This window comes from Paenibacillus arenilitoris (assembly GCF_014705655.1).
Lineage (GTDB): Bacteria > Bacillota > Bacilli > Paenibacillales > Paenibacillaceae > Pristimantibacillus > Pristimantibacillus arenilitoris.
The window spans coordinates 1-173,624 of sequence record NZ_JACXIY010000008.1; the positions used below are offsets into that span (position 1 = coordinate 1).

The following is a 173,624-nucleotide window of genomic DNA, read 5'->3' on the forward strand; positions in this document are numbered from 1 at the left end:
CATTATAACGCCTCCTACAGGCAACAATTAGTTACCTCTAAGAGTTAGACAAATGTTTCCAAAATCCTTTAGTGCCGTCTATATAGAGACACTGTACAGCCTAGGCATCACGCCCTCCCGAAGCCGACCGCGCGTCAGCAACGACAACCCCTATGCTGAATCAATTTTCCGCACGTGCAAGTACCGCCCTGGTTATCCGGCGAACGGCTTCAAAGACCTAACAGAGGCTCGTGTTTGGGTCAAGCAATTTGCTCGCTGGTACAACGACGAGCATCGTCATAGCGGACTGAATTTCATTACACCGAGTCAGCGACATAAAGGACTGGCAAACGATGTGTTTGAGAAACGCAAAGAAGTTTACGAAGCCGCAAAAGCCAAGAACCCGAGTCGCTGGTCTGGCGAAGTACGTGATTGGAGCTTAGAAGATGAAGTCTGGCTCAATCCTGAAAAAGCGACTCTTATTCAGGCTGCACAAAAATCGCTAACTTGACGGTATACTTTTCTTAAAGAAATCGCGACAACTATCTTGACAAACGCCGCAGTTGAGCGCGCAACTTGGCGATGTTCGCAGATAGCAAGGCAAGTGTTGCATGGCAGCACGGCGACGGAATGGATAGCAAGGCAAGTGTTGCATGGCAGCACGGCTGCGGTGAGGAAAGGATGGCGAGTGTTGCGCGGCAGCACGGCGACGGAATGGATAGCAAGAAGGTGCTGTGCGACAACATGGAGACCGTTGCGTGATAGCATAGCAGCGTTGCGAGGCACCAGGCAGGGGATTTAGAAGCCAGCTCCTTGCGAGAGGGTGCGTCTAGCAACGCAGAGACGCGGGCGTGCATCATTTTGCCGGGGCGAGCCCGGTGTCCCGCACGGTGCGACGCAATCGATATCCCACATTCGGGCTTTGAGAAGAAGCGATGCTAAGGCCGCTGCAACGGGATCGCGATTTCCACGAAATCGGTCCCCATTACCTTTATGCCATTCTTGTCCTTGGAGCCGACTTCGACAACCATTTTGAATGTCTCCTGCAGCGTCTCCGCCTCTTGATCATGAACGAGGTCGATGACGACAGTCCCCGTCCCGCCTTCCGCCGGTTTATAACTTCGATCGCGTCCCACTTCTACCCTCGCGTGCCATTCTACGTCCGTATCCGCGGTCATCCAAGTCGATACGTAGTCATCGGAGTCGGATTGAGCTTTGGAATCGGGATAGCTGCTTAAAATATTTGAAACATACCACTGCTTAGGTATATTGAAAGCGATGCCGCCCCAGTCGTCGGGGTCGACCTCGATCGAAGCGACGATTCGTATTTGCTTAGCCTCTCCTTCGCCACCAAGGACAAATAGGGTGCCTTTGGCCGTTGTATCCAATTGACCGGAGACGGCGGTTACGGCGAAGGTTTCCGAATGTATGACACTTTCGTTGGCCGCTGCGTGCCGAACGGCTTGTTCCGGCCGGAAGGATATCCATATGACAAGCGTTACCGCCGCGATCGCGATCAGCGCGACAGCCGGCAAAATGAATCTTCTCCGTATGTTCATCGATCCGACCTCCAATTCCATGGCAGTTATTATAGAACAGGTTACTAATCATAAAATTACTATAATTTGATAAATAAAGCATCTCAATTTTTGACCAGAGGGCGTTCATATTACCATTCAGGCGGCGAAATCGTCAAATTCGCATCATTCGCCGCTTGGAGAAGCCGCCCGAACGAAGGGCGGCTTCTTCGCGCGCATATAAGAATTCGGGCGAGGCGGCGGGTAAGGGACGTCCATCCTTGGAATTTCACATAGAGAGCGCCTCCCAAAAGCGGAATAAGGTCAAACCGATGCGATTCCGCCAGCAGAAACGAGTAATCGGAAGCGAATGTGGCATCCGGTTCCGGTCAGGCGCAGCAAGTGAGCAAAACGGAGAATAGAGCGATTTAAACGTACATGTACAACCGTTGACCACCTTGGTCAACAGGTGTAAAATGGCATTGACCACATTGGTCAACGTGCTTTTGGCGCTTACGGACGGTCCCGCCGTCGAATCGCCGGCGAGTCAAAGCCGTTGGCCGGTGGAACAAGTGCCGCAGGCCCGGATTGTGTCTCCGGACGAGTGCGGCAGCCTATGCGCATAGGAGGATTTTACGTGTTCGACAAGTTTCTAAGCATCGACGAAGAGAAGCGGCAGCGCGTCATTAACGCGGCCCTCAAGGTATTCGCCCAGAAGGGCTACCAGGCGGCGTCGACGAACGAGATCGCCCGCGAGGCGGGCATTTCGAAGGGATTGCTGTTTCATTATTTTACGAGCAAGAAGGATCTGTACCTGTACCTGTACGACTACGCGGTCAAGCTGATAACCGAGACGATCGAGCAATTCGTCGATCCGGAGGAACGCGATTACTTCGAGCGGCTGAAGCAAATCGCGCAGGTGAAGCTGTCCGTGCTGAACGATCATCCCGACCTGCTGGGCTTCCAGAAGACGATCTTCTTCGAGGACAGCGCCGAGGTGAGCGCCGAGCTGAAGGCCCGCAGCAAGGAAATCGCGGAGACCGCTTATTACCGGCTGTTCGCGGACATCGACAAGAGCAAGTTCAGGCCGGACATCGACGCCGACCGGGCGATTAACGTTATTTTGTGGGCGCTCGAAGGGATGGGCGAGGCGGAGAGGGCGAGGCACAGGGCGCTCGGGATCGACCTGGATATCCCCTATATGATGGAGGAGTTCGACCGGTACTTGGAGCTGTTCAAAACGAGCTTTTACAAGTGAAACGCCGGGTTTCGGCTGCTACGGCCGCGCGATGCCGGATGCGGCGCGAACCAAGACGAGGGAGGAATGCGGCATGGCTGTCATTGAACTGAACGGGCTGACCAAAACTTACGGAGGAGCAAGAGGCGTAACCGATCTCAGCTTCACGGTGGAGGAGGGGGAGATCTTCGGCTTCATCGGACCGAACGGCGCGGGCAAGTCGACGACGATCCGGACGATGCTAGGGCTAATCTACCCCACGAGCGGCAGCGCGCGCATTTTCGGCAAGGATTGCATCGAGCACGGCCCGGAGATCAAGAAGGAGATCGGCTATTTGCCGTCCGAAGTATTCTATTACGACAACATGCGGGTCAAGGATTTGCTGAATTACTCCGCGAGCTTCTACAAGAAGGACTGCGCGGGGCGCATCAAAGCGTTGGCGGAACGAATGGAGCTGGACTTGACCAAGAAGATCGACGATCTTTCCCTCGGCAACAAAAAGAAGGTCGGCATCGTGCAAGGGCTGCTGCATTCGCCGAAGCTCATCATACTCGACGAACCGACGAGCGGCCTCGATCCGCTCATGCAGCAGCGTTTCTTCGAGCTGCTGGAGGAGGAGAACAAGCGCGGAGCGACCATTCTGTTCTCCTCGCATATTTTGAGCGAGGTGCAGCGGCTGTGCAATCGCGTGGCCATTATCAAGGAAGGCCGGCTAATGGCGCTGGAGAAGATGAGCGAGCTGAAGGAGAACACCTACAAGCGCTTCAAGCTTCAACCGGCGGGTCAGGTCGCCCCCGGAGCGTTCGCCATCCCCGGAGTGACGGAGTGGAAGCAGGAGGATGGCGAAGTCAGCTTCCTGTACAAAGGCAACATCAACGAAATTACGCGCCGGATCGCTGAGCTGGACCTTCGGAACATGTGGGTGGAGGAGCCGGATCTGGAGGAAATCTTCATGCATTATTACGTGAAGGGGGCGTAAGCGGCCATGAACATATTTTGGTACGAGCTGAAGGCGTATCGCGGCACGACGCTCCTCTGGACGGCGTCCTTGGCCGGTATCGTGCTGCTCATGATGGCGATGTTCCCTTCCTTCGCGAAGGACGCGGACGCGTTCCGCGAGGTGCTGCAATCGATGCCGGAGGCCGTTATGAAGGCAGTCGGGCTTCAGCTGGATTCCATAACGTCGCTGATCGGCTTTTATTCGTACATCTTTACCTACGTGACGCTGTGCGGCTCTATACAGGCTATGCATCTGGGGACTTCCATCCTGTCGAAGGAGGGGAGGGAGAAGACAGCGGACTTCCTGCTCGCCAAACCCGTGACGCGCGGAGCCGTGTTCGCCGCCAAGTCGCTGGCCGCGCTGACGCTGCTCCTGCTGACGAACGCCGTCTTCTTCGGAGCAGCCGGCCTGATCGCCACGGCGGTTAAGATTGCGAGCTTCGACTTCGGAATCTTCGCGCTCATTACGTTGTCCCTGCTGCTGATCCAGCTGGTGTTCCTCGCGATCGGCTTCGCCGCGGCGCTGCTGCTGCCGCGCATGAAGACGGTGCTGCCGGTGACGCTCGGCACGGTGTTCGCGTTCTTCATCATTTCGTTCATCGGGGCGTCGACGGGCGACGGCAAGCTTCGTTATTTGACGCCGTTCCAATATTTCGACCGCAGCTATATCGCGGCGCATGGCGGCTACGAGCCGGAATTTCTCATTGCGTCGGCCGTCATTGCAGCGGTATGCCTGACGTACGGAATCGTTCGATATGCGAAGCGCGACGTTCAAGCGACGTAAGGAGGGAGGAAGAAGATGAATCTATTTCGGAGGGAAATGAAGGCCAGTCGGAAGTCGCTGCTCATCTGGATCGTCGGTATTATCGCGATGGTGGCGGGCGGCATGGGCAAATACGCGGGCATGGCGGAGTCCGGCGATTCCATGAACGAGCTGATGGCCGACCTGCCGAAGACGCTGCAAGCGGTGTTCGGGGTCGCCGACCTGGATATTTCGACGCCGATCGGCTATTATGGGGTGTTGTTCCTCTATCTGCTGCTGATGGCAGCGGTGCATGCCTCCATGCTGGGCGCGAATATTTTGTCCAAGGAGGAGAGGGACAAAACCTCGGAGTTTCTGCTCGCCAAGCCGATCTCCAGGGACCGGCTGCTGACGGCCAAGCTGCTGGCGGGGCTCGTCCATTTAATCGTGTTCAATGCGGCGATGTGGGCGAGCTCCGTGCTGGTCGTGGGGCAATATGCCGCCGAAGGCGAGTCCGTCGCGGCTCCGATCGCGGAGCTGATGCTGGGCATGCTGCTGGTACAGTTCGTGTTCCTGAGCGCAGGCTTTGCCGTCGCGGGAGCGGGCGGACGCCCGAAAAGGGCCGTCGCGATCTCCGCCGGGGTCATGCTGCTGACGTTTCTGCTGTCGGTGGCCGTCGAGGTGAGCGGCAGCATCGACTTCCTGCGCTTCCTGTCGCCGTTCCAATACGCGGATGCGGCGGAGGTTATCGAAAGCGGGCTTGGCCTCGGCTTCGTCCTGACGGGAGTGGCGATCGCGGCCTTATGCCTCTTCGCGGCGTTCGTCGGCTACCGGCGGCGGGATATACAGGTGTGAACCGGAGGTGGGCAGGCAGGCGAAGGAGACCGCCTGCCTGAGCTAACGGTGTTTAATTAAGGAGAATGCCCGTTACAATCGATGCCTATTCGCATCGACTGTAACGGGCATTTTTTTGTTATTCGAGGAACCGATGACGCTCGTCCCCAGAGGGAATAACATCGGAGGAGCCGATGCGACGACCATTACGCGAGCGAAAGCCATCCGACCTCTAGACTTATTTTTTAATTTCAAAAACTGAAACAAAATGTAAAAAAAGGCGGATTCGTAGGTGTTTAGTTTCAAATTTTGCAACTAAATCGGTTAATGTCAAAGGTGAAGCGTGAATGATATCGTCTAACTTCATATTTTAAAACTAAACAAGGAGTGTGCGGAGTTAAACACAATTTAGTTTCATTTTTTGATATTAGCATCCGCGCCTTTTCCTTTGCCCTATCGGCGGAAATGGCATATAATCGGTTCGAATCTTGCCGATCGAAGAAGCCGCCCAATCGTTCGTCCGAGGAGCCGAGTCCATGAACAACCGAGTGCTGCATGTCGCCGCGGCCGTCATCGTCGCCGTCATCCTGCCTGTCTATTTCATTATCCTGTCCGTCTATCCATCCTTCCACCAGCCACGCGCGGCGGACGGCTTCCTCGACTTGTCCGGCTGGGATCCGGCCCGGGACGGAACGGTTCCGTTAACCGGGGAATGGGAGTTCTATCCGCACCGGCTGCTGCTCCCCGGGCAATTCGGCGAAGCGGACGAGCCGTCCCTCGCGCAGGTGCCCGGCAAGTGGAACCGTTACTTGGAGCGGGAGCCGGGCGACCTGCCCGGGCACGGCTATGCGACGTACAGGCTCCGGATCAAGCTGGACCGCGGCGCCGATGCCGTGTACGGCATCCGGACGTCCAATATAAGAATGGCGAACCGGATCTTCCTGAACGGAGAGGAGATCGGGGCGAGCGGCGACCCCGGCGCGAGCGCGGACGAAGATGCCCAGCGCAACATCCCTTACGTCGGCTTTGAAAAAATCGAAGGCGGAACGGCGGAGCTTATCGTCCACGTGTCCAATTACAGCTACTCCTCGGGCGGCATCATCTATCCGATCCTGTTCGGCGAGCAAAAAGCCATCCAGAAAAGCAGGGAGCTCGCCATCTTCAAGGACGCCATCATATTCGCCTGCTTTCTTGTGCCCGCCGCTTATTTTCTGCTTCTGTACGGCATGAGGAAGAAGGAGCGTTCGTTGCTTTATTTGGGCCTGTTCAGCTTGACGGCGCTCCTGTACATGCTTGTGCAGGGCGAGAAGCTGATTGCGGCGGTCGTGCCGGGCATTCCGCATTGGCTCGTGATGAAGCTGCAGTTCTCGTCTTCCACCGTCGCCTACTACTTCTTGCTCCGATCGGTGGACCGGATCGTCCCCCATGTCGTGCCGAAGAAGCTGCTAACCGCGGCGCGGCGGATCGTGGCCTTCCTTATGCTCGGCGCCGCCTGCCTGCCCGCCGCCTGGATCGCGCAGGGGGAGCCGGTATTCGTCGCGGCCGGATTCGTGTCCGTCTGCATCATTACGTATCTGCTGCTGAAGGGCATGCGAAGAAAGCGCGGCGATTATCTCTATCTGCTGCTCAGCGCGCAAAGCTTGTTCGTTATCATCCTGATGAGCCTGCTGCAGGTGGCGGGCGTGCTGAACGAGGCGATCGTCATTCCTTACGAAATGATCGTGCTCATCCTGTCGCAGACGCTGCTGCAGGGGAAGCATTTCGCCGCGTCGGTGCGGGAGGTGGAGCAGCTGTCGGGACGGCTGCAGAAGCTCGACGGCCTCAAGGACGAATTTATGGCCAATACGTCCCACGAGCTGCGCACGCCGCTGCACGGCATCGTCAATATCGCGCAATCGATGCTCGAAGGCGCCGCGGGCGCGATCCATAACCGGAAGCAGGCGGAGCATCTGGCGATGATCGTCAGCACCGGGAAGCAATTGTCGCTGCTGGTCAACGACATTCTCGATTTCGCCAAGCTGGAGAATGGGGAAATCAAGCTGCACCGGCGCACGGTGCATTTGCCGGCGGTGGCCGAATCGGTCATCGAGGTGATCCGCCATCTGCTCGCGGGCAAAGACGTGCGGTTAGTCCGGCAGTGGCCGGACGAGCTTCCGCCGCTTAGCGCGGACGAGGACCGTCTGCGCCAAATTTTGTACAACCTGCTCGGCAACGCGGCGAAATTCACGACCCGCGGCGAAATCGCGCTCGTCGCCGAGGCCGGTGACGGCTTTGTGACGGTGAAGGTGGAGGATACGGGGCAAGGCATCGCGTCCGACCGCTTCGACGATTTGTTCGAATCATCGCTCCACGCCGGAGCCGCGGACCGGAGAGCGTTCGAAGGCTCGGGGCTCGGCCTTAGCATAACGAAGAAGCTGGTCGAGCTGCACGGAGGGACGATCGACGTAGAGTCGAAGCTGGGCAGAGGGTCGACGTTCTCGTTCACGATTCCGGTCGCCGGCGATGCCGGGGAGGCGCCCGGCCGGGCCGCGGCGGAAGCGGCGGCCGCGCTTGAGACGGGCTTCCTGCCGGGAGAGAATGCCGATGCGCCGCCGATGCCTCCCGAATTCCGCGTGCTTGCCGTCGACGACGATCCGGTCAATCTGCAGGTGCTCGTCAACCTGCTGTCGCTGGAACGATGCGAGGTCGTCGCGGCTAGCCGGGCGGCGGAAGCGCTGAGCTGCTTGTCCGGCTCTACCCCGTTCGATCTCGTCGTGACGGATTGGATGATGCCGGGCATGTCGGGGCTCGAGCTGTGCCGGACGATCCGCCGCACGCACAGCCTGTCCGAGCTGCCGGTGCTGCTGCTGACCGCAAGGGGCCGGCCGGGCGATATCGAGGCGGGCTTCGAAGCGGGCATTAACGACTTCCTAAGCAAGCCGGTCGATGCCGGCGAGCTGCGGGCGCGCGTGAGGACGCTGCTGAAGCTGAAGCAATCCGTAAGAGAGGCGATGCAATCGGAGCTTGCGTTCCTGCAGGCGCAGATCAAGCCTCATTTTCTGTACAACGCGCTGAACACGATTATCGCCGTCTGCCCGGCCGATCCGTATAAGGCGATGGATTTGCTGATGGAATTAAGCCAGTTTCTGCGAAGCAGCTTCGACTTCCGAAGCCGCGAGAGGCTGACGACGGTCAAGAAGGAGCTGGAGCTCGTCCGGTCGTATTTGGCGCTGGAGAAAGCCCGGTTCGACGAGCGGCTCCAGGTCGAATTCGAGGTGAGCGGGGACGGGAACGCGCTCATTCCGCCGCTGTGCATCCAGCCGATCGTCGAGAACGCGGTCAACCACGGCGTCATGAAGAGGCAAAGCGGAGGGACGGTGCGCGTCCGCATCGAGGAAGCGGACGAGGGCGTCAAGGTTTCGGTGGCGGACGACGGCGTCGGCGTCTCGCCGGAGCGGATCGAGGAGGCGCTGTCGGAATCCGGCGCGGGCCGGGTCGGTCTCAAAAACATCCAAAGAAGGCTCGTCGCCCTCTACGGCGACGGCCTGCGCATCGACACCGCCCCGCACCAAGGCACGAAGGTCGAATTTCTCGTGCCGAAGGCGTCAGCCGCGGGAAGACCGAAGCAGTAGCTCGTACGTTTGCTTCGTCCGCGGCTCGGGCTCGATGCCGAGCTCCTGCTCGATAAGCCGGCAGAACGATGCATAGCAGCTTTGCAGAGCGTTGTCGTCTCGCAAGTCCGCGTATACGGTCATCAGCTTCCGACAGATCACCTCGGAATAGGGGTCCTTCTCCTGCGCATCCAACAGCAGCGGAACGGCGTTCGCATGGCGTCCGGCCGCCGCTTCGGTCTGGGCCGCCGCCAGCACGAAGTCAACGTATTTCTGCCGAAGCTGCTCCCGCCTCGGCTTGGCCCAGGCGTAATCATGCTCCTCCAAATACGGTCCGGCGTACAGCCGCAGAACGTCCGCATAAGGCTGCCGCCGCCCGCCCGCCTTATGCGGCTCGGCCAAGCCTTGCTCGAACAGCTCGACGTCGGTCGTCAGATGGTCGGCATTCAGCCGGTAGCCTTCCTGCGCGTATTCGACGGCCGCGTCGATTTCCCATTCCTTCAGCAGCTTCCGGATTTGATACACCGAAGTGTGCAAATGCGTGGTCGCTTTGTCCGGCGGATAATCCGGCCACAGCAGGTCGAGGATGACGTCCTTGTCGATCCATTTGCCCTTCTGATGCAGCATGTAGGCGAACAGCTCCTGCGCTTTGGCGGTGCGCCACTTGAGCCTCGCCCCGCTCTGGCCGCCGCCGCGGAAATCGAGCCGCCGAAAGGCGAGAATCGCCGCCTCGCGGCCGGGCTCGTCCGGTTCTTGCCGGGCGGCGGCCGTCATGCCGGCGTACTCGGCGATTCTCTCGACCGTCTTGGCCAGCCTCGCCGGGCTGACCGGCTTCAGCAAATAGTCGAGAGCGTTGAGCTCGAACGCCTCGATCGCGTACTCGGAGAAAGCCGTCACGTAGACGATGCGGATACGGGGATCGATTTGCAAAAAATAGTTGGCGGCCTCCAGGCCGTTCATTTCCGGCATGCCGATATCGAGAAAGACGAAGTCCGTCGCCGTCTTGCTTACATGCTCCAACGCTTCGCGGGCCGTCGTAAATTTGCCGGCGACCGCAAGCCGCCCTTCCTCGGCGAGCATCCGCTCCAGATGAAGCAGCGCCGGTTTTTCGTCGTCTACCAGAATAGCGTTCATGGCTGCAGCTCCTTGGCGAATGATGGTCGTTTCCTTCTACTATTCGCTTTCTGCCAGCTTGTTTCCTGTTGTTCAGAAACTGTTCAGCGCGAAGAGGTATGCTTGTAGGAAGGCTAAGGGGTTAAGGGGGAACAGGCGGATGGCAACCGTACTAATCGTAGATGATTCCAAATTCGATCGTGAAACGTTAAAAGCGCTCCTGGAGGATGCAGGGCATCAGGTCGTGGGCGAAGCGGAGGACGGGGCGGAAGCCTACGTGCAGTATTTGCGTCTGCAGCCCGACCTCGTGACGATGGATATCGAGATGCCCGGAACGGACGGCGTGAAGGCGCTCCGCAAAATTTTGTATCACTTCCCGGACGCGAAGATCGTCATGGTCAGCGCGATTGCCGAAAAGGGCGTCGTCATGCGGACGGTGTGGCTCGGGGCGAAGCATTTCGTCGCGAAGCCGATCGCCGCGAATAAATTTCTTGCGATCGTCAATTCGGTGTTAGGCGGAACGAACAAAGCCAGCTCGGCGTCTTTTTAGACGCCGGCCGGCTTTTTTTCTTGCATGATTCATCCGTCCGAGGGAACCGTATGGGTTAGAGGCTTTGTCTGCCAGGCGGACTGGGCGCGAAGCCGCATAGGAGGGGATCGATGATGCACATGAGAGGAAGAGCCGTCTTGCTTGCGCTTCTTCCGGTTTTATTATGGTGGCTCGGAGGCGGCGTCGTTCACGCGGCCAGGACGGATGTGCCGGCAGCGGCTTTCGTGCGGGGAGGCGACCTATGGCTGAAGGAAGGCGCGGACGAGCGAAAGCTGGCGGACGGACCGTTCATCCGGAATCCGAAGTGGTCGTTCGACGGCGAATGGCTCGCTTTCACGAAGGGCGAGCAGGAGCGGGAGCTATGGGTGGTCCATGCGCCGACGGGCCGCCGTTCCTTGGTAACGGCGGCGGGAAGCCGCTACTTTGAGTGGTCGCCGGCGGATCTCAAGCTCGCTTACCGGACGGAGCGGCGGCTGCAATACGTCGACGCCAGGCAGCCGGACAAGCCGATCGCGTCGGCCGACGGCATCGGCAATTACTCGTGGCTGCCGGATGGGAAGGGCTTCTTCGCCTCCTCCGGCTCGGAGCTGCAGCCGGACGGCTGGACGCCGGTCATCCTGTACGAAATTCCGCTTCGGGCGCTGGGCGATCCGGACCGATACGTGACCGTTCACGTGCTGCCGAGACCGTCCGACGAATTTTTTGCCGTCGGCACCAGCTCGTTCAAATGGTCCGCGGACGGCCGCTGGATCGCTTTTCTCGCGACGCCGACCGCTTCACTGTCCGCGGACAGCAATACGCTCTGCGTCGTTTCGGCCGACGGCGTCGTGTTCCGGACGCTGGATGAGATGGCGAACAACGAGCAATGGTTCGAGTGGGCGCCGAATGACGACCGGCTGGCCTTCATCAAGGGGGTCGGACGCGATGCCGGCGTGAACAAGCGGCTGAAGGTGCTCGATGTCGCCACCGGCAGATCGGCGGTGTATACGCCGGAGGGCTTCGCCGATCAGAGCTTGGTCTGGCAGGGACCGGGGCAAATCGTCGTGTCGAGGGCGAAGGAATCCGCGCGGGACGTCAGCCTGAACGACCGGGACAAGCCGCGATTGTTCGCCATCGAGCTTGCGAGCGGGAGGCAGTCCGGGCTGACGAAGCCGCCCGCGGGCTTCGGCGATTACGTCCAGGCCGCGCTGCGGAACCGGCTGTCGTGGGTCAGGAGCGACGGGAAGACCGCGAACGCGCTGCTGAGCCGTCCGAACGGCAGGCGCGCAGCCTTGTGGATCGAGGGGCTCGATCAGGCATCGAATTATTACGGTCAGTGGTACTGGAACGAGGTTTTGCGATTGTTCGATCGGCGATAAATCGGAAGGGGCCGTCCTCTTCGGGCAATTAGCCTGAAGGGACGGCCCCTTGTTCGCGTTTAGATCTGAACGAGCAGCAGAATGATCGAGGACAAGCACAAGCAGGTGCTGATCAAGCAGAGGAACATGACCACCTGCTTCGTATTGAGCCCGGCCCGAAGCAGCCGGTAATGCGCCTGGCTGGCGTCGGCCTGGTAGATCGCTTTGCCTTGCAGCATTCGCCGGATGACGACGAACACGTTGTCGAAGATCGGCACCCCGAGCGCGAGAATCGGAATGAAGAGCGACATGATGGTCGCCTGCTTAAATGCGCCGTCCAGCGCGATGACCGCCAGAATGAAGCCGATGAAGGTCGCGCCTGCGTCTCCCATAAATATTTTGGCGGGAGGTTTATTGTAGCGCAGGTAAGCGACGGTCACGCCGACCAGAATAATCGCCATAATGGCCGAGTTGGACTGCCCCTTGGCGATGGCGACGATGAACAGCGTAACCGCCGATATCGCGGCCAGTCCGCCGGCCAGCCCGTCCATGCCGTCGGAGAAGTTGATGACCGTCGTCACGCCGAATATCCATAGAATCGTCAGCAGGAACTGCAAGATGACGGGCAGCACCACGTATTCGCCGGAGAACGGGTTGTAAAACCCGGTAAACGCGATGCCGGAGGCGTATACGAGCACGGCGGCCGAGATTTGGACGATGAACTTCGGCAGCGAAGGGAAATCCTTGCCCTTCGTTTTGTACCAGTCATCGACCGTTCCGATAATGAGCAGCAGCACTCCGCCGGCGATCAGGGCGCCGGTCTGCAGGGAGAAGTCTCTCGTCACGAGCAGGTACGTCGCGAAGAAGCCGATAAAGATGACGTAGCTCGCGGTCAGCGGGATCGGCTCCCGGTGAAGCTTGCGCTCCACGTCCTTGCGGGGCTTGTCCACAAAATCAAGCCGGAACGCCAGCTTTCCGAACGGCGGAATGAGCAAATAAACGATAACAAAAGACAAGATTAACGAGAATGCGTATAAAATGATCGTCACCACCAAAAAAAAGGTATGAAGGAACAACAAAATTATACAATCGATGGAGACGATTGTCGATTGGAAGCGGTCGATGTGAGAAGATATTAATCTGCCGGAAACAGACAATCGAGGGCTTCTCCGGCGGATAGGCGGCCTTCCGCGACCCCGATGAACGCCTCCATATAGAGCTGATGCAAATGGAGAATGAGGCCGTTCTGCGCGTCGATCGCCTTGACGTTCGCGGCGCTGCCGTTGTCCAGAAGCAGCAGAGCGTTATGCTTGTAGTAGACGACGCCCGTATCTTCGAACAAGCCGAAAGCGCCCAGCGGAAGGATCGTATTCAGCCTGGCTGCCAGCCGAAGCAGGTCGCCGAAGCGCCCCGGCGGGACGCCCTCCGCAATGGTCGCGAACGACTGCAGCATCGCAATGCCGGCCGCTTCGGCTTCCTCCATATGCGGCAGAAAGCACAGCTCCAGCCGAAGAAGCCGCTCCTCTTCGCCGATTCCGTCAAATGGCACGACGAGCGGGCGGTACCGCGGATCGTCCGCCTCGCCTGTCCGGCCGACGGGAAATCCCGCGGCGAGATATTCGGATTCCAGCAATCGCAGCAGCTCCTGCGGCCCCGCGGCGTTCAAATGCTCCATGCCTAACCTCCCGTTAACGCTAAGTATGCAGTTTCTTCGCGATAAGCTCGACCTTCGGCGTCCCCTTCGCGGCATCCGCCGTCAAACCGATATTCCGGATCAGGCTGACGTATTCCGGCTCGGAGCCGATGACGCCTTTCTTATGGATCGTATGGGCAAGGTCGGTAATAATCTGGCTGTAGCACTGCGCGACGGAGTTGAAGCCCCGCTTCTGAAGCAGCGTTGCCCGTACCTTGGCTCTATCCGGCTTCGCCTGGGGATCGGCCGCCTGCATCTCCGCAAGCTTGTCGTCGACGCGGAGGAACCGGTCGACGACCTCTTCCTTGCGCGCGCGCTTCTTGTAAAATTTGTAGACGGCGGCGACGCCGCCGATCGCGCCCGCGGCGCCGAGCAGCAGCCAGCCTACCGGCGTGGCCGCGCTGGCGAGCAGCAGCCCGCCGCCGACGATCATCGCGGCCCCTTTCACGGCTGTGGCCGCGCTCTTGTTCCGGTTGAGGCGCTGCGTGCTCGCGCCGATGCCCGCGGCAAGCCCAAGCTGCTCGTCCTTGCCGGCGGCGTTCTTCTCGATCTCGGTCAGGTTGCCCATGCGCTTGTTGTGCGTGTAAGCCCCCGCGATGCCGCTGACCATGTAGGCGGCCCCGCCCGCCACGCCGGCCGCGCCGGCCGCCGCGGTCGCCGCCGTGCTCGTCGCCGCGCCGAGAAATTTCTGCGTGTTGACGACGCCGGTCGCGCCGAACCGGGCAAGATCGGCGACGCCGCCCCCGCCTTCGGCGACGATATTTTGCGCTTTGTCGTGCGTTCCCAGCGCCGCGTCGTGGTTCTGCGCCGCGTTGTAAATTTGCATGCCGGAGGTAATCCCGCTGAGCGCGGCCGATGCCGGGCCGAGATCCGTGACGGCGCCAAGCGCGCCTTCGTTCGAAGCGCCGAACAGGCTTTGCGCTTCGCTCACGCTCGTGGCGGCCGCGCTCGAAGCGCCCACGGACGCCGCCGCTCCTGTCGCAGCGTACGTCACGTAATCCCGCTCGGTATCCTCGTTGTAATTTTTCGTATCCTTGCCCTGCAGCGTCCGGACGATCGTCGAAAACTTGTCCCAGTCCACGCTAAAGCCGAGAAGGCCCGTCATGTTTTTTTTGGCTTTGGCCAGCGAAGGCGCGCCGCTTCCCCCGGCGAACAGGTTGACGGCTATTTTTTGCGTCATCGGGCTCAATCCTTCGAAAAAGGCGAACAAATCCGTTTTCTTGTCCTTCGCGGCTTCCGATTTGAGCCAGCTAGTTATCGCTTGTGAACCGACTTCCGATTTCGCTTCGCCGCCGGCCATTTGCAGAACGGACTGCGCGGCCCGGTTGCCCGCCGACCGCTGCAGCTGCAGCAAGCCCGCCGGCGAGGCGGGGCGCTGCGAGAACTCCGCCGTGACGGACGGCTGGCCGGGCGTCGACTTGATAGACTCGCGATAAGTTGATTTTTTCTTCTGAATGGCTTGGTTCGCCACTTTCTACCCCTCCGTGCAAGGAACAATGCTGCTGCTCGCCGATTGCGCCGTTCTCATCTGTCCGGTCCTTGTTATGTAGTTCTTTTATCATAGCACGACTTCCCGCGCCATTCTACAAAAATAGGCATGATTTCCCGGTGTTTGCCTCATGCGCGAAGCATGATTCCCCGGTCGGTCGAATAGACATAATGGACGATGCGGTAATGGAGAACGGGACAAGGCTCGGCGCGGCTTGCCCCGGGGGAAAAGGAGGCGGTCGGAATGTGGCTGGATTGCGCCGTGATCGGAGGGGGGCCGGCCGGCCTGAATGCGGCGCTCGTGCTCGGCAGGGCGAGAAGAGTCGCGATCGTGTTCGACGACAATCGGCCGCGCAACGCGGTGACGCGCGAGTCGCACGGCTTCATTACGCGCGACGGCGTCGGGCCGAAGGAATTTCGCAGGCTTGCGCACGGGGAATTGGCGAATTACCCGTCCGTGACGGTCAAGCCGGACCGGGTGGTCGGGGTCGTGCGCGGCCAGCCGGGGTTTCTGGTGCAGACGGGCAACGGCGTAATCTACCGGACGCGCACCGTCATCCTGGCAACGGGGCTCAAGGAGACGCTGCCGGCGGTGCCGGGCATACGCGAGTATTACGGCATAAGCCTGTTCAGCTGCCCTTATTGCGACGGGTGGGAGCTGCGGGATAAGCGGCTCGTCGTCATCTCGGACAGCTCCAACGCTTACCACACCGCCAAAATCGTCCGCAATTGGAGCGGGGACATCCTGCTGTGCACGAACGGGGCGAACAACGTAAGCGCCGAACAGGAGGGACTGCTGGGGCGCAGAGGCATACGGGTCAATCGAAGCCGAATCCGCGCCTTGGGCGGGGAGAGGGGCATGCTGCGCCGGATCGCGTTCGAGGACGGCGAAGAGGCGCGGCGGGAAGGGGGCTTCGTCTCCCCGAGATGGGAGCAGGGCGCGGCGTTCGGGGAGGCGCTCGGCTGCCAGGTGGCGCCATCGGGCGGCTTCGTCACGGACGATTACGGGCGAACGACCGCCATCGGCGTCTACGCGGCGGGAGACGCCTCGATCATCACCCCCTCCCAGCTTGTCATCGCGGCCGGCGAAGGGAGCAAGGCCGCCATCGGCGTCAACATGGACCTGACGAACGAGGATTTTTACGCGTATTGACGAGAAGATAGAAGGAGCTCGCCCGAATCGCGTATAATGGTGAAAAACGGGAGGGGATGTGGTTCATATGGGCGAGCGCGAGCTCACGCTCCCGCGGGAGATCGAGAGGCTTACCGCGGGCTGCCGGCGGCAGCGGGTAACCGTGGGCATGTCGGAATCGCGGACTTATCGGCTGACCGGCGATGCGGGCCGTTTTTTCCTGAAGCATCACGCCGCGGACGCGGTCGAGAAGCTGCGCGGCGAGAAGGAGCGGATCGAATGGCTGCGGGGGAAGCTTCCCGTGCCGGAGGTCGTCCTCTTCGCGGAGGACGAGACGGGGGAATATTTGCTGCTGACGGAGATCGCGGGGCTGGACGCCTCGGAGAAGGCGCATGAGCGGTCGCTTCCGCAGTTGATCCGGCTGCTGGCCGAAGGGCTGCGCATGGTGCATGGCGTTCCGATCGCGGATTGCCCGTTCGACCGGACGCTGGCGGTCGTCCTTGCCGAAGCGGGGCGTCGGACCGGGCTTGGACTCGTGGACGAGGACGATTTCGATACGGTCCGGCAGGGCAGGCGGGCGGAGGACTTGTACCGGGAGCTGCTCGCAGGTAAGCCGGCGTCCGAGGATCCGGTCTTCACGCACGGCGACTACTGCTTGCCGAACGTCGTCATCCGGGAAGGCCGGATTGGCGGATTCATCGACCTCGGGCGGGCGGGAATCGCCGACAGGTATCAGGATTTGGCGCTGGCCGCGAGAAGCATCGGGTATAATTTCGGCGCGGAGCACGTGCCGGCATTCCTCGACGCATACGGGCTCGGCGAGCCGGACCAAGCGAAGATCGGCTATTACCAGCTGTTGGACGAGTTTTTCTAATCGGCGGCGAACAATAAAAAAGAGCAAAGCGCGAAGCGCTTTGCTCTTTTTATTTAAATATAAGAATTTATAAGGTTGCACTTATAAATGAGCTTATATTTCATCGCGATACGAGCTTGTGCCGCCAAAGGACGGCGTCAGCCGTTTACGCTAGATTGCGCATCCTCGCGGTAATCCTCGACGAGCAGCTCCAGCTGGCCCGTCTCCGGATGGATGACAAAGCCGTGAACCGGAATGTCCTTCGGGAACAACGGGTGCTTGCGGATCATTTTGACGCTGTGCATGACGCCTTCCTCGGGCTCTTTGAAGCCGCGCAGAAACTTGTCCATCCGGATGCCGGCGTTCTCGAGCGTCTCGATGGCAAGCGGGTCGACGCCTCTCTCGATGAACTTGTTGACGAGGCCCTTCGTATCCAGGTTCGTCATGCCGCAGCCGTGATGGCCGATGACGAGCACCTCGCGCGCGCCAAGCTCGTAGACGGCTACGAGAATGCTGCGCATCGCGCTGCCGAACGGTTGCGTCAAGACCGCACCAGCGTTTTTGATAAATTTGGCGTCGCCGTTCTTCAGGTTGAGCGCCTTCGGCAGAAGCTCGACGAGGCGGGTGTCCATGCAGGTGAGGATGGCGATTTTTTTGTCGGGGAACTTGTCGGTCAAATAGGCTTCGTATTGTTTCTCTTCGACAAATTGCTTGTTGAACTCCAATAAACGCGGAATGATGGACATATGATTCCTCCCGTATGTTTGATCTCTCTATCTCTTCTATCTTTTTATTATTCATGCAATTGCCGCTGGAGTCAATCGCACATAATGGGATTGGACCGGATACGCGTTAAGGAAACGGATAAAATAACCAATAGGCAATCGGTTGACGTGAAACCAAAAGGTTTCGTATAATGGTGAAGTGAAACCAAAAGGTTTCATATTGAGACGAATTTTAACCGTTAACGGAGGTTTTATCAAATGGGAGAACAACATGCAAACACGCTGCCGGATATTCGGCAGACCGTGCAGCTGAACGCGCCGATTCGCAAGGTATGGGATGCCGTATCGACCGCGGAAGGCATCGCGGCATGGTTCATGCCGAATAACTTCGAGCCGGTGGAAGGCCACGAATTCGAGCTGAACGCGGGACCGTTCGGCATGTCGCCGTGCAAGGTGACCGCCATCGATCCGCCGAACCGCTTGTCCTTCACATGGGGCAAGGACTGGACGCTGACGTTCGAGCTCGCGGAGAAGGCGGGCGGAACCGAGTTCACGCTCATCCACTCGGGCTGGTCGGAGGATACCGTCACCGAGTTCCAGGAATCGCATGCGATCGTGCGCGACAGAATGAATCACGGCTGGGTCGGCATCGTCGCGAAGCTGAAGCAAATGATCGAGGCGTGACATGGCGGAGCAGGCGCACAAGCACGACGTATTCCAGGCGATTGCCGACCCGACCCGGCGCAGGCTTCTGCATCTGCTGAGCGACGAGGAAATGCCGGTTACCGCCATCAGCGGACATTTCGCGATGAGCCGGACGGCGGTGTCCAAGCATCTGCGCGTGCTGGCGGACGCAGGGCTCGTGAAGGACCGGAAGGTCGGCCGGGAGACGCGCTACCGCCTGAGCCCGGAGCCGCTGCTGGAACTGAAGCGCTGGCTCGCGTATTATGAACGGTATTGGGAAAACAAGCTGTCCGCGCTCAAGCGGTTCGTCGAAGAGGACGATTCGCCCGGCACGGAGCGGCACGGCCCTCTTGCCGCGGCGGAGAGAGAGCCGGCCGATTAGAATCAGGGCGCGTATATAGCAGGGGCTGTCTCGCAAGGTCATGAAGCGACCGGAGAGACGGCTCCGTTTTTTTTGACATGGGCTTTGCGTCGTCCCCCGCGCCGATCGGTGAACCGGGAGGCCTTGTAATACGGCGGCGTCATGTTCCATTCCGATCGTCCCGCATAAGGAATGGGTTACACGACAGCCCCCTTATAGCCTTCCAAGTGTGAAGGCATCCATACATGCATGGCGTAAAATGGACCGAAAAATTATCCGAAACGGATGAGCTATAATATTCCTTGACAGGAATATTCCTTATATAGTATATTTAAAACATCAAGAAACGGCTACCTCGCGGAATCCGTCGGGAATGCTAAGCCATCATCCAATATCAAGAGGAGCCATTCCTGTAATGAAGTAATTTGAGCTTTGAATGAAAAAAGCGCCTCTAGTATACTGGGAAACGTTCCGCCAAGAACAACACCCACATACGAAAAGAGGCACTCATCATGAAGTTTAAGTTAAAACAGAAACAGAATCAACGGATTACACGAATTACCGATTCGACTCTGGTCGTCGGAGCGGACATCGCAAAGAAGATTCACGTAGCTCGTGCGGTGGATTTCCGTGGTATCGAGCTCGGCAAGGATTGCGTGTTCAACAACGACCAGGTAGGGCTGACGAAGCTTGCAGCGTGGATGAAGGAGATCGGGCGAACACACGGCAAGACAGACATCCTATTTGGCATCGAGCCTACTGGACATTACTGGTTTCCATTAGCGGCCTACTTGCAAGACCAAGGCATTCAAGTGGTCGTCGTGAATCCGCATCATGTTAACAAGACGAAAGAGCTTGAAGACAACTCGCCGACAAAGAGCGACTACAAGGATGCAAAAGTCATCGCTAAACTCATTCGGGACGGAAATTATTCGGAACCGAAGCTGCCGACGAAGGAATACGCAGAATTGCGAATCCTGATGAATCTGCGGGAGAAGGTGTCTGACAGTTTGACCCAAGTCAAGAGCCGTATCGGCAATTGGTTTGACCGCTTTTTCCCAGAGTATACTAGCGTGTTTAAGGACTGGGATGGCAAGGCATCGCTCATGGCTATGCGAGCATTTCCGTTACCAGCTGACATCGTCGCCAAAGGGGCCAGAGACGTCCTGGCTCATTGGAAGACGGGGGTGAAGCGCGGTGTGGGAATCAAGCGGGCAGAAGCGCTCTACGCCGCCGCTAGCGTCTCGATTGGGCTGACAGAAGGCGTCGTAGCGGCCCGAATGGAGCTGAGCACGCTTCTTGAGCAGTTCGACCTGTATAACGAGCAACTTGAAGCCATCATGGTAAAGGTGATGGAGATTCTGGAGAACATCCCAGGAACGGCAGAAATGCTGACGATACCCGGAATGGGAGTCTTGACCATAGCTGGGTTTCTGGCGGAAATCGGTGACCTAAATAGTTACGATCACGGTCAGCAGATCATTCGTTTGGCCGGGTTAAATCTCATGGAGAACAGTTCAGGCATACGCAAGGGCCAGACGGGCATTACCAAGCGAGGGCGATCACGCCTGCGAGCGCTGTTGTTCCGCGCGGTGATGCCAATGGTGGCAAAGAACAAAGAGTTCCAAGCTCTTCACCGGTATTTCACGACACGTAGTCAAAATCCGCTGAAGAAGAAACAGTCACTCATCGCGTTATGCGGAAAACTCATTCGAGTGCTTCATACGCTGGGGACAAAGCAACGAACATACAGCCCTATCGATGTCATTGGTCCTATTCGGCACGCTCAGTTACAACAAATGGCTGCTTAGCATCAACGAAGCAATCGCCTGTAATCTTGCTTATTCACAAGTGAACAACTACGACAACGGAAGCACCGGAGAAGCCGACGAACAATATTCCATAAGGGCAACGACCCCGTAGAGGAGCAAAAATCGGCATCCACCCCTTGAGAGGTAGAACGAAGGAATGTAAGGGCATAGACCCAGCGTGATATGGGAGGGTAAACCCCAAGGGTGAGTGTGGAGATCCACTGTGCGATCATACTCATTATCCACAGTTTTGGAACCAAACGATCCTAAACTCTGTTCCCGCATACGCTCTTACAGGAATTCGGTGCGGTGACTACATTCTCCACCTGCACTTCTCAAACTGTCAAAGTTGAAATCTTAAGAATGGGCGAGGAAACGGGAGAAAACATTACTTTATAGTGGGAGGAAGTATTCAAATGTCCAATAGCGCAATGGTTTCGAGAGTGGAGAACGATCGGGTGCTGGTGCTGGAGCGCGTATTCGACGCGCCGCGCGAGCTCGTGTTCAGCATGTTTAAGGAGCCCGAGCATCTCAAGCATTGGTGGGGGCCGAAAGGCTGGGACCTGCCGGTCTGCAACTTGGATTTCCGGCCGGGCGGCGTTTGGCACTACTGCATGAAGTGCGTCGACGAAAGCTTCGGCGAGTATTACGGGATGGAGTCGTGGGGCAAAGGGATTTACAAGGAAATCGACGAGCCGGATACGATCGTCTACACCGATTACTTCTCGGATGCCGAGGGCAATATGAACGACGAGATGCCATCGACCGACGTCACGATGCAATTCATCGACCTGGACGGCAGGACGAAGCTGGTCAGCCGATCCGAATACGTGTCCGCGGAAGCGCTCAAGTCGGTTATAGATATGGGCATGATGGAAGGCGTTACCGAAACGTGGGATCGTCTGGAAGAGCGCCTGAACGCGGTCAAGTAGGGGGCATAAGGGAACGGCTGCCTGGCTCTGAGAGCATGCAGCCGTTTTTTTGGGATTTTGCGCACAACGGACCCATAAGCCGTTATTTGGGCGAAAGCGGCCTTTTTGAATAGGTAACGGACTCGAGCGACCTTATTCGCTCCAATGAGGGCGTGAAATAAGATATTTTGTGCCAATAGCGTCACACATGTCCGTTAGAAATAAAAAGATGTCCGTTTCATCAAAATAAGAGCATCCCGGTCCGTTAGAGCCAAGCGCTAGTCGATGGCTACGCTAATGCTCGTTTTCGGCATCAGCACGGGATACGGGCGCCCAAATTCTACTTTCCGATACGCTCCTTGTTATCAGGTTCAGAGCGATGGCGGCCGCCGAGACGATAACGGCAAACCAAACGGCCGAATCGGCAAACGATTGCCAGTCGGGCAAGATCCAGCCCTACTTGCTTAGAACAATTAAAGCCGGCGCGAGCAAAACAGCGGCCTGCAGCGCCGTGCGATAGGTTTTTGTGAAGAATGCCTTCGGCGCGAACGAAAGCGAACGAAAGCGAAGGTTGACATTCGGTACGCCATTCTCTATAATTTCTGTAATCTCAAATGATGCATGCGTCGAACGAGCGCAGTAGCGGCTTAATCCCTGTCCCAGAAAGCCGGGGGTGATGGAACCCGGCACACATTAAGCCTAGCGAAGTACACTCCGGAGCATCTCGGGCAATGCCGAGCGGAATGGCGAACGATATTTCGCCGAGAGCGGCATCGGCTGCGGCCGGCAACGGTACGTCGATGCAATCTGGGTGGTAACGCGGTTAGAGAATCGTCCCTATGTCTTATCCAAGACTAGGGGCGTTTTTTTTATTTCCCCGCAAGCCGTGGCGCCTGTCAGGGGCGGGGGAAACGGCAAAACAGGATACCAATCGACGAAGGAGTGTTTTGTACCGATGAACATTATCGACGAACTCGAATGGCGGGACGCCATCAACCAACAAACCGACGCGGACGGTCTCCGCGCGCTGACAAGCGAGAAAGCCGTATCGCTGTACTGCGGAGTCGATCCTACCGGCGACAGCATGCACATCGGACATCTCATTCCGTTCATGGTGCTGAAGCGGTTCCAGCTCGCCGGCCACCGTCCGGTCATTCTGATCGGGGGAGCGACCGGCACGATCGGCGATCCGAGCGGACGGACGGCGGAGCGTTCCTTGCAGACGCTGGAGCAAATCCAGGCGAACGTCGAAGCGCTGACCGCGCAGCTTCGCAAGCTGTTCGTGACCGACGGCGACAATAACATCCGCATGGTCAACAACTACGACTGGACGCATAAGATCAACGTCATCGAGTTTCTGCGCGACTACGGCAAAAACTTCAGCATCAACACGATGCTGGCGAAGGACGTCGTATCGAGCCGCCTGGAGAGCGGCATTTCGTTCACGGAATTTTCCTACCAGATTTTGCAGTCGCTCGACTTCCTGCATCTGTACCGGGCGGAGGACGTGCAGCTTCAGATCGGCGGTTCGGACCAGTGGGGGAACATTACGAGCGGCCTGGATCTGATCCGCAAAAAAGAAGGCAGCGAGGCCAAAGCGTTCGGCCTGACGATCCCGCTCATGCTCAAGGCGGACGGCACGAAGTTCGGCAAGACGGCCGGCGGCGCGATCTGGCTCGATTCGGACAAGACGACGCCGTACGAGTTCTACCAATTCTGGGCGAACACCGATGACCGCGACGTCGTGAAATATTTGAAATACTTTACGTTCCTCTCGAAGGAGCAGATCGACGAGCTGGCGGAGAAGGTGCAGACGGAGCCGCACAAACGCGAGGCGCAGAAGAAGCTGGCCGAGGAGATGACGAGGTTCGTGCACGGCGAGGAGCAGCTGCGGCAGGCGCTGCGCATTACGGCGGCGCTGTTCAGCGGCGACATCAAATCGCTGACCGCGGACGAAATCGAGCAGGGCTTCAAGGAAATGCCGACGTACGAAGCGGAGCGCGAGACGAAAAACATCGTCGACTGGCTCGTCGACCTCGGCATCGAGCCGTCCAAGCGCCAGGCGCGCGAGGACATTACGAACGGCGCCATTTCGATGAACGGCGAGCGGGTCACGGACCTGGCGCTGGAGGTGTCCTCCGATCATGCGATCGGCGGCCGGTTCATCATCATCCGCAAAGGCAAGAAAAACTACAGCTTGGTGAAGCTGTCGTAATCGTTGCCGAAACCCAAGGACCCGTAAACAATAAAACAAGACTACCGCCTTCAAAGCAGGCGGTAGTCTTGTTTTTGAATTAGGCCTCTTTGACGACGGCCCGCGCCGGTTCGGCCGAGGACGGCGCTTCGACCGCTTGTTTGACCCGTTTGATAAAGAACGTGAGCGCCAGACCGATCACGCCGATGCCGACAATAACGAGATAAGCGTCGTTGATCCCCTGAATGGTCGCTTCCGTGACCATCTGAGCTTGCGCAGCGCCCTCCGTTCCGCCGGAAGCCATCATCTCCTTCATATGCGTTTCGGTGCGGCCGGTCATGACGGTGACGAGCAGCGACGTGCCCACGGCGCCGGCTACTTGACGAATCGTATTCGAGATGGCCGTGCCATGCGCGCTCAAGCGGTTGGGCAATTGATTGAGCCCCGCGGTTTGGATCGGCATTAGCAGCAGCGCCATCCCGATGCGGCGCGCGGTGGACATGAGCAGCAGATAGGCGTAGCTGGTCGAGTCCGTTAAGTTAATGAAACCAAGGGTCGTCGCGATCGTGACGATCATGCCGACGACCGACAGCCATTTGGCCCCGAAGCGGTCGAACAGCTTGCCGGTAACGGGCATAAGGAAGCCCATCACAAGCGCCCCGGGCAGCATCAGCAAGCCGGATTCCAAGGCCGTGTATCCGCGGGCGTTTTGCAAATAGAGCGGCAGCAGCATCATGTCCGCATACATGACCATCGTGACCGCGATGTTGATGATCGTGGTTAAAGAAAACATATTGTACTTGAAGGCCCGCAAATCGAGCAAAGGACTGCCCGATCCCAGCTGGCGCCATGTAAACAGCGCGAGGGCGGCGATGCCGGCCGCGATCGTCAGGAGAACCTCCAGGCTCGACCAGCCTTCGCTGCCCGCCCGGCTAAACCCGTAGAGAAGCGCCCCGAAGCCGATCGTGGAATAGACGACGCTTAGCACGTCGAGGCGCGTATGAACCCGCTCGGATACGTTTCGCAAGAAGACGAACCCGCATGCGATGACGACGAGGGCGAGCGGAATCATACCATAGAACATCGTCTCCCAAGCGTAGTTTTCCAAAATGTAACCGGCTAACGTCGGCCCGATCGCCGGCGCGAAAATAATGGCAAGTCCCATCATCCCCATCGCGGCTCCCCTTTTGTCGGGCGGGAACAGCGCCAATATGACATTCGTCAGCAGCGGCATAATAATACCTGCACCGGCTGCCTGAATCATGCGTCCGGCCAGCAGAACCGGAAAGTCCGTCGCGATCGCGGACACGATCGTGCCGATCAGGAAGATGATCATCGAAGCTTGAAACAGCTGTCTCGTGCTGAACCGCTGCATGAAGTAGGCCGTAATGGGAATCAGCACGCCGTTAACGAGCATATAGCCCGTCGTGAGCCACTGGGCGGTTGCGGCGGAAATCGCAAAGTCCGTCATTAATTCCGGGGTCGCCACGCTAATGATCGTTTGATTCAGCGTCGCCAGAAAGGCGCCCAAAATCATGACGAACAAGATCGGCCCCCTGTTTATCGAACGATCGGCAGGCTCCTTGTTTTTACTCATCTTTCTCCATCCTCTCCATCTTTCTCTGGACTTAATTTACATAGTGTTAGATAATTAACACAGTATAAATTAAATTATAGACGCGAATCGATTTCTTACAAGCGACGCTTAGGGCCGAAATGTAAAGTAATCATCGTTAATCGCGCAGGTTGTCGTTTAAGTCCGATTTATAAGACGGAAATGATGAAATTGTAAATGAATAGAAGGAAAGGAATGGGAGTGCTATGAACCAAGACAAGCCGCGCACAGACCCAAGGATTCTTCGTACCCGCCAACTGCTGAAGGACGCGTTCGTCGATTTGATGCAGGAAATGGAGATCGAGAAAATTTCGGTCAATCGGATCGCCGAGCGCGCAACGATCAATCGAGTGACCTTCTACCTGCATTATCGCGATATTCCGGACATGCTCGAGAAGATGGCCGACGAGATGATCGAGGACATTCGACATGCCTTAAGCCGCGAGTCCTTGGATCCGAACGCCGGCGAAGAGAACGATTCGTCGGTATTGGTACGTTTGCTTGAACACATTGCGGAGCATGCCAAATTTTACAAAGTGGTTCTGGGCTCGAAACGGACGTCGGTTTTTACGGAGCGGCTGCTGAAGATGTTGTCGGGGATCGTGAAGGAAAGCGTGGAGAATAGAAACGGAACGTACCTATCGAAAGCCGGCATTCAAAAAGACATTGCGATCTGGCACGGATCGGCGGCCTTGATCGGCACGATTGCGGCTTGGCTGCGAAACGATATGCCGTATACGCCGCAATTTTTGGCCCAGCAGTTTATTTTGCTGATGGTTCATCCGGTTAAGGAATGAGCCGTTTCATCTGCTGGCATGAAAGAAAGCCCGGGCAGGCTGCCCGGGCTTGTTCGGTGTATGGTCGATATCTGCGCCTTATAGCTTCTCCAGCAGCTTGGCGCCATGCCGCTCGAATAGTGCTTCTATGGCGGCTTGGCTGCGGTCGCCGGCGGAATGGATCGCCTCGATGAGCGCGTTGATTCCCGCCGTCATGATGATGAGGTAGCGCGCGGGCTCCGGCTTCGGGTTCCAATATGTGTGGGGCATGCCGCGCGGTACGATGACCGAGCCGTGAGGGCCCGTTTCCACGGTATCGTCGCCGATGCGGAAGCCGAGCGTCCCCTCCAGCACGTACCAAGCCTCGTCGTCGTCGTCGTGCAGGTGAAGCGGGGCAATCCGAATCGGCTCGCCGCCCTCCGGCGTGCCCTCGGCGGTCCACTCGGCGATGACCAGATTCGAGCCGGAAGGCGCGAGCGGCACGGCGCCCAGGAGAGCAGCAACCATGTCGCGGAGCCGCGGGGCTTGGGGGGAACGGCGGTCGTTATGTTCTCGTGACGGATCAATCGGCTGGTCGGTCAAGAGGGGAGCCTCCTTTTGCGGTTATTCAGGCATTTGCTTATCCCCCTGAAATGCGTTGAATCGACGATATTCGCGAATGATCGTTCGGGAAGGCAGCCGTTCATTTCTCGGGAAATAGTCCTTTTTGGAACAAAAGGTCGAATGACGGGGGCATTCGCTCCCGTCTTTACCGCAGCAGCGACGGATCGAAGGCGGGCACGAGCCCTTCCTCCGCGGCCCGCCCGAGCAGCGCTTCGATCGCGGCGTAGCCGTCGCCGCCGAGATCGGCGGTGAACTTGTTCACGTACAGGTCGATATGCGCCTGAGCGACGTCGGGCGAGAGCTCCTGCGCGTGTTGCATCACATAGGCGCGCGACGCTTCCGGATGCGTCCAGGCATAGTGGACGGACGCGCGGATCCAGCCTGCGATCGCTTCGCCGTCGAGCGAGCGCTTGGCGATAATGGCGCCGAGCGGGATCGGCAGGCCCGTATCGGATTCCCACCAGCTGCCGAGGTCGGTCAGCATGTCGAGGCCGTACGACCGGTACGTGAAGCGGGCCTCGTGAATCACAAGCCCCGCATCGATTTTCCCGTCCCGCACGGCCGGCATGATTTCATGGAACGGCATGACGATGATCTCGCCGACGCCGCCCGGCACATGGCGCGCTGCCCACAGCCGGAACAGCAGGTAGGCGGTGGACCGCTCGCTCGGAACGGCAACCCGCTTGCCGGACAGCGCGGCGCCGCCGGAATCCGCGCCGCTGCCGGTCAAGACGAGCGGCCCGCAGCCTCTGCCCAATGCGCCGCCGCATGGCAGCAGCTTATAGTCGGCCAGCACCCAAGGCAGGGCGGCGTATGAAATTTTCATCACTTCGGGGCCTTCCGAGGCGGCGGCCCAATTGTTCGTAATGTCGATATCCGCATAAGTGACGTTCAGCTCGGGAGCGCCGGGAATGAGCCCGTGCGCCCAAGCGTGGAAGATGAACGTGTCGTTCGGACATGGCGAGAAAGCAATATTCATGGTAAGAAAACCTCCCGTAAAGCTTGACTTGCGGCTTCCAAAGCGGATAGGGCGTCGCCGATCCGCCACGCCGCGCGGTCGCGCGGACCGACCGCGTTCGAGATCGCGCGAAGCTCCGCGGCCGGAACGCCGCGCTTCATGGCGGCTACGGCTACCCCGTAGCCTTCCATACCCTCCGCCGCGGCGCCGGGAATCCGCTTCGCCAGCGCGGCTGCCGACTCCGCGCTACCGGTCGCGGTCGACACTGTCGCCACCGGCCCGGCGCATACCGGCAGGCCGGCCGAGAGAATCGCGTCGTGAAGCCGGCGGCTCCATTCCGCGCTTACCGCGGCCGCGGCCGAGCCGAAGCCGAGCTCGTCCACGCTCAGGAAGCCGTCCGGCGTCTCCGCTCCGAGATCGGCGGCGATAATTTCGCTTGAGACGACCAGGGAACCGATGGCGGCCCTTGCCTCGAAGCCGCCGCCGATGCCTGCGCTAAGCACAAAGCGATAGCGGCCGGGGCTGCCGGCCAGCGCCGCGGCCGTCTCCGCCGCAGCCGCGGCGGGCCCTACGCCGGCCGTGATGACATCGATGCCGTCCGCGTCGCCGAGCCCCCGCATGATGGCCGCCTTCTCGGCCTCGACGGCGGTCACGATCAGGACGCGCCCGCCGCGTTCGCCGGTTTCGCCCAAGGCGGGCGTTCGATCGATATTTTGCGTCATGATGCGTTAATCTCCTTTGGCGATCCTGTCCGTTTTTTATAACCATAGTATCACCTGCCGGAACGCGCGCGCAAATAAGCCGGCAGCGCCTTGAAGCGCCGCCGGCCGTTTAGCCGATCGTGATTTTGCCCTCCGGATACCGGAACAGCTCCTTCTTCGAGCGCGTATTCAGCGCGAAGGCGAGCGTTACCGGACCGAGCCGGCCTACGAACATGAGTACGATCATGATCACCTTGCCCGCGTCCGTCAAATTCGACGATAAGCCCGACGACATGCCGACCGTACAATAAGCGGACGTCGCCTCGAACAGAATCGCCAGGAACGACCCGCTCTCCGTAATCGAGAGGAGCATCGTGCCGAGGCAAATGATGACGAAGGCGATCATCGTGAACATGATGGCCTGATGGATCTGGTTTTTGGAGATCCGGTACCGGAACAGCACGACGTCATTCCTGCCCCGGATCATCGCGATGATGGCCCCGACGAGAATGGCGAACGTCGTGACGCGTATGCCGCCGCCCGTCGAGCCGGGACCGGCGCCGATGAACATAAGCAGGACGATGAAAAATTGGGTGACCTCCCGAAGCTCGACCGGATCGATCGTGACGAGTCCCGCGGAACGCGCGGTTATCGATTGAAAGCTCGCTCCGAACACCTTGCCGCCGGCCGACAAAGGCTGAAGCGTATTCGGGTTGGAAAATTCCAAGGCGAAGATCACGATGGCCCCGACGACCGTCAATATGCCGGTAACGGACAAGACGACCTTGCTGTGCAGGCTGAGCTTGCGGTTCTTCGGGTAGGTCACAAGCTCGGAAATGACGAGAAAGCCGATGCCGCCGAAGAAAATAAGCAGCATCGATACGATATTGACGAACGGATCCTCCACGTAATGAAGCAGGCTGCCCGCCCGGTCGGGAATTTGGGTGAACAGGTCGAAGCCGGCGTTGTTGAAGAAGGAGATGCTGTGGAAAACGCCGAAGTACAGCGCCTGACCGGTCGGCATCTCGAGCATGAAGTAGCCGCTGAGCAGAATCGCGCCCGTAAGCTCGATAACGAGCGCGTAGAGCAGCACTTTGCGGATCATCCGGACGACGCCTTCCGTAGAGGCATGGTTGATCGACTCCTGCAGGACGAGCCGCTCGCGGAACGAGATTCGTTTGCGGAACAGCAGCGCGAACAGCGTTGCCATCGTCATAAAGCCCAAACCGCCGGTTTGGGCCAGCACGAGGATGACGATTTGCCCGAACAGGGACAGATGGTTGCCGGTGTCGAGGACGGTAAGCCCCGTGACGCATACCGCGCTGGCCGACATGAACAGGGCGTCGAGAAAAGGCACCTCGAGATGCTCCTGGTAAGAGATCGGGCGCGACAATAGCTGCGCGCCGGCGAGTATAAGAAAAATGAAGCCGAACGTCATAACCTGCGGCGGACTCGGCCTGAATCGCAATTTGTTGCGGATGGCTCCCAGATTAAGCACGGTGCCTGCACCACCTGTCTCTTTCATGCTATTATGGCTAATTTTGGACGAACCCATGCGCCTGCCCGAGCCGCATCAGCCGCACCGTGTTGCGGCCGCCCCGCTTGGCGCGGTATAGAGCGACGTCCGCTTCGCTGAGCAGCGTCTCGAGCGGCGTATCGGCCTGCCTTGCTTCCGTAACGCCGAAGCTGGCCGTGACGGTGATCGCTTTGGCCGCGCTGTAGAGCGGCGTGCCCGCGATTTCCATCCGGATCTTCTCGGCGACCTGCCCGGCCGTCTCGAGATCGGCATTGGGCAGGCAGATGGCGAATTCCTCGCCGCCGTACCGCCCGAACAACGCGTCCGCGCCCAATTGCCGCTGGCAAATGTTGACGACGTGCTGCAAGGCGAAATCCCCGACGCTGTGGCCGTATCGGTCGTTGATCTGCTTGAAGTGGTCGACGTCGAACAGGACGAACGACAGCGGCGAATGCGTCCGATGGGCCTGCGCGAGCAGCTCCCGGCTCTTCTCCATGAAGAAGGTCCGGTTGTAAATCGAGGTGAGCCCGTCGATTTCCGCCAGCCGCCGGAGCTTGTTCTGCAGAAGCGTATGCTCCGTGACGTCGATCATGACGATCGTCCGTCCGGCGATCCTCCCGTTCGGCATCAGCAGATTGGATGCCCGGATCCGGTAGTAGTACGTTTCCTTGCCGCGAATCCACTTCAGCTCCTGCTCATGCTCGGCGGAAGGGTCGAGGCCGAAGCTGAAGGCGCCCGAATCGGTTCCCCGCTTCCAGACATCCTCCAGCTTCTTGCCGATGGCAAGCGGCGTAAGCGCAGGGATAATCTGCGCGGCCGCGCTGTTGAAGTCCATAATTTGATTCGACAAATTCAGGACGAGCACGCCGTCGCGCATGCTCTCGAAAATATGCTCCCGCGCGATCGGGGAGACCGTCAGCATCCCGGTCGAGATGATCGCGATAATATAGAGCGCCGATGTGGCGCACAGGATAATGGGTACGGGATCCATTCCGAGCGGCGTCAGCCCGAGTACGTACAGCAGCGCGCCCGCCATGGGCAGGCCGATCGCGACGGCCATGGCGAACATCTGCTTGCGATAGATCGATTCCTTCTTCTTCCAATGGCTGAACAGCAGGAACAAGCTGACGAGCATGATGCCGAACGTGTAGCCCCCGTGCACGTAATACCAGGTGCCGGGAACGACGTCGACCATCGGGGAAGGCGTGTCCGGACGCAAGAAAATATCCCGGTAGAAGAAGCGATGGTAGTCGTTGGTCGTCACCATCAGCAGCGTCACGGCCGGAATGACAAACAGCCACCATGCCCTCCTGGAGGCCGTTATTTTGTCCAGACCGACGTAGTGCATAACGAGCAGCAAGCTGCACGGGGCGATGAAGGGCATGCCCAAATATTCGATATTGATCCAGAAACGGATTTCCTGAAGCGAGTCGCCGGCCAGCTCGAACGCAAACGCGAAGGTGTAGACGGCCGATAAGGCCGTAGACCATGTGAATGCTTTCATGCCGGAGAAGTTCGTCTTGTTGTAGTAGGCGTATATGGCAAGCAGCACGCTAAGGACACCGGAAATGATGACGACGATGATATAATGGGAAATCGGAGAATTCACAGTCATAGACATTGGCGGCTCCAAAATGTTGCGGTAATAGGGTAACAATCCAAGAAGCAGCCGTCGGTTCGTCTGTAGGCTACTGAAACATTCTACCACAGCAGCTTGCCTCTCTTCAAAAGGAACATGAAGCGTCCGCGAGCCGGCGGGGAACGGGCATTCTAACCGGCCGACGGCAGCGTAATCTCGACGCAGGTGCCTTGGCCGAGCTCGCTGCGGAAGACGATCGAGCCGTTATGGCCTGCGATGATTTGCTGGCTGACCATGAGGCCGAGGCCGTTGCCGTTTTCTTTTTTGGTGAAGAAGGGCTCTCCGAGGCGCGGAAGATCCTCCTCGGCGATGCCGTCCCCCTGGTCGATGAAGCGCAGACGGACCGCGCCGCCTCCGCGCCCAAGCTCGACGGTCAGCTCGCCGCCGCCCGCCATCGCCTCCATGCCGTTCTTCATAATGTTCACGAATACTTGCTTCAATTGGTTCGATTCGCCGACGACGTTCGGCAGGCCTTCTTCGGCGACCATGGTCAGCTGCACGTTGCTCATCTTCGCTTGCGAATCGAGCAGCACCATGACGTCGCTTATGAGACTCTGCACGTCGACGGGCTGGTAGCGGCTTGCCTGCGGCTTGGCGAATACGAGAAATTCGCTGACGATCATGTTGATCTGGTCCAGCTCTCCGATCATGACGTCCAGATGCGCCTCGGACAAAGACCCCGTCTGCTTATGCAGCTGCACGAAGCCTCGCAGCGTCGTGAGCGGATTGCGCACCTCGTGCGCGACGCCGGCCGCGATCTGGCCGACGACCGACAGCTTCTCGGAGCGGCGGATCATCTCCTCCGCCTGCTTGCGCGACGTAATGTTGCGGGAGATGGAGGCGATTGCAATAATGTCGCCTGGCTCGTCGCGAATCGGAGAGATCGTGATGCTGAGGTCGATCGTCTCGCCCGATTTCGTATACCGGACCGTCTCGTAGTCGGTCACGGAGCCGCCGCCGAGCACGGTCGCCTCCAGCTCGCGGTGAGCGCCCGAATAATCATCCGGCACGTTGCCGAGCGGCCGGCCGACGATCTCTTCCTCGCTCCAGCCGTACATCGCCTCGAACGCCCGGTTCACTTGGGTGACACGGCCCGACAAATCCGTGACGTGAATCGCGTCGGACGTATGGTTGACGAACGACTCCAGGTACTGCTTCGTGCTGCGCAGCTCCTCGGCCTGGTCCTTCAACTGCGTCGTATAGCTGAGCAGGTTGCCGCCCATCGTATCGACGCGCGAGGCGAGCAGGCCGAGCTCGTCCTTGCTCCGGATCGTGATGACCTCGCCGAAGTTGCCGTCCGCGATCGCGTTCACCTTGCGGAGAATTTGGTTCAGTCCGCGCAGCATGAAGTCCGCGATGAAATAGCTGAAGAGCATCGTCATGGCGATAAGCCCGAGCGAGATGGTCGTCTGCATCAGAAGCTGGCGGTTGAGCGGTTCGACGATGGCGTCGTTGTCGAACGTAATGCAGATCACGTACGTCTTGTCGATCTTGACCGGGATGAACGTCTTGAGCAGCTGCAAGCCGTTCACGCTGGATTTGGCGGTGACCGGCGCGTCTGTCGCGATCGCCTGCTGAATCGACAACGAATCGTTCTCCGCATCTTTGTATGTGTACGCGCCGAACGGGATATCCCGTACGTCCAGATTGTAGACGGGCATGCCTTTCTTCAGCTTGATGATCGGGCTTTTGCCGAAAAACTGCGGGTCGAAGCCGGTAATCTCGAGCAGGTCCCGCTGGTCCGAGACGATCTTCGAGATCAGGGAATCGGTACCCGTCGTCAGACTGAAATCCCTCAGCGCCTGCGCGTTCACGTAAGGATTGATCATGTAATTCGTCGTGCCGTCGTAATAGTTGCCCCACTTGCGAATTTTCGATGGGTCGGTATCCGCGAAGTTGAACGGGCCGGACCAGAAGTGCTCAAGCTTCTGCCCTTCCTTGATCGTGACCTGGCGGTCGTTGAACAGCTGGAGAAAAGCGGCGTGCCAGTAATCCCAGTTTTTCGAGCTGATGTCGATTTCGTTCGGGTCGGAGGACCGCCTCGCGATGATGTCGTCGCCCTCCCGCTGCCAGAGCGTAATATGCTCGACGCCCAGCATGCGGCTCAGCCGGACCAGCTCTTCGTTGGTAACGTTTGCGATATCGGGATCGAGCTGCGCCTGCGCGGCGATGGAGACCGCCCGAAGCTTCTCGCCGATCTCGTCCTCCATGAACTGGACGGCGCTTTCCGAGTTTTCCAGCGTAATGCTGATTTGTTTGGCGATATTGCGAACCTTCTCTTCCGTGGCTGCCTGGATTTCCGATTTCGTCGAGAGGTAGAAGATGATAATGTTCAGCGCAAGGATGACGGCAACGATTAAGGAGATGGAGAAGGATAGCTTCGCTTTAATGGACAATGAACGTACCCCCCGGCGTCTAAGTTGCAATTACTACAATTAGACGTTTATCGACAAAATCCTGTCTGTCGCGACACAAAAAAAGCAGGAAAGCTTGGGCCGCTTTCCCGCCGTTTTATGCCGCTAACCGGTTAGGCGCGCGTGAATTGCTCTTCCTCCAAGTACTGCTCGGCCTCCTCGTACGTTTCGAAGGCCGATTCGAGGTTGAGCCCCGCATATAAGTACCACAGGTCCTCCTCGAACAGCAGCGTCAGCACGTCGCCGTTCGGGCCGGTCCACTTCTCCTCGAGGGGCGGCTTCCGCTTCTTGCTCTTGCCGCTGACGGGCTTCTCTTCCGGAGCGGTCGATAGAGAAAGGATCGATTCGGCGACAAGCGATCGGAGCTCCTCTTCGCCGTAGTCCCGGATATTGACCATCCCTTTCTCGTCTGTCTGGGCGCCGGGGATGAGGCCGGCGAATACGTAGCCGTTGCCGTTCGGATGGAGATGCTGCACGACCGTTTTTTTCTCATGCAGGCTTTCCTCGTAATGGAAGTTCGTGCGCCCGAGCGATACGTCCTTCCGCCGAAGCTCGGGAAAGGACGCGATGACGGCAAGTTTTTGTTCATAAGAGAGCATGGGCTTCTCGTTTCCTCCTCTAAGGTGCTACACGTCTTTCTTCTTCATTAATAGCATGACCGCGCCGGCCAGAATGAATACGATCGCGAAGATCGGCTGGCTGAGTACGACGCTGTTGTAGAGCGAGCCGAGCGAGAAGACGGCGAAGAACAGCAGCGACAGCACGGTCAGGATGTTAATCGGGATGAGCAGCCACTTGTTGCGGCCCCCGAACCAGTAGAACTCGAACAGGCCGACCGCGGGCGCCAGGATGAAGCCCGGCCACATGTACGCCCAGTTGCCGAACAGCATGGCGATCTGGCACACGATGCCCGCGGTGAACAGGATGCCGCCGGGAATCAAGAGGCCGACGCCTTTGCGGCCGATCATCGAGAAGCAGAGCCAGTGAAAGAAGAGGGCCAGCGGGATGACGAACAGCGAAGGCCAGAAATAGGCGAAAATTTCGCCCGGTCCGAACGTTTCGCCCTGATTCAGGAACAGGACGGCGCCGAGCAGCAGCAGGACAAGCCCGCTGATGGTTCTGATGTTCATGATAATGGAACACTCCTAACGTCGTTTTAATGGTTTGGGAAACGGGCTATGTCCTTTTAAGGGACGGCACAGAACCGAGCTGCGCAAGTTGCAGCCAGCGGTTCGTGCGCAGCATCAGCCGTTTGCGCTTGGCTGAATACAGCATAGCACACATTGAAAAATGATGTCCTCCTGCTGCAGGTAAAAAAACGAACTGGACTTAAGTCCAGTTCGCGCGTTATTCAGGGTGGTTATGTGTGCCCGCGCCGATCTCGAACGGGGAGGAAACCCCGTCGTACATGAGATGCATCGTCATGCCGGCGGCGGCATGGACCAGATTGTGGCAGTGATCCATCCAGACGCCGGGATTGTCGGCGAGAAAGGCGACTTCGTACGATTCGCCGGGAGCCACGTCGAGCGTATCGGACCACCACGGGCTGCCGGTGACCCGCTCGCCGTTGCGGGAGAGCACGAGCATGTGATGGCCGTGGAGATGCATCGGATGCTCGACGGCGCTCCGGTTGACGATCAGCGTCTTCACGAGCTCGCCTTTCTTGACGACGAACATCGGCGTATTCGGGAAGACGGCGCCGTTGATCGTATCGTAAGCGGCAAACCTGCCGTTGTAGAAGGCGAACCGGTTATCGAGAATCATCGTGAATTCGCGGTCGAATTCGCTGTCCGCGTCGAAGGGCGTCTCCGCCGCCGTCCCGTAATGCGTAGGATCGAACGTCGTCGTCCGCTGCAGCGCGGGCAGGACGCCTCCGCCGTCCGGAGTCATCAGGATGCCGAGACCGTCGCCGCGGCCGACGCGCAGCGCGACGGGGCGGTCCGGCATCGTGAAGGCGACGTCGTACCGTCCGCCCGTCAGCAGATCGAGGCTTTGATTTTCCAGCTCGGTCGGACCGTTCAGGTCGGTTCCGTCGATGGCCGTCACCTTGAACGGCGTTCCGGTCAAAATATAGCTTTGCCGCACCCAGTCGTCGGTGTTGATGAGCCGCAGCTTCACGGTCGTGCCGGGCGCGATCGTCCGGCGCCGCATCGAATCGTCCGCGCCGATGGCAAAGCCCGCGCCGTCCCAAAGATGCGTAATGACCGTAATGTCCTCCTGCGGCTGCGCCGCGGGCTCGGCCGGATCGACGATCAGCGCGCCGAACAATCCCTTCTGAACCGCCTCCTTCGAGTGCTGGTGGGAATGGTACCAGAACGTGCCGACCTGCTCGGCGACGAACCGGTACGTATAGGTCTCGCCCGGCATGACGGCGTTCTGCGTCGCCCCGGCGACGCCGTCCTCCGCGTTCGGCACGTCCAGTCCATGCCAGTGGAGGGTAACGCCGTCCTCGATGTCTTGGTTCACGAGCGTTACCTCGACCAGCTCGCCCTCCTTCATCCGAAGCTCGGGACCGGGAATTTGGCCGTTATAGGTCCAGGCTTCGACCTCCTTGCCGGAGCTCAGCTTCACGGTCTTGCGCTGCGCCGTAACCGTGAATTTGCGGTCGGCTTCCCCGTCGCGCGGCCCGGTCAGCTCGGTGACGGGGATGACTTCGCTATCGCCCGCTGCAAGGCCGGCTGGCACTACGGCGCCGTGATGGCGATGACCGGACGGCGGCGCCGAGCCGTCCGCCGTCTTGCCGTAATCGACCGCTCCGGCCATCATGCTCAGATTGTCCGGCAGCCGGCTGCCCTCCATCGCGGTCAGGAACGGAACGCAGCCTACCGCGGCCGCGGCGGCGAGCGCCGCCGCTCGCTTCAGCCTGCGGCGCCAGGGCCGGTAAGGGAGCGGCGCTTCCGTGGCCAGCTGGTTGCGGCGCGTCTGCAGCATCCAGAGCATGGAAGCCAGGAACAGAAGGACGGTGACCGGGATGGTGACGTCGGACCAGTCGAACGGGATCGGCGGGACGAACGCGAAGTAGAACAACCCGGCCGAGCAGAGCGACGTAAGCCGGTAAGGGAAGATGAAGGCGGGCTCGGAGGCCAGGCGGCGCCGGGAGGTGTCCGGCTGCGCGTCGGACTGCTTGTTCGTCCGGCTCATCAGCCTGACGAGCCTAGGGTACGAGCCGATCCAGACGCATGCGACGGGAATGAGGGCGAGCGGCGCATGTACGAACAGGCGGTCGAGCCAGAACAGCGGATGGGCGGTCGCCGCAAGGATGGCGCCCGCAGCAGCGATCAAGACGGCGAGCGCCGTCAGGCTGACGGACCAGAACCGAAGCTTGCGCGTCCGGCGGTGCAGCTGCTTTTCCGTGGATTGGTAGACGAGCTTGGAAGCCTTGCCCGCCGCGATGAAGGAGAAGATCGCGAAGAGCAGAATGACGGCGAGCTCGGCGCTTGAGACAATGGGATACATAACGGTTAAACCTCCTTAGGCAATGTGATTCCGAATCGGCGGCGACGGCCGCCAAAGAAAGGCGCGGAACCGGGCCGCGCATGGGGGCGGCTAACGGTTCGCGCAAGTTATCTGCCGTTCGCGCTTGGTCGTTATTAATGTTAGCCAGTTCATCCGCCATGCAAAACCGCCGAAGGTCCAAAGCGGGACCTAGACCTGTGGCGGGGTGGCGTCGAATCGTGACGCGCGGGCTCGAATCTGTCAAAAAGCGGAAATTGTTCTTAGAAAACGACATTTTACCCCTCTTGTTTCCGTCTATGAAAGCGCTACAATTAAGGTATTAAGCAATAGGAGGTGATAATCATGAGCCAAGAACAAGAATTCGTTCAGGATGGAGCGGAAGCGACCGCTGAGCTTGTTTCGGAAGAGGCTCCAGCAGATGAAGCGGTTGAAGAGGCCGTGGCGGTCGAAGAGGTAGAGACGGTCCAAGCCGAGCAGGATGAGGAAATCGAAGAAGCCGCGGCGTCCGTGGAAGAAGAGGACGACGAGGAAGAGGCGGCGGAGGAAGACGCCGACGAATCGTCAGAAGAGTCATAATGATATCTATCATTTTCATCGATACAGAAGAAGGCCGCGCGCGTGTCGTTTCGACGATTTGCGCGCGGTCTTTTTTTTTCGTAAACGGACTGTGCAAGAAGACGCGAGTGTGCTACGATACACTTTGTTTTACCGATTAGAAAGAAGAAGGCAAGGTGACATCATGGCGACCGCTGAGGCCGGGGCTGGAACCGGCGGGGAGAAGGACAAAGGATTTAATCTGTTTTTTCTGACGTGGCCTATATTTCTGGAAATATTTCTATTCATGCTGATGGGCATCGCGGATACGCTGATGCTGAGCGCGATATCGGATAATGCGGTGTCCGGCGTCGGGGCGGCGAACCAATATTTGCACATTGCCATCCTGCTGCTAGAGGTCATCGGCAACGGGGCGTCGATCGTCGTCGCGCAATATCTCGGCTCGAGAAAGCTGATCGAAGCGGCGAAAATTTCCGCGCTGGCGGTCACGATGAATTTGGCGGTCGGCCTTATCATCAGCCTTTCATTCGTGGCGTTCGGCGGGTACCTGCTTCAGACGCTGAATTTGCAGGGCGAGATATTGGAGCATGCGGACAGCTATCTGTCCATCGTGGGAGGCATGATCTTCCTGCAGGCGATCATCAATTCGGTGGCGGCGATCATCCGCGTGCACGGCTTTACGAAGGAAGCGATGTACGTATCGCTCGGGATGAACGTCATCCATATCGTCGGCAACTACTTGCTTATTTTCGGTAATTTCGGATTTCCGGAGATGGGCGTGCAGGGCGCTGCGATTTCTTCGGTCGCAAGCAGGCTGCTCGCGCTTATCGTGTTCTTCTGGCTGCTTTACCGGATTATGGCCGTTCGGATCGAGCTCCGGTATTACCTGGCATTATCGAAGGAATATGTGCTCAAAATATTGAAAATCGGCATTCCGTCCGCGCTGGAGCAGGTCATGTACCACGCGTGCCAAATGGTGTTCCTGTTCTATACGACGTTCCTCGGCGCGGAGGCGCTGGCCGCCAAAAACTACGCGAACAACATTTCGATGTTCACGTATCTGTTCGCGTTCGCGATCGGGATGGGCACGTCGATCATCGTCGGCCGGCTGGTCGGGGCGAGTGAGCCGACGGCCGCTTACTACCGGGTATGGAAAAGCGTGAGGTGGGCAAGCGGGGTGACGCTTGTCGCCGTCGTGCTCGTCATCGCGTTCCGCGAGCCGCTGATGGGCATCTTCACGGACGACGAGGAGATTATCCGGCTCGGCGTGAACGTGCTGCTGCTCTCCGTCGTGCTGGAGACGGGGCGCACGATCAACATCGTGCTGATCAATTCCTTGCGGGCGGCGGGGGATGCGAAGTATCCGCTGTATATCGGCATGTTCTCGATGGTCGCGATGAGCCTGCCGCTCGGCTATTTCTTCGTGTTCCAGCTGGAGCTGGGCCTTGCCGGCGTCTGGCTGGCGATCGCGGCGGACGAGTGGCTGCGCGCGGTGATCATGTTCTACCGCTGGAAGAGCCGCGCGTGGGAGAAGCACGCGCTGGTCAAGCGGGAGCATGCGGAGCAACCGGCCGTTCTCCAGCACTGACGCGGCCGTCGAGCAGCTGCAATGCGGCGGTATGCAGGCGCACAGCACGGTCAAGCAGCCGCAATGGGGCGGTCTTGCAGCTGTAGAGCGCGGTCTAGCAGCCGCAATGGGGCCGTCGAGCAGCCGTAACGCGGCGGTATGCAGGCGCAGAGCGCGGTCAAGCAGCCGCGCGGCGGGTCTTGCAGCCGTAGAACGGGTCAAGTAGCCGTAACGGGGCGGTATGCAGGAGCAGAGCGCGGTCAAGCAGCCGCGCGGCGGGTCTTGCAGCCGTAGAGCGCGGTCAAGCAGCCGCGCGGCGGTCTTGCAGCCGTATAGGCAGTCTTAGAGCATGATGCGGCCGATATGCCGCCTGGGCGATGCGCATAAAACGCGCTGACCCGGGCGGCTTTTTTTGTCGGTGATTCATTGTGAGGTAACTTCACTAATTAGTGAGGCTATCTTCACTCTTTCGGCGTCTGATGCGGAGTTTGTCGGAAATAGTGAGGCATACCTCATACCTGGTGAGGTTACCTTCATGGGGAATGAGGCTAGCCTCACTAAACCGCTAATTGGACCCGAACCAGGCATAGATAGTGAGCCTAGGTTCACTGTTTTATGAGGGAGCCTCATTGTACGAACGAACCGTGCCGGCGAGGGTGGATGAACTCGCGATCTTCCGTGTGCTCTTGCCGCGTGCGGGATACGGGAGTAGGATAGGGTGGTGAGATATATCGGTCAAGGGAGATGAAAGTCAGTGGAGCCTGTTAATCCTGAACATATACGGAATATCGGCATTTTCGCCCATGTGGATGCGGGGAAGACGACGACGACGGAGCAAATTTTGTTCCGGAGCGGCCGAATCCGCGCGCTGGGCAGCGTGGATGCGGGGACGGCGCAGACGGATTTTCTCGAGGTCGAGCGCTCGCGGGGCATTTCGGTGCGCGCGGCCGCCACGCGGTTCGAATGGGAGGGCGTCACGGTCAACCTGGTCGACACGCCGGGGCATGTCGATTTCTTGTCGGAGGTCGAGCGGTCGCTTCGGGTCATGGACGGCGCGGTGCTCGTCATTTCCGCGGTAGAGGGCGTGCAGGCGCAGACGGAAGTCATTTGGCATGCGCTGCGGGAGCGGCGAATCCCCGCCTTGCTTTACGTGAACAAGCTGGACCGCATCGGAGCGGATCCGCTGGGGACGCTTCGGCAAATCAAGCGGTTGTTGTCGGATAACGCCGTTCCGGTGCAGGCCCCGATCGGCGTCGAGGATAGCTTCGAAGGCACCGTTAGCCTGTTGGATGAGAACTGCGGCGACGGCCCGTTCCTGCGGCTGCTGGAGGAGACGATCGCCGAGCGGGATGAAGCGCTGCTGCTGCGTTATTTGGAAAGCGGTTCCTTGCCGAAGGAGGAGCTGGCAGGTCTGCTCGCGCCGCTGACGAGGAGCGCGGCGCTGTACCCGGTCTTGTTCGGCGCTTCGAACAAGGGGCTCGGGATCGAGCCGCTCATGCAGGCGATGGTGTCGCTGCTGCCGCCGCCGGCCTCGGCCTCCGGCGGGCCGGTATCGGGCGTCGTGTTCCGCATCGAGCGCGACCCCGTCATGGGCCGGATCGCATACGTCCGGCTGTACGGCGGCGCGATTCGCAATCGCGACTCGGTGCGCAACGATACGCAGGGGATCGAGGAGAAGGTGACGCAGATCCGCAAGATCGACGGACAAAAGGCCGAGGATGTCGGGCTGCTCGCCGCCGGCGACATCGCCGCCGTCTGCGGCTGGAACCAGGCTCGCATCGGCGACATTATCGGCTGCGCCGATTTCGTACCCGTCGAGACGAGGCTGGCAGTGCCGCTGCTGACGGTTCAGGTGCGCTGGCGGAGCGAGGGCGAATATCCGGCCGTCGTAGCCGCGCTGCAGGAGCTCGCGGACGAGGATCCGCTGCTCGATTTGCAGTGGCTGCAGGAGCAGCGGGAGCTTCACCTGAAGGTAATGGGGCCGATACAGATTGAGGTGCTGACGCATGTGCTGAAGGAGCGATACGGCTTGGACGCCGACTTTGGCCAGCCGTCCGTCATCTACAAGGAAACGCCGGCGCAGGCGGGCGAGGGCTATGTCGCGTACTTGATGCCGAAGCCATGCTGGGCGATATTGCGGTTCCATATCGAGCCGGGCGAGCGCGGGAGCGGGCTCGTCTATCGCTCGGTCGTCCGTCCGGAGCGGCTGCTGGACAGCTACCAGAACGAGGTCGCAAGAAGGGTGCCGGAGGCGCTTCTGCAAGGGCTGTTCGGCTGGGAGGTGACGGATTTGAAGGTGACGCTGGTCGAAGGGGAGCATCATGTGTGGCATACGCATCCGCTTGATTTTGCGGTGGCGACGCCGATGGGCATGATGGACGGGCTGTCTCGCGTCGGGGTGAAGCTGCTGGAGCCGATGCTGTCGTTCCGCATCTCGGCGCCGGAGGAGACGGGCGGCAAGCTGATGAACGAGCTGGTGCTGATGCGGGGCCAGTTCGACGCGCCGGTCGTTAAGGGCGAGCGGATGGAGCTCGAAGGGACGCTGCCGGTCGCGACCTCGCTCGATTTTCCCGCGCGCTTCGGCTCGCTCACGAAGGGGAGGGGCGTGCTCGCCACCTTCTTCGCCGGCTACCGCGAATGCCCGCCCGACGTCCACGCCGAGCGGGCGCGCCGAGGCGTCAATCCGCTGGATCAGGCGAAATACATTTTGTCCGTCCGCAAGGCGCTCTCGGGATCGTAGCGGCGGCGGGACGCGTGCGGCAGAAAACGCAAAATGAGGTGCAGCGATGCACCTCATTATCGTCCGACCAATGTGAGCGGGCACTGCCCGGGATCAGTCGGTCTCGTATTCCTTTATTTCAATCCGGTTACCTTCCGGGTCAACGATAACGCCGATCGTCCCCCACTCGAAGCGGCGCACCTGTACCGGCACCCCGAGGTCCACGAGCTCCTGCACCGCCCCATGAAAGTTTTGAACCTCGATGCGCAGCACCGTCGGATTTTGCGCTCTCGTTTTCTCGGCCTCGCCGGCTATGCCGTTCTCCTCCACCATGAGGTAGCTTCCGCCGAACGCCAGCTTGGTTAATCCCGGTTGGCGTTCTCTGACCGGCAGGCCGAGCTTATCCGTATAGAACGATACGTTCTCCTCATAGCGCTCCAGAAACAGAATCACTCCGGATTCTTTTATATCCACGGCAATCACCCCTCTTGCTTGGCCTGCGGCTCAATTTTTGTTCCGGACGAGCGCCGCAAGGTCGAGGAACGTGACGGTCGCGCGGTGGATGCGGTCGCTTAAGTCCTGGCCGGCCCCCTCGTAGCCGTTCAAGCCGTCCATCAGCCAGCTGCGCTGGGCGCCCCCGATCGAAATCCACTCCGGCGAGTTGATGCCGTGCAGGTTGCGGACGATCGCCTGCAGCTGCGTGAGCGAGCTCGTGCCGACGGCTCCTCCGGCGGAGCTCATGGACAGGACGGCTTTGCCGCGAAAATGATCCTGCCCGAGGAAGTCGAGCGCGTTCTTCAGCACGCCCGAGATGCTGCCGTGATATTCGGGCGATGCGAGGACGACGCCGTCCGCCTCCCGCATCGCTTGCTGAAGCCGAACGACCGACTCGTGGTCGTGGCCGGTGCCTTCGGAAGAGTAGAACGGCAGCGGCGTTTCGTATAAATCGAACAGCTTGACGCTGTGCCCTTTTTGCGAAATGAGCTGACCTACGTAGGAGGATAGACGGGTGCTGGTGGCTGCTTTGCGGTTGCTTCCCGCGATGATTACGATGTTCATTTTGCGATCTTCCTTTCAAATAACGGTTTGTCTTGTAAACATCGTACCACTGTATCGCGGCCGGCACGTCATCAATTGGGATGATTTTCACGTATAGGCGCGTACAACCATCGGCTGAAATCTCTACGACTTTAGTCTTACGCTACCGATCGAGCCCGCGCTTCACCGCATAAATCGCGGCCTGCGTGCGGTCGGACATGCCCAGCTTGCTCAAAATATGGCTGACATGCGTCTTGACCGTCTTCTCCGTAATGAACAGCTCCTCGGCAATGGTCCGGTTGCTCATGCCGGAGGCGATGAGCCTGAGCACGTCCCGCTCCCGGTCCGTCAGCTCGTCAAGCTCGTTCCCCGGGGGTTCTTCGGCCTGTTCCGGCTCGGCATAAGAGCTGATCAGCTGCCCCGTTATATCGGGATGAAGCTCGACCTGCCCCTGATTCACCTTGCGAATGGCGCGCGCGAGCTCCTCCGGCTCGATGTCCTTCAGCAAATATCCCCTCGCTCCCGCGCGGATGGCGGGCAGGGCGCGGCCTTGGTCGGAGAAGGAAGTGAGGATGATCACCTTTACTTGCGGATGCGCAGCCTTGATCCGTCCGGTCGCTTCGATGCCGTCAATGCCGGGCATGTTAATATCCATCAATACGACGTCGGGCTGAAGCGCCGCGACCTGCCGGAGCGCTTCCTCCCCCGTCGCGGCTTCGCCGACGAGCTCGAGGTCCGGCTGCGTGGACAAGAACACCTGAAGTCCTCTGCGAACCATCGCGTGATCGTCGGCGAGAAGCAATTTGATCGTCATCGTTCCGTAAGCCCTCCTCGTTGATCGGGACGGAGAGGGATGGCCGCCTCAACCGTCGTTCCTTGGCCCGCCGAGCTGTCCAGACGGAACCGTCCGCCAAGCGCTTCGGCGCGCTCCTGCATGATGGCCAGACCGTAGGAGGCCTGACCGGGAGCGCCGCTCCGCGATAGTTCGATGCCGCGTCCGTAATCCCGGATCGTGAGCACCGCTTCATGCGGCCGGACGGACAGCGTCACGTCGACCTCGGGCGAGCCGCCGTGCTTGGCGGCGTTATTCAACGCTTCCTGTCCGATCCGCCAGATCGCCTCCTCGACGACGGCCGGGAGATCCAGCCGTCCGTCCGCCCGCATGCTCACGAGCAGTCCCAGCCTCGCGCCGTACTCCTTCAACGCTTCGACGATCCCTTTCTCGATGCCGGGAGGCCGCAGCTGCATTATAAGCGTCCGCATTTCCTTCAGCGCGTCGCGCGACAGCTCCTGCATGTCCTTCACCGACGCTTTGGCGCGCGCCGTGTCGCTGCCGTCCAGCAAAGCCTCAACCCCTTTGGCCGTCATGCTGATGGAGAACAGCATTTGGGAGACCGAATCGTGCAGATCGCGCGCCAGCCGGTTTCGTTCCTCAAGCCGCGCCAGCTCCCGGCGGTGCTCCTCGAAGCGGACGTTCTCCATCGCGACCGCCATATGCTCGGCGATGGCCTCCAGCACGGCGCCGTCCGCCGCCGTGAGGCCGCCCGCTTCAGGTCGTGCGACGAGCAGCACGCCGCATGCGGAGCCGCCGCCGTAGACGATCGGGACGGTCATGACGGACGGCCATTGGGCCGCCATTGCGGCGGAATCGTCGCCATCGTTCTGCCTGGGGAGCAGTACGGACAGATCGGCGTTTTCCCATTCTTTGGCGCCCTGATGTTCCGCCGCCTCCTTCAGCCAGGCGGCATCCGAGAGGGGGATGCGCCGGCCGGGCGGCGTCAAGAGGGCGCCGCCGGCGCTGAGGCCGCGCGGCACGAAGGATTGGCCGCAGCGGTCGAGGAGCGCCGCCAGCGGCCAGTCGAAATGCTCGGCGATGAGCCGCATCGAGCGTTCCTTCAGCCGCGCGCGGGCATCGTCCCCGCTTGGCGAAGCGGCCAGCGCCCGGCTGAACGCGCCGAGCCGGGCGAACAGCTCGGCCCTGCGCTGCTCGGCCTCGTGCAGCCTGACCCGCTCGACGGCGACGCCGATCTGGAACGCGACCGCCTGCAGGAGCGCGAGCTCCTCGGCGGAGAAATGCGTTTTGCCCGCCGCGCCGACGTTCAAAATGCCGAACCGCCGCTCGCCGATGCGCAGCGGCACCGTCGCGTGATGGGTGAACCCGCAGGTGTCGCCGGTTTTGCCCGTTCTGGCGGTGTCGAGCCGCTTGCAGTTCAAGATGTTGACGGCGTTCGTCAGCCGGCAGTCGCGGTAGCGGTCCATGCACCAGCAAGAGCCGCACCGCATGAGCCGCTTGTCCTCGTGCAGCAAGCCCGGCGGGAGATTGCGGTCGGCGACGCACTCGTACTCGTTGTTTCGCCCGACGAGAAAAATCCATCCGAACGTCAGTCCCGTCACCTCCAGCAGCCTGCCGAGCACCGTATCGAGCATGAAGGCGAGATCGTTCGATTGGTTTAACGTTTCCGCAATCGCCTTGAGCGTCGCCAGCTCCCGCACGTGATGATCGTTCGTCATGGCTAACCTTCCTCCGCTTTCGTTTGTTCCGTTAAGGCTACTATTCGCGAAGAAGTTTGTCAAAACCTTCAATTCGTCATGTACTTGAAATGCCATCGGGCCATAAGCTATAATACTTAAAATTAAAGATCGGCATCACGCCCGTGAAGAGCATCCAACTCGGAGGCGTTCTCGTCAAGGGGAAGGTCCGTTACCGGAATACGGAAATACGGAATTCCCCCTAAGTTTACCGGATCCGCCCGTTATCGCGGAGCAAAGAGGACATTGCGGCCGCGGCCGCAATCGTCAATTTGGGTGGCACCGCGAGTAAGAGCGCTCCTCGTCCCATTGGGATGAGGGCGCTTTTTGCATTTTTACAAGAAAAGGAGCGCGGTGGCACATGTTGGACATGAAATGGATCAGGCAAAATCGGGAGCAAGTACAGGCGGCGGCGGATCGGAAGGGCATCTCGGTTTCCGTTGCGGAGCTTGTGGCGCAGGATGAGGAGAGGCGGCGGCTGCAACGGGTGACGGAGGAGCTGCGCGGCGAGCGGAACAAGCTGTCGGAGCGGATCGGCGCGCTCATGAAGGAGGGCGAACGGGAAGAAGCGGAGAGGAGCAGGCGGCAGGTCAAGGAGGTGCTCGGGAAGCTGGCCGCGGCGGAGGAGGAGATGGGCCAAGCCGAAAAGAATTGGGAGTCGCTTATGCGGCTCGTGCCGAACGTCGTATCGCCGGACACGCCCGACGGACGCTCGGACGCCGATAACGTGGAGGTGAAAAGGGTCGGCGCGCCGCAGTCGTTCCCGTTCGAGGCGAAGGATCATATCGCGCTCGGGGAACTGCACGACATGATCGACGTCCGGCGGGGCGTGAAGGCCGGAGGTACGCGCAATTACTACTTGAAAGGCGCGGGAGCGCTGCTCCACCGGGCGGTGCAGCAGCTTGCCGTCGACCTGCTGCTGCGCAGAGGGTTCACGCTGCTCGACGTTCCGCTGATGGTGCGGACGGAGGCGATGAATCAGACCGGCTTCTTCCCGCTGGGAGAGGATCAGACGTATCGGCTGGCAGGCGAGGACAAATGGCTGGCGGGAACGTCGGAAGTATCGCTTATCGCCTATTACGGCAACGAAGTGGTCGAGCTCCGCGAACCGATCAGACTCGCCGCCGCGTCGGCCTGCTTCCGCAGCGAGGTAGGGTCGGCGGGCCGCGACGTGCACGGGCTGTACCGCGTCCACCAGTTCGCGAAGGTCGAGCAGGTAGTCCTCTGCCGGGCGGACCCGGACGTATCGGAGGCGATGCTGCAGGAAATTACGGCGAACGCCGAGGAGCTGCTGGCCTGCCTCGAGCTGCCGTACCGGGTAGTGGCGGTATGCGCCGGCGACATGTCGCAGAAGACGTATAAGCAGTACGATATCGAGACGTGGATGCCGAGCCGCGGGACGTACGGGGAGACGCATTCGTCGTCGAACCTGCATGATTTTCAGGCGCGCCGCTCGAACATCCGGTACAGGGACGAGGCGGGCAAGCTTCGTTACTGCCATACGTTGAACAACACCGCGGTCGCGAGCCCCCGCATCCTCATTCCGCTCCTTGAGAACCATCAGGAGGAGGACGGCTCGATCCGCATTCCGGCGGCGCTTCGGCCGTATATGAACGGGCTTGCGCGGCTGACGGTCGGAGGAAGCGAAGGGTAAGGCGGCACGGCGGCGATTGGTGTTTGGAGGGTGGAAGGTGGAGGGTGGAGGTGGAAGTAACGAGTTGGTTCTAGGTTTGAATGGATTAAATCCAGTCAAATCGCTTGCTTCGTTGATGAGAGCGGCTTTGAGTGGAATTTATCCAATGAAAGGGGCATGCCGGGGCGGATAGGGGACGATAGGGCTCATTTTGCCTGTATATTATCCAGTCAAATGCCTTGTCAAGGCGAGTTGGTTAGCTTTTGGTTGGATGAAATCCACTCAAACGAGAGGATGTCCTTTATAATGGATACATCCATACAAACAGGGGGAGACGAGATGCGGCCTAAGGCGGTATTGCTGGATTTGGACGATACGATCATCGCGTTCGAGCAGGGGGTCGATCTGGACGCGTGCTGGCGAAACGTATGCGGTACGCACCTGCCGGGCAGTAGCGTAGGGGAGATCGGCGGGCTCGTCGGAAAGATCAAGGAGCGGGCCAAGCGGTACTGGAGCGATGAAGAAAGGCACCGCGTCGGCCGGCTCGATCTGGATAAGGCAAGGACCGAAATCGTCACGTCCGCGCTCGGGTCGGATGCGGGGATCGACGCTGCGGCGGCTGCCCGCATCGCGATCGATTACGGCCGGGAACGCGACGAAGCGGTCGTCCTCCATCCGGGCGCGATTGACGCGATCGCGCACATCAGGTCGCTCGGCATCAAGCTCGCGCTTATTACGAACGGCGCCTCTGCCGCGCAGCGGCGCAAAATCGAGCGATTCCGCCTCGGGGAGCTGTTCGATCATATTTACATCGAAGAGGAGTTCGGCGTCGGCAAGCCGGATCCGCGCATCTATCTTCACGCCGTGGATAAGCTGGGCGCCTTGCCGGAGGAGGCTTGGATGGTGGGGGACAACTACAAGTGGGAGGTTGTGGCGCCGCAGGCCATCGGCATCCGGGGCGTCTGGATCAATCCGCAGGGGATTGACCCGGGCACGGTCCATAGCGTGCAGCCGTACCGATCGATCCGGACTCTCGGCAATATTCGGAAGCTGTTGGACTGACCGCCTAGCAACAAGGGGCTTCCCCATCAACGGTTGTTGTCGCTGGTGGGGAAGCCCCTTCTCTGCAGTCCGCGCCGACTCCGTGCGATCAGGTCTAATAACTAGACCTGATCCGCCCAAACAAACCCAAAATCGCGATCAGATCTATAAATTAGATCTGATTGCCATGCCGCCGCCAAAACCGGCTCTTCCAGCGCCGACTCCGAGTGATCAGGTCTAATGACTAGATCTGATCCGCCTAAACAAACCCCAAAACCGCAATCAGATCTATAAATTAGATCTGATAACCGCGCCGCCGCCAAAACCGGCTCTTCCGGCGCCGAATCCGAGCGATCAGGTCTAATAACTAGACCTGATCCGCCCAAACAACCCCCAAAACCGCGATCAGATCTATAAATTAGATCTGATTGCCATGCCGCCGGCTCTACGCGCACCGCTGAGCCACGGCTGTAGGCTCCCCCGCGCCGAACTCGGCCTTGCCGCCTTCACTGTCCCCCGGCCTTCGGCAGGGGAAGGCCATCGATAATCAGTCCGACGCCTTCCCGGCAGACGCCGTATTTCTCCCACGGGCAGGTCGCGCACAGCCGGGCGATGTCGCCCGGGACGACCTTCTCGGCGATGCGCGCGCACAGCTCCCGCCAGCTGCCGCGGTGCTGCGGGGCGAGGCCCAGCTTCGCCAGAATCCGCTCGTCCAGCCCGTAGACGGTTCCCTCGCAATGTGGAGGCTTATCGGGCGGATAAGCGCGGCAAATGTCGTCCGGTCCGGTTATGATCTCGACCTCGGTGTCCGGCTCCGTCCTCAGCCTCTCGTAGATCGCGGTCATGTTGACGCAAAACTCTTCCGAGTAGCCCATGCCCCGAAAGCCGAGCAAGCAAAGCAAATGATGGCCGCGCAAGCGGATGGTCATAGTCGCGCACGCTCCCTTCGCTGCAACACGCAATATGTTAACCATTATATCATACGTCCAGGTTTACATATAGCGCATTTAGGGAAGTAGCGTAAAGGCGCCTCGAATCAGCCGTTCAAATACTTCTCGCGAATGATGTTCAGGTGGTGGCGCTCATGCCCGGCGATGACGTAAGCGAGCGCCCGAGCCGACGTGTCGCAGCCGTTGCAGACGCCGATGCGGGTCCACGCCTCCGCGGCCAAGCCGCGCAGCAGCGTAAGCGTCGCTTGCCGGACGGCCCGGTAGTCCTCGAGCAGCTGCGCCGCGGACCATGCCGAGAACGAGGCATGCTCGGCGAATATATCCTGGTCGAAGCCCGGCAGCGGCGTCTTGTCGCCGCGCGCGATGCGCAGCAGGCGGTAGCTCATGACCCGCTCGGCATCGGTAATATGGCCGATTGCTTCCTTCAGCGACCATTTGCCCGGCGCATAGCGGTAATCGCCTTGTTCGTCCGTAAGCGAAGCGAGGATAGCCGACGTCTCTTCCGTTTGCGCCGCGATTAGCTCGACAATGCGTTCTTCTCCGATAAGGCCGATGTACTGCTCAAGATTAGGATGATACTCTTCCTTCGACGGTCGTTGGGACATGCGTGTTCCTCCGTTTCGTAATAGCCGTAATAATTGCGTTTGGAAAAAGTATAGCACATCCGAATCGGGACAGGCAGTGCCGCGCGCGCCAATTTTCCGCGTTATCCGATCCGCTTCCGCTCGCGGTACTGCCCCGGCGTCATCCCTTCCTGCTTGCGGAAGGAGCGGATGAAGTTTTGCGGGTTGTTGTAGCACAGCTTGGCCGCGATGTCCTTGATCGGCATCTCGCTGCCCTCCAGCCATTTCTTCGCCATCCGGAACCGGTACATCGTCAAATATTCGGTGAAGGAATAGCTCGTTTCCTTGCGGAACACGCTGCTTAAATAGTTGGCGTTATAATGGAGCCGCGCCGCGCATTCCTCTAGCGTGAGATCCGTATCGTAGTGCCGCTGCACGAGATCGATGATTTGCTCGGACAGGTTATGGTACTGGGCTTCCTGGCGGTCCTTGAAAATGTCGGCCATCGGGCGGACCGCCCTCGTCCAGAACCAATCGCCGATTTCCGCGGCCGTATGCAGCGCGAGCAGCTCCTCGAGCATCGACCCCTTCATCGGATGAAGCTGGCTCGGGCTGATGCCGGATTCCTGCATGGCGACGAGCAGGTTGCCGAGCAGCCGGGCCAGCGGAATTTGATATTCCCGAGGTGACAGCTCCGCTTCGAGCACGGCCTGCAAAAAAGCGCGCAGCAGCTCCTTCGCCTTCTCTTTATCCGCCAGCTTGATCGCGTCCATCAGCTCGTTCTCCAAATGGGCGGGATAATTCACGTTCAAATAATGCTTGCCCGCGTTCACGTTCGCGTAAGGAATAATGACGGCTTCGCCGAGCTTGATCCGGTGCTTGAGCGCTTCAAGCCCTTCGCGGCAGGCGATGGCCATCGCGCCGAACGAGCCGAACGGCAGGCTGATGCCGATGCTGACCCGAACGCTCAGGCAGCCGTCGATTTGCCGCTGCGCGTGCTCGGACAAGGCGAGCGCCCAATCGTGGAACGCGGCATGATCGGTCTCCGCGCTGCCGACGATCGCGACGATCGTCTGGTCCATGACGACCGGCGCGAGCCGCTCCCCCGCGGGAACGAGCTCTTCGACGATGTTATGGATAGCGAACAGGAGCAGCTCCCGGTCGTCCTTCGAATAACGGCTGTCCTCGGAAAAATCGATCTGCAGCGTCACTGCGGCCATCGTCTTCCATTCCTGAAGCTGCGCGCCGTATCCGAACTGCCGCAGCTTATCCGCCACCTCGCTTGGCCGGACATGCCCCTGGAGCGCCTTCATGAAGAAGAAGGCGCGCACCTGGGGCAGGTGCTGGCGGAGCTCCTTCTCGAGCTCCGTCTTGGACTGGAACAGATGGGTGACGCGCTCGCCGATCGCCTGAAATTCGTTCGTCCGGCGCTTTCGGATATCCGTCAGCCGCTCGCCGATCTGATTCAGCAGCAGCCGGATCGGCGAATACATGCGGCGCGAGCCCATCCAGGCCAGCAGCATCGATACGGCGAGCATCAGAAGGCAGACGTAGAGCGTATAGCTGCCGATTTTGTTCGATTCCTTGGTCATGCCGGCGATGGAGGTCGCCGACAGATAGATCCAGCCGTTCAGCTCCGAACGGTAGTACGTAAGCGAATAGTCCTCCTGTCCGATCGGCGCGGTGAATTGGCCCGAGCTGCCGGTCAGGCGCTCCGCGCGCAGCCCGGCTTCCGAGACGGGGCTGCCGATCAGCGAATGGTCGGGATGAAGCAGGATGCGGTAATGATCGTCCAGGATCATGAAGCTGGAATCGGCGGCGCCGTCTTCCTCGAGCAGCTCCTGCAGGCTGCAGGCCGGGATGTTGGCGAGCGCCAGTCCGTATTTCTCGAGGCCGGCCGTCGGCAGCTTCTTCACCAGGCTGACACTGTAGCCGCAGCTGGCGCTGCCCGCGGCTTCCTCGCTGTAGAACCAATCCGACGGGTTCAGCGTCCAGGAGGTGCCCTCCGGGGTTTGCAGCAGTCCGGCCAGCTCGTCGTAGTGGGCGTATTCGTCGAACGCGTACAGCCCGGAGTTTTTGATCATCCAGTTATGGCGCCCGTTGATGAGTACGACGTCCTCGAGCCGGGTATCGAACGACTGCATGTGGCGGATCTCGCCGCGCAGTTCGTCGTAGATCATGAAATCGTCCACCGTCAGCGGACGGTTCAGCGCTTTTTTGAGCACGGAAGAATTGATAACCTGGTTGAGCGTGTGGTTGACAGTCGTCAGTTTCTGCTCTACATTGGAGTTAATTTGCATAATCAGCTGCATTTTTCCTGCGTTTACATTTTTCTGTATTTCATTGGAAGATGTGACATAAGCGAAGGCGCCGATGAAGATCACCGGGACCGTGGCGAGCAGGAAGCCGAACATCGTCAGCTTGCTCAGGAAGGTTAAGGAACGCACAGCTACCAACACCTTATTTTTGTAGAGTGGGTGAGTCGTATTCCCATTTTAGTAAACGCATACATTTTGGGCAATAATCATCTGGCCGCGCGATAATCATTTTGTTGGATCGAGGGGGGGAACCGATGGCATTGGACTTGGAAAAGGGCTGGCGGCGCATCGTCCGCAGCGTGCCGGCCTGTCTGCTTCTGCTCGGACTGTGCGCCGCGTGCGCTGCGCCCAAGGGCATCGGCGGCGATGCGGTCGAGAACGATAGGCCCGTCATTTCGATTATGGCGCCGCTCCACTTCCCCCATGCCCCGAGCGCCGAGCTGAACGCCCGGATCGAGGAGCTGACGGGCGCGAAGCTGGACGTCAACTGGGTGCCGGACGGCATCTACACGGACAAAATGAACACCGCGCTGTCGACCAACTCGCTGAAGAAGGCGACCTTCGTGAAGCATACCGATTATATTTTCGTCAAAAACGCCATCCGGTCGGGCTCCTTCTGGGAAATCGGACCTTACCTCGAGCGGTTCCCGAATTTGAAGCATTTGGATGCCGATATTTTGGGGCAGTCGGCCATCGACGGGCGCGTTTACGGGCTGTACACGGAGCGTCCCTCCTCCAGGCAGGGCGTCATTATCCGGGAAGATTGGCTGGAGGCGCTCGGCCTGGCGAAGCCCGGCACGACCGAGGAGCTGTACGAGGTCATCCGGCAGTTCACCGTGTCGGATCCCGACGGCAACGGGCGGCACGATACGATCGGGTTGGCTGACCGCAACGATCTCGTGTTCGGCGCGTTCAAGACGCTAAGCTCCTACTTCGGCTCGCCGAACAATTGGGGGATCGCGGACGACCGGATCGTGCCGGAATTCGAGCTGAAGCCCTATATGGATACGATGAATTTCATGAAGCGGCTGTACGGCGAGAAGCTGATGAACACCGATTTTGCCGTGACGAGCAAGGAGATGCAGCGCGATTTGATGATCCGCGGCGCGGCGGGCGTCTACATCGGCAGCATGACGGACGTGCAGCGGCTGGCGGACGAGGCGAAGCAGCTCGATCCTTCCGCCCGGTTTACGCTCGCGAACCGCATTGAAGGGCCGGAAGGCTATCGGGTCTGGTCGATTCCGAACTACAACGGCCTTTATTTATTTTCCAAAAAGGCGATCCGAACCGAGGAAGAGCTGCTGGAGATGCTCGCCTTCTTCGACCGCACGATGGACAAGGACGTCGCCAACCTGATGCGGTACGGCATCGAAGGAAAGCATTACCGCTTAAGCGGCGGGCAGGTTGTGCTTCCCGAGGAGACGTCGCAGCTTCGCGTGACGGAGGTGAACGCGCTCTATTCGCTCATGATCGCCGACCTCGGCAACCCGAACGTGCTGCAGGCGGCGAAGAAGGAGACGCTGTGGGAGCTGGCGGAGCAGCTGAGCGCAGACAACGAGAAGTTTATCGTGAAGGATCCGACGATCGGCCTCGAATCGATGACGTACGACGAGAAGAGCATGGAGCTGTACAAGATCGTATCCGATGCGACTTACCGCTACATGCTCGGGCAGATCGACGAAGCCGGCTTCTATGCCGAGGTCGACCGATGGAAGCGAAGCGGGGGGAGCCTGATGATGAGCGAGTATACGGAGGCTTATTTAGCGAAGGATTGAACGCAGAAGAATCATGCTTCGCATCGCCGCGATAGGCACCGAAGGAGACCGTTTCGATAACCGGCATACAAGCCGGCGTCGAAGCGGTCTCCTTTTTTTTCGCCCCTGGACCGCCTTCGTATCCCCATCTTCGCCCATAATCATTAGCTCACATCCTCCACGTCCCGCGCCCCATCTGTCGAAATGATTGTTTCGGCACCTTCTCCGGCGGTGTTAGCCTTGAGATGCAGCAACCACAACGATAAATGGAGGTCAACGCGGCATGAACAAAAAATCTTTTTCGATTCTGGTAAGCGTAGTTCTGGCGTTCAGCCTGCTGCTCTCGGCCTGCTCGGGCGGCAGCGGCGGCGCGAACAATAATGCGTCCCCGGCGCCAAGCGACGAAGGCGGCGCGAAGACGGAGGAGACGGCGAAGCCCGAGGAGTCCGCGAAACCGGCGGAAATTACGATCATGCTCCCGCTCAACACCGCGGAAACGCCGCCGGATACGATCAAGAACGAGATCGAGAAGCTGACGAATACGAAGCTGACGTATCAGTTTTTCCCGGCCGACACGTACGAGGAGAAGCTGAATGCGTCCTTCGCCACCGGCTCCTTGCCCGACGTCACCTATTTGAAGAACCAGGCTACGTTCATCCAGATGAAGGAAGCGATCCGCGACGGGCAGTTTTGGGAAATCGGGCCTTACCTGAGCGAGTTCCCGAACCTCGCCAAGCTGAAGGAGGAGATTCTGAACAATACGAAGGTGGACGGCAAGCTGTATTCCCTGTACATCGGACGGCCGCTTGCGCGTCAGGGGATGATCTACCGCAAGGATTGGGCGGATAAGCTCGGCCTTGGCGCTCCGGCGAACGTCGGCGAGCTGTATGCGATGATCGAGAAATTCACGACGGAGGATCCGGACGGCAACGGGCAGGACGATACGGTTGGCCTCGCGGACCGCAACGACCTGATCTACGGGGCGTTCAAGACGGTCGCGGCCTGGTTCGGCACGCCGAACAACTGGGGCGAAGCGGACGGTCGGCTGCAGCCGGAGTTTACGTTCCCGGAATATGTGGAGACGATGGACTTTATCAAAAAAGTGCGCGACGCGAAGGCGATGAACGTCGATTTCGCCGCGACGAGCAAGACCGACCAAGTTAATCTGTTCACGAGCGGCAAGGCCGGCGTGTACATCGGCTCGATGCAGGACGTCAACTCGCTGGTGAAGGATTTGGTCAAAAACGTGCAGGACGCCGTCGTCGACACGCACAGCATGGTGGCGGGGCCGGACGGCCAGCTGGCCACCTGGTCGATCCCGGGCTACAACAACGTCGTCCTGTTCCCGAAATCCGCGGTGAAGGACGAAGCGGAGTTGAAGGGCATTCTCGCCTTCTTCGACAAAATGATGACGCCCGAAGTCGCCAACATGATGTATTGGGGCAAGGAAGGCGTTCATTACACGATTCAAGACGGCAAAGCGAAGGCGGGCGAGGATCAGGAGCTTACGGAGCGCGAGGTGAAGGGCTTCAAGGACAGCGTCATCGGCGAGCCGGAGACGAACGGCATGCTCGAGGGCTTCCACGATCTGCCTGCGCGCATCCACGCGGAGCAGCTCGTCCTCGAGAACGAGAAGATCGCGGTTCCCGACCCTACGGCACCGCTGGACTCGGCCACTTTCACGGAGAAGGGCACGGAGCTTCAGGAAATCATCAAAGACGCGACCTATAAATATATGTACGGCTCGATCGACAAAGCCGGCTTCGACAAGGCGGTCGAGGATTGGAAGAAGCGCGGCGGCGACAAAATTATCGAGGAGTTTAACGCGGCTTACAAGAAGTAGCCGCTAATCCGTCGGAAGCGTTGCAGCCAAGCCGGGCTGGCAGCCGCTCTAAGTGCGGCTGCCGCCCGACACTTCCAGAGGAGGGGAGAACCGAAATGCAGCAAACGGTAGTGCGGCACCGGGTACGGGCGCCGAAGCCTCGAACAAGCGAGCTGAAGAAGCGGCTGTGGCGGAACAGATGGCTTTATGCGATGGTGCTGCCCGGCATTTTGTTTTTCGTTATTTTCAAATACGTCCCGATGTTCGGCCTCGCGATCGCCTTCCAGGACTATAAGCCCTTCAAGGGCGTCGGCGGGAGCGAGTGGGTAGGATTCGATCATTTCGAGCGATTGTTCACGGAGCCCGATTTTCTTATGATTTTGGTCAATACGCTGTTATTATTCGGCATGAACCTGCTTTTCTTTTTTCCGGTTCCGATTATTTTGGCGCTTATGCTGAACGAGGTTCGGCTGTCCTTTTTCAAGCGGACGTTCCAGACGCTCGTCTATTTGCCCCACTTCATGTCGTGGGTCATCATCGTCTCGATCAGCTTCGTCATGCTGACGTCGGACGGGGGTATCGTCAACGAGCTGCTCGTGTACTTTGGCTTCGAAAAAATCAATTTCCTGCTCAGTCCCGAATGGTTCAGACCGATGTACATCCTTCAAGTCATCTGGCGGGAAGCGGGCTGGGGAACGATCATATATTTGGCGGCGATCGCCTCGGTGGACCCTCAGCTGTACGAAGCGGCGCGCATGGACGGGGCAGGGCGATTGCGGCAAGTGTGGCACATTACGCTGCCGGCGATCCGGAGCGTGATCGTCATCCTGCTTATTTTGAAAATCGGCGACGTGCTGGAGCTCGGCTTCGAGCATGTGTATCTGCTGCTGAACTCGATGAACCGCGAGGTGGCGGAAATAATCGACACGTACGTCTACACGGCCGGTCTTAGGCAGGGGCAATTCAGCTACAGCACCGCGATCGGCTTTTTCAAATCGTTCATCGGTCTGCTGCTCGTCATGCTGGCGAACAAGCTGGCCAAGAAGATGGGCGAAGAGGGCGTTTATTAGGGGAAGCCCGCGCTTACGAAGCAGGTTTGCTGCGCAAACCTAGGCTTATGCTTACGAAGCAGGTTTGCTGCGCAAACCTAAGCTTATGCTTACGAAGCAGGTTTGCTCCGCAAACCTTTGAGGAGGTGTGTTCAACATGGTAGAGGACAAAACGCTCGGCGGGCGGCTGTTTGCGATCGTCAACTTCATGCTGCTGGCGGCGATCGCGCTGGTGACGGTGCTTCCGTTCCTGCACGTCGTCGCGGGCTCGTTCACGACCAGCGCGGAGCTGGCGGTCAAAAAATTCATCCTGATCCCGACGATATGGAGCTTCGACGCCTATACGTTTATTTTCTCCACGAATACGATCTTTCGGGCGATGTCGGTGTCGGCGGGCGTGACCGTCTTCGGTACGCTGTTCAGCATGCTGACGACCGCCTTGATGGCGTACGGGCTGTCGCGCAGAGACCTGGACGGCCGCAAGGCGATCATGTTCCTGGTCGTGTTCACGATGCTGTTCAGCGGCGGGCTCATCCCGACCTTCCTCGTCGTGAAGGAGATGGGGATGATCGACACGTACGCCTCGCTCGTCATTCCGTCGGCGATCAGCGCGTTCAACCTGATCATCCTGCGCAACTTCTTCCAGAACATTCCGGAAGGGCTGGAGGAATCGGCCAAAATCGACGGCTGCAGCGACTTCGGCATCCTGTTCCGCATCGTGCTGCCGCTCTCCATGCCGGCGATCGCGACGATCTCGCTGTTCTACGCGGTCACGTATTGGAATACGTACTTAAGCGCGATCCTGTATTTGAACGACAGCGCCAAATGGCCGATCCAGGTGCTTCTGCGGCAGATCGTCGTGCTCGCGAGCGGGCTCGATTACAGCTCCGAGCTCGACGCCGCGGTGCCGCCGCCGGATCAGACGGTGAAGATGGCGGTCATCGTGGTGGCGACGCTGCCGATTCTGCTCGTCTATCCGTTTTTGCAAAAGCATTTTGCCAAAGGCGCGTTAATCGGATCGATCAAAGGGTAATTTTACGCGAGAGCCATATCCGCAGCCCCGTTCGTTTGGTATTCTATGGGAAAACGGATAGGCCGGCGAATCGATCGTCATTCCGGGCGGCGTGAAGCACGGCGTCACGGCAATCGAGGAAAGCGTGCCGCTCGATGCGTTCACGCCGCTAAGGGACGATTTGCTTAATCGGTGACGGCGCCGTGCAAATGGCGTTTGGTTTGCCGATTTTCATGCGGACAATATTTAATTTCAAAAACTGCAACTGAAGGGGAAAGAAAGAGGTTAAGTTAACGTTTAGTTTCAAAATTTGATATTAAATCGGTTAATTGCAAAAGGAGCATCGCGACAAGTCCCGTTTAATTTCAAATAATGAAACTATATCAGGTGTGAGTGAAGGTAGGAGCAATTTAGTTTCATATTTTGAAATTATCATCGCCTTCTCGCCGCTACAAGGTCGTCCAAGCTAAACAGGGCTGTCTCTCAGGTCGCTAACACGGCCTTTTGAGACAGCCCCTGACTTTTAAAGCACTTGTTCCAGAAACCGCGCGGCCCGGTCGCTCTGCGGCTTCGCGAAAAACTGCTCAGGCTTCGTCCGCTCGACCAGCCTGCCGTCGTCCATGAAATAGATCGTATCCGCGGCTTCGCGGGCGAACTTCATCTCATGCGTCACGATCAGCATCGTCATGCCGCCGCCTGCCAGACCGCGAATAACGTTCAGCACTTCCTTCACCATCTCCGGGTCAAGCGCCGAGGTCGGCTCGTCGAACAGCATGATGTCCGGCTCCATCGCGAGGCTGCGGGCGATGGCCACCCGCTGCTTCTGGCCGCCGGACAGACGGGATGGGAAGCTGTCCGCCTTGTCGGACAAGCCGACGCGCGCCAGCAGCTCCTTCGCCCTGGCCTGCGCTTCCGCGAGCGGGATGCCCTTGACCTGAGTCGGAGCGAAGGTGATGTTATCCAGCACGGTCATGTGCGGGAACAGGTGAAAATGCTGGAACACCATGCCGATCCGCTGCCGCACGCGGGCGATATCGGTTTTCGGGTCGGTAATCGCCGTCCCGTCGATCGTAATGGTGCCGGAGGTCGGCGTCTCCAGCAGGTTCAGGCAGCGGAGGAAGGTCGACTTGCCGGAGCCGGAAGGTCCGATGAGCGCGACGACCTCGCCTTTCTCCACGGTGGTGGAGATGCCCTTCAGCACCTCGTTTTTGCCGAAGCTTTTTGTTAAGTCGGTTACGTTAATCACTGCGGCGCAGCCTCCTTTCGAGCATACGGGCGAACGACGTCAAGATGAGCACGAGCACGTAGTAGATGGCCGCGACGAACAGCAGCACCTCGAACGAGCGGAATTCGATGGACCGCACCACGTCGGCGCGCCGCATCAGCTCCGTTACGCCGATGACCGAGACGAGCGACGATTCCTTCAGCAGGGCGACGCATTCGTTCACGAGCGCGGGCAAAATATTGCGCAGCGCCTGCGGGAAAATGATGCGGACCATCATCTTGCGGTACGGCACGCCGAGGGCGATGGCCGCTTCGCGCTGTCCCTTGTCGACGGCCATGATGCCGCCCCGGATCGTCTCGGACAAGTAAGCCGCCGAGTTGAGGCCGAAGGCGAGACCGGCGGCCATCAGCGCCGGGATTTCGTAATGAATCAGCTGCGGCGTCGCGTAATAGATCAGCGTCAGCTGCACGAGCAGCGGCGTGCCGCGGAATACGGACGTATACGCGGTCGCGAACCATTCAAGCGGCTTGATGCCGGAAATTTTGAACAAGGACAGGATCGATCCCCAGATGAGGCCGAACAGCGCCGATACGAGCGTGAAGAGCAGCGTGACGTATACGCCCTTCAGGATGAACGGGATGTAGCCCTTCAGCACGCTGAAATCAATGTTCAGCCCTCGTGCTTCCTTCTCCTCCCCGTCCGGGAACCAGGTTTGAACGATGTCGTCCATCTTGCCGTTTTCGTTCATTTCCGCGAGGATGCCGTTGAAGTCGCCGACGATGGGCGAGTTCTTCGGAAAAGCGATCGCGTAGCCGTTCTCGTCGGATTCGGCGGGCAGGAAGTTCATGACGAGCCCCGGATTGGCGCTCGTCATCTCGATCGCGACCGCGTCTTCGACGATGGCCGCGTCGATCCGGCCGGAATTGAGCTCCTGGATCAGGTCGGGGATTTTGTTCAGCTTCTTCAGCTCGGCGCCTTCGATCGTCTCCGCGAACAGGTCCTGCGTCGAGCCGAGCTGGGCCCCGACCCGCTTGCCGGACAGCGATTCCAGTGTCGCAAGCGGCGCGTCCTTCTTGGATACGATCGTATTGCGGGCGACGTAATAGATGTCGGAGAAGTCGACGTTCTGCCTGCGTTCGTCCGTAGCGGACATGGCGGACATGACAAAGTCGACGCGGCCGGTCTGAAGAGCGGCGATCAGACCGTTGAAGTCCATGCTCGCGATTTCCAGTTCATAACCGAGCCGGCCGGTGATATACTTGGCTATATCGATATCCATGCCGACGATTTCGCCGTTGTTCTTGGCGTCTACGTTCTCATAGGGCGGATAATCGGGCGAGGTGCCCATCACGAGCTTTTTCTTCTCCCCGGCGGCCGGAGCGGCGTCTTCGCCTTCGGCGCTAACGGCGCTTAAGCCGGCCGTGCCCGAAGGAAGCGCGGGCCCGATGCCCAGGAGCAGAACGACGGCCGCGATAAGCGAGAAAAAGATGGGTAGCAGCTTTTTTCTGTTCATGGTGTCCTCTTTCTTCGATGATTTTCGGTGCGACCTAGAAATTATAGGCGCTGGCCCGCCCGTTGTAAATGATCGGATCGGACGGGTTTACGACTAGATAATTGTAAGGAACAAGCCGTTCGAAATGAACTGGTAATTAGTGTTATAGTATCCATAACGGCAAAATCTATTTTGCGGCAGGTTGCGGTCAAAGCGGCGAAACGCGCCGTGCGCGCGCCCCGTATAACAAGCCAACGACGCGCGAAGGGAGGTGAATGCATTGTTCGAGCTCGAGCTGCACGACGTCATTCCTTATTTACTCTCGATCAGCCTGCTTTATACATTGGCCTACGCCTACGCGACGTACGTGCAGGACGGCCATCTTGATTTATGGGAACGCAGTCCGGTGTCCGAAGTCTTATTCGCGTCGCTGCCCCTGACGCTTGTCCGCGCCGTTCCGATCCGCCACTGGCTGGCCCGGAGGGTGAAGCGCAAGGAGTCGCCCGATGACGACGCCGCGGATTGCCGCTCCTCGTTTGTTGACGACATTTCAAACAAACGAGGAGGATCTCGATGCGTTGGAACAATGTATTCCCTACTTTAACGGCGAACCGTCTTATCCTGGCCGCTGCGATGCTGGCAGGGCTTCTGCTTGTTAGCGGCTGCGGGACGCAGGCGGGCACGATCGACGGCGATACGCCGGGTTTTTTCAACCACTATGTCATTTATCCGCTGTCCGCGGCGCTGCAGTACTTGGCCGGGCTGTTCCAAGGCAGCTACGGACTCGCGATTGTCGGCATCACGCTCATCATCCGTCTGGCCTTGCTGCCGCTTATGATGCGCCAGTACCGCTCGCAGTCGCGGATGCGCGAGAAGATGGCGGCCATGCAGCCGGAGCTGAAGCAGCTTCAGGAGAAGTACAAAGGGAAGACGGATGCCGAATCGAAGCAGAAGCTTCAGCAGGAGACGCTGCAGCTGTACCAGAAGCATCAGGTTAATCCGCTGGCGATGGGCTGCCTGCCGATGCTCATTCAAATGCCGATTCTGATGGGTTTGTATTCGGCGATCCGGATGACGCCGGAGCTGGCGGAACATTCGTTCCTCTGGTTCAAGCTCGGCTCGCCGGATATCGTGCTGCCGATCGTCGCGGCGCTCGTCTATTTCGTCCAGTTCAAGGTGTCGCAGACGACGCAGCCGGGCACGAGCGAGGCGCAGCAGAAGCAGCTGGCGTTCATGGGCTACCTGTCGCCGATCCTGATGGGCGTGTTCGCGCTGTCGGCTCCGGCGGCGATCTCGCTGTATTGGGTGACGGGCGGGCTGTTCATGATCGCGCAGTCGTATTTGGCGAAGAAAGCGTACGCCCCGAAGGCGGATGTCGCGCTGGAGGGCGGCGCGTAGAACAAAGGAGACGATCAATCGGATGTCTGTCGGCGTATTGGCTCATTTATTCGGAAGCTTGCCCTATAAGGAGCTTCCCGCAAAGGTGGCGGCGAGCGGCTTCACCCATGTGCAGCTTGCGCTGTGGAAGGCGATCGGCGATATCGATTTCAGCGAGCCGGGCAACCTGAGCCCTGGGCTGGCCGGCGCGGTCGGCGAGCAGTTCGACAAGAACGGCGTCGCGATCTCGGTGCTCGGCTGCTATGTGCACCTGTTCGACCGCGACGAGGCGCAGCGCCGCCGGAACGTGGCGCGCTTCAAGGAACTGCTGCGCTACGCGCGCGACTTCGGGGCGCCGATGGTAGCCGCGGAGACGGGCCGGCACGGGGACGGCGTCTATACGGACCGAGACTGGGCCGTCATGAAGGCGACGCTCGAGGAGCTCGCGGAGGAAGCGGAGAAGCGGGGCGTATTCGTCGGGCTGGAAGCGGCGCAGGGCCATCTGGTCGGCACCGCCTCCGAGCTGGCCCGAATGCTGGAGGAGGTGCCGTCCCCGAACGTCGGCGTCGTCATCGACCCCGGCAACCTGCTGACGGCGGACAATTTCGCCCGGCAGAACGAAGTGATCGAGGAGGCGTTCGCGCTGCTCGGCAGCCGCGTTATCGCCGCGCACGCGAAGGACCGGATGCCGCTTGCGGACGGATCGCTCGGAACGGCGACGGCCGGGCTGGGCGCGATGAATTACGAGCTGTACATGAAGCTTCTTAACCGATACAAGCCGCATGTGCATATCATTATGGAGGAAGCGAAGGAGCATCAGATGGCGCAGTCGAAGGCGTACATCGAGGGCATTCGCGGCCGCGTATAGCAAGCGGAGATAAACGGCAGCCCCGCGGGAATTTCGGGGTTGCCGTTTTTTTGCCATGCTCCCATAATGGAACATATTGATCAATGCGATTCGGGGAAAGTCCGATGAGGATCGGAATGGCCGCAAGCGACGATCCGGATGCCGGAGCTTGGGATGCTGCGCTCGGGAAGGCTGCCGGCATTCGATTGATCAGAGAAGGGGATGAACCGATGGAGCTGACCTATTTGCAGACGTTCCGCGAAATCGTGAAATGGGGGAGCTACACGCGCGCGGCCGAGCAGCTCGGCTATGCCCAATCGAGCGTGACGACGCAAATCCAGCGGCTGGAGGCGTCGTACGGCGCGGTGCTGTTCGAGCGGTACGGCCGAACGATGAGGCTGACGATGGCGGGGGAAGCGCTGCTGCCGTATGCCAGCGAGATGCTCCGGCTGCATGCGGAATCGAAGGAGGTCGTGTCGAAGCAGTCGGCGGGCGCCTTGACGATCGGCACGATCGAGACGCTGGCCGCTTTTTTCCTGCCGCCGTACCTGCAAGCCTACCGCCGGGATTATCCCGAGATGAAGGTGAATTTGCAGCCGGGTAACGAGCCGTTCATTATCGAGGCGGTGAAGGAGGGGACGATGGACGTCGGGCTGATCCTCGATCCGCCGCTTGCGGACCCCGAGCTGCATACTGTTGTAGTGCGGAAGGAGGAGCTGGTCATCGCGGCGCATCCCGATCATCGGCTGGGCGGCCTTGCGGCGGCACAGGTACGGGATTTGGCCGGCGAATCGCTGATTCTGACCGAAGAGGGCTGCACGTACAGGGCCATGCTGCTTCGGGCGTTGAAGGAGGAGGGGGTCGAGCATCAGTTATCGTACGAGTTCGGCAATCTGGAGGCGATCAAGCAGTGCGTCGTCTACGGACTTGGGGTCGCCCTGCTGCCGCGCATCGTCGTGGAGGAGGAGCTTCGGAACGGGCGATTGAAGGCGGTGCCGTTCTCGCATCCGTCATGCGAGTTCTACACGCAGCTTATTTATTCTCGCAAAAAGTGGATGTCGGCCGCCTTCCGAGACTTCATCGCGCTGATGAGAGGCGGGCGGGGCGAAGCATCCAAGATGCACGAGTAAGGCAAAGCATCAAAATAACCGATGGATGCAATCGAAAACGTTCGATAACTCCGATAGTGGGTGATATGGTACATTTTATTCAAGCAGTCCGCTGCCGATAAACGGTCATCCCCATAGGAGGAATTGGAAATGGAAAATCAAACTTACTCATCTTTAGTACTCGAAATACCCGCGGCTTCGCCGGAGGCCGCTCATCGCCATTATATAAACAAGCTGTCGGTGGAAACGGACGTGGCCGACGTGCGGCTCGATCTGGAACGCGGCGCGGCCGACTTCCTGCTCATCGACGTCCGGTCGGCGAAGGCTTACGAGGAGTGCCATATTCCGGGGGCGATCTGCCTGCCGCATCGGATGATGACGGAAGAGACGACGGCGGCGTTCCCGAAGGACAAAGCGATCGTCGTCTACTGCTGGGGCCCGGCCTGCAACGGAGGCGCCCGCGGCGCGGCGAACCTGTCCGGCCTCGGCTTCCGGGTGAAGGAGATGCTCGGCGGCATCGAGTACTGGCGCCGCGAGGGCGGGCCGGTCGAAGGCACGCTCGGGGCGGATGCTCCGATTGTGGGGTAAACGCAATTAAAGACATCATGCGATGTCTTTTTTCTTTGCATCAGTATCTTTCGGATTTTGTATGTATATACTACATAGTGTACATTCTGTACAGATTGCGGTAGTATGGAGGTGAGGAGGGGTGAATATGCAAACCGTATTGAACGCTACGGATGTACGAGCAAACTTCGGCGGATTCATTGATACGATCGTCAGAGAGAAGCCTCAAGCCATTAAACGCAACAGAGACGTCATTATGGCATTCTCCAAGCAGCAAATGAAAGAGTTATTGTCGATTTATGAATTAACGTTTGAATTTGAACAAGACGATGATGGTCGATATGCGGGTTCCATAGAGCAAATCGAGGATATTGTTGCGGACGGTTCGACATTGGATGATCTCAGGATGGAGCTGGCACGCCAATTAACGGAGTATGCCATTGATTATGAGAACAATTACGCTCGATACTACAATACACCTAACCGTCATAAGCATGCCCCTTATGTTTTGCGCGTTCTTCTGGAAGACGATCTCGAATCGGTTGCACAAATGTTCCATGCCTAGTTGGAGTGATCTGGAAAACTTCTTAAGGCGTGACGGGTGGATTATGGTGCGACAGAATGGCCGGGATAAAATTTATGAAAAAACGCTGCCCGAGGGTGAAGTGCTTCGAACAGCGGTATCAAAAGGAACGGGTGAAATCGGAAAAGGATTATTCAATCGGATACTAAAACAGCAATTGCGTATAGACAAGGAATATTTTAATTCAAAGAAATGATTATGTGACGTTGCTCAGGGACATCGACTATATCCACATCAGTAGAAGTTTTTGTGGCATTGTTTTTGGGCAGTGAAAAAGTATTTATCTGAGGAGTACGAGGAGGATATCGAATTTTATCCTGAGCCGGATATTGGTGATTTACAGAGAGCCCTTATTCATCTTTCGATTAGACTGCAAAAAAGAATAGTATTATTCTTTGATGATGCCGCACATATCGGGCGTGAAACATCTCTTCAGGAGCTCTTTGATATATTCCGTACTTTATCGTCTAATTCAATTTCATGTAAAGCTACTATTTATCCAGGTGTTACTCAATTTGGTGCTAGGTAGAGCAGTAACAGGAAATGTGCGTGCATTTATTTCTGCATGTAATACTCTTGTCTCTTATGTTGGTTCTGATTCTAATCTTACACTGTTATCATTAGAAAATACTTTGAAGTCCCTTTCAACAGAATATTACTGGCCGTTGCTTGATGAATTAGAGCCTAAGTTAGGTCGATATGAACCATTAGTTAAACCAGCTAGAGAAGTAGCTGAATTTATTTACGAGTCCGTAGTTACTGATATGACGTTGCCTAATTATGGGCCTTCATGTTTAATACACAGGGATCTTTGGATGTAACAGCTAAGTTTGTTGTAACCTAATATAACGCAGTGGCGAATGGTGGATTTACAGATCCACGGTTCGCCAACAAAATGTAATTCACAACCGTAATAGGTTGTGGATTCAGACTGTCGAGACTTTCTCGACAGTCTGAAAGACATCGATGCGATGTCTTTTTTTGTTGTTGGGTTACTTCATCATAATCCAAGATATTCTCCGCCGTTAACATGGATGGTCTGACCGATAACGAAGGAGGAATCGTCCGATGCCAAATATAAATACAGCGGCGCAATTTCAAACGGCTGGGCCGCTCTTCTTATCGGTACAGGGGGGGCGAACGTCCCGAGAAACCTATACATTTCGGGAGGAAACGTCGCGGCAATCAAGGGGGTCCATGTTCGGCCGGGCGCAACCGCGTTCACCCGGATGCCTCGTTTGATTAGGGTAATCGCCAATGATCGGGATAAGGAGTTGATCGCTCCTTTGCTTGCCGAATAAACCGCGAACCCTTCATATCCTTCATCGGATGCAATCGAGCTGGTATTAATAATGACGCTGCCCGGCCGTAAGTGGGGGACCGCTGCTTTTACAAAATAAAAGCAGGAGAAAATATTCGTTCGAAACGTACGCTCTAATTGATCGGCGGATACTTGGGTGATGTCCGGTTGATAAAACAGGATTGCCGCGTTATTGATCAAGATATCGATCTTTCCGAATTCGGATAAGGTGAGCCGGACGGCTTGCCGACAAAACTCCTCGTTGCCAATATCCCCGGCGATTGTTAGGCATCGGCGGCCCAGCTGCCGGATTCTTTCTTGCGTTTCCGCTGCATCTGCGTGCTCGTTAAGATACACCGCCGCGATATCCGCGCCTTCACGGGCAAACAAATACGCGATCGCGCGTCCGATTCCGCTGTCCCCTCCCGTAATAAGAGCCGCTTTATTTTGGAGCTTTCCCGAAGCGGTTCGGCCGGGCTGCTCCGACACCGGTCGCGGATGCATCAGATACTCCAATCCCGGTTGGCCGGGCTGAAATTGCAGCGGAAACTCGACGGGGACATTCTCGCATTTGGTCACGAAAGGGTAATGGGCATACACCTGAATCCCCCATTTCAGTGTTGGTTACATTCAAGTTATTCATTCTGGCGAAATGGGTGACTGCCCAGATAGCGATTGAGAAAGCGGTAAACCGCGATAAGGATCATGCCGTAAATCGGATATGTGGGAATAGACCAATACAATTTCCATCCCGGGCTATAATCCAAAAAGCCGAATTGCAGGGAAAGCCATTCATAAAAAATCGCTACGCATGTCCACCCTGCAAGATATAGAAGAAGATTAATTCCGCGAACCGTCCATTTATCGTAATAATATAAAAAAAAGAACGCAAAGGGCGTATATAAAAATACGTGTGCGTATGCCCCCATTATTTCGTAGGTTTCATTGTCAAGACATTCGTAAAGTCGAAAAGGAGTCGCAGCTAAAGAATAATCGATCGTCGCGATGAAAGTTACATTGTATATCAAGAGAAAGACGATCGTCAGGGGCCTGAAATGCTTTCGAATCATAAGGAAGCAGGACATGAAAAGGATGGAGCATATAACGACATACCATTCGTTTCCATCGAACTTGAAATTCATCGGTTACATTCGCCTCCGGAATAAAGCTAAACGGGTCATGTACATAACTCCAATCAACGCACCGTTATGGAACAACCAGAATGCGGCAGACCACCCTATTTTTAACCAGACGTGAACGAATACCCCCATTATACTGGATAGCCATTCAACGCTTGTCGCCGCTGCCGCCCAACCCAGAAAATAGATGACTTTCGTACCTCTGCTTTTTATTGCGCAGTACCCGTTGAGAAACAGCAGCGAAATAACGGGATACAGCATGATTCGGTTGAGCAGATGGGCGAATGCGGGACTCCATTCATCCGGAACGATTGAGCTTTTGATATTCATGGTTTGGATCGCGGAATAATTCTGGAAGATGAGGGAACTGAGACACCAGTAGAGGAAAATCTCAACCGGATGAAGCCGCTTCCTGCGGATTGTAAAGAAAACGATTGTAATCCCCACATTGACAAGGAGGAAAAAAATAAATTCCATCGGCCCTTCATCTCCTTCGCAACGCCAGTAAAATAACTCTATCTCATTAATATTTGTGCTTAGATGGGGAGTTATTCGGATTGGCTGGGCAGCTTCTGAATCATCAATAAGTGCTCTTCGCCGCGAAAATGATCGGAGATCCCGCCAGCCTTTCGGCACGCCGCCTCCTTTATGACGAATTCGTAACCCGCAACCCGCTTTCCCGTAGTAAAATAGGAATCGAGCCCTACTGCCAAGACATTAAAAGAAGTTGAGGGAATACACCATATGAATAAAGAAACCATAGATGCCAATACCGCTTACCGGCTGGCGGAGGAGAAGGCCGAACGTTATTTTGCGTCGCTATACGGGCAAGTCAGAGGAAAATCGTACGAACACGACCTGGCCGAAGACATCGGGCATTGGAAAAAGAGCCGGACCGGCCGGCGCTCGTGGCTGTCCTTCTTGTCGCGAAGCCGGGTCAGCGCCGGCGTCAAGGATTATCAGCGCTACAGCAAGCGGCTGAAGCATGCCGAGCAGCTGGATGACTACTTGGATCGCAGCATTTCCTATATTTACATGAGAGACCTGGGCAAGGACATGGATTCGCCCGATACGCAGGCTAGAATTCGCCGCTTAACCGAAAGCGTCAAGCAGCGCCTCCTCCATTTGGACGAGGCGAAGCGGGGAGAACCGCCCGAGTTCGCAAGCATGGTCGAGCTGTACCGGTGGGCCCGGAAGGAAGGCGTCGAGACGGGGGCGATCTGGGCGGTCGACAAGCTGAGGCAGGTTGCGGACCATATTCCGGAAGGGATGAACGCCGAGCATGCCCAGCGCAAGCTGATCAAAATCATCGTAGGCGTCGTGCTGCACGCGGTCGAGGAGCTGGAAGGCGAACAATCGCCCGCGATACGCGCCGGCCGGCTGGATGAAGCGATCCGGCTCGGTTACGCCTACGGCCTGACCTATCCGTTCATCGATGATCTGCTCGACTCGCAGGTATTGACCGCGGAAGAGAAGGCGCAATATTCGAACGTTATCCGAAGCGCGCTTGTAACGGGCTTCGTGCCGGAAGCGGCGGAATGGCCCGGCGCGAACGGGACGCTCATGTCCTACGTGCACAAGGAGCTGCGGGAAGCGTTCGAGACGATCGAGCGCCATTTGCGGCCGGAGACGCGGCGCCGGTTCTTCGAGCAGGCTTACGTTTTTTTCCACGCGCAGGAATTGGATCGGGCCAAGACGCTGTCCCATGCGGCGTATACGAACGAGGAGCTGTACGTCCCGATTATTTTGAAATCCGCGTCGTCCCGCCTGATCGCCCGTTCCGTCATTGACGCGCCCGCGGACGATGGCTTTGAAGACCGCACCTTCTACTACGGCATCTACAATCAGCTGGCCGACGATTTCGCGGATATGTCCGACGATCTGAAGGACGGGGCGGTCACGCCATACACGTATTATTTGACTTACCGCGAGAGGCGTCCGGACTTGATCAATCCTTTCGAGCTGTATTGGGCCGTCATCCATCATCTGATCCGCCATGTGTATCCTTCCGACGCCAAAACCCGCGACGTTATATTGAACCGGGCCATCAACGGCCTGAAGCGCTGCAAAGCGCGGCTCGGCCACGAGGAGTATGGCCGCGTCATGAGCATTTTCGCTCCGGGCGGCTTCCACCGGCAGATCAAACGCATTGCGCGAAAAGCGGAAGACGTTGATTTTTTTGACAAAATCATTCGAGACCAGCTGGCCGCCAGCTTGAAGGAGGACCGGCAGGCGAAGGAACGTTTCGCCGAGACCGTCAGGACGGCTCGCGATCAGATCGACGGCATGCTGCGAATCGAGAAGCCGGACGGCATATTGCCGATGAAGGAGACGCTGATCGAAGCGGCCAATTACAGTCTCGTCGGCAACGGGAAGCGGCTGCGCCCCATCCTGGCGTGGGTCATGGGCGTCGAAGAGTACGGACTGGAGACGTCCGCGATCGCGCCGCTGCTGCGGTCGCTGGAATATATGCATACCGCATCGCTCATCTTCGACGATTTGCCGTCCCAGGATAACGCGTCCACGCGCAGGGGACGTTCGACGCTGCACCATGTGCACGACAGCGCCACGGCGGAGTTGACGGGGCTATTCCTCATCCAGGAGGCGATTCACGAGCAGGCGTCGCTTGGCCAGTTCAACCCTGCCACGGTGCTCGAGCTGATGCGGTATTCGGCCCGAACGGCGGAGGAGCTGTGCATGGGGCAAGGAATGGACTTGGACGCCAAAGGAAAAACGCTGACGCGGGAGCAGTTGAAGTCGATCTGCTTCTACAAAACCGGTAAGGCGTTCGAAGCCGCGCTGATCATGCCCGCCATACTCGCCAAGGCCGGCGAGGGCGAAATCGCGCAGCTGAAAGCCTACGCGTATCATGCGGGGATTGCTTTTCAAATCAAGGACGATTTGCTGGACGCGGAAGGCGACGAGACTCTGATCGGAAAGCCTGTCGGCCAGGACGCCGAGAATGGCACGTCGACGTTCGTGACGGTACTTGGGATCGAAGGCGCGAAGATGGAGATATGGGGGCACTATTGCGACGCGATGGAGGCGTGGAAGGAGATGCCGCGGCGTCCCGCGTTTTTGAAGCACTTATTGGAGTATATGATTCACAGGGACCGGTGAGCGCGGTCGGCTGTTATCGGACGGGGCCGGTTGCAGGCGGTCGCGACCGGACCTAGCCGGCAGTGGCCGAATGCGACCGGTGGTAGTTGGTCGTGACCAGGCGCAGCCGGCCGTAGCCGGCTGCGCCCCTTCGGCTGCCCCCCATTGGCTGGGCTCCTCTGGCGGGGCTCCTCCGGCTGCGCCCCTCCGGCTGCGCCCCTCCGACTGCGCCCCCTCTGGCTGCGCCCCCCCGGCTGCCCCCCATTGGCTGGGCTCCTCTGGCTGGGCTGCACAATGAGGTTTGTCTCATAATTAGTGAGGCAAACCTCATTGTTTGTCCGTGTATCGGAGCGTGATAGGCGCAATAGTGAGGCTAGCTTCACTCGCCGTGAAGCTGGCCTCATGGGGAATGAGGTTAGCCTCACTAAAACGCGATTGGCTCACGAATCAAGCCTGGTTAATGAGTTTTGGCTCATTAATTAGTGAGGCTGCCTCATAAACTGCCGTAACTCCTAATCCAACTCACCGCATAATCCAACCTCACCGCATAATCCAACTCACCTCATAAACCAACCTCACCTCATAAACCAACCTCACCTCATAAACCAACTTACCTCATAAACCAACTTACCTCATAAACCAACTTACCTCATAAACCAACTTACCTCATAATCCAACTCACCTCATAAACCAACTTACCTCATAAACCAACCCTACCTGATGAAGGCCTCTCTGGCAGGACGGCGCAATGAGGCTGGCCAGTTACAGTCGGCTGACCTCGTTCCGGGACGCCGGCCTGCCCGTCTGCCAGTATGTCGGCCGGGACGTGGTGACATCGTCATGCTCGCCTTCCCGCAGGCACACTATTTCGGTTGAAAAAATAGCGGCACGGGAGCATCTTCCCGTGCCGCTATTTTCAGGTTGGGGCGGGTGCTATTACCGGCGGCGGCATTGCCGTCAGCGATAAGGCCTTTTGTTCGCATCACAGGCGGCTTCTACTCTTGGCCGCCAAGAGCGGCCTCGTGCGGTTCCAGATTCGGCGCATCAGCAGGCGGTCGGCTGCGGATTGGCCCGGCTGCGGCTTCGCCAGCGTTTGGCGGATCGGCAAAATCCGGTATTTGATGCCGCCGGCCGTCTTGAGCCGCGTGGACCAGGTTTGGACGTAGCCGGCTTCCGTCACCTTCACCTTGCCGTCCGCTTCCTTCCTGACGGTTAATTGGACGATGACGCCGCAGTTGGTAGCCGGATTGCGGTAGAGGCGGGTCGAGATGAAATTGCCGAGCGAATAGATGGCGAAGCGGCCTTCCTTGGTCACGAATGCCGGCTGGATGACATGGGGATGGTTGCCGAGAATAATGTGCGCGCCGCTCGCGAGCAGCAGGTTCACCAGCCGCCGCGACTGTTTGAGCGGGGTATGCTTGCATTCCCTTCCGATATGGAGGCATGCGACGACGACGTCGACCTCGCGGGCCAGCCTGCGGACGTGGTCGGCGGTTTTCTTATAGGTGGCGGGGGTGACTTCGTCGACCATCCACGGAGAGCCGGCGGGCAGCGGAATTTTGTTGGTGCCCTTCGAGTAGCTGACGATGCCGACCTTGACGCCTTTGACGTCGACGATCAGCTGGTTGCCGCTCCCCGGATCGGAAGCGTAGGTGCCGACATGCTTAAGGCCGTTGTCGTCCAGCACCTTCAGCGTGCGGGTCAGCCCGCTCGCGCCGCGGTCCATGGCGTGGTTGTTGGCCGTCGTCAGGACGTGAAATCCCGTTTTTTTCAAAGCGGGGGCGAGTTCGTCCGGGCAGTTGAGCGTAAAAAAGCCCGTGCGCGGATTACGCCGCGTATAGTCGGCTTCCGGTCCCGCGAGCGGCGTCTCGAGATTGCCGATGACGAGATCGGCTTGCTTGAGCAAGGGGGCGACGTGTTGAAATACCGGTTCGAAATCGTATTCGGCCTCGTTCGGCCGTTTGGCCGACGCGATGAGGGAGCCCATCATCAAGATGTCCCCCACCGCGGCGAGCTTGAATTCCGTCGTCAAGGTAATCGTATCCTTTCCTGTTGCAACAGGCGATCCCGCCTTATGGTCATCGTATGACGCACGGCCGCGCCGGGTGTTCGAAAAGTTGGCTGCTGTAGGCAATCCGCTCAATCCTTCTTTGCCCGTCCGGCATAATATACGGTGCGGATTTTATCGAAGATTGCAGCGGGAGGGCATCGTATTGGATCAAGCAGCCAAACGTCACGGGCCGGTCATCGCGGTAACCGGAAGCGCCGGCAAGACGACGACCAAGGAAATGATCGCCGCCGTGCTGGGGAGACGGTGGAAGGTGTTCAAGTCGCCCCATAACCAGAACGGGCCGAACTTTACAAGAAAATATGTTCGCCAGCTCCGTACTTACCACAGAGCGGTCGTCGTCGAGTACGGGATGCAGTTCTACGGCGTCATCAGAAGGCATTGCCTTTACTTGCAGCCGGCCATTGGGGTCATCACGAACGTAGGACGGGCGCATGTAGGGAATTTCGGCGGGCGCGTGGAAGGGGTGGCCAAAGCGAAGTCGGAGCTGATCCGCTACATGAAGCCGACCGGCACGCTTCTGCTGAATGCGGACGATCCCCATTCACGTCTGCTCCGCACGAAGGGATTCAAAGGCCGCATCATTCGCGTGGGCATACGGAACAAAGCGGATTATCAAGCTTTCGGGGTCAGATTCGGCGCGAACGGCATGCGCTTCAAGGTGAAGCTGGACGGGAAGTTACATCCGTTCTCGATACCCGCGTACGGGGAACATAATGTGTGCAACGCCCTATTCGCCATCGCGATCGCCCATGGCATGGGATTTACGCCGCGGCAAATGCAGGACGGCCTCCGTTCGTACGCCAGGCCGAACAGACGGCTTCGCGTTGCTCGCCTGAGCGGAGGCGTTACCGTCATCGACGATACGTTCAGCTCCAACCCCGATGCGGTCAAAGCCGCGCTCGACGTGCTGGCGCGCCTCGGGTCAGGCGGCAAAATAGCGGTGCTCGGAACGATGCTCGAGCTCGGCAAGCATTCGTCGAAGGGGCATCTGGAGGCAGGGAAATACGCCGCCGGGAAATCGGTCAGACTGCTGTACACGCTCGGCGGGCCGGCGAAGCAGATTGCCGCGGGAGCTAGAAACGCCGGGCTTGCCGCAAGCCGGATCAAAAGCTTTGCCGACAAAAGTCAGCTGGGGAGGGCGCTGCTCCGGACGGTAAAGCCGGGCGACACGGTGCTGGTCAAAGGGTCCCACGGGCTCGGGATGGGCTCGATCGTCGCTTATTTGAAACGGAACGCGAAAGCGCGAAAGTGACCATTCGCAACGGATCTCGACAGCGCGATTACGAAGATTGAATGGCGATCGCGCGGTCAAAGGACCCGGGCATGCCCTGTAATCCCCACGGCAAGCGAACAATATCGTACCGGCATATCCCGGTTGACCCCGAAGGGGCGTCCCTCAAGCAGTATGCTGCTTTAAGGGAGCGCCCCTTCCGTTTTGGACCGCTTCCACACCTCGTGGGCGCGCGATATTCTCTTCCACAGTTCTTCGCGCTCCATGGCGTCGTAGCGCACGAGACGCTCGCCGAACAGATCCCCGAGCGCCTCGAGCCACCGCGACTTCGTCGTCAGCTCCGTCTTCGTCTTGCCGCGGCGGTCGAGCTTGCTCCATACGCAGCCCCGTATTTCGTTGCTCTCATCCGCCTGCCGGTTCCGGACCAGGAACAGGTCGACCCAGGGCGATTCCGGCGATTGGCTATAGAAGGCGTGCTTAGACCGGAACTCCTCCAAATCGGGCAAAACCTCGGGGTCGAAGTCGACGCCGGCGAACGAAGCCCGCGGGTCGTGCTCCAGCCGCCAGCCGCCGGCCGCAACGCCGGACGGGACGAGCTGATAGGCCAGCGCCCCCTGCTCGTAGGCGCCGAAGCGGAGCGGAAGCGGCTCGAAGGGCAGGTCGCCGAGTCCGACGTCCGCGATCCATCTGTCTTCCGGGGCACCGGGGCCTTCCGCCAGATCGACCGTCAAGCCGAGATGGAAGGAGTTGATCCGCGGCTCCTCGCCAAGCGGCTGCACGCCTGCCCGGTGCAGAGAAACGTTGTAACCGAGCGAGCGGAGCAGCAGGCTGAACGCGCCGTTCAGGTGAAAGCAATAACCGCTTCGGCCCTCCGATAGGAGCCTTACCGACTCGCGGAAGCCGATCGGAGCGGGACGGCCCGCGTATATATCGATTGTCTGCCAGGACAGCGCGCTCACGTGTGCCTTATGCAGCTCGAACAAATACGCCTTCGTGGGAGCCTGGATGTCCGGTATGCCGATTCGGTCCAAATATGCTTGTATTTCCTCTTTGGTTAGCATTTCGTCTTATTTCCCCCTTTATCGTCAAGCTGCTTCGTTCATCGTCTCGCAGCCGCGGAGGGCCGCGGCGCAATCTTGCCCGGGCTCCCCCGGTCGGCAAGGAAGACGCCGCCGAGGATGAAGGCCAGTCCGAGCAGCATCCGCATGGGAATGCTCTCGTCCAGCCGCGTTCAGCACCGACGCCATGCCGCTCGTCAGCCTCGTCTCGCTGAAGGCGATGATCGCCCAAGGAATGGCCGTATGGATCGAAGCCATGACCGCCATCGGCAGCCACGGGATCGACCGGAGGCCGAACGGCTTGCGAAGGACGAGCATGATCAGCGTAATCGTCGCGAGCCCGAAGGCGGACCGGAGAAACGCGATCGACCAAGGGCCGAAGTCGTGCAGCAAAATTTTGATGAAGTAAAAGGAGCCGCCCCAGATGAGGCTGAGCAGGACCAATGCCGCGAATAGCTGACGGGACATAAAGTTTTCCTTCTTTCGCGAGGCCGCCGCGGGTGAAGCCGCAAAGGCGGGACCGCAGGATGATTGATGAAAGGCTACATCCATCCTATACTACAATTGACCCCTGAGAAATGGTCAGTTTTCGAATAAAATTAAAGACAGATGGGCGGTCCGGCCATGTTCGACATCCTATTATCCGATCAATCCGATCATCCGCTTTATTTGCAGCTCTACAGGCAAATTCGCGGGCATATCCGAAGCGGCGTCATTGCGAACGATACGCGCCTGCCCTCGGTCAGGACGCTTCAGCATCAATTGAACATCAGCAAAACGCCGATCGAGACGGCGTACCAGATGCTCGCCGCCGAAGGGTACGTCGTCAGCAAGCCCCGCTCGGGCCTCTACGCGGTTAATCCGAACGCGGGAAGGCCGCCGGCTCCCCGAAGGCCTCTTCCGGAACGCCGCCGCGAGGCGCCTCCGCCGCGGTCGGTCCGGACGCCGCCTCCATCGGACGGCTTCATCGATTTTAACCCTACCGCGGTGGATCGGGACGCTTTCCCGGTGCGCCTCTGGAAGAAGATGCTGGGCGAGGCGCTGGAGCAGTCGCCGGCCCGGCTTAGCCAGTACGGGGACGCGCAGGGAGAGATGAGTCTTCGCGCCGTGCTCGCCGACTATTTGTTGCAAGCCCGGGGCGTTGCGTGCGCGCCGGAGCAGCTCGTCATCGGCTCGGGCATCTCGTACAGCATCGGCCTGCTGACGAAGCTGCTCACCGATAAGCGCTGCGTGGCGGTGGAGGAGCCCGGCTTTGCGCCGGTGCGGGACCATTTCGCGGGCAGCGGGTTCCGGGTCGTTCCGATTCCCGTCCATGAAAGGGGACTCTCGGTCGAGGGGCTGCTCGCAAGCGAGGCGGAGGTCGTCTATGTCACGCCGTCGCATCAATTTCCGACGGGAAGCGTCATGCCGTACGCGGAGCGGGAATATTTGCTCAGGTGGGCGAACGAGCGCGGCGGCTACATCGTCGAGGACGATTACAACGGCGAATTCCGTTACATCGGCAAGCCGATTCCTTCCTTGCAAAGCCTCGACGAACAGGGGAGGGTCGCATACATTGGCACCTTCTCGAAGGCGTTCACGCCGGCCGTGCGGCTCAATTACATGGTGCTGCCCATTGGGCTGCTGGAGAAGCTGGGAACGATGCCGCATCTGCTCGTCGGCCCTTCGCGCGTCGAGCAGTGGGCGATGCAGGCTTTTATCGAGCAGGGGCATTGGTACCGCCATATCCGGAAGATGCGCCACATGTACCGCAAAAAGCAGCAGAAGCTCATCGAGCTGTTGCAGGCGCATTTCGCCGGATGCGTGGAAATTACGGGGCACAGCGCCGGTCTCCATATCCAGGCGGCCGTCCGAACGGACCGCACCGCCGCGGAGCTGCTCGCGCTTGCCGCCGCGGCGGGGGTTCGGGTCTATGACATGGCGCAGTCCCCGATTAACGGGGGCGATCCCGGAGAGGTCCGGATTTATCTCGGATTTGCCGGACTTCGCGAGGGGGAGATGGAAGCGGGCGTCCGGCAGCTGAAGAAGGCGTGGTCGGGGAGATTGGACGAAGCCTTCAATAAACGGTGAAGTTGAGTCCGTAGAAGGCCAGACCTAACTTGCGGGCTACGCTTTGGGAGGCGAGATTGTCCGAGGCCGTGCTGTAGAGCGGGACGCCGCCCGTCGAGCGAACCGCCGCGGCCCAGCCGGCTGCCGCAGCGGCGGCGTAACCGCGGCCGCGATAGGCTTCGAGCGTCTCGAGCCCCGCTTCGTGCGCCCGGGGCGAGACGCGGACGCTGCGGCAGACCGAGACGGCGCGGCCGTCCTTCACGATCGCGACGCACGGCTGCGCGTAGTCGATTTCATCGATCAGCCATTCGAAGCCGCCGCGCAGCAGACCGGAATCGGCACGCGCGAGGCGGACCGCATGCGAGGGCGGTTCGGTCCCCGCTGCAGGAACGAGAAAACAAGGCCCCAGCGTGGATCGCTCCCCTTGCAGGAGCTCCATGTAAGCATCGGCGCGCATCGGCATCGTCCGGAAATCGGAGACGGCCGCCTCGTCCGCGCACAGCGCCGCAATCCGTTCCGCGAGCGGATCGGGGACGTCGTGCCGAAACCGGCAGACGGCTTCGCCGTCAATCGTCCGTCCCAGGAAAAAACGGGGGGCGGGAGGGCTGCCGGGCCAAGGCTCGTTAATGCCCAGAAGCCTCTTGCGGCTATCCTGCGTAAACATCGCTTCCGCATGGCGTTCCATTAATTCAAGAGCGGATAAGTCCATTTTCGGTACCCCTTTCTTTCTGTTATCGTTACCCGTTCAGATGCGGAATGACGAGGCCGCCGTAAGCGAAGGCGGCGACAATGACGACGGCCGGATGGATTTTGCGGAACTGCATCGCCCAGAAGGCGACAGCCGCGATGACGAGCGATTGCAGGACGCCGATCGAAGCGATCGAGCTTTCGGCCATCTGCCACGTCAGCAGCAGCATCATAACGGCGACGACGGGCTGCACGAGCAGCGTCATCCCTTTGACGGCGGGCGATTGGCGGTGGCGCCGGAGCAGCTTCAGCAGCAGGATCAGCGCGACGGCCGAAGGCACGATCGTGGCCGCCAGGGCGAGCGCGGAGCCGAACCAGCCGCCGACGTCGTAGCCGACGAAGGCCGCGATCTTCGTGGCGATCGGACCGGGGAGCGCGTTGCCGAGCGCGAGCAGGTTCGAGAAGTCGGCCGGCGTCGTCCACCCGTGGTTCGTCACGATCTCGCGGTACATGAGCGGAATGGAGGCGGGGCCGCCGCCGTACCCGAGCGCGTTCGCGATGAAAAAGCCGATGATCAGGTTAAGCAGGTCAATCCATTCCACGCGTTACGCCCCCCTTTTGCTCTGCGTCTTGCTGCCGTTTCCGCTGCTTTCTTCGATTGAGAGCGGCGACGGCGCGCAGATGAAACGCCCCGTACCCGAGAAATAATAGAACGACGACGGCCGGATGAACGGCAACGCCCTGCAGCAGTCCGAACGCGACCGCGAATAGGGCGATGCCGGCGTAGAGGCCGAGCCCTTTGACCGCCCGTTCCCCGAATTCGTAGGCCATCATGCCGAGCATGACCGCGATGACCGGCGCGACGGCGCCGATCATCCCTTGGATGAAGGCCGCGCCGCTTAAATATTGAACGAAGGACAGCAGCAGGATCATGGCGAGCCCCGAAGGAACGATATGCGCCAGAACGGATACGACGGCTCCAAGCGTCCCCCTCTCGCGGTAGCCGATGTAAGCGGCCATCTTGGTCGCGATCGGACCCGGGAGGGCGTTGGCGAGCGCCAATATTTCGCCGAACTCCTCGTCCTCCATCCATTTGTACTGGGTAACGGCTTCGTACCGGATAAGCGGGATGACGGAGGGGCCTCCCCCGTAGCCGATCACGCCCGTCTTCATCATGGCCCACGCCAGCTGCAAGAGGCGGTTATGCAAGCGAATGCCCGCCATCGCCTACAGCCTCATGCCCATGCGGCTTTTGTAACGGTTAATGAGCACCTGGCAGTCGACGCTCGTAATGCCGGGCAGCGTGTACAGCGTTTCCTTCAAAAAATTTTCCATCTCCCGGTTGTCGCGGAACAGCCCGTGCATATGCAGCTTGCTCGGACCCGTCATATGGTAGAGGCTCGTGACGAAGGGCTCGGCCGACAGCCGGTCGGCGACGGCGTGCAGATACTTCGGCTCCACCTCGACGTTGAAGAAGGCGGACACGCGAATGCCGATCTTCTCGGGATTGATGACGGCGGCGAACCGCTCGATCACCCCGGCGTCCATGAGCGCGTTAATCCGGGATTGGACCGCCACGCGCGACAGACCGATTTGTTTGGCCAAGTCGGTGTAAGATATTCTGCCGTTCGCGTTCAGCTCGGCGATGATTTTCCGGTCGATCTCGTCAATGTCGATGACGACCGCTTCGTTGTTCGGATTTTGAGGCATAGCGAATCAACTCCATTATGGATTGGATATTACGAGTTACGAGTTGTCTGGTAATATCGCGTTTTTATAACCGTATGTATAAATATATATACAAGAACATTCGTTATCAATACAAAACGGGAAGAATGATTACATTTTTGTTGCTTAACATCCGCGAGGGTGGTATTTTTTAAATATCATCGATTATGTCAGGGAATCTATCATAAGAAAATGGAGGGATGGCAGTGAATCAGTCCGTCATCGGTTCGAAGGCCATGATCGCCAGCCCGCATTACCTGGCCACGGCGGCCGGAGCGCGGATACTGGAGCGGGGAGGCAACGCCTTCGACGCGGCGGTCGCGGTCAGCGCTTGCCTCGCCGTCGTCTATCCGCATATGACCGGTCTCGGCGGCGATTCCTTCTGGCTCGGCTATCATCGCGCGGAAGGGAAGGTTCGCGGGTACAACGCGAGCGGGCGCTCCGGCTGCAAAGCGAGCATCGGCGCGTATGCGGGCCTGGCTGCGATCCCGACTCGGGGAGCGGGCAGCGTCGTGACGGTGCCCGGCATGGTCGACGGCTGGGACGCGGTGCACCGGGCATACGGACGGCTGCCATGGGGACAGGTGCTCGCTCCGGCGATCGAGTATGCGGAGAACGGCTTCCCGATGTCGAAGGATCAATACGCCAATACGGCGCGGCATGAAGCGATGCTGGCCCGCACGCTCGATACGGCGGACATCTACTTGCCCGGGGGGCGGGCGGCGAAGCCGGGCGCGCGCTTCCGGCAGCGGGCGCTTGCCGGGACGCTGCGCAGGCTCGCGCAATACGGGCGGGACGATTTCTATAAAGGGGAAATCGCGAAGGAGATTACGGACTGCCTCGGGCTGCGGGACGGGCTGCTGACGGCCGACGATTTCGCCGATCACGTTGGCGATTGGGTCGAACCGGTCGTCGGCTCCTACAGGGGCTACGAGCTGTATCAGATGCCGCCGAACTCGCAAGGCTTTGCCGGCATTATGGCGCTTCATATCCTGGAGCACTTTCCGCTAGGCGGAATCGGGCATGGCTCCCACGATTATTATCAGCTGTGCGTGGAAGCGCTGAAGCTGAGCTTCCGCGACCGGAACCGGTACTTGACGGACCCCGCCTTCTCCGGCGTGCCGCTGGAGCGGCTGCTGGACAAAAGCTACGCGGCCAAGCTGGCGGCTTCAATCGCGCTTGACCGGGCGTTGCCCGCGGAATCGGAGGCGCTCGGCAGCGATACCGCCTACGCGGCGGCGGTCGACGAGGAAGGCAATGCGGTATCGTTCATCCAAAGCCTCTATTTCGAATTCGGCTCCGGCGTCGTCGCCGGCCGGACGGGCGTGCTGCTGCAAAACCGCGGCTCCTTCTTCTCGCTGGACCCGGGCCACGTGAACAGCCTGCAGCCGGCCAAGCGGACGTTCCATACGCTGATGCCGGCAATGGCTTGCAGGGACGGCAAGCCCGCCGTTCTGTACGGCACGCAGGGAGGCGAAGGGCAGCCGCAGACGCAGACGGCTGTTTTTACCCGCATCGTCGACTACGGCATGGACCCTCAGCAAGCGATCAACGAGCCAAGATGGGTATGGGGGCGTACATGGGGGGAGCCGACGCAGGAGCTGAAGGTGGAAGGCCGCGTGCCGGCGGAGGTGCTGGCATCGCTCGCGCGGGCCGGGCATCGGGTGCGGAAGGTGAACGATTTCGACGGCATCATGGGGCATGCCCACGCGATCGTGCGGGATGAGCAGGGCTTCCTGCAGGGCGGTTCGGATCCGCGCTGCGATGGGGCGGCAATTGGCTGGTAAGGAGAGCTTATATGGAAGGGAGCAGTAGGAGAGGATGAGTATGGAGAAGGATTGGAACGCTTATGCGAAGAAGGAGCTGACCGCCGAGCCGACGGGCAGCGGCATGCTGAACGGAAGGACGTTCGCGGTGAAGGACGTGTTCGCCGTGGCCGGCCACGCGTCCGGCGCGGGCAATCCGGATTGGCTGCGCACGCACAAGCCGGCGGAGCGGAATGCGGCCGTCATCGACCGGCTGCTTCATAGCGGCGCCCGGCTTCGGGGCGCGACGATGACCGATGAGCTGATGTACAGCTTGAACGGCGAGAATGCCCATTACGGCACGCCGGTCAATCCGAAAGCGCCCGGAAGGATTCCCGGCGGCTCGTCCAGCGGCTCGGCGGTTGCCGCGGCGGCCGGGCTCGCGGATTTCGCGATCGGCACCGATACGGGCGGCTCGATTCGCGTGCCTTCGGCCTATTGCGGCGTTTACGGCATTCGCCCGACGCATGGCGCGGTCGATGCCGCCGGCTTGATCCCGCTTGCGCCGAGCTTCGACACGGTCGGCTGGATGGCCGGCGACGCGCGGACGCTGCTGGAGGTCGGCCGGGTGCTGCTGGACGGGCGGCGGGAAGGGCAGCGGGAAGGTGCGGACGACGGTCCTTTCACCCGAATCGCGGTTGCGAGCGACGTATGGGACCTCGCCGACGACCATTCGAAGGAAGCGCTTATGGCGGCGATGCCAAGACTGCTTGCGTCGACGGATCGGGCGGAGCGGACCGTGCTCGCGCCGGAAGGGCTCGGCGAGTGGGCGAATGCGTTCCGGCTGCTTCAGGCTTGCGAGATTTGGAGGGAGCACGGCGATTGGATTGCGCGGGAGCGGCCGGCGTTCGGTCCGGGCATCGCGGAGCGGTTCGCTTGGGCGGCGACCGTCAAGGGGGAGCAGCTGGGCGAAGCGTCCGCGAAGCGGGACGAGGCGAAGGCGAGAATGGAGCTTCTGCTTGACCGCCGTACCGTGCTGGCCGTGCCGACCGTGCCGGGCATCGCGCCGCTGCTCGGCCAGTCGGGAGAGGAGCTGGAGCGCAGGCGGATGCAGACGATGCAAATGTGCTGCGTGGCCGGCTTGGCCGGCTTGCCGCAGGTTACCGTGCCGCTCGCCGGCGAGCGGGGTTATCCGATCGGGCTGTCCTTCATCGCGGGGCGCGGTCAGGACTTGAAGCTGCTGGAGTGGGTGGCGAGCGAAGCGGACAAACGGCTGAAGCCGGGCAGCTGACGACGGAATGGCGCCTGATGGCCGATTGGGCCCAAGCTATCCCTCTAACGAACGGTTGCGAAACAGCCGGAAACTTGCTATAAATAAGTAAGTAAATTAACCGTTATTTGGAGGAGTCATTGATGATCAACGTCTTTCCCGCGGCTGAGCGGCATTCTGCGGATCTCGGCTGGCTGCGCAGCTTTCCGAGCTACTCGTTCGGCGACTATTACGATCCGAACCGGACCGGCTTCGGCGTCATGCGCGTATGCAACGACGATTACTTGGCCCCGGGCCGGGGCTTCGGCGCGCATCCGCACAGCGACATGGAGATTGTGTCGATCGTATTGAACGGCCGAATCCGGCATGAGGACAGCTTGGGCAACAACGTCGTCTCCTCGTTCGGCGAGGTGCAGCGCATGTCGGCGGGCAGCGGCGTCATTCATACGGAGTTCAACGCGTCGGACGAAGAGGAGCTGCGCCTCCTGCAGCTGTGGTTCATGCCGAAGGAGCGCGGGACCGCGCCTTCTTACGAAGCGAGCAGCTTCGACGTCGGCAAGCTGCATAACGTGCTGCTGCCCGTCGTGTCGGCGCAGGCGTCGGAGCGGGTCGCATGGATCGGCCAAGACTTGACGATCTATTTGAGCAGGCTCGGGCAGGGAGAGCGGATCGTTCACGTAACCGATCCGGACCGCAAGCTGTTTCTTTTTGCGATCGAAGGCAGCCTCCGCGCGAACGGGGTTTCTCTGGGGGAGGGCGACACGGCCCAAATCGAGCGGTCGGGCGAGCTTGAGCTCGTCGCCGGCCCGGATGCTTTTCTGATGCTCGTCGACATGCCGGCGCAGCCCTAAGGCGGCGACTCGTAAAGTTTTGGGCAAAATCGATCGCTGCCTGTATGCATTCGCAACCTATGGGGAGGATACCATGAAGCAAACGTTTCTAGTTAAGCACGCGGTAGGCGGCCGGGCTTTCCTTGATTCGGCCAAACAGAATGTGGCATATACGGTCGACCCGTTCGGAGATGGCTGGAAATTTACGGCGAAGGTGCCTTGGAGCGATCGGGTCGAGGAGCTGCTGGCCCACAGGACCGAGCTGAACGTGTTCGTGTTCAAGGAATTCGACGATCGGCCGACGCTGAAAACGTGGTATTACGTGGGCGAAGGTCCGGTCGAATACGACCCGGACCGATCGGAGCTGACGATCGTCGCGGCTTCCCGCATCGAATATGATCCGCATCAATACTCGGTTTGACCGCTGTTCATAGCAAACCCCCGGAAGCTTCTTGCTGCCGGGGGTTTGCTTCTACTTGTTGGTGCTGTGCTGCTTGTTGGCCAGTTGATTCATCGGCGATCCTTGCCCGTTGCTTCTTTTGTTCCTCTCCGCCTTGCGCTGCGTGTCGCGAACCTTCTCGACGAACTCCCGCGTGCTCTCCATCGTAATGCCTCCCTCTGCGTTGAACTTAAGCATGGTTTCGATCTATAGAATGCCCTATAATTGAAAAAAACATCGTCAGCAAGCGATCGGCGTCGGGGCGACGGCAAATATACGAATCAAACGAGCGGAGCGTGGAATGGCATGTATCGGGTAATCGCGAGGGGACAACTGAAGGCGGGCATGGAGCGGGAAGGCTCGGCAGCCGCGAAGAGGGAGCCGGCGGCGCTTGCGCTCGTGCGGCAGGGAGAGCTGATGACGGTCGGCTGCTTTAAGTGGCGGCGCAACGTATTTCTGTATGCCGAATGCGTGCATCGGCCGATCGCGCCGGAGGCGGTGCTGCCGGGGATGGAACCGTATTTGGAGAAGTGGCCGGGTCGCGAGGAGAAGCGGAGCTGGATTCCGATGATCGACGTCTTTCACTTCAACGAGCCGGCGAGCCGCGAGCATTGGCTCCGCAAGGGGGAGGTGGAGCGGCGCGTAGGGCGGGTCGCGCATTTGAAGCCGGAGATGGCGGCCAGCTACATTTATTTCCACTACCAGCTCCAGGAGGAGAGAGCCTTCCACGGGCCGAAATACGAAGTCATCGCCATGCACGAAAATTTGCTGTTCGGCTATCAGGAGTTCCCGGCGGTCGTCGAGGAGCCGGCGCTGCCCGGCAAGCTGAACACGTCCGGCACGCCGGCCGATTGGCAGGATGCCCGGATGGACCTTCACTTTCAGCCGTGGGAGGACGGCCATCTGTACTTCAAGCCGGTCGAGCAGCTGTTTGCCTATTACTGCGGAGACGACCTTGGCAGGGACGGAAAGGCATCCGAAAATTTGCATAATTAGGGTGAATTGTGGTACGCTAATATTAATTGCAAAGTTGAAGCAAGACGTCACCGTTCACTGCTGACCATAAAAGAAAGACTGCCCCTTACCGACAAGTTTGTGGCAGTTTTTCCTTTTTCATGCGAAGGAGGCTGACCATGTACAATCGTAAAAAACCGATCGAGGAAATACCGGAAGAGAACACGAAGATTTGGACATGCGAGTCGGAGGGCTGCAACAGCTGGATGAGGGATAACTTCGCGTTCGATCATGTCCCGACCTGCCTGGTCTGCCATACTCCGATGGTCAGCGGCGAGAGAATGCTACCCGTGCTCGTCAACACGACCGGCGAAATGAAGTCGCTGAAGAAGGGCGCGCCGGCGGTATAGAGCCAGGCCCGCAATAGGAAAAAGCCGGATTCGGACACAGGGATGCCTGCCCGTGCGAACTCCGGCTTTTTTGTCGTTGCGCAGGTATGGCCTGCCTTGCAATTGCCGCTATTTCTTCATCAGACCAAATAAGATCATGTCCGAAACATGCCGCGCAATTTGATCGGCCGGAAGAAGTTCTTTTAATTTCATGACAAGGTTCGGATTGATCATGTTGATAATAAGCGTTTCCAACAATTTCGGGTCGCCGTCTCTAAATTTCCCTTCCTGTTGACCTTGTACGATAACCTCTTTCAAACCGCCGTCCAGCCCAAATAAAAAGGAGTTCCGCATCTCTTCGCCCAGCTCGCCGGCAGTGGCTAATTGAAGGGCAAGAGCGTGAATTTTTCCGTTTTGGATATGGGAAATCGAAAATTTTTCAAACAATAGCCGGATTTTTTGATCAACGGGCATCGGTGTTCGGATTAACGCTAATTGATCGTCTTTTATTTTCGAGAAAACGTCGGTAATGACCGCCAGAGCCAATACGGTTTTGTTGGAGAAGCGCCGATGCACGGTTCCTACGCCAACGCCCGCTTCGGCGGCTATTTCCTCGATCGTGGCATCGTATCCTTTGTCGGCGAACACTTTATAAGCTGCCTTCAACACCTTTTCGGTATTTTTATTGGCGTCTTTCCGTTTGCTTGGAATGGATAAATCCGAGCCCTTAAGTATATTCTCCATCGGTTCTCCTCGACATGATTCGGAATCTGAATTCCTCTTCATTATATACCAATAAACGGCTGAGGGAACAACCTCAAATTTTGATGAAAAAAGGAATTGAAATTCCGTTTTGTTGACAGCGTTGTCCGGCGTGAACTATAATGATCGTTGTAATACGGAATTTATATTCCGTTTTAACTCACGGCGAAAAAAACTAAAAGGAGAGTAACCAGAATGGCAACCGTCTTGTATATTACAGCTCATCCGCTAGACCAACAGAACTCTTACAGTCTATCCGTCGGAAAAGAATTTATCGAGGCCTATCGGGAAGCTAACCCTAACGACGAAGTGCTGCATCTTGATCTCTATCGGCTAAACATTCCGCAAATTGATGCGGATGTATTAAGCGGATGGGGGAAATTGCGTTCCGGTACCGGTTTTGAGCAGCTGAATGCGGAAGAAATAGAGAAAGTAAGCCGTCTGGGCGAACTGGTAGACCAATTCGTTGCGGCGGATAAATATGTATTCGTCAATCCGATGTGGAATTTCTCATTCCCGCCGGTTATGAAAGCATACATTGATTCGATATGCGTCGCGGGGAAAACCTTTAAATATGTTGCGGATAAAGGCCCTGTCGGGCTGCTTGGCGACAAAAAGGCCGTGCATATTCAAGCAAGCGGCAACTTTTACGCTCAAGGGGGTCCGTTTGCGGACTTTGAAATCGGTCATCGTCACTTGACGATGATTATGAAATTTTTGGGCATTCCTTCATTCGAAGGCATCTTTATAGAAGGTGCCGCAGCACAGCCGGATCAAGCGCCGGCCATTAAAGAAAAAGCCGTTCAACAAGCTCGCGAATTAGCGCGTAAGTTTTAATAACAAGAGCCATGGCTGTTCTTTCTTATCTAGAAATAGAAGAGAAGCCCCTTCCAGGGGCTTTCTTTCTGGGAGGTTCGACAACAATGAAGATTGTCGTTATTGGCGGCAGCGGACTTATTGGAACAAAACTCGTGAACAAGCTTCGTCAGCATGGCCATGAGGTTGTGGCGGCATCGCCGTCGTCAGGCGTCAACACCATTACCGGCGAAGGGCTGGCCGAGGCGCTTAGCGGCGCTCAAATCGTCGTCGACGTAACGAACTCGCCGTCGTACGAGGACAAGGCGGTATTGGAGTTTTTCGAGACGTCCACTCGCAATCTCCTCGCCGCGGAAGCCGATGCCGGAGTAAACCATCACGTTGCCCTGTCGATCGTCGGCACCGATCGTCTTCTCGAGAGCGGTTATTTCCGCGCGAAGATGGCCCAAGAAAACCTCGTCAAGTCTTCCGAAGTTCCCTATTCGATCGTCCGGGCGACGCAGTTCTTCGAATTCGTCGGGAGCATCGCTTTAGTGGCTACGGAAGGGGAAACCATCCGTTTGCCTTCCGCGCTTACGCAGCCTATCGTATCGGATGACGTTGCAGCCGCGTTGGCCGATTTCGCGCTCGGGGAGCCGGTGAATGGCATTGTCGACGTAGCCGGTCCGGACCAGATTCGTCTCGACGAACTCGTCCGGCAATTTTTGAGCGCAAATCAAGTCACAAGCCAGGTGGTCACGGACGAGAGCGCGCTCTACTTCGGATCCGTTAAGGTGAATGATCAATCTCTCGTTCCGATCGGCGATAGACCCGTTCGCATCGCTTCGAAACGTTTCCAGGATTGGCTCAGCCGCACTGCGTCTCTGGGACAATGATTTCGGTTTCCTGCTCGGATAGTTAATGGTTATGCCGTTATGATAAGGCACCTTTCTTTGTTTGCATGGCTGCTCGACGCTGCCGTGATCCCAAACGAGAAGGGTGTTTTTTCTGTTTAAACGGCGCATAAATCGCGTTTCGCATGGAACAATATACACGTTTCATAATAATCGGTTCGGATGGATGATCATGGATAAATTAGTCGGCAAAATTAGTTTTTTTCAAGTCTGCATGATTTTTATGCTTATGAATGGGCTTATGAGTCATGTCATCATCAACCCGATGCTTCTCGATGCGGCCGGAAGAGACGCCTGGATCTCGGTTTTATTGGCGGGTTTGTTGTATCTTCCTTGGTGCGCTCTGCTTGTTTTGTTCATGAAGAGATCGGGTCAGCAGAAGCTGCAGCCTTGGTTAGCCGGCAAGACCAACCTCGTCGTATCGTGGATGATCGTCATTCCGATCTGCTTGCAATTGTATTTGATCGGATTGTTGACGATCCTGCACACCTCGATCTGGACAAATGTCAATTACTTGCCGGGTACGCCAAAATTCGCATTAGTCATCGTTTTATCTTTAGCCTGTTTCTTTTATGCCGCATCAGGCATACGGACGATTGCCATCAGTTCGGGCATCTTGCTTCCCGTTGTGGTTGCTCTTGGTTTTTTTGTATCCTTCTCGAATACCCCGCAGAAGGATTTTACGCTTTTAAAGCCGATTATGGAGCATGGATGGCAGCCTGTGCTGCATGGCATGCTTTATGCCGGAGGCGGATTTGTTGAACTGCTGATGATCATGGCCGTCCAACATCGTCTGAAGCCCGGCGTTCAGGTGTGGAAAATCGCCATTTTTGCCGTGCTTATGGTGTATATCGCAGTCGGCCCCGTTATTGGAGCCGTGACCGAATTCGGGCCTATAGAAGCGGCCAAGCAGTCCGAATCTCCGTATGAACAATGGCGCCTCGTCAAATTAGGCAGCGATATCGAACATGTCGATTTTTTATCCGTATTCCAGTGGGAGTCCGGCGCGATTATTCGCGGCGCCTTTGCGCAATTTTTACTTGGGGAACTGCTGCCTTTTGCAAATGCGAGACAACGCTTCCGGTTCAACCTTTTCGTTACAATCAGCTATATCGCCATATCCATGCTCCCCTTTGAGAAATATACGCTTTATTTATGGGTGTATCGCTTTTATTTGCCTATATCCTTTGCTGCGGCTTTGTCCGTATCGATCGTTTGCCTATCGATCTCGTTATTTTCCAAGAAGTTCAAGGAGGAAGCCGCATGATGGAGACGACTCGGCCGGCAGAAGGCTGGAACAAGCAGAAAATCAAGGCGCTGTTTCTCCATTCAGCGGACGTTGAAATACAGGAATATCGATTTGGAGAAAGCGCCGATGAAGTTATTCTTGTCTATAGCGGAGGGTTGTGCGATTCCTCGCAGATCGCGAAAGTTATTCTTCCCGGGCTTGAAAGCATGTACCGGCATCAAAGGGGAGGCGGCTTGCAATCGGATTCGATTACCGTTCCGTTGCCATTAATAGCGGTTGAAGCCGATACCTCGCCCGAACGACTATCCGAATCGGTCTTTCAAGGCGATCTTCTTCTGCTATTCTCGCAGACGAACCTTTTATTGAAAATGGACATCGCCCGCCGTCCGGACCGTACGCCAGAGGAATCGAGCACGGAAATTTCCATCAACGGTCCAAAAGACGGATTCGTGGAAGATATCGTCGTTAACGCGGCCTTGGTTCGAAAACGTATTCGCAGCCAATCCCTCTGTTATGAAACGTTTACGCTCGGGAGAAGAACAAGAACGAAGGTAGGCTTGTTCTATGTTGGCGATATTATTTCTCCCGACGTGCTGAACGAGGTTCGAACAAGACTGAATAAGATCGATGTCGACGGACTTCAAAGCATCAATCAACTCGAGCAGAACATTGCCGATAAGCCGTACACCCTGATGCCTTTATTCGATTATACCGGCCGTCCGGACAAGGCGGTCACCAGCTTGCTGAACGGAAGATTCGTCATTATCGTGGACGGCAATCCAATGGTTCTGATCGGGCCGGGGACCTTTTTGCTTTTGCTGAAATCGCCTGAAGATATCTATTTCGGGTTTCAATATATTTCGTTTGCCCGTTTGATTCGCACACTCAGTTTTCTCATATCCGTCTTATTGCCGGGCATTTGGGTAGCGCTCACTTCGTTTCACCCGGATCAGATTCCGTTTCGACTGATGGCAACCATTGCCACGGCGCGCTTCGGCCTGCCGTTCTCCGGTCAAATCGAAATGTTGATTTTACTGTTGCTGCTGGAGATTTTTAGAGAAGCGGGCCTTCGCCTCCCAAGTGCCTTCGGCCAGACATTGACCGTCGTAGGCGGGTTGATTATCGGGGATGCGGCCATCAGGGCCGGGTTCGTTTCCCCAAGCGTCATCATTGTCGGGGCCATTGTATCCGTGACGGGCGCAACTTTGGTCAGCCAAAATTTAAGCGGAGCCGTCAGCATACTTCGATTTGCGTTTTTTTTCATTGCTTCCGCATTGGGGATGTTCGGGTTAATTATTAGTTTTGTGCTGTTTATCGGATATCTGTGCAAGCTAAGCTCCTTTGGCGTTCCTTACATGTCCCCGCTGTCGCCGCCGGTGTTCAAAGAGATGGCAGGATCCATTTTTCGGCTTCCTTGGAGACAATACAGAAGAAGACCTGCCGACCTGAACACCTTAGATTCCGATAAGCAAGGGGAAGAGCCGCATGAAAGCAATCCTTAAATTGGCTATCGTTCTGGCCGTGCTATTAGCGGCGTCAGGCTGCTGGGATTCCAAAACCATTCAAAATTTGGCTTATGTTACGGCTCTTGGGCTTGATTATAAGGATGGGCGTTTTATGGCGTACGTACAGGTCCTTAATTTTTTGAACGTGGCGAGGAGCGATAAATTCGAGATCGGCAAAAACGTGCCGGCATGGATTGGCAAGGGAGAGGGGAAGACGGCTAATGAAGCTTTATCTTCGCTCTACGCGACATCGCAAATCAAATTATACTGGGGGCATATCAAAGCGATCGTCTGCTCGGAAGCGCTATTGAAAAACAAAAAAGCGCTCAGACAAGCCTATGATGCGATAAATCGCTACCATGAAGTCCGATACAATATTTTGCTGTTCGGTACGAAAGAAGACTTCTCCGAAATTTTGTCGCAAAAATCGCTGCTTTATTTGTCTCCGCTGGATACGATCATGGATACGCCCGAGGAAACCTATGAGCAGAGATCCTCGATTGAGCCTCAATACGGCTACAAGAACATTGCGGAATTAAACGAAAAGGGAAGAACGATCATCCTTCCGACGATCTCCATCACGAAACAAGCATGGCAGGAAGATAAAAAGGAGAAAGCCATGTTTCAAATAGACGGCGCGTTCGCCATGCACGAACATCGATTGACGGGGTGGTTTTCCGAAGACGATCTCAAAGGCGTGAGATGGTTTAATAAAAGATCGAGACGCGTCTTCGTTAATATTCCCGATAACGAAAATCCGGCGGGTGCGTTAGTATTATCTAAACCCCGCCATCGGATACAGCCGTTGATCGAACAAGATAAAGTCCGATTTAATGTATCCATAAAGGTTCGTGCAGCCGTTGAAGAGATGACAGAAAACGTTTCCATCAAGGAGATGGAAGAACAAGCCGCGCAAGCGGTTCGGGCCGAAATCGAATCGTCGTATCGGAAAGGTCTTGCCACCCAGACGGACCTGCTCAATTTGTTCGGAGAAATTTATAGGAACGATCCTGAGGCTTGGCATCGCTTAAACGAAGGAAACCGTTTGGTGTTGAAAGAGGATACTTTAAATAAGATCGAGGTCAAAGTCAAAATCAACCAAACCGGAAAATATAAAGGGAGAACGCTTCCCGAGTAGCGGGTCCGTACGACGGGAAGCAGCATCCTTTCGATCCGCGAATCAATCCCGGGATGCTTCTCCCTTCAGTCCGAAGGTCTGCAAGGCGCCGAAGGAAGCGGTGCGGGTGATCAGCAAGGCCATCTCGCGGGGAGAAAGCTGCATGCCGCTTTCCAGCCAGTGCTGAATGACGCCCAAATTCGCGGATGCCAAATAAGCAATAATGAACTCGCGCGGTACTGGTAAATATTCGGACTGAAGCAAGGACAGCTTATCGAAAAGATGTTTTTGCATAATCCGTTTCAATTGGACGGGATAAGCCGGATCGCCTTTGGGTCCCAGGAGAACTTTGAAAAATTCGGCGTGCTGTGTATAAAAATCGAACAATTTCAGGAACACCGGATGAGGCTCGTTGCGCGCGGCATATTTCATGATTTGAATAGGGTCGATGTTTTTGACGATTTCCAGGATGTCCCCCAGCATATCCTCTTTGCTCTGTTCCAGCAGATCGTATTTATCGCGGTAGTGCAAATAAAAGGTTCCCCGGTTCAAGCCCGCTTTCTGCATCAAATCCCGGATCGTCGTGCCTTCGAAGCCTTTTTCGTTAATGAGGTCGATTAAGGCATTTCTGAGCATCTGCTTCGTTCGAATAATTCTAGGATCTGTCTTATCTCGCATGTTCTTCCGCCTCTCGGGAAACTTTTTATTGAACTAATGAACATCCCGCATGCAGCTTGTCGGGTAAGCGACTTTCGCGGGTATGTTGATCATTGAAGTTAACCTCCGTCTCATTATAATAAGCAGTGTGGCCACTAATCAACACGAAGTTGATTAAATAGGAGGAGATCGCCTATGAGATCGGAAACGCCCTTTATGCACTATGCAAAAGAGTTTATGGGTCAGCGTCTCATTCTGTTTCTATTCTCTGTCTGTTTCATTAGCGGCTGCGGGGTCGTTGCGACTTTCGGCAGCATTCGGACGGCGGCGGCAATGTGCGTAGGCACCGTTATTTTTGTCTTAGTCGAATACACGGTTCACCGATACATTCTTCATGAATTTCCGCAGATTGTTCCCTTTGCCTATAAGGGGCATGTTGCACATCATCGATTTCCGAATGACTCGAAATATTTGTTCGGACCGGTATCTTTCGATTTACTTGCCTATTTGGTCATCTTCGGAGCGTCGTTTATCGTGACGGGGTATGATTGGCATCTGGCTTTTGCCGTCGTGTTCGGGGCATCGGGCTTTCAAATCTATTATCAATGGAATCACTATGTTTCCCATCGCCCGATCAAGCCTTTGACCCCTTTGGGCAAATGGCTGAAGAAAAGACATCTGCTGCATCATCACTTGGATGAGCATGCGTTGTACGGCGTAACCAACCCTGTGCTCGATATCGTCATGGGAACCAACCGGCCCAAAGCGATCCAATCGCGGCCGTCGGCTTCCCCTAACGAAAAAAGGATTCCCTTATCGTAAAACGGACGTTTCTTAAGTCCGGTTGCCATGAAGTCACATACCTACCTTTTGTTTTTTGGGAAAGAGCAATAATCGCTTGTTTATACAAAACTAACTTGATGGAGATGTTGACAATGAATGAAATGACAGGAAAATGGCTGGGCTGGATCGGCATCATATTGGCGATTATCGGGTTTTTCTACGCACCCGTATGGATGGGCGGCAGCGCCGTTATCCTCGGACTCATTTGTCTTGCTACCCCTAAAAAGGGATTGGCGTGGTGGACGATCATTCTTGGCGTGATTGCGTGTATTATTCCTTTCTTTAGATAAATAAATAAATCAGGTACGGAGAGGTCCGATTCCAAAGGTAGGTATGCGATATTTTGGGAAAGAGCAATAATCGCTTGTTTATACAAAACTAACTTGATGGAGATGTTGACAATGAATGAAATGACAGGAAAATGGCTGGGCTGGATCGGCATCATATTGGCGATTATCGGGTTTTTCTACGCACCCGTATGGATGGGCGGCAGCGCCGTTATCCTCGGACTCATTTGTCTTGCTACCCCTAAAAAGGGATTGGCGTGGTGGACGATCATTCTTGGCGTGATTGCGTGTATTATTCCTTTCTTTAGATAAATAAATCAGGTACGGAGAGGTCCGATTCCAAAGGTAGGTATGCGACATCATGGTAACCCTTGCGATGCAAGGGTTCCTTTGATTTTAGAAAGAGGAAATCCCCTGCGAGCGCCCGAGGGCGGCTTACAGGGGATTTTTCATGGCGAACCGGATGCCTTGGCTGACGAGGACGGGCAGAACGGAGATGTGGCTTTCATCGCGAAACTCCTTGAATTCGACGGACAATCGGCTGCTCCCGAGCGCCGACAGGCGCGATGCCATCGCTTCGGTCCGGAAGCCGTCGAAGCTGCCGGCCGCATTCTCCAGCTCCCCGATCGTCATTTGCAGCCTGACCGGCCGATCGCCCGTCAGCTGGGCTTCGAAGGCGCGCTCCATCGCGAGCAGGCTGCGTTCGTTCCAATAGATCGACGGGCTTCCGGCAATATAGGTTTGGAAAGCGCAAGGCTTCGTGAAGAGGGCGGTCAATACAAACAAGCCGCCGAGGGAGTGGCCGAATATCGTCTGCCTGTTCGTATCGACGGGATAATGCCGCTCGATCTCCGGCTTCAGCTCGTTCTCCTTTGCGCTTCCGGTTCGTACGGCTCGCTCGCTCATTCGTTTCCGGGCAGCGTCTCTCCCGACGACTCGTAGGAAGCGAGGACGGATGTCAGAAGCCCCGGGAACCGCTCCTCGAGATCGTCCTTCCGGATCGTGAGGAAGCGCTGGGTACCCTGCGTCCGCACGCGGATAACGCCGGCCTCGCGCAACGTGCGCACATGGTGCGTGACGGTCGACTTCACGATGGGCAGGTCGATGTCGCCGCAGGTTCGCTCTCCCGCTTTGTCAAGCTCGGACAATATATATAATCGGACGGGATCGCTAATGGCATATAGAACGGAGGACAATCGGATGTCCGCCTTATCCGGATGATGCAATATTTTCATGGATGAGTCTCCTTTCGCGCTGCGAAAATCCGTAATTGCATTTTACCACAAAGGATGCTATATTTCTATTGTTTGATTATAATGAAACTTTAAAATAAAGAAATGGGGAGATTCCATGTCCACACCAACTTCGGCGGAAGCGCTGACCGGCACCGGGCAAGCGTCGATCCGGGAAGGGCTCGTCACCGTCTTGCTCGGCTTGTCGATGGTTCTGGTCATTATGAATACCATGATGTTCAACCTGGCGCTGCCGTCCGTATCGCAGCAATTTTCCTTGTCGCCTTCATCGACCTCCTGGATCGTGACCGGATATTCCATCGTCTTCGCGATCTCTTCCATAACGTACAGCCGGCTGTCCGATTTCGTTCCGATCCGTCGGCTCATCATGATCGGTTTATCGCTGCTCAGCCTTGCGGCCATCGCGGGCTTCTTCAGCAACAGCTTCCTGATGCTGCTCGCCGTCCGACTCGTGCAGGCGGCCGGGGCGGGCTCGATTCCGGCCCTCTCTCTCGTGCTCATCGCCCGTTACGTTCCGCTTGAGCGGCGCGGCAAGGCGATGGCGGTGATCATGTCGGCCGCGTCGCTCGGGCTTGGCCTCGGCCCGGTCGCAGGGGGAGCGATCGTCGAATATATGGGCTGGCACTACTTGTTCGTCGTGACCGCCGTTACGATCGCGCTGGTGCCCGTCTTCGCGCAGCTTCTTCCTCGGGAGAAGCCGGCCAAGGGCTCCTTCGACGCGGCGGGCGCCGTCTTCGTCGGCGTAGGGACGACCGGCCTGCTGCTCTTCCTGACGAATCAATCGTGGCCGGCGCTTGCGGTCGGCCTCGTCGCGCTGGCGTTGTTCGTGATCCGGATTCGCAAGGCGGGCGATCCGTTCGTTCAGCCGGCGCTGTTCCGCAATCGCTCCTACTTGCTGCTGAGCGCAATCGGGATCGTCGCCTACTTGTGCAGCTTCGCGACATTGTTCCTGATGCCGCAAATACTGGTGCATCACTACGGACTAAGCGCCGTTTCTTCCGGTCTCGTTATCTTCCCGGGCTCTCTGCTTGCGTTGATCCTGTCCCGCCGCGTCGGCAAAATCATCGACAGGAGCGGCAACGCGGCCATCATCCGCTATATTCCGTTCCTGCTGCTCGCGTCGGTCGTCTTGTTCGCGTGGCTGTCCGGCACGTCGTATATCGCGATCATGCTTATTTACATGCTGCTCAGCGTCGGCTTCACGTTCATGACGAGCAGCATTTCGAATGAAATGTCGCGCATTCTCGATCAGCGGCAGATCGGCTCGGGCATGGGGCTGTTTCAATTGCTCCAATTTTTCAGCGGGGCGTTCGGCGTCGCGATGACGGCAAGCGCGCTGACGTGGCAGAAGGGTCTGCCCGAAGCCGCGGCGTACAGCAACATCTATTGGGCGCTGGCGGTCGTTGTGCTGCTGTCGATCGGCTGCGCGTACTTGTACCGCAAGCGTTCCGCGGCGGCTGCCGTCAATTAAGCCGGATTGCCGGGAAAGCGCAGCTATAAAGAAAAGGCTGGCCAATTAGGAATGTTTCTATTCCTTAAGGGCCGGCCTTTCGCCATTTTAAGCGGGCTTACCGCCATAAAATCCCGGCCATTTACACTTTTTTTAGCATTCGTTTAGAGGTTCTTTACGATTGGCGCTTATGATGGGGAAGGCAACGGATTATCTTGACGGATGGGGGCAATATCGTGAAGAGACTGGCGCTAACGCCAAAAAAATGGCTGCTTGCGCTCCACCTGCTGTTCGCGGGAATCATGCTCGGGGTGACGGTCGTTTTTCTGGTCTTGAGCATCGCGGCGGCCAATACGGACAGCGGGGACATTTTGAAAGCCTGCTATAACGGCATGCATATTTTGGCGGAATCGTCCGTCCGGGCATCGACAATCGGTACTGTTGTTACCGGTATCCTGCTCTCCGTGTTGACCCATTGGGGACTGTTCAAATATTACTGGCTGATCGCCAAGGAGCTGCTCACGGTTTTGTCGATCGGGCTCGGCGTGGTCGGCATGTACGAATGGAGCTTGAAGGCGGTGACGATCGTGACGGCGGAGGGGCTTGGCGCATGGCAGAATCCGACGTTCGCCGTAAACAACGGGCAGCTCGTTACCGGCATTGTGCTGCAGATCGCGTCGCTTGCGGCCATGTTCGTCCTGTCGGTGTTCAAGCCGTGGGGGCCGCGCAAAGCGCGATCCGTCGCGAATTGAAGAGGGAAGGCCTGTCCATCAGCATGGCCGGCAAAGCGTTGGAGTCTGGTGCGCCTGTACATTAGTATGGCCGGCGAAGCGTTGGAGCCTGCGCCTGTACAGCAGGGCTGGCAAAGTGCAAAGCCTGCGATTGTGCAGCCTTTGCGCCATCGATGAGGCAGTTGAACGAATTGCCTGCGTACGTGCAGGCATTTCGGGGCGTGAGCCCCTTTTTTTGCTTATCAATCGAAAAAAGATGCGCATTCGCAGGCATTTTGCTTCGCGACACGCAAGGCGCAGCTACAAGCCTGCACATTCGCAGGCTTCGGTATGAGACGCGCTTCCTGGGGCAGGTCACGCGGCGCTTCGCGGTTTAGCCCAATGCGATCAGATGGCTGAGCGCGCCGCTCATGCTTAGCTCGCCGGCTTGGCGGATCGGGCCGAAGCGGGGGATCAGCTCCCGGGCGGTCGCCGGCTCCGGCTCGTCGATCCAGCCGGCCAAGTGGGCCAGGCAGCCGAGCAGCCGCTCGGGCGCGATCTTGGCTTCGCGCAGCGAAGCGAGCGTCAGCGAGCGGTCCCGCTTGGACAAGCGCTTGCCGTCGCCATCGACGAGCAGCGGCACGTGGGCAAAGCTCGGAGCCGTATGGCCGAGCGCCTCGTAGAGCGCCAGCTGCCTCGGCGTGGAGTCGAGCAGGTCGGCGCCGCGCAGCACGTCGGTGATGCCCATGGCGGCATCGTCGACGGTGACGGCGAGCTGGTAGCTGAACATGCCGTCGGCCCGCTTGACGACGAAGTCCCCGGAAGCTACGCCGTCGCTGCCGGGCTGTCCGGTCAAGGCGTCGCGGAACGGAAACCGTCGCGTCGGCATAATGAACCGCAGGGCGGGCGTTTTATTCGCCGCCTTGGCTTCCCGCTCCTCGGCCGTCAGCGAGCGGCAGAAGCCGGGATAAGCGGCTCCTTCGGAGGAGAGCCCGTGCGGCGCGCTGCCGATCGATGCGAGCTCGCTGCGGCTGCAATAGCACGGATACAGAAGTCCGTCGCGCCGCAGTCTGCCCAGCGCCTCCTCGTAAAGCGGCTCGCGCAGGCTTTGCACGTAAGGGGCGCAGGGGCCGCCGACGCGCGGCCCCTCGTCCCAGTCGAGACCGAGCCAGAGCAGATCGTCCATCTGCAGCTCGGCGAAGGCGGGCCTGGAACGGGGCTTGTCGATATCCTCGATGCGCAGAACGAATTCGCCCCCCGCCTGGCGGATTTGGAGCCAGGCGGCGAGCGCGGTGAAGGCATTGCCGATATGGAGAAGGCCGGAAGGCGTCGGCGCGAATCGTCCGCGGCGGATCATAGGCTCACGCTCCTTGCAAAAAATACACAAAAAAGAGCAGACATGTTGTTCTGCTCGGTCGTTAGGTTATGTAGGATGAACGCGATTCTTGCCCGCAAGGGCGAGGATCATGGCGGAGCCGACGGGATTCGAACCCGCGGTCTCCTGCGTGACAGGCAGGCATGTTAGGCCTCTACACCACGGCTCCACACTAATCATCATCCGTGTCTTGGACACAAGTAGTATAATAGCATGAATGGGCAAGCGGATACAAGCTTTGTTTTCATGATTAGTCGAGGAGGAGAGGCGGGACGATGCATCAACTGGCCAAGGAGCGAAGCGCATACCAGGAAATAACCGTGTTCGAGGCTTCCGAGCTGTACGGCAAGACGGGGAAATACCGGCTGCTGCAGTTCTCGGACGATGCCGTGCAGGGCGCGATGGACTTGAAGGATCCGTCCCGCATCGTGCTGGAATATCCAAGGGCCATCATCCACTTGATGGAGAGGAACGATCCGTCGTTCGCCAGGGCGTTCATGATCGGGCACGGCATCGGCACGATCGCCGGCCGGTACCCGGACAAGCGGTTCACGGTAGCGGAAATCGACGACAAGGTCGTGGAGCTGAGCCGGCGTTATTTCGACTATCGGATGGACAACGTCGTTATCGGGGACGGCCGCGCGCTGCTCGGCTTGGAGGATGAGGGCATCCTCGATTATGTTATCGTGGACGCGTTCACGAAGGACGGGACGCCAGCCCGATTCGCGAGCCTGGAATTTTTTCGCATGGCGGCCTCCAAGCTCGCGTTCGGAGGGACAATTATTATGAACCTGGCGGGCAGGGCGAGGAACGACAAATACATCGACGCGGTTTATACGACTCTTACCGGGGCGTTCGCCTACACGAAAGCCTATGCGCTGCCCGGTTCGTCGGCCTCCGACAAGCGGAACGTCATACTCGCCGGAAGCGGCAGGCCGATCGACTGCGAGCCGCGGGAGATGGCGGGCTTTCGCGAGATCGGTCCGGATCCGGGGCATCTCATAACGGATCGCGCGGCGCCGGCATAACTCCCCGCCTTCGAAAATAAAAATGTACCTGTAGCATCGATACTCGCAATCGGAGGCAGGGGAAGCGCATGCTTAACAAAGGGATGAGCTATGGGTTGTGGGCGGTTTTCTTGCTGCTGGTCGCCGGATTTATCGCCACGGAGGCGGTGCCGGCCGAATTTTGGGAAGGCGCGTGGACGAAGGAGCAGGGGGAAGTCATCGAGCAAGCCGTTAAGTGGTCGACCTTCGGCTTCAGCGTCCTGCTTGCGATCCTGCTGCTTGCCACTCTTCTAGCCGATCGCCGGCAACAGAAGGCGCGGGAGCGGGAGAAGCCTTCCGTCCCCAAAAAAGCGCTCGCGGCCGCGGGTTCGCCGCGCGCCGCCCGGCATGAGGCAATCGAAGTTCACGCGGACAAGGCAGGCGCGCCCGCGGCGCGGCGGATCGTACCGGCCGCTCGGCCGGGAATGGCGGTCAAGCAGGGCGCAAGCAAGGCCGCCATTTCGGTAATGCCCGGTATGACCCAGCATATCGGCGCCCGGGAAGAGCAGCAGGACGCGTACTTCGTCTCGGCGCAGGACGATCCGGAAATCTTGACGCGCTGCGGCGTACTGGCCGTGCTTGCCGACGGCATGGGCGGCTTCGAGATGGGGAGGGAAGCGGGGCAGCTGGCCGTAAAGACAATGGCGCGCGAATATATGGGCAAGACGGCCGCGGAGTCCGTCCCGAAGGCGCTGGATCGCGCGATGAGGCAGGCGGGCGCGGCGGTGTACGGGCTCGCGCGGCGCCACGGGCTGGAGTGGAGCGTCGGCACGACGCTGATCGGCGCCGTCGTCCAGGCCGGCCGGCTCTATTGGTGCTCGGTCGGCGACAGCCGCGTCTATTTGTACCGGCGCGGCGAGCTGACGCAGCTGACGCGCGACCATGTCTACGCGAACAGGCTCCAGGCGCGGGTCGAGAGGGGCGAGATGACGCAGGCGGAGGCGGAATGGCATCCGGAGCGGCATTTGTTGACCAGTTACCTGGGCATCCCGGAGCTGGAGGAGATCGACGCCAACGACGTCCCGCTGAGTCTGGAGGCGGGGGATTGGGTTCTGCTGTGCAGCGACGGACTGTACGACGCGTTGTCGGCGAGGCTGCTCGAGGAAGCGTCCCGGCTGGCTCCGCAGCAGGCCGCGGAATGGATCGTGCGTCATGCGCTATCGCGGCGGATGCCGTACCAGGATAACGCGACGATCGTCATTTTGGCCTGCACGTAACGGTTTCCATGAGTAGAACGCAACCCGGGCGGGGCATGCTAAGGGAGATGCTACCTGAGGAGGAAACGACATGGCCAACGATCACGGCCGCGACGCGCGCAAGCCGGAAAGCTTGGCGACGGAGCGGGACATCGATCCGGAGTTCGGATTGTTCACGGAGGAAGCGGGGGAAGGCGCGGTGCCGGATGCGGAGGAGCTGCTGACGGCGCAGCAACGGCGCCCGGACGCGCGCGTGCATGAAGGGCATGTGCCGGAAGCGCTCGAGGCGGGGACGGGACAAGGCGACGAAGTCGATACGCCGGAGGAAATATCGGAGGAGCTCGCATCCGTCCCCGATGCGGACGCGGTCGCGCGGAACAGCCCGGTCGATCCCGCCTCCCCGGGCGACGAGTTTCACGGCACCGACCTGTTGAACGGCGTCGGCAACCACCCGGAGGAAGAGACGGAGGAGCCGTAAAGGACGAGGATCGGGAAGGACGCTTTTCGCGGCGTCCTTTTTTTGACTGCGTGTAGTCGAATGGGCGAAGAATGGGCGATATGCAGGGGCCGCTTTATTAACAAAGGAGCTTAACCGCTCTGCTGCGCGGGGCCTCGTCGAAGCCCATCCGGCCGGCCCGGTTAGCGGTTATCCTGGATTTTTTGGAGTAACTTTGCCCGAGATGTGCCTCGGCGGCGAGCTATACTGGATTTCATCCATCCAAAAGAGACTCGCGGCGGATAAATAGCCGTTCAGCCGTATACACTTGCTGGATGAAATCCAGTATGGCACTCATCAATAGAGAAATCGTCCATTTATAATGGACAAAATCCAGTATCGGTACTACGATATCCATGTACTGGTAGTCACGATCATGGTAAAGGAAGTGTGGATCATCCGGAAATTATCGCTTGTCCTGCTCTCATTTGGATTGTTTATCGCGTTTTCGTCTCCGCCGCTGGAGGTCGCGGATGCCGCGGCCAAGGCGAAGACGTACAAAAACTGCACGGAGCTAAACAAGGATTACAAAGGCGGGGTCGCCCGTTCGGCCTCGGTCAAGAACAAAGGCGGCAAGACGAAGCACAAGCCGTTCGTGTCGAAAGAGCTGTATGACGCGAATAAGAAAAGCGATCGGGACAAGGACCTGATTGCCTGCGAGAAATAGGGACAGCCAACGCGGCGGACGCCACCCGATCGGTAAAACGGGGCGTCCGCCGCGTTTTCTTTTGCGATGCCTGCGCCGGGCCCGGATATGGTACAATGGAGGAACAAATGTTCTTCACGGGAGCGGTAGACAATTCGCCATGCAAAATACGGTTGAAATATCGGTCAGGCATTTAGTGGAATACGTGTTCTCGAGCGGCAGCATCGACGTCCGGCTAAACGCGCTCGACGCGATGCACGAGGGGACGAAGGCGCATCTGCGGATTCAGAGCGGGTACGGCGAGCAGGACCGCAAGGAGGTCTACGTGAAGGCGGAGCTTGAAGTGGACGGGCTGACGTTCGCGGTCGACGGTAGATGCGACGGCTTGCTGGCCACCGAAGCGGTGCCGACGGTGGACGAGATCAAGTCGACCGGCGGCGACCTGGACGCAATCGAGGGCGACGGCTATGAGGTGCATTGGGCGCAGGCGCTGTTCTACGCGTACATGTACGCGAAGGAGCACGGGCTTGCCGCGATGCGCGTCCAGCTGACGTACGTGCGGACGGATACCGTGGAGGAGCGCCGCTTCGCGCGGGAGCATGGCTTCGCGGAGCTGGAGCGGTTCGTGCACGAGGTAGCGGCGCGCTACGCGCCGTATGCCCGGCTGAGGCGCGAGCACGAGCTGGAGCGGGACGCGAGCATCCGGGAGCTGGCCTTCCCGTTCGAGTCGTACCGGGCGGGGCAGCGGAGGCTCGCCGGGGCGGTATACAAGTCGATCGAGGAAGGCGTCCGCTTGTTCGCGAAGGCGCCGACCGGCATCGGCAAGACGATCTCGACGACGTACCCCGCCGTGAAGGCGATGGGGGCGGGAATGCTGCAGCGGTTTTATTATTTGACGGCGCGCACGACGACGAGGGCGGCGGCCGAGGACGCGCTGCTTCTGATGGAGTCGAAGGGGCTGCGGCTGCACGCGGTCACGATTACGGCCAAGGAGAAAATTTGCTTTCAGGACGAGGTGCGCTGCGAGAAGGAGCATTGTCCGTATGCGGACGGTTATTACGACCGCATTAACGGCGCGGTGCTGGATCTGCTCGGCCATGAGACGGTCATGACGAGGCCGGTTATCGAAGCCTACGCCCGGAAGCATCGCGTATGCCCGTTCGAGTTTTCGTTGGACGCCGCGTACGCGGCGGATGCGGTCGTTTGCGATTACAATTATATCTTCGATCCGCGCATCTCCTTCAAGCGCCAATACGCGGAGCAGAAGAAGCGGACGGCGCTGCTCGTCGACGAGGCTCATAACCTGGTCGACCGCGCGCGGGAGATGTTCTCGGCGGAGCTGTCGAAGGCGCCGTTCCTGGCGCTCCAGCGGGAGCTGAAGGGCGTGCACGACGGGGCCTATCGCGCGGCCAAGGCGATCAACGATTACTTCATCGCGCTGCGCAAGGAGAGCGACGGCGAGCCGCACATGGTCCGCCGGCTGCTGCCGGAGGAGCTGGTTGCGCTCGCCGAGGCGTTCGCGGCGGCCGCGGAGCAGGCGCTGCCCGCCTATGCCGCAGGGCAATTGCTCGACGCGTATTTCGCGGCGCTTGGATTCGCGCGCACGGCGAAGCTGTTCGACGAGCGCTACGTCGTCTATATCGAGCTGACGAGGAGCGACGTCCGGCTGAAGCTGTTCTGCCTGGACCCGTCGTACCTGCTCCGGCAGGCGGGCAAAGGCTACCGCTCGCATGTTTATTTCTCCGCCACGCTGTCGCCGGTGTCCTATTACATGGACATGCTCGGCGCGGACGAGGAAGATTATACGCTGGCCGTCCCGTCGCCCTTCGCCAAGGAGCAGCTCGACGTGATCGTGAGGCCGCTGTCGACGAGGTATAACGACCGCGACGAATCGAAGCTGCCGATCGCGCAGCTCGTACGGGAGCTCGTGCGGGAGCGGCCGGGCAATTATTTCGTATTCTTCCCCTCTTATGCGTATATGAACGCGGTTTACGAGACGTTTATCGGGCTGATCGAATGGACGGACGGCGCGGATGGGGCGGAAGTGCTGCTGCAGAAGCCGGACATGTCGGAGGAGGAACGGGATGCGTTCCTGGCTTCGTTCGAGGCCGGGAAGGAGCGCTCCCTGATCGGATTTGCCGTCATGGGAGGCGTGTTCTCGGAGGGGGTCGATCTGGCCGGGGACAGGCTGATCGGCGTTGTCGTCGTCGGGGTCGGCCTTCCTCAGCTAGGCGTGGAGCGGAATATGCTGAAGGAGTATTTTAACGAACAGGGCAAGAACGGCTACGATTACGCCTACGTCTTCCCGGGGATTAATAAGGTGCTGCAAGCCGGAGGCCGCCTCATCCGCTCGGAGACGGACCGGGGCACGCTCGTGCTTATTGACGACCGTTATCTGCAACCGCACTACCGGCGGCTGCTGCCGGAAGAATGGCAGGGGTGATTACATGGCGGTATCGGAGTCCGCTTTGGACGTTCGTTTGACGAAGAAAGGAACGCCGGCGATCAGCTTCTCGAAATAAGCCTCCGCGGAAAGCGTAACGAGCAGCCCGGCCAGCGCTCCGCCGACCGATAAGGGAATGACCCACAGCATGGGCGGCTGCGTGAAGAACGGGATGAGCGCGGGCGGCGAGAATCGGAGGCGCTCTCGGAGTTTGACGGTGACGACACAGGTTAAATTCGAAAATTGAAATAAAATCGCGATTTTAGCTGCCTGACCTTCGATTAGTCTCACTATTTGAAACTAGTCATGCTTATTCAGTCCGCCACAGCCAATGATCCACGGATTACATTCGAATTTTGAACCTAAATCCATTTAAATAACCCATGGAATCGACTAATTTCAAATATTGAAACTAACTTTGTCATGTAGTCCGGAATCGGGCTTCCGCCACAAGAGGAAGAGAAGGGGGCCATCGGGAGAAAGCGGGGTGAGGCAGGAAAGAGCAGGGAAAGAGCGGGGGGAAGTACGGAAAGTACGGAAAGTGCGGAAGTGCGGAAGTGCGTAAGTGCGGGAAGTACGGAAAGTGCGGAAGTGCGGAAAGTGCGGGAAAGTGCGGGGAGAGACTGGAAGACAACAAAGCCGAGCCGCGATCAAAGCGGTCGGCTTAATAGAACGGGGGAATCGCCATGCTGCTGCATAAGGGCGAGACGCTATTCCGCCAAGGCGAGAGCGGCGATCTGTACCGCTTGAAGAGCGGCTTGCTCAAGATCGTCCGCGTGCATGAGGACAGCAGTCCGTATTTGGTCAATATTATCGTGGAGGACGAGACGATTCCTCATCATTCGCTCATCAGCCCGATGCCGTATCACGGCACGGCGATCGCGCTCGTCACATGCGAGATCGAGCGGATTTCGCCGCGGCGGTGGTACGGCGAGCTGGCGGACGACCCGGGGAAAATGCGGGAGGTCGCCCTTCTGCTGCAAAGCAGGCTGCGCATGATGCAGCAGCGGATCGACCAATTGACGCAGGTCGCGCCCGCCGACAAGCTGCGGAAGCTGCAGCAGTGGTTCCAGGCGTATATCGCGCCTGCGACGATAACGGATGTTTTGACGCAGGACGAGATCGGGCAATTGATCGGCCTGCGCCGCGAGACGGTCAACCGGCTGCTGCGGGCGCAGGCCAAGGACGATCGTTAACGGACGGCTGCTGGGGCGCAGGCCAAGGACAATCGTTAACGGACGGCTGCTGCGGGCGCAGGCCAAGGACAATCGTTAACGGACGGCTGCTGCGGGCGCAGGCCAAGGACGATCGTTAACGGACGGCTGCTGCGGGCGCAGGCCAAGGACGATCGTTAACGGACGGCTGCTGGGGGCGCAGGTCAAGGACGGTCGTTAACGAATGACTGCTGCGGGAGCGCGCGAAGGAGAAGCGCTACCGGACGGCGGAAGCGGTCTCGAGGCTCGCGGCAGGGCCGAAAAATTCGAAGTGGACGTCCGATTCCGGAATGCCCCATTCCCGCAGTGCCCGGCGTACCGTCCGCATGAACGGAAGCGGACCGCAGAAGTAGTAGCCGGCGTCCGGCTGCGCGATCACGGACTTCAGCCATGGCAGGTCGACGTAGCCTTCCTTGTGGAACGACTGCCGCTCGCGATCCGCGGCGGTCGGCTGCCCGTAGCAGTAATAGACGGACAGCTGCGGCTGCTTGCCCGCCAGCTCGTCGACCTGCCGCTTCATCGCATGCACGCCGCCGTTCTGCGCGGCGTGGATGAAGGTGACCGGGCGGTGAGGGTGCTTCTCCGCCAGCGCGTTCAGCATGCTGACCATCGGCGTGAGCCCGACGCCGCCGCTGATGAGCACGACGGGACGATCGTCCGTTCGGTTCAGCACGAAGTCGCCCGCCGGGGCGGATAGGCGAATGACGCTTCCTTCTCCGGCATACTCTTGCAAATAGGTCGAAACTTTGCCGGCGGGGCGATCCTGCGCGGCGTCTTCGCGTTTCACGGAAATGCGGTAATACGGCTTGCCCGGCGAATCGGACAGGCTGTACTGGCGGATATGCGTATGAGAATCGCCCGGAATATCGATCTTCACGCTGACGTATTGGCCCGGCTCGAAGCCCGCGATCGCGCCGCCGTCCTCCGGCACGAGATAGAAGGAGGTAATAACGTCGCTCTCCCGCACCTTCCGCCCGATTCGGAACGCGCGGAAGCCTTCCCAGCCGCCGGCCTGCGCATGCGCCCGGTCGTACATCTCGGCTTCCACGCCGATGAAGGCGTCGGCAATGATGCCGTAGGCTTCGGCCCACGCATTCAGGATGTCCTCCGTCGCGGCGTCGCCCAGTACCTCCTTGATCGCCTTCAGCAAATACGTGCCGACGATCGGATAATGCTCGGGCTTCACGCCGAGGCTGCGATGCTTGTGCGCGATTTGCTTCACGGCGGGGAGGATGGCCGCCAAGTTCTCGATGTGCAAGGCGGCGGCATAAACGGCATTGGCCAGAGCGGTCTGCTGCCGGCCCTGCTTCTGATTGGCGTGGTTAAAAATATGAAGCAGCTCCGGATGAGCGCCGAACAACAGCTCGTAGAACCGTTTCGTAATCGCTACGCCGTGGACCTCCAGTACGGGTACGGTAGATTTAATGATTTGCACCGATTGTTCGCTTAACATGATGAATCCCTCCTGCTAGGTTGATCTGGAATAAGCCCAGTATAGCCCGCCTCCGGGAGGCGGTTTGTGATTGCGATCACAGCAAACCGCAACGATTTGTGACGGAACGAACCCGTTAATCGGCGGGCAATGGCGTCGACACGTTTATTATGTGCTAGACTATATATAAACAAGGATGTATGTTAAACCTAAATATTCATATCTATAAATGTATGAGGAGGGATTGGCATGGAGCTGCTGCAGCTGCAGTATTTTCGGACGGTTGCGAGGAAGGAGCATATGACGAGGGCGGCGGAGGAGCTGCGGATCGCCCAGCCCGCGCTCAGCAAGACGATCTCCAGGCTGGAGGAGGATCTCGGCGTACCGTTGTTCGACCGCGAGGGAAGGCAGATCCGCCTGAACGCGTTCGGGAAAGCGTTCCTGCGCAAGGTGGAGACGGCGCTGACCGCGCTCGAAGAAGGGCGGAAGGAGGTGCGGGAGATGTCGGGCCTCGACCAAGGCAGCATTCACCTTGCGACCTCGACGCTCGACTTGCTGACGGAGCCTCTCGCCGAGTTTGTATCCGCGCATCCGAAAGTCAGCTTCCGGATTACGCAGGCGTCCGCTGGCGAGATGGAGGAGCTGCTGGCGTCCGGCGAGGTCGACATATGCTTTACGCCGCTGCCCCTCGAAGGGCCTGGCTTCAAATCGGCGCAGGTGCTGAACGAGGACGTGTTCCTGGCGGTTCCCCCCGGGCACCGGCTGGCGGGCCGCGAGAGCGTGGCGCTCGCGGAAGTGGCGAACGATCCGTTCATCGGCTACAAGGAAGGCATGCTGTTCCAGCCGATGAACGACGCGTTCATGCGGAAGGCGGGCATCTCGCCGAAGTTCGTCTGCCGCGTCGACGAGCCGTCGGCGATCAGCAGGCTCGTGCAGGCCGGGCTTGGCGTCGCGCTGGTCGGGGGCTGCGGCAGGGTCGCGGGAACGCCGCTCACGCTGCTGCCGATCTCCGCTCCGGCCTGCGGGCGGAGCTTTCAGGTCGTCTGGCACGAGAAGCGATATTTATCCGTGGCGGTGCAGCAATTCCGCGATTTTATCGTCCAATATTTCGGCAAGCGAAGAAATTCCGGGGCGAAAACGGAGGGCAAGAAAGCCGAATTGGCCGGCTGAAACGGGTATTGACAGCAATTTCTTCAGATGGTAAAGTGACTAATAGATTTTATCGAGAGGAGGATTACGTTCCATGAGAAACGTTACGCATTTGAATTCGATTGTCGTCATCATGAATCATCGTTTGGACATGAATAACGTAATCCATCCGCGCGTCAATACTCTGGCATAAGGGTCATTCCCTTCATTGCGAGGCGCATGGTTACGTGACCGTAATCATGCGCCTTTTCCATGTATTCGAGGCCTGCCCGCGCTGCCCGCGCGCCATGCTTCGAAAGCGGAAGAAGCGTGTCGTTACGGCGGCGCGCTTCTTTTTTATGGGAAAATTGGGGCTTGGATGGATAACGGAAGGTGTGGTAGATAAGCATGTTTAGCGTACTAAAAAAATTAAGCTGGTTTTTCAAAATGAATTGGAAACGGTATACGGTCGCGATAACGCTCCTGATCCTGACGGGCTTTATCGACGTCATCCCGCCATGGCTGATCGGGTATACGATCGACGGCATCCATCAAGGGCTGCTGGGCCAAGCGGAATTCAACCGCGTCCTGTACGGCTGGATCGCGCTGACCGTCGTCGGCTACCTGATCACGTACGTCTGGCATTATAAGCTGTTCGGCGGGGCGTTCGTGCTGGAGAAGCTGCTTCGCTCGCGCTTGATGGGGCACTTTCTGCGGATGACGCCGACGTTCTATGAGCGGAACCGGACGGGCGATCTGATGGCGCGCTCGACGAACGATCTCGGCGCGGTGGCGACGACGGCCGGCTTCGGCATTCTGACGCTGGTCGACTCGACCTTGTTCATGATCACGATCCTGATCGTCATGGCCGGCGCGATCAGCGTGAAGCTTACGCTTGCCGCGCTGCTTCCGCTGCCGCTCATGGCGCTGGCTATGAAGCATTACGGCAAGAAGATCCACGAGCGGTTCACGGACGCGCAGGACGCGTTCGGCGAGCTGAACGACCAGGTGCTCGAATCGGTGTCCGGCGTTCGGGTCATCCGCGCGTTCGTGCAGGAGGAGGCGAGCGAAGCCCGGTTCGGCGCGAAGACAAACGAGGTGCTCGGCAAAAATATCGCGGTCGCCCGAATCGACGCCTTGTTCGAACCTACGATGAAAATTCTCGTCGGCACAAGCTACCTGATCGGGCTGTGCTACGGCGGTTACCTGGTTTTCCATAACGAGATCACGCTCGGCGAGCTGGTATCGTTCAACGTGTTCCTCGGGATGCTGATCTGGCCGATGTTCGCGATCGGCGAGCTGATCAACATTATGCAGCGCGGCAACGCGTCGCTCGATCGGGTGAACGAAACGCTCGGCTACAAGCCGGACGTGGCGGACGCCGGCGCGTCCATTCCCGTCGATGAGCCGACGTCGCTGGCTTTCCGGAACGTCACGTTCCGGTATCCGTCGTCGGAGGTCGATAACTTGAAGGACGTCACCTTCACGCTCCGCCAAGGACAGACGCTCGGCATCGTCGGCCGGACCGGCAGCGGCAAGACGACGCTGCTGAAGCAGCTGCTGCGGGAATACCCGCTCGGCAGAGGCGAGATCCGCGTCTCGGACGTATCGCTCGGCAACGTGAAGATCGACGAGCTGCTCGGCTGGATCGGCTACGTGCCGCAGCAGCCGATCCTGTTCTCGAAGACGATTCGCGAGAACATCTTCTTCGGGCTGAAGGAGGGCGGCGAGGACGACCTGCAGCGGGCGCTGGAACGCGCTTCGTTCGCGAAGGACATCAAGTTTCTGCCGGACGGCCTCGATACGATGGTCGGCGAGCGGGGCGTCGCGCTGTCCGGCGGGCAGAAGCAGCGGGTCAGCATCGCGCGCGCGCTGATCGCCGACCCGGACATTCTGCTGCTGGACGACGCGCTGTCCGCGGTGGACGGCAAGACGGAGGCCGAGATTATCGAGGGTATCCGCACGGAGCGCGCCGGCAAGACGACGCTGATCACGACGCACCGGTTGTCCGCCGTGCAGCATGCCGACTGGATCGTCGTGCTCGACGAGGGCCGGATCGTGCAGGAAGGCACGCACGAGCAGCTGCTCGAGAAGGGCGGCTGGTATCGCGAGCAATACGACCGCCAGCAATTGGAAGCGATCATTGAAACGTAATTAACGAAAGGCGTGAAGAACAATGGGCAACACGGGAAAAAGATTGTTTCAATACGCCATGCTTTATAAAAAAACGATTCTGCTCGCGCTGCTGCTGCTCGTGCTGGCCGTAAGCGCGGAGCTTGCGGGACCGCTGATCGCCAAGCGCATGATCGATCAGAACATTCTCGGCATCGAGAAGAAGTGGCATGAGGTCGGGCAGGAGATGCCTTATGCGGTTTTTTATAAAGACAAATGGTATAAGCGCGAGGACCACTTCGCCTCTGCGGAGGAGAAGGGCAAGGAGGTTCGCGTGCTGCAGGTCGGGCGCAAGTTCTACTGGCTGGACGAAGCGCTGCGGGACGAGAACGGCACGCGCCGGGTTGAGGGAACGGCGTTAACGGTGACGAGCAAGGAGACGGGAGCAAGCGAGTCATACCCGGTTACGCAGCTGACGAACAAGGAGCTGTACGCCTTCTACGAGCCGGAGTTTCCGGCGCTGCTGAGGCTGGCCGCGATGTACTTCGGCTTCCTGCTGCTCGTCGCGGCGTTCAGCTACGGCCAGCGGCTCATGCTGCAGACGTCGGCGAACCGGATCGTGCGCAAGCTGCGAACCGATATTTTCGCCCATACGCAGCGGCTGCCGGTCAATTACTACGACAATTTGTCGGCGGGGCAGGTCGTCTCGCGGATTACGAACGACACGGAGGCGATCCGCGAGCTGTTCGTCGGGGTGCTGGCCAACTTTTTTACGGGCATCATCTACATGGCGGCGATCTTCGGGGCGCTGTTCCTTCTGGACTCGCGCCTCGCGCTGATCGCGCTGCCGCTCGTGCCGATTCTGATCGTCTGGATCATCGTCTACCGCCGCTTCGCGGCGCGATATAACCGGATTATCCGCGCGAAGTTGAGCGAGATTAACGGCATGCTGAACGAATCGATCCAAGGCATGACGATCATCCAGGCGTTCCGCCGCCAGAAGGAGACGACGAAGGAATTCGAGGCGCTGAACGAACATTACTATACGTATCAGAACAAGCTGCTCAGCCTGAACTCGATCACTTCGCACAACCTCGTGAACGTCGTGCGGAACGTGCTGTTCCTCATCGTCATCTGGATGTTCTGGGGCGACGCGCTCGGCACGGCCGTATCGGTCGGGGTGCTGTACGCGTTCGTGGACTATATGAACCGCATGTTCGCGCCGATCGTCGGCATCGTGAACCAGCTGTCGAACCTCGAGACGGCGAGGGTATCCGCCGAGCGGGTGTTCAAGCTGATGGACGAGGAAGGCATCGATGTCGTCTCCGGCAAGATGGAGCGGTACAAGGGCGACGTTCGTTTCGAGGACGTGTCGTTCGCATACAAGAAGGAGGAATACGTGCTGAAGCACATTTCCTTCCACGCCCGCCAAGGCGAGACCGTCGCGCTCGTCGGGCATACCGGCTCGGGCAAAAGCTCGATTCTGAACCTGCTGTTCCGCTTCTACGATACGAACGAAGGGAGCATCGTCGTCGACGGGAAGGACGTGCGCGACATTCCGAAGCAGCTGCTGCGCCAGCATATGGGCATCGTGCTGCAGGATCCGTTCCTGTTCACCGGTACGATCGCCTCGAACATCAGCCTCGATAACCCTGCGATCAGCCGGGAGAAGATCGAGCAGGCGCTCCGCGACGTCGGCGCGTACGACATGTTCAGCCAATTGCCGGGCGGCATTGACGCTCCCGTCATCGAGAAGGGCAGCACGCTGTCCGCCGGGCAGCGGCAGCTTATCTCGTTCGCGCGGGCGCTCGCCTACGACCCGGCGATCCTCATTCTCGACGAGGCGACGGCGAGCATCGACACGGAGACGGAGGCGATCATTCAGGCGGCGCTCGACGTGCTGAAGAAGGGGCGCACGACGTTCGTCATCGCGCACCGCCTGTCGACGATCCGCAGCGCGGACCAGATTCTCGTGCTGGACCGCGGCGTCATCGTCGAGCGGGGCAATCACGACGAGCTCATGGAGCAGCGCGGCAAGTATTACGCGATGTACCAGCTGCAGCTCGGCTCGGCTTTGCCGGCTTAATAAGCTTTTGCGAGAGGGGCAGCGCCCGTTCTTCATGAATGCATGGGGAGCGGGCGCTGCCTTTTGTGCGGGTCGGCGGTGGGGATGGGGGCACCTTCTCACCGCCTATCAAGTGGCAGCGCGTCAGCATGGCTAGCCAAGCAAAAAAGGCTGCGATTGTGCAGCCTTTGCGCCATCGATGAGGTGGCCGGACGAAATGCCTGCGTTTGTGCTGGCATTTCGGGACGTGTGCCCCTTTTTGTACTTGCCGAACGAGAAAAGATGCACATTCGCAGGCATTTGCTTCGCAGCCGTTATAAGAGCTGCCCAAAAACTGCACATTTGCAGGAATCGGCAAGAGTCACTGCGGAGATCCGCTTTTGTATTTTCCATATTTTGAAAAGATGGTATGATGAGGAGACTAGGCTGGAAGCGGTTAAACGGGGCGAGGGGGACTGAAGATGAAGGTGCTGGTCGTTTCCTACAAGGAGTCGAGGTACCTGATCCATGGGCACCAGCATTTGAACGAAATCATCCGAACAAGGATGCGAAAATCGTCAACGCGTTCGTCTACTGTATGTTGGAGATATAACCCGCTCTCCGCTGCAGGGCAGCGCCATAATCCGAAGGAGGAAAATCAGCGATGGAACACAACCGGTTTGAAGCGTTTCGGCGGATGGCTTTGTCCTTCCCCGGCGTCGTGGAAGCGGTGTCGTACGGGACGCCGTCCTTTAAGCTGAAGGATAAGCAGCTCGCCCGTTTTCACGAGGACGGGGTATCGCTCGTTCTGAAGATGGACATGGAGACGCGCGATTTTGTCCTTCAGGCCGAACCGGTCGTTTATTCGATGCCGGACCACTACAAGAAGTACCCGTACGTGCTGGTGAAGCTGGCCGAGGCCGACATGGACGAGCTGAAGGGCCACTTCCTCAGAAGCTGGCGGGCGAACGCGCCGAAGAAGCTGCTGAGGGAGCATGAAGGGACGTTAGAGCGGGAATAGAAGGGGGATAGCGACATGGACAAGTACCCGATCGTTCATCCGGCCAAACCATCCGATTATGAAGCCGTAGCCAAGCTGGTCACGGAGCTTCATGCCCGACATGTCGCGGCAAGGCCGGATATTTACGCGCCGGATCCGTGTCCGCTTGGCCCTGCCTACTATAGCAAGCTGCTTGGGGATCCGAAATCGAAGGTGTTTGTTGCATAAGAAAGCGGCGCGGGCGCGGTTGCGGCTTAAGCGATCATTCGAATCAACAAGACTCCGACCCGCCGGATCATTAAAATATAAGTATTTATACGTTTTGCACTTATAAAATCGCTTATATTTCATCGTGAAACGAGCTTATGCCGCCAAAGGATGGCACCGAACCGAGCTGCGCTAGATGCAGCTAGCGGTTCGTGCGTAGCGTCAGCCGTTTACACTTGGACCGAGGACGTATCTCCACATCGACGATTTTTGCGTGGAGCGCTCGCAGAGAGGACAAGGCGTTGCAAAGCGGTTAATGGGCTATGTGCTTGAATACGCAAAGAAAATATCCGCCTCGTGCGTCGAACTGGAGGTATCCGAATTCAACGAAGAAGCGATTGCCTTCTACGAGGCGCTTGGCATGAAGACGCGGAGCTGGCGGATGGAGCTGATGCTGGAGCCGCCGAAGCAACCGTAATCGAGGAGGTGCGCGTGATGGCGCATGTAAGAATCAGATGCACGGGATTGATTGTCGAAAATGACGCTGTCCTGCTCATCGAATATGACGATAACGGCATACATTACAATTTGCCCGGCGGGGGATTGGAGCCGGGAGAGACGATCGCGGAAGGCGTCGCCCGAGAAGTATGGGAGGAGACGGCGGCGGAGGTGGATGTCGGCCCGCTTGCCTTAATCTATGAATTCACCCCTCACAAGCAGTCGGGCGACTACGGGATCGACGAGCAGCATTCGCTTCATTTGATTTTCGAATGCGCGTTAAAAGAAAACGCGGTGCCGCGGCTGCCCGATCGGCCCGACCCCAATCAGTCGGCGGTGAAGTGGATTCCCGTCGCGGAGCTGGACGAGATTTTGCTTATCCCTAATATGAAGGATCAGATCAAGCAGTATTTGGAGAATAGGACAAGCATGCCTTTAATCGAAGATTACCGGCTGGAGCGGCTTGCGGTCGCGGGCAAGGAATAGGCAGCCGGAAGGGGGGAGCGGCATGAAGAAGGGGCAGGATGCCTCCGGCATCGCCGTCATCGACGGCTTGGGCCGGGTGCTGCTTGTTCATCAGACGTACGGGAAAAGGAGCTGGGCGCTGCCCGGCGGCATGGTGGAGGAAGGCGAGTCGGCTTGGGATGCGGCGCTGAGGGAGCTTAAGGAAGAGGCCGGCATAAGCGCGGTGGGCATGGAGCTGTCCGGGTTATATTTTCAACCGCACAAAAATCGTTACATCTATACGTTCAAATCGTTCGCTTACGAAGGCGACATCGCGGTCGATCAGGACGAGATCGACGAGTACGGTTTTTTTGACGTTGCGGACTTGCCGAGGCCGATCTCGAGCTTTACGGTCGAGCGAATAAAGGACGCTCTTGCGGGCGGAGGCAGGACGGTTTTTAGAGAGGAGCGGCTCGCGGCGTACGAAGTGCTGTATTAGTTTAAAAATTTGAGATTAGACGTGACCGGAACGGTTCGGATGGCGGTCTAATTTCAGTATTTGAGCTTAGTTGGCGATTTTCGGGGGGAACTGGCGCGAGTCGGGATGAATGCGCTCAAAATTTGAAATTATACGCGAATCGGAGAGGTTTGCCGAGGGTTTTATTTCATTTTTGAAACTCCGGGAAAAAAGGACAAGAAAGCTGGTGAGCCTATCGATGAGTACGATAAGCAGAATCGTCCGGGAAGACGAATTGGAGGAGCTGCTGCTCCTTTACAAGCATTTGCAGCCGGACGATCCCGAGCTGGAACGAAACGACGCTCTGCATGCCCATTGGCGGGAGATGCTGGGCGATCCGGCCATAAGCGTCATCGTGATCGAGCATGACGGCTTCCTTGTCGCTTCTTGCGTTCTCGTCATCATCAAAAACTTGACCAGAAGCGCGAAGCCGTACGGATTGATCGAGAACGTCGTCACGCACGAGGCGCATAGAAGGCAAGGCTTCGGCCGGAGAGCGCTCGAACACGCGATTGCGCTGTCGCAAGAGCATAATTGCTACAAGCTGATGCTCATGACGGGCTCCGTCAGGGAAGAAGTTCATCGGTTCTACGAAAGCGTCGGATTTGAGAAGGGCAAAAAAACGGGCTTTATTATCCAAATGTGAAGAGAGGGCGTCGATCTCATGAGCGGCAATCTGTTGGAAAAGCTGGAACATATGCAAATTCCCGTAAAAAACTTGGACGAGTCCGCGGCCTGGTACGTGGAGAATCTCGGGTTTACGCTGCAGGGCAAGTCGGACGAGCATCGCCACGCTTTCTTGACCTTGCCCGACGGTCCGATGCTTATGCTGTGGGAAACGAAGGACGCGACCGACGCGAACTTTACGGTTAACGGCCAGACGATGCCCGTGCTGCTGTACAACACGAAGCAGATCCGCAAGCTGCACGAGAAGCTGACCGGCCTTCAGGCGGACATTACCTTTTTCCAGGATGAAGGCTTCGGCTGGGTGCTGAAGTTCATCGATTTGAACGGAAATATGTGGGGCGTTATTCAGTTGAAGGAGAAGGGATAAACAGCCGCGGGTTCGGTGGGAGGATGAACGCATGGAACTGAAGTTTAACGACTATCTGATAAGCACCGACAAAGCGCTTCTGCATCGCGAGACCGTCCGTCAATTGCTCGGCAATACGTATTGGGCTAACAAAAGACCGGCGGAAAAAATCGATAAATCCATAGAAACCTCGCTATGCTACGGCGTGTACCACGGGAAAAGCCAAATCGGGTTTGCCCGGATTATTACGGACTGGGCGACAACTTATTGGTTATGCGACGTTGTGATTGACGACACCTACAGAGGCCGGGGGATAGGCAAGAAGCTTGTCGAAATCATCACGCAAAGCGATGAGCTCAAAGGGTTGTCCGGTTTTCTGGGAACGGCGGATGCGCACGGACTTTATGAACGATATGGATTTGCAAGGGATGCCGACAGATTCATGGTGAGAAGACCGAAATGAAGGCCGTACGATTGAAATGGGAGAAAGGAGCGGACGGCAGTGAATTGGCAATGGACAATTGCAAAGCATGACCCGGATTGGAAAAGCTTGTTCCTCGGCATCGGCACGGGATTAAGAGAGGCGCTGGGCGAGCTGGCCGTCCGAATCGACCATGTCGGCTCCACCTCGGTGCCCGGCTTGGATGCGAAGCCGATCGTCGACATCCAGATTTCCGTTATGGACGACGAGGACTTGGCCGCCTACAAGGCAAAGATCGAAGGCCTTGGATTCCAATGGCGGAGCGACAATCCGGACCGGACCAAAAAATATTTTCGCGAAACGCCGGGCAGCCGGAGAACGCATATCCACGTGCGGCGAGCGGGCAGCTTCTCGGAGCAACTGACGCTGCTTTTCCGGGATTATTTGCGCGCTCACCCGGCGGATTGCTTGAATTATGCCGCGGAGAAGCACCGGTTATTCGAACTGTACCGGCATGACCGGCCGAAGTACGTAGAGGGCAAAGGGCCCGTCGTGTGGGAGATACTGCGGAGGGCGCACGGCTGGTCGCAAGAGACGGGCTGGAAGCCCGGGAGATCGGATGCGTGAGAGGAGATCAACATCGTTAACAAGCGGTAAGCAAGGGGGAGTCATGCGATGTGCACGAGCTTTGCGGTCCATCGGGACCGGACATTCATCGGCATGAATTTCGATATTTCGGATCGGCCCATCAAACTGGCGCTGCGGGGCGAGGATCAGCTTCTTGTGCTTCAGGGGGAGAACGGGAACGACTATCCAGCCTTCGGCATGAACGGCCGCGGGACCTTTATGAATTTGCAAATGGTCGATCCGAAGAAAGAAGGACTGTACAGGCGCGGCAAAAACTGCGTGCATATGATGCGGCTGTTCGAGGACGTGCTGTCGGGGAGGCTGGAGCCGACTGCTCTGCAATCGTATTTGGACGGCAAAACGATTACGAACGTGCCCGGTTACAGCGTGCACAGCCTGATCGCCGGGAAGGGCCGGCATTCGGTTGTCGTAGAGCCGGGCAGGGGAAGCGTGGAGCCGGACGAGGCGGGCCGCGACTTTGTGGTGCTGACGAATTTTTCGCTATCGAATCGTAAAGACCGGACTTTTACGGATGTTCAAGGAGCCGGAAGCGACCGGTATACGAAGGCATACGAGTCGCTTTCCGCGCACAAGGAATCGTTTACGACGGAGAGGGGCTTCGCTCTGCTTCAAGAAACGGTTCAGCGCGAAGGGGAATACCCCACCCAGCTATCCCTTGTGTTTATTCCGGAGGAGGGCACCGTATATTTCGCCCTGCGAGCCGATTTTACGAAAATTTACTCGTTTTCTTTCGAGACCAACCAAATCCGGACGGCAAAGGGGTTTGCAAGCCCGAAGCAATTGGCCTTAACGAAAAAAGGCGTATCCGTATCGGAGCTTCAGAGCTGGATGGCATAAGAAGGGGGCAGATGCATGAAGAAGATCTATCTGATCAGACATTGCAAGGCGGAAGGCCAAGAGCCGGAAGCCGCGTTGACCAAGGAAGGCGAGGAGCAGGCCGAACGTCTGGCGGACTTGCTGTCGGAGACGGAGGAACCTATCGAGCTCGTCGTTACGAGCCCGTACGCGCGCGCGATCGCTTCGATCAAGCCTTATTGCGCTAGGCGGCATTTGGGCTGGAGCGTTGATGAAAGGTTGAAGGAAAGGGTGCTGAGCACGGCCGATCTTCCGGATTGGATGGAGCGGTTGAAGCATACGTACGAGGATATGGACGCCGTCTATGAAGGCGGCGAATCGTCGAGGGAAGCGATGGCCAGAGGCACGGCGGTCGTGGAGGAGATCATGGCCGGACCGCAATCGTGTGCCGCAGTCGTGACGCATGGCGCGTTGATGTCGTTGATCATTCGATCGGTCGACCCGGCGTTCGGCTTCGAGGAGTGGAGCACGCTCAGCAATCCCGATGTTTACGCACTTAGCGTGCAGGACGGGAGGCGCGAGATCAAGCGTGTCTGGAAGTAGGGGCGGTGAGCCGGAAAGGGATGATCGAGGTCAAGGCTATTGGGTTGCTGAACACCTTTATTGCGAATTAAAAAACGCTCCCATTAAGGGGAAAGGAGCCATGCACGATGAAATTAGGGGCATGCGTCGGAAGAGGGAAGACGGCGGACGTGTTCGAATGGGGACGTGCCGAGGTGGTGAAGCTGTTCCATGACCGCAGTGAAGCCGCTCGCGAAGCGAAGAACGCGGAAGTTATCGATACGCTGGGCGTACGGGCGCCGAAATGCTCGGGGCTGATCGAAGCGGAGGGGCGGTTAGGCATCCGCTATGAGCGAGTGAACGGCATGTCTCTGCTCAGGCACATGGAAGGGACGAGGGAGAGCATGATCCAAAGCGCCAAAATCATGGCGGAGGTTCAATTCGAGCTCCACGGCGTGAAGGTATGGCATCTTGCCAATCTGAAAACGGATTTTTATCGCCGGGTCCGGCAATCGGGACATCTCTCGGAGTGGCAAAAGGAGCAGGTCCTCGCGATACTCGATGCGCTTCCGGAGGGGCATGCGCTCTGCCATTACGATTTGCATCCGGATAATATTTTGCTGACGGGGGACGGCCCCGTCGTCATTGATTGGATGAACGTGCTGACCGGGCATCCGGCCGCCGACGTCGCAAGAACGTCCATGATGCTGCAGTCGCATGCCGTGCCTCCGGATGCGCCGAACTGGCTCGTCGACCGGGAGCTGAGGCTGCTGCTCCATCGGCAATACGTGGACGAGTACGCCGCTTTGAGCGGCATCGGCCCGGAGGAGTTCGAACGCTGGAAGGTGCCCACGCTTGCCGTCAGGCTGGATGAACTGGCGGATGGCGAGCGGGATGAAATCCGCAAGCTGCTGGAAGATGCGCTGCCTGCGTAATGGCGGCTGAAGCCCGAGATGGCTTCGGCTGCCGTTTTTTTATGGGCGAAAATGGCATAATAATGAGGCGGCCGCGACGCGATCCGATGCTTGACCGCGTGGTGCGCCACCTTGTTTATAATGGTGCCGGAGGGGGGAGGGCCTATGTACCGCATCGGCGAGTTTGCCTCGATGACCGAGCTGACCAAAGAGACGTTAAGGTACTACGCCGATATTAAGCTTCTGGAGCCCGTATACGTCGATCCCGTGAACCAATATAAATACTATGACAACGGTTCGTATTTGATGGCGCGGCTGCTGTTCTATCTGCGCAGGTTCGGGTTTACGATCAGGGAAATGAAGGATTTCGTGGAGAAGCGTTCCTTGGACGACCTGGAGGATATTTTGCAGGAGAAGAAGAGGAAGCTGTACAAGCAGGTTGAGGAGATTACCGCAGTTATTCAAGATATCGATGCTTTCATAGACAATGGAAACGGAGTGGGGCGCAATGATTAAATGGCACAAGGAAATTAAAATTCCGGCCAATATCGAGACCGTTTGGAGGCTGTTCGACCTGGACCGGATTCAGCGCATTATGCCGAACGTGATTGCGCATGAACCGATCGAGCTGAAGGAGGGCGTCGTCGGCTCGACGTACAGGCAGACGTACAAGGAAGGCAAACGAACGGAAACGTATATCGTAACGGATATCGAATACGAGAATACCGACCGGAAGAAGCATAAGCGGATCGAATTCGTACTGGGCAAAGCGTTTAAAATCCAGGCGGGCTTCACGTTGATCAAAGAGGATGAGAATCTGACAACCTTCATTTATACCGGCCAGAACGAGGGAATCAATTTTCTCGGCCGGTCTCTGCTGAAGCTGGGCGGATCGAAAAACAACGACAAAGTCGTCGACGATTTCGTCGAACTCGTGCGCAGCGAAGCGGCGAAAGGCTAGCGCGGACGAGCGGGGCTGCCGGGCATGCGTCCCGGCAGCTCCGTCGTCATGGCCGCGGCTGATCGTCGCTTGCTTGCTCCGGCGCCGAATCGGCCGGCTGCTCCTGCTTGATATATTCGTCCTGATCGCTTCCCCATACGTAATCGTAATTCGTGATGTCCGGCTTGTAGCCGGTTTTGTCGTTGTCGTTGCTCATTTCCGGTCCGCCTCCTTTTTCTTCGGTATGTGGTCAGTATGCGGCAGCGCGCGGGAAATATGCATAACCGGCGCATTCAGGCAACTTTCAGCCCGCGTTAAAGGAAGATTAAGCCTGGACGGTTATGATGATCTTGCAACAACAAAATCGAAACCGAAAGGCGGAACATCTCATGATGAAACCGAAAGCCATCTTGGCAGGCACGATCGCCCTAACTCTTACGCTCGGAGGCGGCGGCTTGTATGCCAGCCAGTACGCAAGCGCCGCAACGAACGATGCCGCGGCCGCGAAGACGGAAGCGGGAGACGTGCAGAAGGAGCGAGCCGGCAAGCGGGGCGGCTTCGGCCACGGGTTTGGCCAAGTCGAGGAGCAGCTGCTCGCGTACTTAGGTCTTGAAGAAGCGGCGCTTCGGACGAAGCTGGAGACGATGACGCTGGCCGAGGTGGCGGCGGAGCAAGGGAAAACGCGCGAGGAGCTGCAAGCTAAGCTCGTGGAGTGGCTGGAGGCGGCGCAGCAGCCGGAAGCGCCGGTCGATGCAGACGCCGCGGCCGCCGACAAGCCGGAGAAGCCGGCCGCGGCCGCGATTGCGGAGAAGCTGCTGGACGCCAAGGGCTTCGGCTTCGGCAAGCATGGCGGAGGCGGCATGGGCGGCAAAGGCGGCTTCGGCGGCAGCCTCGACGCCGTCGCGGGGGCGCTTGGCCTGACGGCGGACGAGCTGAGGACGGAGCTGACGGAAGGCAAGACGATCGCAGCCGTAGCCGAGGCGAAGGGCGTTGCCGTACAGACGGTCATTGACGCGATCGTGAGCGAGCGCAAGGCGAAGCTGGACGAAGAGCTTGCGGCCGGCACGATCACGCAGGAGCAGTACGACGAGAAGCTTGCGGCCGTATCGGAGCATGCGGCGGGCCGCGTGAACGGCACGCTTCCGGCGCGCGGCAAAGGCGGGAAAGGTCCGCGCGGCGCGGCGCCTGAAGACGCGGCAGCGGATGAATCCGCTGCGGAGGACGCAACGGCTTAATCGTTAGCGCAAAATAGGAAGGGGCTTTCTCAAGCGACCTCTCGGTCGCTTAGGGAAAGCCCCTTTGTTGCATTTTCTGCAACGGAAACCTCGATTAGTTCGAGGCCGCTGATTACCATGATGCCGTAACGGTTCTCGAACCAATCGCGTTTTTGTCAACCGTTCACGAGAAGTTCACAAACGAAAATCTAGGCAGGAGCGGCCCTTTCTGATATAGTTCTATTATCAAACTATTCTACAGTAGAATCAATTTGTCCAACAATGGAGCAGGGCACGCACAAGGAGGCATCGACATGGACATGGATAGGGCGCTTCTCAAACAAATCATCGAGCGGTACGAGGCGGCCAACTTTGTGGTCAACCGGCGGATGAACGCGATGATTCGCGAGCTGATGCCGGATGAGCTGACGGTCGACCAATTCAGCACGCTTCGATATTTGCGGTCCAGCGGAAAGAGCACGTCTTCCGAGCTGGCCGATATTTTTTGCGTAGGCAGGAGCTCCGTTACCGCAATCATCAACCGCCTCTTCGACAAGAAGCTGATCGAGCGGATTCCGGACGACAAGGACCGCCGCGTCACTTACTTGAAGCTGACGGAAGAAGGCATACAGATGAGCGACGCGATGGAGGAGAAGATCCAGACGCTGATCGCGAAATTTATTACGCATTTTGACGAGCAAGAGGCGCTATGCTTTATCGAGACGTTCGAGAAGCTTGCTCGGCGAATGATGCAGGGAGAGGAGAAGCAGGATGAGGATCGTACTGAAGTTTAAATGGCTGGTGCTGGCGCTGTGGGTGGCGGCCGCCGCCGGTCTTATGATCGGCGCGCCGGCCATGGAGGAGCTTGTCCGGACCAAGGGGCAAATCGCCGTGCCGGATGGCTATTCGTCGACCGTCGCGAGCGACCTGGAGCAGGCGATCGGCCAAGGCGGCGAAGCCGGCGGCATGCCGACGGTGCTTGTCTTCCATAAGGAGGGCGGGTTATCCGAGTCCGATCTGTCCGAGGTGAAGGGCGGCATCGAGAAGCTGAAAAGCGAGGGCGAGTCGATCGGAGTCGTCTCCGTTACCTCCCACTTCGATACCGAAGAGCTGAAGGAGCAGATGGTGTCCGAGGACGGCAGCACGGTTCTGGCGCTCGTGAACGTCGAAGCGGGGGACCGCGAGCTGAAGGAGCTGAGCGACGGGCTGTACGATGCGATTGCCGATGTGGGGATCGAGCATTACTATACCGGCAACTGGCTCATTTCGGAAGACGTCGTCCAAAGCTCGCAGGAAGGGCTGAAGAAGACCGAATTCATCACGCTCGGCTTCATTCTCGTTATTTTGTTCGTCGTATTCCGCTCGGCCGTGGCGCCGATCGTGCCGCTCATCGCGGTCGGCTTCACTTACTTGGTGTCGCAGTCGGTCGTCGCGTATCTGGTCGAGTATTTCGACTTCCCGCTTTCGAACTTTACGCAAATCTTCCTGGTGGCCGTGCTGTTCGGCATCGGGACGGATTATTGCATCCTGCTGATCAGCCGCTTCAAGGAAGAGCTGGCTCACCGCGGCGACAAGACGGAAGCGATCATCCATACGTACCGCACGGCGGGCAAAACGGTGCTGTTCTCCGGGCTCGCGGTGCTGGTCGGCTTCGCGTCGATCGGCTTCTCGACCTTCGTGCTGTACCGCTCGGCGGTTGCGGTGGCCGTCGGGGTGGCGGTGCTGCTGATCGCGCTCTTCACGATCGTGCCGTTCTTCATGGCGGCGCTCGGCAAGACGCTGTTCTGGCCGTCGAAGGGCTCGCTTGAGCATAAGCCGAGCCGCCTGTGGGGAGCGGTGGGCAAGTTCTCGCTGAAGCGTCCGGTATGGGCGCTCCTGATTTTGGCGGTGCTGATCGTGCCGTTCCTGACCGCGTACAAAGGCACGATCTCCTTCAACTCGCTGGACGAGATCGGCGACAAGTATAATTCGGTCAAGGCGTTCAATATTATTTCCGACGGCTTCGGCCCCGGCGATTCGCTGCCGACGACGGTCATCGTGAAGTCGGATAAGCCGATGGATACGCCGGAAGGCTTGGGGGCGCTGGAGCAGGTCAGCCGCGAGCTGGCGAAGACGGACGGCGTGAAGGCGGTCCGCAGCGCGACCCGGCCGACCGGAGAAGCGATGGATGAGTTCCTCGTCTCCGACCAGGTCGTCACGCTCGAGGACGGACTCGGCCAGAGCACGGACGGTCTCGGCAAGATCGGCGACGGCCTCGCGGAAGCGAGCGCCGCGCTGAACGAGAACGCACCGAAGCTGAATGAGGCGGTCGACGGCGCGGGGCAGCTCGTCGACGGCACGAACGAGCTGAAGGCCGGCATCGTCCAGCTCGGAGACGGACTGAAGCAAATTCAGCAAGGGCTGCTGGACGGCTCGGCAGGCGCTGGCGAGCTGAGCGAGGGGCTGGAGCAGGCGCAGGCGAGCGCGGAACAGCTTGCGGCCGCGAGCAATCAGCTGCTCGGCAGCTACGAGCAGCTGGGCGGCGGACTCGGCCAGCTGACGGGCGCGTACGAGGCGATTGCGTCGGAGCAGGCAAAGCTGGCGGAAGGGCTATCGGGCGTGGAGCAAGGACTGAGCGGCTTGCAGGAGAGCTATCCGGAGCTGCGGGATGACGCGTCCTTCCAGCAGGCGCTGGGCGCGCTGGCGCAGCTGCAGCAGGGAGCGGCCGGCATCGGCGCCCAGATGGCGCAGCTGAACGGGCAGCTGGCCGGCGTATCGGCCGGCATGACGCAGGCGAACGCGGGCTTCGCGCAAGCGGCGGGCGGCCAGTCGGCGCTGGCATCCGGCCTCGGCAAGCTGGCGGCGGGCATCGCGGAGCTGCAGAGCGGCATCGCGCAGGCCGCGGCGGGCCAAGGGCAGATCGTATCGAAGCTGCCGGGCGTCGCGCAGGGCTTCGATCAGCTGTCGAGCGGCCAGCAGGAGCTGCAGGCCGGCTTCGCCGCCCTGAACGACCAGCTCGGCGAGCTGACGAACGGGCTGGATCAAAGCGTGGACGGCCTTCATCAGGTAACGGAAGGGTTGTCGTCTGCGGGGGGTTACTTGAACGGCCTGGCCGAATCCCCGAACAAGCAAATGACGGGCTGGTACATTCCCGAAGAAGCGATTGCGGACGAACAATTCCAAACCGCGCTTAACGTCTACATGTCGGAGGACCGGAAGACGGCGAAATTCGACGTCGTGTTCGGCGGCAATCCGTACGCGGAGGAAACGATGGGCGAGATTGACGGACTGGAGGCAGCGGCGCAGCGCGCTCTTCAAGGGACGAACTTCAGCGGGTCGCAGGTGGCGATCGGCGGAGTGACGAGCATAAACAACGACCTGAGCAACATCTCGGAAGCGGACTACTCGCGCACGGTCGTGCTCATGCTGATCGGCATCGCGATCATCCTCATCCTTCTGTTCCGCTCGATCGTCATGCCGATCTACCTGATCGCCTCGCTGCTCGTCACATTCTACACGTCGATGGCGATCACGGAAGTCATTTTCGTGCGCATGCTTGGCCTCTCGGGCGTAAGCTGGGCGGTGCCGTTCTTCGGCTTCGTCATGCTGGTCGCCCTCGGCATCGACTACAGCATTTTCTTGATGGACCGGTTCAAGGAATACCGCCATCATCTGTCGCCGCAGGAAGCGATTCTGGAAGCGATGAAGAACATGGGCACGGTCATCATGTCGGCGGCGGTCATTCTCGGCGGCACGTTCGCGGCGATGCTTCCTTCGGGCGTCATGTCGCTGCTGCAAATCGCGACGATCGTCCTGTGCGGCCTTTTCATGTACGCGCTGCTCATGCTGCCGCTGTTCATCCCGGTCATGGTCCGCACGTTCGGGCCGGCGAACTGGTGGCCGTTCATGGGACGGCCGGATTCCGCGGAACCAAGCGGCGCTCATGCGCACCGCCTGCATGGCAATCAAGTTTCGCACGATACGCATATTTAGAAAAATAACCCCGGCATAGGCTGCCGTGCAGCCTATGCCGGGGTTTTCGTCTGGTTACGAGTGCCGTCATCGCCGTCATGCCCATGCATGCGTCGCGCCGACGCCTCCATGCATGCGTCGCGCCGACACCTCCATGCATTCATCTCGTCAACGCCCTTATTGAATGGCGAATGGCAAACCTGCTAAAGTGCAGGCATTTGCGTTCAATTGCGGGCGGGTTAAGGGAATGCCGGCAAAAGTGCAGGCATTTCCGGCACATAGGCGGGTCACCTGCTGCTTAGGCGCGAATAAAGATGCACATTTGCAGGAATGCACGGGTACCAGCGTATTCGCTATTAGATAGATGCACAATTGCAGGCATTTTAACGTAACTTGCCGTTACTTGCATGCCGCTGCTTACCGCTGCTTACCGCCTCTTACCATACTTGCCGTTACTAATCGTTACTTACCGCCTCTTGCCGTTACTTGCATGCCGCTACTTACCGCTATTTACGCCACTTGCCGCTACTAATCGTGATGCCAGGCGTCCGGCCGCACCTAACGTTAGCCCGACAGCGGCGGCGAGGTCTTCAAAGCATGCTCGACCGCCGCGAAGAGTGCCGCTTGCCTCGCAACGGGATAACGGCGGCTGCCCGGGAAACATGGCCGCCGGGGCCGCCGCCCGAGGCCGTCGCCGAGCCCAAGGCTACCGTCCACGCTCGCTGCGGCGCGGAGCCGCGGACATTTCGTCCGGTCCGTCCGCCGCCTCCTTCTGCGGGAACTGCAGCTCGTAGAGCTGGGCGTATTTGCCCTGCTGCCGGAGCAGCGATTGATGCGTGCCGGATTCGATAATTTCGCCTTTGTCGAGCACATAGATGCGGTCGGCCTTCTGAATCGTGGACAGCCGGTGCGCGATGACGAGACAGGTGCGGCCCTCGAGCAAATAAGCGAGCGCGTCCTGGATGGATTTCTCCGATTCCGTGTCGAGCGAGGAGGTCGCTTCGTCCAGTATGATGAGGCGCGGGTTTTTCAATATCGCGCGGGCGATGGAGATGCGCTGCTTCTGCCCCCCGGACAGCTTCACGCCTCGCTCGCCGATCGGAGAGTCGTACCCTTGCGGGAACGACATAATGAAGTCGTGCGCGCTTGCCGCGCGGGCGGCGAAGACAACCTCCTCGTCCGTGGCATCCGGCTTGCCGTATACGATATTTTCACGGATTGTACCGTTCAAGAGCACGATATCCTGCGAGACAATGCCCATATTTCCGCGGAGCGACTTCAGCGTCACGCCGGTCAGCCGCTTGCCGTCGATGGAAACGGTGCCCTCCTGCGGGTCGTAGAACCGCGTCATCAGATGCGTGATCGTCGACTTGCCGGCGCCGGAGGAGCCGACGATGGCGGTAATCCGCCCCGCCTCGATCTCGAAATCGAAGTTCCGCAGCACCGGCAAGCCGCCGTGGTAAGCGAAGCCGACGTTATGGAAGGACACCCGTCCCTTAACGTCCGTCAGCTCTATCGCGTCCGGCGCGTCGGTTACCTGCGGCCGCGTGCCCAAAATATCGACGATCCGCTCGTAAGCGGCGGCCGACTGCTGGATCGTGTTGATCGTGCGGCTGAACCGGCGGATCGGGTTTTGCAGCAGCCGCAAATACGCCATGAACGCGACGATCGTGCCGATCGTCATTTTGCCGTCCATCGTATGCATCGCGCCGACGATCAGAACGGCGGCCAATCCGAGAAATAGCATGAAGTCGATGAAGGGCTCGAAGGATGCACGGATTTTGACCGCGTTCAGGTTGGCGTCCATATTGGTCCGGCTGCGGACCGCGAAGCGATCCGCCTCGAACGCTTCGTTCGAGAAGGACTTGATCAGCCGGATCGAGGATAACGTATCCTGCAGATGGCTGCTCACCTCGGCGACCGTCTCCTGCACTTTCTTGAAGGCGGCGCGCATTCTTTTGCCGAAGAAGTGGGTCGTCGCGATCATGACGGGGAACGTCAGAAGGACGATGAGCGTAAGCTGCCAATTAATCCACAGCATATAAGCCGCGACGGCGACGAAGGTGAACCAGTCGGTAACGAGCGACATCATGCCGGAAGACACGAGCTGCTGCAGCATGTTGACGTCGTTCGTCACCCGCGACATCAGATCCCCGGTCCTGTTGCGGTCGAAAAATTCGATATCCAGCTTCTGAATATGGCGGTACATCTCGCTCCGGATATCGTAGACGGCGCGCTGGCCGACCGACGCCATCAGCATGCTGCTCAGAAAATGGAAGACGCCGAGCAGGACCGCCGTGCCGAGGACGCCGGCGCCGATCCAAACCAATGCGCCGTAGCGTTTGTCCGGAATGATGACGTCGATCGTATATTGGGATAGCCTCGGAATGGCAAATTCGAGCAGCGAGACGGCGATCATGCAGAAGAACGCCGCCGCCAGCAGCAGCCAATGAGACCGCACGTGAAAAAACATCCGCTTGTACATCGCCCATATGCTGCCGGACTTCGGCTTCGCGGCAGGCTGCCCGTAGCGGCGGGCGCCCGGAGCGCCGGGCGAGAAGGTCGCTTTGGCCATTACCCGCTCACTCCTTCCGGCGCGGCGGAACCGGGGCCGCCTGCCGCCAGAAGACGGCGGATTTGCTGCTGCTGGTCGCCCAGAAGGCGCTTCAGCCGGTCCGACAGCTCCTTGCTGGCGGACGTCTCGCGCTCCGCCCGCGTCACGAGCTGCACAAGCTCGATCGCTTCCTGCGACAGCCCGAGCTTCCTGCGGATCTTCTCGTAGCGGAACGCCTCCGCCTCAGGCGACGGGAGGCCGCCAGCGGCCGGATCGCGTCCCGATCTGTCCGGCAGGATCGTCAGAGCGGAGCGGCCTTGGTCCGTGATGGCATACGTTTTCTTGCCGCCGTCTTCCTCCCGCGAAGAGACGAAGCCCTGTTCCTCGAGCGTCTGGAGCGCCGGATAGATCGAGCCTGCGCTTGCCACGTAGAGGCCGCCCGAACGTTCCTCGAGCGCCTTCATCATCTGATAGCCGTGCATCGGCTCGCCTTCCAGCAGCCGGAGCAGGGCGATCTTCACGCCGCCGCGGCCGAAATACCGCTTCCCGCTGCCTCGTCTGCCGTCTGCGGAGGCGTCCGTTCTGTTATTTAGCTGATCCGTCTGCTCTTCCGTCGGTCCATTCGTCATAGGCAATCACCTCTTTTGTCTCGAATACGATATATCGTAATTATAAATTAACGATATATCGTATTGCAATCATCTTTTTGTTAAGTGCGCTAACTCGGGCGGGAACGGGCTGGCGAGCGGGGTGAGCTCTTCTAAAGCATTGACAATGATAATTATTATTATTTACCTTGCATAAAAATAATTGCCGTTCACCGGAAGCGAGGCAGCCGGAATGGTCCGACCCGGCCGCTCTTCCGTATTAACCCGTGCGGGGAGGGCAACCCTGAATAGAGCGAGCGGCCCTTGACCGGGCTGCTTCCTCGCATTTACGATAAGGATATTCCTATAGATCCGTTTGCGGCGGCAAGATTCGGGAAGAAAGGCAGAGTGCGGATTCGTGAAGCAGCTTTTAATTCTATTTACCGGCGGTACGATCGGCAGCAGAAAGCAAGGAGCAGGCATCGACGTAAACGAGTCGGGCTCCTACGCGCTGATCGACGCCTACGACGAGAGCGCCATGCGGCGGGACGATATCGTTCTGCATACGGCGCAGCCATTGAATTTATTGAGCGAAAATATTACGCCCGCCGATTACCGGACGCTGGCGGCGGCCATCCGGGACGTCGACCGGTCCAAGTACGACGGCGTGATCGTCACCCACGGCTCGGACACGCTCGCTTACGGCGCCGCGATGGTCAGCTATTTGTTCGCGGATACGCGGATGCCGATCGTGCTGACGGCGAGCAACTATCCCATAGCCGACGAGCGGAGCAACGGCCTGCGCAACTTCGCGAACGCGATCGATTACGCGGCGGACGAAGAGTTGCCCGGCGTATTTGCCGTCTACGAGAACGATCTCGGCGAGCCGCTCGTTTATTTGGGGACGAGAATGACGCAGGCGGTGTCGTTCACCGATCAATTCGGCAGCCCGTACGGCGTGCCATACGGGATGATGAAGGACCGCCGGTTCGAATGGCGGGACCATCCCGGCAATCCGAGTCCGGCGTCGCTTAGCCGGCGGCCGCCCGCCCAGCCGGATTGGAAGCCGGACACGCTGCGCATCGACGACGGCATCGTATACATAAAGCCTTACCCGGGGTTGAACTATTCGTATTACGACTTCTCGGCCCGCCGGCCGAAGGCGGTGCTGCACGATCTGCATCACTCGGGCACCGCGTGCGCGGCGCCGGACGGCCCGTATTCGCTTCCGCGGTTCATCGAGCGCTGCCGCTCGCTCGGCATCGACTTCTACATTTGCCCGGTCAGGGATCGAACGGACGCGCTGTATTCGTCCTCGCTCCGGCTGATCGAGGCGGGTGCCATCGTCATCGAGAAGATGTCGGCGGAGGCGGCCCTGATGAAGCTTATGCTGGCGCTCGGCTTGCATGACGATGCGGAGAAAGCGCGGCGGTTCGTTACGGGCGGAGCGCTGTTCTACGAAACCAACGAGGCTTAAAGCTGCAAGACGCCGTTCATTAATCCAATCGAATAGGGAAAAGGGGAATTGACAATGGGACAAACACCGATTCGCGTAGGGGACAAAGTGCCGAATTTCAAGCTGCAGGCTTCGAACGGGAAGGATGTGCAACTGGCCGATTATGCCGGCAAGAAGCTGGTCGTTTATTTTTACCCGAAGGACATGACCCCGGGCTGCACGGCGGAATCGTGCGATTTTCGCGATTTTAACGGGGAGTTCGCCGCCCATAACGCGGAGGTCGTCGGGATAAGCCCCGACGATCTGGCGTCGCACGAGCAGTTCGTCGGCATGCATTCGCTGCCGTTCCTGCTGCTGTCCGACACGGACCATGCCGTCTCCGAGCTGTTCGGCGTATGGAAGCTTCGCAGCCGCGACGGCGCGGAATTTATGGGCATCGAGCGTTCCACGTTCCTGATCGACGAGAGGGGCGCGCTCGCCCGGGAGTGGCGCTCTGTCGACGTAGACGGCCACGTGAAGGAAGTGCTCGAAGCGGTGAAGAGCGTCTGACGGTCAAAAAAATAAAGGCTCGCCCGAGCGGCAAACGGTTGCCGCATCGGGTGAGCCTTCTTTACTCTTCTTTCTCCTCTTTCTTCCAGCTAGGCAGCTGGCTGACGTAGCTGTCGGACAGATTCAGAAGCTCCAGCGCGCGCTGGTACTCGTCCTCGGTCGCTTCCTGCTCCGTTACGCCGTCGCCGGCGAGCGAATAATGCTTGCCGTCCTCGAAGCCGCTGCCGGACATGAACAGCTCCTTGCTGCTTAAGAACGAACCGGAAGGCAAATAATAACGCTGAGGCAGCACATTGTACGTCTGGTTGAACAAATCCTGGCCGAAATGGATATGATCCTCGAGCGAGATGCCGAGCAGGTTGGCGATTGTCGGAAGCAGGTCGACTTGTCCGCCCAGCTGGTCGAATACTTTCGGCTCCGTCAGGCCGGCAGACGCCACGACGAGCGGAATGTTGATCATATCGGTGTAGCCGTATTCCCGGCCGTATATTTCGGCCATCAGCTCCTTGTCCTCGCGGTCCAGGGAGTAGATCGGCAGGCCGAGATGGTCGCCGTACAGCAGAATCAAGCTGTCGTCCCAGATACCGCGCGCCTTTAGATCTTCGATGAACACGCCGAGCGCGTAGTCCGCATAGTTCTGGGAGCGGATGTAATCGCCGACGAAGGTGTCTTCGTAACGCTCCGGCAGTGTCATCTTGTATTTATTCTCCGGAATCGTGAACGGATGATGCGCCGTCATCGAAATAACGTGCGAATAGAACGGCTTGCCGGACTTGTGCATGCGGTCGAGCTCCTCCGCCGTCTTGGCGTACAGCCGCTCGTCCGAGGAACCGAAAAATATCGTATCGTCCGTGCCGAAAAACTTCTGATCGTAATAACGGTCGAAGCCGAGCCCCTTGTACAGCTCGCCGCGGTTCCAGAACTCGACGACGTTCGTATGGAAGGTCGTCGTGTCGTAGCCGTGCGCACTGAGCAGCTTCGGCAAGCTTGGCAGCTCCTTGTCCGCGTATTCCATCGTGGCCGCGCCGCGCGGCGGGATGTAGAACGACGTATTGACGACGAATTCCGCGTCGGACGTATTGCCTTGGCCGACCTGCTGGTAGAAGTGCTTGAAATAGTAGTTTTCGTTGACGAGCTTATTGATGTTCGGCGTAATTTCCTGCCCGTCGATTTTCAGGTTGACGAGGAAGTTTTGGAACGACTCCATCTGCAGGATGATGACGTTCTTCCCGGCCGCCTTCTGCCACAATTGAGGCTCGGCGGGCCGCTCGATCTTTTTGACCGAGTCGATTTTGTCCTGCGTGATCTGGTTCGGATCGACGTAGTCCACTTCTTTCTTGGAGAAGATCATGTACGCCTCGTAGTTGAGAATGCCCATTTGCTCCGCTTTGACGATCTCGTTCATGCTGGCGCGGTTCGGCAAAATGTTGAACAGGCACAGGGCGACCGATACGCTGAACAGCGCGACGACCAGCCGCTTGCTCTCTTTCTTCGAGCCTTCCTTCTTCCAATTAAGAGCTTTCTTCGGCCGGAACAAAATAACGGCCATAATAATAATGTCGAGGAAGATAAGCAGGTAATACGGGTCCATGAGCGAGAACACGCTGTTCTTGACCGCGGTTACCTGATTCACCTGCTGCAGCGCCAAATAGGTTACGATGACGCCGTAGTACTTATAATACATAATGACGGCGAACAGAATCAGCGTCATGACCAGATTGGCTATCAAATAGCATAGCAGCTTGCGCTTGGAAGCGAACCACTCTATCAAACAATATACGATGAGAACGAACGGAATTTCTTTCAGAATAGTTGTCCAGGAAAACCCGTCCTCGAATATGACCATCCACGCCAAATAGCTCTTAAGCAGCATGATGAACGAGAAGAACAGGATCGGCCTGGTGCCGAGCAGTCGTTTGGGAGTTAGGAACGTCACATGATCGCCTTCCTTTCACAGCAAAAACAGGCCGTCTAGTAGAGCCAGCCAGCCCGCCTGAAGTAATATATACGTACGCTGAAGTCATATCCATTATGCTCCGAATTGCAGGCCGTTGTCAAAAGGCAAAAGGCACCTTCAGGACCAGCGGGGCGGTAACGCCGGTTTATTAGAATTATAAACTTTGGCGTCCCGATTGAAACATTGCGGCGGTTTTAGTAGTCTATTAATTAGTCCGATTTTGAGGGACGCCTGGCCTAGACCATAATCATGACATGAAATATATGTAAATACAATAGGTGGAGGACTCCCATGAAAAAAAGAAGAAGAAGGTTTCTGCTATTCGTTATGGTGTGCGCGGCGATGGTGATCGGTTACGCCGTCGTGCAATCGAGCGGTTCGGAGACGATTCCGCCCAAGCAGTCGGCGGCGGATGGCGGAAGTAGCGCAACCGGCGGAGAGACGCAGGGCGAGCTGGGCTCGGGCGCCGCGGAGGAGGCTGCCGGAGGGAACGCGGGCGGCGAAGCGCCGGCCGGCGGATCCGAAGGGGACGAGCAGGCGGAAGCGCCGACGAACGGCGGCGAAGCCGGAAAGCCGGCGGACGAGCCTTCTTCGGGCGAAGGACAAGGACAAGGACAAGGACAAGGACAAGGGCAACCCTCCACCGGTACGACGGAGGACGGCATCGCCGTCATCGCGGAGCCCGCGAGCATCGGCGTGCTGGTCAACAAGCAGAATAAGCTGCCGGAGGATTACAATCCGACGGATTTGGTCTACCCGGACGTCCGGTTTATCTTCTCGGAGAAGACCGAGAAGCGCATGCTGCGCAAGGAAGCGGCGACCGCGCTGGAGAAAATGTTCGAATCAGCGGAAGGGGACGGCATTCTGCTTGCCGGCGTATCGGCGTACCGTTCCCACAGCACGCAGAAGTCGCTGTTCGAGCGTTACGTCAAGCGGGACGGCCTGGTGAAAGCGAGAACGTACAGCGCATATCCCGGCACGAGCGAGCATGAGACGGGGCTCGCCATCGACGTCTCCGGCAGCGACGGCAAGTGCGCGGCGGACGACTGCTTCGCGGATACGGACGAGGCGGAATGGCTGGCTTCGCACGCGCATGAGTACGGCTTTATCATTCGTTACCCGGATGGCAAAGAGGACATTACGGGCTACCAATACGAGCCATGGCATATCCGGTATGTAGGCGAGGAGCTGGCCTCGGAGCTCGCGGAGAGCGGCGAGACGCTCGAAGAGTATTACGACGCCGTTCCGGTTGCAAAATAAGACAAGCCATAGGGCAGCGCAAGCCAATTTAGATCGGTTCGGCGAAAAGCTTGCGCTGCTTTCTATTGGTGAAGCCTTTCGTTACAGCTTTGGTTCGAACGTTTTGCAATCCGTCTCCTCGGAGTTGCTCGCTTGCTTGCCGCGGTTGCTCACGACATAGATGGAGGTAGCGGCGCAGAGATTGCCAGCCGCCCAGTATTTGCAGGAATTCACTTCGCACAATACGTCTTTAGCCATTGGTTTCTCACCTCCTTGGCTTTAGGATAGACAATCGATATATCGTTTTATACTTACGAAGGGATGGGTTAGCCGTGTCCATGAAGCTTTATTTTAATCACGATGCGGGCGTCGACGATCTCGTGTCGTTGTTTCTGCTGCTGCAAATGGACGACGTGGAGCTGATCGGCGTATCCGTTATTCCCGCCGACGGTTATTTGGAGCCCGGCGTCAATGCCAGCCGGAAAATTATCGACCGGTTCGGAAAGCCGGCGAGTCATGCGAATGTCGAGGTGGCGAGGTCGAACTCCAGGGGGCGCAACCCGTTCCCCGCGGAGTGGCGGATGCATACCTTCTTCGTCGACGCGCTGCCGATCCTGAACGAGTCGGGGACGATGCTGACCAAGGAAGCCAAGATCCCTGCACACCGGCATATGATCGAGCGGATTCGGGAGTCGGACCGGAAGGTGACGCTGCTCTTTACGGGCCCGCTGACCGATCTGGCGCGCGCGCTCGACGAGGCGCCGGATATCGAGGCGAACATCGAGCGGCTTGTGTGGATGGGAGGCACGTTCCGGGACGTAGGCAACGTGCTGGAGCCTGAGCACGACGGCACGGCGGAATGGAACGCGTTCTGGGATCCGGAAGCGGCGGCGCGCGTATGGGAGAGCGGCATCCCGATTCTGCTGGTCGCGCTGGAGAGCACGAACAAAGTGCCGCTCACGCCGAAGATTCGCGCCCGCTGGGCATTGCTGCGCAGGCATGTCGGCCTCGACTTCGTCGGCCAATGCTACGCGGCATGTCCGCCTCTCGTTTACATGGAGACGAATTCGACCTATTATTTGTGGGACGTGCTGACGACGGCCGTCGTCGGCAATCCCGGTCTCGTCGAGACGCGGACCGTGCGGAGCGCCGTCATCAAGGACGGCCCGAGCCAGGGGCGCACGGTCGAGACGGAGGGCGGAAGGCCCGTCAGTCTCGTGCACGACGTCGACCCGGACCGTTTCTTCGACTATATAACGGACTTGGCCGCTGGCGCGGATTCGAATGCGGGGAGCGATTAAAAAAACCGGCCGGGACGTTTCGTCCCGGCCGATCTTCCCCGCGATAAATCTATTCGTCCTGGGCATAGCCCCGATAACCGGCCGCGAATGTTCCGAATCCGTCCGGTTTAAATTCGACTCTGCCCGTGGCGTCATTATACTTCGAGCTGCTTACAGCTTCGATGTTGCCGGCGTCGTCGATCTCCCAGACTGCAACTTTGCTCGGTTTGTCTTCCGGCTTGAGCGTATAAGCGATTTCCCCTCTAACGTCGCTGCTTTTGACCGCCGAGAGTTGTTTTCCGTCCACGCTCATGTTGAAATCGTATGCGGAACTACCGGCGATACCCGCCGGGATCGCGGATGCATCGACTTTGGCAATCGACAGCTGCATGGTGTCCGCCGCTTTCATCTTGTTGTTCGAAAGAATCTTCGAATTGACGGTGACGGCTGCCGCTCCGATGTCCAGCTTGATGTTGCGCACTTCGATATCGCGCGCCGTTACGATCGGCTGTACAGGCAGAAGCAGATTGACCTTGCCGGCGTTATCGGCCGTTTTCACTTTGACGGTAACCGTCTGGCCGGCTGCGCTGCGAATAGCCGATTTAAGCGTCGCCGTATTGACCTTCACATTTACCGTGCCGCTGTTGTCCGCGGACGCATCGATTTTGATCGTGCCTTTGTTTACCGCTGCTGCTGTGACCGTCACGACTGCCGCGGCGGTTTGGCCGCCCTCGACCGCTGTAGCCGTAATTCGGGCCGTGCCCGGCGCTGCCGCCTTAACGTCACCGTTCGCATCAACCGTTGCAACCGCCTCGTTGTCGGACGACCACGATACCGCCCGGTTATCGGCATTCGCCGGCGTTACCGACGCCGCCAGCTTGGTGCTCGTTCCCGCTGTGAGTGCAACTTCACTTTTATCCAGGCTTACACCGGTTACCGCTTGGTCGCTTAAGATCGCCGTCAGGAAGATTAACGGAGAGTTGTAGTTTAGCGCTTGTTCGTTCGTTTCCCAGTCTACCGTCGACTCATTATAGGCTTTTGCCGGGAATTTCGCACGCCAATTGTTCGGACCGCCAACCATGTAGCCTGGCGGCGTTTCGACGATGAAGTCACTCATGTAAATCGTGTGGTGCGTCTTGTGAATACGGTGCTCGCCTTCACCGGTAATGTAACTCAACTGCAGAGGGTTAATGCCAAGCAAGTAGTTGAGGTTGCTCTGTGCGAGTTTTTTCACCGTTTGAGCATCGTATTGGTCTGTAAGCCGGCTCCCGATCGCCAAACTCATCGGAACGCTGGCTACGTTCGAATTGGCACCCCAGTAAAACCCTTCATTTGTAGAATTGCCCCATACTGCGCCCATCGTCGTTTCAATGACCTTATTCTTCCAGTTCGTAAACTTCGTCGTGAACCACGACTTTACGGCAGCATCGGGAGCACTTGCGCTCAAGTAATGATAGAAGCCGATCATCTCCATACCGTTAATGCCGTGGGAGAAGGTCTCATTCGAAAAAATAGTTTCAAAAGCCGTATAGTTCGCCTTCACGTAATCGCCGTACTGCGCTTCGCCGGTTGCTCTATACAACGCTGCAGCTGCGTAGAAGCGATCGTTTTGGTCAACGTTATCATTGTACGGTCCAGACGGTTGCTCGATGACCTGCGGATTGGCCGCCAGATACGTCCAGCCTTTCTTGGCTGATTCCAGCAGAACTTCGGCGTACGGCTGAAGTTCAGGTACACTTCTGAACACCACGGAAGCATGTGCAAGGATCCCTGCCGTATTCGCCGTCATCACTGTCGGGATCTGGGTGCCGTCTCCGTCCATAATGAATCGGTTCGGTGCAGGATCCCGATTCACATAAGAGTAGAAGCCGCCGTTTGCGTGCTGCATTTTCAACAAGAAGTCGGTTTCAAACTTAATTTCGTCCAGTAAATCCGGAATGCCGTTGCCGCTTTCCGGGATATTCAATTGTCCGTCGGTAAAGCGGTCAGGATAAAATTCATAAGCCCACAATAGATCGGACACGGCGGTTGCGCCTGCGGTAACGTATTTCCCTGTATCTCCGGCATCCCACCAACCGCCGGAAACATCCTTCGTAACAGACGGGTTTGATTGAAGCGGAAGGTTATTGTCTTGCTTATGCGCTCCAATGCGCTCGAATTCTCCGGCGTGAGCGGCCTCAAGGTCTACATTCGCTCTCTGGTAGTAAAAGAACTTCTGTACATCCTTAAGCAATCCGGCATATATACCGTTTCCAATCGTGAAGGGCACAGACGGTGCGGCTACGCCGCTAACCGTTACGTAGAAATCGCCCTCTTCGTTCAGCACTGTAAAGTCGGCTTTAAAAACTTTCTCCCCGGATAAAGAATCGTAAGCCTCCACAAGGGATAATGTGCCGGAATGCGCAATGCTGTTATCCGACTGACGCCTAACCTCAAAAGCAGTGCCGACATCGGCCGATAATTCATTGTAATACCCGCTGACCAATGCGTATTTTTCGCCGCCCAGCGGATAACCTACCTGATTGACTTTAATCGGAGCGGCGGAAACTTCCTTGTCCGGCGATACGATCTTCATGTTCGAGATCCAAAAGGTTATCGGCTCGCCGTCTACAGCGGACAACTTCAAAAGTTGAACCTGCTTCTTATCAAAAAGCTGGTTGCTGTCAAAAATCGTTTTGAGCGGTATCGATACGTGGGTCCATGTTTGGGTAACCGGAACATACGTGTTTATGTTGGCGGAGAGAGCGTCTTGTCTCGTCTCTTCCGGATTGCTGTCCTGGTCCTTATAAAATTGTCCGTCCACCATTCGTTCATGAACGACATCTTGAAAGCCAATAACGAAGCCTTCTCCCCCCGCTTGTCCGACAACATCGAATTCAAGCGTGCCGTTCTCGTAATAGGGCGAAAAGTCAATCGTCTGCCAGCCGTTTACGGTAAATTGACTTGCCCACCATTCTGTAGTGGAAATTCGGAATGCCTGCTGATTTAAGTAGGTTTCGCTTATCGTTTGGCTGCCGAAACCCCATCCGAACCCGTTGATCGTAATGTCGCGCAGCTTGTTCCAATCCGCACCCCCCGGCGGCAAATAAGGGTCTGCAGCACTTGCGGCCATACCGCCCGGTACAGCAGACATGACAGCGATTGCAATAAATAATACGATTGGAAGTAACCTCTTTCTCATGCTTTGGAACTTGATTGTGTACACATAGAGACCTCCCTGAATGATGATATTAAAGTGCTTTAATCGTTTATACGACACTAAAGAAAGCGCTCGCATATATAATAATTTATCCTCTTACTCTTTCATACCCCAACAATTAGAGATAGATTCATAGGAAAATTGTTTGTCCAAATATAAGAATTTATAAGTTTTGCACTTATAAAATTGCTTATATTTCATCGCAAAACGAGCTTATGCCGCCAAAAGACGGCGTCAGCCTTTTACACTTGAACCATAAAAAACCCGGCAGCCGCGCGATCTAATCGCGTGCGGCCGCCGGGCTTTTCTTTAGTCCATCTCGTAGATCGAGCCGGACTTGCTGGCATACAGCTCGGCGTACACCTTCTCGGCGTAAGCGTCGGTCATGCCCGAAATGTAGTCGGCCACGAAGCGCGGCCAGTTCCACTTGTTCCGGTGCAGCTCGAAATTTTCGATCCAATCCGGCGGAATGATCAGCCTGCCGTAATCCGGCACCTTGAAGCTGTCCCACAGCCGGCGGATCATGATCTCGCTTCGCATCTGCAGCCGCTGCACGCGGAAGTCCTTGATCAGCGTCACCCACGCGAGCTTCTTCAAAATTTCCATCGTCCGCAGCAGATCGATGTCCTGCTGGCCGTTGTTCACGAACGTAACCTTCTTCCAGCCGGTGGCCGGGTCGTCGATGATGCCGACCTTGCCGGCGAAGATGCTGACCCAGCGCGCTTTCATCTCGCGCCGCGTCCGGGACGGCTCGCGCTCGCAGCCCATATATAACGCTTCCCATTGCTCCAAATACTGCGCGAGCACCCGCTTCACCATCGCGGGAATGTCGACCTCTCCCCAGCCGACGCTCGTATTGCCCTTATCCTCGACGATCTCCTGCACAAGATGGTCGATCAGCCGGTTGTCCTCGAAGAAGGTCCGGTTCATCTGGATTTTGCCGGCGCGGATGCCGTCCTCGATATCATGCGTGGAGTAGGCGATATCGTCGCACAGGTCCATGAGCTGCGCCTCGAGCGTCGAGCAGCCGATCGGCATGCCCCACGCGCGGCGGAGCTGCTCGATCTCGCTCCACTCGGTCCGGTACACGCCCTTCAGCCGGCCCGGCTCGTCGAGGCCGAACGGGTATTTGTTGACGGCCAGCAGCACGGCCGCCGTCAGGTCGAGCCCGCTGCCGCTTCCGGCGCGCTTCTCCAGAAACATGAGGATGCGGAAATTTTGCGCGTTGCCCTCGTACGGGATGCCGTGCTCCTCCATCAGCAGCCGGTTCAGTACCTCCTCGCCTTTATGGCCGAACGGCGGGTGGCCGAGATCATGCGCCAGGGCGGCGATTTCCACGACCGCGGGGTCGAGCACGAGCCCGGGATGCTCCTTGCGGCTTAGAAAATCGTACTGCTTCCCCAGCCGGCGGGCGACCTCCCGCGCGATTTGCGATACCTCCAGCGAATGCGTGAGCCTTGTCCGGTAGTAATCGCCCGATCCGGCTCCGAATACTTGCGATTTGCCTTGCAACCGCCGAAAGGCGGGGGATTGGATCAGCCGGGCGTAATCCCTCTCGTATTCGTCGCGCTCCTCGCTAAACGTGCCGAGCGCCTTCTCGTCCAGCCGCAGCTTTCTAATGTCCATCTTCGTTCCTCCAATGCCTTCCCTGCGGGTCTGATTTATATCGTGAAACGGGCTTGCGCCGTTCGGGGACGGCGGCGTCCGTTTACGGTTCGCTCCAAGCGAACGGGCCGGCAGCTTGTGCCGCGCGGCGGCGCTTGCGGCGCCTTGTCCGTTTACGCTGAATTGTAGCATATTTTCAAGCTTGAACATACTTCGTCCATAGAGTATGATCGCATTAACTTCGACATACGACTGAGGTGCTCTTATACGAATGGCCATTATGCAGAACGCATACGCATTAATTACGCTCCTGAACATTTTTTTGGCGGTTACCGTCATCTTCCTCGAGAGGCGCAACGCCAGCACGACCTGGGCGTGGGTCATGGTCCTCTTCTTCATCCCGGTCATCGGGTTCATTCTGTATCTGATCTTGGGCCAAAAGATTCGCCGGCGAAAGCTGTATAAGCTGCTCGGCGACAGCCAGCGAATCATCGAGCATACGGTGGAGAGGCAGATGCGCCAGCTGCGGGACCGCGAACTCGCATTCAACGATCCGGCGATGCACGATTACCAGGACATGATCTACATGAATTTGCGCTCGAGCTACGCGGTGTTCACGAGCAACAACGCGGTCGAGATTTTTACCGAGGGCAACCAGAAGTTCGATGCGCTGCTGAAGGATATCGAAGAGGCGGAGCATCACATCCACCTCGTCTATTACATCGTCCGCGACGACGAGCTCGGTAGACGGCTCGTGAAGGCGCTGGCCGCCAAGGCGGAGCAGGGCGTCGAGGTCAAATTTTTGTACGATCATATCGGTAGCTCCAGCCTGCCCCGAAGATACTTTCGAAAGCTGCGGGAGGCCGGCGGCAAGGAGGCGGCGTTCTTCCCGTCCCGCATTCCGTACTTGAATTTGAAAATCAACTACCGCAATCACCGGAAGCTCGTCATTATCGACGGCAAGGCAGGCTATATCGGCGGCTTCAATATCGGGGACGAATATTTGGGGCTGAACGAGCATTTCGGCGAGTGGCGGGATACGCATCTGAAGGTTCGCGGCAACGCGGTGCTGCAGATGCAGGCGCAGTTCCTCATGGACTGGAACCTCGCCGCTTCCGGCAAAATCGAGCTCAGCGAGCAGTATTTTCCGATTATTAGAGACAATCCGGGCCCGATCGGCATGCAGCTGGTCGCGAGCGGACCCGATACGGAGTACCAGCAAATTAAAGATGCCTACATCAAAATGATTTACGCCGCCAAGCGGACGATCTGCCTGCAAACGCCGTATTTCGTGCCGGACGAGAGCCTGATGACGGCGCTGAAGATCGCGGCCCTGTCGGGCGTCGACGTCCGCATCATGCTGCCGAGCAAGCCGGATCACTTCTTCGTCTATTGGGCGACGCATTCGTATTTGGGGGAACTGCTGGCCGGCGGGGTGAAATGCTATTTGTACGAGAAGGGCTTCCTCCACGCGAAGACGCTCGTCATCGACGGCAAGATCGCATCGGTCGGAACGGCCAATCTCGATATTCGCAGCTTCAAGCTCAATTTCGAAATGAATGCGTTTATTTATGATACGCAGACGGCGGCGGAGCTGCAACGCATTTTTGAACAGGACGCGGTCTACTGCAGCCGTCTGACCGCCGAGCGCTACGCGGCGCGCCCGCTGATGAACCGCCTCAAGGAATCGGTATCGAGGCTGCTCAGTCCGATCCTTTGAACGGCATGAGAAAAGGGATTCCGCTTATCGACGATAACCGAAATCCCTTCACATACTTGTTAACCGGCTATTCAATTTATTCAAACGCTCCAATCCGCTTCTAAACGCTTAATTCTTGTATCCTTTCCGTAAGTATGCCGTATGATGCCGCCGACATTCGCAACATTCCGCCCCGGTTCCCGCATGTCCGATAAGCTTCTATACGGAACTCCTTTCCGAATTAGTGGGACACGCTTCGCTAACCTACTTCAATGGACTATCCCCTTTCGTTTGGTATAGGCTAAGTATACTCTTTTATTAGAATTTTGTAAATATTCAGATTATTCGTTTGATGAAAAAATTATGACGGTTCGACATCATCTTTTATCGAGAATTGACGGGGAAAGAGATGGAATCGATAATGGAAGTAAGACTTGTTTTTGTCATTGTAAGGAGGCGATCGCTTGCCCGAACAAGCGGAGAATAATGCCCTGAAGGAGACGCAGGGATCCAGCATCTGCGAAGTGCTGCTCATACTCGGAGCGAAGTGGGCCTTTCTCGTGCTCGACGAGCTGCTGGCCGGCCCGGCGCGTTTTAACCAGCTGAAGAAGAAAATAGCGATCATTAAGACGCAGTCCCTTACGGATACGCTCCGCCATTTGGAGAAGAACGGCCTCGTCCGCCGCCAGGTGTATCCGACGGTGCCCGTGACGGTGGAGTATTCGCTGACCGAGAAGGGAAGCGACTTCCAGACGGCGCTTAAGGAAATGGAGAAATGGGTGCAGAAATGGGGCGGCCGGGATAGCGAAGGTTAACCGGATATTCGCGCAAGAGGTCAAGCTTCATTCCCGCGGATGAGGTTGACCTATTTTTATTCTATATTTATACTTAGTCTAAAGTCATTTATATAAAAGAGGAATGATGCCAAGTGGCCAAAATTAACTTGACGGTTCAGCGCAAAGCGATCTACGAGGTGGTGCAGCATGCGCACGACCATCCGACGGCGGCTGACGTAATCGACCGGCTGCGGGATAAAGGGTTTAACTTCGCGTACGGGACGGTGTACAACTCGCTTCGCTATTTGACGGACGCCGGCTTGATCCGCGAGCTTAAGCTGGGCGAGGCGGTAAGCCGGTACGACGCCAGGACGGAGGAGCATCAGCACATCGTCTGCACGGGCTGCGGCAGGGTGGACGAGGTGATGGCGGAGTTGCCGAAGGGATGGCTGGAGCGGGTGGCAGGCGAGACGAACTATACGATCGAGCACGCGCAGGTCGTGCTGGAAGGGGTGTGCGAGTCATGCAAAGCGAAACGGTCTTAAACGGCGCGGCTTCTGAATTGATCGGCAACAAGCTCGATCTCCATGAGCCGGCGGGCTACGACGGCGCGGCGGAGGAGAGCGGCGGCATGCAGCTCTGCTCCTTGACCCAGCGGGTCATGATCATCAGCCCGATGCCCGAGCGGGTGAAGGGGCTGCTCGTCGCGCTGTCGGCGAAATGCTTCGACGTCTTCTCGCTCCACGATTTCAACCAAGGCATGCTGCAGAGTCTGCAGCCGGAGCTGCTCGTGTACGACGCGATTCCCGTCGCGCATCCGTCCGGAGGCAATACGCTGCAGGCCGGCGAGGAGCTGCTGCGGTCCGCCGGGGAGCACGGCGTTCCCGTCTTGCTCCTGACGGACCGGCCACCTAGCGATGCCCGCGAAAGCGCGTCGCTCGGGGCTGCGGAGCTGCTCGTATGGCCGGCGAAGCCCGAGGAGGCGCTGCAGCGGATCAACCGCATGCTGATGAACCGCCCGGCGCCGGCGCCGGGCGCGCCTTCGGACGACATTCGGGCGTTCAAGGATATCCGCATCGATCTGAAAAAAATGACGGTCGACCGCAGCGGCCAGCGGGTCGAGCTGACGAAGACCGAATACGACCTGCTGCTCCATTTCATTACGTCCGACGGCTCCGTGCTGACGCGCGAATCGCTGCTCGATACGGTATGGGGGCTGCAGTTCTACGGAGGCAGCAACCTCGTCGACGCCCATATCAAGAGCTTGCGCAAGAAGCTCAAGGACAGCGCGGTTTCGCCGAAATACATCGTCACCGTGCGCGGTTCCGGCTATCGGCTGGCGGATGAACGCGACCGGTAAAGGGTGCGGCGTCCGCACAGCGCTCCGCCGGCATTCGCCGTAAGTCAAGCGCTCAGCCTGTTGTGCTTCATGAAACATTCATGTTTCGTTCATGGGGTTTTCATGACGGTTGTCTGCCCATCCGGTATGATTGGTTTATAGAATTTAGATCAAGTCTAAATATATAATCTAATCATCGAGGTGCTGAACATGGAAAACATCCTAACGACGAATCAAGGCTCGCCGGTTGGCGATAATCAAAGCTCCCGCACGGCGGGGCAGCGCGGTCCCGCATTGTTGGAAGACTATCATCTGCTGGAGAAGCTGGCCCACTTCGACCGGGAGCGCATTCCCGAGCGGGTCGTGCATGCCCGGGGCGCGGGCGCGCATGGCGTGTTCCGGACGGAGGCGAGCATGAAGGAGCATACGAAGGCGCATTTCCTGCAGGAGGCGGGCACGGAAACGCCGGTGTTCGTCCGGTTCTCGACGGTTATCGGCGGAACGGGCTCGCCGGAGACGTCCCGCGATCCGCGCGGCTTCGCGGTTAAGTTTTATACGCGGGAAGGCAACTACGACATCGTGGGCAATCACCTGCCCGTCTTCTTCATCCGCGACGCGATGAAGTTCCCGGACATGGTCCATTCGCTGAAGCCGGCGCCGCATACGAATTTGCAGGATCCGGCCAGATACTGGGACTTCATGACGCTGAGTCCGGAATCGACGCATATGCTGACCTGGCTGTTCTCCGACGACGGCACGCCGGCGAACTACCGCGAAATGGACGGCTTCGGCGTGCACGCCTTCAAATGGAGCAATGCGGAAGGCAAGCAGACCTACGTGAAATACCACTGGAAGTCGCTTCAGGGCGTGCGCAATTTTACAGCCGAGGAGGCGGGCGAGATGCAGGGCAATGATTTCAACCACGCGACTCGCGATCTATACGATGCGATCGAGCTCGGCGACTTCCCGCAATGGGCGCTGCATGTTCAGCTGATGCCGATCGAGCATGTCGACCGTTACGCGTTCGATCCGCTTGATCCGACGAAGGTGTGGCCGGAGGATATGTACCCGCTGCACAAGGCCGGCACGATGACGCTGAACCGCAATCCGGTCAACTACTTCGCCGAGGTCGAGCAGTCGGCATTCTCGCCAAGCGCGCTCGTGCCGGGCATCGAGCCTTCCGAGGACAAGCTGCTTCAGGGCCGCCTGTTCTCGTACCCGGACACACAGCGGTATCGCCTCGGCGCCAACTACCTGCACATTCCGGTAAACTGCCCGTACGCGCCCGTTCGCAACCATCAGCGGGACGGCGCCATGACGATGAAGACCGATCCGTCCCCCGTGAACTACGAGCCGAACAGCTCGTCCGAAAGCCCGAAGGAAGCTCCGGAATATGCCGATTCCCATGTGCCTCTACAAGGGACGGCCGGCCGCCGCAAAATCGACAAAACCGACGATTTCACGCAGGCCGGCGAGCGTTACCGTTCATTGTCCGAGCGGCAGCGGGCGAATTTGATCGCCAACGTCGCCCGCGAGCTGAAGCAGACGAACGACGACATCAGGCTGCGCGCCATATGCAACTTCTTCCGCGCCGACCGCGAGTTCGGCATGAAGCTGTCGGATGCGCTGGGCGTCGATATCCGCCAATATATCCCTCAGGGTTAACATAGACGAACAAGCCCTCCGCACGGTAATTTTTGATCGTGCGGAGGGCCTGTTTTTTGGTATGGCAGGGGAGCTTGGCTTGTTGGATGCTCCGTTTGTTCTCTCGGCTCGTGCATGTGCGTCGAAATTGTGCTTCTTGTTCGCCTCAAGACACTCCAGAAGTTTGCGTTCGAGGGACAGTGAGGCAACCTCACTAATGGATGAGGTAAACCTCACTAATTTAGCTCGATTCGTCTTCCTTCTGGCATTTAGTGAGGCTAACCTCATTCCCCGTGAAGACGGCCTCATGGCGAGTGAGGTTTGCTTCACTAATGTTCCGTCCCTCGGCGATAGGTCGTGAGGAGAGTGAGGTTTGCCTCACTAAGTGAGGCTGCTTCATTGTTGCAGGCTGGGCTCGAATGTCCTCCCGAACGTCCTCTCGAATGTCCACGGGAAGGGATCAGCTCACAAGTCGATCCAATATCGTTTCACCACGTTCCCGTCCTCCTCGATGTAGCTCTCGTCCTCTACGCCTCCGTTGTTTCGAATCGTCCGCTCGGATGCGGTATTCGTTGCGTCGCAGACGACCAGCGCTTTATCGATGCCAAGCTTCCTCGCCTCTTCCAAGGCGAGAGACAGCAGCTTCGTCGCGTAGCCTTTGCGCCTGTCGGACGGGCGAATGCCGTAGCCGATATGCCCGCCGCAATTGAACAGATGCTCGGTCAGCGAATGCCGGATATTGACGGCTCCCACGATCCGCTTCTCCTCCGTGACGAGCCAATACGTCGAATTGGTTACCCAGCCGTCCTGTACGCCCGCACCTGATTCCTGCTCCAGCAGAAACCGCACCATCCCGTCAAAATCCTCGGGGTCTCGGCTAATGACCCATGGCACCATATCTTCGCCGCTCTCGACCCATTCCCGGTAGAACGGCAAATAAGCCTCTTTTAATGCAGCGGCTGGCTTGACTAATGTAACTCGATCGCTCATGTAGCCTATCCCCTTCCTTTGCTAAAGTAAAAATGAACGCAACAGTCTGTCCCTGAATTATACATGGACTCGGCGCGTTGGCGGAATCAGGTCTTAAAATTAAACCTGATTGCAAAAGTAAGATTAAAACCAATCCGCAGTGTTATTATAAAGTTTGAATATCACTTTCTGTCTTAGATTAGCCGCCTCAATGGGCTTTACATTCTCAAGCAGCTATGGTAACCTTATTTCGACATCGATAGAAATAACGACAACGGATAAAGGTGTGGGGACGATGGCGGAGGATAACGCGGAAGTGCGGCAAGCGGTCAAAGTGTACAAAGCGCTCGGGGAACCGACGCGGCTCAAGATTGCTCTTCTCCTTACCGAGGAGCGGAATTTGTGCTGCTCCGACATCGGGAGCAAGCTGGAATCCGTCGCCGGCTCGACGCTGTCGCACCACCTGAAGCAATTGACGGACTGCGGCCTGCTGAGCACCCGCAAGGACGGCACCTACATCTATTATAGCGTGAACCGCGAATTGGCGCGGAAGTACGCGCCGTATTTGCTTGAAATATAGCGCATCGATGGCTGAATTTCGCCGCACAACGGGCTTTTGCGCGTTTGGCACGCAAGAGAGCCGCGCAAACGTTGTGTCATTTTTTTTCTTTACTATTTCTATATATTTAGAAATATAAAATCATGGAGTGGAGAGAGGAGCAACATCGTTATGTCAAACGTTTGGAAAATTTACATGCTCGCCGTCATCAGCTTTCTGGTCGGCACGTCCGAATTTATTATCGCGGGCATTCTGGATAAAGTAGCCGAGGACGCAGGCGTATCGGTAGCCGCTGCCGGTCAGCTGATTACCGTGTTCTCGCTGGCTTACGCCTTCGGAACCCCGATCCTGATGGCGCTGACCGCCCGGATGGAGCGGCGGAAGCTGCTGATCTACGCCCTGGCCGTATTTGCGGTCGGCAACGGCATCGCCGCTTTATTGCCGGGCTTCGGGTTCCTTGTGGCGTCGAGGATCGTCCTCGCGCTCAGCACCGGGGTATTCGTCGTGACGGCTCTTACCGTAGCGGCGAAGCTTGCCCCGCCCGATAAGCAGGGAAGCGCCATCGCGACGCTCGTCATGGGCTTCAGCACCGCGCTTATTATCGGCGTTCCGATCGGCAGGGTAGCCGCGGCCGCCTACGACTGGAAGCTGATCTTCGCCGGCATCGGCCTGCTCGGGCTCGCCTCGATTCTGCTTATCCGCTTCACGATTCCGCGGACGGAAGGAGAGCAGCCGGTGCCGATCGGCAGGCAGCTGGCGCTGCTGAAGCAGCCGAGAATCGTCGTCGCCCTGCTCGTCTCGTTTTTCTGGATCGGCGGCTACTCGATCGCGAACACGTATTTATCGCCGTTTCTTCTTCAAGTATCGGCTCTCAGCGAGCAGGGGGTCAGCGCTGCCTTATTCGCCTTCGGCATCGCCAGCCTGATCGGCTCCAAGCTTGGGGGCTTCAGTACCGACAAATGGGGCGTACCCCGTACGCTCGTCGTCGGCATGCTGCTTCATGCTGCTGCGCTAGTGCTGCTGTCGCTGGCCGGACAGTCGGCGTTCGTCGTGTTCCCGCTGCTCATGCTGTGGTCGTTCTCGGCTTGGTCGTCCGGTCCGACGCAGCAGTACAACCTGATCAGCCAGGCGCCGGAAGCTTCAGGCATCATGCTCAGCCTGAACACCTCCATGCTGCAGCTCGGCATGGCGGCCGGCGCGGGGCTTGGAGGCGTCGTCGTCGAGCGTCTGTCGCTGTCCGCCATTACGTGGATCGGCGCGGCCGGCGTCCTGATCGCGGCGGTTACGGCAGCCGCATCGTTCCGGTCGGCGGCTTCCCGCGCGCGCGGGAAGGCGGCCGAAGCCAAGCTGCCCGATGCGGGCATGGAAGTCGTATAATCGAAGAACGGGTCGCTGCGGCGGCTCGTTTTTTGTGCAAATAGAAGGGTTTATAAGTTTGCACATGCTCCGGAAACCCCCCGGCCTTTCTTTTGAGGTATACTGATTACGATTGTCCTTATTATTCCATCTTGCGAGCGAGGTTGTTCTTATGATTCAAAGCATCGACATTACGAGCGAGGCTGCGGCGAGGCAGGTGCTCGCGGTCCAGCTTCCCGCTTACCGGGTAGAGGCGGAGCTTATCGGGTCGGACGACATTCCGCCGCTGAAGGATACCGCGGCCGATTTGATGGCATGCGGCGAAATCTTTTACGGTTATTATAGCGACGGGGCCTTGGCGGGAGCGATTTCTTACAAAAAGGACGGGAGCGTTGTCGACATTCACCGGATGATCGTGCATCCCGCATTCTTCCGCAGAGGCATCGCGCAGGCGCTGCTTGGCTTCGTGCTGCAGCGGGAGACGGAGGCTGCGAAATTTATCGTCGCCACCGGAGCGGACAATGCGCCGGCCCGAGCGCTCTATGCGAAAAACGGCTTCAAGCTCCTTGAGGAGCGGGAGGTCGCCCCGGGACTTGCGTTGTCTTTTTTTGAGAAAAAGCGTTGAATTTCCGCCGCCGTTTCCGGCAGGCTCCCCGCATGGTCAGCAGAGAGCACAAAATGACAGGCTTCGGACGCATCCCGCGGTTACAATTCGAGTAAGGAGTGACGATTCATGGCATTGGTCGTAGCTTTGCAGAAAGCGATTGACTATATGGAGAAGCATATGCTGGAGCCCGTAACGATCGAGGATATCGCGCGGCACGCGAATATGTCGCCGTTTCATTTTCAACGGACGTTCATGATCTTGACCGATTTGTCCGTCGGCGATTACTTGCGACGCCGCCGGTTGACGCTGGCCGCCCAGGAGCTGTGCGAAACCGGGACGAAAGTCATCGACCTTGCCTACAAATACGGCTACGACACTCCGGAGTCCTTCGCGAAAGCTTTCCGCAAGCAGCATGGCGTAACGCCGAGCGAGGCGCGGAAGGGGTTGGGAGGGCTGCAAGCCTATAACCGCCTGACGATTCAGGTGAATTTGAAAGGGGCAGAACCGATGAGGTATCGAATTGCGGAGAGGGAAGCGTTCCAAGTCGTCGGCGTCAAAAGAGAGTTCGATTGCGGTGGAGAAGAGATGGTCGTTCCGGGCATTCCGTCCTTCTGGGGCGAGGCACATCAGAGCGGAACCGTCCGTCGAATGGAGGGGTCGATGAATGGGCAAATTAAAGGCATGCTGGGCATTACCGACAATTATAACGCGGCAAGGAACACGATGGATTACTGGATTGCCGCGGAATGTGCCGGCGACGTCCCGGAAGGGTTAGCGGCCATGGAGATTCCGGCGTCCAAGTGGGTCGCGTTCGAAGTGAAAGGACCGATTCCGGATGCGATGATCCGGACGTGGAAGCGAATTTATTCGGAATGGTTCCCGTCAAGCGGGTATGAGCCGGCCGAGGCGGCATCGCTCGAGGTTTATCTCGATTCCGACCTCTACGGCCCGGACGCCATGAATGAAATTTGGGTTGCGATAAAATAACGCAAACGCACGGCCCGGAGCGGGTATTCGCCTGCTTCGGGCCGTTTTGCGTATTAGGCCAGGCGGCCGCGAAGCCGTCTGGGCGAGAGCGGATCCGCCCTCGCGCGCAAAAGAACCCGATCCGCCGTTCGCGCCACGTTGACTGCGCGTTTCCGCTTCCCGGCTTGTTTGCCGCCTGTCGATTGCAGCGAGCTTGATTTTGCAGTACGATAACAAAATAGGAAGGAATTGATAAGAAATCGGAGGTGGCGCGCGGTGCCGCTGTCTACGGAATGGATCCAAGCCGGCTCGATCGCCGTGTCCATGCTGGCCTTTGCCATACTCGTCTATCTTCGCCTGAGAGCCGGCAAGCAGCCGACCTCCCTGAAGAAAATCGTCATTCCGCCGCTCGGCATGGCGACGGGCTTCATCATGTTCGCCTTCCCGGCGACCCATATTCCGTGGGGCTGGGGCTTATCCGCGTTCGGGACGGGCATGCTGATCTTCGCGTTCCCGCTCGTCGTCACGACGCGGCTGGAGCGGGTGGAGGCCGGTATTTACGTCAGGCGGTCGAAGGCGTTCATTTTTATTATGGTGACGTTATTCGCGATCCGTCTCGCGCTGCACGGCGTCGTCGAGCAATATATGTCGATCCCGCAGACCGGCGCGCTCTTTTATTTGCTGGCCTTCGGCATGATCATCCCATGGCGGCTTGCGATGGTCAGCGACTTCATGAGACTGCAGAAGGCGGAAATTTAGCTCGAACGGGGGAGAGAATATGGATTCGAAGCTGACGGAACGAGTGAGGCTAACCCAGAACAAGCTGAGAAAGCGGACGCTGTCCGCGATATTTCAAGAATTCGACCAGAAGATCATGAATCTCGAGCGCGGCAAGCGCGAGGAGAAGTATCTCAAAATGGCGGCGACGCCGTTTTCGTTTTTTCGCGGAAGCGCGTACTTGTTTTATTTCGACGTGTCCCGGGAATGGTTCGCGTACCATACGCCCGAGAATCGTCCGACCTGGATCCAGGGCGATCTGCATTTCGAGAATTTCGGGGCATTCCGCAACGAGACGGGGGCGCTCGTCTACGACGTGAACGATTTCGACGAAGGGTATTTGGGGTCGTACCTGTACGATCTGCTGCGGATGTCGGCGAGCATCGCGCTCGTGTGCCGGTTGAAGGAGCAGCCGGCCGGGCAGCAAATCGCCGCCATCGAGACGTACCTGCAAGCCTATTCGAAGCAAATGCGGCGGTTCGTTAAGGGCAAGGACGATCCCGGCACCTATTTGATCGACGTCGAGCGGGCCGAAGGCCCGGTGAAGAAGCTGCTGAAGAAGCTGCAGAAGCGGCAGGAGCAGCATTTTCTGGAGAAGGTGACGGCGCTCGTTCAGGAGGACCGCAAGTTCGCCGCCACCGTCGAAATCGTGCCGCCGACGGACGAGGAACGGGAAGCGCTGCTTGGGGCATGGCCGCAATATTTGGCCTCCGTCGCCGCGGACGACGCGGAGGAGCTGAAGCATTTCGAGGTGAAGGATATCGCCGCGAAGCAGGGCTCGGGTACGGCTTCGATCGGGCTGGACCGCTATTACGTGCTGATCGAAGCGGGAGAAGAGGCGCAGGGCGGGGACGACATCGTGCTGGAAGTGAAGGAAGTGCGCGTTCCGGTGCCGGCTTATTTCATGGCGTATGACGAAACGTTCTGGTCGGAGTTCGAGCATCAGGGCAAGCGGGTAACGATGACGCAGAAGGCGATGCACCATGAAGCGGATCCGTACCTCGGCTGGCTGTCGATCGGCGATCGGCATTTCTACGTGCGGGAGCGTTCGCCGTACAAGAAGCGGCTGAAGCTGGAGAAGCTGGAGACGATCGGCGATTTGCTGTCGGTGACGGACAGCATGGGCCGCTTGACGGCCAAGATGCATGCGCGTGCGGATGCCGACGTTGCCCAAGGCGTGCTCGCGTATCACAGCGAGGAAGAGATCGTGAAGGCAATGGGCGACGACGAGGAAGCATTCTGCACGTCGATCTCGCGCTGGGCCGTCTCCTACGCCGATCAGGTCGAGCGCGATTACGCGCTGTTCACCGAGTGGCTGAGCGGGAAAATCAAGCAATCCTAACCTTATCTATAGAACAGCGGCGCGACTTCGAAGGATGCCCATCGTGCATGGGGACGGCGGAGGGCGCCGTTTTTTTTCGAACGGGGCTGCCCAAAAAGCAAGTCTGCTTATATGGCGGACGTTTTCGCTAGATCATAATAATAGGAAAATGGCGATGGCAGGGCGTTATCCAGTACCACCATGTCTGTTCCGGTTGCTGATCAGATGATGCGTTACGCGCCCGAGCCGCTTCATGCTGCTTGAACTGCTGCCAAGCAGCGCGTCTAAGCCACCGCGATCTGCCATCATGCTGCGCGTCTCCTACCGAGCCTGCAAATGTGCAGGCTTTGGCCGCTTCATGCTTGATCTGCTGCGAGGCAGCGCGTCTAAGCCACCGCGATCTGCCATCATGCTGCGCGTCTCCTACCGGAGCCTGCAAATGTGCAGGCTTTTGACCGCTTCATTCGGGCTTGCGAAGCAAATGCCTGCGAATGTGCATTTTTTATTTGCTGATTAGCTCGAGAAGGGCCTCAAGTCTCAAAATACCTGCACAAACGCAGGCATCCCGTCCGGCCACCTTATTGATGGTGAAGAGGCTGCACAATCGCAGGCATTGTGCTACAGAAGGAGCATGATTTCGTCTCCTCTAGCGATGACTTTTCTGGACAGCCCCCTGTCGTCGCGCAGAGGGCTTATGTCCCCACAGGACGGCACAGAACCGGGATGCGCTTTGATGCAGCCAGCGTTTCGTGCGCGGCTTCAGCCGTGCATGCTTGGTTTGACAGACGCAGGGGCGATGTGGTATTCTCTAGTTATATTAATTGTATACAATTTAATTTATTAAAATTAAATGAAAGCGGGAGGAACGAGCGATGAGCATTTACGCGTACGAGCTGGAGACGATTAGAGGAGAAAGGGCAAGCATGGAGCAGTATAAGGGCAAGGTGCTCGTCGTGGTGAACACGGCAAGCAAATGCGGTTTTACGCCTCAGTATGCCGATCTGCAGAAGCTTTACGAACAATACAAGGACCAAGGCCTTGAAATTCTCGGTTTTCCGAGCAATCAATTCGGCGAGCAGGAGCCGGGCGCGAACTCGGACGTGCAGAGCTTCTGCCAACTCAACTACGGCGTCACCTTCCCGCTGTTTGCCAAAACCGACGTCCGCGACGATACGGCCCATCCTTTATTTCGGCATTTGACCGAGGAAGCGCCTTTCCAGGGCTTCGACACGAGCGAGCCGAGCGGCAAAATGCTGGATGCCTTCCTTAAGGAGAAGCTTCCTCACTACCTCTTCGGCAATTCGATCAAATGGAACTTCACGAAGTTTCTGGTCGACCGCGAAGGCCGGATCGTGAAACGGTTCGAATCGACTGTGGAGCCGCTCGCCATGAAGGATGAAATCGAGAAATTGCTGTAGTCCTCCCTCACTCCAAAATGAAATAGATGCGGCTTCCCGGCGAAAAAATGCCCATTTCCTGGCTTTTTCCGTCGATTCGCGGGAGAGAATGGCGAATGCGCTGGCGAACGGCCGGTTTTGCCGGCGAATGCCGGAGGCCGGACAGTCCGGTCCGGCTCCCGGCAGGCGGAGGCGAAGTTGTCGAGCCGGATTGGCGAAAGTGAAATGGCGCGCTGATCCCCTGCGCCGCTACGGTACGAGCCGTTCCGCGGCGCAACGGTTCGGAAGCGAAGGCTTGAAGCGCAGGGTATGGCGAGGCGCTGACGGTTGGTGATTAGAACCGAGTGCCGTGGCGCCGTGCGCATTTTGGCTGGATTTTGTCCAATCAAATGGCCGGTTGCGAGCGAAATTTATAGTTTGAGTGGATTTATATAGGCTAAAATGGGCTTCAACGATCATTGGCCGCCGAAACGGCCGCTTTGATTGGATTTTGTCCAATCAAATGCCCGCTGCCGCCTGTATTCGCCACTTTTGACTGTACAAACTACAGGCAAACTTACTCGCCGCGCTCTTCCTCCATCTGACCGGGCTCGATCCGGCCTAATCCGCTTCTCTCAATACGATCAACCGCTCTTCAATTTCGCATCCGCTGCTAGAGTGAAAATGGACAGAAACGGGGAACGCCGTTCTGTCCATTTTTTTCGTTTTTGGCGGCTTCGAGGCCAAAACGCGAGGTGAGGTTGACGTATTTATAAAGAGGTGATATATGCAATTTAGTATTAAGAAAACAGTGATCTATTAGTGGGTATGGCTGTAATAAATCAAGATAAATCAAGCCGTTATATAGGATACTATCTCGTGAAACGAATGGTTTAAAATATGCAAAAACAACAGGGTAATCATAAGCGTTCGAGCGTTGTCGATCGACCTTCGTTTCATTGCTATCTCTTTGGAAGACCAGTGTGAAATTTGCGTCTTTTTTACCTTGTGAGCTCCTGCATCGCGGCTTCGAGCTCCGCCAAGTCCGCAAGGTTTCCAAGCTCTTCGTGGAAGGCTTCCCCCGCCTCCTCGAACGACCGGGCCGCCTCGTCGCGCCTGCCCGCGAGCAAGGCAACCGTGCCGCTGAGCAGCGCAAATTGCTTTCGTTCGGTCTCCGTCGCCGCCGGGCTTGCGTCAAGCTGCTCCAGCGCTTTGTTCAGCCGGCCCGACTTGATGCCGGAATCGAGAATGAGGCGAAGCGCCTCCGGCTCCGGCTCGATCAAGTCGAGCCGCTCCAGCGCCTGCCGGAAGTCGGCGTTCATCCGGTAAAGCATCGCGCCCGCAAGCCCCTCCTTGCCGTGATACAGCCACTCCTCCATCTGGCGAACGATTCGCTTCTCCTCGGGCGTAATGGCGGTGAAGCTGTAGCTGCGGACGGCCTGTCTCGTTAACCCTTGCTTGGCTTCGATCGCGGACAGAAAGCGGTAATATTTGCGCAGCGCGTCGATCTTCCCTTCCTTCACGGCAAGCCCGAACGAGGAGAGAAGCGCTCCCTTGGCGCGCTCCAGGTCGTAAATGAAATAACGGTAGACGGCATGCGCGAACAAGTCCTGCAGCTCGAGGGGTTCGTCGCTCTCCGATCGCTCGCACAGCCTCCGCTCGTACCGGTCCGCTTGGCTGCGCTGCTGCAGCCTGGCAAGCGGCTTCGGGGTGAAGCCGTCCAGCGTCCAGAAGAAGGCCTGCAAAGCGAGCAGGTCGGATATCTCGTCGCGGCCGTCCAGCAGGAACACGTGCTCGGCGCAAAACGTCTGCTCCAAATAATAGGGCTCCGAGTCCGTAATAATCAAATCCGCGCGGCCGCAAAGCCATTTGCGGCATTTTGCCCATAGCGCGGGGTCTTCCTCCCGAGGGGCGTCCGGCATGGCGATGAGCCGCTTCGGACCGGCCGCCATCGCGACGGGGGTCCAGTACGGCTGCATGACGACGGCGACGAACGCCTCCCCGTTCATTTCCTCCAATTGCTTCAAGGACAGCATGTTCACCTCGGAAGGAGCGCTGCACGGTTCCGCAAGCTTCGACACCATATAAACGGAATGCCGGTCCGTCAGTTTCTCGAACAGGTTCCGGTAATAAGCCGGGAGCTCGTTCCAGCCGCAGCCCGGGAAAATAATAATGGAAGAAGCAGTCGCCATCGGTTCACCATCCATTCCCAAATTCTGAATCCGCTTTTAAATGAGCCTATGCGGGCCGGCTCGTACGAATGCAGATAACTTCAAGGATGGAATCTATCTAGCAATAAAAGCGAGATTTCTTCCTTCTCATAGGGTTGGCAGGGACGGAAACGGGCGATGCTGGGAGTAGGTTCACCATTCCCTAAACGAAAGAAGGTTATGCATATGGTTGGCATTCACCCCGTGCACCGCAGGATGGCGGAGCTTACGTTCAAAGCGAAGGAAATCGGCGGCTATCAACGTCTTCCCCATCACGAGAGGCTCGAGCTTGATCATTGCATGGCGGTCAACGCCGATTTGATCCTGAAGCTGGATTCGTTAAAAACGCTTGCCTTCCTGGCCCATGAAGCGGGCGACGCGGAATGGCAGCAGCAAATATGCGCCCGGATCGAATCGCTGGAGACGCTTCTGCTGTAAGGACTTAAGAAGGGCAAGTCTTATATTTTCGTGGAATATTGTGTATGATAAGAGGATGAATATTTTCTCCGTGGAAAGGGTGGTCGCAGGTGGAGAACGCTTTGGAAACGAAGTCCTCATCCTCGAATTTCATTAAAAACATCGTCGTCGAAGATTTGAAGAGCGGCCTGGTGCAGGAAGTCGTCACGCGCTTTCCGCCGGAGCCGAACGGCTATTTGCATATTGGACATGCGAAGTCGATCTGCCTGAACTTCGAGCTTGCCGACGAGTTCAAAGGCAGAACGAACCTTCGTTTTGACGATACGAATCCGCTGAAGGAAGATACGGAATACGTGGAATCAATTAAGGAGGACGTCCGCTGGCTGGGCTTCGAATGGGACGAGCTTCGCTTCGCGTCGGACTATTTCGAAGAGCTGTACGACCGCGCGGTGCTCCTGATCAAGAAAAGCAAAGCCTACGTCTGCGATCTGACGGCCGACCAGATGCGCGAATACCGCGGCACGCTGACCGAGCCGGGCAAGGAGAGCCCTTACCGGAACCGCGGCGTGGAGGAAAATCTCGACCTGTTCGCGCGGATGCGCGCAGGCGAATTCCGGGACGGCGAGCGGGTGCTGCGCGCGAAGATCGACATGGCCTCGCCGAACATTACGATGCGCGATCCCGCGCTCTACCGGATCGCGCACGCGCATCACCACCGTACGGGCGACGCTTGGTGCATCTATCCGATGTACGATTACGCGCATCCGCTCAGCGACGCGATCGAAGGCGTCACGCATTCGATCTGCACGCTCGAGTTCGAGGATCACCGGCCGCTCTACGACTGGGTAATCGCCGAGTGCGAGATGGAAGCGAAGCCGCGCCAATTCGAATTCGCCCGCTTGAACGTCACGAATACCGTTATGAGCAAGCGGAAGCTGAAGCAGCTGGTGGACGAGAACGCCGTCGACGGCTGGGACGATCCGCGCATGCCGACGATCAGCGGCCTGCGCCGCAAAGGCTACACGCCGGAGGCAATGCGCGCCTTCTGCCGGGAGATCGGCGTATCGAAGAGCAACAGCCTCGTCGACGAGCGGAACCTGGAGCATTTTATTAGGGAAGACTTGAAGCTGAAGGCGCTGCGTACGATGGCGGTGCTTCGTCCGCTGAAGGTCGTCATTACGAACTACCCGGAAGGGCAAACCGAGCTGCTCGATGCCGAGAACAATGCCGAGAACGAGGCAATGGGGGTTCGACAAATTCCGTTTTCCCGCGAAATCTATATAGAGCAAGACGATTTTATGGAAAATCCGCCGAGCAAATATTTCCGACTTTTCCCGGGAAATGAAGTGCGTCTGAAGCATGCGTATTTCATCACTTGCCAAGAGGCTATCAAGGACGAGGCGGGGAATGTTGTCGAATTGCGCTGCACGTACGATCCGGAGACGAAGAGCGGAAGCGGCTTTACCGGCCGCAAGGTGAAGGGCACAATCCATTGGGTGGAAGCATCTGAGGCGCAGGCTGCCGAGTTCCGCCTCTATGAGCCGCTCATTACGGACGAGGCCGAGGAAGACGGCAAGCCGTTCCTGGAGCGCATCAATCCGAACTCGCTGGAAGTGCTGCAGGGCTTCGTCGAGCCGAACATGAAGGAAGCGGCCGGCGGCGACAAATTTCAGTTTTTCCGTCACGGTTATTTCAATGTCGATCCGAAGGACTGGACGGCGGAGAAGCTGGCGTTCAACCGCATCGTATCGCTGAAGAGCTCCTTCGACCCCGCGAAAGCTTGAAGTTAACGGACAATCGGCCTGCTGAGCGCGCGAGCTCGGCAGGCTTTTATTATGGGGAGGAGGAGAAAATATGCCGCAAACAAAACGAACCGTGCACGGGTTGATTCTGGCGGGCGGGCAAAGTTCAAGAATGGGCACGGACAAGGCGCTGCTGCCGATCGAGGGAAAGCCGCTGCTGTACCGGCTTGCAGCGCAGCTGTCGGAATGTGCCGATACGCTAACGGTCGCGATCGGCTCGTCGGAGCGCGAAGCCGTCTATGGCGGCATCCTTGGGAAATACGCAGCAGGCGCCCGTATGGTCGCCGACCGGATTCCGGACTGCGGCCCGCTCTCGGGTCTTGAAGCCGGCTTGTCCGCGATCGCGGACGGTTATGCTTTCGTCGTCGCATGCGATATGCCGCGGCTATCGTTGCCGCTGCTTCAGAAACTGATTAACGCCGCTGCGGAAAGCGGGGCGGATGTCGTTCATGTAGCCGGGCAGCCCTTCCACGCGCTCTATCATACGCGAACCGTAACGGAGATCCGCAGATCGCTGGAAGCGGGGGATTACCGGCTGATGGGCCTTCTCTCAAGGCTGAAGGCACATTCGATCGAGCGGCAGGCGGGGGAATCGCCGGACGTCTTCGCGAACTTGAACACGCCGGACGATTACAAGATGTATAGGGCGGATTAGCGAATTTTTTCGCGCAGAGGCGCCTTGCACTATGATATAATTTTTTCATTATTGTTGAACCCAAAGCCGAGCTTCAATCGCTACCCGGAAAGCAGGTCGGATGCATGGTCAAACGAATCGATTTCAAAGCGCTGTCGATAGGCGTGCTTATCTTTGCGTTCTGTTCGATAGCCGCGGGCTTTCTGCTCGCAGCCGCTCTTGCGGAACTGTCCATTCAAACGGGCTACGAGCTGATGACCGACAAAAGCGAACTTGCGTTAGAATTTTTATTGGCCTGGTTCTCGGTTTTTTGGGCAGGGTATTACGCGCAAAAAACGGCTAGAAAGCCGGGGCCGGATCATAGCCTACTGCTTGGCGCAATTCTTTTCGCCTATCATCTCATCGGTACGATATCGGCTGGATTCGATCCGGAAGGCGATCCTTTCGTCCTTAATATCGCGTATGACGGTTCGATTGTTTTATTCTCCTTGTTGGGCGGCAAATTTGCGAGGCGAGAGCGGAACAAGAAAGAAGCAGTTACAGTAGACATACAAAAGTAAGAGGTGGCAAGCATGTACAGTCAGCATCCGTACGAAATCGTCGACGCGAGGGAGAGCGACCTGCCGCGGATCGTCGACATTTATAATTCAACGATCGCAAGCCGGATGGTAACCGCGGATCTGGAGTCCGCCGCAGTGGAGAGCAAGCGGACGTGGTTCAACGACCACTCGCCGGATTTCCGGCCGCTGTGGGTGCTCCGCGCGGAGGGCGAAATCGCCGCGTGGTTCAGCTTCCAATCGTTCTACGGCAGGCCGGCCTATAACGCGACGGCGGAGATCAGCATCTATATCGCGGCGGAATACCGCTCCCGGGGGCTCGGCTCCATCCTGCTCGAGAAGGCGATCGAAGAGTGCCCGCGGCTAGGCCTCCATACGCTGCTCGGCTTCGTCTTCGGGCATAACGAGCCGAGCCTGGCGCTGCTTCGCAAATACGGCTTCGAGCAGTGGGGGCATCTGCCGAAGGTCGCGGTGCTGGACGGCGTGGAGCGGGATCTGATCATCTCGGGCAGGCGCGTATGAAGCGCACGCTAGCGATCAGCGACATCCACGGCTGCTATACCGCGTTTAACGATTTGCTTGCCCGAATGAATTATAAGCCGGGAGAGGATCAGCTTGTGCTGCTCGGCGACTTCGTCGATAGGGGGCCGCGAAGCCGGGAAGTGGTGGAACAGGTAATCCGGCTCGTGCGGGACGACGGCGCCATTGCGATCCAGGGCAACCATGACGAGCGGCTCGTCGACGTGATGCTGGAGCGAAGCGAGCAGGCGCTGCTGAAGTTTTCCGGCCATGGCGGCAGGCAGACGGCGGAAAGCTACGCGGGTATCCGGCAAGGTGCGGTCCAGCATGTCATCGAACGGGCGAAGGCGGTTATCCATGAACGTTATCCGCATCATTTGACGTTTTTGGACGGGCTGCCGTATTACTACGAGGATGACCATTTCATTTACGTCCATGCGGGGCTGAACCCGAATTATTCGAATTGGCGCGAGCAGCCGAGCAGGGATTTCCTTTATATGAAGGAACCGTTCCTCAGCAGGCCGACGTCGGTGGACAAAACGGTCGTCTTCGGCCATACGAAAACGATCGACATCCACGGCAAGCCGGACATCTGGTTCGGCGACGGCAAGATCGGCATCGACGGCGGCTGCGCGAGCGGCCATCAGCTTAACGGTCTCGAAATCACGGGTCCCGGCCGCTTCCGGACGTATGCGGTCCCTTGGCGGCCGTAAAGCTGGCGCGAGCGAGGTGATAAGAGCAACGTGTTCAAAAACGCCCATTTCCGCAACGTGTTTCTTAATTTATTGATCGCCGCCCTCGGGCTGGTTTACGCGATCTTTATGGCTTGGCTCCTATTTTACAGAGATCGTTCGTTCAGCGACGGTTACGCGTTTAACCTCGTTCCGTTCGATACGATCAAACGGTACGTCGTTCATTACGATCATTTTAATTTCGATATTTGGTTTAAGAACTTATTCGGCAATATCGTGTTATTCATGCCGATCGGCATTTTCCTGCCGCTGCTTCACGTGAAATACAGACGCGTATTCGCGCTGACGGCAACGACCGTTCTGCTGATCGCGGCCGTGGAGCTGGCTCAGCTGCTGTCGAAGGTCGGCAGCTTCGACGTCGACGACATTATTCTGAATACGCTCGGCGCCGTTCTCGGGCTTGTGCTGACGAGAATGTCGCAAGCAAGAAACAATAGGATAGCCGAATGAAGGCGGGAATAGAAAAGCCGCGACGAAAGGAAGATCGCCCTTGAGTAAATTTTGGAGTCCGCTGACCGCTTCGCTCGTGCCCTACGTACCGGGCGAGCAGCCGAAGGACAAAACGTATATTAAGCTGAACACGAACGAAAATCCGTATCCGCCGTCGCCGAAGGCGATCGAGGCGATCCGGAACGCCGCCGGCGCGGACTTGCGCCTGTACCCCGATCCTACCTGCGACGAGCTGATCCGGAAGGCCGCGGCCTATTACGGATTGAGGCCGGAGCAAGTGTTCGCGGGCAACGGCTCGGACGAAATTCTCGCTTTCGCTTTCGCGGCGTTCTTCGACCCGGCGAATAAGGTGCAGTTCCCTGATATTACATACAGCTTCTATAAAGTTTACGCGAAACTGTACGGCTTGCAGGCGGAGCTTATTCCGCTGGACGAGCGGTTTCGGATTCCGATCGACCGGTTCCGCGGCACGGGCGGCGTCGTCATTCCGAATCCGAACGCGCCGACCGCCGAGCTCGTGCCGCTCGCGCAGATCCGGGAGCTGCTGGAGAACAACAAGGAGCAGGCGGTCATTATCGACGAGGCCTACATCGATTTCGGGGGAGAGTCGGCCGTGCCTCTTATTTCGGAATACCCGAACCTGCTCGTCGTGCAGACGCTGTCGAAATCCCGTTCGCTTGCGGGGCTGCGCGTCGGATTCGCTTTCGGAAGCGAGGAGCTGATCGATGGGCTGAACCGGATCAAAAATTCGTTCAACTCGTACACGCTCGACCGTCTCGCCTTGGCGGGCGCCGTCGCTTCCTTCGAGGACGAGGCGTATTTCAAGGAGACGACGGCGAAGGTGATCGCGACCCGCGAGCGCGTGTCGGAGCAGGTCGCCGCGCTTGGCTTCAAGTTGACGGAGTCCAAGGCGAACTTCGTGTTTATTTCCCATCCGTCCATCGCCGCCGAACGCATCTTCCGCGAGCTGCGGGGCAAAGGCGTACTTGTCCGCTATTTCAACCAGCCGCGGATCGACGGCTATTTGCGCGTGAGCATCGGGACGGACGAAGAGATGGACGCGTTCATCCGCGCCCTTCGCGAAATCGTGGAGGCTTAAGTTTCATGGAAGACGCAAAGAACGAAAGGGCGCAGCTCGGGCGCTCGCTCCGCCGCGTCGTTCTCCTCGGCTTCGCGTACGCGCTGGCAGGCAACGGGGTATTATACGCTTCGTATTATAACAGCGGCATAATCGATTCGGGCTATCTCGTCTGCGCGCTTTTGGCCGTCGCCTTCGCCGTCCCCGTCGTGCTGCTGTTCCGGAATCGGCATTGGTATTTTCCGGCTTTTATCTTTTTGTTCTGGATTCCGTTCAGCGTCCTGATCGGTTACTTGCTGAGCCTGGCGCTGCCGATGACGATGGATTCGTACGAATTCGGCTTGCTGCTCGTTTATTATCTTATTTTGAACGTGATCGCGATCGTGGTCGGACTCGCGCTCGGCATGATCGTCAATGCCCTCTGGCTGCTGGGCAGCAGGCTGAAGGCGGGCAAATAGAAGAGGGGCGGGATCGTCCGCCGCGGCATCGGGTCGCGGAGGGCGGTCCCGTTCGTTTTGGCTCCGGCGAAGGCGACATCGGTCTTCGGACCGAAGCGGAGTACGCGAATCGTAGCTTCCTTTTTGCTTCGCCCCGTTTTACAATGAAAGGATATGCAGGATAAGCAAAAGGAGGCGCAAGCGATCATGGAGGAGAGGGAGCTGCGGGAACTTATCTCGCTGACGGAGCAGTCGCTGCTTGCGGACCTCGACATTATGAGCGTCAATCACGGGGATCCGGTTCTGGTCGAAAACACGCCGGATGGCTGGATGCTGCTTGGAGCAGGCAATTACGCGGGCGTATTCGCGCACCGCGATTATCCGGACATAGCGGTTAAAGTATATGCGCCCGGCCGGGAGGGCTGGGAGAGCGAGCGGGAAGTCTATCGCAGGATCGGCAAGCATCCGGCCTACTCGGCTTGCTATCATGCGGGCGAGCATTGCGGCTATACGTATTTGATCTTGAAGCGGCTCAGGGGAAAAACGTTATACCAATGCCTCATCGAAGGCATTGCCATACCGAAGGAAGCGATCGAGGACATCGATCGGGCGCTCGAATACGCCCGTTCGCGCGGTCTGTATCCCCATGACGTGCACGGCAAGAACGTCATGGTCGCGAACGGCCGCGGCATCGTCGTCGACATTTCGGACTTTCTGAAGGAGGAGCCGTGCTCGATGTGGGAGGACCTCAAGCGGGCTTACGACCGGATTTATTTGCCGTTTATGGCCAAGCGGCCGATTCCGGTGCCGGAGTGGGTCATGAACGGCGTCCGCAAAGGCTACCGCTTCATGCGGTATTCCTCGTTTCTCGGGCGTTCGTCTTAAGCGGGGATAACTTAAAAGCAGCGGCCGCCGCATTCGGCGCCGCTGCTCTCCCTAGCCTGGAGCACTGCATGCCGATCGGGGTTAATGCTCCTCGTCAAAAGCGTCGAGCAGCACCTTCGCCCGGTCGGCGTCCTTCTTAAGCACATGAATCCGTTTCAAGGAACTTCCTTCAATGGTAATTTTGGTTTTGAGTCCGTTTGCCTTGAAATGCGCTTGAAGCCGGTCGATCAACTCTGACCGGGAGCCTCCCTCCGTGCGTACGGCAATCCATCGATTCCAAAATAGCGCCATTTTCAATCACCTCCTTAACGTTTTGCGAGGGGCAAAACCGGATTCGGAGCATGTGCCTCCCGGATAGCGCGGGCGCATCGCGGGAATCAGAAGCACATTTCATATTTATTCTGCGGCGATTTAATACAGACCAAATTCTAGCGGGAATAGGACGCGAGGCGGCTTCGCATCATAAGACAAGGATTCGGAGGCAACCTGACTATTGACAAACGGAACTGTAACGGATAAAATTACAGTACAAAGCAGGGAGGCCCGTTTACCGTGAACAGCGAATTTACGATTGCCGTACACAGTCTCGTTTACTTAGCTTATTTGCCGGAGAAGATGGCAAGCAGCGAATTGATCGCCGAGAACGTCGGAACGCATTCCGCGAGAATCCGCAAAGTCATGAGCGGCCTTCGCCGCAGCGGCTTCGTCGATACGCGCGAAGGATCGGGCGGCGGCTACAGGCTGACGATCGATCCGGGCGTCGTGACGCTGGCGGACATCTACCGGGTCATGGCGCAAGGCTCGCTGATTCCGAGCTGGTGCTCGGGCAACCCCGAGATGAATTGCCTCGTCGGTTCGAATATGAACCAGGTGATGTTCGGGATATTCTGCAATGCGGAGAAGCAGCTTGAAGACCACTTCGGCGCGATTACGATTCAGGACGTCCTTAATCAAATTCATGCTTGCGGCTGACCGCTGAAGCTGACGGGAACGATGAGACGGGTTAACCCTTGATCATACAACACATTGTTTGGAGAGGATGATTGAAATGGCAGTAGCACTTACGAAAGACAACTTTGCAAAAAGCATCGAAAGCGGCGTTTCCCTCGTGGATTTCTGGGCCCCTTGGTGCGGACCTTGCAAAATGCAGCTTCCGATCGTCGAGGAATTGTCGAGCGAGCTTGAAGGCCAAGCGGTAATCGGCAAAATCAACGTCGACGAAGAGCCGGAGCTCGCTTCGCAATTCGGCGTAATGAGCATTCCGACGCTCATTTTGTTCAAAGACGGACAACCGGTTGACAAAATGGTCGGCGTGCAAAGCAAAGACGCCCTGAAATCGAAAATTTCGGGCCAGTTGTAAGCAACAATATCGTGCGGGCGCACGTCTAAATATCGTCTGGGATCAGCTTGCTGCTGATCGCCGGGCGGTATTTTTTTTCATCGATTCCATATATATACTGCTTAACAATCGCTAGAATTGGGAACATATGGAAAGTTCAATCGCGATTTATCGACAAAATTTACACATTCTCTCAACCATTTCAGTTGCTTTCTAATAGGGAAGTTTAGTAGAATTGAAATAATTGTGCGTTATTGCGCGCGCCAACTTTTATTGATGGAGTGATGATGGAGTGAACGCAGCCATTTCGAATTCGGACGGTATGGTAACCGCCGAGTCTCTGCGGCAAGGTCTTACGTCTTCTAAAATTTTGATCATAATTCCGGCTTACAACGAGGAAGACAGCATAGCCCATGTCATTCACGACGTGAAGTCGCATTGTCCGTCCGCCCATATTCTCGTCGTTAACGACGGGTCCAAGGACCGGACGAAAGAGATTGCGGAAGCGCATGGCGCGGCCGTCATTACACTCCCGTCCAATTTAGGCATCGGCGGCGCAATGCAGACCGGATATCGTTATGCCCATCGTTACGGCTACGACGTGGCCGTTCAGGTGGACGGAGACGGGCAGCATAAGGCGGAGCAGCTGCACCTGATTTTGGCGCCCGTGCTCGGCGGCAAGGCGGATCTTGCGATCGGCTCGAGATTTATCGAACAGACGGGCTTCTTGTCGTCGGCGACGAGAAGGGTCGGCATCAAAATTTTGTCCACGATCGTCAGCGCGATGACCCGCAAGCGCGTGCTCGACGTGACGAGCGGATTCCGCGCGGCGAACAAGCGCGCGATCTCCGTCTTTCAAAGCGATTATGCGACGGACTATCCGGAGGTCGATTCGATCGTGCTTATCCACCGCAGCGGGCTTCGCACGAGCGAAGTCGCGGTCGTCATGGAGGCGCGGACGGGCGGCACTTCTTCCATTAACGCCATGCGTTCGGTGTATTATATGATCAAGGTTACGCTTGCCTTGTTCATCCGGAGCTTGAAGGCGACCAAGCCGGCAGAGATTCAATCGTAAGCCGCCGGGCATCCATTTGAGGGGGAAACACCATGCAAGTCTTGTGGATTATCACAAGCATCGCTTTTTTGTTCGTACTGATTATGCTGATTAACCGCAGGCTGCTGCGAGAGCAATACTCGATGCTGTGGCTTTTGTTCGGCGTCGTCATGCTCATTTTGTCCGTCCGCGTGCAGATCATCGATGCGCTGGCCGACGCGGTCGGCATCGATTACGCGCCGGCGCTGCTGTTCCTGGTCGGCATTTTGTTCTGCGTCGCGCTTATCCTGCATTTGACGGTTATCGTCTCGAAGCTGTCGGAGAAGGTGATTCGGCTGACGCAGGAGCTGGGCATTCTGCACCATGAGCTGCATGAGCGCAAAAGGTCGGATTCGTAATGGCCTATATCGTTCTGTTTTTTAACGTTCTGTTGTTGGTTTCCGGTCAGCTGCTTTGGAAGGAAGGCATGAACAGGCTCGACACGGCGAAGGGAGAATCGTGGGTCTCGCTGCTGTGGTCGCCGCATATTTGGTCGGGGCTCGTTCTGTACGGCATCGCTACGGTTCTATGGCTGTACGTGCTGAAGAAGCTGCCGCTGAGTCTTGCCTATCCGCTGCAAAGCATGGCTTACGTCTTTGCACTGGTCGCAGCCGTCTTCATCTTCCATGAGTCGGTGCCGGTCCAGCGCTGGATCGGAGCGGCGATTATATTGATCGGGGTAATTGTTTTGGCTTGGAAATAGGTTGCTGCAAGGGTTGAGGGGGCTGTTCGAATTGTTGGATTACGTGAGAAAAAACAAAGCATGGACGATCGCGATCGTCCTTATTTTTCTGCTTGCCTTTTGGCTGCGGGCCGATTTTTTGACCTCGGTCAAGCATAACATTTCGCACGACACGAAGTATTACAACGAGATGGTTCACCGTTTGCTGGACAAAGGGATCTATTCCTATAAGGAAGAAGTGCCGAATGCGCGAGTGACGCCGGGCTATCCGCTGTTCATGACCGCCATGTACCTCGTCGCCGATCAGATCGGCGTGGAGCCGTTCCCGCTCATCCGCTGGGTGCAGGTGCTGATTAGCCTGGCTTCGCTCGCGCTGATGTATATGATCGCGATGCAGGCGACGAAGAATAAATGGGTCGCGCTGCTGACCATCTTCGTAGGTGCGATCTACCATCCGTTTATATGGACGACGGGCGCTGTCTTGACCGAGACGCTGGCGCTGTTCCTGCTGATGGGCTACTTGTCGATGCAGCTTTACGCCTTCCGTACGCAGCGGAAGCGCGACGCGGCCCTTGCGGGCATCCTGCTCGGACTTACGGTGCTCGTCAGAGCCGAGTTTCTGCCGCTGTTCGTGCCGCTCTATGGCTTGTTTCTGCTGCAGCAGTGGCGCCAGGCGAAGGAGGAACGCGGCCCTTCGAAGCTGGCCGTTTTCAAGAAGGTCGCGCTCCTCGGCATCATTACGGGCCTCTGCTTGTCCGCGACGATGCTGCCTTGGTGGATTCGCAACGTGGTTACGCTGGGCGAGTTCGTCCTGACGGCGTCGCAATCGAATCCATTCTCTGCGGGTACCTATCCGAATAAGGATTACACGGACCGGATCGTTCCGAAGCCGAAGGAAATGTCGCAAGAGGAATACGCTTGGGCCAGGCTGAAAGCCGGCTTCACAACGCAGACGTGGACCTACGTGAAGTGGTATACGGTGGGCAAGCTGAAATATACGTACAGCCATATGTTCTTCGGTTCGGGCCACTCGCCGATTTACCATGCCTATCCGAACGTAGCGTACCTGCATATCCTGGTCGTGTACAGCACGATCATAACGCTGCTCGGACTTCTGTGGCGCTGGAGGCATCCGGCCGCGATGCTCGCGGTCGTCATCGTCATCATGTCGATGATCAGGCTCGTGTTCGTGCCGGAATACCGCTATAACTTTACGGTCATGCCGCTCTTTATTATTTTGTCGACGTGGCTGGGCGTTTATGTGTGGCAGAAGCTGTGGGCCTACGCGAGACGCGGCAGAGCGGCTTAACGATAAACGGGAAAACTATCTCCTATGACGGGAGATAGTTTTTTTATTTTACGCTGCAACTTACGCCTTGTATGAAGCGTCTAATTCATGTATATATTGGAAAAGCAATGGAGGGTGAAGCGATGAGAAAAAAGAATCGTAACAAGCTTGCGGTCATGCTATCGGCCGCGATGCTCATGAGCGCGCTTCCTGGCACGGCATTCGCTGAAAGCGCAACCAACCCTGCGCAGGCCGCCTCGGATGCGGCGGGCGGCGCGTCTTCCTCGTCGGAAGGCTCCGCGGGTCAGATCGAAACGGAAGCGCCGGTTGACGTGGCCATTACGAAGGAGAAGGCAGAAGCGCTGGCAAGGCAATACGTAAGCATTCCGAAGGAATACACGCTGCAGGGCGCGAGCTTCTCCATGGACGTGCTGGCGGGCGGCAAGCGCAACGCATGGGGACTCGATTTCGTGAAGAAGGCGAACGGCAAGCATGTCGGCAGCATTTACGTGCGGATTCATGCCGACAGCGGCCAGCTGCTCGAGTTCAGCTCGTATACGAACAATCCGTCGGCCAAGCCGACCTATCCGCTTAAGGTCGAACGCGACACCGCACAGGAGATCGCCTTAAAATTCATTGCGGCGGTCGCCGCGAAATACGAAGACCAAATCCAATACAACCCCGATTACGGCGCGCAGCTGCTGCCCCCGTTAACGGGCGCGGTCACCCATCACATCCGCTTCGACCGAATCGTCGGCGATATCCCTTACGTCGACAACTACATCGAGCTGCAGGTGGACAGCGAAGGCCATATTACGAGCTTCTCGCTGCAATGGGACGATACGGCCGTCTTCCCCAAGGTCGACACGAAGCTGACGCCCGAGGAGGCCGGCGCCAAGCTGCGCGAAGCGGCGTCTCCGCAGCTGTCGTACATCGTGCCCCACAACCCGCAGGGCGTCCGGAAGCCGATGCTGAGCTACGATCTGCAGGCGATCGCGATCGACGCCGTAACCGGCGAGCTGAAGGGCTCGAACGAGCACTATTACCGCGCCGGCACCGTATCGGAGACGCCGGTCAGCGAGAAACCGCTCGGCGAAGCGCCGAAGGCCGGCACCGTGACGGAGAAGCAGGCGGTCGACGCCGTGAAAGCGGCCTTCAAGCTTCCCGGAGACGCGGAGCTTAGCAGCTCGAATTACAGCGAGCAGCATAACGAGGGCACCGGCACGAACGAGGCTTATTGGCATTTGGGCTGGACGATCAAGAAGGACGGCAAGGAAACCGGCTCCGCCCACGCTTCGGTGGACGGCCGCACGGGTGCCGTTCGCAGCTACTATATTTATTACCATAGCGAGCAGGCCGGCGGCAATCAGAGCGTGACGCTGGAGCAGGCCACGACGCTGGCGGTCGAAGCGGTGAAGAAGCACCTGCCTTGGCTGGCGCACGAGCTGTATTTGGTTAAGCCTCATCCGGATCAGTACAAAGATATTCAGCCGGGCGAGCATACCCAGTATTACCTAAGCTTCGTGCATAAGGTTCACGGGGCGACGGCCGAGTACGACAACGTCGGCGTGGCGATCGATTCGCGCACGGGAGACGTCGTCAACTTCGACGCGAATATTTCGAGCTTCGCCTACCCGGCGGAAGCGCCTGCGCTGATCTCCAAGGATGCGGCCGTGGATAAGTGGATGGACTATTACCGGACGCAGCTGACTTACCGGCTGGTGCAGCAGTTCACCTGGAACGGCCAGCCGATACCGATCGAGAAATATAAAGTGATGCTGGCGGCGGGCGAAATCGACGCGAATGAGGTGAAGACGTCGACCGAGGCCGAGCTGGTGTACCGTCTCGTGCCGAAGCTCGTCGAGGAGTCCGTCTTCCTCGACGCCCAGTCGGGCGATTGGCGCAACCGTGAGACGGGCGAGGCGACGCAGCTCGAGAAGCCGCAGGCGGCGGACATCGAGGGGCATTGGGCGCAGCGCCAGCTGGAGCTAATGGTCGCGTACAAGGCGCTGGACGTGAAGGACGGCAAAGTGCGTCCGAACGAGCTGGTGACGCGCGGCGAGCTGATCAAGATGCTCGTGCTGGCCAGAAACGCCGGACGGTCGCCGATACTATATGGCGCGGCGGATGGAGCGGAAGGGAAAGCGTCGTTCGACGACGTGGCTTCGAACTCGAGCTATTTCGTCTACGTGGAAAGCGCGCTGGAGCAGAACTTGATCGATATCGGCGACGGCTCCTTCAATCCGGAAGGCAAAGTGACGCGGGACGAGATGGCGGAGCTGATCGTACGCGCGTTGGGCTATAACGCGCTTGCGAATTACGATTATATTTTCCAATCGAACTTTAAGGACGCGGCGCAGATTGCGAACAAAGGGCAGGCGGCGATCGCCGTCGGCTTGAAAATCATGAGCCTCTCGGACGGCAAGTTCCTGCCGAAGAAGCAGGTGACTCGCGCGGAAGCGTCCGTCGCGTTCTTCCGTTATTTGCAGTCGCGGGCCGATCTGCAGGAAGCCCCGATTCGCATGTAGTTTGTTTTGACGGCCGGAAGGCCGCCGGCACGGTGCCGGCGGCCTTCCTTTTTGGGTTGCGGCCGGCGTGACGCCTGCCAGTGCCTTAGCGGTCGGTCCGGTTCTTCTTGTCCTGGAAGTTCGAAACGGATTTCGTATCCTCGAGCGTATCGTTGACGAATGCCATATCCTGGTTTTTGGCATGCATGTCCGTCGTGCCTCGGTAGTTGCCCTTATGCTTCTGATTTTCCATGGCGGGTGGCCTCCTATAAAAGTAATGGATGTGCATTGGTAGTATTTCCGACAGCGGGCGAACCATTCTTGCTGGCTGCTACACTCGGAGCGGGAGTGGATGGGGACAGGAGGACGGTTGAAGGTCTGAAAGACGGTTGGTCGTCCGGATTGAAGGCGGGGATTAGGGAGATGACGGTAGAGGGCAGAGGGAGGTAGAAGGCGGGGATGCGGGGATGATGAGGGAGGAGACACGGCGGCGCGAGTTTATTTTCAAAAATTGAAATAAAACCTGAGAGTGGGCTTGGAAAAGATGGGATTATTTCAATAGTTGAGACTAATTGATGATTTTCGGGGACGATCGGGGCTGATTCGGCAGAGTTGTTTCAGATACTGAAATTATTCGTGACGATGGTCGCGGAATAGAGGCGCGAGTTTCAATTTTTGAAAATATAGGAAAGTATAAGCTTCACTTTTATACTGACGCCTATATTTCACCGCGAAACGTAAGCTTTTGCCGCCAGAGGACGGCGATAGCCGTTTACGCTTGGACTAAATAGCGGTTTGGAGGCGGCGGGGAGGCGGATTCGGCTGATTGATTATGCGTAGTGAAACGAGTTCCACTTAAAGGGACGGCGGTTATTCGAGTCACTCCAGACTTGAAATTGGAAGCGGAAGCAGGGACTTCCTGCCTGTCCTTGGTACTTTCAAAGTGGGGGTGGGTGGGGTATAATAGCTGGAGCTATTTATTTTCGGGAAAATAGGGGTGTCTTGAAGCATGGCATTGAAAGCTGGTATCGTCGGTCTGCCGAACGTGGGCAAATCGACTTTGTTTAACGCGATTACGCAAGCGGGGGCCGAATCGGCCAATTATCCTTTTTGTACGATAGATCCGAACGTCGGCGTCGTCGAGGTGCCGGACGAGCGTCTGGATAAGCTGGTCGAGCTCGTATCGCCAAAAAGCATCGTGCCGACCGCGTTCGAATTCGTCGACATTGCCGGCCTGGTCGCGGGCGCGAGCAAGGGCGAAGGACTCGGGAACAAATTTTTGGCGCATATCCGCGAGGTGGATGCGATCGTCCATGTCGTTCGCTGCTTCCAGGACGAGAACATTACGCACGTATCCGGCAAGGTGGATCCGATCAGCGACATCCAGGTCATTAACCTGGAACTCATTCTGGCGGACATCGACTCGGTCGACCGAAAGATCGAACGCTCTCGCAAAAACTTGAAGAGCGGCGACAAAAAGATCGCGCAGGAGGTCGAAGTGCTCGAGCGTCTCAAAGAAGCGCTCTACAACGACCAGCCCGCGCGCAGCGTGGAGCTGACCGACGACGAGAAGCAGCTCGTCCGCGACCTGCACCTGCTGACGATGAAGCCGGTGTTATATGCGGCGAACGTAAGCGAAGCCGAGGTGGCGAACGCGGACGGCAACGAGTACGTGCAGCAGGTGCGGGATTTCGCGGCGAAGGAGAACGCGGAAGTCGTGCCGATCAGCGCGAGGGTGGAATCGGAAATCGCCGAGCTGGAGGGCGAGGATAAGGAGATGTTCCTCGAGGAGCTGGGCCTGTCGGAGTCGGGCCTTAACCGGCTGATCCGCGCCGCTTACAAGCTGCTGGGTCTCTACACGTACTTCACGGCCGGCGTGCAGGAAGTCCGCGCCTGGACGATCCGCAGCGGGACGAAAGCGCCGCAGGCGGCGGGCGTTATCCATACCGACTTCGAACGGGGCTTTATCCGCGCCGAGGTGGTGTCCTATACCGACCTCGTGGCGGCCGGCACGATGGTGGCGGCGCGCGAGCGCGGCCAGGTTCGTCTGGAGGGCAAGGATTACGTCGTGCGCGACGGCGACGTGATGCATTTCCGTTTTAACGTATAAGAGTATGCTGGATACGGCCCTGCAAGTTGCTTATTCGCGCTTGCGGGGCTTTGTTGGGCTCGCAGAAGGCCTTGCGGCGGCCTGCCGTGACCGATCCGTTGCGGATTGCATAGGTAGTGAGGGATGGGGAATGGCTTTAATTGGGGCGCCGGCAGCGGAAAGCTACTGTCGATTGCGGGGCCTCCCTTATGGTATAATAAAGATTATCCTAGTGGAAAAAACAGAGGTGAATGACTGTGTTAGACCGTTTGCAAGCACTCGCCGACCGATACGAGAAGCTGAGCGAGCTGTTGTGCGATCCGGACGTGTCCAGCGATCCAAAGCGGCTTAGAGAGCTTTCCAAAGAGCAGTCGGATTTACAAGAGGCTTATGAAGCCTATACCGAATATAAGCAAACGTCCGAGCAGCTCGATGACGCCAAGCTGATGCAAGGCGAGAAGCTCGACGACGAAATGCGCGAAATGGTCAAGATGGAGATCGAGGAGCTGAGCGAGCGCAAGACGCAGCTCGAAGAAAAGATCCGCATCGTGCTGCTGCCGAAGGACCCGAACGACGACAAGAACGTCATCGTGGAAATTCGCGGGGCGGCCGGCGGCGACGAGGCGGCGCTGTTCGCTTACGATCTGTATCGCATGTATACGAAGTTCGCGGACACGCAGGGCTGGCGCGTAGAGTTGATGGATTTCAGCGAGAACGACCTGGGCGGCTTCAAAGAGGTTATTTTCATGATTAACGGCAAGGGCGCCTATAGCAAGCTGAAGTTCGAAAGCGGCGCGCACCGCGTGCAGCGCATTCCGGTAACGGAATCCGGCGGTCGGATCCATACGTCGACCTCGACGGTTGCCGTTATGCCGGAGGTCGAAGACGTCGAAGTCGAAATTCTCGACAAAGATATCCGCATCGATACGTTCTGCTCCAGCGGAGCGGGCGGCCAGTCCGTCAACACGACGAAATCCGCGGTTCGCGTGCTTCACGTGCCGACGGGCATTATGGCGACCTGCCAGGACGGCAAATCGCAGAACGAGAACAAGGCGAAGGCGCTTCAGGTGCTTCGCGCGCGCATTTACGATATTCGCCGCCAAGAGGAAGAGGCGAAATATGCCGGCGAGCGGAAGAGCAAGGTCGGCACGGGCGACCGCAGCGAGCGGATCCGGACCTACAACTTCCCGCAAAGCCGGGTGACGGATCACCGCATCGGCCTCACGCTGCATAAGCTTGACTCGGTGATGAACGGAGATATGGAAGAAATTATTTCGTCGCTGACGATCGCGGAGCAGGCTGAGCTCCTGGATCGCGAAATGGCGTAACAAGCCGCGCTGGGCTGCCGGATACTTGCGTATATTGCAAGCGGCGGCCCGGCGTTTTTCGTTTCGCTTCATGGGCGGCGGCGGGGAATGCCGGGCGGAACCGGGCTGGCGTTAACTGGCGCGCGGATTGCGCGCTGGCATACATACATAACGGAAAATTGTCTTAAGTACTTGATAGGTGTAGCCGCGCGGTTTGGGTCCGGCAGGCGGCGAAGCGGTTCGGCATAGGGAAATTTGGTGGAAAAGGGGCGTCGAACGATGATCGATCAAACGGAAAAGGCTTGGTTCGCGGAGCCGCTGACGATCCGGGAAGCGGTTTTGCGCGCGGCCGGCATTTTGGAGGCGGAGGCGGTGGAGGAGCCGCGCAACAACGCGGAGCTGCTGCTCATGCACGTGCTGGGCATTGGACGGGCGGAGCTGCTCCGCGACGGCGGCGAGCCGTTCCCGGCGGAGAAGCTCGCGGAATGGGAGCGGCTCGTGCGGCGCAAGGCGGCCGGGGAGCCGGTGCAGTACTTGATCGGCGAGCAATGGTTCTACGGCCGTCCGTTCGCGGTATCGCCCGCCGTGCTTATCCCGCGCCCGGAGACGGAGCTGCTCGTCGAGGCCGTCCTGGAGGCGGCGGACCGCCTCTGGCCGGCGGCCGCCGGGCATGGGCTGGATAGCGGAGCGGGAGGTGAGCCGGGGAGCGCTGAGGAGGCGAAGAACGGCGCAGAGAGCGCAAGGGAGGCGACGCTTGCGGGCGGAGCGGAACAAGGCGG

The 173,624-nt window shown here is 58.1% G+C and carries 165 protein-coding genes, 1 tRNA gene and 4 pseudogenes; 115 read left to right on the forward strand and 55 right to left on the reverse strand.

The window, feature by feature from the left end; all coding sequences use genetic code 11:
* Positions 1–73 precede the first annotated feature (73 nt).
* Positions 74–490: pseudogene (locus tag IDH41_RS06155) on the forward strand (integrase core domain-containing protein); the annotation flags it as partial.
* Between the two features lie 427 nt (positions 491–917).
* On the opposite strand, the gene IDH41_RS06160 reads toward IDH41_RS06155, so the two are convergent.
* Positions 918–1,538, reverse strand: a complete 621-nt coding sequence (locus tag IDH41_RS06160; RefSeq protein WP_190859250.1) for a hypothetical protein — start codon at positions 1,536–1,538, stop codon at positions 918–920.
* A 595-nt stretch (positions 1,539–2,133) separates the two neighbouring features.
* Here IDH41_RS06160 and IDH41_RS06165 point away from each other — a divergent pair.
* The 5 genes from IDH41_RS06165 (at position 2,134) to IDH41_RS06185 (ending at position 8,919) form a co-directional block, all read left to right on the forward strand.
* The gene (locus IDH41_RS06165; RefSeq protein WP_190859252.1) at positions 2,134–2,754 is read left to right on the forward strand and encodes a TetR/AcrR family transcriptional regulator; all 621 of its coding nucleotides are present in this window, start codon (positions 2,134–2,136) and stop codon (positions 2,752–2,754) included.
* 73 nt (positions 2,755–2,827) lie between these two features.
* Positions 2,828–3,712, forward strand: a complete 885-nt coding sequence (locus IDH41_RS06170) for an ABC transporter ATP-binding protein (protein ID WP_190859254.1) — start codon at positions 2,828–2,830, stop codon at positions 3,710–3,712.
* A gap of 6 nt (positions 3,713–3,718) precedes the next feature.
* Entirely contained in the window at positions 3,719–4,516 is a 798-nt protein-coding gene (locus IDH41_RS06175) for an ABC transporter permease subunit (RefSeq protein ID WP_190859256.1), read from the forward strand.
* 15 nt (positions 4,517–4,531) lie between these two features.
* Entirely contained in the window at positions 4,532–5,329 is a 798-nt protein-coding gene (locus tag IDH41_RS06180; RefSeq protein WP_190859258.1) for an ABC transporter permease subunit, read from the forward strand.
* Between the two features lie 515 nt (positions 5,330–5,844).
* Positions 5,845–8,919, forward strand: a complete 3,075-nt coding sequence (locus IDH41_RS06185) for a hybrid sensor histidine kinase/response regulator (RefSeq protein ID WP_190859260.1) — start codon at positions 5,845–5,847, stop codon at positions 8,917–8,919.
* On the opposite strand, the gene IDH41_RS06190 is transcribed toward IDH41_RS06185, so the two are convergent.
* Positions 8,893–10,032, reverse strand: a complete 1,140-nt coding sequence (locus tag IDH41_RS06190; RefSeq protein WP_190859262.1) for a response regulator — start codon at positions 10,030–10,032, stop codon at positions 8,893–8,895. The genes IDH41_RS06185 and IDH41_RS06190 overlap by 27 nt on opposite strands.
* Positions 10,033–10,171: 139 nt before the next feature.
* On the opposite strand from IDH41_RS06190, the gene IDH41_RS06195 reads away from it, so the two are divergent.
* Positions 10,172–10,561: a response regulator gene (locus IDH41_RS06195; RefSeq protein WP_190859264.1), complete on the forward strand. Its 390-nt coding sequence runs from the start codon at positions 10,172–10,174 to the stop codon at positions 10,559–10,561.
* A 110-nt stretch (positions 10,562–10,671) separates the two neighbouring features.
* Positions 10,672–11,919: a TolB family protein gene (locus IDH41_RS06200; RefSeq protein ID WP_190859266.1), complete on the forward strand. Its 1,248-nt coding sequence runs from the start codon at positions 10,672–10,674 to the stop codon at positions 11,917–11,919.
* Between the two features lie 59 nt (positions 11,920–11,978).
* On the opposite strand, the gene IDH41_RS06205 is transcribed toward IDH41_RS06200, so the two are convergent.
* The 3 genes from IDH41_RS06205 to IDH41_RS06215 form a co-directional block, all read right to left on the reverse strand.
* Positions 11,979–12,917: an MraY family glycosyltransferase gene (locus IDH41_RS06205; RefSeq protein ID WP_397327570.1), complete on the reverse strand. Its 939-nt coding sequence runs from the start codon at positions 12,915–12,917 to the stop codon at positions 11,979–11,981.
* A 116-nt stretch (positions 12,918–13,033) separates the two neighbouring features.
* Positions 13,034–13,573: a type III secretion system chaperone family protein gene (locus IDH41_RS06210; RefSeq protein ID WP_190859270.1), complete on the reverse strand. Its 540-nt coding sequence runs from the start codon at positions 13,571–13,573 to the stop codon at positions 13,034–13,036.
* A 19-nt stretch (positions 13,574–13,592) separates the two neighbouring features.
* Positions 13,593–15,062 (reverse strand): hypothetical protein, encoded by a 1,470-nt coding sequence (locus tag IDH41_RS06215; RefSeq protein ID WP_190859271.1) that lies wholly within the window; start codon positions 15,060–15,062, stop codon positions 13,593–13,595.
* A 261-nt stretch (positions 15,063–15,323) separates the two neighbouring features.
* Here IDH41_RS06215 and IDH41_RS06220 point away from each other — a divergent pair, with 261 nt between their 5' ends.
* A complete protein-coding gene (locus tag IDH41_RS06220) occupies positions 15,324–16,232 on the forward strand; it encodes an NAD(P)/FAD-dependent oxidoreductase (protein ID WP_190859273.1) in 909 nt (302 codons plus the stop codon).
* Between the two features lie 67 nt (positions 16,233–16,299).
* Complete coding sequence (locus IDH41_RS06225) at positions 16,300–17,085, forward strand: APH(3') family aminoglycoside O-phosphotransferase (RefSeq protein ID WP_190859275.1); 786 nt, start codon at positions 16,300–16,302, stop codon at positions 17,083–17,085.
* A 137-nt stretch (positions 17,086–17,222) separates the two neighbouring features.
* On the opposite strand, the gene IDH41_RS06230 is transcribed toward IDH41_RS06225, so the two are convergent.
* A complete protein-coding gene (locus IDH41_RS06230; protein ID WP_190859277.1) occupies positions 17,223–17,810 on the reverse strand; it encodes a beta-class carbonic anhydrase in 588 nt (195 codons plus the stop codon).
* A 237-nt stretch (positions 17,811–18,047) separates the two neighbouring features.
* Here IDH41_RS06230 and IDH41_RS06235 point away from each other — a divergent pair, with 237 nt between their 5' ends.
* The 5 genes from IDH41_RS06235 (at position 18,048) to tyrS (ending at position 23,771) form a co-directional block, all read left to right on the forward strand.
* A complete protein-coding gene (locus tag IDH41_RS06235) occupies positions 18,048–18,473 on the forward strand; it encodes an SRPBCC family protein (RefSeq protein WP_190859279.1) in 426 nt (141 codons plus the stop codon).
* A 1-nt stretch (position 18,474) separates the two neighbouring features.
* Positions 18,475–18,855, forward strand: a complete 381-nt coding sequence (locus tag IDH41_RS06240) for an ArsR/SmtB family transcription factor (protein WP_190859281.1) — start codon at positions 18,475–18,477, stop codon at positions 18,853–18,855.
* Between the two features lie 491 nt (positions 18,856–19,346).
* Positions 19,347–20,645, forward strand: a complete 1,299-nt coding sequence (locus tag IDH41_RS06245) for an IS110 family RNA-guided transposase (protein ID WP_190859283.1) — start codon at positions 19,347–19,349, stop codon at positions 20,643–20,645.
* A gap of 416 nt (positions 20,646–21,061) precedes the next feature.
* A complete protein-coding gene (locus IDH41_RS06250) occupies positions 21,062–21,577 on the forward strand; it encodes an SRPBCC domain-containing protein (protein WP_190859285.1) in 516 nt (171 codons plus the stop codon).
* A gap of 934 nt (positions 21,578–22,511) precedes the next feature.
* Positions 22,512–23,771, forward strand: a complete 1,260-nt coding sequence (gene tyrS, locus IDH41_RS06255; RefSeq protein WP_190859286.1) for a tyrosine--tRNA ligase — start codon at positions 22,512–22,514, stop codon at positions 23,769–23,771.
* A gap of 79 nt (positions 23,772–23,850) precedes the next feature.
* Here the strand turns inward: tyrS and IDH41_RS06260 are convergent, their stop codons facing one another.
* Complete coding sequence (locus IDH41_RS06260) at positions 23,851–25,347, reverse strand: DHA2 family efflux MFS transporter permease subunit (RefSeq protein WP_190859287.1); 1,497 nt, start codon at positions 25,345–25,347, stop codon at positions 23,851–23,853.
* Between the two features lie 224 nt (positions 25,348–25,571).
* On the opposite strand from IDH41_RS06260, the gene IDH41_RS06265 reads away from it, so the two are divergent.
* Positions 25,572–26,162: a TetR/AcrR family transcriptional regulator gene (locus IDH41_RS06265; RefSeq protein WP_190859288.1), complete on the forward strand. Its 591-nt coding sequence runs from the start codon at positions 25,572–25,574 to the stop codon at positions 26,160–26,162.
* A gap of 78 nt (positions 26,163–26,240) precedes the next feature.
* Here IDH41_RS06265 and IDH41_RS06270 read toward each other — a convergent pair whose 3' ends face one another.
* From IDH41_RS06270 to IDH41_RS06310, 9 genes are all read right to left on the reverse strand, one after another.
* Positions 26,241–26,723 (reverse strand): cupin domain-containing protein, encoded by a 483-nt coding sequence (locus IDH41_RS06270; protein WP_223829490.1) that lies wholly within the window; start codon positions 26,721–26,723, stop codon positions 26,241–26,243.
* Between the two features lie 166 nt (positions 26,724–26,889).
* On the reverse strand, positions 26,890–27,723 hold the full coding sequence (locus tag IDH41_RS06275; RefSeq protein ID WP_190859289.1) for a 1,4-dihydroxy-6-naphthoate synthase: 834 nt from the start codon (positions 27,721–27,723) through the stop codon (positions 26,890–26,892).
* The gene (locus IDH41_RS06280) at positions 27,720–28,424 is read right to left on the reverse strand and encodes a futalosine hydrolase (RefSeq protein ID WP_190859290.1); all 705 of its coding nucleotides are present in this window, start codon (positions 28,422–28,424) and stop codon (positions 27,720–27,722) included. Before IDH41_RS06280 ends, IDH41_RS06275 begins: the two co-directional genes overlap by 4 nt.
* 109 nt (positions 28,425–28,533) lie before the next feature.
* Positions 28,534–29,841 carry a TrkH family potassium uptake protein gene (locus tag IDH41_RS06285; protein ID WP_397327572.1) on the reverse strand — a complete coding sequence of 436 codons (1,308 nt, stop codon included), beginning with the start codon at positions 29,839–29,841 and terminating at the stop codon, positions 28,534–28,536.
* Between the two features lie 97 nt (positions 29,842–29,938).
* Entirely contained in the window at positions 29,939–31,534 is a 1,596-nt protein-coding gene (locus tag IDH41_RS06290) for a histidine kinase N-terminal 7TM domain-containing diguanylate cyclase (RefSeq protein WP_190859292.1), read from the reverse strand.
* A 155-nt stretch (positions 31,535–31,689) separates the two neighbouring features.
* Positions 31,690–33,954, reverse strand: coding sequence for a PAS domain S-box protein (locus IDH41_RS06295; RefSeq protein ID WP_190859294.1), 2,265 nt, complete (start codon positions 33,952–33,954; stop codon positions 31,690–31,692).
* Between the two features lie 131 nt (positions 33,955–34,085).
* Positions 34,086–34,571, reverse strand: a complete 486-nt coding sequence (locus tag IDH41_RS06300) for a hypothetical protein (RefSeq protein WP_190859295.1) — start codon at positions 34,569–34,571, stop codon at positions 34,086–34,088.
* A 27-nt stretch (positions 34,572–34,598) separates the two neighbouring features.
* Positions 34,599–35,102, reverse strand: a complete 504-nt coding sequence (locus tag IDH41_RS06305; RefSeq protein ID WP_190859296.1) for a hypothetical protein — start codon at positions 35,100–35,102, stop codon at positions 34,599–34,601.
* Positions 35,103–35,319: 217 nt separating this feature from the next.
* Positions 35,320–37,428, reverse strand: a complete 2,109-nt coding sequence (locus tag IDH41_RS06310; protein ID WP_190859297.1) for a multicopper oxidase family protein — start codon at positions 37,426–37,428, stop codon at positions 35,320–35,322.
* A 342-nt stretch (positions 37,429–37,770) separates the two neighbouring features.
* Between IDH41_RS06310 and IDH41_RS06315 the strand changes: the two genes are divergently transcribed.
* The 4 genes from IDH41_RS06315 to IDH41_RS06330 all read left to right on the forward strand — a co-directional run bounded on the left by IDH41_RS06315 (position 37,771) and on the right by IDH41_RS06330 (position 42,290).
* Positions 37,771–38,004 carry a hypothetical protein gene (locus IDH41_RS06315; RefSeq protein WP_190859298.1) on the forward strand — a complete coding sequence of 78 codons (234 nt, stop codon included), beginning with the start codon at positions 37,771–37,773 and terminating at the stop codon, positions 38,002–38,004.
* 163 nt (positions 38,005–38,167) lie between these two features.
* On the forward strand, positions 38,168–39,571 hold the full coding sequence (locus tag IDH41_RS06320; RefSeq protein ID WP_223829491.1) for an MATE family efflux transporter: 1,404 nt from the start codon (positions 38,168–38,170) through the stop codon (positions 39,569–39,571).
* Complete coding sequence (locus IDH41_RS06325) at positions 39,540–39,776, forward strand: hypothetical protein (RefSeq protein WP_190859300.1); 237 nt, start codon at positions 39,540–39,542, stop codon at positions 39,774–39,776. The genes IDH41_RS06320 and IDH41_RS06325 overlap by 32 nt, the downstream gene beginning before the upstream one ends.
* Positions 39,777–40,304: 528 nt before the next feature.
* Positions 40,305–42,290 carry a GTP-binding protein gene (locus IDH41_RS06330; RefSeq protein WP_190859302.1) on the forward strand — a complete coding sequence of 662 codons (1,986 nt, stop codon included), beginning with the start codon at positions 40,305–40,307 and terminating at the stop codon, positions 42,288–42,290.
* Positions 42,291–42,383: 93 nt separating this feature from the next.
* On the opposite strand, the gene IDH41_RS06335 is transcribed toward IDH41_RS06330, so the two are convergent.
* The 4 genes from IDH41_RS06335 to IDH41_RS06350 all read right to left on the reverse strand — a co-directional run bounded on the left by IDH41_RS06335 (position 42,384) and on the right by IDH41_RS06350 (position 45,818).
* The gene (locus IDH41_RS06335) at positions 42,384–42,743 is read right to left on the reverse strand and encodes a VOC family protein (protein ID WP_190859304.1); all 360 of its coding nucleotides are present in this window, start codon (positions 42,741–42,743) and stop codon (positions 42,384–42,386) included.
* Between the two features lie 30 nt (positions 42,744–42,773).
* Positions 42,774–43,328: an NADPH-dependent FMN reductase gene (locus tag IDH41_RS06340; protein ID WP_190859306.1), complete on the reverse strand. Its 555-nt coding sequence runs from the start codon at positions 43,326–43,328 to the stop codon at positions 42,774–42,776.
* A 142-nt stretch (positions 43,329–43,470) separates the two neighbouring features.
* Positions 43,471–44,121 (reverse strand): response regulator, encoded by a 651-nt coding sequence (locus IDH41_RS06345; protein WP_190859308.1) that lies wholly within the window; start codon positions 44,119–44,121, stop codon positions 43,471–43,473.
* Positions 44,118–45,818 (reverse strand): GAF domain-containing sensor histidine kinase, encoded by a 1,701-nt coding sequence (locus IDH41_RS06350; protein WP_190859310.1) that lies wholly within the window; start codon positions 45,816–45,818, stop codon positions 44,118–44,120. The genes IDH41_RS06345 and IDH41_RS06350 overlap by 4 nt, the downstream gene beginning before the upstream one ends.
* Before the next feature lie 379 nt (positions 45,819–46,197).
* Here IDH41_RS06350 and serS point away from each other — a divergent pair, with 379 nt between their 5' ends.
* Positions 46,198–47,490 carry a serine--tRNA ligase gene (serS, locus tag IDH41_RS06355; RefSeq protein WP_190859312.1) on the forward strand — a complete coding sequence of 431 codons (1,293 nt, stop codon included), beginning with the start codon at positions 46,198–46,200 and terminating at the stop codon, positions 47,488–47,490.
* A gap of 285 nt (positions 47,491–47,775) precedes the next feature.
* Positions 47,776–48,531, forward strand: coding sequence for an HAD family hydrolase (locus tag IDH41_RS06360; RefSeq protein WP_190859313.1), 756 nt, complete (start codon positions 47,776–47,778; stop codon positions 48,529–48,531).
* A 485-nt stretch (positions 48,532–49,016) separates the two neighbouring features.
* Here the strand turns inward: IDH41_RS06360 and IDH41_RS06365 are convergent, their stop codons facing one another.
* The 3 genes from IDH41_RS06365 to IDH41_RS06375 all read right to left on the reverse strand — a co-directional run bounded on the left by IDH41_RS06365 (position 49,017) and on the right by IDH41_RS06375 (position 52,470).
* Positions 49,017–49,439 (reverse strand): DUF1284 domain-containing protein, encoded by a 423-nt coding sequence (locus tag IDH41_RS06365; RefSeq protein ID WP_190859314.1) that lies wholly within the window; start codon positions 49,437–49,439, stop codon positions 49,017–49,019.
* 107 nt (positions 49,440–49,546) lie between these two features.
* Positions 49,547–50,065 (reverse strand): DinB family protein, encoded by a 519-nt coding sequence (locus IDH41_RS06370; protein WP_190859315.1) that lies wholly within the window; start codon positions 50,063–50,065, stop codon positions 49,547–49,549.
* 101 nt (positions 50,066–50,166) lie between these two features.
* Positions 50,167–52,470 (reverse strand): AraC family transcriptional regulator, encoded by a 2,304-nt coding sequence (locus IDH41_RS06375; RefSeq protein ID WP_190859316.1) that lies wholly within the window; start codon positions 52,468–52,470, stop codon positions 50,167–50,169.
* A gap of 125 nt (positions 52,471–52,595) precedes the next feature.
* Between IDH41_RS06375 and IDH41_RS06380 the strand changes: the two genes are divergently transcribed.
* The 4 genes from IDH41_RS06380 to IDH41_RS06395 all read left to right on the forward strand — a co-directional run bounded on the left by IDH41_RS06380 (position 52,596) and on the right by IDH41_RS06395 (position 57,999).
* On the forward strand, positions 52,596–54,116 hold the full coding sequence (locus IDH41_RS06380; protein ID WP_190859317.1) for an extracellular solute-binding protein: 1,521 nt from the start codon (positions 52,596–52,598) through the stop codon (positions 54,114–54,116).
* A gap of 262 nt (positions 54,117–54,378) precedes the next feature.
* Positions 54,379–55,938 carry an extracellular solute-binding protein gene (locus IDH41_RS06385; RefSeq protein ID WP_190859318.1) on the forward strand — a complete coding sequence of 520 codons (1,560 nt, stop codon included), beginning with the start codon at positions 54,379–54,381 and terminating at the stop codon, positions 55,936–55,938.
* A 95-nt stretch (positions 55,939–56,033) separates the two neighbouring features.
* Positions 56,034–56,987: an ABC transporter permease gene (locus tag IDH41_RS06390; RefSeq protein WP_190859321.1), complete on the forward strand. Its 954-nt coding sequence runs from the start codon at positions 56,034–56,036 to the stop codon at positions 56,985–56,987.
* 136 nt (positions 56,988–57,123) lie between these two features.
* On the forward strand, positions 57,124–57,999 hold the full coding sequence (locus tag IDH41_RS06395) for a carbohydrate ABC transporter permease (protein ID WP_190859322.1): 876 nt from the start codon (positions 57,124–57,126) through the stop codon (positions 57,997–57,999).
* 502 nt (positions 58,000–58,501) lie between these two features.
* Here IDH41_RS06395 and IDH41_RS06400 read toward each other — a convergent pair.
* Complete coding sequence (locus tag IDH41_RS06400) at positions 58,502–59,224, reverse strand: amino acid ABC transporter ATP-binding protein (RefSeq protein WP_190859324.1); 723 nt, start codon at positions 59,222–59,224, stop codon at positions 58,502–58,504.
* Complete coding sequence (locus tag IDH41_RS06405; RefSeq protein WP_190859326.1) at positions 59,217–60,716, reverse strand: ABC transporter substrate-binding protein/permease; 1,500 nt, start codon at positions 60,714–60,716, stop codon at positions 59,217–59,219. The genes IDH41_RS06400 and IDH41_RS06405 overlap by 8 nt, the downstream gene beginning before the upstream one ends.
* Positions 60,717–60,975: 259 nt before the next feature.
* Here IDH41_RS06405 and IDH41_RS06410 point away from each other — a divergent pair, with 259 nt between their 5' ends.
* The 8 genes from IDH41_RS06410 (at position 60,976) to IDH41_RS06445 (ending at position 65,999) form a co-directional block, all read left to right on the forward strand.
* A complete protein-coding gene (locus IDH41_RS06410) occupies positions 60,976–61,299 on the forward strand; it encodes a hypothetical protein (RefSeq protein WP_190859329.1) in 324 nt (107 codons plus the stop codon).
* Complete coding sequence (gene yidC, locus IDH41_RS06415; RefSeq protein WP_190859330.1) at positions 61,269–62,093, forward strand: membrane protein insertase YidC; 825 nt, start codon at positions 61,269–61,271, stop codon at positions 62,091–62,093. The genes IDH41_RS06410 and yidC overlap by 31 nt, the downstream gene beginning before the upstream one ends.
* A gap of 22 nt (positions 62,094–62,115) precedes the next feature.
* Complete coding sequence (locus IDH41_RS06420) at positions 62,116–62,940, forward strand: sugar phosphate isomerase/epimerase family protein (protein ID WP_190859332.1); 825 nt, start codon at positions 62,116–62,118, stop codon at positions 62,938–62,940.
* A gap of 209 nt (positions 62,941–63,149) precedes the next feature.
* Positions 63,150–64,049, forward strand: a complete 900-nt coding sequence (locus IDH41_RS06425; protein WP_190859511.1) for a LysR family transcriptional regulator — start codon at positions 63,150–63,152, stop codon at positions 64,047–64,049.
* 129 nt (positions 64,050–64,178) lie between these two features.
* Positions 64,179–64,616, forward strand: coding sequence for a rhodanese-like domain-containing protein (locus IDH41_RS06430; RefSeq protein WP_190859334.1), 438 nt, complete (start codon positions 64,179–64,181; stop codon positions 64,614–64,616).
* 127 nt (positions 64,617–64,743) lie between these two features.
* Positions 64,744–65,160, forward strand: coding sequence for a hypothetical protein (locus IDH41_RS06435; RefSeq protein WP_190859336.1), 417 nt, complete (start codon positions 64,744–64,746; stop codon positions 65,158–65,160).
* Positions 65,153–65,374 (forward strand): type II toxin-antitoxin system HicA family toxin, encoded by a 222-nt coding sequence (locus tag IDH41_RS06440; RefSeq protein ID WP_190859337.1) that lies wholly within the window; start codon positions 65,153–65,155, stop codon positions 65,372–65,374. The genes IDH41_RS06435 and IDH41_RS06440 overlap by 8 nt, the downstream gene beginning before the upstream one ends.
* 319 nt (positions 65,375–65,693) lie before the next feature.
* Complete coding sequence (locus IDH41_RS06445; RefSeq protein ID WP_190859338.1) at positions 65,694–65,999, forward strand: hypothetical protein; 306 nt, start codon at positions 65,694–65,696, stop codon at positions 65,997–65,999.
* Between the two features lie 179 nt (positions 66,000–66,178).
* Here IDH41_RS06445 and IDH41_RS06450 read toward each other — a convergent pair whose 3' ends face one another.
* Both IDH41_RS06450 and IDH41_RS06455 read right to left on the reverse strand, forming a co-directional pair.
* Positions 66,179–66,982, reverse strand: coding sequence for an SDR family oxidoreductase (locus IDH41_RS06450; protein ID WP_223829492.1), 804 nt, complete (start codon positions 66,980–66,982; stop codon positions 66,179–66,181).
* A gap of 641 nt (positions 66,983–67,623) precedes the next feature.
* Positions 67,624–68,253, reverse strand: a complete 630-nt coding sequence (locus IDH41_RS06455) for a hypothetical protein (RefSeq protein ID WP_190859342.1) — start codon at positions 68,251–68,253, stop codon at positions 67,624–67,626.
* 108 nt (positions 68,254–68,361) lie between these two features.
* On the opposite strand from IDH41_RS06455, the gene IDH41_RS06460 reads away from it, so the two are divergent.
* Positions 68,362–70,737, forward strand: coding sequence for a polyprenyl synthetase family protein (locus tag IDH41_RS06460; protein ID WP_190859344.1), 2,376 nt, complete (start codon positions 68,362–68,364; stop codon positions 70,735–70,737).
* Positions 70,738–70,789: 52 nt separating this feature from the next.
* On the opposite strand, the gene IDH41_RS06465 is transcribed toward IDH41_RS06460, so the two are convergent.
* Both IDH41_RS06465 and IDH41_RS06470 read right to left on the reverse strand, forming a co-directional pair.
* Entirely contained in the window at positions 70,790–70,981 is a 192-nt protein-coding gene (locus IDH41_RS06465; protein WP_190859345.1) for a hypothetical protein, read from the reverse strand.
* A 717-nt stretch (positions 70,982–71,698) separates the two neighbouring features.
* Entirely contained in the window at positions 71,699–72,748 is a 1,050-nt protein-coding gene (locus IDH41_RS06470; protein WP_190859347.1) for a CapA family protein, read from the reverse strand.
* A gap of 181 nt (positions 72,749–72,929) precedes the next feature.
* Here IDH41_RS06470 and IDH41_RS06475 point away from each other — a divergent pair, with 181 nt between their 5' ends.
* Entirely contained in the window at positions 72,930–74,039 is a 1,110-nt protein-coding gene (locus IDH41_RS06475; protein WP_223829493.1) for a UDP-N-acetylmuramoyl-tripeptide--D-alanyl-D-alanine ligase, read from the forward strand.
* 161 nt (positions 74,040–74,200) lie between these two features.
* On the opposite strand, the gene IDH41_RS06480 is transcribed toward IDH41_RS06475, so the two are convergent.
* Together IDH41_RS06480 and IDH41_RS06485 are read right to left on the reverse strand one after the other, a co-directional pair.
* Positions 74,201–75,079, reverse strand: coding sequence for an arylamine N-acetyltransferase family protein (locus IDH41_RS06480; protein WP_190859351.1), 879 nt, complete (start codon positions 75,077–75,079; stop codon positions 74,201–74,203).
* A 165-nt stretch (positions 75,080–75,244) separates the two neighbouring features.
* A pseudogene (locus IDH41_RS06485) lies at positions 75,245–75,544 on the reverse strand (EamA family transporter); the annotation flags it as partial.
* Positions 75,545–75,700: 156 nt separating this feature from the next.
* Between IDH41_RS06485 and pdxR the strand changes: the two are divergent.
* Positions 75,701–77,146: a MocR-like pyridoxine biosynthesis transcription factor PdxR gene (gene pdxR, locus IDH41_RS06490; protein ID WP_190859353.1), complete on the forward strand. Its 1,446-nt coding sequence runs from the start codon at positions 75,701–75,703 to the stop codon at positions 77,144–77,146.
* Here pdxR and IDH41_RS06495 read toward each other — a convergent pair.
* From IDH41_RS06495 to IDH41_RS06510, 4 genes are read right to left on the reverse strand one after another with little or no spacing between them, the layout of a single operon-like run.
* A complete protein-coding gene (locus IDH41_RS06495; RefSeq protein WP_223829495.1) occupies positions 77,133–77,834 on the reverse strand; it encodes a GNAT family N-acetyltransferase in 702 nt (233 codons plus the stop codon). The two genes, pdxR and IDH41_RS06495, sit on opposite strands and share 14 nt — an antisense overlap.
* Before the next feature lie 28 nt (positions 77,835–77,862).
* Positions 77,863–78,405 (reverse strand): chromate transporter, encoded by a 543-nt coding sequence (locus tag IDH41_RS06500; protein WP_190859513.1) that lies wholly within the window; start codon positions 78,403–78,405, stop codon positions 77,863–77,865.
* Positions 78,401–79,036 carry a chromate transporter gene (locus tag IDH41_RS06505; protein WP_190859355.1) on the reverse strand — a complete coding sequence of 212 codons (636 nt, stop codon included), beginning with the start codon at positions 79,034–79,036 and terminating at the stop codon, positions 78,401–78,403. Before IDH41_RS06505 ends, IDH41_RS06500 begins: the two co-directional genes overlap by 5 nt.
* A 3-nt stretch (positions 79,037–79,039) precedes the next feature.
* Positions 79,040–79,522 carry an Lrp/AsnC family transcriptional regulator gene (locus IDH41_RS06510; RefSeq protein WP_190859356.1) on the reverse strand — a complete coding sequence of 161 codons (483 nt, stop codon included), beginning with the start codon at positions 79,520–79,522 and terminating at the stop codon, positions 79,040–79,042.
* A gap of 218 nt (positions 79,523–79,740) precedes the next feature.
* Here IDH41_RS06510 and ggt point away from each other — a divergent pair, with 218 nt between their 5' ends.
* The 4 genes from ggt (at position 79,741) to IDH41_RS06530 (ending at position 83,806) form a co-directional block, all read left to right on the forward strand.
* Positions 79,741–81,327 (forward strand): gamma-glutamyltransferase, encoded by a 1,587-nt coding sequence (gene ggt, locus IDH41_RS06515; RefSeq protein WP_190859358.1) that lies wholly within the window; start codon positions 79,741–79,743, stop codon positions 81,325–81,327.
* Between the two features lie 40 nt (positions 81,328–81,367).
* The gene (locus IDH41_RS06520) at positions 81,368–82,576 is read left to right on the forward strand and encodes an amidase (protein WP_190859360.1); all 1,209 of its coding nucleotides are present in this window, start codon (positions 81,368–81,370) and stop codon (positions 82,574–82,576) included.
* A gap of 122 nt (positions 82,577–82,698) precedes the next feature.
* On the forward strand, positions 82,699–83,406 hold the full coding sequence (locus tag IDH41_RS06525) for a pirin family protein (RefSeq protein ID WP_190859362.1): 708 nt from the start codon (positions 82,699–82,701) through the stop codon (positions 83,404–83,406).
* 73 nt (positions 83,407–83,479) lie between these two features.
* Entirely contained in the window at positions 83,480–83,806 is a 327-nt protein-coding gene (locus tag IDH41_RS06530) for a hypothetical protein (protein WP_190859364.1), read from the forward strand.
* Between the two features lie 51 nt (positions 83,807–83,857).
* On the opposite strand, the gene IDH41_RS06535 is transcribed toward IDH41_RS06530, so the two are convergent.
* Positions 83,858–83,989 carry a DUF4023 family protein gene (locus tag IDH41_RS06535; protein WP_190859366.1) on the reverse strand — a complete coding sequence of 44 codons (132 nt, stop codon included), beginning with the start codon at positions 83,987–83,989 and terminating at the stop codon, positions 83,858–83,860.
* 141 nt (positions 83,990–84,130) lie between these two features.
* On the opposite strand from IDH41_RS06535, the gene IDH41_RS06540 reads away from it, so the two are divergent.
* Positions 84,131–84,820, forward strand: coding sequence for a hypothetical protein (locus IDH41_RS06540; RefSeq protein ID WP_190859368.1), 690 nt, complete (start codon positions 84,131–84,133; stop codon positions 84,818–84,820).
* A 137-nt stretch (positions 84,821–84,957) separates the two neighbouring features.
* Positions 84,958–85,188: a cold-shock protein gene (locus tag IDH41_RS06545; protein ID WP_190859370.1), complete on the forward strand. Its 231-nt coding sequence runs from the start codon at positions 84,958–84,960 to the stop codon at positions 85,186–85,188.
* Positions 85,189–85,296: 108 nt separating this feature from the next.
* Here IDH41_RS06545 and IDH41_RS06550 read toward each other — a convergent pair whose 3' ends face one another.
* Entirely contained in the window at positions 85,297–85,911 is a 615-nt protein-coding gene (locus tag IDH41_RS06550) for a TetR/AcrR family transcriptional regulator (RefSeq protein ID WP_190859372.1), read from the reverse strand.
* A 213-nt stretch (positions 85,912–86,124) separates the two neighbouring features.
* On the opposite strand from IDH41_RS06550, the gene IDH41_RS06555 reads away from it, so the two are divergent.
* The 5 genes from IDH41_RS06555 (at position 86,125) to IDH41_RS06575 (ending at position 91,530) form a co-directional block, all read left to right on the forward strand.
* A complete protein-coding gene (locus IDH41_RS06555) occupies positions 86,125–86,766 on the forward strand; it encodes an NAD(P)H-dependent oxidoreductase (RefSeq protein WP_190859374.1) in 642 nt (213 codons plus the stop codon).
* An 86-nt stretch (positions 86,767–86,852) separates the two neighbouring features.
* Positions 86,853–87,620, forward strand: a complete 768-nt coding sequence (locus IDH41_RS06560; RefSeq protein WP_190859376.1) for an SDR family oxidoreductase — start codon at positions 86,853–86,855, stop codon at positions 87,618–87,620.
* Positions 87,621–87,810: 190 nt separating this feature from the next.
* Positions 87,811–88,905, forward strand: a complete 1,095-nt coding sequence (locus IDH41_RS06565; RefSeq protein WP_190859378.1) for an endospore germination permease — start codon at positions 87,811–87,813, stop codon at positions 88,903–88,905.
* Positions 88,794–90,389: a spore germination protein gene (locus IDH41_RS06570; protein WP_223829496.1), complete on the forward strand. Its 1,596-nt coding sequence runs from the start codon at positions 88,794–88,796 to the stop codon at positions 90,387–90,389. Before IDH41_RS06565 ends, IDH41_RS06570 begins: the two co-directional genes overlap by 112 nt.
* A complete protein-coding gene (locus IDH41_RS06575; protein ID WP_190859380.1) occupies positions 90,373–91,530 on the forward strand; it encodes a Ger(x)C family spore germination protein in 1,158 nt (385 codons plus the stop codon). Before IDH41_RS06570 ends, IDH41_RS06575 begins: the two co-directional genes overlap by 17 nt.
* A 42-nt stretch (positions 91,531–91,572) precedes the next feature.
* Here IDH41_RS06575 and IDH41_RS06580 read toward each other — a convergent pair whose 3' ends face one another.
* Complete coding sequence (locus tag IDH41_RS06580; protein ID WP_190859382.1) at positions 91,573–92,187, reverse strand: TetR/AcrR family transcriptional regulator; 615 nt, start codon at positions 92,185–92,187, stop codon at positions 91,573–91,575.
* 174 nt (positions 92,188–92,361) lie between these two features.
* Here IDH41_RS06580 and IDH41_RS06585 point away from each other — a divergent pair, with 174 nt between their 5' ends.
* The 3 genes from IDH41_RS06585 to IDH41_RS06595 all read left to right on the forward strand — a co-directional run bounded on the left by IDH41_RS06585 (position 92,362) and on the right by IDH41_RS06595 (position 93,608).
* Positions 92,362–92,988 carry a sterol desaturase family protein gene (locus tag IDH41_RS06585; RefSeq protein WP_190859384.1) on the forward strand — a complete coding sequence of 209 codons (627 nt, stop codon included), beginning with the start codon at positions 92,362–92,364 and terminating at the stop codon, positions 92,986–92,988.
* A 113-nt stretch (positions 92,989–93,101) separates the two neighbouring features.
* A complete protein-coding gene (locus IDH41_RS06590; protein WP_190859386.1) occupies positions 93,102–93,299 on the forward strand; it encodes a C4-dicarboxylate ABC transporter in 198 nt (65 codons plus the stop codon).
* 111 nt (positions 93,300–93,410) lie between these two features.
* Positions 93,411–93,608 carry a C4-dicarboxylate ABC transporter gene (locus IDH41_RS06595; RefSeq protein ID WP_190859386.1) on the forward strand — a complete coding sequence of 66 codons (198 nt, stop codon included), beginning with the start codon at positions 93,411–93,413 and terminating at the stop codon, positions 93,606–93,608.
* A gap of 392 nt (positions 93,609–94,000) precedes the next feature.
* Here the strand turns inward: IDH41_RS06595 and IDH41_RS32115 are convergent.
* A pseudogene (locus tag IDH41_RS32115) lies at positions 94,001–94,166 on the reverse strand (alpha/beta hydrolase-fold protein); the annotation flags it as partial.
* A 32-nt stretch (positions 94,167–94,198) separates the two neighbouring features.
* Positions 94,199–94,531, reverse strand: coding sequence for an ArsR/SmtB family transcription factor (locus tag IDH41_RS06605; RefSeq protein WP_190859390.1), 333 nt, complete (start codon positions 94,529–94,531; stop codon positions 94,199–94,201).
* Between the two features lie 115 nt (positions 94,532–94,646).
* On the opposite strand from IDH41_RS06605, the gene IDH41_RS06610 reads away from it, so the two are divergent.
* Together IDH41_RS06610 and IDH41_RS06615 are read left to right on the forward strand one after the other, a co-directional pair.
* On the forward strand, positions 94,647–96,020 hold the full coding sequence (locus tag IDH41_RS06610; protein WP_190859392.1) for an MFS transporter: 1,374 nt from the start codon (positions 94,647–94,649) through the stop codon (positions 96,018–96,020).
* 215 nt (positions 96,021–96,235) lie between these two features.
* Positions 96,236–96,751 carry a hypothetical protein gene (locus IDH41_RS06615; RefSeq protein WP_190859394.1) on the forward strand — a complete coding sequence of 172 codons (516 nt, stop codon included), beginning with the start codon at positions 96,236–96,238 and terminating at the stop codon, positions 96,749–96,751.
* A gap of 352 nt (positions 96,752–97,103) precedes the next feature.
* On the opposite strand, the gene gluQRS is transcribed toward IDH41_RS06615, so the two are convergent.
* Positions 97,104–98,066, reverse strand: coding sequence for a tRNA glutamyl-Q(34) synthetase GluQRS (gene gluQRS, locus IDH41_RS06620; protein ID WP_223829497.1), 963 nt, complete (start codon positions 98,064–98,066; stop codon positions 97,104–97,106).
* 110 nt (positions 98,067–98,176) lie between these two features.
* Positions 98,177–98,253, reverse strand: a tRNA-Asp gene (locus IDH41_RS06625).
* Between the two features lie 106 nt (positions 98,254–98,359).
* Between IDH41_RS06625 and IDH41_RS06630 the strand changes: the two genes are divergently transcribed.
* The 5 genes from IDH41_RS06630 (at position 98,360) to IDH41_RS06650 (ending at position 103,911) form a co-directional block, all read left to right on the forward strand.
* Entirely contained in the window at positions 98,360–99,112 is a 753-nt protein-coding gene (locus IDH41_RS06630) for a spermidine synthase (RefSeq protein WP_190859396.1), read from the forward strand.
* A 68-nt stretch (positions 99,113–99,180) separates the two neighbouring features.
* Positions 99,181–100,347, forward strand: coding sequence for a PP2C family protein-serine/threonine phosphatase (locus IDH41_RS06635; protein WP_190859398.1), 1,167 nt, complete (start codon positions 99,181–99,183; stop codon positions 100,345–100,347).
* Positions 100,348–100,417: 70 nt separating this feature from the next.
* Positions 100,418–100,804: a hypothetical protein gene (locus tag IDH41_RS06640; protein ID WP_190859530.1), complete on the forward strand. Its 387-nt coding sequence runs from the start codon at positions 100,418–100,420 to the stop codon at positions 100,802–100,804.
* A 394-nt stretch (positions 100,805–101,198) separates the two neighbouring features.
* The gene (locus tag IDH41_RS06645) at positions 101,199–101,489 is read left to right on the forward strand and encodes an excalibur calcium-binding domain-containing protein (RefSeq protein WP_223829509.1); all 291 of its coding nucleotides are present in this window, start codon (positions 101,199–101,201) and stop codon (positions 101,487–101,489) included.
* Positions 101,490–101,628: 139 nt separating this feature from the next.
* Positions 101,629–103,911 (forward strand): ATP-dependent DNA helicase, encoded by a 2,283-nt coding sequence (locus tag IDH41_RS06650; protein WP_190859400.1) that lies wholly within the window; start codon positions 101,629–101,631, stop codon positions 103,909–103,911.
* On the opposite strand, the gene IDH41_RS06655 is transcribed toward IDH41_RS06650, so the two are convergent.
* On the reverse strand, positions 103,912–104,202 hold the full coding sequence (locus tag IDH41_RS06655) for a hypothetical protein (RefSeq protein WP_190859402.1): 291 nt from the start codon (positions 104,200–104,202) through the stop codon (positions 103,912–103,914).
* Positions 104,203–104,597: 395 nt separating this feature from the next.
* Between IDH41_RS06655 and IDH41_RS06660 the strand changes: the two genes are divergently transcribed.
* Positions 104,598–105,107, forward strand: a complete 510-nt coding sequence (locus tag IDH41_RS06660) for a Crp/Fnr family transcriptional regulator (RefSeq protein ID WP_190859404.1) — start codon at positions 104,598–104,600, stop codon at positions 105,105–105,107.
* Positions 105,108–105,342: 235 nt separating this feature from the next.
* Here the strand turns inward: IDH41_RS06660 and hmpA are convergent, their stop codons facing one another.
* Positions 105,343–106,578, reverse strand: a complete 1,236-nt coding sequence (gene hmpA / locus IDH41_RS06665; protein WP_190859405.1) for an NO-inducible flavohemoprotein — start codon at positions 106,576–106,578, stop codon at positions 105,343–105,345.
* Positions 106,579–106,806: 228 nt separating this feature from the next.
* Between hmpA and IDH41_RS06670 the strand changes: the two genes are divergently transcribed.
* The 17 genes and pseudogenes from IDH41_RS06670 (at position 106,807) to IDH41_RS06750 (ending at position 119,840) form a co-directional block, all read left to right on the forward strand.
* Complete coding sequence (locus tag IDH41_RS06670; protein WP_190859406.1) at positions 106,807–107,727, forward strand: LysR family transcriptional regulator; 921 nt, start codon at positions 106,807–106,809, stop codon at positions 107,725–107,727.
* A gap of 366 nt (positions 107,728–108,093) precedes the next feature.
* Positions 108,094–109,839 carry an ABC transporter ATP-binding protein gene (locus IDH41_RS06675; protein WP_190859407.1) on the forward strand — a complete coding sequence of 582 codons (1,746 nt, stop codon included), beginning with the start codon at positions 108,094–108,096 and terminating at the stop codon, positions 109,837–109,839.
* A gap of 22 nt (positions 109,840–109,861) precedes the next feature.
* Positions 109,862–111,883, forward strand: a complete 2,022-nt coding sequence (locus tag IDH41_RS06680) for an ABC transporter ATP-binding protein (RefSeq protein ID WP_190859408.1) — start codon at positions 109,862–109,864, stop codon at positions 111,881–111,883.
* 622 nt (positions 111,884–112,505) lie between these two features.
* Positions 112,506–112,862 carry an MmcQ/YjbR family DNA-binding protein gene (locus IDH41_RS06685; RefSeq protein WP_190859409.1) on the forward strand — a complete coding sequence of 119 codons (357 nt, stop codon included), beginning with the start codon at positions 112,506–112,508 and terminating at the stop codon, positions 112,860–112,862.
* 15 nt (positions 112,863–112,877) lie between these two features.
* Entirely contained in the window at positions 112,878–113,069 is a 192-nt protein-coding gene (locus IDH41_RS06690; protein WP_190859411.1) for a hypothetical protein, read from the forward strand.
* 235 nt (positions 113,070–113,304) lie between these two features.
* Positions 113,305–113,526: pseudogene (locus tag IDH41_RS06695) on the forward strand (GNAT family N-acetyltransferase); the annotation flags it as partial.
* A gap of 17 nt (positions 113,527–113,543) precedes the next feature.
* Complete coding sequence (locus IDH41_RS06700; RefSeq protein ID WP_190859415.1) at positions 113,544–114,032, forward strand: NUDIX domain-containing protein; 489 nt, start codon at positions 113,544–113,546, stop codon at positions 114,030–114,032.
* A gap of 22 nt (positions 114,033–114,054) precedes the next feature.
* Positions 114,055–114,489 carry an NUDIX domain-containing protein gene (locus IDH41_RS06705; RefSeq protein WP_190859417.1) on the forward strand — a complete coding sequence of 145 codons (435 nt, stop codon included), beginning with the start codon at positions 114,055–114,057 and terminating at the stop codon, positions 114,487–114,489.
* Between the two features lie 217 nt (positions 114,490–114,706).
* The gene (locus IDH41_RS06710; RefSeq protein ID WP_190859419.1) at positions 114,707–115,153 is read left to right on the forward strand and encodes a GNAT family N-acetyltransferase; all 447 of its coding nucleotides are present in this window, start codon (positions 114,707–114,709) and stop codon (positions 115,151–115,153) included.
* An 18-nt stretch (positions 115,154–115,171) separates the two neighbouring features.
* Positions 115,172–115,561 (forward strand): VOC family protein, encoded by a 390-nt coding sequence (locus IDH41_RS06715; protein ID WP_190859421.1) that lies wholly within the window; start codon positions 115,172–115,174, stop codon positions 115,559–115,561.
* Between the two features lie 31 nt (positions 115,562–115,592).
* A complete protein-coding gene (locus tag IDH41_RS06720) occupies positions 115,593–116,003 on the forward strand; it encodes a GNAT family N-acetyltransferase (RefSeq protein WP_190859423.1) in 411 nt (136 codons plus the stop codon).
* Between the two features lie 39 nt (positions 116,004–116,042).
* Complete coding sequence (locus IDH41_RS06725) at positions 116,043–116,588, forward strand: GrpB family protein (protein ID WP_190859424.1); 546 nt, start codon at positions 116,043–116,045, stop codon at positions 116,586–116,588.
* Positions 116,589–116,636: 48 nt separating this feature from the next.
* Positions 116,637–117,446 (forward strand): hypothetical protein, encoded by an 810-nt coding sequence (locus tag IDH41_RS06730; protein WP_190859426.1) that lies wholly within the window; start codon positions 116,637–116,639, stop codon positions 117,444–117,446.
* 15 nt (positions 117,447–117,461) lie between these two features.
* Positions 117,462–118,007, forward strand: coding sequence for a histidine phosphatase family protein (locus IDH41_RS06735; RefSeq protein ID WP_190859428.1), 546 nt, complete (start codon positions 117,462–117,464; stop codon positions 118,005–118,007).
* 107 nt (positions 118,008–118,114) lie between these two features.
* Positions 118,115–118,900, forward strand: coding sequence for a phosphotransferase (locus tag IDH41_RS06740; RefSeq protein ID WP_190859430.1), 786 nt, complete (start codon positions 118,115–118,117; stop codon positions 118,898–118,900).
* Between the two features lie 144 nt (positions 118,901–119,044).
* The gene (locus IDH41_RS06745; RefSeq protein WP_190859432.1) at positions 119,045–119,395 is read left to right on the forward strand and encodes a MerR family transcriptional regulator; all 351 of its coding nucleotides are present in this window, start codon (positions 119,045–119,047) and stop codon (positions 119,393–119,395) included.
* Entirely contained in the window at positions 119,388–119,840 is a 453-nt protein-coding gene (locus tag IDH41_RS06750; RefSeq protein ID WP_190859434.1) for an SRPBCC family protein, read from the forward strand. The genes IDH41_RS06745 and IDH41_RS06750 overlap by 8 nt, the downstream gene beginning before the upstream one ends.
* A gap of 46 nt (positions 119,841–119,886) precedes the next feature.
* On the opposite strand, the gene IDH41_RS06755 is transcribed toward IDH41_RS06750, so the two are convergent.
* On the reverse strand, positions 119,887–120,036 hold the full coding sequence (locus IDH41_RS06755; protein WP_190859436.1) for a hypothetical protein: 150 nt from the start codon (positions 120,034–120,036) through the stop codon (positions 119,887–119,889).
* Positions 120,037–120,208: 172 nt separating this feature from the next.
* Between IDH41_RS06755 and IDH41_RS06760 the strand changes: the two genes are divergently transcribed.
* From IDH41_RS06760 to IDH41_RS06770, 3 genes are all read left to right on the forward strand, one after another.
* Positions 120,209–121,054: a hypothetical protein gene (locus IDH41_RS06760; protein WP_190859438.1), complete on the forward strand. Its 846-nt coding sequence runs from the start codon at positions 120,209–120,211 to the stop codon at positions 121,052–121,054.
* Positions 121,055–121,347: 293 nt separating this feature from the next.
* Positions 121,348–121,827, forward strand: a complete 480-nt coding sequence (locus IDH41_RS06765) for a MarR family winged helix-turn-helix transcriptional regulator (protein WP_223829498.1) — start codon at positions 121,348–121,350, stop codon at positions 121,825–121,827.
* Positions 121,805–125,005 (forward strand): MMPL/RND family transporter, encoded by a 3,201-nt coding sequence (locus tag IDH41_RS06770; protein ID WP_190859440.1) that lies wholly within the window; start codon positions 121,805–121,807, stop codon positions 125,003–125,005. Before IDH41_RS06765 ends, IDH41_RS06770 begins: the two co-directional genes overlap by 23 nt.
* 685 nt (positions 125,006–125,690) lie before the next feature.
* On the opposite strand, the gene IDH41_RS06775 is transcribed toward IDH41_RS06770, so the two are convergent.
* Both IDH41_RS06775 and IDH41_RS06780 read right to left on the reverse strand, forming a co-directional pair.
* Positions 125,691–127,559 (reverse strand): ABC transporter ATP-binding protein, encoded by a 1,869-nt coding sequence (locus tag IDH41_RS06775; protein WP_190859442.1) that lies wholly within the window; start codon positions 127,557–127,559, stop codon positions 125,691–125,693.
* Positions 127,559–128,167 (reverse strand): PadR family transcriptional regulator, encoded by a 609-nt coding sequence (locus IDH41_RS06780; protein WP_190859444.1) that lies wholly within the window; start codon positions 128,165–128,167, stop codon positions 127,559–127,561. The genes IDH41_RS06775 and IDH41_RS06780 overlap by 1 nt, the downstream gene beginning before the upstream one ends.
* Before the next feature lie 376 nt (positions 128,168–128,543).
* On the opposite strand from IDH41_RS06780, the gene IDH41_RS06785 reads away from it, so the two are divergent.
* Together IDH41_RS06785 and bcp are read left to right on the forward strand one after the other, a co-directional pair.
* A complete protein-coding gene (locus IDH41_RS06785) occupies positions 128,544–129,602 on the forward strand; it encodes an asparaginase (protein WP_190859446.1) in 1,059 nt (352 codons plus the stop codon).
* A 54-nt stretch (positions 129,603–129,656) separates the two neighbouring features.
* The gene (gene bcp / locus IDH41_RS06790; RefSeq protein WP_190859448.1) at positions 129,657–130,130 is read left to right on the forward strand and encodes a thioredoxin-dependent thiol peroxidase; all 474 of its coding nucleotides are present in this window, start codon (positions 129,657–129,659) and stop codon (positions 130,128–130,130) included.
* A gap of 61 nt (positions 130,131–130,191) precedes the next feature.
* Here bcp and IDH41_RS06795 read toward each other — a convergent pair whose 3' ends face one another.
* Positions 130,192–132,066 (reverse strand): LTA synthase family protein, encoded by a 1,875-nt coding sequence (locus IDH41_RS06795; RefSeq protein WP_317890686.1) that lies wholly within the window; start codon positions 132,064–132,066, stop codon positions 130,192–130,194.
* Positions 132,067–132,378: 312 nt separating this feature from the next.
* On the opposite strand from IDH41_RS06795, the gene IDH41_RS06800 reads away from it, so the two are divergent.
* Positions 132,379–133,347 carry a M15 family metallopeptidase gene (locus IDH41_RS06800; RefSeq protein ID WP_223829500.1) on the forward strand — a complete coding sequence of 323 codons (969 nt, stop codon included), beginning with the start codon at positions 132,379–132,381 and terminating at the stop codon, positions 133,345–133,347.
* Positions 133,348–133,428: 81 nt separating this feature from the next.
* On the opposite strand, the gene IDH41_RS06805 is transcribed toward IDH41_RS06800, so the two are convergent.
* Positions 133,429–133,584, reverse strand: a complete 156-nt coding sequence (locus IDH41_RS06805) for a DUF1540 domain-containing protein (RefSeq protein WP_190859450.1) — start codon at positions 133,582–133,584, stop codon at positions 133,429–133,431.
* A gap of 80 nt (positions 133,585–133,664) precedes the next feature.
* On the opposite strand from IDH41_RS06805, the gene IDH41_RS06810 reads away from it, so the two are divergent.
* On the forward strand, positions 133,665–134,627 hold the full coding sequence (locus IDH41_RS06810) for a nucleoside hydrolase (RefSeq protein ID WP_190859521.1): 963 nt from the start codon (positions 133,665–133,667) through the stop codon (positions 134,625–134,627).
* Between the two features lie 49 nt (positions 134,628–134,676).
* Here IDH41_RS06810 and IDH41_RS06815 read toward each other — a convergent pair whose 3' ends face one another.
* Both IDH41_RS06815 and IDH41_RS06820 read right to left on the reverse strand, forming a co-directional pair.
* A complete protein-coding gene (locus IDH41_RS06815; RefSeq protein ID WP_317890687.1) occupies positions 134,677–137,811 on the reverse strand; it encodes a glycoside hydrolase family 9 protein in 3,135 nt (1,044 codons plus the stop codon).
* Between the two features lie 303 nt (positions 137,812–138,114).
* Entirely contained in the window at positions 138,115–139,431 is a 1,317-nt protein-coding gene (locus tag IDH41_RS06820; RefSeq protein WP_190859523.1) for a deoxyguanosinetriphosphate triphosphohydrolase family protein, read from the reverse strand.
* A gap of 250 nt (positions 139,432–139,681) precedes the next feature.
* Between IDH41_RS06820 and cls the strand changes: the two genes are divergently transcribed.
* The 5 genes from cls (at position 139,682) to IDH41_RS06845 (ending at position 144,889) form a co-directional block, all read left to right on the forward strand.
* Positions 139,682–141,130, forward strand: coding sequence for a cardiolipin synthase (gene cls, locus IDH41_RS06825; protein ID WP_190859452.1), 1,449 nt, complete (start codon positions 139,682–139,684; stop codon positions 141,128–141,130).
* Between the two features lie 443 nt (positions 141,131–141,573).
* On the forward strand, positions 141,574–141,924 hold the full coding sequence (locus IDH41_RS06830; RefSeq protein WP_223829501.1) for a winged helix-turn-helix transcriptional regulator: 351 nt from the start codon (positions 141,574–141,576) through the stop codon (positions 141,922–141,924).
* Between the two features lie 113 nt (positions 141,925–142,037).
* On the forward strand, positions 142,038–142,430 hold the full coding sequence (locus tag IDH41_RS06835; protein WP_190859454.1) for a Fur family transcriptional regulator: 393 nt from the start codon (positions 142,038–142,040) through the stop codon (positions 142,428–142,430).
* Positions 142,409–143,245 carry a winged helix-turn-helix transcriptional regulator gene (locus IDH41_RS06840; protein WP_190859456.1) on the forward strand — a complete coding sequence of 279 codons (837 nt, stop codon included), beginning with the start codon at positions 142,409–142,411 and terminating at the stop codon, positions 143,243–143,245. Before IDH41_RS06835 ends, IDH41_RS06840 begins: the two co-directional genes overlap by 22 nt.
* 189 nt (positions 143,246–143,434) lie before the next feature.
* On the forward strand, positions 143,435–144,889 hold the full coding sequence (locus IDH41_RS06845; RefSeq protein WP_317890688.1) for a catalase: 1,455 nt from the start codon (positions 143,435–143,437) through the stop codon (positions 144,887–144,889).
* 444 nt (positions 144,890–145,333) lie between these two features.
* On the opposite strand, the gene IDH41_RS06850 is transcribed toward IDH41_RS06845, so the two are convergent.
* The gene (locus IDH41_RS06850; protein ID WP_190859458.1) at positions 145,334–145,858 is read right to left on the reverse strand and encodes a GNAT family N-acetyltransferase; all 525 of its coding nucleotides are present in this window, start codon (positions 145,856–145,858) and stop codon (positions 145,334–145,336) included.
* 274 nt (positions 145,859–146,132) lie between these two features.
* On the opposite strand from IDH41_RS06850, the gene IDH41_RS06855 reads away from it, so the two are divergent.
* The 7 genes from IDH41_RS06855 (at position 146,133) to IDH41_RS06885 (ending at position 152,841) form a co-directional block, all read left to right on the forward strand.
* Positions 146,133–146,417: an ArsR/SmtB family transcription factor gene (locus IDH41_RS06855; protein WP_190859460.1), complete on the forward strand. Its 285-nt coding sequence runs from the start codon at positions 146,133–146,135 to the stop codon at positions 146,415–146,417.
* A gap of 150 nt (positions 146,418–146,567) precedes the next feature.
* Entirely contained in the window at positions 146,568–147,773 is a 1,206-nt protein-coding gene (locus tag IDH41_RS06860; protein ID WP_190859462.1) for an MFS transporter, read from the forward strand.
* Positions 147,774–147,924: 151 nt separating this feature from the next.
* On the forward strand, positions 147,925–148,377 hold the full coding sequence (locus IDH41_RS06865; protein ID WP_190859464.1) for a GNAT family N-acetyltransferase: 453 nt from the start codon (positions 147,925–147,927) through the stop codon (positions 148,375–148,377).
* A gap of 108 nt (positions 148,378–148,485) precedes the next feature.
* Positions 148,486–149,346, forward strand: a complete 861-nt coding sequence (locus IDH41_RS06870) for an AraC family transcriptional regulator (RefSeq protein ID WP_190859466.1) — start codon at positions 148,486–148,488, stop codon at positions 149,344–149,346.
* 255 nt (positions 149,347–149,601) lie between these two features.
* Positions 149,602–150,084: a CcdC family protein gene (locus IDH41_RS06875; RefSeq protein WP_317890689.1), complete on the forward strand. Its 483-nt coding sequence runs from the start codon at positions 149,602–149,604 to the stop codon at positions 150,082–150,084.
* A gap of 19 nt (positions 150,085–150,103) precedes the next feature.
* Positions 150,104–151,444: a DUF2252 domain-containing protein gene (locus IDH41_RS06880; RefSeq protein WP_190859468.1), complete on the forward strand. Its 1,341-nt coding sequence runs from the start codon at positions 150,104–150,106 to the stop codon at positions 151,442–151,444.
* An 851-nt stretch (positions 151,445–152,295) separates the two neighbouring features.
* Entirely contained in the window at positions 152,296–152,841 is a 546-nt protein-coding gene (locus tag IDH41_RS06885; RefSeq protein WP_190859470.1) for a glutathione peroxidase, read from the forward strand.
* Between the two features lie 959 nt (positions 152,842–153,800).
* Here the strand turns inward: IDH41_RS06885 and IDH41_RS06890 are convergent.
* Complete coding sequence (locus IDH41_RS06890; RefSeq protein WP_190859472.1) at positions 153,801–154,991, reverse strand: hypothetical protein; 1,191 nt, start codon at positions 154,989–154,991, stop codon at positions 153,801–153,803.
* A gap of 204 nt (positions 154,992–155,195) precedes the next feature.
* Here IDH41_RS06890 and IDH41_RS06895 point away from each other — a divergent pair, with 204 nt between their 5' ends.
* From IDH41_RS06895 to IDH41_RS06940, 10 genes are all read left to right on the forward strand, one after another.
* On the forward strand, positions 155,196–155,447 hold the full coding sequence (locus IDH41_RS06895; RefSeq protein WP_190859473.1) for a DUF7667 family protein: 252 nt from the start codon (positions 155,196–155,198) through the stop codon (positions 155,445–155,447).
* 101 nt (positions 155,448–155,548) lie between these two features.
* A complete protein-coding gene (locus IDH41_RS06900; protein WP_190859527.1) occupies positions 155,549–157,210 on the forward strand; it encodes a glutamine--tRNA ligase/YqeY domain fusion protein in 1,662 nt (553 codons plus the stop codon).
* A gap of 70 nt (positions 157,211–157,280) precedes the next feature.
* Positions 157,281–157,883 (forward strand): molybdenum cofactor guanylyltransferase, encoded by a 603-nt coding sequence (mobA, locus tag IDH41_RS06905; RefSeq protein ID WP_190859475.1) that lies wholly within the window; start codon positions 157,281–157,283, stop codon positions 157,881–157,883.
* 104 nt (positions 157,884–157,987) lie between these two features.
* Positions 157,988–158,422: a hypothetical protein gene (locus IDH41_RS06910; RefSeq protein ID WP_190859478.1), complete on the forward strand. Its 435-nt coding sequence runs from the start codon at positions 157,988–157,990 to the stop codon at positions 158,420–158,422.
* A gap of 12 nt (positions 158,423–158,434) precedes the next feature.
* The gene (locus IDH41_RS06915; RefSeq protein WP_190859480.1) at positions 158,435–158,941 is read left to right on the forward strand and encodes a GNAT family N-acetyltransferase; all 507 of its coding nucleotides are present in this window, start codon (positions 158,435–158,437) and stop codon (positions 158,939–158,941) included.
* A complete protein-coding gene (locus IDH41_RS06920; protein ID WP_190859482.1) occupies positions 158,938–159,651 on the forward strand; it encodes a metallophosphoesterase in 714 nt (237 codons plus the stop codon). Before IDH41_RS06915 ends, IDH41_RS06920 begins: the two co-directional genes overlap by 4 nt.
* Positions 159,652–159,681: 30 nt before the next feature.
* Positions 159,682–160,140 carry a VanZ family protein gene (locus tag IDH41_RS06925; RefSeq protein WP_190859484.1) on the forward strand — a complete coding sequence of 153 codons (459 nt, stop codon included), beginning with the start codon at positions 159,682–159,684 and terminating at the stop codon, positions 160,138–160,140.
* A 40-nt stretch (positions 160,141–160,180) separates the two neighbouring features.
* Entirely contained in the window at positions 160,181–161,239 is a 1,059-nt protein-coding gene (gene hisC / locus IDH41_RS06930; RefSeq protein WP_190859486.1) for a histidinol-phosphate transaminase, read from the forward strand.
* Positions 161,240–161,244: 5 nt separating this feature from the next.
* Complete coding sequence (locus IDH41_RS06935; protein WP_190859487.1) at positions 161,245–161,676, forward strand: hypothetical protein; 432 nt, start codon at positions 161,245–161,247, stop codon at positions 161,674–161,676.
* Between the two features lie 186 nt (positions 161,677–161,862).
* Positions 161,863–162,540 (forward strand): serine/threonine-protein kinase, encoded by a 678-nt coding sequence (locus tag IDH41_RS06940; protein ID WP_190859489.1) that lies wholly within the window; start codon positions 161,863–161,865, stop codon positions 162,538–162,540.
* An 81-nt stretch (positions 162,541–162,621) separates the two neighbouring features.
* On the opposite strand, the gene IDH41_RS06945 is transcribed toward IDH41_RS06940, so the two are convergent.
* Positions 162,622–162,831 (reverse strand): hypothetical protein, encoded by a 210-nt coding sequence (locus IDH41_RS06945; RefSeq protein ID WP_028608332.1) that lies wholly within the window; start codon positions 162,829–162,831, stop codon positions 162,622–162,624.
* A 261-nt stretch (positions 162,832–163,092) separates the two neighbouring features.
* On the opposite strand from IDH41_RS06945, the gene IDH41_RS06950 reads away from it, so the two are divergent.
* The 7 genes from IDH41_RS06950 (at position 163,093) to IDH41_RS06980 (ending at position 169,470) form a co-directional block, all read left to right on the forward strand.
* Positions 163,093–163,512, forward strand: a complete 420-nt coding sequence (locus IDH41_RS06950) for an RrF2 family transcriptional regulator (protein ID WP_190859491.1) — start codon at positions 163,093–163,095, stop codon at positions 163,510–163,512.
* 76 nt (positions 163,513–163,588) lie between these two features.
* Positions 163,589–163,900 (forward strand): thioredoxin, encoded by a 312-nt coding sequence (gene trxA / locus IDH41_RS06955; RefSeq protein ID WP_190859493.1) that lies wholly within the window; start codon positions 163,589–163,591, stop codon positions 163,898–163,900.
* Between the two features lie 271 nt (positions 163,901–164,171).
* Positions 164,172–164,954 (forward strand): glycosyltransferase family 2 protein, encoded by a 783-nt coding sequence (locus tag IDH41_RS06960; protein WP_317890690.1) that lies wholly within the window; start codon positions 164,172–164,174, stop codon positions 164,952–164,954.
* A 32-nt stretch (positions 164,955–164,986) separates the two neighbouring features.
* Entirely contained in the window at positions 164,987–165,331 is a 345-nt protein-coding gene (locus IDH41_RS06965) for a DUF2304 domain-containing protein (RefSeq protein ID WP_190859495.1), read from the forward strand.
* A complete protein-coding gene (locus tag IDH41_RS06970) occupies positions 165,331–165,675 on the forward strand; it encodes an EamA family transporter (protein ID WP_190859497.1) in 345 nt (114 codons plus the stop codon). The genes IDH41_RS06965 and IDH41_RS06970 overlap by 1 nt, the downstream gene beginning before the upstream one ends.
* Positions 165,676–165,706: 31 nt before the next feature.
* Positions 165,707–166,963, forward strand: a complete 1,257-nt coding sequence (locus IDH41_RS06975) for a phospholipid carrier-dependent glycosyltransferase (RefSeq protein ID WP_190859499.1) — start codon at positions 165,707–165,709, stop codon at positions 166,961–166,963.
* A gap of 122 nt (positions 166,964–167,085) precedes the next feature.
* Positions 167,086–169,470 carry an S-layer homology domain-containing protein gene (locus IDH41_RS06980; protein WP_190859501.1) on the forward strand — a complete coding sequence of 795 codons (2,385 nt, stop codon included), beginning with the start codon at positions 167,086–167,088 and terminating at the stop codon, positions 169,468–169,470.
* Between the two features lie 85 nt (positions 169,471–169,555).
* Here IDH41_RS06980 and IDH41_RS06985 read toward each other — a convergent pair whose 3' ends face one another.
* Positions 169,556–169,702 (reverse strand): hypothetical protein, encoded by a 147-nt coding sequence (locus IDH41_RS06985; protein WP_190859503.1) that lies wholly within the window; start codon positions 169,700–169,702, stop codon positions 169,556–169,558.
* Positions 169,703–170,458: 756 nt separating this feature from the next.
* On the opposite strand from IDH41_RS06985, the gene ychF reads away from it, so the two are divergent.
* The 3 genes from ychF to IDH41_RS07000 form a co-directional block, all read left to right on the forward strand.
* On the forward strand, positions 170,459–171,559 hold the full coding sequence (gene ychF, locus IDH41_RS06990; RefSeq protein ID WP_190859505.1) for a redox-regulated ATPase YchF: 1,101 nt from the start codon (positions 170,459–170,461) through the stop codon (positions 171,557–171,559).
* Positions 171,560–171,795: 236 nt separating this feature from the next.
* A complete protein-coding gene (gene prfA / locus IDH41_RS06995; RefSeq protein ID WP_190859507.1) occupies positions 171,796–172,866 on the forward strand; it encodes a peptide chain release factor 1 in 1,071 nt (356 codons plus the stop codon).
* A 258-nt stretch (positions 172,867–173,124) separates the two neighbouring features.
* A partial coding sequence (locus tag IDH41_RS07000) for a N5-glutamine methyltransferase family protein (RefSeq protein ID WP_397327568.1) occupies positions 173,125–173,624 on the forward strand: 500 nt, incomplete at its 3' end.

Bases quoted from the DNA above. Each gene is read 5' to 3' on its own strand.
- IDH41_RS06160 (WP_190859250.1), bottom strand. From the start codon at position 1,538: ATGAACATACGGAGAAGATTCATTTTGCCGGCTGTCGCGCTGATCGCG.
- IDH41_RS06170 (WP_190859254.1), top strand. From the start codon at position 2,828: ATGGCTGTCATTGAACTGAACGGGCTGACCAAAACTTACGGAGGAGCA.
- IDH41_RS06175 (WP_190859256.1), top strand. From the start codon at position 3,719: ATGAACATATTTTGGTACGAGCTGAAGGCGTATCGCGGCACGACGCTC.
- IDH41_RS06180 (WP_190859258.1), top strand. From the start codon at position 4,532: ATGAATCTATTTCGGAGGGAAATGAAGGCCAGTCGGAAGTCGCTGCTC.
- IDH41_RS06185 (WP_190859260.1), top strand. From the start codon at position 5,845: ATGAACAACCGAGTGCTGCATGTCGCCGCGGCCGTCATCGTCGCCGTC.
- IDH41_RS06190 (WP_190859262.1), bottom strand. From the start codon at position 10,032: ATGAACGCTATTCTGGTAGACGACGAAAAACCGGCGCTGCTTCATCTG.
- IDH41_RS06195 (WP_190859264.1), top strand. From the start codon at position 10,172: ATGGCAACCGTACTAATCGTAGATGATTCCAAATTCGATCGTGAAACG.
- IDH41_RS06200 (WP_190859266.1), top strand. From the start codon at position 10,672: ATGATGCACATGAGAGGAAGAGCCGTCTTGCTTGCGCTTCTTCCGGTT.
- IDH41_RS06210 (WP_190859270.1), bottom strand. From the start codon at position 13,573: ATGGAGCATTTGAACGCCGCGGGGCCGCAGGAGCTGCTGCGATTGCTG.
- IDH41_RS06220 (WP_190859273.1), top strand. From the start codon at position 15,324: ATGTGGCTGGATTGCGCCGTGATCGGAGGGGGGCCGGCCGGCCTGAAT.
- IDH41_RS06225 (WP_190859275.1), top strand. From the start codon at position 16,300: ATGGGCGAGCGCGAGCTCACGCTCCCGCGGGAGATCGAGAGGCTTACC.
- IDH41_RS06230 (WP_190859277.1), bottom strand. From the start codon at position 17,810: ATGTCCATCATTCCGCGTTTATTGGAGTTCAACAAGCAATTTGTCGAA.
- IDH41_RS06235 (WP_190859279.1), top strand. From the start codon at position 18,048: ATGGGAGAACAACATGCAAACACGCTGCCGGATATTCGGCAGACCGTG.
- IDH41_RS06240 (WP_190859281.1), top strand. From the start codon at position 18,475: ATGGCGGAGCAGGCGCACAAGCACGACGTATTCCAGGCGATTGCCGAC.
- IDH41_RS06245 (WP_190859283.1), top strand. From the start codon at position 19,347: ATGAAGTTTAAGTTAAAACAGAAACAGAATCAACGGATTACACGAATT.
- IDH41_RS06250 (WP_190859285.1), top strand. From the start codon at position 21,062: ATGTCCAATAGCGCAATGGTTTCGAGAGTGGAGAACGATCGGGTGCTG.
- tyrS (WP_190859286.1), top strand. From the start codon at position 22,512: ATGAACATTATCGACGAACTCGAATGGCGGGACGCCATCAACCAACAA.
- IDH41_RS06260 (WP_190859287.1), bottom strand. From the start codon at position 25,347: ATGAGTAAAAACAAGGAGCCTGCCGATCGTTCGATAAACAGGGGGCCG.
- IDH41_RS06265 (WP_190859288.1), top strand. From the start codon at position 25,572: ATGAACCAAGACAAGCCGCGCACAGACCCAAGGATTCTTCGTACCCGC.
- IDH41_RS06275 (WP_190859289.1), bottom strand. From the start codon at position 27,723: ATGAATATTGCTTTCTCGCCATGTCCGAACGACACGTTCATCTTCCAC.
- IDH41_RS06280 (WP_190859290.1), bottom strand. From the start codon at position 28,424: ATGACGCAAAATATCGATCGAACGCCCGCCTTGGGCGAAACCGGCGAA.
- IDH41_RS06285 (WP_397327572.1), bottom strand. From the start codon at position 29,841: ATGACGTTCGGCTTCATTTTTCTTATACTCGCCGGCGCGCAGCTATTG.
- IDH41_RS06290 (WP_190859292.1), bottom strand. From the start codon at position 31,534: ATGACTGTGAATTCTCCGATTTCCCATTATATCATCGTCGTCATCATT.
- IDH41_RS06300 (WP_190859295.1), bottom strand. From the start codon at position 34,571: ATGCTCTCTTATGAACAAAAACTTGCCGTCATCGCGTCCTTTCCCGAG.
- IDH41_RS06305 (WP_190859296.1), bottom strand. From the start codon at position 35,102: ATGAACATCAGAACCATCAGCGGGCTTGTCCTGCTGCTGCTCGGCGCC.
- IDH41_RS06310 (WP_190859297.1), bottom strand. From the start codon at position 37,428: ATGTATCCCATTGTCTCAAGCGCCGAGCTCGCCGTCATTCTGCTCTTC.
- IDH41_RS06315 (WP_190859298.1), top strand. From the start codon at position 37,771: ATGAGCCAAGAACAAGAATTCGTTCAGGATGGAGCGGAAGCGACCGCT.
- IDH41_RS06320 (WP_223829491.1), top strand. From the start codon at position 38,168: ATGGCGACCGCTGAGGCCGGGGCTGGAACCGGCGGGGAGAAGGACAAA.
- IDH41_RS06325 (WP_190859300.1), top strand. From the start codon at position 39,540: ATGCGGAGCAACCGGCCGTTCTCCAGCACTGACGCGGCCGTCGAGCAG.
- IDH41_RS06340 (WP_190859306.1), bottom strand. From the start codon at position 43,328: ATGAACATCGTAATCATCGCGGGAAGCAACCGCAAAGCAGCCACCAGC.
- IDH41_RS06345 (WP_190859308.1), bottom strand. From the start codon at position 44,121: ATGACGATCAAATTGCTTCTCGCCGACGATCACGCGATGGTTCGCAGA.
- IDH41_RS06350 (WP_190859310.1), bottom strand. From the start codon at position 45,818: ATGACGAACGATCATCACGTGCGGGAGCTGGCGACGCTCAAGGCGATT.
- serS (WP_190859312.1), top strand. From the start codon at position 46,198: ATGTTGGACATGAAATGGATCAGGCAAAATCGGGAGCAAGTACAGGCG.
- IDH41_RS06360 (WP_190859313.1), top strand. From the start codon at position 47,776: ATGGATACATCCATACAAACAGGGGGAGACGAGATGCGGCCTAAGGCG.
- IDH41_RS06365 (WP_190859314.1), bottom strand. From the start codon at position 49,439: ATGACCATCCGCTTGCGCGGCCATCATTTGCTTTGCTTGCTCGGCTTT.
- IDH41_RS06370 (WP_190859315.1), bottom strand. From the start codon at position 50,065: ATGTCCCAACGACCGTCGAAGGAAGAGTATCATCCTAATCTTGAGCAG.
- IDH41_RS06380 (WP_190859317.1), top strand. From the start codon at position 52,596: ATGGCATTGGACTTGGAAAAGGGCTGGCGGCGCATCGTCCGCAGCGTG.
- IDH41_RS06385 (WP_190859318.1), top strand. From the start codon at position 54,379: ATGAACAAAAAATCTTTTTCGATTCTGGTAAGCGTAGTTCTGGCGTTC.
- IDH41_RS06390 (WP_190859321.1), top strand. From the start codon at position 56,034: ATGCAGCAAACGGTAGTGCGGCACCGGGTACGGGCGCCGAAGCCTCGA.
- IDH41_RS06395 (WP_190859322.1), top strand. From the start codon at position 57,124: ATGGTAGAGGACAAAACGCTCGGCGGGCGGCTGTTTGCGATCGTCAAC.
- IDH41_RS06405 (WP_190859326.1), bottom strand. From the start codon at position 60,716: ATGAACAGAAAAAAGCTGCTACCCATCTTTTTCTCGCTTATCGCGGCC.
- yidC (WP_190859330.1), top strand. From the start codon at position 61,269: ATGCGTTGGAACAATGTATTCCCTACTTTAACGGCGAACCGTCTTATC.
- IDH41_RS06420 (WP_190859332.1), top strand. From the start codon at position 62,116: ATGTCTGTCGGCGTATTGGCTCATTTATTCGGAAGCTTGCCCTATAAG.
- IDH41_RS06425 (WP_190859511.1), top strand. From the start codon at position 63,150: ATGGAGCTGACCTATTTGCAGACGTTCCGCGAAATCGTGAAATGGGGG.
- IDH41_RS06430 (WP_190859334.1), top strand. From the start codon at position 64,179: ATGGAAAATCAAACTTACTCATCTTTAGTACTCGAAATACCCGCGGCT.
- IDH41_RS06435 (WP_190859336.1), top strand. From the start codon at position 64,744: ATGCAAACCGTATTGAACGCTACGGATGTACGAGCAAACTTCGGCGGA.
- IDH41_RS06440 (WP_190859337.1), top strand. From the start codon at position 65,153: ATGCCTAGTTGGAGTGATCTGGAAAACTTCTTAAGGCGTGACGGGTGG.
- IDH41_RS06450 (WP_223829492.1), bottom strand. From the start codon at position 66,982: ATGCATCCGCGACCGGTGTCGGAGCAGCCCGGCCGAACCGCTTCGGGA.
- IDH41_RS06460 (WP_190859344.1), top strand. From the start codon at position 68,362: ATGAATAAAGAAACCATAGATGCCAATACCGCTTACCGGCTGGCGGAG.
- IDH41_RS06465 (WP_190859345.1), bottom strand. From the start codon at position 70,981: ATGGGGGGCAGCCGGGGGGGCGCAGCCAGAGGGGGCGCAGTCGGAGGG.
- IDH41_RS06480 (WP_190859351.1), bottom strand. From the start codon at position 75,079: ATGCTAACCAAAGAGGAAATACAAGCATATTTGGACCGAATCGGCATA.
- pdxR (WP_190859353.1), top strand. From the start codon at position 75,701: ATGTTCGACATCCTATTATCCGATCAATCCGATCATCCGCTTTATTTG.
- IDH41_RS06495 (WP_223829495.1), bottom strand. From the start codon at position 77,834: ATGGACTTATCCGCTCTTGAATTAATGGAACGCCATGCGGAAGCGATG.
- IDH41_RS06505 (WP_190859355.1), bottom strand. From the start codon at position 79,036: ATGGCGGGCATTCGCTTGCATAACCGCCTCTTGCAGCTGGCGTGGGCC.
- IDH41_RS06510 (WP_190859356.1), bottom strand. From the start codon at position 79,522: ATGCCTCAAAATCCGAACAACGAAGCGGTCGTCATCGACATTGACGAG.
- ggt (WP_190859358.1), top strand. From the start codon at position 79,741: ATGGCAGTGAATCAGTCCGTCATCGGTTCGAAGGCCATGATCGCCAGC.
- IDH41_RS06520 (WP_190859360.1), top strand. From the start codon at position 81,368: ATGGAGAAGGATTGGAACGCTTATGCGAAGAAGGAGCTGACCGCCGAG.
- IDH41_RS06525 (WP_190859362.1), top strand. From the start codon at position 82,699: ATGATCAACGTCTTTCCCGCGGCTGAGCGGCATTCTGCGGATCTCGGC.
- IDH41_RS06530 (WP_190859364.1), top strand. From the start codon at position 83,480: ATGAAGCAAACGTTTCTAGTTAAGCACGCGGTAGGCGGCCGGGCTTTC.
- IDH41_RS06535 (WP_190859366.1), bottom strand. From the start codon at position 83,989: ATGGAGAGCACGCGGGAGTTCGTCGAGAAGGTTCGCGACACGCAGCGC.
- IDH41_RS06540 (WP_190859368.1), top strand. From the start codon at position 84,131: ATGTATCGGGTAATCGCGAGGGGACAACTGAAGGCGGGCATGGAGCGG.
- IDH41_RS06545 (WP_190859370.1), top strand. From the start codon at position 84,958: ATGTACAATCGTAAAAAACCGATCGAGGAAATACCGGAAGAGAACACG.
- IDH41_RS06550 (WP_190859372.1), bottom strand. From the start codon at position 85,911: ATGGAGAATATACTTAAGGGCTCGGATTTATCCATTCCAAGCAAACGG.
- IDH41_RS06555 (WP_190859374.1), top strand. From the start codon at position 86,125: ATGGCAACCGTCTTGTATATTACAGCTCATCCGCTAGACCAACAGAAC.
- IDH41_RS06560 (WP_190859376.1), top strand. From the start codon at position 86,853: ATGAAGATTGTCGTTATTGGCGGCAGCGGACTTATTGGAACAAAACTC.
- IDH41_RS06565 (WP_190859378.1), top strand. From the start codon at position 87,811: ATGGATAAATTAGTCGGCAAAATTAGTTTTTTTCAAGTCTGCATGATT.
- IDH41_RS06570 (WP_223829496.1), top strand. From the start codon at position 88,794: ATGGGTGTATCGCTTTTATTTGCCTATATCCTTTGCTGCGGCTTTGTC.
- IDH41_RS06575 (WP_190859380.1), top strand. From the start codon at position 90,373: ATGAAAGCAATCCTTAAATTGGCTATCGTTCTGGCCGTGCTATTAGCG.
- IDH41_RS06580 (WP_190859382.1), bottom strand. From the start codon at position 92,187: ATGCGAGATAAGACAGATCCTAGAATTATTCGAACGAAGCAGATGCTC.
- IDH41_RS06585 (WP_190859384.1), top strand. From the start codon at position 92,362: ATGAGATCGGAAACGCCCTTTATGCACTATGCAAAAGAGTTTATGGGT.
- IDH41_RS06590 (WP_190859386.1), top strand. From the start codon at position 93,102: ATGAATGAAATGACAGGAAAATGGCTGGGCTGGATCGGCATCATATTG.
- IDH41_RS06595 (WP_190859386.1), top strand. From the start codon at position 93,411: ATGAATGAAATGACAGGAAAATGGCTGGGCTGGATCGGCATCATATTG.
- IDH41_RS06605 (WP_190859390.1), bottom strand. From the start codon at position 94,531: ATGAAAATATTGCATCATCCGGATAAGGCGGACATCCGATTGTCCTCC.
- IDH41_RS06610 (WP_190859392.1), top strand. From the start codon at position 94,647: ATGTCCACACCAACTTCGGCGGAAGCGCTGACCGGCACCGGGCAAGCG.
- gluQRS (WP_223829497.1), bottom strand. From the start codon at position 98,066: ATGATCCGCCGCGGACGATTCGCGCCGACGCCTTCCGGCCTTCTCCAT.
- IDH41_RS06630 (WP_190859396.1), top strand. From the start codon at position 98,360: ATGCATCAACTGGCCAAGGAGCGAAGCGCATACCAGGAAATAACCGTG.
- IDH41_RS06635 (WP_190859398.1), top strand. From the start codon at position 99,181: ATGCTTAACAAAGGGATGAGCTATGGGTTGTGGGCGGTTTTCTTGCTG.
- IDH41_RS06640 (WP_190859530.1), top strand. From the start codon at position 100,418: ATGGCCAACGATCACGGCCGCGACGCGCGCAAGCCGGAAAGCTTGGCG.
- IDH41_RS06645 (WP_223829509.1), top strand. From the start codon at position 101,199: ATGGTAAAGGAAGTGTGGATCATCCGGAAATTATCGCTTGTCCTGCTC.
- IDH41_RS06650 (WP_190859400.1), top strand. From the start codon at position 101,629: ATGCAAAATACGGTTGAAATATCGGTCAGGCATTTAGTGGAATACGTG.
- IDH41_RS06660 (WP_190859404.1), top strand. From the start codon at position 104,598: ATGCTGCTGCATAAGGGCGAGACGCTATTCCGCCAAGGCGAGAGCGGC.
- hmpA (WP_190859405.1), bottom strand. From the start codon at position 106,578: ATGTTAAGCGAACAATCGGTGCAAATCATTAAATCTACCGTACCCGTA.
- IDH41_RS06670 (WP_190859406.1), top strand. From the start codon at position 106,807: ATGGAGCTGCTGCAGCTGCAGTATTTTCGGACGGTTGCGAGGAAGGAG.
- IDH41_RS06675 (WP_190859407.1), top strand. From the start codon at position 108,094: ATGTTTAGCGTACTAAAAAAATTAAGCTGGTTTTTCAAAATGAATTGG.
- IDH41_RS06680 (WP_190859408.1), top strand. From the start codon at position 109,862: ATGGGCAACACGGGAAAAAGATTGTTTCAATACGCCATGCTTTATAAA.
- IDH41_RS06685 (WP_190859409.1), top strand. From the start codon at position 112,506: ATGGAACACAACCGGTTTGAAGCGTTTCGGCGGATGGCTTTGTCCTTC.
- IDH41_RS06690 (WP_190859411.1), top strand. From the start codon at position 112,878: ATGGACAAGTACCCGATCGTTCATCCGGCCAAACCATCCGATTATGAA.
- IDH41_RS06700 (WP_190859415.1), top strand. From the start codon at position 113,544: ATGGCGCATGTAAGAATCAGATGCACGGGATTGATTGTCGAAAATGAC.
- IDH41_RS06705 (WP_190859417.1), top strand. From the start codon at position 114,055: ATGAAGAAGGGGCAGGATGCCTCCGGCATCGCCGTCATCGACGGCTTG.
- IDH41_RS06710 (WP_190859419.1), top strand. From the start codon at position 114,707: ATGAGTACGATAAGCAGAATCGTCCGGGAAGACGAATTGGAGGAGCTG.
- IDH41_RS06715 (WP_190859421.1), top strand. From the start codon at position 115,172: ATGAGCGGCAATCTGTTGGAAAAGCTGGAACATATGCAAATTCCCGTA.
- IDH41_RS06720 (WP_190859423.1), top strand. From the start codon at position 115,593: ATGGAACTGAAGTTTAACGACTATCTGATAAGCACCGACAAAGCGCTT.
- IDH41_RS06730 (WP_190859426.1), top strand. From the start codon at position 116,637: ATGTGCACGAGCTTTGCGGTCCATCGGGACCGGACATTCATCGGCATG.
- IDH41_RS06735 (WP_190859428.1), top strand. From the start codon at position 117,462: ATGAAGAAGATCTATCTGATCAGACATTGCAAGGCGGAAGGCCAAGAG.
- IDH41_RS06740 (WP_190859430.1), top strand. From the start codon at position 118,115: ATGAAATTAGGGGCATGCGTCGGAAGAGGGAAGACGGCGGACGTGTTC.
- IDH41_RS06745 (WP_190859432.1), top strand. From the start codon at position 119,045: ATGTACCGCATCGGCGAGTTTGCCTCGATGACCGAGCTGACCAAAGAG.
- IDH41_RS06750 (WP_190859434.1), top strand. From the start codon at position 119,388: ATGATTAAATGGCACAAGGAAATTAAAATTCCGGCCAATATCGAGACC.
- IDH41_RS06755 (WP_190859436.1), bottom strand. From the start codon at position 120,036: ATGAGCAACGACAACGACAAAACCGGCTACAAGCCGGACATCACGAAT.
- IDH41_RS06760 (WP_190859438.1), top strand. From the start codon at position 120,209: ATGATGAAACCGAAAGCCATCTTGGCAGGCACGATCGCCCTAACTCTT.
- IDH41_RS06765 (WP_223829498.1), top strand. From the start codon at position 121,348: ATGGACATGGATAGGGCGCTTCTCAAACAAATCATCGAGCGGTACGAG.
- IDH41_RS06770 (WP_190859440.1), top strand. From the start codon at position 121,805: ATGAGGATCGTACTGAAGTTTAAATGGCTGGTGCTGGCGCTGTGGGTG.
- IDH41_RS06775 (WP_190859442.1), bottom strand. From the start codon at position 127,559: ATGGCCAAAGCGACCTTCTCGCCCGGCGCTCCGGGCGCCCGCCGCTAC.
- IDH41_RS06780 (WP_190859444.1), bottom strand. From the start codon at position 128,167: ATGACGAATGGACCGACGGAAGAGCAGACGGATCAGCTAAATAACAGA.
- bcp (WP_190859448.1), top strand. From the start codon at position 129,657: ATGGGACAAACACCGATTCGCGTAGGGGACAAAGTGCCGAATTTCAAG.
- IDH41_RS06800 (WP_223829500.1), top strand. From the start codon at position 132,379: ATGAAAAAAAGAAGAAGAAGGTTTCTGCTATTCGTTATGGTGTGCGCG.
- IDH41_RS06805 (WP_190859450.1), bottom strand. From the start codon at position 133,584: ATGGCTAAAGACGTATTGTGCGAAGTGAATTCCTGCAAATACTGGGCG.
- IDH41_RS06810 (WP_190859521.1), top strand. From the start codon at position 133,665: ATGAAGCTTTATTTTAATCACGATGCGGGCGTCGACGATCTCGTGTCG.
- IDH41_RS06820 (WP_190859523.1), bottom strand. From the start codon at position 139,431: ATGGACATTAGAAAGCTGCGGCTGGACGAGAAGGCGCTCGGCACGTTT.
- cls (WP_190859452.1), top strand. From the start codon at position 139,682: ATGGCCATTATGCAGAACGCATACGCATTAATTACGCTCCTGAACATT.
- IDH41_RS06840 (WP_190859456.1), top strand. From the start codon at position 142,409: ATGCAAAGCGAAACGGTCTTAAACGGCGCGGCTTCTGAATTGATCGGC.
- IDH41_RS06845 (WP_317890688.1), top strand. From the start codon at position 143,435: ATGGAAAACATCCTAACGACGAATCAAGGCTCGCCGGTTGGCGATAAT.
- IDH41_RS06850 (WP_190859458.1), bottom strand. From the start codon at position 145,858: ATGAGCGATCGAGTTACATTAGTCAAGCCAGCCGCTGCATTAAAAGAG.
- IDH41_RS06855 (WP_190859460.1), top strand. From the start codon at position 146,133: ATGGCGGAGGATAACGCGGAAGTGCGGCAAGCGGTCAAAGTGTACAAA.
- IDH41_RS06860 (WP_190859462.1), top strand. From the start codon at position 146,568: ATGTCAAACGTTTGGAAAATTTACATGCTCGCCGTCATCAGCTTTCTG.
- IDH41_RS06865 (WP_190859464.1), top strand. From the start codon at position 147,925: ATGATTCAAAGCATCGACATTACGAGCGAGGCTGCGGCGAGGCAGGTG.
- IDH41_RS06870 (WP_190859466.1), top strand. From the start codon at position 148,486: ATGGCATTGGTCGTAGCTTTGCAGAAAGCGATTGACTATATGGAGAAG.
- IDH41_RS06880 (WP_190859468.1), top strand. From the start codon at position 150,104: ATGGATTCGAAGCTGACGGAACGAGTGAGGCTAACCCAGAACAAGCTG.
- IDH41_RS06885 (WP_190859470.1), top strand. From the start codon at position 152,296: ATGAGCATTTACGCGTACGAGCTGGAGACGATTAGAGGAGAAAGGGCA.
- IDH41_RS06890 (WP_190859472.1), bottom strand. From the start codon at position 154,991: ATGGCGACTGCTTCTTCCATTATTATTTTCCCGGGCTGCGGCTGGAAC.
- IDH41_RS06895 (WP_190859473.1), top strand. From the start codon at position 155,196: ATGGTTGGCATTCACCCCGTGCACCGCAGGATGGCGGAGCTTACGTTC.
- mobA (WP_190859475.1), top strand. From the start codon at position 157,281: ATGCCGCAAACAAAACGAACCGTGCACGGGTTGATTCTGGCGGGCGGG.
- IDH41_RS06910 (WP_190859478.1), top strand. From the start codon at position 157,988: ATGGTCAAACGAATCGATTTCAAAGCGCTGTCGATAGGCGTGCTTATC.
- IDH41_RS06915 (WP_190859480.1), top strand. From the start codon at position 158,435: ATGTACAGTCAGCATCCGTACGAAATCGTCGACGCGAGGGAGAGCGAC.
- IDH41_RS06920 (WP_190859482.1), top strand. From the start codon at position 158,938: ATGAAGCGCACGCTAGCGATCAGCGACATCCACGGCTGCTATACCGCG.
- IDH41_RS06935 (WP_190859487.1), top strand. From the start codon at position 161,245: ATGGAAGACGCAAAGAACGAAAGGGCGCAGCTCGGGCGCTCGCTCCGC.
- IDH41_RS06940 (WP_190859489.1), top strand. From the start codon at position 161,863: ATGGAGGAGAGGGAGCTGCGGGAACTTATCTCGCTGACGGAGCAGTCG.
- IDH41_RS06945 (WP_028608332.1), bottom strand. From the start codon at position 162,831: ATGGCGCTATTTTGGAATCGATGGATTGCCGTACGCACGGAGGGAGGC.
- trxA (WP_190859493.1), top strand. From the start codon at position 163,589: ATGGCAGTAGCACTTACGAAAGACAACTTTGCAAAAAGCATCGAAAGC.
- IDH41_RS06965 (WP_190859495.1), top strand. From the start codon at position 164,987: ATGCAAGTCTTGTGGATTATCACAAGCATCGCTTTTTTGTTCGTACTG.
- IDH41_RS06970 (WP_190859497.1), top strand. From the start codon at position 165,331: ATGGCCTATATCGTTCTGTTTTTTAACGTTCTGTTGTTGGTTTCCGGT.
- IDH41_RS06980 (WP_190859501.1), top strand. From the start codon at position 167,086: ATGAGAAAAAAGAATCGTAACAAGCTTGCGGTCATGCTATCGGCCGCG.
- IDH41_RS06985 (WP_190859503.1), bottom strand. From the start codon at position 169,702: ATGGAAAATCAGAAGCATAAGGGCAACTACCGAGGCACGACGGACATG.
- ychF (WP_190859505.1), top strand. From the start codon at position 170,459: ATGGCATTGAAAGCTGGTATCGTCGGTCTGCCGAACGTGGGCAAATCG.